The organism is Hymenobacter polaris, assembly GCF_012927305.1.
In the GTDB taxonomy this organism is placed as follows: domain Bacteria; phylum Bacteroidota; class Bacteroidia; order Cytophagales; family Hymenobacteraceae; genus Hymenobacter; species Hymenobacter polaris.
The window spans coordinates 112563-340163 of sequence record NZ_JABBGH010000003.1; the positions used below are offsets into that span (position 1 = coordinate 112563).

Genomic DNA, 227601 nt, shown 5'->3' on the forward strand with positions numbered 1-227601 from the left:
CTGGTAATTTGCCCCAGGGTGGCGGCGGCGGCGGCGTAGGCCCCGGTGCGGCGCTGCAGGCGGGCCTTCAGCAGCAAGGCATCGTCGGCGATGGTATGGCCGGGGTAGCGGGCCAGCAGCGCATCGAGGCCCGTGATGGCCTGCGGCAACTGGTTGCGAAACACCAGCGCCTCCACGGCGGCGTAGTCCTTTAGGGCCAGCCCTAGGGTATCCACCGCCAGCCCTTCTTGGATAAGCAGCGAAAGCTGCATGGCGTCGTTGGCGATTTCGCGGGTGGTGGCTTCCTTCAGAATATCCAAGTGGCTCTTGGCCAGCTTAAAGTCGCCGGCAAAGTAGCTCAAGCGTGCGTTGCGCAGCTTGGCTTCCTGCCCGATAGCCGCCTCAGGGTTAGCCTTTTCTACCTGCGAATACAGCAGCGTGGCCTCCCAGGGCTCGCCCTTCAGCAGGTCAATATCGCCGAGCGCCAGCTTGGCCTCGGCCACGGCCTCGGGCGCGGCGCGGGGCATGGCTATCACGCGCTCCAGCAGCGGCACGGCCCTAGGCTGGTCGTCGAGCTGAAAGGCGTAGAGCTGGGCCAGACGGTTCAGCACCGGGGCCGCATCGGGCGTCGAGCCCAGCTCGGTAACCAGGGCGGCGTAGTCGGCGGCCAGGGCGCGCAGCTGGGCCTGGTCCACGGGGTAGGTATCGCGCACCTGGGCTTCGCGGGCCTCGAGCAGCAGCTGGCGGGCGCGGCCGTAGAAGGGGCCGGTGCGGTACTCGCGCAACACATATTCGCAGGCGGCCACGGCGGTAGCGTAGTCGCGATTGCGCTGCGCGATGCCGGCCAGCGCCAGCACCCTAGCCCCCTGCGCCTCGGCGCGGCGGTCGAGGGCGCGGGCCTGCACCAGCGCGCCCGCAAAATCGTGGCGCTGCACTTGCAGCCACAACAGCAGCTCGCTGTAGGCTTGCTGGTCGGGCTGAGCTTGCACCTTGCCTACCAGCAGCTTTTCCAGCGTGTCAAAATCCTTTTCTTCGCGCAGCGCGTTTTGCAGCATGTTGCGCACGAAAGGCAGTTGCTGGGGGTCGCGCTCCACCAGGCGCAGGGTTTCGTCGAGCAGCTTGTCCTGCTGCTGACTCTGGGTGTAGAACTGGATAAGCTGGGCGGCGTACTCGGTATTGTTGCGGGCCAGCTCGCGGCCGCGCAGATAGGTTTTCTCGGCCCACTGCGGCAACTCGCGCTGCTGGAAGTCGGCCGCCACCGGCGCCACTTGCGGCGGCGTCAGTTGGCTAATCACCTTTTGGTACTGCTTGTCGGCGGCCGCCTGGTCGCCGCTGGCGGCGTACAGCGCCCCTAGGGCCACGCCGTAGGTGCCCTCTTCGGGGTGCTGGCGCTGGCCGCGCTTGAGCAGCTTTTCGGCCTCCTTGTAGCGCTTGAGGCCCTGCAGGGCCGCGAGGTAGCTGGGCAGCACCTCGGGCGCGGTTTGCTCGTCGCTTTTCAGCTTTTCAAACAAGAAGGCGGCCTTCTCAAACTCGCCCCGCTTGGTGTACTCGCGGGCCAGCGTGGCGCCATCCACGGGCGCCCAGGCGCCGGAGTTGCCGGGCTGGGGGGGCCTAGGGATAAACTGGGCTTGCGCCGAGGCCACCAGGGCCAGGCCGCCGGCCAGTAGAAAGATGGAAGTACAACGCATACTGTTCACGGCTCTTCCCGCTTGGTTTTCTACCTAACGCTATTGCTGCGCCGCTTTGTTCAGGGCGAGCGAGCCGATTACTTACAACGCCCCGAGCCAGCTGCACAGCTGCCAGCCAAGCAAGCCGGCTAGCAAGGTGGCCAGGCCGCGCAGCTCCGAACGCATGGCCGACCAGGGGCGTTGGTACACGTAGCTGTTAACCAAGGGCATCCCGCCCAGCGCCAGCACTAGCGCTACCGGAAAGGCCAAGTGTTTTAACTCCTCGGGCCAAGCGCTGGAATGCCGAAAGATGAAGCACAGCGCCAGCCCGAGGCCGATGCACAGCAGACCCGGCAGGCCCCGCTGCATAAAAGAAATAGTGACTTTTGGCTGCATGGAACGGAGGCGCTAGTTAGGCAAGCAATATACGCGCAGTAGCCTGTCGCTCCGTGGCCTAGGCCCCGCCAACTTCCCCAAAGCCTGCCTTCCTTAACGCAACCGGCCGCACCCTAGGGGCGCGGCCGGCTGGTAAACCTATCCTTGTATAGCGAGCTATGGCGAGCGCGACTAACTCCTAGAAGAACCTGGCGCGGTTGTCTTCCACCTTGGCATTGGCTTTCAGGGCCTCGTAGGTGAGGTTGTCCTGGCGCTGCTGGCGCTGCTGGGTGAGCTGCTGGCGCAGGGCTTTCACATCGGCGGGGGCGGCGGGCGGGGCCACGGCCAGGCCCTCTACCACCAGCACGCCCTGGTCGCCCTGGATGGGGGCCGACTTCTGGCCCGCTTTCAGGGCGAAGGCGCGGCCCACCGCGTCGGGCTCGAAGCCCACGTTCGGGATGATGCCCTGGCCGGCGGCTACGCCATCGGCAGTTTGCACCACGGCGCCGGGGCCGGCGGCTTTGGCCATCTCCTCCAGGGTGCCGGCCTTGCCTTGCAGCTTGCCCATGATATCCTTGGCCTTCAGCTCATTGCGCACCTGGGCGGTTAGCTCGGGGCGCACGCTCTCGACGGTGGCCGTGCCCTTGGTGCGGGTGTCGGTGAGGGCGGCAATGATGTGCTGGTCGCCGATGTCAAATTTCTTGACGTCGCCCACCTTGGTTTCCCCATCGGGGCCTAGGCCGAACGCCCAGCGCACAATTTCGCGCGCATTTTGCAGGTTATTCACGCTCTGCGCGTCGCGGCCCACGTACTTGGCTTCCTGCTTTTGCAGGGTCTTGTCCTTGGTGGGCAGGGCGCGGAAGGCCTCCAGGCTATTCGCGTCGGCCAAGAGCTGCTCGGCCTTGGCGTAGGCGGCGTCGCGGGTGGCGTCGCTGGGTTGCACGGTTTTCGTAATGGCCGCTACCTGGTAGGTGTTCGTGGTTTTCGGGGCCGTTACCTTGATGATGTGGTAGCCGAAGTTGGTTTCTACCAGGTTGGGCAGCAGGCCGGGCTTGCTGGCCGCAAACACGGCCTTGCTGAACTCGGGCACCATGCGGCCTTCCTCAAACCAGCCGAGGTCGCCGCCCTGGTCCTTGGTGCCGTCGCTGCCAAACTGCCGGGCCATCGCCGCAAAGTCGGCGCCGCCCTTAATCTTATTCAGGAGGTCCTGGGCCTTGGCCTTGGCGGCGGCTTTCGCCTGGGGCGTCTGGGCGTCGGGCTTGATGAGGATGTGGCTGGCGCGGGCGGCCGGCTTGGCGCCCGCCTTCTCGCCCGTCACCTTAAAGAGGGCTAGGGTGTTGCCGTTCACGAAGGGCCCGTATACCTGGCCCACCGTTAGGGGCAGCTCCTTACGCAGCTGCTCGGGAAAGCTAGGGTCGCCAGGCGAGAGGTAGGCGCGGTTGTAGGGCTGGTCGGAGTTGGCCCGCACGAACAGCGAGTCGTTGGGCGCCGTTTTGAACTGCGTGGCCAGGCTGGCTACGCTCTGGCGCAGGGCGGCGCTGTCTTCCTTCGAGGCCACTTCGGGTACCACGATGTACTCGATGCTACGGCCATCCTCTACTTTATAGCGGCCCTTGTGGCGGTCGAGGTAGTCTTGCAGCTGGGCGTCGGTGGGCTTAAAGGCCGAGTCCGACACGCTGGTGTAGGGCACGAACAGGTAGCGGAAGTTCGCCTTGCTGTTCTGAGCCTTGTCGAAGGCCTTAGCCTCGGCCGTGGTCACGTACACCGAGTTTTTCAGCAGGTCGTTGAACTTGGTTACCGGGCCCCGGAAGGTGCGCAGGTCGTTCTCAAACTGCATGAAAGCGGCTTCCTGCTGCGGGTTTTTATTGAGGTTGCGCAGGAAGCTCAGTAGCGCTTCTTTATTGAACTGGCCGGTTTTGGGGTCGGTAAACGACTGCTTCAGCGAAGGGTCAATGTTGTCGCCCTGCACCATGTCTACCAGCTCGTCGTCGCTCACGCCCAGGCCCAGCTTGTCAATTTCGGGCTGGTAGGCGTACTTATAAAGCAGTTGGTTCCACACTTGGTCGCGCAGGTAGCCAGTGGCTTGCTCGTCGGGCTGGCGGCCCTGCTGGTTGGCAAAGTTCTGCTTGGCTTGCTCGAGGGCGGCGGTAAACTCGGGTAGTTCAATCTTGTCGCCGTTCACTTTGCCCACCATCTGGCCATCGCGGCCGAAGAGGCGGTTGCGGCCCCCCACTAGGTCGCCGCCCACAATGAAGAGCAGCATCCCGACGGCCACGGCCCCCACGGCTACGCCCGACTTTTCGCGAATCGTGTTAATTAATGCCATTTAAGAAAATAAGATAATTCCGTGGGCCGTAGCCAAATGAGGCGCAAAATAACCACCGCCCGGCCAAACTTTCAAGCTGGGCCTAGGGCCGCCGCTGCCAAAAGGGCCCTGCTAGCGGCGGGCGCCCTTTTTCTTTTGCTTCTTGGGGCGGTTCAGCTCGGCTACTTGCTGCGCTACTTCCGCTTCCTTGGCGCGGCGCGCATCCTGCTGGCGCCAGTAGTTGAGGGGCAGCCAGCAAGCCAGCGACACCATAAAAATCCAATAATTGCGCCCCAGGTCTTTCTGCAAGACGGTCTGGTACACGCCAATCACGAACGAGACCACCCCTAGGGCCATCAGCACCGTGCGCGCCAAGGATTTATCGAATTTCATATGGGTTAACTAAAAGTGAGCCAGAATGCCAAGAACGTCATGCTGAGCTTGCCGAAGCATCTCTACCGAACAATGCTGCGCGGTAGAGATGCTTCGGCAAGCTCAGCATGACGTTCTTTTTGCTTAATGCTCTAAAACGCTAGCACAAAGTTACTGCCCCCCTACCCCGCCGCTGCCGCCGCCGGTAGCCGGGGCAACACTGGGGGCGCGCAGGTTGGTTTCAAAGAGCTTGAGCACGCGCTTGTACTCGTCAGTCCACGACGAGGCCTCCACGAAGCCGTGGTCCTCCACCGGGTACACGGCCAGCTCCCAGTTGTCTTTATGCAGCTCGATGAGGCGCTGGCTCAGGCGCACGATGTCCTGGAAGTGCACGTTGGTATCGACCATGCCGTGGCACATGAGCAGCGCCCCGCGCAGCCCCGCCGCGTAGTTAATGGGCGACGAGCGGGCGTAGGCCACGCTGTCGGCGTAGGGCTCGTTGAGGATGTTGTCGGTGTAGCCGTGGTTGTAGTGCGCCCAGTCGGTGACGGCCCGCAAAGCGGCCCCGGCCCGGAATACCTCGGGCTGCGTGAACAGGCCCATCAGGGTAATAAAGCCGCCGTAGGAGCCGCCGTAGAGGCCCACGCGGCGCGCATCCACGCCGTATTTGTCCACCAGCAGCTTGGCGCCGTCCACTTGGTCGGTCAGGTCCTTGCCGCCCATGTAGCGGTAGATGCCCGTGCGCCAGGCCCGCCCGTAGCCCGCCGAGCCGCGGTAGTCGATATCCAGCACCGTATAGCCGCGGTCGGCCAGCAGGTTGTTGAACATGTACTCGTGCTGGTAGCTGCTCCACCACTTGTGGGCGTTTTGGAGGTAGCCCGCGCCGTGCACGAATATCACGGCCGGCCGGGTGGGGTCGGGCTTGGCCGGGCGGTAGAGGCGGGCGTACACCGGCGCCCCGTCGCGGGCCGGGAAGCTGATGAGTTCGGGGTCGCGCCAGGGGTAGCTGGCAAACTCGGCGGTGGTGGAGTGCGTGAGCTGGCGCATGGGCGCACCCGGCCGGTTGGGCTGCACAAACAGCTCCCAGGGCTGGTTGGCGTAGCTGTAGCGCAGCAGCAGGGTTTTCTCGTCGGGCGAGACGCTGACCTCGTAGCCGCCCGGCCGCGTGGTGAGCTGCACCAGCGGCCCACCCCCCACCGGCAGGCGGTAAAACTGCTGCTCGCCGGGGTGGTTTTTATTGGCCGTCAGGTACCAGGTTTTCTGGTCGCGCGCCAGCTGCACCTGCTGCACCTCGAAGTTGCCGCTGGTCAGGGCTTGCTGCTGGCCGGTGGTCACGTCCACGGTGTAGAGGTGTGAGTAGCCGGTTTTCTCGCTCTGGAACCACACGCGGCGGTTGTCGGGCAGCCAGCCCACGTTGCCACCCCCGTAGCCTAGGCCCGGCCCGCCAATCCAGGCGTCGTCGTGCTGGCGGTCGAGCAGCTTTATTTTTTGGGTTTCGGGGTCCAGGGCCAGCAGCCAGCGGTCTTTGTTGTCGGCGGCGCGCACTACCAGCAGCGCGTGCTGGCCGTCGGGGCTCCAGTAGGGGCCGAAGGGCTGCACGTGGCGCAGCTCGGTGGCGGGCTTGGCTTTGGGCGCATCGGGGGCCCTAGGGGTCGTTTTGTCGGCGGCGGCGGGCACGGGGGCCTTGGCCTTCAGGGCGTACTCCTGGCGGTAGGCAGGCTGCTCGTCCAGGCCCTGCAAATCCTTGTAGCCCAGCACGAAGGTGGTATCGCGCCCCACGTCGTAGATGCCTAGCTCGTAGGCCCGCTGGGCGGCGCCCACCTTGCTGCGGGTGTTCAGGTCCTCCGTAAAGCCCGAGGCCGTGACGAAGCTCGGCACGATGGCCACCTTGTCGGTACTGGGCTGCACCAGCGTGTAGGTTACGAAGCGGCCATCGGGCGAGAGCTGCAGGTTTTCAACGGTTTGCGACCCTAGGTAAATCACCTTGGGCTGCAGCCGGGTCAGGGCTTTCTGCTGGCGCTCGCGGGCGTGGCGGTCCTGGTCGCGGGCCCGAATCACCTCAAACAGCGCCAGCTGCTCCTGCCGCAGGTAGCGTTGCTGCGGGTTGGCCGCAGCCTTGGGCGGGGGCGGCCCGGTGCGGAAGTCGGTGCGCTGCACCGTCTCGCCGGTGGCCGGGTCCCAGGTGAAGAGGTTGCCGGCGCGGGTGTAGCTGACGACCCGCTCGCCCAGGGTGAAGCCAGGGTTGGTTTCGCGCTCGGCCGTGTTGGTCACGCGCCGGGTGCGGCCGGTCTTCAGGTCGAGCAGGTAGATGTCGCCGTTCAGCTCGTACACCTTGCGGGTGTAGCGCTGGTCGTACTCGCCGCGCTGCGGCGGCAATTGGCGCTGGGCAGCCAGCGGCACCTTGCGCGGGGTGCCACCGACGGGCGTGGTTTCGTAGAGCGAGTCATGGCGGGCCCGGTCGGGGTTCCACTGGAAGTAGATGCGCTTGCCGTCCTCGCTCCAGTACGCCTCCGAGGGCAGGCCGCCCATCCAGTCGGCGGGCTCGCGCATTATCTTTTCGACCGTGAGGGGGCCTAGGGGCCCGGCGGCCGGCAATGCGGCAGTTACGGCGGGTGCGGCAGTTTGGGCCGGGGCGGCCAGAGGCAGCAGGCCGCCAGCCAGCAGAAGCAGTACAGAACGGGACATAAAGCAGAAGAAGCCAAGTAGCCACCCAAAGTAGCACGTTGGGGTGGCTTCGCTGCACGGCGGCCTTATTTGCCTTGGGCGCGGGCCTCTTCGAGCGTGAAGGTGCCGAGGGGCTTGTAGATGCTGTAGCGCGAGAAGTCCTGGTTGGCCGTCAGGCCGTAGCCGGTGAGCACCTCCGTGGGTGTTTCTACCCGCACAAAGATCTTGCGGTCGGTATAAATCAACTGCTTGCTTTGGTCGTAAAACAGCTCCTCGGTGTTCAGCTTCTGCTGCTGGGGCACGTTGGCTACGCGCACGTTGCCGCGCAAAACATAGAGTTGCCGGGCGTTATCGCGCTTCGCCCAGTTAGCATCTATCGTATTGATAAGCAGCTTGCCCGTCTTATCGTAGAATAGCACGCGGGCCCCTTTCGGATATAGCACGTCGCCGCTCTCGTACTGCTGCTTCAGCGGGCCGGTCAGCCGAATGTGGGGCCGCGCCGAGTCGCTTATCAGCGTAATAACGTTCTCAGTTTGCAGCAGTGGCCCCTTGTATTCGGGCAGCTTGGGGGCTTCCGCCTCGGGCTGGCAGCCGGCCAGCAGTGCCAGCAGCCCGGCCGCCCCCAGGCCCCCTAGTGCGCCTGCCCTAGCCATGCTACTGCAGGCGCCGCTTGATAAACCAGCGGTTGCCCAGCGTGGCGGCCAGCTGCATGCGCAGGTAGGTTTCGCGCACGTTGCTGCCCGAGGTGTTGCCCACCACGTAGTTGGTGTTGCCGCGCTGCCCTAGGGCAAACCCCAGGCTAATGGTGGTCGATTCGAGGGGCGTGCCGGTGGGCAGCGGAAAGCCAAAGCCCCAGTACACGGCCCGGTCGTAGAGGTTTTCGCCCTGCGGGGCGTAAGGCAGCTGGGCCAGGCTCAGCCCCAGGCGGTAGGTGACGCGCTGGAAATAATGGTCTACCGAGCCGGGGTCGGGGGTAAACTCGCCGCCCGCCGCGCCGCGCCAGGTGTTGGTGAGCGGGGCAGTAGAAATTTGGCTGTAGGGCCGAAATTGCGACCACTGCTGGTACGACCCATCGACGCTAACCGACCAGTTGCGCGAGTTGTCGATGGAGAGGCCCGCCTGGCTTTGGGCCGGCACGTAGGTTTTGCCCACCTCATCGGAAAGCTGCACGAGCGAGCCGCTGATGAGCGAGCCGTTGGCGTCGCGCTGGTCTTCGGTGCGGGTGCGGGTGGCGCGCAGGTTAGTGGGGAAACTATAAACGGCGCCCAGGTTTAGGTTCAGGTCCTTGGTTACCTTGTGGCGGTAGTGCGCCGCCGCCCGAAACAGAAAGTCGGAGTAGCGCAGCTGCTCCTCATCTACCACCAGCTGGCGCGCCGCCAGCGAGGGCGTGCTAATGGCCGTGCCCACCGTTTGGTTGATGGTGCCGAACAGGTAGGAAACGCTGCCGCCCAAGTTCAGGTCGCGCAGCACGTGCAGGCCTGAAGCCAGGTACGCTTCCGACAAGCCACCCGTGCCGTGGTACTGCTTGAAGGCCGTAGCCGTGGGGTCGCCGTTGACGGCGCCCGTAGTGGTGGCGTCGTAGGATACCGAGCTAAAAGGCTTCAGGCCGAGGGCGCCCGCCCAGCGGCGGTTGAGGGGCACGGCCAGGGCCAGGTAGCCTAGGCTGCCGCTGCCGCTGCGGTGGAAAGCCGTGGCGGTGCGGTTGCTTTTCACTTCCCCGTTGAAGGCGGCCTCCCAGGTGGTGCGGGAGGTGTAGGTGAGCAGGGCCGGGTTCAGCTCGTTCACGTTGCCGGTATTGGGGGCGGCAATGCCGGTGCCGCCCATGCCCAGCTGGCGCACGCCACCCATGTTGCCTTGGTAGTCGCCCAGGCCTAGGCGCGAATACGGCGAGTTAGCCTGCCCCTGGCTTTGGGCCAGGGCGGGCCCCGCGGCCACTAAGGCTGCCCCAATCAGCGTGCCGGATACTTGCTTAAAAATTGACATTATAGCGCAAAATCATTTCCAGGCCTAGCAGCACCAGTTCTGGCACCACAAAGATACGCCCGCTGGCGGCCTCCAAAGCCGCCTGCAGGTACGGGGCATCGCCGCCCGTGAGCACTACGCCCAGGTCAGGGTAGTGGCGCTCGTAGGTGGCCAGCAGGCCCACTACCTCGGCGGCGGCCCCGCGCAGCACCCCGCTGTGCATAGCAGAGGCCGTAGAGTCGCCAATTAGTTGCACGGCCTCGGCAGCGGGGGGCAGGTCTAGCAACGGCAGCCGGCCCGTAAACGTGTGCAGGGCCTGCAGTCGCATGCGCAGGCCCGGCGCAATGCTGCCGCCGTGGTAGGTGCCGTCGGCAGTTACTAAGTCCAGCTTCAGGGCCGTGCCGGCGTCTACCACCAGCGTATCGCGGCCCGGCCGCAAGCCCGCCGCGCCCACTACGCCCGCCAGCCGGTCGGGCCCTAGGGTGTGCGGCGTGGCGTAGGCGTTGCGAATAGGCACCGGCGTAAAGCCCGGCCGTAGGGGCAGCACCTGCCCTAGGGCCCCCGCCGCGGCCAAAGCCGCCAGCCAGGGCTGGGTAACTGCCTCGGCCGCCACCGAAGCCAAAATAGCCTGGGCGGGCTGGTGCTGCTGCCAGAGTGCCAGCAGCCGCGCCGGCTCGTGCAGGATACCGTGCTCGCGCAGCCGCCCGTCGGCAAACAGGCCGTACTTCAGCGCCGTGTTGCCGAGGTCGATGATTAAGCTGCTTGCCATTCGCCGCGAGGTAGCCCTAACCCGAACGTCATGCTGAGCTTGCCGAAGCATCTCTACCAAACGATGCCCTAGGGCATCGTTTGGTAGAGATGCTTCGGCAAGCTCAGCATGACGTTCGGGCTGGAACTAACAAGTTGACACTACATAAAGTACTTCAGGCGAATAACTTCCTGCTCGCTCAGGAAGCGCCACTTGCCGCGGGGCAGGTCCTTCTTGGTGATGCCGGCGTACTGCACCCGGTCGAGGGCAACCACTTCGTAGCCCAGGTGCTCAAAAATGCGGCGCACAATGCGGTTGCGCCCGATGTGCAGCTCCACGCCCACAAAGTGCGGGTTGCCAGCTACCACGGCCACGTCGTCTACCTCAGCCTTGCCATCTTCCAGCTCTACCCCGGTGCTGATTTCACGCAGGTGCTCGGCCGTCAGCGGCTTACTAAGCTCCACTTGGTAAATCTTCTTGTTTTTGTGCGAGGGGTGCGAGAGCTTCTGCGCTACCTCGCCGTCGTTGGTGAACAGCAGCAGGCCCGTGGTATTGCGGTCGAGGCGCCCCACCGGGAAGATGCGCTCCTTGGAGGCGTTGGCTACTAGGTCCATCACCGTTTTGCGGCCCTCGGGGTCGTCGGTGGTCGTAATGAAGTCCTTGGGCTTATTAAGCAGCACGTACACCAGCTTCTCGCGGTTAAGGTTGGTTTTGCCGTACTGCACCGTATCGCTGGGCTGCACTTTGTAGCCCATCTCGGTTACCACCTCGCCATTCACCCGGATTTCGCCGGCCGCAATCAGCGCGTCAGCTTCGCGGCGCGAGCAGATACCCGCATTAGCGATATAGCGGTTTAGGCGCATCTCCTCGGTGCCAAAGTCCTCCTCGTCGCGGCGGCGCTTGTTGCCGCGGTTCTTGTCGTCTTCGTAGTGCTTCAGGTTCTTGTAGTCCGGGGCCTGGCCCGTTCCTTCGCCGCGCCCGTAGCTGGTGCCCGAAGCCCGCCCGCCGCGTACCTGGTCGCGCATGGCATCGCGCCGCTCGCGGAACGAGCCGCCGGCGCTAGGGCGCTCACCCGCGCTGCGCGGCTTGTCGTAGCCACCTTCGCGGCGGCTGTCAGCGCCGCCAGTGGGCCGGCGCTCATAGCTACCGGTAGTGCGCGGCTTGTCGTAGCCGCCTTCGCGGCGGTCGCCCGTGGGGCGGCGCTCCTCGCGGCCGTAGCTGCCGCCGCCTTCGCGGCTGCCCGCGGGGCGGCGGTCGGCGCGGTCACCGCCAAAGCTATTTTCGCGGTTGCCACCCTCCCGGTTGCCGTAGCCAGCGGGCTTGTCAGCGCCGCGCTCTTGCCAGGCGCGGCGCTCGTCGCGGCCCTGGTAGGCCGGGCGTGCTTGCTCGCTGGCGGGGTTGGTTGACGGGGTATTTTCGCCCGCCGGGGCAGTAGGGTCTTTCTTGATGAACTTGCGGCTGCGCTCGCCGGGTTGGCCGCGGGGCACGGTGGGCTTGCCCTCGTAGCGCACCGGCTGCCCCTGCCAGATGGCTTTCTTGGGCCGCTCCTCCCGGTCAAAGGAAGGGCGCTCGCCTTTTGCGCGGCGCGGCCGGTCATCGCGCCGCTCGTTGTAGGCCGGCCGGTCGCCGTAGCTGGGGCGCGGCCCCGCGGCGGGGCGCTCGCCGCGCTCCTCGCGGAAGCTACCACCGCTCGGGCGCTCGCTTCCACCAAAACTGCGGCGGGTATCACCGCCCTTGCCACTGGGTCGCTCGCCCCCGCCAAAGCTGCGGCGGGTATCGCTGCCGTAGCCACCGGGGCGGCTGCTACCCGCGCCACCGGGCCGGCCGCCACCCTGCCCAAATGCCGGGCGAGCCGCCGAGTAACCTTCGCGGCTATTGTCGCCGCGGCCGCCGCGCTCGGGCCGCTCGCTGCGGTTGCCATAGCCGCCGGCACTGGGGCGGTTGCCGTAGCTACGCTCGGTGCGGTCGGCGCCGGGGCGGCCCCCCGAGGGGCGGCGGCTCGGCTTGTCGTTGGCGGAAGAATGCTGCTTGCCCATATTACTTACTGGGGTTAACGAATTGGCTGCCTATCGGCGCTAGGTAATGGAATGCAATACAAAGCCCGGACTCCTACGCCAGGCGACTACTGCGCCTGCTGGAGTCCGGGCCATAAATAGGCAGAACGGCTTAGTCGCGCCGGGCCAGCTTGGCCTCAATTGAGTGCTGGGTGTGCGGCACCGCGCGCAGGCGCTCCTTCGGAATGAGCTTGCCCGTGCCGATGCACACGCCGTAGGTACCGTTCTTGATGCGGAGCTGGGCGTTTTCCAGCTGCTGAATGAACTTCATCTGCCGCGAAGCTAACTGATTAAGGCTCTCTTTTTCAGCAGTTTCGGCGCCGTCTTCCAACACTTTCAACGAAGCCGCCGTGGTATCAGTGCCCGACTCGTTATTGCGGGTCAGCGTTTCCCGAATAAAGGATAGTTCTTTGCGGGCGGCGGTGAGCTTTTCCTGGATAATCTGGTCAAACTCAGCCAAGTCTTCCCGCGAGTAGCGGAGGTTTTCCTCAGTCATCGAAAGGAGAAGTAATAGTTTTTTGAATAGGGTTGCCGGTTGGCAGCGTGGGTTGCAACGCTCCGGTGAAACAAAAAGTTTGACCACTGGCCTCTAGGCCTGCAGTCTTAGCAAAGGTAGGCTTTTTCTGCCTTTTCCACGCAGCAGGCCCTAGGCCCCTCAAAAGCCCAGCATCTGGATGGCGGCCACCGCGGCCTCGGTGCCCTTGTTGCCGTGCCGGCCGCCGGCGCGGTCCCAGGCTTGCTCCAGGGTGTTGGTGGTGACCAAGCCAAAAATGACCGGCTTGTTGTATTTCAGCCCCACCGTGGTGAGACCCTGCGCCACGGCGTGGCAGATGTAGTCGTCGTGCTTAGTATCGCCCTTAATAACTACGCCCAGGCAAATAACGGCGTCTATCTCCTCGTGCTGCGCCAGCAGCTGGGCACCGAGGGTCAGCTCGAAGCTGCCGGGCACCGAATTGCGAAACACATTCTCGGGCTTGGCGCCGTGCTTGAGCAGCGTTTCGTAGGCTCCGTTGCTGAGCGTATCAGTCAGCTCGCGGTTCCACTCGGCCACTACCAGCCCAAACCGCTTTTCGCTAATGTCAATGAAGTTGGTGCTGTCGTAAGCACTGAGGTTTTGCAGGGCCGTGGCCATAAGCTTGGTTGCGATGAGTAAAACAAAAATAGGTGCTTGCCCGCTGGCGTAGCAGTGCCCCATAAGCAAAGCGGCGCCGCCCAAAAGGCCAGCGCCGCTTTTTGTCAGTTGCATGCCCTAGGGGCCGCCGGGTAGCTACAGCGCGGCTTTGCGCTGCCGGGCCTCAGCTACTTCCTGAGCGCTCTGGTAGTCGTTGATGATGCGGTCGTACACCTTGCCGGCGCCTTCCTTGTCGTTAGCGGCTTCCAGAGCCACGCCTTCTTTCAGCAAATAGCCAGGCGAGAAGTACTCGTTGGCGTTGTGGCTGGCGGCTTTCTCGTACAGGTCGGCGGCTTCCTTGGGCTTGTTCAGCTCCAGCTGGGCGTCGCCCATCAAGGCGTAGGCGCGCGCCTGCACCAGGTAGTCCGACGAGCTGAACTTGTTCAGGTAGTCATAGGCCTGCTGGTATTTGCCGAGCTTGAGGGCAGCCACCCCGGCGTAGAAGTCGGCCAGGTTGCCGGCCTTGGTGCCGCTGTATTCGCTGGCCACTTTGTCGAGGCCGGGGTACTTACCGTCGCCTTTGGTGGCTTTATTCAGCGAGTCGGCGGCCCAGTAGCTCACCGCCCGGAACATGGCCGCCTGGCCCTGCTCGTTCTGCTGGGTGCGCCAGTAGTTGTAGCCGAAGATGCCCACTACCACGGCCACCACCGCCCCGAGCACGCCCAGCAGCAACGTGCGGTTGCGGCGCACAAAATCCTCCGACTCGGCCAAGCGGTTGGCCAGCGCGTCGGGGTCTTCCAGCAGCGGGTTTTCGGCGGGGAAGCCCTCGGCCGGTGCCAGCGGGTCGGCCGATACAGGGCGCACCGGCTGGCGGGCGCCGGGAGTTTTATTGGTATAAGGAATTTTCGACATAACGAAGAGAGCCGAGGCGGCGCGAACCGGGACCTAGGGTGCCTCGGCGGCGGCCAGGATACCCTAGGGAGTAGTTAAAAATTAGTCGTGGATATAGGGATAATCGTTCTGCACGTACACGTCGTGGTACAGCTCGGCGGCGTCGGGGAAGGGCGAGTTCTCGGCGAAGTCTACCGACTCCTGCACCTGCGCCTTAATGCGCTCGTCAATGGCACCCAATTCTTCTTCGGTGGCGAAGTTGTTGGTGAGGATGGTGTGGCGCACGGCCTCGATGGTGTCGCGGTGGCGATATTCCTCCACTTCCTCCTTGGTGCGATACTTGGCCGGGTCGCTCATCGAGTGGCCCTTGTAGCGGTAGGTCTTAAACTCGAGGAAGGTGGGACCTTCGCCGGCGCGGGCGCGCTCGGCAGCGCGGGCCACGGCGTGGTGCACGTCCTCCACATTCATGGCGTTCACCGGCTCGTTGGGCATCAGGTAGCCTTCGGCAATCTGGTGCAGCTCCACTACGTTCGAGCTGCGGCTTACGGCGGTGCCCATGGCGTAGCCGTTGTTCTCCACCACAAAAATCACGGGCAGCTTCCACAGCATGGCCATGTTGAAGGCCTCGTGCAGGGCACCCTGGCGCACGGCGCCGTCGCCCATGTAGCAGATGCAGAGCTTACCGGTCTTGTTATACTTCTCGGCGAAGGCAATGCCCGCGCCCATCGGAATCTGGCCGCCCACAATGCCGTGGCCGCCCATAAAGCCCACTTCCTTATCAAACATGTGCATCGAACCGCCTTTGCCTTTCGAGCAGCCGGTAGCCTTAGCAAACAGCTCGGCCATAATGGCGTTGGGCGAGGTCCCCAGGGCTAGGGGGTGGGCGTGGTCGCGGTAAGCGGTGATGTATTTATCACCGGGCTCTAGCGCCGACACAGCACCCGCCACGCAAGCCTCCTGGCCAATGTAAAGGTGGCAGAAGCCCTTAATTTTCTGCTGCCCGTATAGCTGCCCAGCTTTCTCTTCGAACTTCCGCATCAGCTGCATTTGCTCGTACCAGCGCATATACACTTCCTTCGAGAACTCGGCCTTTTCAGGTGAAGTAGCCCTAGGCTCGCCCGCGGGGTTACCGCCCGCGTGGGCGTCGGGCATCACCTCTACCGGAGGCTGCTGTACGGTAGCCACGCCCGTTGCTCCGTCTACTACCACCGGGGTAGCGCCTTTGGCCGCTTTTTTTGCCTGGCCATTGGTGTTGCTCACCGCTTTGGCAGCTCCCTTTGTTTTCGTCTCAGCCATTGTTCGAAAAGTATAAATTCGCGTTGGGAGCGCGAAATTACGTACTACCGGCCGTACTCCCATTGCCCTTGCATGACGCTCGACCAGCTCCACCTCCTGTTTTTCAAAAACTACGACGAGGCCAGCCTCACTTTTGGTTCCGGCATCAACTGCTTTATCGGCGATAATGGCACGGGCAAAACGAATTTGCTGGATGCTATTCACTACTTAGCACTTGGCAAAAGCGCATTTGGCAGCTCCGATGCGCAAAATATCAAGCAAGACGCTGATTTCTTTGTAGTTAAAGGCAGCTTCTCCGCGCCCGAAGCCGAAAAGTCCGAAACCATTCAGGTAAGCCTGCGTGCCGGGCAGAAAAAGACTATTACCCACGATAAGCAGCCATACGAGCGCCTGGCCGACCACATTGGCCGTTACCCCGCTGTACTTATCTCCCCCTACGATACCGACCTCGTGCGCCAAGGTAGCGAAGAGCGCCGCCGCTATTTCGATAGCCTACAGTCGCAGCTCGACCACGATTTTCTGGAGTTGCTCATTCAGTATAATAGCCTGCTGCGCCAGCGCACCGCCACGCTTAAGCAAAGCAACGGCGCCCACGGGTTTGACGCCTTATACCTGCAGGCGCTCGATGACCAGTTGGCTCCCCTAGGTGAGCAGCTCTCTCAGCAGCGCGTCGATTTTCTGGCGCAGTTCCTGCCCGCATTCCAGGCTCATTATAGCCAGTTGGCTGATGGCCGCGAGCAAGTAACCATCGACTATAAGAGCCAGCTACCAGGCCAGAATTTTCGGCATCTGCTACTAGCTAATGAGCGCCGTGACCAACTGCTGCAACGCAGCACCGTAGGGCCGCACCGCGACGATTTTGTTTTTTTAATGAATGGGCTACCCATTAAAACCTATGGTTCACAAGGCCAACAGAAGTCGTTTGTCATTGCCCTCAAGCTGGCGCAGTTCGATTTGTTGACTAACCGTGATGCGCGCTTGGCCGGACCCAAACCATCCAAACCCCTGCTGTTACTAGATGACATTTTTGACCGTCTCGATGATAAGCGCATTGCCCGGCTACTACAGCTAGTAGCCAACCATGCGTTCGGCCAGGTGTTCCTCACCGATACCAACCTAGCCCGTACCGACGCTGCGCTAGCGGGCATCACGGGTGAGATTAGCCGCTTCCGTATCACGCAAGGCCGGGCTACGCTTATTGCGGATGGCAGCTAGTCGTACCTCTTCCGGCGTATTTTTGACCATAGGAAACTCTTACCTGGCAGTAGTCAGGCAGCGATTTTCTACCCCATAAAGTGAAAAAGCCTAGCCCCTCCCCCACTGCCCGCCAAGCTGATACTATTCCGCTAAAGGAGGGCCTAGAGGCATTAGTGAGGGCGTACCGCTTGGGTGGCAAACTAAGTGAAGTATCCTTGGTAGCTAGTTGGGAACGCGTAATGGGCAAAGCCGTTGCGCTCAAAACTAAGGAGGTTTACGTTAGCAAAGGCAAGCTCTTTGTGCGCCTTACTTCCGCTCCTTTAAAACACGAGCTAGTGATGGCTAAAACGCGCGTGCTGGATTTACTTAATGCAGAAGCTGGCACTCAAGTAGTATCGGAAGTCGTTTTTCTGTAGCAGTTAGCTGAGGCCCTATTTTGGCTTGCAAAGCCTAGGCTAAGCGGCCGCACATTTTATTTATTGGAGCAACTTAATGCATTTGCCTCACTGGTGGATGTTAGTAGTTAGCGCAGTACCAATAGAGCGTTTTACTGCGCTAGTCTATCAGCAGCAAAAACAGAGTGATGCACATTCATGCAGTTTATCTCAGTGCAGATTGGTTGAGCGAATTCTAAGTAAGCTGCATGAGCAAAAGCCGCATGGTTTTAATATATTATTTGTCATCCGCTCAACACCTAATTAATTCAATTCCCTATCCTTGTCATTAACCTGATTACCACTCGGATTTACAAAGCGCAATGTTATATGCCTTGCTTGATGCCGTATCAAATACGATTGATAAATAACCGGCTAACTATTTAATCAAGCCTACTTTCAGCCGGGACAACAACTACTTATATAATCGACTCACAAATAGGCAACATATGGTTATTTAACTGGCAGTTTCTGTTTCAATTAACCTTGTTTGAAGCGTGACAAATATGTTTCACGTGAAACATATTTGTCAGCGTGGTCCGTAGACTTTGAGCAAAAGCTCGTTGTAGGCCTCTAATAAGGCAATATACTTGGTCTGAAGAGCCATAAGCTGCTTAGAAACGTCCATTTCTGCGGCAGAATTATTAGCGGCACGGACAGATACAGGCTGTGATACAGCGTTACGTGTAACGTTTGTTACAAACGGTAAAGTGGATTGCTGAATTATTGTAAAGTCATTCGAGAAGTCGTGCCCTATTATTTTACCAACGGCTTGTACAAAATTGACGTCAAGTGTATCGTCTTTAAATTTACGGTAAATAGTAGGACGTGTAATGCCTAACTCCTCCACTATCCTAGTGATGGATATACCGCTGTTTTTTATTGCTTCCTGCAATATTTCGCCTTGATGAGGCATCAGATAGTGTGTTACAAATTACAATGCAAATATGTATTCTGTATCATTACAAACCTACTCTATACAAAAAATTAAGTGTAAGTAAAATAGTGTAAAGTGTAATGTAAATGGTATTTTGTAACAATCAGAAACAGATATTAAATGATACACTTGATTAGTGTAACGGCTACTATACAGCTTTTTTTAATACAGCCTGTGCTACATCTGGATAATCGGTTGTAATCCCAGAAATTCCCCACTTACTAGCTTCTAGCATTGCCGCATATTCATTTATAGTCCAGCAAACTATTTGAAGGACTGGATAACGACTCTGCATATCCTGCGCTAGCTGGCGATTTAATAGTTGATAATCGGGACCAAATACTTCGGGTACAAAACCTAGCTCGTGAAATACTGTAGTTGAATCGAAAGACGATTCCGTAAGCAGGCAGACCGCTAGGCTTGGCTGCCAGCGCCGCACCTCTTGTAAAATGCGGAAGTCGAAGCTCAGTAGCGTAGTGCGGCTAAGCACTGCGGCGGGGCACTCACCGAGCACTAGCCTTACAAACTCAGTAGGGCTAGGGTGATATAATTCCTCAGTTGCGCGCGTGCTCTTGATTTCAATGGAATAGCGCACAGGTGGGCGGCCAAGCTGCTGACATGCAGCCTCGGTAGCCAGCAGCACTTCGCGTAGCAGTGGCCGATAGGTAGGCACCAACTGCTGCGTCGGGAACAGGGGGTGAGGAGATAGCCCTACCTCGCACTGGCGAATTAAATCGTAAGACATCTGGTAGAGGTTGTATTCACGCTTAGAGCCAGTGATGGGCTGGCCAGTTGGTGACAACCCTAACTGAGCCGATAGCCAAGGCTCGTGGGCAACCACAACTTGGTTATCAGCCGAGATAACTACATCCAATTCTAGCGCATCGACCCCTAGGGCCAACGCATGCAGAAAGGCTGGTAGCGTATTCTCTGGAAATAGCCCACGGCAGCCGCGATGTCCATGTACTTGGGGTAGGGCAAAGGATAACGTATGCATGGTGCTTATACGCAATAGCAACTGGCCATAGGTGCGGCCCGGTTTAGCTTTGCAACACTCCAACTGCGATTTCTAATTCGACTTTATTTCTATGAAGCGTTTACTAATTTCCATTCTACTACTCGTGCTAGTAGCCGGAGGCTACTACTATTTCCGCTACTTGCGTGATACACCGATAGCTGCCCTTATGCAAGCTGCACGCGCTACCCAAACGCATGATGTAGCTACTTTCGACCGGTTTGTGGATGTAGAGTCGGTGACAAATGGAATGGTAGACGACGTAGCCAGCCAGGGCAGCATTTTAGGGGCGCTAGTGCCGGGAGGAGGTTTTGCCTTACGAGGCGGCTTAGGGCTACTGAAACCCCAATTGGCCAAGGCAGCCCACACGGAGGTAGAGCGCTTCGTGGAAACGGGCTCGGTGGAAGCAGCCACGGCTAACGCTCCAAAACGTCTGCTAAACGTTTCTTTCTTAGGGTTGATTGGACGTATAGTAGGGCCAGGCAGCACATTCAAAGGCATTAAGTATACAACAACTACTGGTGATGAAGCTCGCGTAGGCGTTGAATTTACCCGGCCGCAATTTGACACAACATTGGTTGCTGATATTGCCCTTAAGCGCCAGCCCGATGGCCACTGGCAGGTGAAGCGCATAACTAATACGGGTACCCTGCTGCGACAGGCCGTGCGGCTAGAGAAGTAAGCTAGGTTAAGCAAAACCACCGATAAACTGCTTTTTACCGAGCCCCATTGGCTACAAAAAAGCCCCGAGCTACTACGTGGTAGCTCGGGGCTTTTTTGTGGCCCATAGGGCGTAATACTATTATCCTTCCCGACCGGAAAAGAGCAGGTAGATGATAGAGCCCCCAATGGGGAAGAACCAGATTACAATACCCCAGATAAGCTTCTTGCCAAGTGACCAGTCTTGCTTGAGCAAGCTGATAACAGCGTAGATAGCCAAGATAAGGTAGATAACTCCGGCGATGCTCAAGGAGCCATTGTTGTTGTAGCGGCTGCAACCGGTGGCAAGCAGCAATACAGAGGAGAGCAACGCAGGTATCGTCAGCCGCGAAGCAAGGTTGGTGAGTTGGTGCATAAGGTGAAAGAAGTGTAGTGAACAGAAAGCTTATACGCACAAATGCGCCACTAGGCTATTTATCTACTTAATATATTGAAAATCAATTAAATAACTTATAATCCTGAATATGCTGCACAAAACTGGTACCTACCCCCGGTATCAAGGCCAGCGTGACTACTACCCCGAATAACGCCCCGTAGAAGTGCGCGTCGTGATTGATGTTGTCGCGGCGCTGCCGGCCCATGTAGTAGGAGTAAAGTAGGTAGAGCACGCCCCAGATGAAGCCGGGGATGCCAATGGGGATGAACATCATGTAGACCTTGCCGATGGGCTGGAACAGGATGCCCGCGAACAGCACCGACGCCACCCCGCCTGAGGCGCCTAGACTGCGGTAGCCAGGGTCATGGCGGTGGCGAAAGCAGGTAGGCAGGTCGGAGAGGACGATGCCGCCCAGGTATAGCACCAGAAAGGCCGTGATGCCGGACGTAAGGCCTAGGTACTCGACAAAGCTGTTGAGCACGATGCCGCCGAACGAGTACAGGGTAATCATATTGAAGAGCAAGTGGCCCCAGTCGGCGTGCAGGAAGCCGCTGGTGAGGAAGCGGTACCACTGGCCGGGGCGGCCGTCCATGCGGTAGGGGTCGAGTATCCAATCGTCCATCAGCTTGGCGTTCGACCAAGCGTAGGCGGATACCAGCACCGTGAGGCCGATGAGGATGAGCAGGGGATTGGTAAGCATGGGGCTAGGGTCGTTGAATGGATTAACACAAAAAGTAAAGCGTCATGCTGAGCCTGCCGAAGCATCTCCACCGCGCCGCTCGGGTATCGTTCGGTAGAGATGCTTCAGCAGGCTCAGCATGACGTGCTGGTATGCTTGGTACTACACCTCCCGCTCCAGCAGCTGCAGGGCCAGGCGGCGCAGCGACTCCTTGCGGGCGGCGGGCACGGCTACGCGCTCCAGGTGCAGCAGGCCGGCCTCGAAGTACTGGTTGATGAGCGCCTCCGTCTGAGGGCGGATTTGCAGCTCGTCGTACACGGCGCGCACGGCCTGGATTTTGGCTTCGGCATCGGTCACGGGTTGGCCGAGGTAGTGGCCCAGGGTGGCTTGCTGGATGGGGCCGCCCTGGGCTTGGGCGGTGAGCAGCAGGTAGGTTTTCTTATCGGCCAGGATGTCGCCGCCTACGCGCTTGCCAAAGGTGGCCGCGTCGCCATACACGTCGAGCAGGTCGTCGCGCAGCTGGAAGGCCAGGCCGATGTCGGTTCCGAACTGGCGCAGGTGCTCGGCATCGGCGGCAGGGGCGCCGGCCAGCACGGCACCCAGCTCTAGGGCGAAGCCCAGCAGCACGGCCGTTTTCAGGCGAATCATGTCCAGGTACTGCGCGATGCTGACGGTGGCTTCCTGCTCGAAGTTCATGTCCCACTGCTGGCCCTCGCAGACCTCGGCGGCGGTCTGGGAAAAGCGGCGCAGCACCTGGGGCAGCAGGGCCGGGGGCACGTGCTCAAATAGCAGCTCGTAGGCGCGCACCAGCATTACGTCGCCGCTGAGAATAGCGGTGCTGGCATTCCAGCGCTCGTGCACGGTAGGCTGGCCGCGCCGCAGCGGGGCGTTGTCCATTAGGTCATCATGCACGAGGGTGAAGTTGTGGAACACCTCCGTAGCCAGCGCGGGCTTCACCAGCGGGCCTAGGTCATCGGTAAAGAGTTGGCCGCCGAGCAGCGTCAGCAGCGGGCGCAGGCGCTTGCCGCCTAGGCCCATGATGTAGCGGATGGGGTCGTAGAGGGTAGCGGGCTGCTGGCCGTAGTCGAGCTGAGCGAGGGCCTGGGTAAGCAGAGTTTGGAGGTCGGTTTGCACGGGGCAAAGGTATTGGGCGAGTGGCTAGGGTCGCCCTCCGCGTGGGGCCTCACGGGACCCCTAGGGGGCCGGCCCCCTCTCCTTCAGAGAAGGGGAGCCACGGCAGCGTGGCTAGGTTTTCACCGCAAAAACAAACGGCCCCTAGCAGAACTAAGAGCCGTTTCAACAATCGTCTGGCTCCCCTTCCCTGAAGGAGAGGGGGCCGGCCCCCTAGGGGTCCCGTGAGGCCCCACGCGGAGGGCGACCTTATCGCCGCCGCTTGCCGCCGCCACCGGGCCGGCCGTCGCTACCCTTGCCGCTACTGCGACCACCGCCGCCCCGGTTGCCACCGCCCCGGTGCCCTCCTCCGCCGCTACGGCCGGCTTCGCGCTCGGCGCGCTCGCGCTGCTTCACGGCGTCGGGGCGGTTATCGACCAGATCCATGTCGATGGTGCGGTCGAGGAGGTTAGCCGAGGTGACGACCACCTGCAGCTCGTCGCCGAACTGGATGATGCGCTTGCTGCGGCGGCCTATGATGCGGTAGTTGTCCTTGTCCAGCTCCCACTGGTCGCCGGGCAGCTCGCTCAGGCGTATCATGCCCTCACACTTGTTTTCCTCAATCTCGACGTAGATGCCGCGCTCGGTGAGGCCCGATACCACGCCGCGGAACTGCTCGCCCACGTGCTTGCCGATGTACTCGACCTGCTTGTACTTGATGCTGGCGCGCTCGGCATCGGCGGCCAGCTTCTCGCGGCGCGACGAGTGCTTGCACTCCTCCTCCACCGGCTCGGCTTCCACGTTCTTGCCGCCTTCCAGGTAGTGTTCTAGCAGGCGGTGGGCCATCATGTCGGGGTAGCGGCGGATGGGCGAGGTGAAGTGTGAGTAGTGCGCGAAGGCCAGTCCGAAGTGGCCTAGGGGCTCGGTAGTGTAAATAGCCTTCGACATGGACCGGATAGCCAGGCCCTGGATGACGTTCTGCTCGGGCTTGCCCACCACGTCCTCGCTGAGCTTGTTCAGCTCGGTGCTGACTTTTTTGGGGTTGCTCAGACTGAGGGTGTGGCCGAACTTCTGGGCGAAGAGGGCGAAATTCTGAAGGCGGTCGGGGTCGGGCGCGTCGTGGGTGCGGTACACCATCGTGAGGCGCGGCTTGGTTTTCTTCTTGTTGAAGACGTACTCGGCCACGCCCTTATTGGCGAGCAGCATGAACTCCTCGATGAGCTTGTGCGCGTCCTTGCGCTCCTTCACGTACACGCCTAGGGGGTTGCCCTGCTCGTCGAGCTTGAACTTCACCTCCTGGGTTTCAAAGCTGATGGCCCCCTTGCGGAAGCGCAGCGCCGAGAGCTGCTTGGCGATGCCGTTGAGGGTATTGATTTCGGCGGCGTAATCGCCCTCCTTGGTTTCGATGCGCGTCTGCGCTTCCTCATAGGTAAAGCGGCGGTCGGAGTGGATGATGGTTTTGCCGAACCACGACTCGTGCAGCTTGCCCTTCTCGTCCAGCTCAAACACGGCCGAGAAAGTCAGCTTGTCCTCGTGGGGGCGCAGCGAGCAGAGGCCGTTGCTGAGGTTTTCGGGCAGCATCGGAATCACGCGGTCCACGAGGTACACCGAGGTAGCGCGGTGCTTGGCCTCGCGCTCCAGCTCGGTGCCTAGGGTCACGTAGTGGGTCACGTCGGCGATGTGCACGCCGATTTCCCAGTGCCCGTTCTCCAGCTGCCGGATGCTCAGGGCATCGTCAAAATCCTTAGCGTTGTCGGGGTCGATGGTGAAGGTCGTGACCTTACGGAAGTCACGGCGCTTCTTGATTTCGTCGCGCTTAATCTTCTGCGGAATGGCTTCGGCCTCCTCCTCTACGCCGCCCGGAAACTCGAAGGGCAGCCCGAACTCGGCCATGATGGCGTTTATCTCAGCCTCGTTCTGGCCGGCCGCGCCGAAGTTGCGCACGATGGTGCCCACCGGGTTGCGGCCCTGGTCCTGGTGCTCGGGAAAGTCGGTGATGCGCACCAGCACCTTGTCGCCGTTGCGCGAGTCGGCCAGCCCGTCGGGCGGCACCATCACGTCGAAGTAGGCCTTGCGGCTGTCGGGCTTCACGAAGCCAATGGAGCCGTGCACCTGCAGGCGGCCCACCACTTCGGTGCGCTGCCGCTTGAGCACCTCCACCACATCGCCGGTTACGCGGCCGTCGCGGACGCCGCGCAGGCGCACCCGCACCAAGTCGCCGTCCAAGGCGTAGCGCAGCTGGTCGGTGAAGACGCGGATGTCGTCGCCCTCGCCGTCCTCACGCACCACGAAGGCGAAGCGCGGCGTGGCCAGCGACACCGTGCCGATGAGGGTATTGCTGTCGCGCTGCGGCCGGGTGGGACCGTCGCCCACGTGGTCGAAGCCGGCCGAGCGGCGGCGGTGCACAATGGGGTCCTGGCCGAACTCGTCTTCAGGCTGCATGGTGGGGGCTGGTTCGGCCTTTTTCGGCTTTTTGCGGCCCTTGGCGGCACTGGCAGCCACTTGCAGGTCAGTAGGGCTAGCCAGGCGGTAATCGTCGTTTTGCAGGTGCTCCAGGCGGCCCTGCTGGCGCAGCTCCTTCAAGATGCCGAACAAGTCGTCGCGCTGGGTTTTAGTGGTGATGCCGAGGCGGCGCGAGAGCTGCCGGTAGCCTAGCACCTTGTCGGGGTTGTCAGCAAACTGGCGGTATACTACGTCGGCGGAGAGGGCGTGCCCGGCGGGGGCGGCCGCCTTCGCGCGAGGGGCGCGGGGGGCGGCGGGGTCTTGGGGGTTTTTCATGGGGGTTGTAAGACGGCCGCCGAACAGCTTAACGGAAATCGACTAAGGCGGCCTGAAAAAAGTAGAGCGGAGTGGCACTCCGCTCCCGCAAAAGAACGAGCCGACTACCGGCCCGGAAGCGGAGTGCCACTCCGCTTTACAGCTGTACCCTAGCCCGGATGCGGGCCGGGTCGTCGCTAGGGATGGCGGCGAGCAGCTGCTGGGTATACGGATTCTGCGGGTGCGCGTACACCTCAGCGGCGGGACCGGCTTCCACGATGCGACCCTGGCTCATCACCAGCAGCCGGTCGCTCATGAAGCGGGCCACCGACAAGTCGTGGGTGATGAACAGATAGGTGATGCCCAGCTCCCGCTTGAGATCGTTGAGCAGGTTCAGCACCTGGGCCTGCACGCTCACGTCAAGCGCCGACACCGACTCGTCGCACACAATGAGCTTGGGCCGTAGCGCCAGCGCCCGCGCAATGCATATGCGCTGCCGCTGCCCGCCGCTAAACTCGTGCGGGTAGCGCTGCTCGGCATCATCGCTGAGGCCCACGGTGCGCAGCAGCTCGCGCACCCTGGCCCGCTGCTCGGCGCGGCTGCCGCCCACGCCGTGCACCCGCAGCGGCTCCAGTATCGCCTCCCCCACCGTCAGCATCGGATTGAGCGCCGCGTAGGGGTCCTGAAATACCAGCTGAAACTCGCGCCGCCGGTGCCGCAATTCGGCGGCCGGCAGCTGGGTCAGGTCGGTACCCTCGAACAGGATGCGGCCGCTGGTTGGTTCAGTGAGTTGCAGCAGGGTGCGGCCTAGGGTCGTCTTGCCGCAGCCTGACTCGCCTACCAGCCCCACCGTCTCGCCGGGGTAGATGGTGAAGCTGACATCATCCACGGCTTTCACGAACTCGGTTTTGCGCGTGAAAAAGCCCTTGCGGATGGGAAAGTACACGCGCAGGTTTTCGACCTCAAGCAGCGGTATAGGGGCGGGGCTTACTCCCGCCCACCTATTTACGCCGTTCACAGTGTCCGCATTCAAGTCGTCCAACGGCCGGGCGGGGGCAAGCCCCGCCCCTACGGCATCAACTACCGCCGTGGAACGCCCTTTTTGTTCCACGGGGAACGGTTTGGAACTTTCGCTTTCTGGTCGTAACTCCCCGGGCGCGGCCGCCGCGCTGGTTTCGGGCCGCGCTATGAGGTTGCCAGTGGTATCTACGGCCATAAAGTCGCTGACTACCGGCAGCCGCTCGCGGCCGATGGACAAGCGCGGGCGACAAGCCAGCAGGCCTTTAGTGTAGGGATGCTGCGGGTTGGTAAAGATGTCGAGCACCGTGCCCTGCTCCACCACCCGGCCCCGGTACATGACTAGGATGCGGTCGGCAATCTCGGCCACCACGCCGAGGTCGTGGGTGATGAAAAGCACGGCCGTGTTGTGCTCGCGCCGTAGGTCGCGGATGAGGTCGAGGATGCGGGCCTGCACGGTTACGTCGAGGGCCGTGGTGGGCTCGTCGGCGATGAGCAGGGCGGGGCGGCAGGCCATGGCCATAGCAATCATCACGCGCTGCTTCTGGCCGCCGCTTATCTCATGGGGGTAGCTTTTGAAGATGGCCGCCGGGCGCGGCAGCTGCGCTTCGGCAAACAGCTCAATGGTGCGGGCTTCAGCCTCGGCTGGCCCTAGGGTGGTGTGCAGGCGCAAAGCCTCCACCACCTGGCTGCCGCAAGTCAGCACCGGGTTGAGGGAGGTCATCGGCTCCTGGAAAATCATGCTGATGTCATTGCCTCGCACCTGTTGCAGCTCGGCCTCGGAGAGCTGCAACAGGTCGATGTCGCCCAGCTTCTTGGAGGCAAAGCGCGCCGTGCCGCTCTCGATATGCGCCGCCGGTTTGGCTAGCAGCCCGAGCAGTGCCAGCGAAGTCACCGACTTGCCCGAGCCGGACTCGCCCACGATGGCCACCACCTCGCCCCTAGCCACCTCAAACGAGATGCCCGCCACAGCCTGGGTGTTCGTGCGCCGCGAGCGGAAATCGACGGTGAGGTTCTGGACGGTAAGGAGGAGGGGCATTTCGTGGAGGTTTTATCGTTTAAAAGTAGGTGTACAAAACAGAACGTCATGCTGAGCTTGTCGAAGCATCTCTCCTATGCCGCTAGAGTATCGTTCAACGATGCGGCAGAGATGCTTCAACTTTGCTCAGCATGACGTTCTGTTTTGCTTCCTCCCTACCCTACCGCCGTCTCGGCTTCCGCCGCCTGCTCTTGTTTGAAGAAGCGGCCTTGCAGCAGCAGGATGAGTGCCACGCCGATGAAAATAAATGAGTCGGCTAGGTTGAATACTGGGAAGCCAAATGTGTATTGGCCACCGACGAAAGGCAGCCAAGCGGGCAGTTGGCCTTGGTAGAGAGGCACATAAATCATGTCAATGACGTGGCCATGAAACCAACCTAGCGGCTGGTAGGTCTGCTCGTCACGTTGATGATAAAGCACGCCGTAAAAAATAGAATCGAGGAGGTTACCCACGGCTCCGCCTAGAATAAGACTCAGGCAAGCAATGAAGCCGGTGTGGACATGCCGGCGCACTAGCAATGCGATGTAGTAGCTAAGAGCCACCACAGCCAGCAGCCGAAAGCTAGTGAGTAGTAACTTACCGTAGGTAGTAGGCAGCTGCGCCCCGAAGGCCATACCAGGGTTTGTAGTGTAAAGCAGGTTGGCCCAAGTACCTAGCACATGAATTTCGCCAGCACCGCCAGGCTGCATGTAGGTATGCACAGCCCACTTGCTAGCTTGGTCAAGACCGATAACCAGCACGGCGAGCAGAAAGTAAGGCACAGCCCGGCGGAACGTTTCAGCAGTGGAAGCGACGGTGTGCATAAGTAGTGGCAGAGGCGTGGGGGTCGACTAAATTAAGCTGCCGAAGCGTCGGCAGCGACATTAGCTTCTGCCGCCCGCTCCTGCTTGAAGAAGCGGCCTTGCAGCAGCAGTATCAGCGCTACGCCGATGAAGATGGACGAGTCGGCCACGTTGAAAATGGGCCACAGCGACACGTATTTGCCGCCTACCAGGGGCCAAGCGGCGGGCAGGAAGCCCTCGTAGATGTCCACGTAAATCATGTCGATGACCTGGCCAAAAAACCACTTGCTGGGGGCACCGAAAGGGGCGTTGTTATAGAGCACGCCGTAGAAGATGGAGTCGAGCAGGTTGCCCACGGCCCCACCCAGGATGAGCGCTATGCAGGCCACGAAGCCGCGGGCGGCGCGGTGGCGCAGCAAATACACGATATAGTAGCTCAGGCCGCCCACGGCCAGCAGGCGGAAGCCGGTAAGCAGCAGCTTGCCGTAGGGCGGCGGTAGCTCCACGCCGAAGGCCATACCGGGGTTGATGGTGTAGTGCAGCTTCAGCCAGTGACCGATGAGAGGTATCTCGCCGGGCAGGCCAGGGGCCATGTAGGTGTGCACCAGGTACTTGGAAAGCTGGTCGAGGGCGATAACCAGCAGGGCCAGTAGGAAAAAAGGCAACGCACTGCCGCGCCGCGCCGGGCGGGCTACGGGCAGCGAGGAAGAAGCTACAGGCGAATCAAACTCCACGGTGAAACTCTAATTACTTTGTACTGTTTTATACCGAATTAGGAGATTTTACTACCTTCTAAAACGGCACCACGCACGGTTTGTGCGCGGGAAAACCCGGCCGCATTTTCAGGTGCGGCCGGGCTACTCACTATCAGGCAGTTACAACTTGTAGCTGCGCCGGCACCTGAAAGTCGTCGAAATCGAGCTGCTTGCCGCCAGCCACGTCGCTCGCAAAATCCAGGCGCTGGGCCTGCACCTCCTCGCGGATGTAGTCGCCGAAGTGCTGCACGGCGGCGTGCAGTTCGGCCGGCGCGGCGGCCCCTAGGGTCACGCTGATGCGGTCCTGCACCTCGAAGCCGGAGTCTTTGCGCAGGTTTTGGAGGCGGTTGACCAGCTCGCGGGCCAGGCCTTCCTGGCGCAGCTCGTCGGTTAGGGTCACATCGAGGGCCACGGTGAGGGGGCCGTCGGTGGCCACCAGCCAGCCGGGCAGGTCGTCGGTGCGGATTTCCACGTCCTCGGGCAGCACCGGCGTGGGGCCGCGGCCGTCCACGTTCAGCGTCACCTCGCCGGCAGCCACGGCGTTAATTTCCGCCTCCGTCATGGCCTGGATGCGGGCGGCCACGGCCTTCATCTGCGGGCCGTACTTCTTGCCGAGCACCTTGAAATTGGGCTTCACCGACTTCACCAGCACCCCGCTCGTGTCGTCCAGAAACTCGACGTGCTTCACGTTCACTTCGGCGCAAATCAGGTCCTCGACCTTGCCGACCTGCTCCTTGGTGGTATCGCTGAGCACCGGCACCAGGATGCGCCGTAGCGGCTGGCGCACCTTCAGCACCGACTTCTTGCGCAGCGAGTGCGTGAGCGAGCTGATGCGCTGGGCCAGGTCCATGCGCTCCTCCAAGGCGCTGTCGATGAGCGCAGTATCGGCCTGCGGCAGGTACGTCAGGTGCACCGACTCGGCCGCGTCGGTCTGGGCTTTGGTGAGGTTCTGATACAGCCAATCGGCGAAGAAGGGCGCGACGGGAGCCATGAGCTGCGCCACTACCCCTAGGCACTCGTGCAGGGTTTCGTAGGCGGCCTGCTTGTCGGTGGTCAGCTCGCCCTTCCAGAAGCGGCGGCGCGAGAGGCGCACGTACCAGTTCGAGAGCTGGTCGGTGACGAACTCCTGCACGGCGCGGGCGGCCTTGGTGGGGTCGTAGCTGTCGTAGTGGCCGCGCACTTCGGCCAGCAGCGAGTGCAGCTTGCTCAGAATCCAGCGGTCTAGCTCGGTGCGCTCGGCCACGGGCACCCTAGGGGCCTGGCCGGCCGCAAAGCCATCGAGGTTGGCGTAGAGGGCGAAGAAGGAGTAGGTATTGAACAGCGTACCGAAGAACTTGCGCTGCACCTCTGTGATGCCAGCCGGGTCGAACTTGAGGTTGTCCCACGGCGGGGCGTTGGCAATCATGTACCAGCGCGTGGCATCGGGACCGTACTGGGCGATGGTGGCAAACGGGTCCACGGCATTGCCGAGGCGCTTGCTCATCTTGTTGCCGTTCTTGTCGAGCACCAAGCCGTTGGCAATCACGTTCTTAAACGCCACCGAGTCTTCCAGCATCACCCCTAGGGCGTGCAGCGTGAAGAACCACCCGCGCGTCTGGTCCACGCCCTCGGCAATGAAGTCAGCCGGGAAATTCTGGGCGAATTTCTCCTGGTTCTCAAACGGGTAGTGCCACTGCGCGTAGGGCATGGCCCCGCTATCAAACCACACGTCAATCAAGTCCGGCTCGCGGTACATAATTTGCCCGCTCGGCGACACCAGAAATACGTCGTCCACGTAGGGCCGGTGCAGGTCGAGCTGGCCGCTGGCTACCAGCGGGTTGTGCGTCATCACCTCGGCGGCAATGGCCTTCTCAATCTCGGCGTTCAGCTCGGCGATGCTGCCGATGCAGCGCTCCTCGGTGCCGTCCTGGGTGCGCCAGATGGGCAGCGGGGTACCCCAGTAGCGCGAGCGGCTCAGGTTCCAGTCCACCAGGTTTTCGAGCCAGTTGCCGAAGCGGCCGGTACCGGTGCTCTCGGGCTTCCAGTTGATGGTTTTGTTTAGCTCAATCAGCCGGTCTTTCACGGCCGTGGTCTTGATAAACCACGAGTCGAGCGGGTAGTACAGCACCGGCTTGTCGGTGCGCCAGCAGTGCGGGTAGGTGTGCTCGTACTTCTCGGTTTTGAAGGCCGTGCCGTCCTTGCGCATCCGAATGGCGATGCTCTCGTCCAGGGTTTTATAGTCGGCCCCGCTTTGGTCGTGGCCGTCGTAGTTCTTCACCCAGCGCCCGCCAAACTCGCCCATCTGCGCCACGTAGCGGCCCGTACGGTCCACCACCGGCCCCAGCTTGCCCTGGTCGTCGGCCACCAGCAGCGCGGGAATCCCATTCTGCTGCGCCACCCGGAAGTCGTCCGCGCCGAAGGTGGGCGAGATGTGCACGATACCCGTGCCGTCCTCCGTCGTCACAAAGTCGCCAGGAATCACGCGGAATGCGTTTTCCTCGCCTTCGAAGGCAGGGAAGCCCTGGTCTTGGCCGAACAGGCGGTGGTAGTAGAGGCCGACGAGGTCGGAGCCAAGAACGGTTTTGACAACTTTAAAAGGCAACTTATGCCGGCTTACAATTTTGTCAAAAATATTTCTCTGCCGCTCGTCTTCAAAAGTCGCTTCTACAGGCGATTCTTCTCCAGATTCTAACCACCGAGAAACTGCCTCAGAGAGCATAGAATCTTGAGCAGCTAAAGAAGCTGTAGCCTCATCTGAAAAGTACCGACCCACTAAATCAGTAGCCAGAATTACAACTATTGGCTGCCGGGTATATTGATTGAATGTACGGACTACTGAATAGGAAATGTTTTTCCCAACTGCCAGCCCCGTATTAGCGGGCAGCGTCCAGGGCGTAGTCGTCCAGGCTAGGATGTACACGTTGTCCCCCTCCCCTGCTGCCGTAAACAACTTTTCCGACTTCTCATCCCGCACCACCTTGAACTCGGCCACGATGGTCGTGTCCTTCACGTCCTTATAGGTGCCAGGCTGGTTCAACTCGTGCGAGCTGAGGCCGGTGCCGGCGGCGGGCGAGTAAGGCTGGATAGTGTAGCCCTTGTAGAGCAAGCCCTTATCGTAGAGCTTCTTGAGCAGCGCCCAGCAGCTCTCGATGTAGTCCGGCTCGAAGGTGATGTAGGGGTTGTTGAGGTCTACCCAGTAGCCCATCTGCTGCGTTAGCTCGTCCCACTGCGCCTTAAAGCGCATCACGGTTTCGCGGCAGCGCTGGTTGTACTCCTCGACGCTGATTTTCTTGCCGATATCTTCCTTCGTGATGCCCAGCTCCTTCTCTACTTGCAGCTCGATGGGCAGGCCGTGGGTGTCCCAGCCGCCCTTGCGCGGCACCTGCTTGCCCAGCTGCGTCTGGTAGCGGCAGAAGATGTCCTTCACCGCCCGCGCCATCACGTGGTGGATGCCCGGCTGCCCGTTGGCCGAGGGCGGCCCCTCGTAAAACACGAACGTGGGCTGGCCCTCGCGGCTGCTCACGCTCTTCTCAAAAATGCCGTTGGCCTCCCAAGTTGCCCGCACGTCTTGCGCGAGGCGGGCATAGTCGAGCGGCTGCTTGTATTCGGGGTAGTTCATAAAATCATCCGTCATGCTGAGCCTGCCAAAGCACCTCTACCGAACATCACTCGAACGATGTGGTAGAGATGCTTCGGCAGGCTCAGCATGACGTGCTAATAGTTTTTTCAACAACAAAAGTCGGCCGGATTTAAATCGTCTTGGCCGGGGTACGCTCTACGCTCAGGCGCTGCAGGTTCTGGTCGATGTCGTCGTCTTCTTCGTGGTAGCTCTCGTCGTAGTGGTGAATGAGGGCCGTTTTGGGCGTTTTCCAGCTGCCACCGCGCTCAAAGGTTACCAGCAGGGCCGGCAAAAATACCAGGTTCGAGAAGTTGGTAATGAGCAGCGAAGCGCCCATAAGTACCCCTAGGGCCTTGGTGCCGCCAAACTCGCTGAAACCGTAGATGCTGAAGCCAATGAAGAGCACGATACTGGTGTAGAACATGCTCGACCCAGCCTCGCTCAGCGTGTTGGTAATGGCCTCGCTCACGCTCTTGCCCGCCATGGCCATCTCCTGCCGGAACTTGGCCAGCAAGTGGATGGAATTATCACCGTCGATGCCCAGGGCAATGACGTAGATGAGAGCGGTGGCGGGCTTGAGCGCGATGCCGAAATAACCCATCACGCCGGCCGTCAGCGTCAACGTCAAGATATTAGGTATCAGCGCGTAGAAGATGGTACGGAATGAGTGGAACAGTAGCAGCACCACCACGGCTACCAGCCCGAAGGCCCACATTAGGCTTTCGCCTAGGGTGCCAATTACGTACTCGTTACCCTTGGTGAAAATGACCGTGGTGCCAGTGCGGCGCACGCTCATGTCGGTGCCGGCGAAGATGCGTTTGATGGCCGGGTCAATGCGTTTATTAACCAGCGTATCAAGCTTATGCGAGCCAATGTCGGCAATTTTCACGCTGATGCGGGCGCGCTGCTGCGTGCTGTCCACGAATGTTTTGAGCAGCTTACTGGTGGAGTTGGCACCCTGGCCTTGCGAGTTGGCCAAGTAGCTTAAAATGAAATTCTTGTCGTCGTTATCGGGTAGCTTGTAGAAATCCGGGTTGCCGTTATAGAATGCCTGCTTGGCCGCTTTCAAAAACGTAACCATGCTCAGCGGCGTTGATAGCTCGGGCTGCGCCTGCAAGAACTTATCAAATTGGTCGATTTTCTGCAGGTTAGGCAGTTTTAGCAAGCCCTTGGGTTGCTTGGTATCCACCACAAACTCTAGGGGCATTACGCCGCCAAAACGCGCTTCGAAGAAGCTGAGGTCTTCATTTACCGAGCTTTTCTTGGGCAGGTCGTCCACCATAAACGACACGGCTTCGATGCGCGAAATACCGATGGCTGCCAGCCCCACTAGCACCGCCGCCGTGATGTAGATGGTGCGCCGACGCCGCAGCACAATGAAGTCGAGGAAGTGAATGATGCCCACCAGCGGCTTCGAGTCGAGGTGCTCGAGCTGCTTGTCGGTGGGGCCGGGCAGGTAGGTAAACACCGCCGGAATCATGATGAAGCTGATAACGAACGCCACGAAGATGTTAATCGTGGCCACCAGCCCAAACTGATACAGAATGGCGATGTCGGTGAACGTGAACACGAAAAAGCCAATGGCCGTGGTCGTATTGTTCACCAGCGTAATCAAGCCAATCTTGCGGATAACCCGCGTCATGGCCAGGATTTGGTTGCCCGATTTGCGGTAGTCGTAGTGATAGCGCGAGAGCAGGTAGGTGCAGTTGGGCACGCTGATAACCACCAGAATAGACGGTATCAGGCCCGTGAGCAGGTTAATCTTGAACCCTAGGAGCACGATGCTGGCCACGCACCATATCATGACGATGATGACGACCAGCAGCGGCACTACCACCGCCGACCACGTGCGGAAGAACACGTAGAGAATAATGGCCATCACCACCACCATCAGCCCGGCAAAGAACTTCATCTCGGCCGACACCTTGCTCGTCATCGTGGAGCGCACGTAGGGCAGGCCGGCGTAGTGCAGCTTGATGCCCGATTCCTTTTCAAACTTCTCGCTCAGGTCCAAGATGTTACTCATCACGGCCTGCCGCTTGTTCGAATTCAGGAACGACGGGTCCATGGTCACGGCCAGCAGCGTGGCCCCGGTGCGCGGCGCAATTACCTGCCCCTGGTAAAAGGCGATGCTGTTGACAACGCCCATCAGCGAGTCGAGCTGCGCCTGCGACCTAGGGGGCGCCCGGAATATCGGGGCCGTTACGAAGCGGTTATTCACCGTATCCTTCTCAATCTGAATGAGCTTGGGCAGGCCGAGCACGCCGGACACGCCCGGCACTTTCACCAGGTCGTTGGCTAGCTGGTCGTAGAGCCGGAAGTTCTTGAGCTTATACACCGACGAGTCCTGCATCCCGATAACCAGGATGTTACCGTCCTCGCCAAAGGTTTTCTTGAACTGCTGGAAGTACACCATGTCGGGGTCTTCCGGGCTCACTACCTGCGCAAAGTCATAGGTCATCTCCACGTTGCGCGCCACGTAGGCCATGCCTAGGGTAGCCAGGCCGATAAGCAACAGCAGGATGCGCCGGAACTTAATGATAAAAAGGGCGATATGTCCCCACATAGGCTTTAGAACTTAACTGGTACACGCCGCCCTAGCTTACTTCCAGGCTACGGCTACAATTTCGCAAACACCGTTTTGAAGCTCACACGCTCGCCGATGTATGCCCGCAACGCACTAATGGGCATTCGAGTTTGCTCGCGGGTGTCGCGGTCGCGCACCGTCACGGTGTCGTCCTCCAGGGTTTGGCCGTCTACCACAATGCAAAACGGCGTGCCAATGAGGTCCTGGCGGGTGTAGCGCTTGCCAATGGCGTCCTTGTCTTCGATAACTAGACGGAAGTCGAAGCGCAAGCTGTCGAATATTTCCTGCGCTTTCTCGGGCATGCCGTCCTTGCGCACTAGCGGGAAGATGGCGGCCTTGATGGGGGCCAGGGCCGGGTGCAGCTTCAGCAGGGTACGGGTTTTGGTGGTTTGCTCCTCCCCTTCGCCTTCCGTGATGGTTTCTTCCTGGTAGGCCTGGCAGAGCGTGGCCAGAAACAGGCGGTCGGCGCCCACGCTGGTTTCTACCACGTAGGGCACGTAGTTGCCATAGGGCTTGCCGGTGTCGGGGTTCAGGTCGTTGTCGAAGTACTGCTGCTTTTTGCGACTCAGGTTCTGGTGCTGGGTCAGGTCGAAGTCCGAGCGCGAGTGGATGCCCTCAATTTCCTTGAATCCGAACGGGAACTCGTACTCGATGTCCACGGCCGCCTTGGCGTAGTGGGCCAGCTTGTCGTGGTCGTGGAAGCGCAGCTTTTCCGGGGCCAGGCCAATGGCCTCGTGGAAGCGGCGGCGGGCGGCCTTCCAGGTGTCGTACCACTCGCCCTCGGTGCCGGGCCGCACGAAGAACTGCATCTCCATTTGCTCAAATTCGCGCATGCGGAAGATGAATTGCCGGGCCACAATCTCGTTGCGGAACGCCTTGCCAATCTGCGCGATACCGAACGGAATTTTTTGGCGAGCCGACTTCTGCACGTTCAGGAAATTCACGAAGATGCCCTGCGCCGTTTCAGGCCGCAGGTACACCGGCGGCGCGTCCGAGTCTACGGCCGAGCCTTGGGTACTGAACATGAGGTTGAACTGCCGCACGTCGGTCCACTTGGCCGAGCCCGAGAGCGGGTCCACGATTTTCTCGTCCAAAATGAGCTGCTTCACGCCGGCCAGGTCATTTTCGGTCAGCAACCGGCCTAGGGTAGCCGTGAGAGCGGCGGCGCGCGCGGGGTCGCCGGCGCGCTCGTACTCGGCGGCTTTTTCCTCGATGAGCACGTCGGCGCGGTAGCGCTTCTGGCTGTCGAGGTTGTCGATGAGCGGGTCGTTGAAGCCGGCCACGTGGCCGCTGGCCTCCCAAGTGCGCGGGTCCATGAAGATGGCCGCGTCGATGCCCACCACGTTGCCGTGCAGCTGGGTCATGGCCTCCCACCACAGGCGCTTGAGGTTGTTTTTCAGCTCCACGCCGTTGGGGCCGTAGTCGTACACGGCGGCCAGGCCGTCGTAAATCTCCGACGACTGGAATACGAAGCCGTATTCCTTGGCGTGGGCCACAATATCTTTTAGCTGGGTATTTTCAGAAGTAGTTACGGGCTTGCTCATAAGCAGCAAAGGTAGACCGCAGATGCAAACCGATTTAACGGCTTGCGCCGCTACGCTTACTGCCTGGGCTGGCTACGCCCGGCGGCACACCGGGTGGCTATCGGCGGCTTGGCAGCGACTAGGGGCCTAGGGAACTTGGCGCGGGAGCCAGTGGCAACCTTTTGAGCGGCAAGCGGCTCGTGAAGTAAGCATGTACTTGGCGGGCCATTCTTTACTTTTGAAAGAATATTTATTTTGCTATTCTTCTAGGTTTTTCTTTTTTCCACGCTTTGACGCAACTTGTACGCTGCCTGCTCCCGGGCTTGCTATTAGGCACTGGGCTGCTAGCCCATGCGCAAACCCCTAGCCACCTCACCATCAGCGGCTACGTGCGCGACGCGGCCAGCGGCGAAAGCCTGCCGGGCGTGACGGTGCGGCACCCCGCCAGCGGCCTGGGCACCGCTACCAACACCTACGGCTTTTACTCGCTGACGCTGCCCGCCGCGGGGCTCGACTCGGTGCGGCTGGTGGCCAGCAGCGTGGGCTACGCGGGGCAACGCTGGGCGGCCCCCGCCACGGCCCGCCTAGAACACGTTTTTCGGCTGCGGCCCGCCACCAACGAGTTGGCTGGCGTAGAGGTGCTGGGAGCGCAAGTGAGCGACGAGCAGGGGCCCACCAGCACCCGCATGGGCACCATTAGCGTGCCTATTGCCCAAATTAAAAGCCTGCCCAAGCTAATGGGCGAAACCGACGTGCTGAAGGTGCTGCAACTGCTGCCGGGCGTGCAAAGCGGCAACGAGGGCACCAGCGGCCTGTACGTGCGCGGCGGCTCGCCCGACCAAAACCTCATCTTGCTCGACGGCACGCCGGTTTACAACGCCTCGCACTTGTTCGGCTTCTTTTCGGTGTTCAATGCCGATGCGCTGCGCAACGTGGAGCTCATTAAGGGCGGCTTTCCAGCGCGCTACGGCGGGCGGCTGTCGTCGGTGCTCGATATTTCCCTCAAGGAGGGCAATATGCAGGAGTTTCACGGCGAGGGAGCTATTAGCCTAGTGGCCTCGCGGCTCACGCTGGAAGGGCCCATCAAGAAGGACGTGGCCTCGTTTATCGTGAGCGGGCGGCGCACCTACCTCGACGTGCTGGCCCAGCCCTTCATTAAGTGGCAGTTGGGCCACCAGAACCGGGCGGGCTCCCTAGGTTACTACTTCTACGACCTCAACGGCAAGCTCAACTGGAAGGTGGGCCATCGCGACCGGCTGTACTTGAGTGCCTACCGTGGCTACGATAATTTTTACGCCAACCTGCGCGACGAGCCCGAAAACCCCAACGACTACTCCCGCTCAAACAATGCCCTGGGGTGGGGCAACCTCACGGGCAGCCTGCGCTGGAACCACACCTTCGGCGACAAGCTTTTCCTCAACACCCACTTCACCTACAGCCAGTACCAGTTCGATGTGGGCGCCAGCCAGGAGCGGCGCTACCCCGACAACGGCCAGGTGGTGAGCAGCGCCAGCGCCCTGCGCTACCTCTCCAACATCCGCGACTGGACGCTGAAAACCGACTTCGACTACGTGCCCGCGCCCAACCACTACGTGCGCTTCGGCGTGCAGCTCATTCGGCACACGTTTTTACCAGGCGCCTTCACGCAGCAAGACAACGCGGGCGGCGTGGCCAACGCCACGGGCACCGGCAGCCGCACGCTGGCCACCGAAAGCGCCGCCTACGTGGAAGACGACTACCGCCTCAGCAACCGCCTGAAGGTCAACGCCGGGCTGCGGCTAAGCAGCTTCTACGTCAACAACCGACTCTACCCTTCCCTCGAGCCGCGCCTGGCCGCCCGCTACTTCCTCACCCCCGACTGGGCCCTGAAGGCGTCGTACGCGCGCAATGCGCAGTTCATTCACCTGCTCACCAACAGCGGCATCGGGCTGCCCACCGATTTGTGGGTGCCGGCCACGGCCACCGTGCGGCCCCAGGTGGCGCAGCAGTTTAGCCTAGGGGCGGCTCGCACGCTGCACCGCGGGGGCGAGGACTTTGAGTTCAGCGTTGAGGCCTACTATAAGCCGCTGCAAAACCTGGTGGAGTACCGCGAGGGCGCCAACTTCGTGAACACCACCGACAGTGACTGGGAAAGCCAGGTAACCAGCGGCCGGGGCTGGGCCTATGGGGCCGAGCTGTTCATTCAAAAGAAAACCGGCCGCACCACCGGCTGGCTGGGCTACACCCTGGCTTGGAGCAACCGCCAGTTTGCCGAGCTTAACCAGGGCCGCGTATTTCCCTACAAGTACGACCGGCGGCACGACATTTCGCTGGTCGTTATCCACCATTTTAGTCCCACGCTCACCCTATCGGGCACCTTCGTGTACGGCACCGGCAACGCCGTTACCCTCACCTCGGGCCGCTACCAAACGGCACCCTACGAGGTGTACAGCGACTTTGGCGACCGCAACTCGTTTCGCATGGCCGCCTACCACCGCCTCGACCTGGACCTGAGCAAAACCAAGAAGAAGCGCTGGGGCGAAGTAGTCAACAGCCTGTCCATCTACAACGCCTACAGCCGCCAGAACCCCTACTACCTCTACTTCGTGCAGGCCGACATTGACCCGAATAACAAGGTCGTGCGCTCGCCGCCCGGCTACCGGCAGGTGTCGCTGTTTCCCATCATTCCGTCGGTTAGCAAGGCCTTTAAGTTTTAAGCTGCGATGAAGCAATTCCATACCCTAGGGGCCCTGTGGGCGACCACGGCGCTGCTAGCCGGCTGCGAGTCGGTGGCCAACATTGAGCCGCCCGCCCACACCCCGCGCTTGTCGGTAGCCTACACGCTGAGCAACCAGCCGCGCACGGCCAACGACCAGCAGTTTTTTGACGCTCGCAACCTCTACGTGAGCACCAGCCACAGCATCACCGAAACCAGCGCCATCCTGGGCCGGGCCGATGCGACGGCGCAGCTGCTCGATGCCACCGGGCAGGTGGTGGAGACATTTCGCCCTAGGGGCCGCTCGGGCTATGGCTCGGCGCCGGGCGACAGCCTGCAGGGCTACTACGTGCCGGTGCGAGGCTACGTGGGCCAGCCGGGCCAGCGCTACACGCTGCAAGTAAGCGCGCCTGGCCTGCCGGCCATCGAGGCTACCCTCGCGCTGCCCGCCCCCGCCACCGTGGAGGCCGGCAGCTTTGCCCCCGACCCCGCCGCCAATCAGTACCAGTTTAGGGGGCGGCTGGCCTTTACCATCGCCGACAATGCCGCTGCCACCGACTACTACCTGGCCTACGCCCGCCTGCTCGACGCGGCAGGCCAGCCCTGGGGGCCGGTGCAGCAAGACTACGCTAGCCGCAACAACGAGGGCATCGACTTGCGGCTCAATCGCTTCGACCTGTCCGAGCCCGGTAATTATTACCGGCGGCTGCCCGTGAGCGATGCTGGCCGCAACGGCCAGCGCCTGAGCTTCGGGGCCGATGTGACGGCCTACCCTTACGGGGGCACCGGCCAGCCCGGCCAGTTGCCCCCGGCCTATTTGGAAGTCATCGTCAGCAGCATTCCAGCCGAAACGTATCAGTTCTACCAGTCGGTGCAGCGCTACTACGACACCGACGGCAATCCCTTTGCCGAGCCCGCCCCGTTGCGTTCCAACGTGGCCAATGGCTACGGCCTTTTTGCTGGCGCCACCGACACTAGGCTGCGCATCAAGCTCTAGTCTAATTCGTTCTGATTTAGCCAACAATTCCGTAACATGCCCGTCGCTGAAGGCGGGGTTAATTTTGGGGGCCGAAATCACCCTCCCCGGCATCCTTTTATGTTCGGACTCGAACCCCATGTATTACTGCTACTAGGCGTTTGCTTATTAGCAGCTTGCGCATTCGAATTTGTCAACGGCTTCCACGACACGGCCAATGCCGTGGCTACCGTCATCTACACCAACACGTTGCGGCCGTGGGTGGCCGTGGTGTGGTCGGCGTTCTGGAACTTCATTGGCGTATTTGCCGGCGGCATTGGCGTGGCCATGGGCATCGTGTATTTGCTGCCCGTCGAGAGCCTCGTGGACCAAAACGTGTACCACGGCATTGCCATGGTGGGCGCGCTCATCGTGGCGGCCATTATCTGGAACGTGGGCACCTGGTACTTCGGCATCCCTTCCTCGTCGTCGCACGCGCTCATCGGCTCTATCCTAGGGGTAGGCATCGCGTTTTCGCTGCTGCCCGGCGGCAAGGGCGCGGCCGTGAACTGGGCCAAGGCCGGCGAAAGCGGCATGGCGCTGCTGCTGAGCCCCATCTTCGGATTCACGCTCACCATCATCGCCATGTTTCTGCTCAAGCGCCTCACCAAAAGCAAGGCGCTCTTCAAGCAGCCCCACAAGCGCAAGCCCCCGCCCCTCTTCATCCGCCTCACGCTCATCACTACCTGCACCCTGGTCAGCTTCTTCCACGGCTCTAACGACGGGCAGAAGGGCGTGGGCCTCATCATGCTGATTCTCATTGGTATCGTGCCCGTGCATTTCGCGCTCGACAATAATAAGAATCCGCTCGACCTGCGCGACTCGGTGCAAAAGATAGAGTACGTTATCGGCCGCGTGAACGCCACCGAGTTGAATGCCAAAGACCAGCAACTGCTGGCCGAGGTGCGCACCCAAACCACCAACCTCGACCGCATTTTTGCCGGCAAAACGCAGGTGGCGCAGCTGCCTGCCAATGCGCGCTTTGACATTCGCCGTGCCATTTTGCTACTGGCCAACCGCGGCAAGCAGCTGCTGGCTTCGCCCAGCGTGAGCCTGAGCACCGCCGACCGCAGTACCTACGCCCAGGCCACCGACGAGATGAAGAGCTTCACCGACTACGCGCCCTGGCAGGTGTTGCTCATGGTGTCGCTGTCGCTGGCCCTAGGCACCACTATCGGCTGGCAGCGCATCGTCAAAACCATCGGCGAGCGCATCGGCAAGGAGCACCTCACGTATGCGCAGGGTGCCAGCTCCGAGCTGGTGGCGGCCGCCATGATTGGCTTCAGCACCCAAAGCGGCCTGCCCACGTCCACCACCCACGTGCTCACCTCCAGCATCGCGGGCAGCATGGTGGCCAGCCGTGGCATCAAGAATATCAACCCCCAAATGGTGCGCAGCATCGTGCTGGCCTGGGTGCTCACGCTGCCCGTCACGATGGTGCTGGCGGGGTCACTGTTTCTGCTGTTTCGCAGCTTTAGCGGATAGGCAAGTAAATTTATTCTCCGTATAATGCAAAAAAGGCCAACCTAGTCAGGTTGGCCTTTTTTGGGTTCTAGCTAAGCGGCTTAGCTGGCTTATGCACCGGCAATGGTAGCCAAATAATATTGCCTTCATAGAGTTATCCACTTATCCACACTAAAAAAGGGCAATTTTGTGGATAACTTCGGAAACTATTTTGGCCACTGCACTTCCAGGTCATCGTTGATGAATACCCCGAAATTGACAAATTGTAGCTTGCCTTCTTCAAAATAAAGGTCAATCATGGCTTTTTCGTAGGAGAGGCGCATCTCACCGCCTTCCATAGTTTCCAGCTCGGCCGTGCCCTGGCCGTTCCGCTCCATCAGGCTGCGGATTTCGTCGAGCGGGCGGCCCTGAATCGGCTCGCCGAAGAGTCGCAAACTGGGATTGTCGGTTTCGATGCAGCTCAGGCGGAAGTCGTCCTCGCGGTCGAAATACAGCGACAGCAGGTGGTCGTCCTCGTAGTAGTTCCAGGCCTGGTGCTCAAACTCGTCGTCGTCCTCCGACTCGTCAATCTCCTCAGGCTCGCCCACCAGGGTGCGCACCTCGTCCATGGAGGTGCCGAAGCGCAGCGGCCCCATGCCGGTGCCCAGGATAATCTCGTTTTCTTCGATGCTGCTTGGGGTGCTCATATACAAAATGTGGGGAATGTGACAGGTGTGAGAAGCTGGAAATGAGCTACCTAAGGCAGGTGCCTAGGGTGGAAATGTGGATAAAGCCGTGGATAACTTTCGCCGGCTGCTGCCTTGCTGCCGCCACTGCCGGGCTTATCCGTTTTCTTGACTGGCTCGCCTTCAACTGGCCCCAAAGGTAGCGGGTGCGGGGCGGGCTACTTGCCGTAGCGGGCCTCGAAGGCCGCTTTTTGGCGCTGGTACTCGGGGTGGACTTTGGCCTCGTCCCACTTGGTTTTGAAAATGGCAGCGGCTTCTACCTTGTCGGGGTCGGGCTGGGCGGTGCGGGGTAGCTCGGCGCGGCCGTGGGCGCCGCTTTGGCCTTTTTTATCGGCGGGTACCGGGCCGGCGTACTTCTTGCCGCCCGCGTGGTTGGCGTAGCGCCGGGCCCTGGTGAAGCCCATTTGCAGAAACTTGCGCGCCATGTCGGCCCCCACAAAGTCGTGAGCTGCCAAATAGTCCTCGAAGAGCTTCCAAATGGCGGCCGACGACTCGCGGGCCGCCGCCGCGTCTTTAAAGCGCCAGTGGGGCAGGATTTCGCCTTTGTAGGGCTGCACCAGCAGCACGCCCTGCTCGCCCCGGCCCACGCGGTAGCGCTCGGGGTGCTGCCGAAAGTCGAGGTGCGCAAAATCCTGGTCGTAGTTGAAGGGCATAAGGGGACGCGTTTGCGGACTTGTTCGGGTTTCGGGGCCGGTGGGTTGCGCCTGGGTTAGGGGCCTAGGGCCCGCGCCCACCCGAAGCCCCCAACCCAGGCGCGAACTCAGCCGACCAGAGTTTTCCACGTCCTAATAAGATTAATTAAATTTTTTTAAAAAGCTTTCTCTTTATTTCCACTCGTTAGGACAGTGGATAAGTGGAAAACCCCGCTCACTTGTGCACACTGTGGATAGGGGGTGCATAAGTTATCCACTATTCACCGGCTATCCACAGGCAATGTGGATAGTAAACTATTGATTACTAAGCAATTATCCTACTTATTCACTATTCACAGCACTTATCCACGTGTTCACAATCCACCGCCTGGGGGCAGTGTGAATTGGGCGCGCCGCTGGGGATAGTTATTCACCGTTATCCACCGCCGGCCGCACCTGTGCGGGGAGCGGCGTGGGCAACTAAACTTTTACCCATCTTATCCACGGCGCCCGGTGGGTTTTCCCCCAGGTTGTCCACAAAAAACTGCGCCGCCGCGCTCGCCTGTGGAATAGCCTGTGGATAAACGGTGCATAACCCGCAAAAAAGGCCCTCAGTAACTTGTAGCGCCTAGTAAGTTTTCCACAGAGCTTCTCCCCTAGGCGCCCAAGCCGCTGCGAGCGCTCCGTTAGCCGCCCCTGGAGCCCGTGCGGGTACCAGTCACCAAGCGTCCCAGGGCCTAGCAAACTGGCAAGGCGCCGCAGGAATGGCCGGCAAAAAGAGAAGCCGCCCCAACTTAGCTAGCGGACGCTAGCTAAGTTGGGGCGGCTCGCACCCCCTAGGCCCCCAGCTGGGCTAGAAGCTCAGCTTCTCCTCTATCTCGAAGCCAGCCCTTATTTCCAGTAGCTTGGGGTAGAGGTAAACGGGCTCGGCGGGCTGCTGCAGGTCGGGGTCGCCGGGGTACCAGCGGCCGTCGTTGTTGGCGTCGATGAGTACGCGCAGGCGGTACTTGCCGGGCAGCAGGCGCTCGAAGCGGTAAGAACCCTTGGGCGAGCGCCGCTGCTCCACTACTTCGTATTTCTCGTTCAGCAGCTGCAGAAAAAAGCTCGGCTGCTTGGTTTGAATGGTGCCCAGCAGCACGCCGGTAGGCTCCTGGTCGGTAACTAAAAGGCGCACGGGGCGGCGCAACCCCAGCGACTGGCCCGTGACGGCCCGGAGAGCCGTGGAGTCGAGCTTAATATTGATGAATTTCTGCGCTTTCGTATCCAGCACTACCGTCAGCTGGGTGCCGTTGGGGCTCAGGTAGGCGTCGGCCGGCACGCGCAGGGGGCGGGTGCGCACCGAGTCTTCGGTGAGCGTGCCGGGCGCTTTGCTGGCCACTAGGCGCACGGGTACCAGGAACTTAAACCGCAACTGGCCCTGCCGGTACACCGCGCGCGGACTGCCCTCCAGCACCGTAGCCGCAGCCGGCAGGGCCTTGCGGGCGTTGGAAGTAGGCACCGGAAAGCGCAGGTTTACCGTGTCGCGGCGGGTGTTGCCGGTGCTGTCGGTCACGGCCAGCAGGTAGCGGCCGTCGCCCACGGCGGGCGTTTTAAATACCTCCACCAGCCGGCCCTGGTCGGCTAGCAGCGTGGCGGCGCGCACGGCGGCCGTGTCGGCGCCCGGCGCCAGGGCCGTCAGGCGCACGGCCCGCAGGCCTTCGTCGAAGCGCAGGCGGTTGGCATCGGCGGCGGCTTCGAGGCCGGTGCGGCGCGGGGGCAGGCGGTCGGGGCGCACCAGGGATAGGGTGCGCGCGGCGGTGGTATCGGTGATGAGGAGCGGGGCCGGCAGGTAGGCAATCTTCTCGCCATCATCAAAGCGGCCGTTGCCGTTCTTGTCCACCCAGGCGTATACCCGGTAGGGCGCCACGCGCACAAAGTTGAGTTGAAACTGCCCTTTGTCGTCGGTGCGGGCCAGGTAGTAGGGCGGGTCGCGGCGCACCTTGGTAGTGTCGGCGGCGCGGTAGAGGCCCACCACGGCTTCCTTGGCGGGCAGCCCGGTCAACAAATCCACCACCCGGCCCTGCACGCGGCCCGAGTCGAGGGTGGCGCCCGTGCTGAAGCTCAGGGCCTGGTAGCGGGCGGGCTGGCCCTCGGTCACGTCCACGATGGCCCGCCGAAAGTTAAACGAGTAGGTGGTGTTGGCGTCGAGCGGCTTCTTAAAAATCAGCGAGATAACGTTGCGCTCCTCGCGGGTCGAATAAGCATTATCGGGCGGCAGCTGGGGCGTGATGAGCAGCTGCTTGCTCAGCTCCTTGAGCTGCACCGGCTCCGAGAAGGTGAGGCGGATAAACTGCTGCTTCACGTTGCGGGCCGCGCTGTCGGGCGAGGTAGCCACCAGGCGCGGCGGCGTTTTATCGCGCGGGCCGCCCTGGGGCGAGCCTACGGCCGCGCAGCCACCTAGGGCCGCCAAGGCCAGCAGGCCGGCCGGGCCCCTCCCCCACCACGCACTGCGACGCAGCGGTTTTATAGTCCAGTTTAAACCCAAAGCAGCGTGATAGATAAACGAAACAGCAACGCAAAAGTACCCGCCGCAGTGCGCCCCGCCCGCAAACAAGCAGCGCCCCGCACCAACTGCCCTAGGGCGGCCCGCAGTAGCAAGCAGCTGGTGAGGCGACCAGAAAAACGTAGTCATTCGGAGCTTGCGCAGGACCTTGCCACGGTGACCTTGCTTGCTAAAAGCGCTTACCGAGCAAGCGTGAAAAAGTCCTGCGCAAGCGCAGGATGACAGACGGGTTTCAACCGGCTTTTACTCAAACAAGGCCCCTAGGCCGGCGGGGCTTCGGCCACGTAGAGCACGCTCGAGTAGTTGTTTTCGTGCTGGGCGGCGTGCTGGTTCGAGCGGTAGCCTTGGCGCAGGGTAGCCAGCCGGCCCCGCGCCTGCTCGGCGGGCCGCAGCCCTTCCGACAGCATGCTGACGTAGTAGGCGTCGAGGCGCAAGGGCAGCTGGTGGGTAATGCGCAGGCCGTGGCGCCCCAGCAGGCGGCGCATGGTGGCCGGCGTGAAGTGGTAGAGGTGGCGGGGCACGTCGTAGGCCGCCCAGTAGGGGCCGTAGTGGCGGGCGTCGTGGCTGTCGGCGTTGGGCACGGCCACCAGCAGCAGCCCGCCCGGCCGCAGTGCCGCCAGCAACTGCGCCAGCGTATCGTCGAGGGTGTGCACGTGCTCGAGCACGTGCCAGAGGGTGATGACGTCGTAGCTGGCGGGCGGCAGCGTGGCCAGTTCGGCCGGCTCGCCGATGGGCACGCCCACGCGGGCTTCGGCGTCGGCGCGGGCCTGGGGGTTGGGCTCCAGGCCGGTTACTTCCCAGCCCGCCCGCCGGGCCTGGGCCAGAAAGTGCCCGGTGCCGCAGCCGTAGTCGAGCAGCCGGCCCGGCCGGCCCCCATGGAGCCGGGTGATGAGCCGCGTTTTGGCGCGCACCGTAAAAAACCGCGCCAAGCGGTACACCTGGTTCACGAGCCCGCCGGCCCGGGCATTGTGCGATACGTAGGCCGCCGACTCGTAGTAGCGCCCGATGCTGGCCGCGTCGGGCCGCGGGTTGGTAAATAAGAAACCGCACCGCTGGCACTCATCCAGCACAAACGTCTCCTGGCTCACCGAGCGGTCCGGCACCCGCAGCCGGGGCTGCAGCTTCGTCGACCCGCAAATGGGGCAGGCCGTAAGTAACTCGTTCACTACTTAATAATTATGAATTAAAAAAGAACGTCATGCTGAGCGCAGCCGAAGCATCTCTACCGCACCGTTGGCGAATCGTCAGGACGGCGTGGGAGAGATGCTTCGGCTGCGCTCAGCATGACGTTCTTTTTTAGCAACGTTAACGGTTCAAATACACCATCAGTACCGACACGTCGGCCGGGCTCACGCCGCTGATGCGCGAGGCCTGCCCTAGGGTTTCGGGCTGAATCTTGAGCAGCTTCTCGCGGGCCTCGTGGCTAAGGGCGGGCATGGCCTGGTAGTTGAGCCGGCCCGAGATGCGGAAGTCTTCCAGCTCGCGCATGCGCTGGGCCTGCTGCTGCTCTTTCAGCAAGTAGGTTTCGTACTTGATTTGGATAACGGCTTGCTCCTGCGCTTCCTCGCCGTAGGGCCCTAGGGCCTCGGCCAGCGCTGGCAGGGCGGCGGCCAGCTCGGCCAGCTCCACGCCGGGGCGGCGCAGCAAATTCACGGCGCGGGTTTTCTCGTGGATTTCGGCCGAGTTTTTGGCCGCCAAAAAGGGGTTGATAGCGGTCGGCTCCACGCCGAATTTCTCCAGCGTGGCCAGCACGGCGGCGGTGTCGGCTTCCTTCTGGCGCACGCGGGTTAGGCGCTCGTCGCTGGCCAGGCCCAGGGCGTGGGCGCGGGGCGTCAGGCGCAGGTCGGCATTGTCCTGGCGCAGCAAAATGCGGTGCTCGGCGCGGCTCGTGAACATGCGGTAGGGCTCCTCGGTGCCTTTGTTGATGAGGTCGTCGATGAGCACGCCGATATAAGCCTCGTCGCGCCCCAGCGTGAAGGCCGGCTTGCCCGCCACCCGCTGGTGGGCGTTGATGCCCGCCATCAGGCCCTGGCAGGCCGCTTCCTCGTAGCCGGTGGTGCCGTTAATTTGGCCAGCCAGCCAGAGGTTGCGTACCAGCTTGGTTTCGAGCGTATTGGTGAGCTGCGTGGGCGGAAAGAAGTCGTACTCGATGGCGTAGCCGGGCCGGAACATCTTGGCCTTTTCGAAACCGGCAATCTCGCGCAGGGCGCGGTACTGCACATCCTCGGGCAAGCTGCTCGAAAACCCGTTCACGTAGCACTCGACGGTGCTCCAGCCTTCCGGCTCCACAAAAATCTGGTGGCGGTCCTTATCGGCAAAGCGGTTGATTTTGTCTTCCACGCTGGGGCAGTAGCGCGGCCCTAGGCCCTTGATGCGGCCCTGAAACATGGGTGACTTCTCGAACCCCTCGCGCAAGATGCTGTGCACCCGCTCGTTGGTGTAGGTGATGTAGCAGGGGCGCTGCTGGGTCAGCCTAGGGGTATCCAGGTACGAGAAGCGGCTCGGGTGCTGGTCGCCGTCCTGCACCTCCATCTTCGAGTAGTCGAGCGAGCGGCCATCCACGCGGGGTGGGGTGCCGGTTTTCATGCGCCCGGCCTCGAAGCCCAGCTCCACCAACTGCTCGGTGATGCCGCGGCTGTTTTTCTCGGCGGCGCGCCCGCCCCCGAAGTTCTTCTCGCCAATGTGAATGAGGCCGTTCAGGAAGGTGCCGTTGGTGAGCACCACCGTCTTGGCCCGAAACTCGATACCCAGGGCGGTGCGCACGCCCACGCAAGCGTCGTTTTCGATGAGCAGGCCCGTGACGGCTTCCTGCCAGAAATCGACGTTGGCAATGCCCTCCAGCGTCAGGCGCCACGCCTCGGCAAAGCGCATGCGGTCGCTCTGGGCCCGAGGGCTCCACATGGCGGGGCCCTTCGAGCGGTTCAGCATCCGAAACTGAATCATGGTGCGGTCGGTGATGATACCCGACTGCCCCCCTAGGGCGTCAATTTCGCGCACAATCTGCCCTTTGGCCACGCCGCCCATGGCCGGGTTGCACGACATCTGAGCGATGGTGTTCAGGTTCATGGTGGCCAGCAGCACCCGCAAGCCCAGGTTGGCGGCGGCCGCGGCGGCCTCGCAGCCGGCGTGGCCCGCGCCCACCACAATCAGGTCGTATTCTTCTTGTTGAAACATCGCGCGCAAAGTCTCGCTAGGTTAAAATAGGTTTCGCAGGGCTGACAATCAGGCTGCAAAGGTACGGCTGCTGCGTAAGGCAGCGCGCAGCCAGCGATAACGCAGCCGGCGCCAACATAATTCGCCCCCCACTTTTCCTGCGCCCGGCGAAACCTGCGCCTAGCCGGGCGAAACGGTGCTTTCCAGGCTTTTGCGCATGCATACGCTGTTGGCCACGCCCACGTACTGCCCGTAGTTGGCGGTGAGGTGGTAGCCGCTGCGCTGGTAAAGCGCAATGGCTTCGGGCTGGCGCCGGCCGGTTTCGAGCACGGCGGTGGCGTAGCCCAGCTTGGTGGCCCAGCGCTCCAACTCGCTCAGCACGGCCTGCGCCACGCCCTGCCGCCGCTGCGTGGGTGCCACGTACATGCGCTTGATTTCGACCGCGCCCGCCTCAAACTCCTTGAACGCGCCGCAGCCTACCGGCTGGCCGTCAGCATAGGCCACCACGGCGTGCCGAATGAGGTCCAGCTTATTATACTGCGCGTAAAAGGTGGCTTCGGCCCCGTCGCGCGCGGCCAGGTCCTGGTCCAGCCGCTGCACGAGCGTGCGAAAATCGGGGTTTTCGGAGGTGGTGCGGGCTAGGGTTAGCATAGCGTAATTTGCTAATTAAATTATTCGAGCGGTTGCACCTTTAAGGTTGATTAGAAATGCTTGCTGCGAGCTGGATAGTGCAGTCATCAGCAACCCAATTTTTGCTGGTTGGTTACGCCTATAGAGAGCCTCTACCGATTTAATCGACCAACAGACTCCATTGTCGAATAGTAGACTCTGACCATTAGAAACAGTTTCAGTTGTTTCTCCAATCAGCACTGTCCCGCGATTTATGATAGTAAAAGTATCTTCTATTAGAAAAGTAGCTGCTTGATTTTCCATAAGTTAAATGAATCAGCCCCTATAAGATTCACAGTTACTCCTTCTCGCCGAACACGTCGCGCAGGTACCGTTCGGCCACCAGAGCAGCCGACTGCCGCGCCACCTCGGGCCATGAAAAAGGCAGCCATTCGCTGTTCAGGCAGTCAAATACCTCGGTGGCCGCCTCGCAGGCGAAGAGCTTGTAGTCGAATTTAGGGTAGCCCTGCACCAAATAGCCAGGGTAGTAGTGAGCCAGACGCTGCTGGCGGGCGTACTCCGTTTTGCGCAGCATCAGGTACTTGCCTAAGCTATACTGGCGGTAGGCGGGGTCGTAAAAGTTGACGATGCCCGCAATGCTGTCCTGGCCGTGGTCGAAAATACCGGCCGCAATCAGCTGCCCAGCGTCGCGCACTTCTATCACGTAGGACGTGAACACCGAGTGCGCGGCCCCGTCCAGCAGCAGCGCTTCAAGGGTGGCAGCCGTGTCGAAATCGAGTGATTGATAGTAGCGCGCATACAGCGCCTCGTGCTCGGCGCTGAGCTGCAAAGGCTTGATGGCCACGGCGAAGCGCTCGTTGCGCCGCAGCAGCTGGCGCTGCTTGGGGCCGTACTGCACCTGGGGCACTACCAGCCGCAGCCAATGCACCGTGTGCAGGTCGGGGCCGAGGGGCAAAAACCGGCAGGTGAACAAGTCCTGGTTCATCCGGTAGTAGCCCTGGCCGAGGTAATAATCCAGCATGGCGCCGGGAATGCGCGAAAGGGCAGTCATAACCTAAAAATAGCAGCAAAAAAGAACGTCCTGCTCATCTGGCGTCCGCTTGCCGAAGCATCTCTACCGCATCGTATGGCGTGGTAGAGATACTTCGGCAAGCGGACGCCAGATGAGCAGGACGTTCTAAGAGGTTTTACGGCAACCAGTAGTTGCTAAAACGTGCGCAGCGACAGGCAATAATCCTCCTTGCGGCGCATGGCGGTTTGGCTCAACAAGTCCTTGTCGTGGTAGCCCAGCAGGTGCAGCACGCCGTGAATCATGACGCGATGCAGCTCATCGCGGAAGCTGATGGTCAAGTCCTTGGCATTGTCCTGCACGCGCTCGACGCTAATAAATATGTCGCCTTCCAGCACGTCGGCGTCGTCGGCGTTGTCGAAGGTGATGATATCGGTGAGCGTGTCGTGGTTGAGATATTCCACGTTCAGCTTGTGCAGGTACTCGTCGGAGCAGAAGATAAATGTGAGCTGGGCAATGCGGTACTCGTGCACCACAGCAATGCGCTCAATCCAAGCCACCAGGTCTTCGGCGTCATGCAGAAAGAAATCCGCCACGTCCTCCACGATAAACTCGATGCCGGGCGCCTCGAAGTAGCGCACGCCGGTGGGAGTAGCTAGGCTCATGCGGCAGTGGTATCGGGCGCGGGCGTGAGAGCAAACGTTAGCTCGACGCGCCGGCCATCTTTGCTGAATTCTACCTCGTCGGCCAGGTGGCGAATGAGGAAGATGCCGCGCCCACCGGGGTTCTCCAGGTTTTCGGGTGCCGTGGGGTCGTCCAGGTTGTTGTAGTCGAAGCCCGTGCCCTCATCCTCAATCTCAAATTTGAGTTGACTTTCGTCGGCATATAGTGCCAAATACACGTTTTTGTCCTTGTCGAACTTGTTGCCGTGCCGAATAGCGTTGTTGACGGCTTCGGTTACGGCCACCATGATGTTGCCATAGATATCGTCCTCGATGTGGAAAGCGTCCTTGGAGTTGTCAATAAAACTCTCCACGACGCGGATGTTTTCCACGAGCGACGGAATCTGAATTTTAACCTGCTTCATTGGGGGCAGCGAATGGCGAAAGAAGGATAGCGCGGAAGAGCGGCAAAAATAACGGAAACCAGCTTAAAAAGATAATTTGTTCTAAACCGGTGAAACCCGGCCACTTACCCGATAAAGCTCCGCACTTGGCTGGGGCACCGTGCACCTACGCAGCCCGCCGGGCAAAGTTGCGGCGGTGCTAACGGGTTTTCTGGAAATATTCGCTTACTTTTTCTTGGTAGTAAGGCGTGAACGTGGGTTGGGGCCGGCGCAGCAAATCCGTCTGCTGGTCTTTGGCGGCGGGGCGGTACTTATCGAAGGCGGGCGGGAAGCCGGGCGGCGGGCTCTTGGGCGCCTGGGCCTCGCGCTTGTTGTCTTGGTCGCGCTCGCGGGCCGACTTTTCGGCTTCCAGCAAGCGGGTCAGGATTTGCTGCTGGCGCTGAATGGTTTCCTCAGTCAGGCGCTTGTTTACGAGGTCGGTTTCGGTTTGCTCCATCATTTTTTTCATCTCGCCCGCGTTGCCTAGGCCGCTTTTGCCGTCCTTGTCCTCGCTGCCGGGCTGGCCGGGTTTCCCATCCTTGCCCGGCTTGCCATCGGGGCCGGGTTTGCCATCCTTGCCGCCGGGCTGGCCCGCGCCGAGCTGGCTGTTGTCCAGTTGCTGCATGGCCTGGCGCAAGAGCTGCTGCTGGGCCGCCAGCTTGGCCAGCTCCTGCGAGAGGGCGCGGCCGGTCTTGCCGCTTTGCTGCAGCTGCTGAATCTGCTGGTTAAGCTGCTGCTGCATCTTGCTGAGGCTGCCGGCGCCGGGCGAGCCACCCTTGCCTTTCTTCTTGCCTTTGCCCTTGCCGCTCTGGGGTTGGCCCTGGCCCTGCATCTGCTGCATGGCCTGCTGCATCTGCCCTAGGGCATCGCTTAGCATCAGGGCCAGGTTGTTGATGCTGGTCATGGCCTGCTGCTCGGCGGTGGTGGCGCGGGGCACGTCGCGCTGCCGAATGTGCCCGAGGGCCTCATCCATGCGGCCGTTCATCTCGCCCACTTCGCGCGTCACGAAGCTTTGGATGCGCGGCTCGCGCTTGGCCAGCGCATATAGGCTGTCCTGAATAATGCGCGAGTCGTCGCGCAGCTTGCGCTGGGTTTGGCCCAACTGCACAAAGCGCGGGTCGCTCTGGTCTACCTGGCGGAAGTCCTTCATTAGCTTCTCCTGGTCGAAGCTCAGCGTCACCAAGTTATCCAGGATGTCGCGCAGGTCGTCGATGTTCTGCTGGGCTTTCTGCTGCTCGTCGTCGCTGGCCTCGTCGCGCATTTTCTTGGCCATCTGCTGCATGCGCTGGGCGGCCTGCTGCTGGCTCTGGCTGGCTTTTTGGTTCTGGTTTTTGCTCAGCTGCTGCTCGCTATCCTGCAGGTCCTGGTCAGTTTGCTGCTGCTGGGGCTTCTGCTCGTCCAGCTCGTTCTGGTCGCCCATTTCCTGGTCCTGCTTTTTCAGGTCCTGCAAGTCCTTTTTCAGCTCCTCAAACTCCTGGCGCTTCTCGGCCTGCTGCTGCTTTAGCTGCTCCTGCTGGGCGCGCTGCTGCTCCTTGCTTTGCTGGTTTTGGGGGTTGTCTTTGTCGTTTTGCTTGGTTTGCTCGGCCAGCTTCTGCTCATCCTTGGCTAGCTGGTCCAGCCGGTCGGCAGTTTGCTCGGCCTTTTGCTCAAACTGCAGCTGCTTGAACATTTCGAGGGCGCGGTCCAGCTCTTTTTGTAAGGTATTTTCTTTGTTTTCGAGCTTTTGCAAGAGCTGCTGCATGGCCGCGTCGGGCTTCTGCTGCTGCTCCAGCAGCTTTTGCAGCTGGTCGTAGAGCTTCTTGGTTTCGGGGTCCAGCAGGTCCTTCATCAGCTTTTTCAACTCCTCGGCTTTCTCGGCCAGCTGCTCGCTCTTGGGGTCTAGCTGGTTTTGCTTCTGCTGCAGCTGCTCAAACTGCTGCTGCATCTGCTGCACTTGCTGGTCGAACTGGTTTTTCTGGTCCAGCATATCCTGCAGCTGCTTGCGGTCTTGGAAGCTCATGTCGCGCTTGGTCTTGAGCTTGTCCTGGCTCTGGGCCAGCTCGCGCTCCAGCTGCTTGCTTTGCTTGGCGGCGCTGCTCAGCTGGCTGGCCACCGAGTTGGCCTGGCTGGCCAGCTGCTGGTCCTGCTCGCGCCGGCTGGGCAGCCGAAACTCCAGCGCCCGCGAGCGGGTGCTCTTGGGGCCGTGAATACCGTCGTTGTCAATGGCTTCTACAAAGTACTCCAGTCTATCGCCCGGCTTTAGCCCTAGGGGCGCTAAGTTCCAGGTGTAGGCGTAGGTGCCGCCCGCGCCGCCGGGCAGCCCGAGGGGTCGGCTGGCGTAAGCCCCTCCCCCATTTGGCCCCTGGTTGGCGCGGCGCACGCGGTAGTGCAGGCGCAGGGTGCTCAGGCCGTAGTCGTCCTGGGCGGTGCCCCCTAGGGCCAGGTAGCGCAGCGAAGCCGTGTCCGAAAACGCCTCCACCGTGAGGCTGGGCGGCGCGTCGGGCACCACCGTCAGCTGGTAGGCAATGGGGTCGCGGTTGAGGCTGTTGGGGTTTTGCAGGCGCACCTGGTAGGGCTGCGAGCGCAGCGCCGGCCGCTCGGCCACGAAGGTGTCGCCCTGGCGGGTGGCGGGCAGCGTTTCGTCGGGGTTTTCAAATACCAGGCTGGCGGCCTCGGTGGCGGCCGTGCCCAGCTGCCAGCGCAGGCGCGAGCCCTCTGGCACCGTTAGGTTGCCGCCGTTGCGGATGGTTTCGGCGGGCCGGCCAGTGTAGGCGGGATAGCTTACCTGCACGGTCAGCTCGCGCAAGTCGGGCCGCTCCAGCACCGTGAGGTGGTACTCGGGCGAGGCAAAGCCCGCGCCGCTGAGCTGAAAGGTCTGGTCCTGGCTGAGCTGCTCGAAGGTGTAGCGAAACTCGTCGGGGTGGCCGGGTACTTTGGTCAGGGGCCGCTCGCCCCCACCGGGCAGCACGAGGCTCACGGCGGCGGGCAGGGCGCGGCCCGCCACGGCCACGTCGAGGGTGAAATTCTCGCCCTTAAACACCCGCAAGCTCTTATTTTTCAACACGAAGTCAAACGGCGCTGGGCGCGAGTACTGGCGCTGGTAGTGCCAGATGCGGCCGGTGCCCTGGGTGATAAACGCCGGGTAAAACACTAGCGCCCCTAGCAGCAAAGCCAGCGGCGGCAGCACGTATTTCCACAGCGGGCGGCTTTGCTGGCGCAGGTCAATGCCCTGGGCAAACGACACGCCCCCGAGCTGGGCGGCGCGCTGCTCGAGGCTGGCCAGCAGCAGCTCATTGCCGCGGGCCTGGCCTTGTAGCTGCAGGGCGTTCAGCAGCCGGTCCTGCACCTGCGGAAACAGCTCGCCCACCTGGCGGGCCGCCTGCTCGTCGCTCAGCAGCCGGCGCAAATTGCTGAGGGCGGCCAGCGGCTGCCACAGCCAGCGCCCCACCGCGTAGGCCACCAGGGCCAGAAAGCCGAACAGCAGCGCCGCCCGCACCGCCGTAGGCAAGTACAGAAAATACTCCAAGGCGTTGAACACCACGAACAAGCTCAGCAGCAGCGCGGCCGTAATGAGCCCGCCCCGCACCAGCAGGCTCAGGTAGAACTTGCGCTTGTAGGCTTCCAGCTCGGCCCGCACCTGGGCGAGGGCCGGAAACTCGGTGCCCGCAGTAGCCCCCGCCGCCGGGGCCGTCGTTACCATCGTCATAAGCAAAAGACCGGCGGACCTGCCAGCGGCCCGCGCCGCGTCAAGTTACACCCTAGGGCCGCAACGACGCCGGGCGGCTCCGTAGTTCACGGCGCTGGCCCTCGCTTATTTCAGCCGCTCTACTACCTGTTGGCGCAGCTGGTCGCCCTCGCTGGGGCGGTAGGCGCTGGCTTCTACCAGCCGGCCGGTTTTGTCGAATAGCATATAGCGCGGGATGTAGGGCACGATGGGTACCAGGGCTTTTTGTAGTGCCGGCGGGGCCAGGTAGTGGTAGCCACGCAGGCGGTAGCTGGCGGCCAGCGCGGTCCACTTGTCGCGGAAGCCAGGCTGGTCGAGGGCTACGTATAGGATATCTACGTTATTATCGGTCAAGAACTTGTGTAGCTCCGGCTCGTGCTTGAACTCCTCGAGGCAGGGTCCGCACCACGAAGCCCACAAATCGACGAACACCGCCCGGCCCGGCCGCTGCGAGCGCACCAGCCCCCCTAGGGTCCGCACCGTGTCGAGGCCTGGCGCGGCGCCAAACGTGAGGGCGCGCTGCCCCTCGGCCAGCTGGCCGAAGAGCACGTTGGCCGGGCCGGCGGCCGGGGCCCCTAGGGTAGCCGCGGCGGCTTTTGCGGCATTGGCTTTAGCGGTGCGCTCCGCCTCACCCCGCAGGTAGTGCACCACAAGGGGCACGTAGGGACTGGCCGGAAACTTCTGCACGTAGGTGGCAAAAACGGCCGCAAATTCGCTTAGGCTCATGGCGTTGAGAGCCAGCGCCGTGAGTAGGGTATTACCCACGGCGCCCTGCTGCACAGCCGGCGGCGCGTAGTCGTAGGCCTCGAAGGCGCTGTTGACGGGCGCGAACTGCGCGGCGAAGGGCTGCCAGGTGCGCTCGGTGGGGGCCGCGCCCGGCAGCACGCCGCGTTCTATCAACACGTATTTTTCGAGGTCGTTGCCCGCCATCTGGTAGCGCGGCTGGGCGGGGTCGTAGCGGGCCATAATGCTCGCCAGCAGCTGCCGCGCTCCGGCGGGGTGCATGGCCGGGTGCAGGTTGGTGCGCACCGAATCTTTAAGGTAGCCCGCCAAAATGCCTGCCGCGAAAAAAACCACATTTTGCTCGGTGTAGGCACGCAGGTAGTGGTAGCAGGCCTTCGAGGTGCGGCCCTGGCGGTGCAGGCGGACCAGGGGCGCCAGGGCGGGCCGCAGCAAAGAGTCTTGGAGCTGCGTGAGGCCCGCGGCGGCGGTGGGGGCGGTTTCGAGTATCCGGCCCACACGGTTCGAGGTAGCGGGCCCGGCGTTGAGCAGCTGGTGGTTGGCCAGCAGGTCGTTGGCCGCCGCGTTGGGTCCGCTGAACGTGTACACGCGCTTGGCCGCGTCGGGCGTGGCGGTGCTGCTGAAGCCGATGGCAGCCCCCGGCTCGGTGTAGAGCAGCAGGTTGGCGCAGGAGCTAGCAAGGCGCACAATGCCCGCTGCGGGTTGGTGCAGCGCATAGCTGAAGCGCCCACTGTGTACCCGGGCCTCGTTGGGGCCATCGGTGAAGAAGAAATTGAACCGCCCGTCCGGCGCCGGCTCAAACACGGCCACGGTAGTAGAATCGGCGCAGCCCGGCAGCTGCCCGTTGAGGGTGGCTGGGGCTTGGGCACGCGCTGCCAGGCTGCCGGCTAGCGCCAGCGCAATCAGGATGATTTTCACTTGAAAAATAAGGGGTTAGGGAAGTGCCTGGGTGGGCGAAGAATCCTTGAGAAAGAGCACGGCGTCGAACTCGCGGTGCAGGCTGTGCAGCATAAACTGGTTGCGGGTGGCGGCGTAGCCGATGTCGCGCAGCAGCTGGGCCTGCGTCAGCCAGGCGCTGGCCTCGGTGAGTGCCAGGTGCCCTAGGGGTAGCCAGTAGGCGGCCGGGCCGGTGCGCAGCCAGGCTTCGTAGGCGCCGGGCGGGGCGGTTTCTAGCGGGGCCGGGGTAGGTGGGCCCGCCCCACCCGCCAGGAAGCGGCCCTGCCCCAGCGCCGTTCCCAGGGCCACGTAGCCCGCCCCTAGGGTAGCCGCCAGCCACTGCCCCATTGGCCGCTCTTCCTGCGAGAGCACCTTGGCCACGGCGCCGTTGCTGGCCCACACCAGCACCCGCGCCGGCCCGCCATCGGCGCTGCCCGTTTGGCCGAGGTAGCGCACGTTTTCGGCCAGGCACGCCTGGCGGTAGTTGAAGGCCGCCCCAAACGAAAGCCGCTGCCAGGTGGCGCCCTGCTCCACGAGGCGCAGGTAGTGGTCCAGGATTTCGAGCTGCTGCAAGCCACGGGGCTGCCCTAGGGCGGCGCGGGTGGCCAGGCCGGCGCGCAGCTCGGCCAGCAGGCGGTGCACCGGGCCCAGCAGCGAGTCCCGGGGCTGGTCGGGCTGGCGGCGCAGGTCGGGGTCGTCGGGGGCAGGGTGGGGGTAGGTGGCCAGCAGGGTGCGCAGCTGCCGCAGCCGGCTCTGGGCAAAGTCATCGTCGGCGTCCAGCAGCTGCTCGCTCAGGTAGGTCAGCGCCTGGGCGGGCTGGCGCACTTCCACGCCGGCCAGCTGCACCGGGGCCGTGGGGTGGGCCTGGTTGTGGGCGCGCAGCTCGCGCAGCAGGGCCAGCACTTCGGCCGTGGCCCAGCCCTCGCCCAGGGCGGCCAGCAGCGGGGCGGGGCTGCCCGGCTGGCCGCGCAGGTAGCCATTGAGGGCGGCGCAGGCGGCGGGACTGGCTTCCAGGGCCAGGCAGTCGAAGTTCTTCTGCGTCAGTAGGTAGCGGGCCAGGCGCGCCGTCAGCCCGAAGCTCTCGTGCGAGCCGTGGGTGACTTCGCCCAGCCCCACCACCCGCGCCGGCCCCACCAGGGTGGCCAGCGCCGCCAGGTCCTGGTAGTCGGCGGCGGGAGCGTTGAGTTTGAGGGGCTTGGCGGCGGCGCGCAGCCAGGCTATTTCGGCCGCGGTGGGGAGCGGTGGCACCGGCGGGCCGGTGGGCAGGTAGGGCTTGCCATCAATGGCGAAGGTTAGGTTGTCCACGTCTACCGCGCCGGCGGCGGGCAGCAGCACGCTCAGCGAAAACGCCCCTAGGCTAGCCGTATCGGCTTCGGCATCGGTGCCCGGCAGGGTAAGCTGAATGGGCAGCTCGAAGGCAAAGCGCGTCCAGGCCGGGCCGGGCGGCGGCGGGGTGCGCCGCGCCAGGGTGTCGGGCCGCCAGCGCAGGCTGGGGCGCAAGCGGCTGCGCAGCAGGCGCGCCGCAAAGGCCGGCCCGCCGGTGCCAGTGCCGCCCGTCCAGCGCCAGTAGCCGGCTACGCGCAGGGTTTTGCCGCCCTCGCGCGGGCTCACCTGCACCGAGCCCAGGTAGGCGCTGGCCGGTTCCGCAAACCCGCGGCGGCGCTGGGCGCGCAGGTAGCGGCGGCCGTGTTGGGGGCTGGCGCTGTCGAGCGCGGCCGTGGCGGCTGCCGGGTCGGGGCGCGCCAGGGCGGGCAGCGGCTGCTCAAAGTCCCAGTTCAGGGCCAGCACCTGGGCGGGCGGCAGCAGCAGGGCCTCAGTGGCGGGTACGGGCCACTCGGGCAGGCGCCGGCCCCGCACGCTCAGCGCTACGTCAGCCAGCCAGATGTCGCCGCTGCCCTGGGTTTGCAGCCCTAGGTAGCAGCTAAATGCGGTGGCCTTCACCGGGAAGCGCAGCTCCAGGCGGCGCCAGTCCTGGTTGGCGGGCAGCGAGTCGAGTGCACTCACCGACTCGGGACTGAGCCCGGCGCGGGTGAGGCTGGTGGCCGAAGCCGTGAGCCCCGCCCGGCCCCGCCAGTTGCGGGTGCGCACCCAGGCGCTCACCGTCACCAGCTGCCCGCGCACCGAGTCGAGGGGGAGCAGCCCGGTGCCCACGGTGGTGTAGCGCGCAGCGGCGCCTTGGGCCGGCGGCAGGTGCAGGTGCAGGCTGCCCCGGCCCTGGTGCGCCACGGTGCTATCGAGGCTGTAGCGCCCGCCGGGGGGCAGGTAGCTACCCCACAGCAGCAGCGGGCGGTGCTGGTTGGTCGCCGGCTCTAGGGCTAGGTTGAGGTGGGCTTGGCCCCATGCGGTAGTGGGCAGCAGCCCTAGGGCCAGTAGGAAAAGAAAGCAGTGCAGGCGCCCAAGCATGCGAAGGCAGGTAAAGGTGGTAGTGAACGCAACGACAGCCTTCTGCTGCTAGCCTGCTGGACCTAGGTTCTTACTGCTCCACCGGGTTGCCCTTGCCGTCGAAGAGCAACTGCAGGCGCTGACCCTCGTTGGTGAAGGTGGCGTTGTAGCGGTCGGTTTTGCCCTTGACCGATAGTATTGATTCCAGCTTGGCCGCTGGGTAATGCTGCTTCAGATAGGCCTGCGCGGCCGCCGCCGCTTCGTTTTGGGCCGGGATGCCTGGCTGCACGGGAAAGCGCTTGTTAAAGGCCTGCACGGCGGGCAAGCTGGCGTGGGCTTTGGTGGTTATCAGCACGACGCCCTCGGCCTGGGCTTCGCCCAGCGACCGTTGCTCCGCCTTGTCTTTGATAACGTCCATCGACAGAATGTCATCGCTCTTAATGGCCGCCATTTCCAATGGGCTTATTTTCTTGCCATCCACGTAGTAGCTGACGTTGGTTGGCGCGGGCCCCATGGGCGGCGCGGGCTGGGGCATTATTTGGGCGTGGGCGGCGGCGTAGCCTAGGACCAGCAGGGCAGTAAAGGCGCTGCGGGTGAGCAGGCGCGGGGCGAAGGCGGGAAAAGAAGCCATGCGTGAAAAGGTTATTGGTAAAATGGTTTATCGTCTACGAACTCGCCATCGGCCGTGAAACTCACGTAGCGCCAGCCCCAGTTGCCAGCCAGCCATACCTCGTACTTCACCGCGCCGCTCGACTTGCGGGTCAGCTTCTTCACTGTGCCGTCGAGCCAGTACTTGGGGTAGTGCGCCGTGATGTAGGCCAGGGCCCTAGGGGCGATGTCGCGCACGCTAGCCGGCTCCTGCACGTAGGCTGAGGGTAGGTTGGTGCGGTCGGCCAGGGCCAGGGTAGTGGGCGCGTATTCGTGGGCCTTGGTGGTGATTACCAGCACTTGCGTAGCCAGCGTATCGCCAAAAGCCCGCAGTACGCCCGGCGGCCCCATGAGGCCCTCCGCGCAGGCTACGGCGGCGTCCGGCACCTGGTTGATGGCCGCCTGAGTACTGGGCTGGCCGTCGAGGTAAACCAGCTCGCCAGGCTTCACGCTCCAGTGGTTGGGGGCCGGGGTGGTTTGGGCGTAGGCGGCCAGGATACCCCCTAGGGTCAATAGCCCGAGCAAAGCCGCCGGCCGGGGCCAGCTCAGCAGCGCCGTATTCATGGGGCTGGGTGAAAAGTGGAGAAATGGAAAGGGCTAACCAACAAGCCTTTACTCGCCCAGGAAATCTCCCTGCGGCGAAAAGAACACGTCGAACGGCCGTTTACCCTTGATAAGCTGCACCTGGTACTTTACCTCGCCGGTGGTTTTGTGCTTAAGCTCCGTTACCGTGCCGCTCAGGCGCGCGTCGGGGTAGTGGCTGGTGATGTAGGCCAGGGCCTTGGGCACCAGCACGTACACGTGGGTGGGCGCGTAGGTGTAGTCTGGAATCGTTGCCATTGCCTTGGTGATACCCAAGGTAGGATAGCTGGCATTCAGCCGCTTAGTGAGCGCCAGCACGGCCGGCGCCTGGGCATTGGCCTTGGTAGTCACTAGCACGACTCCGGGGGCGGTGTCGCTGCCAAAAATCCGCCGCACCGCCGCCGCGTCTTTTATCACGTCCACGCTGCCGATGGCGGCCGGCTTCAGCTCCCGCACGGCGGTCTGGTCGCTAGGAACGCCATCCAGATAATACAGGGCATTGGCCGGCCAGGCGCTGGCGGCAGCGGCCACCGCGGCGGTTTGGGCCCGCGCCCCGGTGTAGCCTAGGGCCAGCAGCACCACCAACGGCGCGGCCAGCAAGTAGCGCCCCAGCTGGCGCGCCGACGAGTGCGGTTGGTTGAGCATGAGAATGCGGTTTTTGAGCGTGGAAAAAGAAAACTGAAAGGCCAGGGCCGGGGCCGGCACGCCGCCCGCCTGCTGGCGCAGCAGCAGGTACTGGTAGTCGCGCCGGGGCAGGGTGCCGGCTTGCAGCGCGGCCTGGTCGGCCAGGTACTCGAGGTTGTCGAGGGCGGCGCGGCGCAGCAGCCAGGCGGCGGGGTTGGGCCAGGCCAGGGCGGTGGCCAGCTGCAGCAGCAGCACGTCCAGGGTGTGGCCCTGGCGCACGTGGGCTTGCTCGTGGCGCAGGGCGGCGGGTAGGCTGGCCGCGTCGGCCAGGGCGCTGCTGGTGAGGAAGATGGTGCGGCCGAACGAAAACGGCCCGCCCGTGCCCGGCACCACCCGCACCGCCTGCCCCAGCACCGTGGCGGGGTGGGCCCGCCGCCGCACCCAGGCCAGGCTCAGCAGCTGCCCCAGCAGGCGCAGCAGCAGCCCCGCCGCGCCCGCCAGATACACCGCGCCCGCTACCTGCCAGCCGCCCAGGGCGGGGGCGGCCGCTGGTCCGGCCGGCCCCGCCGCGGCCCCGCGGCTGGCGGCCAGCGGCAGCGCGGCCGCCCCGGCGGGCAGCAGCGCCGGCATGGGCAGCAGCGGGTACACTGCCGCGAAAGCCACGGCAAAGAGCAGGTAAGCCCGGTTGAGCTTAAAAAACGTGAGGTGCCGCAGCAGCGCGTAGTATGCCGCCGCAAACAAGGCCAGCACGACGTTGGCCTTGAGCGAGTAGAGAAGCAGCGCTTCCATTAGGACTTAGGCGGCTGGTTTTCAAGCAGCTCGATGATGTCCTGCAAGTCGGCGGCACTCACTTTCTCCTCCTTGGCGAAGAAAGAAACCAGCTCCTTGTACGAGTCGCGGAAGTGCTCGCGCACCAGGGCCCCCAGCGAGCGGCGCTGGTAGTCGGCGGCGCTCACTAGGGCGGCAAAGCGGTAGGAGTTGCCCAGCTTCTCGGCCTGCACGTACTGCTTGCGCTCGAGGTTGCGTAGGGTGCTGGCCAGGGTGGTGTAGGGCGGGCGCGGGGCGGGCAGCTGCTCCAGCACGTCTTTCACAAAAGCCGGTCCCGTGTGCCAAAGGGCGCGCAAGGCCTCTTCTTCGGGTTGCGTAAGTCGTTCCATGTGGCTAATACGAATTTTTCGTAATACTACGAATTTATCGTAATAACCAGCCACTGCCTCGCGCTAAAAAGCATTTATTTCATTATAAAACTCTGTAAAACAATAAAATAAAAATGAGTTAGGCGCAAGCAGACGCGGCGCTTGCTTTAACTCTTCTGGCTAGCGGCCCCACCCTAGGGGCAGCGCGCGGCCCTAGGCCTTGGGGGGCGGCGTGGGCTGGTGCGCCTGCAGCCACTGCACCGCCTCGCCCTCGTTGCCAAAAAAATTTAGCGCGTACGTTTTGTCCTGGTAGGCCTCGGGCGGGGCATAGTCGGGGGCCTCCACAATCTGGCGGTGCATGTCGGGGCTGAACAGGTAGGCCACGAACAGCCGCTGGCCGAAGCGGCGCGCCACGCTGGGGTAGTACTCTTGCAGCAGCCAGCGCTTGGTTTCCTCATCGGGCGAAAGGCGGCGGCGCAGGTCTTGCAGCCAGAAGCGGCAGCGGTGGGTCAGGGCCAGGTCGGCCAGCTGCTGGTAGCTGGCGCGCAGCTCGGCCGGCAGCGCGGGCTGGTAGCGCCAGCGGCCTAGCAGCACATCCAAATCGGGCCGAAACGTAAGCTCTTGCAGGGCAAGGAAGGTGGGCTGGTCGGACATAAACGAAGGGCAAGGCAGGCGGCGCGCCAGCAGCCGACAAGTTAATGACCGGCGGGGACTACGGGCGCGGCCGCTACCTCGGGGGCGGGCAGGCGGCGCAGGGGCCCTAGGGCAATAAAGAGCGCTAGCAGCGACAGCAGCGCCCCCAGCAAAAACGGCGCGCCCGGCAGTTGCACCGGCGCATTTTTGCCCGTGAAATAAGCAAACAGGCTGGTCATGAGCAGGGGCCCCACCACGCCGGTAGCGCTGATGAGCGAGGTAAGCGTGCCCTGCAGCTCGCCCTGCTCGGTTGGCGGCACCTGTCCCGAAATGGCGCCCTGCATGGCCGGTCCCGCTAGGCCGCCCAGCGCGTACACCGCCGTGATGGCAAACATCATCCAGCCCTGCGTGGCCAGGGCAAACAGCAGGTGCCCCACCAGGTAGCAAATTATACCAAGTATAATGGCGCGCGCCGCGCCCAGGCGCGGCAGGGCCACGCGCACCAGCCCGCCCTGCACCACCAGCGCCCCCACGCCCACTGCGCCCAGCGAGTAGCCAATCAGCTGCTCGCCCCAGTTAAACTTGTAGATGGTGTAAAACGTCCAGACCGACTGCGTGGCCGAGCCGGCCAGAAACAGCAGCACCAGCGCCACTACCAGCCCAACTATTTGCGGGTATTGGCGCAGCCGCGCCAGCGAGGCCACCGCGTTGGCCCGCCTCCACTCGAAGGGGCGGCGCTGCGCCACCGGCAGCGACTCGGGCACCACCAGCAGGCCGTAGGTGAAGTTGAGCAAGCTCAGGGACGCCGCCACCACGAAAGGCACCCTAGGGCCCCAGTGCGCCACCAGCCCCCCCAGCACCGGCCCCACAATGAAGCCCAGCCCGAAGGCCGCGCCCACCAGCCCGAAGTTCTGGGCGCGCTTCTCGGGCGGGCTCACGTCGGCAATGTAGGCCGTGGCCGTGGTGAAGCTCGCGCCCGTGATGCCAGCCAGCACGCGCCCCACAAACAGCCAGGCAATGGTGGGCGCCAGGGCCAGAAACACGTAGTCGACCCCTAGGCCCAGCAGCGATGCTAGCAGCACCGGCCGCCGCCCAAAGCGGTCGGACAGCCCCCCGATAACCGGCGCGAAGAAAAACTGCGCCCCCGCGTAGGCAAACGACAGCCACCCCGCGTACTGCGAGGCCCGGCTCACGCCCTCGCCCGTAAGCTGCTCGATGAGCGTGGGCAGCACCGGAATAATGACGCCCAGCCCAATCACATCGATGAGAATGGTGATGAAGATGAAAGCCAGGGCGGCCGGGCGCTTGGGCGACATAAGCGGGAAATAGTAACTACTTAGCAAATATTGCTAAAAAAAATAGCTTTTGCGGTGGGGCAGCCCGGCAAAGCTAACAGGTTTATTTTCCAGCTAGCCAGGCAGCGGCCACGTCTGCTGCCGCTGGGCCTAGGGCCTACCTCCTCCCGCTTAGCCCGGCAGCCAGCTTGGCTAGGCAGTAGATTTTCAGCCGGTCAGTCACTTTTAGCTGCGTTTAGCGTATCAAGGCCAAGCTAGCCAAGCCGGGGCCCGCCGCCCCTTTCCACTCACCTTTTTCTACCCTTCTTTCACATGAATCAGAAACGGACTTTTGGTACCATTCTCACGCTGCTGGGCATTATCGGTATTATTATGGGTGCCCTAGGCTTCCTGGGCATCGGTGGCCTGCACCTAAGCAAAATAAACTCGGTCGTGCCCTTTATCGTCGGCCTTATTTTCTTCTTTGCCGGTATCAACCTAGTTAAAACCACTAGCGACCGCGCTTAGCAGTTAAAAAAAATTAAGCTGAAAACCAATGTATTATCAGGCAAACAGTAATTATTTTGCTTTCTGGTTTGCGCAATCAGTGAAATATACTACCTTTGCACTCCCAAACAATGCGGGGTGGAGCAGTTGGTAGCTCGTTGGGCTCATAACCCAAAGGTCACTGGTTCGAGTCCAGTCCCCGCTACTCAAGTAAAAAGGCCATGTAAATCAAGTGTTTACATGGCCTTTTTCTTTTCCTGCAAGCCAATAGCAGCGTGGCTTACTGAAACCCGCCTGGTGATGGCGCTACTGGCAGCTTACTGGTTGGCGCTGAGCAAGCAGGCGCGTAGCTGGTACAGCTGGCCGGAATGCACATGGTACCGCAGCTCGACGAGCACATTGGCTGGCAGGCGGTAAGGCTGCACGTAGTAGTCTGCTTCCCAGCGCGGCATTTGCGGGTGGCCTTGCTGCTCGATAAGGTGTAGTTGCTCGGCTGGCGGCAAGGCTAGAAAGGTGGCCACGGTAAGGAGTGGGGGCAGCCCGGCCGCCGACAGGCGCTGGGCCAGCGTGGACTGGTTGTGCAGCCAGTCGTAGGCCGCTTGCGCGTCGCCAAACGTATCTACCCGCAGCTGCGTCAGGCTGGCCAGCACCCGGCTCGTATCGTAAAAGGCGACGGGATGCCGGGGCATCACCCACGCTACCACCTGCAAGCCAGCGTCGGCTAAGTGGGTGAAGCACTCGTCGGCCAGCCAGTCGGCGGCCTCTTGCCAGCCATCCTCATCGAGCAAGCTGTCGTTAAGCAGCTTATGGCTGCTAGTGGCTTGCAAGTGCCAGTTAATCAAGCTGTATTGCATGCGCGTCAGTGGCGCCTCATGCCGGCCCCGCCAGGTAGCGTATAAGCAGGAATTTGAAGCCTCGTGCCAGAGAGTAAAATGCGGCAAGTCTTCCAGAAGAGTCATAGGGCAAGCCGATAAAGGCCTCACCCTGCCTTGCCAGCTACGGCTACCCAAAGGCTACCAGCACCAACAAAAATGGCCGGGGTGAGGAGCCAACGTTCAGGTAAAGCAGCAGTGCGCAACTGCTGGGTAATCAGTGCTACGTAATTAATAATGGGTAGCGATAGCCAGCTATACGTAGTGATAGCTAGAGATAGTTATACGTAATAAATAGGGATAAATACGGATTTATCATCCGTATTTCTTGATAGTTCCTTAGGCCTACACTAGCGCTTTTCCGCGTTGCTACGCCCGCAAAAACGGTTTAGCGAATGAGAAAGCACTTTTAGCTGCTCTGCTGCTACAGCTGTGTCGGGGCGTTGTGGCCTAGGCGGGCTTTGTGGTGCCCCTGGTGCCGTGGCAGGTCAAGAAAAACAAGCTGCCCAGCCTCGACGTCCACGGCAAAGTGGTGGCCAACTAGTTGATTAGCGCCCTGATTCACGGAATAGTGAGCGGGCTGCTGGTGTTCGTGCTCATCGGTTTTTCGCTGCTTGGCATCCTGGGAGGGCGGTCGATAGCGTTCCCCATCATCGGGGCGGTGAAGGCCAACGAGGGCGTGGTGTGGGCATACCAGCTGTCCATCGAGTTTTTCGCCTGAAAATCCTCAGGGGCCCCTAGGCCCTCACAGCTTCTTCAGGCCGGCCTGGGCATTCGCGTCGCCGGGCCGAATAAGCAGCACCTTGTTGTAGAGGGCGCGGGCCTCGCTTTTCCTACCTAGGCCGAGGTAGGTAAAGGCCAGCGACAGGTTGGTGTCGTAGTCGAAGGGGTACAGGTTGAGCACCCGCTCGAAATACTTGGCGGCTTGATTTAATTGCTTGCGGTTGAGGTAAATAACGCCCGTCCAGTAATTAGCCTGGGTGTTTTGGGGGTCTACCTGCAAAATGGCCCCGTAGAGGCCCAGCATCCGCTCTACCTGGCCCAGCGCGTTGAGCGGCTTTATCAAGCCAAACTTGGGCTCGATGGCATAGGGGTGCTGGTCGGCGGCTTTTTGGTAGTAAGCCACGGACTGCGTGTAGTTTTTAGCCAAAAAATATAGCCAGCCCAGGCGCAGGTTTTGCTCGTAGAGGTTGGCGTAGCTGGCGCGCAGGGCGGCAATGGCCTCGGGGTAGTCGGCCTTGGCCTCGGCCGCGTAGCTGCTCCGGAAGGCGTCGGACAAGGCGCTCACATCCTGGGCGCGCAGCCGGGCCGGCAACAGCGCCAGCGCGGCGGCAACTACGAGAAGCAGGCGGACGGGCACGGGCTTTACCAAGTCCAGGCGAGGCTAGCGGTGAGAGAATGCAGCGAGTAGTCGCTATCAGTGAGCGCGAGGCGCCGCTGCTCGACGCCGTAGGTGAGGCGCAGCACCAGCTGGCGCGAAGCCAAGATAAGCAGGCTGGCGGCGGCGCGGCGGCGCAGCGGGTCGAGTAGGTTATACACGTAGGTGCCATCCAGCTCGGCCAGCACCGGTACCTGGCCGCCGCTCGCCCAGGCCTCGGCCCACAGGCGCGGACGCAGCTGCCCGCCCAGCCCCAGCAGTCCGTTGGGGTAGGCGCGCCCGCCCGAGGCCACCACGCTGCCCCGCCCAAAAGCGTACAGGCGCAGGCTGCCCAGCGGGTAAACGGTCAGGCGCAGGTCGGTTTGCAGGCGGGCGCTGTCAGCCAGCGTGCCCGCGTAGGCGCCCGCCTGCACCACGAAGTAAGGCCGGGCGTAGGCCAGGGCCAGGTAGCCCAAGTGGTTGTGGCCCAAGTCGTAGGTAATAAAATCGTAGCCGCCCTTCACTTGCCAGCGGGGGGCTAGCTGCCCGGTCAGCAGCGCGTGGTACTGCCACTGGCGGCTCACGTGGTTCGGCCCCTCGCCCGGAAAATTTAAGCGGGGCGGCAGCTCGATGGCCTGGCGGTAGTAGCTCACCTCCTGGCCCAGGGCCCAGCGCCCCCCTAGGCGGCTGCCCACCCCCAGGCGCCCGAAGCTGGCTGCTCCCCGCCGCTGCTCGGTGGTAAGCAGCACGCTGGCTTCGGCCTCGACGCTGGTGACGGCCCCCGGCCCCGGCAGCCCCAGCGCCCGGCGCAGCGAATCGGGTAGGGGCCGGGCCAGCAGGGCGGCGGGCCCCGGCTGGTTGAGGGCCTGGTAGGCGAGCGCCAGCCCGGCGCGGGCGGCTGGGTCGAGGGGATTGGCGGCCTGGGCGGCGCCGTAGTAGCCTAGGGCGGCGGCGGGCCGCCCGGCCGCCAGGGCCCCCGCGCCCAGGCGGCGGCTGAGGGCCGGGTAGCCGGCGCCCAGCGCCCGCGCCGCCCGGCCCACCGAGTCGAGGGCCCGGTAGCGCCGCTGCTCAAGCAAGGTCTGGGTTAAGCTGTCAGTATAGTGAAAGTCAAGCAGCTGCTGCGCGCCGGCGGGCTGCCCCAGCAGCAGCAGCGCCGCCCCGATGGTCAGCCGCAGCGAGCGCAGTATTCGCGTAGCCGGGCTCATGCGGAAACTTCGCTAAAAGCCAGGCGTAGGGGCGGCTGGCCGGCCCGGTGCACGGTGAGGGTAGCCAGCGCACCATCGGCTACGGTTAGCTCGGCGGCTTGCAGCCGCCGCTCGCGGCCGAAGTAGCGCAGGCGCACCTCGCTGCGCAGCGTGAGCTGCCGGGCGGCCGGGCCGGGGTCGGGGCCCGGCCACTGCAGGCTGAACACCGGCCGCACGAACTGCCCAAACGGCGCGGCCACGTCTTGCAGCCACCCTAGGCCCGGCAGGCGCAATAAAGGCAGCGGCAGGGCCACGGGGCGGGGCGCGGGCAGGTAGCACAGCGGCACCTGGTAGGCGGCCAGGTACAGCTCGCGCAGCCAGCCGCGGCGCGGGCCGTAGTAGGCCGTGAAGCGCAGCAAGGCCTCCTCCAACTCAAAATAAGCGACCGCCCCGCTGGCCGCGCAGTGCAGGTAGCGCTGGTTGTAGGCATCGGTAAGCACCTCCCACACCAGCGGCGCGGCAGGGTTCTCCGCTAGTTGCACGGCCAGCCGGGTGCCGGGCGGCAGGCGCAGCGCCCGCGCCAGTCCCGGCAGCACCCGCACTGGTTGCACCTGCTGGCCGGCGCGCGGCACAGTGTAGGTTTCTAGGGCAAAAGCCATAGCCGCGCCGGCCGGCGTAGCGGGCGCGGCCAGTGCCACCGGGGCAGCATTGGTAGCATTGGCTTGGTGGGCGGCCACCCCCCCTAGGGCCGGCTCCAGCTCCGAAGGCAGCGCCGTCACTGCGGGGCTTCGACTAGCCGCCCCGGCTACCTCAGGCCGGGCAGCACCACGCCAGGGCCGGCCGGGCCCCGCAGCTAGCCAGCCCAGCGGCTCCGCATCCTTCGGCCTCCCGAGCAGCGTAAGCTCACCGGGGGCGGCAGCCGGGGCTGCTTCAACCTGGGTAGCTGCTACAACTGGCTTTGGCTGTAGTGGTGGCGCGCTTGCTGGGGCAGCTTGCGCCAAGTAGGCCTCGAACGGGTAGGGCAGCGTGGGCGAGCCCACGGCGGGCGCGGTCTGCAGCTGGAAGTGCAGGTGCGGCTCGGGCGAGCGGCCCGAGCTGCCGCAGGCGGCCAGCACCTGGCCCCGGCGCACCGCCTGGCCCGGCTGCACCCGCACCGAGTGCGCCCGCAGGTGCGAAAGCTGCGAGTACAGCCCCGGCCGGTGGCGCAGCACCACGGTATTGCCCCAGTTGTGGCGGGTGTCTACCTCGCCCACGGCGTTGTCGGGCAGGTGCTGCACCACGGCTTCTACCACGCCGTCGGCGGGCGCCAGCACGGGCTTGTCGAAGCAGTAGTAGTCGCTCAGGCGCAGGCCGTTGCCCTGGTAGGTGCGCCCCTCGGCATCGGCCACCACAAAATCGAGCGCCTGGCCCCAGGGGCCCTGGTGGGTGGGGCCGCCATCGGCGTAGCCCTGGGTGCAGCGCCACTCGCCCAAGAAGGGCAGGCCTAGGGGCAGGTAGTCGGCCAGGGGCGGGCGTTGGCCGGGGGCGGCTAGCTGGGCGTAGTAGTTGGCCTCGGGCGAGTAGCGCTGCACCGGCGTGAGCACCAGCCATTGGCCCGGCCGCTCGCGCAGCAGCAGTACGTAGAGTAGCAGCAGCGCCGTGCCGCAGTAGGGCAGGCTGAGCGCGGGCAGCCCAGCGCCGCCGCTGGTGCCACCTGCGCCCAATAGCGCATCGGCCGCCGCCAGCACTACCGCCGTGAGGGGCAGGCTGGCCAGCGCCAGCGCGTAGCTGCCGGCCGAGGGCACCGCGAATACCGCGCCCACCGCCACGGCCCCCATCACGTAGTTGGCCCCCAGGTCGTAGGTATCGGTGGCCCCGCCGGTGAGGGCGCCTAGGCCCCAGGTGCCTAAAAAGGCTATTAGGCTCAATATGAAGGTGATGCGCGAGTGCCAGAGCAGGCCCGCCGCCACCAGCAGCCCTGCCCAGGGCGAGTCTTGCAGCAGCACGGCGGCCAGGGCCCGCAGGTAGGCAGCGGGCAGGGCGGGCCAGTCGGCTTCGGTTACCCAGCGGGCGGCGTTGGCCAGCGGCGGACCCCCTAGGGCGTAGGCCTGGTTGAGCCAGTAGGCACCGCTGGCCTCGGCCGGCAGCAGCTGCGGCAGGCGGTGGCTGCCCAGCAGCAATAGCCATATAGTGAGCACAAACGGCAGCGACAAGAACGGCAGTCCGCGCCCGGCTAGCCAGCCGCCCAGCGCCACGCTCAGCAGCAGCGCTAGCCCGGCGCCTAGGCCCACCAGCCCCACCAGCGCCCAGCCCGGCGCGAAGTACAACGGCAGGGCCAGCCCCACCAGCAGGCTGTTGAAGCTATAGGCGCCCAGGTCAGTCCAGTCGCGCCGAAAGCCGCCTAGCCGCGCCCCGGCCACCGCCAGCGCCGCCGCGCCTAGCCCCGCCGCGCCCGCCCAGGGTTGGGCAAACGTGGCCAGCAGCAGCAGCCCCGCCAGCCCTAGGTGCTGGCTGAAGAACAGCATGCTGTAGCTGCGCAAAAGAGGGCGGAGGAAAGGCATTATGTGGTAATATTAGAAAAGGGGAAACCTGAAAAAAGGCGGTCATGCTGAGCTTGCCGAAGCATCTCTACCGCGCAAGTAATCTCAACGTTAGAAGTTAGTTATGCGGTAGAGATGCTTCGGCAAGCTCAGCATGACCGCCTTTTTTCAGGTCTCTCCTCTTTTACAATAGGTGCTCCGGCACCCGCTCCGGCTGCTGCACGTACTCCAGTGTTTCGGCTTCGCGAATAATGTGCGAATTGCCTTGTAAATCAAGTAGTATTACGTTGGGGCGCAGGGTGATGAACTGCTGCCACTGGCTCATGTTGTAGGCTCCCACGCGGTGCACTACTAGCTGGTCGCCGGGCCCTAGGGGGGGCAGCAAGGCGGTTTCGCGCACCACGTCGATGTTCATGCATAGCGGGCCGTAGAGCACGGTGGGCTCGGGCCGGCCCGCGTCGGCCCGCACCGGGCTGATGAGGTGGTCGTACCAGTAGGCGGTGAACAGCAGATTCACCCCAAAATCGAGCACGGTGGCGCGGCGGCCATCGGGCAACTGCTTGGTGGCCAGCACGGTGCCTAGTAAATAGCCGGCCTCGTCTACCAGGGCGCGGCCAGCTTCCAGCACCAGCAGCGGTAGGGCCTCGGGGGCGAAGCCGGCGCCCAGCAGCGCCTCGGCCACGGCGGCGGCGTACTCATCCAGGTCGGGCACCAGGTCGGGGCCGGGCAAGTAGCTGCCTTTTAGCGTGTTGAGCGAGGGAAAGCCGCCGCCCAGGTCGAGGTAGTCGATGGTTTGGTGCAGCTCGTGGGTGGCGCGCTGGGCCAGGGCGGCCAGCTTGGCGGCGGCGGTGCCGTAGGCGGCGGGCTCTAGCACGAAGGTGCCCAGGTGGCAGTGCAGCCCCACCAGCGCCAGGTCCGGCGCGGCCGCCACCTGCTGCACCGCCTGCCAGGCCTGCCCGTTTTCGAGGTTGAAGCCGAAGCGGTCCCAGCGCTGGGGCAGGCCGGCGTCGAGGTTGACGCGCACCGCTACCCGCACGGGCCGGGGCCGGCCGGCCGCCACGGCCAGCAGCGCGCGCAGCTCATCGAAGCTATCGAGGTGCACCACGGCATCGACCTCGGCGGCGCGGGCGAGGTCGGCCGCCGTTTTGCTGGGCCCGTTGAACAGGATATGGTGGCCGGGTACGCCGTTGCCCAGGGCCTTCTCCAGCTCGAAGCCGCTCACCACCTCGGCCCAGGCGCCTTCCTGGTGAAACACCCGGCACACGGCATTGAGGTAGTTGGTTTTATACGACCACGCCAACTGCACCCTAGGGTAGCGCGTGCCGAAGCTGCGGCGCAACGCCTGCGCGCTGCGCCGCAGCTGCCGCTCGCTCAGCACAAACAGCGGTGAGCCGAACTGCGCCAGCAGCGCCGGCACGGATGCCCCCGCCACTTCCGCCACCGGGCGCACGCCGGCCCCGGCCTGGGGGCCAAACTTGCTCAGCGTACCAGCCGTGAGGCGGCGCAGCGTGGGGCGCTCGTAGGGAAGCTTCATATCGGGCAGTGAGTAGCAATCAGCGATGAGCAGGGCGCATTGAAATTACACTTCTCCTAGGCCCGCAATCAACTGAAAATGTTCGTTATCAGCGATTAAGTCCCAGGCGCAGCGGATAAATAGCTTGCCCACCGCCACCGGGCCAAAGGGCGCCACGGGCTCGCCCAGCGCCAGGCTGAGCAGGGCCGCGGGCTGGTTGTGGCCGGCCGCGGCGGCCAGGTAAATCCAGGCCGGAAAGCGGGGGTTGATTTCCAGGATGAACAGCTCGCCGGCAGCGGTGCGCAGTAGCTCCAGCTCGAAGGGCCCGCGCCAGCGGCTGGCTTCGGCGAAGCGTTGCGCCAGCTCAGTAAGCATCTCATCCTCAATGGTAATGCCAGCCCAGGCTTTGCCCTTGTCGGTGAGGGTAAGCTTGCGCATGGGCACGGCGCTCAGCAGGTGGCCCTGGCCTTCGGCCAAGCCGGCCACGTTCAGCTCCTGGCCCACGAGGTGGCGCTGGGCCAGCAGCGGCCAGCCCCAGCGGGCGGCCAGGCGCAGCAGGGCGGCTTCGGCCGCGGCGGCGGTGTGCACGGTTTCGGCCTCGTACCAGCGGCCCTTGAGCACCAGCGGCCACCCTAGGGCGGCGGCGGCGGCGGGCAGGTCGGCGGGCTGGTGCAGGGCGTGGGTGGCGGGCACGGGCAGGTGGTGGGCCGCGCCAAACTCGGCGAGGCGCAACTTGTCGCGGCTGGCTAGCTGGTTGGCCGTGGGCAGCAGCATCCGAATACCCAGGGCCTTGAGGGAAGCTTCGAGGCGAATAAAGTGCGCCAGCTCGGCATCGAAGCAGGGAATAAGCACGTCGATTTGCTCACGCTCCTGCACGTAGGTGAGGCGCTCGAGCAGAGCCGCCGAGCCGGCCGAGGGGTAGGGGAGCAGGTAGGTTTTGGCAAAGAAATCGGGCAAAAAAATGCCCGGCTCCAGCGGCTCGTAGCTCAGGCCCACCAGGCGCACCGCCCGGCCGGGCGCCTCGCGCAGCGCCCGCGCCACGGCCACGCCCGCGCCGGGGCTGTCGGTAGCGTTGAGGCCGGTGAGCGCAATGGTAAGCACAGCGGGAGCGAGGGGTAATTAATGAGTAGTGAGCAATAGCTATCGGTAGTTTGCCGCGCGCAGCAATTGCCAGCTATTCTTCCAGCAGCTGAAAGCTAGTTAGTTGCCAGATAAAATCATCCAGGTCGTGCTGGAGCTGGTGGGCGGGCACATCGTAGCGCTCGAGCAGCTGCGCCCGAATGGCCGCCAGGTCGTGGCCGGCTTGCAGGAGCTTCAGCACCTCGGCCGCCAGCGGATTGGCGGCAAACGAGTCGCCGGTGGCGGGGTTGAAGACGAAGCCGGCTTCGCTGGTGGCAATATTTTTTTTGAGGGGCATAGGCGGCGCAAACCAGACTGTCGCAAAGATGCGCCCGAAGCCTGCTGCGAGCGGCAGCAGCCTGCGGTGGGCGCGCCACCCTGGCCCACTAATCGGCCAGCGGCCGGGGTAGCGTCGGCCGGGGCCGCCGCGGGCTCGACCAATGCCCGTGGCGGGGGCACCCCAGGCCCTAGGGCCCCGCTGGCCGATGAAGCGGCGCCACTGGCCGATTGGAGGGCAACCCGGCGGGCGGCTAGGGTCGTAGTTTGCGTACCTGAAAACGAGTTGCCGGCCACTTGGCCCTGCTAGCTTAGCGCTCCCTCCCATGCCCCTTCGCCTGCTCCGCCCCGCCTCTACGCTGCTGCTGCACGCGCTGGTGTGGGGCTTGGTGGGGGCGCTACTGTGGGCCCAGCAGCCCGACTACCCCGGCCCCAAGCCCGCGGAGTTTTGGCTGACGCAGGCGGTGGTGTTTGGCTTGCTGGCGGCGCTTTTTTACCTCAATGTAGGCTGGGCCGCCCCTAGGCTCCTGCACCGGCGGCGGGGGCTGCCCTTCGTGGTCGTAAACGTGGCGGCGGGGCTGGCCATTCTGGCGCTGCACCAGCAGGTAGCTACCCGCCTGCAGGTGCCCGAGCTGGTGGCGCGGGGCCGCGAGGCCGTCATGGACCCGCCCAACCCGTGGTCGGCCCCTAGACCCCACTTTGTGCCCGGCCCGGCCGAGGCCGAGGGCAGCGCCTTCTTCGACCCCGGCGTGCTGCTGCTGGTGCTCATGGTGCTGGGCCTGGCCACTAGCCTGGCCGCCATGCAAAAAGCCCAGCGCGACGCCGAGCTGCGCCAGGAGCTGGAGCGCCGCCAGGTAGCCACCGAGCTGAGCTTGCTGAAGGCTCAGATTAACCCGCACTTCTTTTTCAATACCCTCAACAACATCTACGCCCTCACCATCGTGGATGGCGAGCAGGCCCGCGCCGCGCTGCACCGCCTCTCGCGCATGATGCGCTACGTGCTCTACGAAACGCCCAGCGGCCACACCCGCCTAAGCCAGGAAATCAGCTTCTTGCGCGACTACATTGCCCTGATGCACCTGCGCCTGACCGACCAGGTAGAGGTAGTGTTTGAAACGCCCCAGGACCCCGCCGCGCCCGACCCCTACCTGGCGCCCATGCTGTTTCAGCCCTACGTCGAAAACGCGTTTAAGCACGGCGTGAGCGCCTCGGCGCCCAGCCGCATCACCATTTGCCTGGGGCAGCCGCAGCCGCAGCAGGTAGTGATGTGCGTGCGCAATACCTTGTTTGACCGGCAAAAATTGGTGGCCGACGACGAGCCCGGCGGCATTGGGCTGGCCAATACCCAGCGCCGCCTCGACTTGCTATATCCCGGCCGCCACGAGCTGCAAATAGTTTCGCCCACCCCCACGCACGAGTACGAAGTATGCCTCAGCCTGAATCTGCAGCCCTAGCCCCGCCCATTGCCTGCATCGCCGTCGATGATGAGCCGCTGGCCCTAGGGCTCGTCTGCTCCTTCATCGAGCAAACGCCTTTTTTAAAGCTGGTGGGGCGCTACAGCAGCGCCGTGGCCGCCCTGCGCGCCCTGCACGAGCAGCCCGACGTGAAGCTCTTGTTCCTGGATATCAAGATGCCCGACCTCAGCGGCCTCGAGCTGGCGCGGGTGCTGCAGGGCGGCGGCCAGCGCGTCATCTTCACCACGGCCTTCAACCAGTATGCCCTCGAAGGCTTCCGCGTCGATGCCCTCGACTACTTGCTGAAGCCCTTCAACTACGAGGAGTTTTTGCGGGCCGCCCTCAAGGCGCGGGCCTTTTTCGAGCCGCGCCCGGCTAGCGCGCCGCCCGCGCCCGCCCCGGTCGTAGCCGCTGCCCTGCCTCCCGAAGACCACATCTACCTCAAGGTAGAATACCAGCTGGTGCGCGTCATGCTGGCCGATATCCTCTACATCGAAGGTCTCAAGGACTACGTGAAGGTGCACCTGGCCAGCCAGCCCCGGCCCCTGCTCTCGCTCACCAGCCTGCGCAGCATGGAGGAAAAGCTGCCCGCTGGCCGTTTCATGCGCATCCACCGCTCCTACATCGTGGGCCTCGACCACGTAGCCGCTGTGGGCCGCGGCACCCTGCAAGTAGCCAAGGAAACCCTGCCCGTGAGCGACGGCTACCGCGACGCCGTGGACGCGTTTTTTGCCAGGTGGAAGTAGTTGCCTCGCGGCCAGCGCCGCCAGCTGCTAGCTGCCTGGCGCATTGATGCCACTGATTATTGCCTGATTTACCTGCGCGTAGAGTTGGCCCGAAAGGGTTTCGTAGCGCTGGTTACTAGCTTCATCCTCAAAAACCAGGTCGTTCCAAGAACCCATGCCGCCGAATACCCAAGCCTGACTAGCCGCGAAGATGAGCTGCCGGGCGGCCAGCGAATGTTCGGCGGTCACTAGAAGGTTGTGGTAAACGCCGTTGGCTGGCTCGGGACTGTCTAGCAGGGCTAGGGCCTTCCCAAAAATTGTAGCCCAATTGTCCAACTGCTGCGCAGTTGCGAAGGCCTGAATTTCGGTAAGCGCCTGCGCCAGCGCGGCCTTCGCTGCAGGTAGAGGCGGCCGGGCCGCCGCCAAGGGCTGCCGGGCCGCTACGCGCCCGTAGCTAACCCCCCAAATAAGTTGCTGGGGGTCGTTGGGCTGGGTTACTTCCCAGCGGTTAGCCCAGTAGTCGGCTTGCGGTCCGCTGGCTACTTCGAGCAGCCAGTCGCCCCCACCCCCAATAAAACCCGCCAGCTTATAATCGGGCGTATTGAGTTGGTTGCCAGCCGAGGGCCGGTAACATAAGCTAAGCCGCTGGTACCCTTGTTGCCGCAGCTGCCGCAGCCACGTTAGGGGGTCGGGGGCGGCTAGGGTTTCAGTAGTATTGGCCCCTAGCGGCAAATAAAGAAAATCTACTCGGTTACAAAAGGTAAACGCCGGGTTAGCTGGGTAGTAATCAGCTGTCAATTCCCCGGTTTTTAGCAGGTGGTTGCCGTAGGAAATCAGCGAAAGCTGTTGGGCCAGAGTGCCAGTCATGCTGAAAAGACGGGAGTGAATGGAAGCAATTGCCTTTGCCAGTTATTCCGCCGCCGCTTCCTGCTGCTTGTAGTGCACGGCTGGCAGCGCACGCAGGCGCTCGGCGGCTTGCTCGGCGGTGATGTCGCGCTGGGCGTTGGCCAGCAGCTCGTAGCCGACCATGAATTTCTTGACCGTGGCCGAGCGCAGCAGGGGCGGTAAAAAGTGCATGTGCAGGTGCCACTCGGGGTATTCCTGGCCGTCGGTGGGGCGCTGGTGGAAGCCGGCCGAGTAGGGGAAGCTGATTTCAAACAGGTTGTCGTAGCGCACCGTGAGCTGGTGCAGGATGTCGGCCAGCCCGTCGCGCTCGGCGTCGGTTAGCTGGGTCAGGTCTTGCACGGCACGCCTAGGGAGCACCAGCGTCTCGAAGGGCCACACCGCCCAGAAGGGCACCAGCACCACCCAGGTATCGTTTTCGATTACCAGGCGGGTTTTGTCCTTTAGCTCCAGCTCGAGGTAGGCGCTGAGCAGGGTGCGGCCGTGCTGCTCGAAGTAGGCTTTTTGGGCGCGGCTTTCCTTGGCGGGCAGGTCGGGCACGGTGCGTTCGCTCCAAATCTGGCCGTGTGGGTGCGGGTTCGAGCAGCCCATGATGAAGCCCTTGTTCTCGAAAATCTGCACGTAGTTGATGGTCGGGTCGGCGCCCAGCTCCCGAAACTGCTCGGTCCAGAGGTCCACCACGCGGCGCACCTCGCTGATTTCCATTTCGGGCAGCGTCAGGTTGTGCTTGGGTGAGAAGCAGATGACGCGGCAGCGGCCGGTTTCGGCCACGGCTTTTAGCAGGCCGCCTTCTTCAAAAGTGCCGGTTTCCCCATCGGGCAGCAGGGCCGAAAAGTCGTTCTGAAATACGAACTGGTGCTCGTACTGGGGGTTTACCTCGCCGCTGGTGCGCTTGTTGCCAGGGCAGAGGTAGCAGGTAGGGTCGTAGGCGGGACGCTCGTCGGGCTGGGGCTTTTCTTGCTGGCCCTGCCAGGGCCGCTTGGCCCGCTGCGGCGATACCAGCACCCACTCGTCTTGCAAAGGGTTGTAGCGGCGGTGCGGCTGCTCGGTGAAATCAAACATAGGGGGGTGGGGCTTAAGAAGCGTAAAAAAGGCGGTCATGCTGAGCGCAGCAGAAGCATCTCTACCGCGTTACTAATTCTTTGCGTCAGGATTACTTACGCGGTAGAGATGCTTCGACTTCGCTCAGCATGACCGCCTTTTTTACACTGATACTAACTACTCGAATATTTCGCCTACGCCGTCGGCCAGGGTGGTGACGTAGGTGTCCAGCTTCAGGCCCAGCTGGTCGTGGTAGCCCTGCTTCATGTGGGTTAGGAAGTTCTTGACCTCGGCGGTAGCCACCAGGTTGAGGGTGCAGCCGCCGAAGCCGCCGCCCATCATGCGGGCGCCGTAGCAGCCGGGCGCCTGGCGGCTCAGCTCCACCAGCGTGTCCAGCTCGGGGCAGCTCACTTGGTAGTCGTCGCGCAGGCCGGCGTGGCTGGCGTACAGCAGCTCGCCCACCTTGCTCAGTGAGTTGTGTTCGGCCAGCTGCTTGGTGAAATCAATAACCCGCTGGTTTTCCTCCACCACGTAGCGGCAGCGGCGCGCAATCACCTCGCCCAGCTCGTCTTTAGCGGCCTCAATCTCGGGCAGCGTCGCGTCGCGCAGGCTCTTAATGGCCGGGTTGTGCTTTTGCAAAATCTCGACCCCGCGGGCGCACTCGTGGCGGCGCGTGTTGTACTCGCTATCGGCCAGGGCGTGCTTCACGCCCGAGTTGCAAAGCACAATGCGGCAGTCGTCGGTGTCGAAGGGAAAGTAGCAGTATTCCAGCGAGCGGCAGTCCAGCTCCACCACGTGGCCAGCGCGGCCGAAGAGGCTGGCAAACTGGTCCATGAGCCCGCACATTACCTTGGCGTACTCGTGCTCGGCTTTCTGGGCAATGTGGGCCAGCTTCATGCGGTCGAGGTCGGCGTGCAGCAGCTCGCACAGGCCCCAGGCAATGCCGCACTCCACGGCCGCCGACGACGACAAGCCCGCCCCGCCCGGCACGTCGCCCCCGAAGGCGCAGTCGAAGCCCGGCACGGCCACGCCGGCGCGCAGCAGCCCCGCCACCACCCCCAGCTGGTAGTTGGCCCAGTGCCCGCCCGGCAGCGGCTTGATGTCGGCCACGGCTACCTCGTAGGTGTCGTGCAAGTCGGTAGCAGTCAGCCGAACGCGGTCAGTGCCGTTGAGGCGCAGCGCAAAGCGGATTTCGCGGTCGATGGCGGCCGGCAGTACCAAGCCGTCGTTATAGTCGGTGTGCTCGCCAATGAGGTTGATGCGGCCGGGGGCGCGCACCAGCAGGTCGGGGGCGGCGCCGTAGTGCTGCGTAAAGGCAGCTGAAATTTCGGTGGTAGTCATGGGTAGCGCAAAGGTGGGAGTTTTTCCTGTACGCACCTAGGGCCTAGGGGATGCTATATCCATCTTTCAGCGGGGGCACTTTCGCTTAGCCGGCAGCCCTAGGCCAACCTTTTGGGCGCGTTTGCAGTAAGCCCAGCTATGGAAGGCAGTTGCCTGCTGGCTTTCACATCTCCTTCATTTCCTGACTATTCTCATGAGCACTTTTCGTTTATTCTCGCTTTTCGTGCTGACTCTGATGGTGACGACCCTCACCAGCTGCGCAGCCATCGGTGACATCTTCAAGGCGGGCGCCTGGGTAGGCATCATTTCCGTTTTCATCGTAGTGGCCCTCATCTGGTGGCTGGTAACCAAGATTGGCGGTGGCGGCAATGCCAGCTAAACCAGACCGCAGATTTAACGGATTTAACTGATTTCGCGGATACGCTTGCCGGTGGCAAGCTGACTACGCAGGCGCTGGATGCTGAACCCCTGCATAATAGAAAAGGCCACCCTAGGGTGGCCTTTTTGCTTGTCTTGCTTTATCGCGTCGTCAGCCACCGCAGGTGGCGTATCCGCGAAATCCGTTGAATCCGCGATACTGAATCAGTTTGTTCTGCGGTTAGGCATGGTGCCGATGATGTGGTCCCAGAGGGTGCTGCTCACGCCGAAGGCTACCTCGTCCTGCCGGTAGTGGTGCTGCGAGTGGTGCGTCCACCATACTTTGAGGAAGTTCTTGGGCGGCGAATACACATGGATGGCGTAGTGCACAAACAGGTAGAGCGCGTAGCCAAACGTGAAGCCGGCCAGGATGCCAAACGCCCAGGTGCCGAACACGAAGCGGAAGATGAAAAAGAGCAACGACGCTACGAACACCGTGATAATGGGCGGCATCGCCAGGCGGGTTTCATCCTTGGGGTACTCGTGGTGCACGCCGTGCATGGTGTACTGAAACTTGGCCCGGCCCGGCGTAGTGGCCGGAATATGGTAGAGGTAGCGGTGCACCACATACTCCAGAAACGAGAAGCCAAACCAGCCCGCCAAAAACAGCCCTAGGCCCGAAAGCCCCGAAAGGAAGCCCCGTGTGAAGCCATAGTATAGGCTAACGACCGCCGTGAGCAGGAAGATGCTGACGGGCAGCGCGATATGCGTGTGCGAGAGCCGCTCGAGCAGCGGATTTTCGAAAAGCTGGGCCGAGCCTTTGTGCTTGGGCCGAACCGGAGTGGGGGCCGCCGGGGCCTCGGTATCGGTGAATTGCGCCATAGAGAAGGAGGTAGCTTACTAGTTGATAAAAAAGCAGTTTCTAAAACAAATTTACGCCCGGCGCGGCGTAGCAGTTGCGCCGCCGCCCTAGGGCCGGAAGCCCGCCGCCGCCAGCGCCGCCGCCACCTCGGCCGCCGAGGCCGCGCCGGAGTGGTGCAGATGCGCCTGGGCGTAAAACTCTTCGCGCGCCGCCAAGGTTCGGGTTAGGTGGGCTAAAAGTGCGGTTTCGGGGCTTTGCTCGGCGGCCGTGGCGGCCAGCAGGGGCCGGGCCGCCGCTTGCCCGGTGGCCGCCAGGCGCCGCGCCAGCTCGGGCACCGGCACCGCCAGCCACAGCACGAAACCCGTGCGGCGCAACACCGCTAGGTTGTCGTGGAAGCAGGGCGTGCCGCCGCCCGTGGCCACCACCAGCGGCGGGCCGGCGTGTTCGGCCAGGGCCGCCAGGGCCGCCGCCTCGCGGGCCCGAAAGCCGGCCTCGCCCTCAGCCGCAAAAATGGCCGGAATGCTTTGGCCCGCCGCCGCCACCAGCACGTCGTCGAGGTCCACGAAGGCGCGGCCGTAGTGCGCCGCCAGCTGGCGCCCGAGGGTGGTTTTGCCCGAGCCCGGCAGGCCAATGAGGTAGAGGTGGTTAGGCAAGTTGTTCAGGGTGAAGCAGGTGTAGCGGCCTAGTCCCTGGCAGCGGCCCTAGGGCACCACCCGGTAGCCGGGCCCCGACGTCAGTACTTGCGTGTCGGCGGGCCGCGCCAGCCAAGTGAGGGCTACTAACGCTAGCCCAAGCACCAGCACCAGCGCGTAGAGCAGCAGCATGGCCCTGGCCCAGTTGGCTTTGCTGGGCGGCGTGGTGCGGCCAAAGGCCCACGCGCACAGCAGTACGAAGCCTACCAAAGGTAGGGCCGCCAGCACAAACGTATTAATCCAGTCGCCCAGGTCTATGGTGGGCGAGCGGTCGGCGGCGTCTTCGGGTTGGTCGGCGGCGGTAGGAGCCATAGCGAGAAGGGCGCGGGTGAGCGCGAAACCTACGGGGTACTGCCTAAAGCGCAGGTGAACTAATTGCCCAGATGCTTCCTAGGGCCGAGGGCTCGTCGCCTTCCCCTGGGCGCTAGTGCGCTGGCACCAGCCGAAAGGCCACGCGCTGCTGGCCTAGCTGGCCGGCGGCCAGCAATCCTGCCGGAGTAGGCGTGAGGACCAACTGCAGCGAGTCGGGGCGCGGCGTGGGGTAGCGCCAGCGCACGCTCAGGCGCCGCGGCGCCGCCAGGTACGAGTAGGTGCCAAACAAGCGGCGCGTGGGGCCATTGAACTCAAATACGCAGTCGTGGGCAATATCTAGGTACACGGTGGTGAGCACGCTGTCCTGGCAGGTGCGCGCCGCCTGGGGCTGGCCGTCGAGGCGCAGGTCGCGCACGGTATACTTGCCGGTAAGCTGAGGATAGGTATCGGGAAAATGATACACGCTCAGCAGCAGTAGCGGCAAGCTCATTATCGCCAGGCGGCCCAGTAGCCGCAGGCGCCGGCCCGGAAACGCCGGACGCGGCAACCGGCCCGGCGCGCGCCAAAAGAACTCGACCAGGCGCTCGTAGTCGAGCAAGAGCAGGTAAAGTACCCCCGCCAAGATGATGAGCGCGTGGCACAGCACCCCCACCGGCAAGTGGTAGAAGTAGTCGAGCAATACGATGTTGAGCAGGATGGGCACCAGCACCAGCGTGCCCAGCAGACGCGTGCGGCCAAAGAGCAGCAGCCAGGCCCCTAGGATTTGTAGCAGGCCGATGGCAACGCGATACGGGTAAGAATACCCAAAAAAGGCCCAGGTCAGGTCTTCGCCCGAGAAGCTGCTGAAGGGCAGGTCAAGCATCCCCAGGGGCGTAAAAAACTGCAGCTTGGCAATTTTCTGCCACCCAAACAAGGATAAGTCGAGGGCTATGTCAGCGCAAATAAGGCCTTGCCAAAAGGCCAGTACCGGGTGGTGCGCCGGCCGCGTGGGCGGACGCCGGCTCCACCAGAGCCCGTAGAGCACCGAGGCGGCCAGCACCAGCCAAGCCAGCGGCAGCAGGCCGGGGGGCGTGGTGCGGCCCCCGCCCAGCAGCCAGCGCCCGATGCGCAGCAGCGTGGCGCCCGCCAGCAGCCCCGCCAGTGGGCACCCCACTAGCGCAGAATAGCCCCGCCGGGGAGTGGTAGTAATTGGAGCGTCAGTCGGCATACGCGCAGTAGAATGGATAACTGCGGCAAACCTCGCGGGCGGCGGGCTTGGGGGCGTTCGGCTTTATCCAGGCGAACCACTGGGGAGCGAGTCGGCGACAGGTGGCGCGGGCGCGGGGCCACCCCTAGGCGGTAAAGCAGCCAAAAACTGGCTGGGCGACAGGCCGGTAGCTTTTTTAAAGGCGGTGTTGAACGTGGTCTTCGAACTAAACCCGGCCTCGAAGGCAATGCCCACCATGCTCAGGTGGTGGTGCTGGGCGGCGGCCAGCAGGCGCTTGGCTTCCTCGACCCGGTAGCGGTTGATGAATTGGAAAAAATTAACCCCTAGGCCCTCGTTCAGCACGTAGGACAGCTCGTGCGTGGAGAGGCCCGCTTGCTGGGCCAGCGCGGGCAGGCTCAGGTCGGGCTGCAAATAGGGCTTGGTGGTAGCGAGCAGGTGCAGCAGCCGCTGCTGCCAGTAGGCCAGCTGGCTGGGCGATAGGCGCGGCTGCCGGCCGGCCGGCGCGGCCGGCGCCGGAGTAGCGGGCGGGTCGGGGGCGTAAGCGGGCAGCCGGGCGGGCAGCGCTAGCCCCCTAGGCCCCACGAAAGCAACTGCCTCGGGCTGGCGCAGCGCGTAGTAGGCCAGGTAGCCCACGGCGGCCAGGTAGCAGGCGGGCAGTAGGGGCAGCTCCCGGCTGGCGGGTACCAGCAGTTCGAGCAGCCAGAGGCCCACCAGCAGCGCCAGGCCCCACAGCAGCATCTGTAGCCAGCGAAGCCGCCCCGGCTGCAACTGGGCCGCCGGGCGCAGCGGGTGGCGCTGGTGTTGGCGCAGCAGCAGGTAGGCCGCCAGCCAGTAGCCCACCGCCTGCGCCTTTGGCGTGGCCAGCACGAGCCCCCGCACCAGGGGCGCCACCCCGGCCGGCCACGCGGCCACCCCGCCCGCGTGGCCCAGCAGCGGCGGCAGCCGCAGCAGTAGAAACAGCAGCCAGGGCGCGAAGTGCACGGCATCGAGCGCCCGCCCGGCGCGGTGCGGCGCGATAAACTGCCGCACGCTCAGGTACAGGGCGGGGGCCATGGCCAGCCGCAGCAGCTCGAGCCAGCCTGGCAGCCCAGGCGGCAGCAGTTCCCCGGCCGTGGGCGCGGCGCGGCTGAGCAATACGCTGCCCAAGCACAGCAAAAAAAAGCTAAGCCAGCCATTGGCCAGCCGGTTGACGCGCAACGGACTGGTGCCCAGCAGAAACGCCAGGAGCAGAATGCCGCCGCAAGCCACTACATACAGCATAAGCAGGAGGCCGGCCGCGCGGCGTGGTTCAGCCGGCAAGGTAGCGCCCCGCCCCGTTTTAGTTAATGCGCACCCTAGGGTCTAGCAGGGCGTAAAGCATATCGACGGCGATGTTAACCAACACGAAAATGGCCGCCACGAATAGGGTGGCGCCCATTACCACCGGAAAGTCCAGGTTCTCGACGGCCTGCAAGGTGGTGGTGCCCAGGCCCTTCCAGTTGAAGATATATTCGATAAAGAACGCGCCGGCCATGAGCGAAGCTAGCCAGCCCGACACGGCCGTTACCACCGGGTTCAGGGCGTTGCGCAGGGCGTGGCGCCACACCGTAGCCCCTAGGCCCAGCCCCTTGGCCCGCGCCGTGCGGATGTAGTCCTGGCTCAGCACGTCGAGCATACTAGAGCGCGTGAGTTGCACGATAATGGCCAGCGGGCGCACCCCCAGCGCCAGCGCCGGCAGCAGCAGGTTGCGCAGCGCCAGGTGCCGCTGCCCGCTAAAGGGGTTGGTTTCGTAGAGCTGCCCGGTCAGGCTCAGGCCCGTCCAGTGGCTCCAGTAGAAGCCGAAGCTGACGGCGATGAGAATGGCCGCCACGAACGAGGGCACCGAAATGCCCAGCACCGAAGTGGTTACCAGTGTGCGGTCGAGCCACGACTGGGGCTTTAGCGCCGCCCCCACCCCTAGGGCAATGCCGCCCACCGCCGCCAGCAGCATGGCCGCCACCGCCAGCCACAAGGTGCCCGGAAAGCGGTCGAGCAGCAGCGCGAGCACGTCCTGGTTGCTTTGGAACGAGCGGCGCAGGTAGGGTCGCTTCAGCACCAGCGCCCGCTGGCTGCCCAGCGGCAGCAGCGCCACCCCGCCGTAGCGCGCCACCCCGGCCGAGTCGCGCCGGTGCACCCCTAGGGGCGAGGCGTCGTTGAGGTAGCCCAGCAGGCGCAGCGGCAGCGGCTCATCCAGCCCTAGGTCGGCCCGGATGGCGGCGCGAGTGGCCAGGTCCGAGCGTTGGCCGGCCAGCAGCGCGGCGGGGTCGCCGGGCAGCACGTTGAACAGCAGAAACACCACCACCGCCACGCCCACCAGCACGAGCAGGCCCTGGCCCAGGCGGCGAAATAAAAATAGGAGCATTGGCTCAAAAATAAGCACGTCATGCTGAGCTTGCCGAAGCATCTCTCCCGCGTCACTAACCTTAACTGTTAGGATTACTTACGCGGTAGAGATGCTTCGACAAGCTCAGCATGGCGTGCTTTTGTGTAATGATTACACCTTGGTTTACAGCGCCTTTTCCACCTGGTACAGCTTTGGAATGTCGTGGTAGTGGTACTTGGCCATCACGGTGCCATCGTGCAGCGCCATCAGGCCGGGGTTGGCGCGAATCATAGTTTTGAGGACCGTGGCGTCGGCAAAGGCGTAGGGCGCGGCCAGGTTTACCTCGTGGCGGAAGGCGTCGAACTTGCCGGCGCTGGTGCTGGTGATGGCCAGCACCTCAATGTGCTTGCGCGACTTGGCCGCGTCGGCCACCAGTTGGTTGAGTTGGTCGAAGCGGTCACGGTCGGCTTTGTTGGTGTTTTGAATGAGAATCAGCAGCTTATTACCCGTTAGTACTTGTTGGGTGATGTTGTTGCCTTCGGGGTCGCTGACAACGAAATCCGTAATGGGCGCCTTCGATTGCTCGGGGTTGAGCACGGTCATCGACTTGTATTTCCAGGTCGAGTCGGTGGGGAAGGCTTCCGATTCCATGGTTTTGCCAGCGCGCTCGAAGGTGTAGCGGTAGCGCGGGGCCTCGGCTGGCTTCATCTGCTGGGCAATGTTATTGCCCACTTTGTAGGGCAAAAAATCGAAGTAGGGCAGGTGCCCCAACGCCCGCACCCCAATGCCGATGGCCAGGGCGCTGGCTACGGTCATGGCCATGAGGCCGGCCGTGCCGCGCACAAACGAGTGCCGCAGAAAGCGCTGATTAGTAAACACCACGCCCCACAGAGCCAGCAAAAACAGGTCTTTGCTAAACGAAGCCCAGGGCGTAAGCTTGAGGAAGTCGCCGAAGCAGCCGCAGTCCGTCACCTTGTTGAACGCGGCCGAGTAGAAGGTGAGGAAACCAAAAAAGACCAGCAGCGCCAGCAGCACCCCTAGGGTCTGGCGCAGGTACCAGCGCAGCAGCAGCGCCACGCCCAGCATCACCTCCAGCGAGCTGAGAAAGATGCTGAGTAAGCGGCTCTGGCCCTTCAAGAAATCGAAGAAGCCCGCCGCCCAGGGCACGTCCAGGGCAAATACCTCGAAGTATTCTTCCAGCTTGTAGGCCGTGCCCACGGGGTCGTTGAGCTTGATGAGGCCCGAGAAGATGAACACGGCCCCCAGCACCACCCAGCACACCCGCGTAAACAGGCGCAGCGAGTGCGAAGCCGTGGGAGCCGGCGTAGTAACGGGGCGTAGAACGGGCATAGGGGTAGTAACTAGTTACTGGTGATGAGTGACTAATACGTAAACATAGAACGTCATGCTTATCTGGCGTCCGCTTGTCGAAGCATCTCTACCGCGTCGCCTAGGGCCATTGTTCGGTAGAGATGCTTCGGCTGCGCTCAGCATGACGGGCTCTTTAAACAGGCTTTTGACTGGCAGCTGCTTCCTCCCCCAGAATGAGCGCAAACACCGCATAGTTCAGCATGTCGCGGTAGCTGCCCTCCACGCTCTCGCTAACCAGGGCGGCGCCCCCCAGGTTTTCGAGCTGCTTTACGCGGTGCAGCTTCATGAGTATCAGGTCGGTAATGCTGCTCACGCGCATCTGGCGCCAGGCCTCGCCGTAGTCGTGGTTTTTAGCTTGCAGCAGCTCGCGGTTCAGGGCGTTTTCGTGGTCGTAGGCGGCGGCCACCTCGGCGGCGGGCAGGTCGAGGGGCGCGGCGGCGGGCAGGCGCAGCTGCATCAGGGCAATGAGGCAGTAGTTGATGATGGCCACAAATTCCTCGTCCACGCCGTCGGCTACGCGCTGCACGCCGGTTTCCTGAATGGTGCGGATGCGGTTGGCCTTGATAAAAATCTGGTCCGTGACGGAGGGCAGGCGCAAGATGCGCCAGGCGGTGCCGTAGTCGTGGGTTTTGGCCAGAAACAATTCGCGGCAGCGGCTCAAAATCAGGTCGTAGTGCGCGGCGGTAGTCAAGCGGTAAGTGAGTAGATGAGTAAATAAGTAAGGTGGCTGGCCGACTGTTGCGACTGCTCTGCGTACCCTTCTGCGTCTTCGGTGGTGGAAATACCCACCCGAAAACCCCCGCAAGTTCGCCCGCACCGCCGGATATTTACCGCCGCGCGCTGCCCCCCCGCCCACCCTCCAGTGCCCTTGCCCAGCTACCCCACCACCCACTGCCTGCGCAGCCCCCACGGCCGGCTGCTCGACTTGCGCCAGCCGCAGGTAATGGGCATCCTTAACCTCACGCCCGACTCGTTCTACCCCGGCTCGCGCCTGGGGCAGGCCACCGAGGCGGCCCTGCTGGCCCGCGCCGAGGCCATGCTTGCAGCCGGCGCCGCCGCCCTCGACGTGGGCGGCTACAGCTCGCGGCCCGGCGCCGACGACATCGCGCCCGCCGAGGAAATGCGCCGCCTGCTGCCCGCCATCGCGGCCCTGCGGCATGAGTTTCCGCATGCCTTTATTTCGGCCGATACCTTCCGGGCCGCCGTGGCCGCCGAGGCCGTAGCCGCCGGCGCCGACCTGGTGAACGACATTGGTGGGGGCACCCTCGACGCCGAGATGCTGCCCACCGTGGCCCGCCTAGGGGTGCCCTACTGCCTGATGCACCTGCGCGGCAACCCCCAAACTATGCGCAGCCTCACCCACTACGACGAGGATATTGTGCTGACGCTCTTGCGGTTTTTTCGCGACCAGCTGGCGGCCCTGCGCCAGGCCAACGGCGGCCAGCCCCGGCCCGACGTGCTGCTCGACCCCGGCTTCGGCTTCGCCAAAACGCCCGCCCTCAACCACGCCCTACTGCGCCGCCTGCCCGAGCTGCACGCCCTAGGGTGCCCGCTGCTGGTAGGCCTCTCGCGCAAGGCCATGGTGTATAAGCCCCTGGGCCTGGGACCCGAAACCGCCCTCAACGGCACTACCGCGCTGCACGTGGTGGCCCTGCAGGGCGGCGCCCGCCTGCTGCGCGTGCACGACGTGCCCGAAGCCCGCCAGACGCTGGCTTTGCTGGCCGCTGAAGTGGCCTAGAGCGGTTTCTGGAACGGTGTTTAGGCCGCCCTCCGCGGGGGACCCCACCCCCGGCCCCTCCCCTCCGGGGGAGGGGAGCCACGGCACAAACCGAGCGTTTGCTAACGTCAGGCTCCCCCTCTCCCGGAGGGGAGGGGCTGGGGGGGGCCCGCGGAGGGTGGCTTGTACCCCTAGACCTCTGGTCGGCCAAATAAGCCTGCGCGCTTAACTTGCCGGCCATGAAAAATTTCGCTGGCTCGTTGCGGCCGCTACTACTTTGGCGCCGGTGGGTAGGTGGCTTGGGCGTGCTGCTAGCCCAGGCTGGGCACGCGCAAAACTTGTTTCAGGGCCAGGAGGCGCTGTTTACGCCGCCGCTGAGCTACGTGGTGCAGCACACCACCCAGGCCCTGACCCTGGACGGCAACCTGAACGAGGGCGACTGGCAGCGCGCGCCCTGGACCAGTGACTTTGTGGATATTGAGGGCGCCGCCAAGCCGCGCCCCACCTACCCAACGCGGGTGAAGATGCTCTGGAACGACTCGACGCTCTTTATCGGCGCCAGCCTGCAAGAGCCGCAGCTGTGGGCCACCCAAACTCACCACGACGATATCATCTTCAAGGACAATGACTTTGAAGTCTTCATCGACCCCGACAACGATACCCACCAGTACTTCGAGATTGAAGTAAACCAGCTGGGCAACATTTTCGACCTCTTCCTGCCCAAGCCCTACCGCAACGGCGGCGACGCGCTGGTGAGCTGGGACGCGCCGGGCCTGCGCACGGGCCTGCGGCTGGCGGGCACCCTCAACCAGCCCCGCGACCAGGACCAGGGCTGGACCGTGGAAATGGCGGTTCCGCTAAAAGCCCTGCACGTAGGCTACGATTGGCACGCGCCGGCCGAGGGCACGCGCTGGCGCATCAACTTCTCGCGGGTGGAGTGGGATGTGCGCGCCACGCCGACCGGCTACCAGAAGCAGCTGAGCGCCAGCGGCCAGCCCCTGCCCGAGCACAACTGGGTGTGGTCGCCGCAGGGCGTCATCAACATGCACTACCCCGAGCGCTGGGGCTACCTGCAGTTCACGCGCCAGGCGGGCACCCCCTTCCAGCTGCCCTACGCCGAGCAGCAGAAGCCCTACCTCTGGCTGGTGTACTACCGCCAGCAGCAGTACCTGGCGCAGCACCAGCGCTACGCCACCACCCTGGCCGAGCTGGCTTTGCCGCCCCAGGTTACCCTAGGCGCCCAAGTAAACCAGTTGCAGCTGGCCGCCACCGCCAGCCAGTTTGCCGCCACCATCACCGCCGCTGGCCACCCCACCATCCGCCTCAACCAAGAAGGCCTGGTGCAAACCCTGAAGCCCTGACGAGTGGCCGAAATGTTAGGCCGCGCCGCGTTGTGGCTGGCTTAGCGGCCGGGCGGGTGGGAGGGGGGTAGGGCGCATCGTTTCGCGGCGGGGTATACTTGCAGTAAAGAACCGCCCGGCTGCCTAGGGCTGCGCGCGCGGCCAACGTTTCTGAAAATAACCTAACGAGCTGATTGCAAATGGAAAAGACAAAATCAACTACCCTCTCGCCCCTGGTTATTATTGGCGCGCTGTTTTTCATCTTCGGCTTCATCACCTGGCTCAACGGCACGCTGATTCCGTTTCTGAAGCTGGCCTGCGAGTTAACCTACGCCCAGGCCTTGTTGGTCACGTTTGCTTTCTACATCGCCTACGTATTTCTGGCGTTGCCCTCGTCGCTCATTCTGCAGCGCACGGGCTTTAAGAACGGCATGGCCCTAGGGCTGGTCGTGATGGCTGTGGGGGCGCTGGTGTTCGTGCCGGCGGCGCAGGCCCGCTCGTTCGGGTTGTTTTTGCTGGGCCTGTTTGTGCAGGGCGCGGGCCTGGCCTTGCTCCAAACCGCTTCCAACCCCTACGCCACCATCCTGGGCCCGCTCGACAGCGCCGCCAAGCGCATCAGCATCATGGGCATTTGCAACAAAGTGGCCGGTATTCTGGCGCCCGTGCTCATCGGGGCCGTGGTGCTTAAGGGCATTGCCGAGCTAGAGCAGCAACTGGCCGGCACGCAGTCGGCCGCCACCCGCGCCACGCTGCTCAACGAGCTGGCCGGGCGCGTGGTAGTGCCCTACCTGACCATTGCCGGGGCGCTGCTGGTGCTGGCCTACCTGGTGCGCCGCTCCAGCCTGCCCGAGCTAACCCCAACTGCCGAGACCACCGCGCCTGCCGGCCGCCTCAGCCAGTATCCGCACCTGATGCTGGGCGTGCTGGCCATGTTTTGCTACGTGGGCGTCGAGGTGATTGCCGGCGATACCATTATTCAGTACGGCCGGGCGCAGGGCATCAGCCTCGACGTGGCCCGTAACTTCACTTCCTTCACCCTAGGGGCCATGCTGCTGGGCTACGTGCTGGGCATTGCCACCATGCCGCGCCTGCTCAGCCAGCAGCTGGCGTTGCGCCTCTGCGCCATCCTGGGGGTGCTGGCCACCATCGGCATCACCCTCACCCACGGCTACGCCTCGGTGCTGTGCGTAGCGCTGCTGGGCTTGGCCAACTCGCTGATGTGGCCGGCCATCTTCCCGCTCAGCATTAAGAACCTGGGCAGCTACACCGAGCGCGGCTCGGCCCTGGTTATCATGGGCATTGGTGGCGGGGCGGTGCTGCCCTACCTCTACGGCAAGCTGAGCGAGGGCGTGGGCTTGCAAAACGCCTACTTGCTGCTGGTGCCCTGCTACCTCTACATCCTGTTTTTTGCCCTGCGCGGCCACGCCTACCCCGCCAAGGTGCCGGCCAGCTACGCCGTGCCCGCCGTGTAGGCCACCCTGGCCGCCGGGTGCCCACCGGCGCCGGCCTCCCCTCGCTCTTCGCCCTAACAAACGCCTAGTTCATGCCCTTTCCTCGTCCGTTGCTTGCTGCCGTTCCCAGGTTTCTCACTCCGCTGGCACTGCTGGCCAGCACCGCGGCCTTCGGACAGGCGCCGGCCGCTCAAGGCCTAGGGCTGGTGCCGCTGCCCCGCGAAGTGCAAACCCCGGCCGGCCACTACGCGCTGCCCCAGAAGGTTAGCATTTACGCCGCCGGCCCGGAGGCGCGCAGCGTGGCCGGCCTGCTGCAGGAAATGCTGACGGCGCTGGGCCGGACCGCGAGCCTAACCACTAACCGCCAGGCGGCCCAGATTCGCCTGGGCCCGGCCACCGGGGCCGCCCTCGGCCCCGAGGCGTACCGGCTGGCAGTTGGCCGGCCAGGCGTGGACATAACAGCGACCGGCGGGGCGGGCCTGCTCTACGGCTGCCAGACCTTTTTGCAGCTGCTGCCCCCTAGGCCCACGGCGGGCCCCCTTAGCCTGCCCTACGTGCGCATCAGCGACGCGCCGGCGTTTACCTGGCGCGGGGTGCACCTCGACGTGAGCCGCCACTTCTTCCCGGTCGAGTTCGTGAAGAAGTACATCGACTTTCTGGCCGCCTACAAGTTCAACACCTTCCACTGGCACCTGACCGACGACCAGGGCTGGCGCATCGAAATCAAGAAGTACCCCAAGCTGACTACCATCAGCTCGCAGCGCAAGCAAACGCTGGTGGGCGCCCAGCAAACCTTCAAGTCGCCGGCCGACTTCAAGTACGACGGCCAGCCCTACGGCGGCTTCTACACCCAGGAGCAAATTAAGGACGTGGTGGCCTACGCCAAGCGCCGCTACATCACGGTGGTGCCCGAGATTGAGATGCCCGGCCACTCGGTGGCCATTTTGGCCGCCTACCCCGAGCTGGCCTGCCAGCCCGGCCCCTACGAGGTGTGGACCAAGTGGGGCGTGAACGAGGACATCGTGTGCCCCACCGAGCCCACCATCAAGTTTTTTGAGGATGTGCTGGCGGAAGTAATCCCCTTGTTTCCGGGTAAGTACGTGCACATTGGCGGCGACGAGGCCCCCAAGACGCGCTGGAAAACCAGCGCCGCCGTGCAGGAAATCATGAAGCGCGAGGGCTTCACCGACGTCGAGCAGGTGCAGGGCTGGTTCAACCGCCGCATTGAAACCTACTTGACCAGCAAGGGCAAGAAGCTCATCGGCTGGGACGAAATACTGGAAGGCGGCATTGCGCCGAGCGCCACCGTGATGAGCTGGCGCGGCGAGAAAGGCGGCATCGAAGCTGCCCAGAAGGGCCACGACGTGGTAATGTCGCCGGGCGGCTGGCTTTACCTCGACGCCGGCCAGAACCCCGTGCCCCACAGCCCCAATGAGCCGCTGATGATTGGCGGCTACCTGCCCCTAGAGAAGGTCTACAGCTACAACCCGCTGCCCGCCGCCCTCACGCCCGCCCAGCAGGCGCACGTGCTGGGACCCCAGGCCAACCTCTGGACCGAGTACATTACCACGCCCGCCAAGGCCGAGTACATGCTCTTTCCGCGCCTGCTGGCCGCCTCGGAAGTAGCCTGGACGCCCAACGCCCAGAAAAACTACGCCGACTTCGTGCCGCGCCTCGGCCCGCAGTTTGCCCGCCTCGATGCCAAGAAGATTAACTACCGCGTGCCCGAGCCCCTAGGGCTCGATAGTGTGAGCGCCCAGCGCCAACCGGGCCGCCAGGTATTTACGCTGCGCTCGCTGGTGCCCGGCGCCCAAATCCGCTACACCCTCGACGGCCACCTGCCCGACCTGACGACTGAGCGCTACACCCAGCCCCTGACTGTGCCCACCGGACAGCGCCTGCTGGTGCGCGCCGTCACCATCGCCCCCAACGGCCGCGTGAGCCCGCCCGCTGAACTGCTGGTGCGGTAGGGGAGTTAAAGCCGCACAGAAAAGGCGGTCATGCTGAGCTTGCCGAAGCATCTTTACCGCATCGTCCGAGTGACGTTCGGTAGAGATGCTTCGGCAAGCTCAGCATGACCGCCTTTTTGCTTTTCAGGTACTCTATGCCAATAGCGCCGGCTTTTCCTGGTAGGTTTTCCAGAGAAACTCGCCGAAGATGGTGTTGGCCCAGGCAAACCACGAGCGGGTGAATTTCTTAGGGTCGTTCTTATTAAACGACTCGTGCATGTAGCCGGTGCCGGCGTGGGTGGTTTTGAGGCTCTGGATGCAAGCCCGGATTTCGGCATCGTCCTGGCTGGTGAGGCCGCGGGTGGTGATGGCAATGGGCCAAATCATGTCCAGCCCCACGTGCGGGCCGCCGATGCCCTCGGCCGCCGTGCCCTTGAAGAAGAAGGGGTTGGCCTCGGACAGCAGAAACTTGCGCGTGTTCTGGTACACCGGGTCAGTGGCGGGCACGGCGCCCAGGTAGGGCAGGGCCACCAGGCTGGGCACGTTGGCGTCGTCCATCAGCACCTGGCTGCCGAAGCCGTCTACCTCGTAGGCGTAGATTTTACCGTGCTGCGGGTGGTCTACTACGGCGTGCTCGCGCAGGGCTTTCTCTACCTCGTCGGCCAGGGCGCGGCAGTCCTGGGCGGTGGCGGTTTCGGCGGGGGCTAGGGCCGCGAGTATTTCGGCGGCCTGGCGTAGGCTCGTGACGGCGAAGAAGTTGCTGGGCACCAGGAACTGGTAGAGCGTGGCGTCGTCGCTGGGGCGGAAGGCCGAGCAGATGAGGCCCACCGGCCGCACCGGGTAGCCGTAGCCCTTGAGGGGCTGGGTGTCAGTGGCGTTGGTGGTTTCGCGCTGGAAGTGGTAGGGGCCTAGGCCGTTCTTGCGCTGCTGGGCCCGGAAGGTTTGCAGGGTGGTTTTGATGGCCTGCTGCCACTGCGCGTCGAAGGGCTTGGCGTCGCCGGTTTTCTTCCAGTAGTTGTAGGCCAGGCGGATGGGGTAGCAGAGCGAGTCGATTTCCCACTTGCGCTCGTGCACGCCGGGCTTCATATCGGTCTTGTCGGTTTTCCACTCGCCCACCTTGGTGTCGTCGCCATAAAAGGCGTTGGCGTAGGGGTCTTTGAGGATGCAGCGCGTCTGGCGGTTGATGACGCCCGCTATGAGGTTGCGCAGCTCGGGGTCCTTGTCAATTAGCTGCAAGTAGGGCCATACCTGGGCCGACGAGTCGCGCAGCCACATGGCGTCGATGTCGCCGGTGATGACGTAGGTATCGGGCCGGCCCCCTAGGGTGCTGTACGTCACGGTCGTATCGAGGGTGCTCGGGAAGCAGTTCTCGAACAGCCAGCCCAGCTCGGGGTCCTTCACCTGCTTCTTAAACTCCACGATGGCCGCCTCCACGGCCTTGCTGCGAAACCGGCGCTTGCCCGCCGCCGGCCGCACCACCGGAAACGCGGGCGCCGGGGCGGCAAAAGCGGTGGGCGACAAGGCCAGGCCGGCGGCCAGTAGCGACGCCTGCTGCGCAAAAATTCTACGATTCATAAGCGGATGGGTGAGGCGATAGGAAGGTTGAAGGCCGAAAAATAGAACGTCATGCTGAGCCTGCCGAAGCATCTCTGCCGCGCCACAAGGATACTCCCTAGGGCCTTATTCGGTAGAGATGCTTCGCGGGGCTCAGCATGACGTTCTTTTAGTAACTGTAGCTGCTGGTGAGGCAGCTAGCTAAGCAACAGGCAGCTTACTTCTTGGGGGTGGAAAAGGAGTAGGGGGCCGCGTCGGGCGTGGTGCCGCGCGTTTTGTTGGGGGTGGCGCTCATCTCGTAGTCGAGCGTGGCGCCCTTCAGCAAGTCCTCGTAGGTGAGGTAGTTCTTGTCGTAGGGCTGGCCGTTGATGGTCAGCTGGTTGACGTAGCGGTTGGCGTCCGAATTCTGGGGCGCGTTCAGCACCACGTCCTTGCCGCCGGGCAGGTGCAGGGTGGCCTTGGGGAAGAGGGGCGCGCCGAGCACGTACTGGTTCACGGCCGGGCACACGGGGTAGAAGCCCAGGGCCGAAAACACGTACCAGGCCGAAGTCTGGCCGTTGTCCTCGTCGCCGCAGTAGCCGTCGGGCGTGGGCAAATACAGGCGGTTCATCACCTCGCGCAGCCAGTACTGCGCCTTCCAGGGCTGGCCGGCGTAGTTGTAGAGGTAAATCATGTGCTGGATGGGCTGGTTGCCGTGGGCGTACTGGCCCATGTCGGCAATCTGCATCTCCCGGATTTCGTGGATGGTGCCGTGGTAGTACGAGTCGTCGAACACGGGCGGCAGGGCAAACACGGTGTCGAGGGTAGCCACGAACTTGCGCGGGCCGCCCATGAGGTCCATCAGCCCCTGCACGTCGTGAAACACCGACCAGGTGTAGTGCAGGCTATTGCCCTCGGTGAAGGCGTCGCCCCACTTAAATGGGCTGAACGGCTTCTGGAACGAGCCGTCCTGGTTGCGCCCGCGCATCAGCCCGCTCTCCTTGTCGAAGAGCTTGCGGTAGTTTTGGCTGCGCTGGGCGTAGAGGTTGATTTCCTTCTTGGGGCGCCCTAGGGCCTTGGCTAGCTGGTAGATGGTGAAGTCGTCGTAGGCGTACTCCAGGGTGCGGGCCGCATTCTCATTAATCTTCACGTCGTAGGGCACGTAGCCCAGCTTGTTGTAGTACTCCACGCCGTAGCGGCCCACGGCCGGCATGGGGCCCGCGTTGTTGGCGCCGTGCGTCAGGGCCTCGTACAGCACGTTCATGTCCTGCCCCCGAATGCCCTTGAGGTAGGCATCGGCCACCACCGAGGCCGAGTTGTTACCCACCATCACGCTGCGCAAACCGGGGCTGGCCCACTCGGGCAGCCAGCCGCTTTCCTTGTAGTCGTTGGCCAGGCCCTGCTGCACTTCGGTGCTCACCTCGGGGTAGAGCAGGTTCAGGAAGGGAAACAGCGAGCGGAACGTGTCCCAGAAGCCGGTATCGGTATACATATAGCCCGGCAGCACCTGCCCGTTGAAGGGGCTGTAGTGCACCACCTTGCCGCTGGCGTCCAGCTCGTACAGCTTGCGCGGAAACAGTAGCGAGCGGTACAGGCACGAGTAGAACGTGCGCCGCTGGTCGAGGCTGCCGCCCTCAATGTCGATGCGGCTCAGCACCTTGTTCCAGGCGGCGCGGCCGGCTTGGCGCACGGCGTCCAGGTCCTGGTTGCCAATCTCGTTGAGGTTGAGCACGGCCTGCTCGGGGCTGATGAACGACGAGGCCACGCGGGCATTTACGCGCTCGCCCTTGCTGGTCTTGAAGCCCACGATGGCCCCGGCGTGGTTGGCCGTCACGTCGAGGGTGCCGGCGGGGGCTAGGGTTTTATCCTGGTACAGCGCCGTGCTGGTAAAGTCGTGGTCGAACTCCAGCACGAAGTAGTTCTTGAAGTTCTGAGGCACGCCGCCGCTGTTGCGGGTGGTGTAGCCCACGATGCGCCGCTGCTGGGGCAGCACCTGCACGTGCGAGCCCTTATCCAGCGCGTCAATCACCACGTAGGCGCTGTCGGTTTTGGGGAACGTGAACCGGAAGCGGGCCGCCCGCTCGGTGGGCGCTATTTCGGTGGTCACGTCGTGGTCGGCCAAGTACACGCGGTAGTAGTTGGGCTCCACTACCTCCGTCTTGTGCGAAAACCAGCTGGCGCGCGCGTCCTCGTCAAACACCGGCTTGCCCGTGAGGGGCATGAGGGCAAACTGCCCGTAGTCGTTCATCCAGGGCGAGGGCTGGTGCGTTTGCTTGAAGCCGCGCAGCTTGTCGGCCGCGTACTGGTAGGCCCAGCCGTTGCCCATTTTGCCCGTCTGCGGCATCCAGAAGTTCATGCCCCAGGGCAGGGCAATGGCCGGGTACGTGTTGCCATTGGAAAGGCTCGGCTTCGAGTCGGTGCCAATGCGCGGGTCTACCCACTGCGCGGGGTCGGCGGCCGCCATGGTGGGCCCCTGGGCCAGGGCCGGCGCGGCGGCCAATAGCGCCAGGGCGCCTAGGGCAAGAAAATGCTTAAGCATTCGGTGGGAAGGAGAAAAGGAATTCAGAAGTTGCTTGCAAATAAAAGGCGGTCATGCTCATCTGGCGTCCGCCTGTCGAAGCATCTCTACCGCGTCGTTGAACGACGGTAAATGGCGCGGTAGAGATGCTTCGACAGGCGGACGCCAGATGAGCATGACGTTCTTTTCTCATTAGTTACCCTAGGGTCCTACCGATACACCAGCTGCACGGCCGGACTAGCCGCATACGCGGCCCACAGCTCGTCCAGCGTTTTGCCGGTTTGCTGCTGCCAGATGGCGGGCGTGTAGGTGCGGGTGCGGGCGGCGGCGTCCAGCTTTTCCACCACCTTGGGGTGCCCGTGCTGCTCCAGCCACACCAGGAAGCGCGCCATGATGCGGTAGCTGTTGGTGTAGCTCTGGCCGGCTTTGTAGTCGGGCAGCTTCCAGTTGCCGGCCTGGTTGTTCACCCCGTACACGTAGCGGGCGTAGTCGGCAATGCCCTCGGTGAGCCAGCCGGGCGCGCTGCCGTTGGGATAGGCCTGCACGATGTGCATGACCTCGTGCGTCACCACGTCAATGTCCTCGGGGCGCTCGCGCAGCCACTTGGGGCTGTAGTCCACGATGCCGTGGTCGGTGGCGGCCACGCCCTTATAGGCGGGGTTCACAAAGAACACCACCCGGCGCCGCGTCTGCTTGTTAAACCGCTTGGCCTCCTGCGGATACACCGTGAAGAAAGCCTCCGTCATGCGCTGCTTGGTGGCGGGCGCCAGGGCCGAGTCCTGGTTGATGAACACCAGCGTGTAGCCCTTCCGGGTGAGCGAGTCGCGGCCCAGGGGCACGGCCGGGCCGGGGCTCTGCGCGGCCGCCGGCGCGGCCAGCAGCCCTAGGGCCAGCAGCGAAGGAAAAGACAGGAGTTTGAGCACGAATTGCGAAAAAGCGCGGGTTGAAATGGGCCTCAACAAATAGCGCCCGGCTACCCCTAGGGGCCACCGGGCGCTAAAGCTACTTGCCGCTACCAGCCGGGGTTCTGGGTCAGCTTCTTGTTGTTGTTGATTTCGGCCGACGGAATGCCCCACAGCAGGTATTTCTCCTGGAAGGCCGGCCCTACTTCGGCCTTGAAGCCCACCACGTTTACGAAGCGGTTGTTGGCCACGTCGTAGGTCTGGCGGGTGCGCTGGATGTCGAAGTACGCCTTGTTTTCGTAGGCCAGCTCGTGGTAGCGCTCCTTCCACACGGCGGTGCGGAAGTCGGCCTGGCTCAGGCCGCTGAGGGCGGGCAGCTTGGCCCGGCTCCGAATAGCGTTAATCTGGGTGTAGGCCTTGGTGTTGGGGCCGCTCACCTCGTTAATGGCCTCGGCGTAAATGAGCATTACTTCGGGCATGCGCAGCAGCGTCCAGTTCTCGTCGCCCACGCCGCTCCCTAGGGCCGTTTCCACCTGGAAGTACTTGTAGAGCGCCTGGCTGCCGAAGTTAACTATTTTGCTGGGGTCGCGGATGGACGGGTACTTCGAGAAGTAGAACTGCTGCTCCTGGGCGCGCAGGTCACCGCTTTCGTGGGTGGCGTAGAAGCCCGGCGTGGGGATGAGGGCCCCAAATTCGTCGTTGTACTTCGAGATGCCCACGAAGTAAGGAATCACCAGCGCGCTGATGGCGCTGTTCGACACGTTGGCCAAAAACTGGGCTTGCAAAATCAGCTCGCCCTGGTTTTTGTCGGTGGTGTTGTGCAGCGAGGCATAGTTAGTGAACAGCGGGTACTGGTTGGCGTCAATCAGCTCGGCCGCCTTGTCGGCGGCCTTCTGGTAGTTGGCCTTTATTTGGAGCGGGTAGCCGGCCGTGGTCAGGTACACGCTCGCCAGCAGCGCCTTCACCGCGCCCTGCGAGATGCGGCCCGTGCGGTCAACGGCCGGCAGGCCCGACTGCTCGGCGGCCTGCAAGTCGGCAATGATGAGGTTGTACACATCGGCCTGCGGGGCGCGCGAGGGGTAGAGGTCCGGGCTGCTGCCGTCGATGGGCGTCGTCAGCAGGGGAACGTCGCCATAGAGGCGCACCAGGTGGTAGTAGAGGAACGCCCGAATGAAGTAGGCCTGGCCCAGCAGCGCCTTCTTCGTAGCGTCATCCATCGAAACGTCGGGCACGCGCGCTAGCACTAGGTTGGCCGCTCCAATGCCGTTGTAGGCATTGTTCCACACCGACGAGAAGTAGGGGTTGGCCGGGTCGATGCTCTGGTTGATAATCTGGTTGTTGTTGAAGCTCTGCCCGAGGGTGGTGGCGTGCTCGGCCATCAGCTCCAGGGCTACCCAGCTCGACTCGCCGTAGCCGGGGCCGTCGTTGAGCAGGCGCAGGCGGGTGTAGAGGCCATCCACGGCAGACTGGGCCTGCGTGGCGTTGGTGAAGTAGTTGGTTTGCGTGAGCGTCGAGCGGTTGTCTTCAACCAGGAAGTCCTTGCAGCCGGTAGCCGCGAGCAGCAAGCCGGTGCACAAGGCCGTGGCCTGCGCGCGGGAGCGAATACGAGATAACATATAAAGCTGGGTGGGAAGAATTTAGAGGGTTACGTTGAGGCCCGCCGTGAACACGCGCGACTTGGGATAGTCGAAGAACTGAATGCCCTGCGCGAAGGCGTTGCCGTAGGTCGAGGTTTCGGGGTCGTAGCCCTTGTATTTGGTGGCCAGGAAGAAGTTTTGGGCCGACACGTACACCCGCAGGCGAGCCAGCTTAATGTGCTGCAGCAGCTCGTTCGAGAAGTTGTAGCCCAGCACCGCGTTGCGGCCCCGGATGAACGAGCCGTCCTCTACCTTATAAGAGTCGATGCGCGAATCGTAGTACACGTAGGAGGGGCGGGCCTGCGCAATCATCGTGTTCTGGTTGGTGGGCGTCCAGGCATCGTAGTAGGCGCGCGAGTAGCTGTTGGCCTGGTCGGTGCGGTCGAGGGCCGAGTGGTGGGTCAGGTTCATCACGTCGTTGCCGTAGGTGAACTGGATGTCCACCAGCAGGTCGAGGCCCTTGTAGCGGAAGGTGTTGCTGAAGGTGCCGAAGCCCGTGGGGATGCTCTTGCCGATAATCACTCGGTCGAGGTCGTTAATCTGGCCGTCGTTGTTCTGGTCGGTCCACTTCAAGTCGCCGGGCAGGCGGTTATACAGCTTGGCCCGGTCGGCCTCGGCGGTGCCCCAGGTGCCTTCGCGCACCAGCCCAAACAGCGAGCCCACCGGCTGGCCAATGCGCAGCACGTTGGTTTCGTTCAGGAAGTTGGGGCCGGGGTAGATGTCGTCGCCCGCCGGCCCTAGGGCTAGCACCCGGTTCTTAAGGAACGAGATGTTGAAATTGGTTGACCAGCTGAAGTCTTTCCCCTGCACGTTCACCGTGTTCAGGGCCAGCTCCAGGCCTTGGTTGCGCACGCTGCCCACGTTGCTGAAGATGCTGCCGTAGCCGCTGGTGCGGGGCACCGGGCGGGCCAGCAGCAGGTCGGTGGTGGTGCGCGAGTACAAGTCGGCTTCGAAGCTCACGCGGTTCTGCCACAAGCCCAGGTTGAAGCCCAGGTCGTACTGGCTGGCGCGCTCCCAGCGCAGGTCGGGGTTGCCCAGGGTGCTGATGGTGGTGCCCGTTACCCGCGTGCCATTGATAACGTAGGTGTTGGTGCCTAGGCGGGCCTGCGACTGGTAATTGGCGAAGCTGCTGTTGCCGGTTTGGCCGTAGCCAAAGCGCAGCTTCATGTCGCTAATCGTGCTGTTGCTTACCAAGAAAGGCTCTTGCGAGATGCGCCAGGCCACGGCGCCCGACGGGAACACCCCCACCTGGTGGTCGGCGCCGAAGCGCGAGGCGGCATCCGAGCGGATGGTACCCGTCAGTAGGTAGCGGTCCTTATAGCTGTAGTTGGCCCGGCCGAAAAGCGAGAAGAACTGGTTGGCGTCAAAGTTAGAGGTAGGCGCCTGCGGTGCCGAGCCCGCGCCCAGGTTATAATAGGAGTAGCTATTGTCGGCGAGGCCGCGCGTTTCCGTGTAGTCCTGTAGGGCCTGGAAGCGCTGGGCATCCACCCCGACCACCACGTTCAGCGAGTGGTCTTGCGCAAATACCTTGTTGTAGGTCAGGTAGTTCTGCCACTGCAGGCTCTTGCCGTCGTAGGCCGTGAAGCCGGCCAGGTTCTGGGTGCCGGCCCGCAGCTGAATGAGGTTGGTCGAGGATGTGGGGTTGAGCTGCGAGCTGATGTTGGCGCCGAACACCGAGCGGAAGCTCAAGCTGGGCGAGAAGGTGATGTTGGCGTAGATGTTGCCCGCAAACACTTGGTTGCGCGTCAGGTTCACGTCCTCGCGGGCGATGGCCACGGGGTTGTCGCCGCTTTCCATGTCGGGGTAGTCCTGGCGCCGCGCATACGTGCCGTCGAGGTACTTGATGGGCATGATGGGAATCATCTCAATCATCATGCGCGGGATGTTGTTGCCGCCCACGAAGTTGTTGCCAATCTTGTCCTCGATGTTGCTGTAGTTCAGCGTGGCGCCCACTTTCAGGTAGCTCTTCACCTGGTTGTCCACCGTGAGGCGGCCCGAGTAGCGCTTCTGGTAGGTTTCGCGGATGATGCCCTGGGCATTGGTGTAGTTCAAAAACAGGCCGAAGGTGGTCTGGTCGTTGCCGCCCGAAAACGACAGGTTGTGGCTCTGGGCTACGCCGGTTTGCGTCACCTCGTTCTGCCAGTCGGTGTCGTAGAGGGGGTTCAGGTTCGAGTCGAACAGGCGCCTAGGGTCGTTGGGGTTAGCCAGGGCCTGGCGCTTGATGCGCGGGTCCTTGCTGGCGTACTTGCCCGCGGCCCAGCCGGCAGGGTCAAACTTCTGCACGTTCTGGTAGTCCAGGTCTTCCAGGGCCAGAAACTCCCGCGCGTTGAGCACGTTGAGCTTGCGCGCCAGGGTGCTGATACTGACGTAGTTGTCGTAAGACACCTGGCTACCCTTGCGCCCGCGCTTGGTGGTCACGATGATAACGCCGCTGCTGCCGCGCGCGCCGTAAATGGCCGTAGCCGAGGCATCTTTGAGCACCTCCAGGCTCTCAATGTCGTTGGGGTTGAGCGTGGTAATGCCCTGCTCCCAGAACACGCCATCCACTACGTACAGCGGCGTATTGCCGGCGTTGATGGATGAGTAGCCCCGCACCCGGATGGTGGGCGCGCTGCCCGGCTGCCCCGAGTTCAGCGACACGTCCACGCCCGGCACCTTGCCTTGCAGGCCCTGCGCCACGTTCACCACGGGGCGCTCCACCAGTTCGGCGCTCTTCACCGAGCCAATGGCCCCGGTTACGTCCGAGCGCTTCTGGGTGCCGTAGCCCACTACCACTACTTCGTTCAGGGCCTGGTCGTCGCTCACCAGCTGCACCGATAGGTCGGTGCGCCCCCCTAGGGCTATCTGCTGCGACACGTAGCCGACCGACGAAATCACCAGCGTGGCGTTGCCGTCGGGCACCGACAGCGAGAACTTACCATCGGCATCCGAGCTAACACCCACGCTGGCGTTGCCCTTCAGGATGATGGTGGCGCCGGGCAGCGGGTTGCCTTTCTCGTCGGTAACGCGGCCCTGCACCGTGACGGCGGCCGCCACCAGGCGCGAAGCGCGCGCGTAGGCACCAGCGGCAGTACCCCGGGCCGTGGCCTGCGTGAGCGGCAGCAGCGTGGCGGGCAGCAGCAGCAAGGGCATGCCCCGCAAACTTTTTCGAGATAAAGAATTGAACATACGAAAAGTGGGAATTGGGTGGGACTTAAAACAGGTAGACAAGCAGCTGTATGCCAAATAACTAGCTGATGCTAAAACATTTTAGCAAAAAAACTTAACGAGCAACTTGGTAGGCTGGCAGGCTAAAAAAAAGGCATCGGTGACTAGCGAGCGGCGCTAGCGGCAGGGTAGCGCAGTGCGCAGCTAATGGCTGGGACTAGCGCGAAAAATTGATAAGTAAAGTATCAATTTTTGCTGGGAAAGTAGCAGAAAGCAAGCTTAGCAGAGTGCTGTTGACTGACTATTACCTTTTATGAAGAACAGGTTAAGCCTGTAAAATCAAGTAGTTAGCCGACCGGAATAGATGAGTCAGCAATGAATTTCTGGGGAAATATCTAAAAGTTTTTCAAAGCCACCAAATTTTTGCTTAAACATTTTAGCATATTTGTCTATCCATTCGAACTGATTGGTGGCCTGGCTGCTAAGGCGCCAGGCTGCGCAGCGCACACGTTTGGGGGCACTGGCCTGCCGCGCGGGCCGGTAGCCGCCCCATTTCTCCCACCCTTTTCGGTTTTTACTATTCTCCGTATGGCACTTCCCTCTTCTGGATTATGGCGCCGGGTGCTTGCCCGGCCGCGGCGGCCTTGGGCGCTGGTGGCGGGCCTGCTGCTGGCTGGCGCCGCCCCCACCTCGGCCCAGCAGCGCCTCACCTCGTTTGTAGACCCTTTTATTGGTACCGGCGGGCACGGCCACGTGTTTATTGGGGCCAACGTGCCGTTTGGCGCGGTGCAGCTCGGGCCCCAGCAAATTTTTAAAGGCTGGGACTGGTGCTCGGGCTACCACTATTCGGATAGTTTGCTCACGGGCTTCTCGCACACCCACCTCAGCGGCACCGGCGCTTCCGACCTGGGCGACGTACTGATTATGCCCTATACCGGCGCCCTTAAAACCGATAAGGGCCAGCAGAAGGCGCCCCATCAGGGCTACCTCTCGCGCTACTCGCACCAGCGCGAGGTGGCCCGGCCCGGCTACTACGCCGTCACGCTCGACGACTACGGCATCCGGGCCGAGCTGACGAGCACCGCCCGGGTGGGCCTGCACCGCTACACCTTTCCGAAGGGCAGCCAGCCGGCGCGCATCATCATCGACCTCAAGGAGGGTATTAGCGACAAGGCCACCGATACGGAGCTGCGGCAGGTGGATGCCCAAACCTTTGTGGGCCACCGCTTCTCGCACGGCTGGGCCAACCACCAGCAGCTGTTCTTCGCCATTAAGGTGTCGGCGCCGGCGCCTGAGTTTGCCCTTTTCAACGAGGCGCAGGCCCTAGGGGGCAAAACCGGCCAGGGCCCCGCCGTGAAGGGCGTGCTCAGCTGGGCCCAGGCGCCCGCCGCGCCGCTGCTGCTCAAAGTCGGTATTTCGCCGGTGAGCACCGACAATGCCCTGGCCAACATCCAGGCCGAGCTGCCGGGCTGGGACTTCGCCGCCGTGCAGAAAGCGGCCGACGGCCAGTGGGAGCAGGAGCTGGGCAAAATTGCCATTGAGAGCCCCGACCCGGTGGTGCGCCGCATCTTCTACACGTCCCTCTACCACGCCTGGTTTGCGCCCGCCCTTTTCAACGATGCCAACCGCGACTACCGCGGCACCGACGGCAAAATCTACCCTAGGGCCGCGTTCAACAACTACAGCATCTACTCGCTCTGGGACACCTACCGCACCGAGCACTCGCTCTTCACGCTGGCCCAGCCCGAGCGCGTGCCCGACATGATGCAGGCCATGCTGGCCATCGGCCGGCAGCAGGGCAAGCTGCCCATCTGGCACCTGATGGGCAACGAAACCAACACCATGGTCGGCTACAGCGCCGCGCCGGTGCTGGCCGAAGCCTACCTCAAGGGCACGCCCGGCCTCGACGGCCGGCAGGTGCTGGCCGCCCTCGAAGTATCAAGCACCCGCGACGACGAGGGCACGCAGTACGTGAAGACCCTAGGGTTCATTCCGGCCGATAAAGAGAATGAGTCGGTAGCCAAGGCCATGGAATACGCCATCGACGACTGGAGCATTGCGCAGGTAGCCAAGAAGCTGGGCGACAAGGAAGCCTACGATACCTACAGCAAGCGCGCCAAGTACTACCAGAAGTACTTCGACCCCAAAACGCGCTTCATGCGCGGCGTCACCTCCGAGGGCAAGTACCAGCTGCCCTTCAACCCATTCCAGAGCATTCACCGCATGAACCCCTACACCGAGGGCAACGCCTGGCAGTATACCTGGCTGGTGCCCCACGATGTGCCGGGCCTCATCCAGCTCTTTGGCAGCGAGGCTGCTTTCGTCGAAAAGCTCGATAGCCTTTTTGTGGTGCAGGGCAGCCTAGGCGAAAGCGCCTCGCCCGACATTTCGGGTCTCATCGGCATGTATGCGCACGGCAATGAGCCCAGCCACGCCACCACCTACCTCTACGCCTACGCCGGCCAGCAGTGGAAAACCGCCGCCAAGGTGCGCCAGGTGCTGCGCGAGATGTACCTCGACAAGCCCGACGGCATCAGCGGCAACGAGGACTGCGGCCAGATGAGCGCCTGGTACATCATGTCGGCCATGGGCTTCTACCCGGTTAGCCCCAGTAGCCTGGCCTACGTGCTGGGCAGCCCGGTGGTCAACAAAGCCACCATCCGCCTGCCCCAGGGCAAAACCTTCGTGATGGAAGCTCTCAACAACAGCCCGCAAAACCTGTATATTCAGTCGGCCACCCTCAACGGCAAGCCCTACGCCAACACCTACCTGCTGCACCGCGACGTAGTAGCCGGCGGCAAACTCCAGCTCACGATGGGTTCACAACCAAATAAGACCTTTGGGGCGGCGGCGGCCAACCGACCAAAAGACGTGTATTAGCGTAAGCGCTTAGCTCGCCTGCCGGGGCCCTTCGCCCTAGCTTCTTTTCTCGCTGGAAAGGGGCTAGGGCAAAGGGCCCCAGCGGGCGGCCCGTTCCTGTTTATCAGATTCACTTGCCAAGCGGCTCCGAGTTGAAAAAGAAAATACTCATTCACGACATTGCCCAGCACCTCGACGTGTCGATTGCCACGGTATCGCTGGTGCTCAATGGCAAGGCCAAGGAGAAGCGCATCAGCGACGAGCTGGCCCGGCGGGTGCTCACCTACGTGGACGAGGTGGGCTACAAGCCCAACCAGCTGGCCAAAAGCCTGCGCACCGGCAAAACGCACGTCATCGGCCTCATGGTAGAAGACATTGCCAACCCCTTCTTCGCCACGGTGGCGGCCCTCATCGAGAAAAAAGCGCTGGCCCGCGGCTACCGCATCATTTACTGCAGCACCAACAACGACCCGGCTAAGGCGCGCGACCTGCTCACCATGTTTCAGGAGCGGCACGTGGACGGCTACATTCTGGCCCTGCCCAATGGCCTGGATGCTGAAGTGGGCGCCCTGGTGCGGCGCGACAAGCCCCTGGTGCTCTTCGACCGCCTGCTGCCCGGCGTGAGCGCCAACGCCGTGGTGGTGGATGGGGCCACCGGCATGTACCAGGCCACCCAGCACTTGCTGGCGCAGGGCTTCCGGCAGGTGGCGCTCGTGATTACCCAGCTGGGCCAAACCCAGATGGCGGCCCGCCGGCAAGGCTACGCCCAGGCTATGCGCGAGCAGCGCCGGCCCGAGCTGGTGTACGAAATCAGCTTTCCGCAGGAGCCCGAGCAGATGGTGCAGGACCTGCAGGCGTTCTTCGCGGCCCACCCCGCCTGCGACGCCGTGCTCTTCGCCACCAACTACCTGGGGGTGTACGGCCTGGAAGCCCTGCGTAACCTGGGCCGCCGCATTCCCGACGAGCTGGCCGTTATCTCCTTCGACGACAACGACTTGTTTCGGCTCTATTCGCCGCCCATCACGGTAGTGGCCCAGCCCATGGAAGCCATGGCCGAAGACCTCATCAGCACCTTGCTCGCCGCCCTCGACGGGCCCGGCGACACCGGCCGCATCGTGCAGCTACAGCTGACGCCGCAACTGGTGGTGCGCGCCTCCTCGGTGCGGGTGCCGGTGGGGGCCTAGGGTAGGAGTTGTGGGTGAAAAGGGCCCTTGTTGCGTGCAGCGTGCTTTTTACCAGCCCTTCCCAGCTTTCGGCCCTAGAAGTTGGGCGAGAGCGAGTACTTGTGGTAGAAGTCGTCGATGATTTTCACGGCTTCGCTGGCGTCGTCCACCAGGTGCACCAGGTCCAGGTCCTCGGGCGAGATGTTGTGCTCCTCGTGGAGCATTACGTTCTTAATCCAGTCGAAGAGGCCGCCCCAGTAGGCCGTGCCCACCAGCACCAGCGGGAAGCGCCCGATTTTCTTGGTTTGGATGAGCGTCAGCGCCTCAAACAGCTCGTCGATGGTGCCGAAGCCGCCGGGCATGCCCACAAAGGCCTGCGCATACTTCACAAACATCACTTTGCGCACGAAAAAGTAGTCGAAGTCGATGCACTTGTCCGAGTCGATGTAAGGGTTGTGGGTTTGCTCGAAGGGCAGCTCGATGTTGAGGCCCACCGACTTGCCCCCCTCGGCGCGGGCGCCCTTGTTGCCGGCTTCCATAATGCCGGGGCCGCCGCCCGTAATCACGCCGTAGCCGTGACGCACCAGCTTGGAGGCGATTTCCTCGGCCAGCTGGTAGTAGGGGTTGTCGGGCTTGGTGCGGGCCGAGCCGAAGATGCTCACGCAGGGGCCAATCTTGGACAGCTTCTCGAAGCCCTCCACAAACTCGGCCATCACCTTGAAAATCTGCCAGCTATCGGCAATCTTTATCTCGTTCCAGTCCTTGTCCACAAAGGCCTGGCGGATGCGCTGCTCGTCGGGGTCGGGCGCAGCTTTGGGCTGCACGCCGGTTTTGTCGCGCAGGTCGGTGATGCTGCGCAGCTTGTTGTCGTTGACGTTGGGCTGCACAATGGTCTTGCCCGAGCCCCCGTTCAGGGCCTCGTCAGCAAGCTTGGTTTTACTGGTTTTTTTTAGCTTAGACATACATACTACCAGGGTAGGAAAAAAACGCCCCAGCTCCTGGCAGTGGGGCAAGAAAAAAACAAGGCCGCGAAGATAGGGGGGTAATGTGGAAATGTAGAAAATACGAAAAATGTGAAAATGCAACGGCTATGTTATCCTAAAAATCTTCGCTTTAGCCCACCGTCATTTTCACATTTTCCACATTCAATACATTTTCATATTATAAAGAATCACTTAGCCCGAATAGCGATAACCGGGTCAAGGTTGGCGGCCAGCACCGCCGGAATAATGCCCGCCAGTACCCCAATTAGCACCGATACCATAAGGCCAAGCGAGATGTTGCCCGCGCTCAGAAACAGCGTGAGGCTGTCTTGCGGCAGTAGGGTGATGAGCCACACCAAGAAAATGCCCGCCGCCCCGCCCAGCACGCACAGAAAAATGGCCTCGAACAGGAATTGAAAGAGGATGAAGTAGTTCTTGGCCCCTAAGGACTTCTGGATGCCAATAAGGTTGGTGCGCTCGCGCACCGACACGAACATGATGTTGGCAATGCCGAAGCCGCCCACCAGCATGGCAAACGAGCCAATAATGGCCCCCGCCACCCCAATAATGCTGAAGAGCTTGCTGATGGCGTCGGCCACCATTTCGGGCCGATTGAGGGCGAAGCTGTCTTCCTCGCGGGGCTTGAGGCCGCGGATGCTGCGCATATCGCCGCGCATCTCGGCCTCCAGGTTCAGCAGGCCGGGGTCGTCGTCGCGGCCCTTCACGGCGAGCTGGGGCGAGGGCCCGCTCATGCCGGTGCTGCTCAGGGCGTAGATGGTGGCGAAGGCGTTGTAGGGAATCAGGCAATTGGCGTCGTTGCTAGGGGTGCCGAGCAGGTTTTTGCCCTCCTCCTTCATGGTGCCAATGATGGTGAAGTAGCGCCCGTGCGTTTTAAACTGCCGCCCCACCGCGCCGCCCTGTGGAAACAGATTTTTGGCAATGGTGGCCCCCACGATGGCCACCGGCCGGCCAGCTTCCGTTTCTTGCGGCGTGAAGTAGCGGCCTAGCTCGATGGGTACGCTCGATACGTTGCGGTAGTCGTAGCTAACGCCCTGCAAGGCGCAGTCGCTCACCGAGTTGGTGCCGGCCTTGAGCGTGTTGCCGCCCTTGGCCACAAAAATGGCCACCCCGTTTTGGCTGCTGGCGGGCAGCATGCGCTGCAGCAGCCGAAACTCGCGCGCCGTGGGCACCGGCCGGTTGAAGTACTTCCACCAGGGGTTGTTGGGGGCAAACACCCAGGGCCACTTACCCACATAGATAACCTTGTCGCCCAAGAAGTTCATGCTGCTGCGCACGTTGGCTTCCAGCGAATCGACCACCATGAACACGGCGATGATGGAGAAGATGCCCACCGTGACGCCCAGCAGCGATAAGACGGTGCGCAGCAAATTGGTGCGCAGCGCCTGCCAGGCAAAGGCGAAGCTTTCGAGCACGAGGCGAAGGGTGAGGAACATAGCCGGGAAGCAGAGAGAATACCGTCAACAAAGAACGTCATGCTGCGCTTGTCGCCGCCATCGCTGCCCAACAACCCTAGGGGCGCGGTAGCGGTGCTGCGGCAGGCAAATGTCAGATGAGCAAAACCACTTTGTGCGCGGGTTCAATCGCGCCAGCTGAGCATTTCATTACAGCGCCAACTCTCACCTCATCAACAATCTACCCGAAAAGCCGTACCTTTGCCCCCCGAATTTTCGGTAACTTCCCCCTAGTACTGCCCCTCATGGCGATGAAACTGCATGAGTTCAAGTTTGAACTCCCCGAAGAGCTGATTGCCACGCATCCGGCTCGCCACCGCGACGAGTCGCGCCTGATGGTGGTGAACCGCGCCACCGGCCAGATTGAGCACAAGCAATTTAAGGACATCCTCGACTATTTTGTGGAGGGCGATGTCTTTGTTTTCAACGACACTAAAGTGTTTCCGGCCCGCATGTACGGGCAAAAGGAGCGCACGGGCGCCCAGATTGAGGTGTTTTTGCTGCGCGAGCTAAATAAAGAAGGCCGCCTGTGGGACGTGCTGGTGGACCCGGCCCGTAAAATTCGGGTGGGCAACAAGCTTTACTTCGGCGAGTCTGACATCGTGGCCGAGGTCATTGACAATACCACCTCGCGGGGCCGCACCATCAAGTTCTTGTTCGACGGCACCGACGAGGAGTTCCGCAAGGCCCTCTACGAACTGGGCGAAACGCCGGTGCCCAAGGATGTGCTGAAGCGCGAAACCGAGCCCGCCGACAAGGAGCGCTACCAAACCATCTTTGCCGAGCACATTGGCGCCGTGGCGGCCCCGAGCGCCGGCCTGCACTTCTCGCGTGAGGTGATGAAGCGCATGGAAATCAAGGGCGTGGAGAAGGCGTTCGTAACCCTGCACGTGGGCCTGGGCACCTACCGCAACGTGGACGTGGAAGACCTAACCAAGCACCGCATGGACTCGGAGCAGTTCTTCGTGAACGCGGAGGCCGTGCGGGTGGTCAACAAGTCGATTGACGCCAAGAAGCAGGTGTGCGCCATCGGCACTACTTCGCTGCGCGCCCTCGATGCCTCGGTGTCGGCCAGCAGCCGCATCAAGGTCACGTCGGGCTGGAACGACAAATTCATCTACCCGCCCTACGACTTCAAGATTGCCAACTCGCTGCTGACCAACTTCCACCTGCCCGAAAGCACGCTGGTGATGATGGCCTCGGCCTTCGCCGGCTACAAGCTGCTGATGGAAGCCTACCAGGAAGCCATTAAGGAGAAGTACCGCTTCTTCGCCTTCGGCGACGCCATGCTCATCCTGTAAGCTGGTGAGCTGATGATTTACTAAATGGCCCGGCTGCTTTCTTAGCGGCCGGGCCATTTTTGCGTTTGGGCGCTTTCTTGCGCTGCTAGGCCCTAGGCCCCTTCTTGCCAATTACTCGCTCATGCCGCCTACCTTCCCGCCCCCAGCCGACAACTCACTACCGCATCCATTCACCAGCTCACCGCTGCCCCGCTACGCCGTGTTGGTGGCGGGCGGCAGCGGCCTGCGCATGGGCGCCGACCGGCCCAAGCAGTTTTTGCTGCTGCGCGGCGAGCCGGTGCTGCTGCACACGCTGCGGCGCTTTGCCGCGCCCGCGCTGGCCGTGGCCGAGCTGGTGGTGGTGCTGCCCTTCGACCAGGTAGCGTACTGGCAAGAGCTGGCGGCGGGCTACCCCGCCGTGCCGCCCCACCGCGTAGTAGTGGGCGGCGCCACCCGCTGGGCTTCGGTGAAGGCGGGGCTGGCGGCGCTGCCCACTGCACCGCCCAGCGGCGCGTTGGTGGCCGTGCACGATGGGGTGCGCCCGCTGGTGCCCCTAGGGGTGGTGGAGGCCGCCTACCAGGCGGCAGCCACGCACCGGGCCGTGGCCGTGGCCGTGCCGCCCAAAGACTCGGTGCGCCTGCTGGGCGCCGCCGGCTCGTCGCCGCTCGACCGCCGCCGCCTGCGCCTCATGCAAACGCCCCAAACCTTCGACCTCGACCTGCTGCGCCGCGCCTACCGCTTGCCCGAGCTGCCCACCTTCACCGACGACGCCAGCGTGGTCGATGACCTCTGCCCCGTACACTTGGTGGAGGGCGACTACCGCAACCTCAAAATCACCACCCCCGAGGACCTGCTGCTGGCCGAATCACTGATTAGCACGGATTTTAGCTGATTGCACGGATTTTGTGGACGATTGCCCTAGGGGTATCGCCCATTTTTCACCCGTAAGCTGCACATAAAAAAGGCGGTTACGTAACCGCCTTTTTCTTTGTCAACAACCCCTAAGGCAATCGTTCACAAAATCCGTGCAATCAGCTAAAATCCGTGCTAATCAGTGATTAGCGGAGCGTGATGGTGCGGGTTACGCCATTTACGGTGACGCTGGCGGTGTTGTCGCAGGCTTGGGTGTTGCTGGGGTCGTAGTCGAGCAGTAGGGTGCTGCCGGGCGTATTGGTGATGCTAAGGGTGCCGTGCACGTAGTACTTGAGGCAGTCGCCGCGCTTAAGGAGCGGGGTTTGGATGAGGGTGGTATAGCCAACGCCCTTGCGGTTGGTGCCTTGGGCGGCGCCACTCACGCTGTAGGCATCGTCGAGGGTGGTGGCCGTGCCGTAGCCGGCGGTGCGGGTGAAGGTCCAGCTGGCGGTCCAGGCGTGGGTGCCGCCGCCGTTGGCCGCCGCGTAGATGATGCTGGCGCTGGGCACGCTCACCGAAAACGAGCCGCTGCCCAGGTCGGTGAACACGCGGGTGGCGGTGTGCTGGTTGTCGTTGACGAAGTACTCTTTGCGCGTGACCACGGCCCCGGCGCGGCGGGTGTTGCCGTTGTCGGTGGTGAACTGCACCAGGATTTGGCCACGGCGGTAGCGCCCATCGGGGCACAGGCAATTGGTGGGGCCAAAGTCGATGGTGAGCAGGCGCAGGCTAGCGTTGTAGGTGCGGGTGGCGCAGGAGCCGAAGCGGGCGCGGAAGTCGGCATCGGGGCTGGTATAATCGGTGCCGCTGGTTTCGGGGTTGGCGCTGCCGGCGCTGGCCGCCGCCGGGCTGATGGCGCGCACGGCCTCGGTGCTTAAGGCCATTTCGGCGTTGGCGTCGCTGCGGTCGGTGGCCGTGGTAATGTCCTCCGTGGGCGTTTCGGTGGTTTTGCGGCAGCTGGCAGTCAGGAGCAGGCCGCTGGCGAGGGCGGTGTAGACTAAAGAGCGGAGGGAATAGGTGGCGTACATAAAAGCGGATTAATGAAGAGGTTAGCTTCAGTGAGAAGCCGTGCTGCGCCCCAGGTTTAAAGACTGCCCACTCTTTTTTTGAGAGAGGCCCTAGGCCTACTTTAGGTTAGTAAAGAAGTAAGGGTCAAATTTCCAGTTAGCCCTATGCTTCAGGTTTAGTTTCTGGGCTCTCGGTGCTGGCAGCTAACTAGCTCATTTACACTAAACTTCGGTCGAGTGGAGCACGTAAGCAACTAGGATAACTTACCCTATTCCTTTTCTGATGAAGACCTTTCTTTTGCCGCTGGCCAGCGCCGGCCTCCTGCTGTTTACGGCTTGCAGCACCTCTACCACCTCCGATACTGCTGCCTCCGGCACTACAGACGCGGCTAGCTCCTCAACCATGAGCAGCGACTCGTCGGCCGGCAAAATGGGCAGCGCAATGGCCGCCGACTCGGGTAGCGCGATGAGCGGCACGATGGCCGGCAATGGCGCCGCTGACCCCAACGGCCCCACCGCCCCGCACGCCAACGACGCCGAGTTTATGCAGTCGGCGGCTCATTCTGACCAGAACGAGATGCAGCTCAGCAAGCTGGCACTCAGCAAAGGCGTATCGGGCAAGGTGAAGGCCTACGCCAACCAGATGATTGCCGACCATACCAAGAGCACGGCTAACCTGAAACCCATCGCCGCCAAGGCTGGCGTAACGCTGCCTACCGACATGGACGCCGACCACCAAGCCATGCTGCCAGCCATGCAAAAGCTGTCGGGCAAGGAGTTTGAAACCAAGTATGTGCAGCAAATGGTGGCCGACCACCAAAAAACGGCCAACACCCTGAAGGCTCACCAGACAATGACCAAGAACGCTGCCTTGCAAAACTGGATTACCACCACGCTGCCCGTAGTAGAAGGCCACTTATCGATGGCGCAGCAGGATAGCAAGACGATGACCATGTAAGGCAAACCTGCGTATACTGCTCACCCTTAGCATATACCACCCTAACCTTACCTCACGATGAAAAGCTTGTTTTTAAATGGTTTGTGGGCTGCCGCCTTTTTGGCAGGCACCGCCGCCTGCAACTCCAACCCCGATTCGGTGAAGGACGCGCAGGCCGTGAACGAGAAAAAGATTGAGGCCGGCACTCCCGACTCGACTTCGGCCGGCAGCGACCTGAAAGATGCCCGCGAATACGACACTGAGTTTATGACCAAGGCGGCCAGCGGGGGCATGCTGGAGGTGCAGCTAGGCCAGGCCGTGGCCAAAAACGCCGTATCGCCCCAGGCAAAGGACATTGCCAACCGCATGGTAACCGACCACACCAAGGCCAACGACGAGCTAAAGGCCCTGGCCGCTAAAATGAACGTAACCCTGCCCACGACACTCGGCAACGACGCGCAAAGCACCTACAAGGACGTGACCGAGAAAAAGGGCGTGGCGATGGACAAGGAGTACGTGAGCAAGATGGAAAGCGACCACAAGGACGACATCAAGGCCTACGAAGAAGCCTCAACTAAGGCCGCTTCGCCGGAGCTGCGCGCCTTTGCGGCCAAAACCCTGCCCACGCTACGCGAGCACCTGACCATGATTGAGAAAGACAAGCCCGCTATTGAGGCGCTGAAATAAGCGCTGGTAGTCTGCTCTGTAAGCAAAAAGCCGCCCCCAGTTTTATTGGGGGCGGCTTTTTTTAGCTGGGTAGCCTAGCGGTTATTTGGCTGCCAGCGTTTCGCCGGCCTCACTGAGGCGGATGCCCATGTGCGAAGCATTGTAGGTGCAGGCGCCATCCTGAATGAGCAACAGCTGGGGCGACTCGTGGCGCACGCCAAAAGTCTCGGCCACCTGGGCCGAGAGGGGGCGGTAGCGCAGCAGGTCGAGGTAATAAATCTGCGTATCGGCCGGCAGCGAGTTGTCGGGCCACTGGCGCTCGAGCTTGGCTTTGGCTGCCGCGCTTATCGAGCAGGTGGTGCTGTGCTTAAAAATGAGCACTGGGTGCTCGTGCGAGGCCTGCGCAATGTCTTGCAATTGGTCGGACTGGGTGAGGGGAAGCCAGGGAGTAGCCATAACTAGGAGCGGGATTAGCTTAAATGAAAGCCACTTAGAAGGGTGACTGAAGTAGTAACTGTAAAATCAGGGGGTGGGTTCGGTTTTGGGGCTGCGGCGCAGGCTAGGCAGTTTTAAGCCAGCCCGGCGCTTGCCTTCATCGGGGCGGGTGTTGGCGGTGCCAGGCGGGCCGGCGGCACTGCCCCGCTTGAGCTGCTGGCGCGTTACGGTGAGGTGCGACTCCTTGTAGGGCACGTTGGCTTGCTGGGCCTCGCGCAGGGCCCGGCGGTTGGCCGCGCGCTGCTGGGCGGGGTTGCTGGGCGCAATTTGGGCCACGGCGGAGCTAGCTAGCAGCAGGGCCAAGGCGCAGAGTAAGGGCTTAGGCATGGTAAAGGCGCGGGTATTAGTTGCCGCTGCCGGGCGGCTGGGTGGGGTCGGGCTTGGGCGCCTTGGGCGCTTTTTTAGCTTTCTTTTCCTTCGTAGGTTTTTCCGGCGCGGCCTGGGCAGGCGTGGGCTCGTCGGCCGGCGCGGTGGTAGGCGCCGCGTGCGGAGTACGGGGCTTGGGGGTGGCTTTGGCCGGGCGGGGCGCTGGCGCTTTAGCCGCCGACCGGGGCAGCGGGGTTTTGCTGGCGTTGGCGGCCGGGGCGGGGGCCGGCTGCGTGGGGTCGGGAGCTGGCGCGGGCTCGGCGGGCTCGGCGGGGGCCCTAGGCTCGGCGCCGCGCTTGCCGGGGTTTTTCGAGTGCTTGCGCATCTTGCGCTCGTCGCGGGTAGCAGCGGTGTGGGGCGGGGCGCTTAGGTCGTAGTGGTGCAGCTTGTTGCTATTCTGCTGCAGGCGCACCAGGGGGCTTTTCTTGAGTAGGCCTTGCTTGTCGTAAGTGGCGCGGGTGCCAGCCGGCAGCTCGCTGTAGGCCTTGCTGTTGCTGACCGAAGTGGGTACGGGGCTAGTACTCGGGGCTGCCCCGTCGGCGCTCGGGGTATCGTCGGCATCTGGGTTGGCAAGCGTTAGGCCCTTGTGGCGGGCTTTTTCGGCGGCGCGCAGTTTGGCTTTCGCCTCGGGCGTCATGGCGGGCGTGCCCAGGCGGTGCGGATGAAAGACGGAATCGTAGACCGCGCAGCCGCTCAGGCCCAGGAGGCTCCCTAGGGCTAGCCACCCAACTATAACTCGATAAAATACAATAGAATACATAACTAATAGCCTCAATACACCACGAAAGTACAAGCCAGCTACTAGTATTGCTACAACGACTACCCGCCCCGCCGCGTTGCCGAGCGGCGAGGCGGCGCCCAATCTTTTTGGCAGCCAGCAGGCCCTGGCCTGGGCGGGGCAATAGCCACCGGAGCCGGCTGCCGCTGCGCGCCAAGCAGCCTTTACCGCTACCGGGCAGCAGTAAACGGCCGCTAGTACGTCCGCAGCGCCTTAATGGCCTCGCGCAGGCGCTGGGTGGGCAGGAAGTCGGCTTCCAGCTGCGGGGCAAACGGCACGGCCGTATCGAGCGCGCCTACGCGACGTACCGGCGCATCGAGGCTACTAAAGCAGTGCTCGGCCACCCAGGCGGCTATTTCGCCCCCTAGGCCCCCGGTGAGGGTGTCTTCGTGCAGCACCAGCAGGCGGCCGGTTTTGCGCACCGAGCGCGCCACGGCCTCGCTGTCCCAGGGCAGCAGCGTGCGCAGGTCCAGGATGTCGGCCCGCGCGCCCAGCTCCTGGCAGGCGCTCAGGGCCCAGTGCACCCCTAGGCCGTAGGTCACGATGCTCAGCTCGTCGCCCTCCTGGGCCAGCGCGGCCTGGCCGATGGGCGTGAGGTAGGGCGCCGTGGGCACCGGTCCGCTCAGCGAGCGGTACAGCAGCTTGTGCTCGAAGTACAGCACCGGGTTGGGGTCGGCCAGGGCGGCCAGCAGCAGGCCCTTGGCGTCGTGTGGATTGCTGGGGTACACCACTTTCAGGCCCGGCACGTGGGTAAACCAGGCCTCGGTGCTTTGCGAGTGGAAGGGGCCGGCGGCCGTGCCCGCGCCGGTGGGCAGGCGCACCACCACGTCGGCGGGCTGGCCCCAGCGGTAGTAGCTTTTGGCCAGGTTGTTTACTATCTGGTTGAAGCCGCAGGTCACGAAGTCGGCAAACTGCATCTCGACCATGCTCTTGCGGCCGCGCACGGCCAGCCCTAGGCCCGCGCCCAGCACGGCCGACTCGCACAGGGGCGTGTTGCGCACGCGCCCCTTGCCAAACTCGGCCACGAAGCCTTCCGTCACCTTAAACACGCCGCCGTACTCGGCAATGTCCTGGCCCATCAGCACTAGGCCGGGGTGCTGCTCCATGCCCTGCCACAGCCCCTCCCGAATGGCATCGACGTAGCGGCGGTCTTGGGTTTCTGGCTGCTTGTTTCCGGTTGCTGCTTGCTCGTTAGTCGAACCTGAGCTAGCAACCGGTTCCGGCGCGTACATCTCGCGTAGCTCGCGGGCGGCGTCGGCCACGGGGGCGGGGGCGGCTTCGGTTTCCTGCCAGGCTTTTTCGATTTCTTGCTTGATGCTTTCGCGCACCTGCGCGCGGCCGGTTTCGCTGAGGATACCCTCGGCCAGCAGCCACTTCTCGTAGTTTTCCACCGGGTCTTTGCGGCCCCATTCTTCCAGCAGCTCGCTGGGCACGTACTTGGTGCCGCTGGCTTCCTCGTGGCCGCGCATCCGGAAGGTGAGGGCCTCCACCAGCACCGGGCGGGGGCGCTGGCGCAGGTCGTCGGCCAGGCCCGCGATGCAGGTGTACACGTCGAGCACGTTGTTGCCATCCACCTGCACCGCCTCCATGCCGTAGGCCGGCCCCTTATCCACAAACGACTGGCAGCAAAACTGTTCGTTGCTGGGCGTGCTCAGGCCGTAGCCGTTGTTCTCGACTAGGAATATCACGGGCAGCTGCCATACGGCGGCCACGTTCAGCGCCTCGTGGAAGTCGCCCTCGCTGGCCCCGCCGTCGCCCGAGTAAGCCAGCGTGACCCTAGGGGCTTGGTCGAGCACGTCGGCCAGGGCAATGCCATCAGCCACCGCCAGCTGCGGCCCCAGGTGCGAAATCATGCCTACGATGTGGTGCTCGCGGCTGCCGAAGTGAAACGAGCGGTCGCGCCCCTGCGTGAAGCCCGTGGCCTTGCCCTGCCACTGCGCAAACAGCCGCCCCAGCGGCACCTGCCGGCCCGTAAACACCCCTAGGTTGCGGTGCAGCGGCAAAATGTACTCGTCGGCGTGCAGGGCCAGGGTGCTGCCCACCGCCACGGCCTCCTGCCCGATGCCCGAAAACCACTTGCTCACCTTACCCTGGCGCAAGAGTATCAGCATCTTCTCCTCGATGAGGCGCGGGCGCAGCAGCTCGCGGTAGAGACGCAGCAGCAGGGCGTTGTCGTAGTCGCGGCGGTTGAACTGGAGGACGGGGGCAGTTTGGGTAAGCATAAAAAAACCGGCGGGGTGGCAGTATGGGCAAAGGTAGCGGCCAGGCGGCGGGCCCGTTATTTGGGGGAAGTTGGGCAAAACGGCGGCCGGCGGCATCCTATTTCCCAACGCGCTTTGCTTATGACCAACCGCTACGCCTTTTCCATATGCCTGCGCCGCCTGCTGCCCATCGCCGGCGCCCTGCTGGCCCTAGGCCGCCCGGCCGCCGCCCAGCGCACCGAGCCGCTTCCCCCACGCCCGGTGCCGCTGCGAACGGTGCTGCCCGATTCGTTGGCGCAACTGGTGAAAGAGCCGGTTCTTAATTCGTTAGTGTGTAAAACAGTCGGTGTATATATCCAGCCTGTACCTGCGCAAAATATCTTTTTCCCACTCACCACCATTCAGCCGGCGCTGAGCCGGATAGCGGGGGTGCAGGTCACGCCCAACTCGGGGGCGCCGGGCGACTGGGCCACGGTGCGCATGCGAGGCAGCGGGCTGCGCGGCAACGACCAGCCGCTATACGTCATCGACGGACTGCCGGCCCTCAACGCCGACTACGCACCCGCCCAGCTGCCGGCCCTAGGCTACGGCCTGGGCACCGGGCCCCAAGCCCGCGCCACCATGCCCAATCCGCTGCTGTTCGTGGCTCCGGCCGACGTGGCTAGCGTAGAAATCCTGAAAGGCGCGGCCACCACCACCCGCTTCGGCAGCCAGGGCGCCAACGGCATGGTGCTTATCACCACTAGAAAAGGCGGCCGCGCCGGCGAGGCCCAGGCCCCGCGCCTGCGCTACGAGGCCACCGCCGCCGTGCAGCAGGTGCGCCGCCCGGTGGCTTTGCTCGACGCCCGCCAGTATGCCGAACTGGCCAACGAGGTGTGGCGCAACGATGGCAGTCGCGGCGCGGTGCCCTTCGCCCCGGCCACCCTCGCCGCCCTAGGGGCCGGCACCGACTGGCAGGCCGAGGTGCTGCAACCCGCGCTGCTGCAAAGCCACTTCGTGAGCCTAGATGGCAGCACCGCCCGCACCCGCTACCTAGCCAGCGCCAACTACCTGGGCCAGGGCGGCGTGGTACTGAACTCTAGCCTGCGCCGCTACGGCCTGCGCCTGCAAGCCGAGCACCGCTTCAGCGACAAGCTGAGCGCGCAGCTGAGCGTGAGCGGCGCCAGTCTGACGCGCACGCTGCCCAACGAGCGCACGGTGCCCGCCGCCCTGCTGTCCCCGCCCACCGTGCCGGCCACTACCGGCGGCGCGCCCACCGTCACCAACGGCCCGCTGGTGACGGACCCCGGCTACGCGAATACGTTTTACAACCCCCTAACGCTAGCCCGCGACGCCGCCAGCACCGACCGCACGCGCCGCCTGCTACTGCAAGCTAGCCTGCGCTACCAGCTGCGCCCTGCCTGGCGCCTGGAGGCCGCCCTGAGTGGCGAGCAGGCCCACACCGACGCCACCCGCCGCGAGCTAGCCCAGCCCACGCAGCCGCCCTACACGCCCAGCGCCTACGAGGCCCTAGGGCTGGCGCAAGAAGCTACCACCACTAACGCCCGCCTCGGCACCAGCTACCAGCCCGCCCTAGGGAGCCGCCACGAGCTGGAGCTAAGCGGCAGCCTGCTCTACCAGCGCCTAAGCCGCGCGGCCAGCTTCGGGCAGGCGGCCCCCGGCCAAACCAACAGCCGGGGCGGCCAGTCGGGTAGCTTGGCCGTATCCAGCGCCCTGGCCGAGGGGCGCTACACGCTGGCCCAGCAGCTGCGCCTGACCGGCCTGCTGCGCGCCGAGTATGCGCTCGGCGCCGACTACCTGGTGGGCCCGAGCGATAAGTTGCAGCTCTACCCCGGCGCCGAAGCCGCGTGGACGCTCGAAGGCGACCACCTGCCGGGCGACGGGCGCACCCTGTCGCGCCTGAAGCTGGAGGCGGCCCTGGGGCAGAGCAGCAATGCTTCGCTGTTTACGGGGCTGTTTGGGCCGGTGCCGGTTATACTGACGCCCGGCCTCAACCCCGGCCCGGTGCCGCTGCCCCGCACCACGGCCCTTAATGCCAGCGTGCAGGTGGAGCTATTTGACAACGGGCTGTCGGTGCAGCCCACCTACTACCGCCACCGTACCGCCCATGCCAGCGTAGGGCAGCTTTTTGCGCAGCCACTGTCGCCCGACGGCAGTCCCGTCTTTTACCTGCGCGACGTGGACCTGCTCAACCAAGGCGTCGAGCTGACGGCTAGCTACACCTACGCGCGCGAAAAGCGGTATTTCAACGTCAGCTTCAGCGCCGCCCACAACCAGCAAACGGTGCAGAACGTGGCGGGCAGCACGCCGGGGCCGGGCTTGGCGGTGGGCGAGGCCGCGCACCCCTACTTCGGCTACCAGCGCCAGGGCCTCGACGCCAGCGGCCAGCTGCAATACCGCGACCAGAACGGCGACGGCCAGCTCGACGCCCTCGACGGCAGCTACTTCGGGCGCGGCCTGCCCAGCTGGCTGCTCAACCTAAGCCAGGAGCTGACCCTAGGGCGCTTCACGCTGCAAACCCAGTGGGACGCCCTGCTCGGCTACCAGCTGCTGAGCCCGGTGCTCACCATCCTCGACCAGCCCACGGCCACCACCAACGCCAGTGCCCGCGTGCTCGTCCGCTGGACTGGCCCCGGCACCAGCACCGACGTGCCCCGCGCCAGCCGCTACCGCCAGTTCTACGGCTACGACAACCTTTCGCCCGAGTCGGCCAGCCACCTGCGCCTCACCCAGCTCACGCTGGGCTACCGCCTGCCGCTGCCCGAGCCGCACCAGGTGCGCGTGTGGGTGGGCGGTCAAAACCTGCTGGTGCTGAGTAACTACCGCGGCTACGACCCCAACGTGAGCAGCGCCGGCGGCCTGGGGCAGCTGGCCGGCTACGACGCCAGCACCTACCCGGTGGCGCGGGTGTGGCAGCTGGGCGTGCAAGCTACGTGGTAGCTCGGGGGCCTAGGGCCGGCAACTACGGCCACCTTTTGCCTGTTACAGCAGCAAAACCTGGTGCCAGGCCAAGTTAGTGTTCTAAACCACTGGGCGCGCCGTGCAGCAGGCCACGTATTTATACGCTCATTTTAGCTGCGCGCCACCCGTAAGTTTGCCACCTTGCTGACTTCCGCCAGTTCGCGCGCTATCCGCTCTATGATAACCTTCCAAGAATTTACCCTTGACAACGGCCTGCGCTGCATTGTGCACGAGGACTTTAGCACCCAGCTAGCGGTGCTCAACATTCTCTACGACGTGGGCTCGCGCGATGAGGACCCGCATCGCACGGGCTTTGCCCACTTGTTTGAACACCTGATGTTTAGCGGCTCGGTGAACGTGCCTAGCTACGACGAGCCGCTGCAAAAGGTAGGCGGCGAAAACAACGCCTTTACCTCGCAAGACCTCACCAACTACTACCTCTCGCTGCCGGCCGCCAACATCGAAACCGGCTTCTGGCTGGAAAGCGACCGGATGCTGGACCTGGCGTTTTCGGAAAACGGCCTCGACGTGCAGCGCAAAGTGGTAGTGGAGGAGTTCAAGCAAAACTACCTCAACCAGCCCTACGGCGACGTGTGGCTGAAGCTCAAGCCCCTGGCCTACAGCACGCACCCCTACCAGTGGAATACCATTGGCAAGGAAATCAGCCACATTGAGGAGGCGCAGATGAGCGACGTGCGGGCCTTCTTCCGGCAGCACTACGCCCCCCAGAACGCCGTGCTGGTAGTGGCCGGGGCCGTGCCGGTTGCCGAAGCCAAGCGCCTGGCCGAGAAGTGGTTTGGGCCCATTGCGGGCGGTGCCCGCCCAGCGCGCCAGCTGCCCCAGGAGCCCACCCAAACCCAGCCGCGCCAAGCTACCGTCACCGCCCCGGTGCCCCTTTCGGCCCTTTATAAAGCCTACCACATGCCCGCCCGCCTCGACCCGCGCTACCACGCCGTGGACCTGCTGGGCGACCTGCTGGGCCGGGGCAAAAGCTCGCGCCTGCACCAGCGCCTGGTGAAGGAGCTGCAGCTGTTCAACAACATCTCGGCGTCCGTCACGGGCTCGCTCGACCCCGGCCTGCTGGTGGTGAGCGGCAAGCTAAACGCGGGCGTGGCCCTGGCCGAAGCCAACCAGGCCGTGGAGCAGGTAGTGGCCGAGCTGCTGCGCGAGGAGGTGCCCGCCACGGAGCTGCAAAAGGTTAAAAACCAGGCCGAAGTAGGCCTGGTTTTTGGTGAGATTGAGCTGCTGAACCGCGCTCTGGCCCTGGCCATCGGCAAGCTGCTGGGCAACGCTAACCTGGTAAACGAGGAGCCCGCCCAGCTGCAAGCCGTAACGCCCGCCGACGTGCGCGCCGCCGCCGAGCTGGTGCTGCGCCCCGAAAACTGCACTACGCTCTTTTACCAAGCCCAAGAGCAGGAAGAAGCTGTGGCCGCCTAACTTCTCTGGCACTTAGTAACAATAAAAGCCCCCTAGGAAACGCACTACCTGCGTTCCCTAGGGGGCTTTTATTGTTACTAGGTAAGCTAAGCTGTATGCGGTGCTTCTAGAAGTGAAAGGTTGGTGAAGCAGTAGTACCTTGGTGGCCTATCCTCACCTATTCCTTTTCCACCGATGACTTACCGCTACGCAGCCGCCTTGTTGCTCCTCGGTACCCTAGGGGCGTGCCGCAAGCAACCCGACGAACAACCCGCTCCCGAGTACGCCGACTGGTACACCATAAACGCGCCTGAAGCGCGGGCCATCGAAGCCGTAACCGGCGACATCGACGGCACACTCATCATCACGACCCGGTACGACATTTATCGCACCACCGACCGGGGCAAAACGTGGGCCGTGAACCATCCGTCCAATTTGGGTATTTTCGGGTTTGTAACGCATAATGATACGCTGTTTACCCTCACGGGCGGCCGGGGCTCAGTAGTAGATAGCACTACGGCTTATTCGGTTAACCCCACGCACTACAGCGCCGACCAAGGCCGTACCTGGCAGCGCTATCATTTCAAGCAGAGCACGATTGCTTTTGCTGATGTGCGAGTACCGCGAAACCGGGTGCGTACCCCCTCGGGTACTAACTACCGCATTGCTACTGAGTCTGTACCATTCTCGCCCGGCTCCAGCACGGCCTACCTATACTTCACCGGCATCCAGCCCGACAGAGGACCGCTGCTACCGCTGCCGCAGGAGCATCAACTAAACAGTATTTACCTCGATAGTAAGGCGAGGCTGTACGTAGCAGCATCGGCACCGCTGTGCGGGCGCGGCAAAGATTTCGCCTTTTGCGGGGAGCAGAACGGCGTGCTGTACGTATCGAAAAAGCCGCTGCCCTAGGGGTTGCTTTGACCTAAAAAGTCCCCGGCGCCAGTTGGCACCGGGGACTTTTTAGTAGGCGTGGTAAGCAGCCTCCTACTGCTTACGGGGCATAGTCATGCTCTTAGCAGGAGTGCCGTGGCCGGCAGCGGGGCCATCGTAGGGCGGCGTGTTCTTGCCGTTGTCCTTCACGTTGATGGGTTCGCCGGGGGCCGCGTAGCCACTGATGCCTTTGCTGGTAGCCGTGCCGCGCGGTGGGTCGGCGGCGCGGGCGGCGGCAGGGTTGGGCATCATGCGCGAGGTGGGTTTGCGGGCCATCTTGTTGGGCCGAGTTTGGGCGGTGGCCGGGGCAGCCAGCAGGGCAAGGCCCAGGAGCGGTAGGGCTAAAGCGCGGAAAGCGAGCATACTAAAAAGCGTGAGGAAGGGGTGATAGCAGCGGCGCTAACCCGGCATTTCGCCGGCCGGGGCGCCTAGCCCCTCCATACGCAAAAACGGCCGCGAAGGGCTAGTTCGCGGCCGCATGGCAGAAAGCAGGTGAGAAAAGCAGGGGCGCCCCCTGGCAGGTTAGCGGGCGTTGGGCAGGGTAGTGCTGCTGGCTACGGCGGGCGCCAGGGGCCGGCCGTGGTAGTCGGTCGACACGCCGTGGCCCAGCTGATTGATGGGCATGCCGGGCGCTACCGAAAGGTTGGCGTCGGTGGCGCGGTGGGTGGCAGTAGTGGGCGTAAAGGGTAGTGGCTCGTTGCTCCAGCCGCTCCAGCTGGTGGGCGTGGCCGAAGGCGTGGGCTGGGCGGCGGCAACGGCAGTAGCGGCCTGGGCGCGGGCGGCAGCCTCGGCGGCTTTCCGCTCGCGCTTCGATAGCACTTGCTTGGCTTTGTGCGCCTTCACGTAGCCTGGCTGGGTGGGGGCGGTGGTAGCTTGGGCATGGGCCGCTTCGGCAGCCAAGAGCGTGAGAGCCAGCAGGGGAAGGAGGAAACGGCGTGCCATGATGAGAAAGAGAAAAGGGGGTGGAAAGTAAAAGTTTAGGGCTGAGTGGGTATTTGCAAAGCCGGTGCCAGCTTATGGGGCAAGTAGGCTGCTCGTAGCTAGGGTATTCTTGTAAAGAATTGATTATCAAAAATAAAAATTTATAGCTGTTGCCAGAAAAAGTTCAAAACCAGGCAGCTTAGCCGTTGTCGTACCTTTGCGCTACCATGCAGGAATCTATTTCGGCCCTCGCCGCCGAGGTGGCCGCCGCCGACGTGAGCAGTGCCGCCGCCCTCGACCAGTTTCGCCTCCTCTACCTGGGCCGCAAAGGCCGCCTGGCCGACTTGTTCGACCAGCTCAAAACCGTGCCAGGCGAGCAGAAGCGCGCCGTGGGCCAGCAGCTCAACGGCCTCAAGCAGCAGGCCCAGGCCCGCTTCGACGAGGCCCAGGCCGCCCTGGAATCCGCCAGCGCCAACCAACCGGCCGACGCCACCTTCGACTACACGCTGCCCACGGTGCCCCAGGCCCTAGGCACCCGCCACCCCCTAAGTTTGGTGCGCGAGCAGATGCTGCGCATCTTTGCCCGCATCGGCTTCGCGGTGGCCGAGGGGCCGGAGATTGAGGACGACTGGCACAACTTCACGGCCCTCAACTTCCCCGAAAACCACCCGGCGCGCGATATGCAGGACACGTTTTTCGTGGAGCCGGCCCTAGGGGGCGACGCGGGCCCCGACCCGCAACCCTTCCTGCTGCGCACGCATACCAGCACCGTGCAGGTGCGCATCATGGAAAACGAGCCGCTGCCCATCCGCCGCGTGATGCCGGGCCGCGTGTACCGCAACGAGGCCATTTCGGCGCGGGCCCACATGCTTTTCCACCAGATTGAGGGGCTCTACATCGACGAAAATGTGAGCTTCGCCGACCTCAAGCAGACGCTCTACTACTTTGTGCGCGAGCTGTTTGGCGAGGATATCAACATCCGGTTCCGGCCCAGCTACTTCCCCTTCACCGAGCCCAGCGCCGAAATTGACATCACCTGCCTCATTTGCAAAGGCGCGGGCTGCAATATCTGCAAGGGCACCGGCTGGGTCGAGATTGGCGGCAGCGGCATGGTAGACCCGGCCGTGCTCGAAAACTGCGGCATCGATTCGCAGAAGTACTCGGGCTACGCCTGGGGCATGGGCATCGAGCGCATCACCATGCTCAAGTACCAGATTAAGGACTTGCGCCTCTTCACCGAGAACGACGTGCGCTTCCTGCGCCAGTTTGAGGCGCTGTAGGGCGCGGCCCTAGGGTACTATTCCTGCCGAAAGCCTCGAACTAACTACCCGCGGTAGTTGGTTCGAGGCTTTAACTATTTGGGAGTCGTACTTTTGTAGGCTCTACCAGCGCCTATTTATTCCGAGCCAAGCTACTCTGCGCTATCCGCTACACCCGTTAAATCTGCGATTGTGAAAGTTAGAACTCTCAAGCAAAACAAGGTCAACGTTATTACCCTAGGGTGCTCCAAGAACCTCGTAGATTCGGAGGTGCTCATGGGGCAGCTGCGGGCCAACGACTTCGCCGTAACGCACGAGGCTAAGAAGTCGGACGCCAACATCGTTATTATCAATACCTGCGGCTTCATCGACGGCGCCAAGCAGGAAAGCATCGATACCATTCTGCGCTATGCCGACGAGAAGGAGGCCGGCAAGCTAGAAAAGCTGTACGTAACGGGCTGCCTCTCGCAACGCTACAAAAACGAGCTGGAAGAGGAGATTCCGCAGGTAGACGCCTACTTCGGCACCCTGGAGCTGCCCCAGATGCTGAAGGTGCTGGAGGCCGACTACAAGAAGGAGCTGGTGGGCGAGCGCCTGCTGACGACCCCCAAACACTACGCCTACTTCAAGATTGCCGAGGGCTGCAACCGGCCCTGCTCGTTCTGCGCCATCCCGCTGATGCGCGGCAAGCACGTGGACCGCTCGATGGACGACCTCGTGGCCGAGGCCAAGCGCCTGGTGGGCATGGGCACTAAGGAGTTGATTCTCATTGCCCAGGACCTGACCTACTACGGTCTGCAAGCCTACGGCGAGCGCAAGCTGCCCGAGCTGCTGGAGCGCCTGAGCGACGTGCCCGGCGTGGAGTGGCTACGCCTGCAATACGCCTACCCCTCGCAGTTTCCGATGGCGGCGCTGGACGTGATGCGCGAGCGGCCCAACATCTGCCGCTACTTGGACATGCCCTTGCAGCACATCTCGGACAACATGCTGAAAACCATGCGCCGGGGCATCAGCGCGCGCCGCACTAAGGAGCTGGTGCGCGAAATCCGCGACCGGGTGCCGGGCATCGCGCTGCGTACCACGCTCATCGCTGGCCACCCCGGCGAGACGGAGGCCGATTTTGCCGAGCTGGAAGAGTTCGTGCAGGAAATGAAGTTCGAGCGCCTGGGCATCTTCACCTACTCGCACGAGGAAAACACGCACTCACACACCTTGGCCGACGACGTGCCGGCTGAAGTGAAGCAGGAGCGCGCCGACCGCATCATGGAAATTCAGCAGCACATTTCGCTGGAAGCCAACGAGGCCCGCGTCGGCCAGACGCACCGCGTGCTCTTCGACCGCCTCGAAAGCGGCTACTACGTGGGCCGCACCGAGTTCGACTCGCCCGAGGTAGACAACGAGGTGCTGGTGCCCGCCACCGACGAGGTCCACATCCCGCAGGGCAGCTTCGCCGAGGTGCGCATCACCGGCGCCAGCGACTTCGACCTCTACGGCGAGCTGGTGCGCTAGGCCCTAGGGGGGTATGAAATAAAATGAACGTCATGCTGAGCCTGTCGAAGCATCTCTACCGAACGACACCCTAGGCGGCGCGGTAGAGATGCTTCGACAGGCTCAGCATGACGTTCTGGTTTAAATAGTTACTCTGCCACGGCCCGCGTGGGGTGCTGCACCGGGATAGCGAGCGGCTTGAACGACTGCTTTTGCAAGTCGCTGAGGACGACCTCAACGGCTTTGGCTAGCTGCGGGTCGGCGCCGTTTTGGGTGGCGGCGGGCAGCACGTCCACGTCAATGTCGGGCGGTACGCCCTGGTTTTCAATTTCCCACTTGCCATCGGGGCTGTAGATGCCGAAGCTGGGCGAGGTGACACTGCCACCATCGATGAGGGTGGGGTAGCCCGAGATGCCCACCAGGCCGCCCCAGGTGCGCTTGCCCACGATGGTGCCTAGGCCCCGGCGCCGGAAAAAGGCCGGCAGCGCGTCGCCACCCGAGCCGGCAAACTCGTTGACCAGCATCACCTTGGGCCCGTAGATGGACGCGCCGGGCGAGGTAAACGCCTGGCCCTCGCGCGGGGCCCAGTAGCTGAGCAGCGGCCGGTTTAGCAAGTCGAGAATGTAGTCGGCCACGAAGCCGCCGCCGTTGAAGCGCTCGTCGATGATAACGGCTTGCTTGTCTAACTGGCTGAAGTAGTAGCGGTTGAAGAACTCGTAACCTTCGGCGCTGGTATTGGGCAGGTACACGTAGGCCACGCGGCCGTGGGTCAGCTCGTCCACCTTGCGGCGGTTGCCCTCCACCCAGGCGATGCGGCGCAGGGTGGCCTCGCTGGCCACGGGCACCACCGTCACCTCGCGGGCGCCCTGCATACTGGGCTTGTCGTTGACGGTGAGCGTCAGCTGCTTGCCCACAGTGTTTTCGAAGAAGCTGTACACGTTGTCGGCGCCGGTGAGGGGGCGGTTGTTCACGGCTAGCAGATAGTCGCCAGCCTGCACGTTCACGCCGGGCCCGGTGAGCGGGGCGCGCAAACTGGGGTTGAAGTTCTCGCCGTTGAAGACGCGCTTGAAGCGGTAGTGGTCGTTCACCACCTCGTAGTCGGCCCCCAGCAAACCTACCGGGCTGGCGGTGAGGGCGGGCATGTCGCCGCCGCTCACGTAGTTGTGGCCCACCACCATCTCGCCCATCATCTCGGCAAACAGGTAGTTGAGGTCGGCGCGGTTGGCCACGTAGGGCAGAAAGACGGCGTACTTCTTCTTGGTGGCCGCCCAGTCGAGGCCGTGCATGTTGGCGTCGTAGAAATAGTCGCGCTCGAGGCGCCATACCTCGTCGAACATCTGCGCCCATTCGTGGCGCGGGTCGATGTAGGCGTCCAAGGCCGTCAGGGTAAGCTTGCCGTCGCCGGGCGCGGGCTTGGCGGCCGTTTCCACGATGCCGTAGCTGTCGTGCGGGGCGGTGTAGAGCAGCTTCTTGCCGTCGGCGCTCAGCGAGTAGTCCTCCGCCTCGGCCATAAACACTTCATCCTTACGCGCCTGCATATCGAAGCGGTGCAGGCGCTGGCTGGGGCCGCTGGCCGTGGCGCTAGGCCCGGCGGCGGTGCTGGCGGGCACCTGCTCCAGGTAAAACACCTTGTCGCCATCGGCGGCCTGCACGTTGCTCAGCTCGCCTACCGCCGAGCCCGGCACCACCAAGATGCGCTGCCCTAGGCCCGCCGTGTCGATAACGACCTTAGCCATGTCGGCGGGCTTGGCTTTGGCGTCCTTCACGGCCACTTTCAGGTCCTTCACGGCCACTTTGGGGGTGCGGCTGCCCACGGGCTTACCCACCACCACCGAGTCGGGCCGGGTGGCGGCGCCCTTCTCCTCGTCGCTCTGCGGGGCAAAGGGCGAGGCATCCTGCTTGCCCAGCACGGCCACGTAGAGCGTGCGCTTGCTGGTGCGGTCGTAGGCCGTCATGTCGAGCCAGGTGGTGCGCAAGCCCACGTCGGTGCTGGCCGTGAAAAACAGGTACTTGCCGTTGCGGCTAAAGGCGGGCGCGTCAGCATCAGCGCGGCCGTCGCTCACGGCAAAGCGCCGGCCGCTGGGTAGGTGGTACACCCACACCGTGCGCAAGTGGTTGGGCATCAGCTGCGAGTAAGCCAGCCACTGCCCGTCGGGCGACCAGGTGGGGGCTAGGGCCTCGTTGGGGCCGTAAGTTTCGCTGGCCACGCGCACCGGCTTCTTGCTGGCCAAATCCAGGTACCAGAGGTTGAGCTTCTTATCGGTGTAGGCGACCTTCTTGCTGTCGGGCGACCACCGGGGGTTGAAGTAGAACGAGGGCGGCCCTAGGGAGTAGGCCTGGGCGGGCTTGGTGCCGCGCTGGTCCTGCACCATCAGCTGGTACTCGCCGCTGGCGTCGGAGACGTAGGCGATGCGCGTGCCGTCGGGCGACCAGGCCGGGTAGCGCTCGTGGGCGCCGTCGGAGTGCGTCAGGTTGCGGCTCTCACCCTTCTTGGCCGGCACCGTGAAAATGTCGCCCCGCGCCTCCACCACGGCCCGCATGCCGGTGGGCGAAATGGCGGTGTTGCGCACCATCGAGGCCACGTTGCGGTACTGCGGGCGCAGGGCCAGCAGCTCGGGCGCGATGCTGATTTTCAAGTCGCGAGCCTGGCCAGTGGCCGTGTTCAGCAGGTGCAGCCGCCCGGCCTGCTCATACACCAACTCGTCGCCAAAGCCGCTGAGCGCCTTCACGTCGTAGTCAGTGTGGCGGGTCAGCTGCGCTACCTTTTTGGTGGCCACGTCGTAGGCAAACACGTTGTTGGTGCGGTTGCGGTCGCTGAGGAAGTACACCTTGCCGCCCAGCCAGAGCGGGCTGGTGTCGGTGGCGTTTTCGTGCGGGATTTCCTCGGTGGCCAGCGTCTGCATATCCGTCAGCCAGATGGGGCCGGTCTGGCCGCCGCGGTAGTGCTTCCAGGTGTTGGTGGCGTTGGTGATGTGCGTATGCGCCAGTCGCTTGCCATCGGGCGAGTAGCTGCCCTTCTCACCCATCAGCAGGGGTAGGCGCGCGGGCAGGCCGCCGGCCAGCGGCACCGTGAAGAGCTGCAACGAGCGCGCATACGCCTCCTGCGAGCTACTGAACAGGATGCTTTTGCCGTCGGGCGCCCAGTCGCGCACCACGTCGGCCGAGGGGTGCCAGGTGAGGCGCCGGGGCTGCCCGCCGCTCACGGCCACCACGTACACGTCGGTGTTGCGGTCGTAGTCGCCCGAGTAGGCCAGCCACTGGCCGTCGGGCGAGAAGTGGGGGTTGGTTTCCACGCCCGGCCCCACCGTCAGTCGTTGCGGGTTCGAGCCGTCGCGGTTGGCCAGCCAGATGTCGCCGGCATAGCTGAAGGCCAGCTTGTCGGCGCTCAAGGCGGGCTCGCGCAGCAGCAGGGTTTCGGCGGGGGGCGCCTGGGCGTGCAGCGCGGGGCCGGCGCCTAGTAGCCCTAGGGCCGTTAAAAAGTAGCGAGTAAGCATAGCAGAAAAAAAGGGGTAAGCGAGCGAACAGCAATGATGGAGCAGCCACCACTTCGTCGAGCAGCCGTTGCCGCCTCTAAGGTAAGTGCAGCCAAAGCTTCGGTTTATACCATAATGTCGGCTGCTGACTACTAACAAAGTACCCGTTGGGCGAAGCGCGCAAAGCGGTTTGCCAACTTCGCACGAGCGGCTCGTTCTTAGGTGATAAAGTGCTTGCTTTCGGGGCGGCCGCCAAAGCCAGGTCGGCAGCGCAAGCCCCCAAACCCAACCTTTCGGCCCAGTGCGGGTTTTGCCCTGACTTCTGCGCCACCTTTTCCCCGCGCTCATGGCTGCTGCCTCCGACTGTATTACCCTGCCCTACGCCGCTACCGGTGCCTTTGGGGGGCTGCTTACCGACTACATTGCTCAGGCCCCGGCGCTGGCGCCTTTCTATAACCGTTGGCCTGCGCTGGAAAGCTTCGCCGCCCAGCTGGAAGAAAAGCCGGCCGCCTATTCGGCCGAGGCGCGCCAGCGGCTGGTAACTGATTTGCGGGCGCAGTACGCCGAGCTGGGGGGCGATGTGCCCGCCGCCGTGGCCGCCAACCTGGACCTGCTAGCCCGCCCTACGACGTTTACCATCACCACCGGCCACCAGCTCAACCTGTTTACCGGGCCGCTGTACTTCGTGTATAAAATTGTGTCGGCCATCAAGCTGGCCCGGCAGCTCAAGGAAGCCTACCCCGCCTACGACTTTGTGCCAGTGTACTGGCTGGCCACCGAGGACCACGACTTTGCCGAAATCAACAGCTTCCCGCTTTTCGGCAAAACTTATAGCTGGGCCGGGCCGGGCGGCGCGGCGGGCCTAGGGGGGCCGGTGGGCCGCCTGGGCCTGGAAGGGCTAAACGAGGAGCTGCTAAGCCAACTGCCGCCCGAAGTGCCCGCCGCCTTCCGCGAGGCCTACACCAGTAGCCGCACCCTGGGCGAAGCCACGCGCCGGCTGGCTACCAGCTTGTTTGGCGCCTACGGCCTGGTCTGCCTCGACGCCGACCGGCCGGCCCTGAAGCAGGCCCTGCGCCCGGTGCTGCGCCAGGAAATTGAAGGCCAGGTATCGAACCAGGCGGTGCAAGCCACCAACGAGCGCCTGACGGCCGCCGGCTACAAGCCCCAGGTGTACTCGCGCCCGCTCAACCTGTTCTTCCTCACCGACGCGGGCAAGCGCGAACGCCTGGAGCCCGACGCCGCCCCCGGTGCCGACTGCACCCAGATAACGGTGCGCGGCACCGCCCGCTGCCACTCCCGCGCCGAGCTGCTGGCCCTGGCCGATGCCGAGCCTGAGCGCTTCAGCCCCAACGTGGTGCTGCGCCCACTCTACCAGGAGCTGCTGCTGCCCGACCTAGCCTACATCGGCGGCGGGGCCGAGGTGGCCTACTGGTTCCAGCTCAAGGGGGTATTTGCGGCCCTAGGGGTGCCCTTTCCCATCGTGCTGCCCCGCAACTCGGCCCTGTACCTGAGCCGCGCCAACGCCGGCAAGCTCGCCAAGCTGGGCCTGAGTCCGCTCGATAGCTTCAAGCCCCTGCCCGAGCTAAAAAAGCAAGTAGGCGCCACCCTGGGGCAAGAAGAAGTGAGCCTGGCCGCCGAGCAGCAGGCCCTGGCCGCCACCTACGAGCAGGTGCAGGCCCTGGCCCAGCGCCTCGACCCCACACTGGTGAAAACGGTGGCCGCCGAAGCCCAGAAAGCCGCCGCCGCCCTGGCCGGCCTCGAAAAGCGCCTCAGCAAAGCCGCCGAGGCCAAGCACGAAACCGCCTACGCCCAGCTCACGGCCCTCAAGGACAAGCTCTTCCCCGGCGGCAGCTTGCAAGAGCGCACCGACAACGTGCTCAGTATTTTGATGAATAACCCCGGCTTTATCGAGCAGTTGCTGGCTTGCTTCGAGCCCCTAGGGCTAGAGTTTGCGGTGGTGCAGGAACAGGGATAATGCAGCGGAGGAGCGTGCAGAACCGCTGGCGCTAGACTTCTTTTGTGGTTATGCTACACTCCGCGCTGCTTGCTTTTTCTCTGCTACTGGTGGCCACGGCTACCCTGGCTCAAGCTATTAGTGGGCGCGTGACGGACGCCCGCACCGGGCAGCCGCTGCCGTTTGTGAACATTGGCGTGGTGGGCAAGGCGCTGGGCACGGTCAGCGACGAGCAGGGGCAGTACGGGCTTCTCTTTCAAGAAAGCCTGGCTGCCGACACAGTGCGGGTGTCATACCTGGGCTACCAGCCGCGGCTGCTTACGCTGCGGCAGCTGCGCGCCCAGCCAGCCGTGGCGCTCAGCCCAGCGGCCGTGGCGCTGGCCGAGGTGCGGGTGCAAGGTAAAAGTCGTGGCTGGCGCGACCGCACGCTGGGTTTTAGTGGCAATTCTACTACTTCGACGCTTAGCCTGCATCCCCAAGACCTAGGCGCAGAAACGGGTGCCGTTATCCGCCTCAAGCACCAGCCGACGAAGGTGCTGCGTGCCAATTTCAACGTAGCTCATAACGACGCGGGCCTCGTGACGTTGCGCGTGAACCTCTACCGCCTCGACGCCAAGGGGCACCCTACTAGCGAGAAGCTATTACGCCGCGACGTAATCGTGCGCACGGCCACCCCGCACGGTCCTATTTCGGTGGACCTGACACCCGACGACCTGCTGCTGACCGAAGACTTTTTTTTGTCGCTGGAATGGGTAGGCGGGGCCAATGTGGCGGCGCTGCGCGAAGGGTTAAACTTTTCGGGTGGAGTTGGCTATACCGATAACGACGTTTACTACCGCACTACCAGTCAGGCCAATTGGGAGCGCCTTTCGGCGGGTGCGATGCTGGCTGGCATGCAGCCTAAAGTAAGCTTCTACGTGACGGCCCAGGACTGACCCACGCGCGTTTGCCACCCATGCCTACCACAAAAGCCGCCCGACGCCGCGCCGCCCTAGCCGCTCGCCAGGCCCTAGGGCTCGCCGACGTGGCCCAGCGCAGTGAGCTGTTGCAGAGGCAGTTGTTTGCGCATTTCGGCGTGGCCGGGTGGCAGTGGCTGCACCTGTTTTTACCGCTGGTGGCCCGGCACGAGCCGGACACCTGGCTGGTGGCGCGCCGTGTATGGGCCGAGCAGCTGCCCACTCGGCTGGCCGTGCCCGTAGTGCAGCCCGGCGGCGCCACCCTGCGCCACTACGAGCTGACGCCCCGCACGCTGCTGCAACCTAACCGCTGGGGCATTGACGAGCCAGTGCCTGACCCCCTCACGGCGCCCGAAGTATTTCCCGAACAGCTGGATGCCGTGCTGGTGCCGCTGCTGTACTGCGACCAGCGCGGGCATCGTGTGGGCTACGGCGGCGGCTTCTACGACCGCTTTCTGGCGCAGTGCCGGCCCGGCACGGCTTTCATCGGCCTCAATGTACTGAACGAGCCGCCCGGTCCTCCCATTGCCGACGTGCTGCCGACCGATGTGCCCCTGACGGCTTATATCACGCCCGACGGCGTGTGGAATTTCTCTTAGGGCAGCATCGGGTAAGTAACCGCTGCTTGCAAGAGCGCCGCCGGGTGGCGGCGCGGGTAGCGGTCTCACTACTAGCCCGTTGCCCAATGGCCGCTCTCGAACCCGCCGCTCCCCGAAACGCCGGCAAAAAGCCCCGCGCTACGAAGCGCAGTTTCCGCCTCGACATGACGCCGATGGTGGACCTGGCATTTCTGCTGCTCACGTTCTTCATGCTCACCACCACCTTCGCCAAGCCGCGGGTGCAGCAGCTGCAAATGCCGGTGCCCGATGCCCAGCACCCGAGCCCCGTGCCCGCGTCGCAGGCCATGACTATTCTGCTAGGGGAGGGCCGGCAGGTGGGTTACTACTTCGGGCTGAACGACCCTGGAAGCCCCGCCCCGGCGCTGCACTACACCAACTTTAGCGCGCGCGGGCTGCGGCAGGCGCTGCTGGCCCGGCAGCGCCAGGGGCCGCTCATCGTGCTTATTAAGGCCGATAAGGGGGCGCAGTACCAAAGCCTGGTGGACGTGCTTGACGAAATGAACATCACCAGCCAGGCGAAATACGCCCTCACAACCCTCACGCCGGCCGACCGGCAATTGCTGGCCGCCAAGTAGCCGCGCCGCTACTTGCCTAGTGCGCGTACCCGCTCGATGCGCGCCTGGCCCCAGGGCGCGATGCTGACGCGCACGCGTAGTGGCGGACCGGTTTTGGCTCGGCGCAGGGGACTGTCGCCGGGCACATAGTAGCGTTCTAGGTTGTAGCGCAGCTCTAGGCTGTTGTTGTACACCTCTTGCACGAAGCCGCGCAGCACGGCCTGGCCGGCCGCGGGGCGCGGCTCGCTGGCGTACACGCCCGCCACGGTGGCCAGGCTATCGGCACCGGGCGCAAACAGCACGTACACCCCCTGGCGGCGCTGCGGCGTGCCGCCGGCGTGCCAGGCCGCCAGGGGCACGGTGGCCGCCACGTAGCGCAGCCGCACAAAGTCGCCGTATTGCAGCTGGTGCAGCTCGACGGGACTGGTAGCCAGCCAAATGTGCTGCCCGTAGGCGGTAGTGGCGTAGCCCGCCGCCGCCACGCCCAGCACGTACAGCACCTGCGCGGCCACAAGTAGTTGCAGCAGCAGGCGGCGCGACGGAGTAGGGCGAGTTATCATGAGCAATTAGCAAGGAGTAATGAATGATGGGCAAAAGTGAACGTCATGCTGAGCCCCGCGAAGCATCTCTGCTGCATCGTTCGGGTGACGTTCGGTAGAGATGCTTCGGCAGGCGGACGCCAGATAAGTATGACGTTCACTTTTGCCCATTGCTGATTGATAAGTGTCTATTGCTTGTTGCTGCCCAGGGCCGCGGCCAGGCGCTGGGCATTGCGGCGGCGCAGATACCAGCTTAAGCTCAGTAGCAGCACGCCGCCGATGAGGAAGAAGAGCGACTTATCTAGGAAAACCCAGGTGAGCTTGAAATACGCCACCATGGTAGCCACCACGAATAGCACGGTGCCCAGCGTGAGCTGCTCGGCATCGCCGGCGCGGTGGGCGCGGGCCAGCACCGAACCGGCGTGGGCATAGAGCACCACCAGCGTGGCTACGGCCAGCGCCAGCCCGCCGGGCAGGTAAAAGCCGGGCAGCAGCAGCAGCCAGTCGGGCAAGGTAGCCAGGCGGCCCCGCGCCCGCTTGCCCGCCACCGACGCGGCCAGCACGGCCCCTAGGGCCCCCAGGTAGGCCCAGACGGGCGGGCGCAGCAAGCCGGCGTACTGGTCGGTTTCGCCAAACAAGGCCAAGCCCAGCGCAAACAGGTAGGCCGCCACCAGCGGCGGGCCTTGGAGCGCCCGGCCGCCGCGCGCATTCGGGTGCCAGTCGCCGGCCGCGTATACGAGCATGGCGGGCACGAAAAACCAGGTGATTTTGCTGTGGCTGACCAGCACCCACAGGCCCGCTTGCCACAGTAGCCCAAGGGCCAGCACGGTGCCCACCAGCGCATCGGGCCGCCGCCACCAGCGCCCGCCGCAGCCCAGCACCACCAGCCCCGCCGTGGCGTAGCTGAAGCTGCCCAGCGCCTGGGTGCAGTAGGTTTGCACGGCCGCCCCAATCACGATGGGCAGCAGCGTGAGCGTGGGGCTCTCGTACAGAAAGCTCAGCAGCACGCCCGCTACTACCCAGGCCAGCAGGCCGCTCACGTCGTAGCCCACCAGCTGATACAGCTGGCTGGTGAGGATAATGCCGGCCCCGAAAAAAACCAGCCCTAGGGCCAGCAGGCCGTGGCCCACGCTGCGGTTGCCGCGCCGCACAAAGTACTCGCCACCCGCGTAGGCCGCCACGATGCTGCCCACCAGCAGGCCCAGCCGCAGCCCGGCCGGCAGGTTTTGCCAGTTGGCGGCCAGCACGCTCAAGGCGCTCAAGCCTACCAAAATGCTGCCTAGCAGCGGTAGCAGGCCCACGGCCTGCACGGCCTCGGGCGGGTAGCGGGCCAGCAGCGCTTCCCGCTGGGCCTCGGTGATGAGGCCTTCGGCTACCCAGGCGGGGCTGTCGGTTTCGAGAAATTTGCGGCTCATTTGCAGGTGCAACTTACGGCTGCGCCACGGGCAGCGCCTCCTCCACCAGCTCTTCAATCAGCGTGTCGAGGCCGTGGTACCAGTCGATGTGCGGCGAGGTGATGCCGCAGCCGCCGGGCCGGGGTGGGCAGTCGGTAACTGGCCAGCGGTAGTGGCACTGCGGGCAGGTGCCGGCCGTGGCGAAGGTATCCCAAACGTGGCCGCAGCGGCAGTGCCAGTGCGCGCCGCCGTCGGGCTCCCACTGGCAGTGCGGGCAGTAAATCTCAATGGATGCAGTAGAAGCCATAATAGATAGAAAAGTAACGGTAGTAGAAATTAAGCCGGCTTGCGGGCCCGCGTCATCTCGCGCTTGCCGGGCGGGCCGGGCAGCTTCTCGGTAAGCCAGCCCGCGGCCCGCAAGTTGCGCCGAAACTGGCCCTGCGCGCAGTAGCTCACCAGCACCGCGCCCGGCGCGGCGGCGTAGTAGAGCTTAGCGAATATGTCCTCCGTCCACAACTCAGGCTGCTTCTCGGGGGCAAAGGCGTCGAAGTAAATCAGGTCGTAGGCCGCCGCTGGCAGGGTAGCCGCCTGCAGAGGCTGGCGCACCTTGCGCAGCAAAAAATCCGACGTTAGCAGCAGTGCCCGGCCCCAGGGCTCCCGGTGCAGCTGCGCAAATACCCGGCTCAATACTTCGCTAGCGGCCCACTGGGGGGCTAGGGCCGCCACTGCCTCGGGCGGCAGGGGGTGGGTTTCGTAGCCATCGTAGGCCACCGTGGCGCCCGGCACTGCCTGGGTGGCTTCCAGGGTCAGCAGCGCGTTCAGGCCGGTGCCTAGGCCCACTTCCAGCACCTTCAGCGGCTCTTGCTGCCCTAGGCCCGCCGCCAGCAGCGGTCGCAGCCCGGCTTCGATAAACACGTGCTGCGACTCTTGGCGGGCGCCGTGGGTGCTGTGGTAGTGTTCGTTCAGGGCGGGCACGTAGAGCGTGGGCGAACCGTCGGCCGTGGTGCGCACCTCTACTTTTGGCGCTTCAGCCGGCCCATCCCCGTCTGATAATTGCTCATTGCTCATTGATAAGTGAAAAATATGGCCCGCGTAAAGGTCGCCCTGCCCGCTTCATTCCTGTTCACCGCCACGATGCCCGTGCGCATTACCGACCTCAACTACGGCGCCCACCTCGGCAACGATGCCTTGCTGGGTTTGCTGCACGAGGCGCGGGTGCAGTTCCTGGCGCACCTCGGCACCACCGAGTTTGACCCCGCCACCCGCCTAGGGTTCATTATGGCCGACGTGGCTATCGAGTACAAGGCCGAGGCGTTCCACGGCGACGTACTAAGCATCGCCATGGGCCTGGCCGACCCCAACAAGTACGGCTTCGACCTGGTGTACCAAGTGCAGAACCAGCACGGCAAGGAAGTAGCCCGCGCCAAAACCGGCATGCTGGCCTTCGACTACAACACGCGCAAGCTGCGGGCGTTGCCGGCGGAATTGGCGGCGCAAGTAGGTTGAGTATGGAATAAAGCGCGGCGCGGCATCGAAGAGAAACATCCTCGACCCGTACCATGAAATCAGCCTTCCTCTCACTCGTTGCCTTAGCCAGCGTGCTGGGTAGCGCCAGTGCAGCCCGAGCGCAGGTAGCTGCCCGACCTCCGCATAGCGTCACGCCAACTGACTCTAGCAAAGTCTATACCTACGTGGAACGCATGCCAGTGTATCCGGGCGGCCAGCAAGCTCTTACTGCGGACTTACGCCGGGAGTTTCAGGTGGCCAGCGCGGCGGCTGGTTGCGCTACGCCGGCCTTTCCAGTGTACGTGCGCTTAGTGGTGGGGCCCAGCGGCTACGTATACGCTGCCCGCCGCATCAATGCCGGAGCCTATGATAAGCCGACTAGCCTGCCCGCCTTGCCAGCTGCTTGCGAAGCGGCTATTGCAGTGGCCGCCCGCCGGTTGCTGCGCCTGCAACCGGGTCGCCAAAACAATAAGCCCGTTACGGTTGAGCTGATGGTAAAGCTGCTGGATGGCACCAAATAACCCGCGTCAAAACCGGCCTGCTCTGCTTCAGCTACACCACGCGCAAGTTGCGGGCGCTGCCGAAGGGAGTAGTTAGCAAGTATCTTTAGCAGTGGTAATCATCTGAAATCAGATATAATGAGAGGCCTCCTACTGCTGATAGGTACTATACTGAGTTGCTGTAGCATAGCTTCAGCGCAACAGGCACCCGCGAAAGCTGAGCCCCAGTATGTGTATGTGGAGAAGTTGCCAGAGTTACCTGGCGGTGGCGGCAAACTCGCCGTGGTAGCCGCTATTCAGCAGCGGGTAGTATATCCGCCCACAGCCATTCAGGAGCGGCTAGAAGGCCATACAAAAGTCTGGTTTGTAGTGCAGGCGGATGGAAGCATTGGGAAGGTGCGCATTATAGAGTCACTACGAGCAGATTGTGACTCGGCTGTAGTGATGGCCGTGAGGCAATTACCGCGCTTCGAGCCAGGTATTGTAGCGGGCCGGCCAACGGCTATTGGCTATACCGTGCCCATTACTTTTCAGTTGCAAAGCGCTCGGCGGCCACGTCTAGGGATTGGCTCGGGTAACTAAAGTCCTCCCCACCCTAGGGCGGAACCTAACCGCCTGGCCGGTTGTATTTTTGTGCTATGCTGCTCGAACTACCCCTAGCCCCCGCGCCGGCTGCCAAGCGCGACATCCGCAAAGTATCGGCCGATGACCTCAAAGCCTTTATGGTCGAGCACGGCGAAAAGCCCTTCCGCGCCAAGCAGGTGCTGGAGTGGCTCTGGAAAAACACGGCCGGCTCGTTTGAGGAGATGAACAACATCTCCCTGAGCACCCGCGAGCTGCTGGCCAAACACTTCGTTATCAACGGGGTGGCCGTGCACAGCTCGCAGCTTAGCAGCGACGGCACCGTGAAGTCGGCTTTCCGGCTGCACGACGGCAACCTGGTGGAAGGGGTACTCATTCCGCACGACACGCGCATGACGGCCTGCATCAGCAGCCAGGTGGGCTGCTCGCTCACGTGCAAGTTTTGCGCTACCGGCTACATGGACCGCAAGCGCAACCTCGACGCGGCCGAGATTTACGACCAGGTGGTGCGCATCCGCGAGCAGGCCGAGGCGCAGTACGGCACGCCGCTCACCAACATCGTGTACATGGGCATGGGCGAGCCGCTGCTCAACTATGCCAACGTGGTGGAAAGCGTGCGCCGCATTACGGCGCCCGATGGCCTCAATATGGCCCCTAGGCGCATCACCATCAGCACGGCCGGCATTGCTAAGATGATAAAGAAGCTGGCCGACGACGAGGTGAAAGCTAACCTGGCCCTGAGCCTGCACGCCCCCAACGACACCAAGCGCAACGAGATTATGCCCATCAACGAGGCCAACTCGCTCGCTGCCCTTAAGGAAGCCCTGCAGTACTACCACCAGAAAACCGGCCGCAAGGTTACCTACGAGTACATCGTTTTCAACGACTTCAACGACTCGCTGACCGACGCCGCTGAGCTGTACGCCATCAGCAAGTGGCTGCCCTGCAAGGTGAATCTCATCGAGTACAACCCCATCGAAAACGCCGACTACCGCAACGCCGAGGACGATAAGATTGTGGCCTTCCACAAGTACCTGGCCGACCGCGGCGTGCAAACCAATATTCGCCGCAGCCGGGGCAAGGACATCGACGCTGCCTGCGGCCAGCTGGCCAACAAGGAGAAGACGGAAGCCGCCTAGGGCCTGCCGCCCAGCTATTTAGCCGGAACGGCTGGAGCTTTCTTTTTAGTAGGCTGCGGCTTAGTAGGCGCGGGCACCTTGGGCTTGGCCGCTGGCAGCGAAGCTTCGGCGCGCTGCCGGTCCAGGTGGTCGCGGCCAACCAGCGCAATGTAGGCGGGGCAAACCTCCAGCATAAGCAGGCCTAGCTTCTTGCCGATTTCCACTGCCTGCGCCTCGTCTTGCAGCACCTCGTCGCCATACTGCAGCGTCAGCGCGTCCGAGTGGCTCATAAAAACGCCCTGCAACGCCTGCTCCACGGCGGCTGCGCGCTGGGCGGGCGTGCGCTGGTCGAGGGGCTGCTTGGCATTTTCGGCGCTTAGGCGCTGGCAAGCATCCTGCGTCATGGGCAGCAGTATCTCGCGCTCGGCCGGGGTGATTTCGGCGCCGCCCGGCACGTGGCGGCTCCCAAGCTTGGCCAGCAGGGGCGCAGCTTTGGGGCAAGTCTGCATAAGGTCGAACACCGCCTGCTCGCCGATGGCGCGGCCGAGCGCCTCGGCTTCGCCCTTGCCTTTCTTTTCCAATAGGGCGCTGAACTCGACGAAGTTATCGCCCATAGTAGTCAGCATCAACTTTTTAAACAACGCTTCACTTTCGGCCGGCGGCAGCTTGGTCAGGTCTGTCTTTTGGCTTTCCTGCTCTAGCTTGGCGCACATGCCGGCGCTCATAATTTTGGCGAAGCGCGCCTGTCCGGCTACGGTGTCGGCGGGGGCTAGGGTGGGCGCGGCCTGGGCCACCAAACTCGCCAGCAACAGGCTAGCCACTACGATAATTGAAAGTAGAAAGTGTTTCATGGACCGAAGATAGCTCGGCCGTATCCCCTGGCTAACTCTTCCAGCTGCCTTCGCTGGGCGGGCGGCCGCTGGCTTTGTCTTCCTCTGCCTCGCCGGGGGGCACCTCTATCGTTTTGATGCGAATGGCGTAGGCCTTGGGCTGCACGCGCTGGCCAAAGGCGTCGGCAAACTCCTGGGTAAACTCAGCCCCGAAAAACAGAATGAGCGAGGAATAGTAAATCCACACCAGCAGCACAATGGCCGAGCCCGCCGCCCCAAAGGCCGAGCCGGGGCTGGATTTGCTAATGTAAAAGGAAATCAGATACTTACCCACCAGGAAAAGCAGCGCCGTAATCAGCGCCCCGATGCCCACGTCGCGCCAGCGGATGATGGCGTCGGGCAGGAAGCGGTACACCATTCCAAACAACAGGGTCGTTACGATGAGCGAGATGGAAATATCTACCACTCGAATGGCAATCAGCCCAATACCTGGTAGATGGCGCTCGAGGTAACCCGTGAAAATGCTGAGCAAGGCGCTGATAACGAACGAGGTAAGTAGTAGCAGCGCCACGCTCAGGATGAGCCCGAACGAAAGCAGCCGCTGCCGCAGGTAGGCGCCGATGCCAATACCCTGGGTTTTCACCCGCAGGTTCCAGATGTCGTTGAGGCTGTCTTGCAGGGTGGCAAAAAAGGTAGTTGCCGCAAAAATGAGGGTGCCGACCCCTATTACGGTTGCCACCGGCCCCTGGTCTTTCTGGGTGAAGCTGGCAATGCTGTTTTGCAGGAACTCGGCCGCATCGGACCCCACTAGTCCCTTCAATTGGCCGTAAATCTGGCCCGTGAGCGCCTCGCCGCCATAGATGCGGCTGGCTACCGTGATGACGATGAGCAGCAGCGGCGGTAGCGAAAAAATGGTGTAGTACGATAGCGCCGCCGCGTGGCGCAGCGCATTGTTATCCATAAACTCGGTAGCGGTAGATTTGACCAGCCCGATAATATCAGAAAACTTATAAGTCATAGCGCGAAACTGGCTGGGGCATACCTAGCCAGGTTGGTTTTTCTTGCTGCATACGGAGGAAGTAGGGTGATTGCCCGAAAAGTTTGCGTTATGCTAGTGCTAACTACCACTATATGAAGCTGCTTGTGCTTGCATAAACAACTTTATATCAAAGAATTGCAGCGTGTGCAAACGGGCCAGGAATAATGCGCCTGCCGGGCCCGCTGGCCGCACCGCCAGGCCCTAGGGCGGCGGCCGACCAACCGCCCTAGGGCCTGGCGGTGCGGCAACTCCCAACTCGGGCCGGCCGCGGGCCGTTAGCAGGGCATCACGCCTTTTCCCTCGTTTTCCATGGCCACCACTTCCCCCACCAGCCAACTCGATGCTACCCTTGCTACGCTGCAGGGCGGGCTCAATAAGATAACCGATGCGGCCAGTGCCGACCTGGCCGGCTGGCTGAAAACCCTGCACGGCAACGCCGACCTGGCCGACGTGGCTCAGGAGCTGCAGCGCCTGCACGATGCCATTGCCCACAACCAACACGGCACCATCGCCGACAGCTTAAGCGCCCTGAGCGAGCAAACCAAGCAGGCCGCTGTCACGGCCACGCCCGATTCGCAAAGCCGACTCTACCAGCTAAGCGACGTGCTGAAGCAAGCTGCCGGCCAGGTAGGGGCCTAGGCCCCTCAGCCTTGCCAAAGCTTAAAGCCACTTGCGGCCACGAAAGAGCGTTATCAAAACGTTCTTTCGTGGCCGCAAGTGGCTTTTTAAGAACTTGTTGCCTAGGCTACCACGGCTTCGCGCAGGTGGGCTAGCATGTCGCGGGTCATGCGGTGCAGGTCGTAGCGGGGCTGCCAGTGCCAGTCGCGGCGGGCGGCCGTGTCGTCGATGCTAGCGGGCCACGAGTCGGCAATGGCCTGGCGCTGGTCGGGGGCGTAGCGAATGCGGAAGCCCGGAATCTCGCGCTGAATGCTGCTGGCCACGTCGCGCGGGGCAAAGCTCATGGCGCCCAGGTTGTAGCTGGTACGCACTTTAATGGCCTCGGCGGGCGCGTGCATTAGGTCGAGGGTGGCTTGCAGGGCGTCGGGCATGTACATCATGGGCAGGTAGGTATCGGGCTTGAGAAAGCACTCGAAATCCTCGCCCGCCACGGCCTTGTGGTAAATATCAACGGCGTAGTCGGTGGTGCCGCCGCCGGGCAGACTCTTGTAGCCTATGAGGCCGGGGTAGCGCAGGCTACGCACATCGAGGCCGTGGTGGCGGTAGTACCACTCGCACCACTGCTCGCCGGCTAGCTTGCTGATGCCGTACACCGTATTAGGGTTCATTACCGTTACCTGGGGCGTATGCTGGCGGGGCGTGTCGGGCCCAAATACGGCAATCGAGCTGGGCCAGTACACCTGGGGCACCCGCTCCTGCACTGCCACGTTCAGCACATTCAGCAAGCCGTCCATATTCAGCTTCCAGGCAAAGCCGGGGTCGCGCTCGGCCGTGGCCGACAGCAGCGCCGCTAGGTGGTATACCTGCACCGGCCGGTAGTGCTGCACCAGGGCCGTGAGGCGGGGCTTATCCAGCACATCGAGCAGCTCGAAAGGGCCGCCAGCCAGGGCAGCTGGGTTTTGGGGCGGCCGCACGTCGGCGGCTACTACGGCCGCCGGGGCGTAACGCTGGCGCAGGGCGGCCGTCAGCTCGAGGCCAAGCTGCCCGCACGCCCCAATAACGAGCACATTGCCAGGCAGCGGAGCAGCGGTGGCGGGGTCGCCGCCGGGGTGGTTTTCCATGAATTAAGAGCGGGTGAGAGGGGGTAGAAGGGCGCCGCAAAGATACGTGAGGGGCTAGGCCAGGGGTTTGGCGCCCCCGGCGCCCTAGGGCCGTGGGGCCAGCCATGAGCCCCACCAGGCTATTTAAGGCGCCGCTTTTCCCCGCTGCCATTTGGCAATTCCTATCTGCCAAACAAGCGGAGGCTTGACGTGGAAACGGTACGCAGACCCGTGTGGTCAGTGGCGTGCACCAGCGAAAGCAGGGCCTTTCGGTTATTTGCTCCCTAGCAATAGGTGTCGTCGCTGCTGCCTAGGGTTCGTCTTGAGTGGTAATGGAGCAGCTAGCCGAGCGGCTTATCACTGGCGTGCACCTCGGCCTAGGCCTGCTTCCCGCAAGCCAACGCAAGCTTTTTCCACCGCAGGGACTATGTGGAGTGGCCTCGCTGGTAAGCTTTTTAGTTGGCCTGGCAGTTAAGCTAGGCGTAGGGCAAGGCTATTGAGTGAAGCCCGCGCTAATCGAATAGATTAAAGCAGGTATTTCTACGTGTTAAGCTGCTACCAACTGGCTAAAATAGCTTTTTGCGGGTATAGCGGCAGAATTATTGCTCTTACCCAAAAAATGTACTTTCACGTTGTGTAGCTACGGTTTTAGTGGGGCTACGCAGGTCGATTAATCGTGGTCTCAGCTAAGCTTACTAGCTGGGCCTTACTGCTGCTAAAGATTAGATAATCTGCGGTAATATCTTAAAGTAATGGTAAAGTTGAGTAGGCTGAAATTCAACAGACTTATAGTAACGTCTCAGTAAGGATATATAGTGAAGGAATAAGACATAAAACACCTTATTCCATATTTGCAGAAGTATGAAATATACCTTTTTAAAGAAAAAATGAAATAGCGTTGCATATAAGCAATAATTTTCAATAAATTTTTGATAGAAAAAAAACTCTTCAGTAATATTGATTACCGCTATGAAACACTCCTCACTCTAACTGCCCTGCTGCTATGACGCTGACGTACGATATTCAAACTGCCTTCTCCGAAAATGCCACCGCTTCAGCTTCAGTAACCAGTTCCCCAAGCGTATGGCGTAAACCAATTATCCGGCCTTCTACCCGCAAACAGCTTTTTGATTATTGCTTCGCAGCTTTAGTCATTATTTTTATCCTTAGCTGGTTTGTGCCCCTGATGGCATTGCTGATTAAGCTGGAGTCCAAAGGGCCCGTGTTTTTTAAGCAGTTGCGCACGGGGCAGGGTGGGCATCCCTTTTATTGCCTCAAGTTTAGGAGCATGACCCTGAACTCGGAAGCAGACAGCCAGCAGGCCAGAAAGGGGGACAACAGAATAACGAAGCTGGGCGCCTTTTTGCGTCAAACCAGCCTTGATGAGTTGCCGCAGTTTATCAACGTGCTGAGGGGTGAAATGTCCATTGTAGGGCCCCGGCCGCACATGCTGCATCATACGGCCGAATACTCGCAGGCCATCCCTCATTTTATGGACCGGCTCCAAATCCTGCCAGGCATCACCGGCTTGGCGCAGATATCGGGCTACAGAGGAGAAACCAAGGAAGTGACGGCGATGGAAAATAGGGTGAACGCTGACATTCACTACATTAATAATCGGTCGGCCCAAATGGACTTGAAAATTATCGCGTTAACTGTAGCGCAGGTAATTAAAAAGGACTGCAGCGTTTTTTAGGCATCATTACGTTAGCTTATTGAAAAAATAATACTACTTGTAGCCGCTGACTCGGCAAATCAGTTAAGAAGCTTCTAAATCATGAAAGGTCAGCTACCGTAGTCATGAGATGACGGTAGCTGACCTTTCATGATTTAGAATCCAATAAAGCACAGCCGTTGCCGGTTCGTTAAGCTTGGCTCCTTAGCCGCTTGTTGCCTCTGCCCGGCATCCCTAGGCCCGCTGCTAGTTTCTCTGCAACCCTAGGCCTCCGCCTCGGCTGCGCCGCCCCAATGGACCCCGGCACGCTGCCTATTAGCCACCGCGAGTTGGCCGTGGCTGCCAGATGCGCAACTTGCGCTTCCGCGCGAATACCCCCATCCCGTCGCCCTCGAAAAGCTTAACCCCGCCTAGCCCACCGCCCGGCCCCGCCCCGCCGGCATCAGCACCCGCGGCTGCGACATGAAGGCCAGCGCTTGTTGATAGCTGAAAACGAGTTGGTGGCAAGCGGCCGCTAAGGGGTACGGGCGCTTTATTGCCGCGCTAGGTAGGTAGGCGCAAGTGGTTTTGGGATATATGGCTGCCTGGCTGATTGTTGCCCTGCTTCTGGCGCTTATCATGGGGCTGCCCTATTCCTTGTACCTCGACAGCCTGAAGCTGGAACAGCCCGTGGTGACATTCACCGCGCGTATTTGGCGGGAAGCGACGACGCTGGTGCCGCTGCTCGTTTTTCCGGGTATGCTGCTGGGGCCGGCGGGCGTGATAGTTACCAGGCCAGCCATCAGTTTGCTTGCCGGGCTGAGCGCTTTCGCGCTGACGTTCGTTAGCTTAGGCCTAGGCTTTGTTTTTCTACGGCTGCAACTCACCTACTGGCGCCACGACCGGTTCGCTACCCCGACCGTTTACCCCAGGAGCAGCGGGCCGACTACCAGAATAAGGACGTACTGGTAAGCTGTGCCCTGGCCGACGTGGTGGACATCACCAACTATAGCTCCGGCAGCCGGGGCAGCTACTCCTGCCAGATTTTTACGCTGCGCGATGGCACCGAACTGCTGCTGACGTGTTTGATGTATTCGATGCTAGGGCCTGAGGAGCTGCTACCGGACGTGCCGCGCCAAACGGTGCGTAAGTCTGGCGCCTGGCCGCCCGGCGACGAATTAAATTTCTCAACTTTGTTCTAACGTTATCCCCTTCCCCGCCCCATGTACGGAACCCTGCAAGCCGACCTGCAGCAGACGCTGCAAGAAATAAAAAACGCCGGCCTCTATAAGAAGGAGCGCGTCATTACCTCGCCCCAGGGCGCCGAAATCGACACCCGCGAGGCGGGCGATGTGCTCAACTTCTGCGCCAATAACTACCTAGGGCTCAGCTCGCACCCTGAGGTCATCAAGGCCGCCAAGGAAACCATCGATACCCACGGCTACGGCATGTCATCGGTGCGCTTTATCTGCGGCACCCAGGATATTCATAAGGAACTGGAAGCCAAGCTGGCCGAATTTCTGGGCACCGAGGACACCATTCTCTACGCCGCCGCCTTCGACGCCAACGGCGGGGTGTTCGAGCCGTTGTTTGACGAGCGCGACGCCATTATTTCCGACGCCCTCAACCACGCTAGCATCATCGACGGCGTGCGCCTGTGCAAGGCCCAGCGCTACCGCTACCAGCACAACGACATGGCCGACCTGGAAAAGCAGCTGCAGGACGCGGTGGCCAAGGGTACGCGCCACCGCATCATCGTCACCGACGGCTCGTTCTCGATGGATGGCACCATCGCGCAGCTCGACAAAATCTGCGACCTGGCCGATGAGTACCAGGCCCTGGTGATGATAGATGAGTGCCACTCGATGGGCTTTTTGGGCAAAACCGGGCGCGGCACCCACGAGTACCGCCATGTGATGGGCCGCGTGGACATCATTACGGGCACCTTGGGCAAAGCCCTAGGGGGCGCCATGGGCGGCTTCACCAGCGGGCGCAAGGAAATAATCGAACTGCTGCGCCAGCGCTCGCGTCCCTACCTGTTCAGTAACACCCTAGCGCCGGCCATCGTGGGCGCCAGCCTGCGCGTGCTGGAGCTGCTCACCGAAAGCACCGCGCTGCGCGACCAGCTCGAAGAAAACACCAAGTATTTCCGCCAGCACATGACGGCGGCCGGCTTCGATATCACGCCCGGCGAGCACCCCATCGTGCCCGTTATGCTCTACGACGCCAAGCTGGCCCAGGACTTTGCGGCTAAGATGCTCGACGAGGGTATTTACGTGGTGGGCTTCTACTACCCGGTGGTGCCCCAGGGTAAGGCCCGCATCCGAGTGCAGCTTTCGGCCGCCCACACCCGTGCGCAGCTCGACAAGGCCATTGCCGCCTTCACGAAAGTGGGGCGCGAGCTGGGCACGCTCAAAGACAAAGCGGCGGAAGCGGCGGCTCCCAGCGGGCCGCAAGTGGTGCAAAACACCCCCTAGGCCTCGGCGGGCTGCCCGCAGAAAGCCCCCGTTTCGCAGCGCATAGCGAGCGAAACGGGGGCTTTCTGTGCTTGGGCAGGACTAGCGCGGGGCTAGGCTACCTTGGCGCGGGCAGGGCCGCGGCGGCTGGTGAGGCCGCCTTTGCGCCCGGCGGCGCGCGCTTCTTCGGGAGTCCATTTGTGGCCCTGGCCGCTGGCGTGCGAGGCCTTGCCGCCTTGGCTGGCAATGCGGCGCTGCTCGCTGGGGTCCATGCTGGCAAAGCCCCGGCGGCTGGTACGGTTGGTTTCGCCGATGCGGGTAGCGGGGCGAGTTTTGGTGGTGGCGCGAGTAGCCGGCGTGGCGGTCTGTTTGATAGCCATGAGTGAAAAGTAGGTGAAGAAAAAGAGGACGATATGGCAGCCTTACTGTGCTGGTTAGGCGGCTGTCATTTCAGGAACTAAAGAAACGAAATTAAATCTAACTTTTTCTAAAAAAAGTGATTCTTGTCAAAAAAATTACTCATTTATACGGAATTAATGCTGATTAATCTAAAAAAGCTCCTCCATATTTGCCTCAAGGTAAGTTTGGCAAGCACGGAGGAGCTTTTCGGAAGCAGGTATAAATACTACTTTTTAGTAAAAAAAGCCCGTTGGGTGCTCCAAATCAATCTTTTTATCTTATAAATTTGCGCACTACTTCGTTCTTCTACCGCTGCTATGAGTAACACTTTCTTTCTATTGGTACTACCCCAGCGCAGCTTGACCATCCACATTGGAAGCTGCCGCAATCAAGTAGGGTTTAGCTTGCGCGGCAGCTGCGTGTCGGCCACCGACGCGGCTCAGCTAGCCCGCGCCACCCAGCATATTCTGGCCCGCGCATCTCCGCAGGCCTGGGTCGATTGCCAGCAGCTAAGCTCGCTCACCTGGCTGGGGCAGCGCGCCCTGATGGAAGCCGACCGCGCCTGCCGCGACGCCGGCACGACGCTCTACTGGTGCGGCCTTTCGCCCCGCCTGCTCCGCCAGCTGCGCGCCGGCGGCCTGGAGCACGTTATGCGCCTGATGCCCGCCGAATCGTTTGGGGGGCCCCGCTTTCTGCTGCCCGCCGCCAACTAGCGCGCTGGGTGGCCGGCCTGATGCGCGGCCACAGTTAGCCAAAGGCCGCATGGGCAAGCGCCTAGGCCTCGTGCGCTGCCAAAGCGGCCGGCTATTAGCCAGCGGCAAGTAGCCGTGGGCAGGGGAAAAGCGCTAGCTTGCTTAGGGGCGGGCGGCCGGCTGGCTACCAAGGGCGGGGCGGGTAGCGGCGGGCAGGTTCTGGCCCAGCCAGTCGCTCAGGCGGGTTTTTAGCTCGGCGGGGGTAAGGCCGCGCAGTATTTCGCCGTGGCGCACCAGGCTCATCTGGCCGGTTTCCTCACTCACTACCAGCACAATCGCGTCGGTGGCTTCGGTGAGGCCTAGGGCCGCGCGGTGGCGCAAGCCCAGGGCCGCCGGCACCGCCGGGTTTTGGCTCACGGGCAAAATGCAGCGGGCGGCCTGCAGGCGGCCCTGCGTCACGATGACGGCCCCGTCGTGCAGGGGCGAGGTTTTGTTGAAGATGGCCAGCAGCAGCCGCTTGCTGGCCTCGGCATCGAGGCGGTCGCCCGACTCGGCGTAGCTGCTCAGGTCGGAAACCTGGCTGAAGCAGATGAGGGCACCGGTATCCTTGCTGGCCAGGCTTTTGGCGGCCTCTACGTAGGGCAGCACGCTAAAGGCGGCGGCGGTGGGCCGGGTGGGCCGGCGCCACCAGCCCAGCGGCCCCCCACCTTCGAGCGCCACCTTGCCCAAGCCCAACAGGAAGCGCCGGATTTCCTGCTGAAACAGAATGATGCTGGCCAGCACCCCCACGCTCACAAACTCATCCAGGATGCCCGAGAGCAGGCCCAGACCCAGCGCATTTACTATCAGGTAGATAAGGTAGACGCTGAGCAACCCCAGGGCCACGTTGAGCGCCACCGAACCGCGCAGCAGCTTGTACACCTGGTAGAGCAACAAGGTGACCAGCAGCACATCGAGGACATCGACCAGCCCGACGCGCAAAAAATGAAACGGGTAGGGGAGCGTCAAAGGGAAGCGAAGGTTGGCACTACAAAGTAAAGCATAGGATTCTTCCTATAAAAGCCGAACGGCAGGCCCAGCCACCGATAACGGGTCCCGTTCCTATCCAATTTTGCCCTAGGCCCCCCGCGCTGGCCAAAGGCGCCTCAGAGCCAGTACGCGGCGGCCTGCACCAGCAAAACCCCATCGGCCAGCAGGGCGAAGAAATAGTCGCTGCGCGTGTCGCGGGCCACGGCAATAACCCAGGCGGCCAGCGCGGCCGGCAGCACCACCACCACCGGGCTGACGCCGCGCCCCAGGCCCAGCGCCACCGCCCCGGCCAGCAGCCCCAGGGCCACGGTCTTGGCGCCGCCCACGCCCAGCACCACCGGCAGCGTGGGCAAGCCAGTTAGGTTGTCGCGGCTGTAGTCGCGGATGTCGAACACAATGGCCAGGGCCGACACCAGTAGAAAGCGCTGCAGCAGCAGCCATTTTAAGGAGCCTAGGGGCTGGTGCAGCGCCAAGGCCGGCAGCTCCACCGTGACGAGCGACCACACGCCGGCAATGAGAAACACCTTGAGCAGCGGCACCTCGCGTACGGCCCGCCAGCGGCCGCGCCAGGGCAGCAGCGGCAGCGAGTAGCCCAGGGCCAGCGCCGCCAGCGGCAGCAGCAGCGGCAGGTAGTGCAGCCAGCCATCGAGCAGCAGCAGGGCGGCCCCGGCCAGCGCCGCCGCGCCCGCCAGCGCCGCCAGCGGCCAGCGGTGCGCCCGCTGCCAGGCCTTGCGCCCCGAAGCACCCGCCGGCTGCCGGTGCTTGAAGGGCAGCACCGCATCGAGGTTGTAGGTGAGCAGCGTGACGGCGAACACCAGCCCCATGACGTGGCGCCCGGCCGGGCCAAAGCCGCCCGGCAACTGCCGCAGCGCCACCGCCGTTTGGGCCGCGGCGGCCAGCGCCAGCCAGATGCTGCTAAACAGCAGCGCATCGAGCAGGCGCAAAAGCAGCGGGCGGCGGGGCATGGGGGACAGTGACTAGTGGTTAGTGACTAATGAGGCGGCGATAAAACTGGCGCGGGCCCCAAAAAGAACGTCATGCTGAGCTTGCCGAAGCATCTCTACCGAACGATACCCTAGGGGCGCGGTAGAGATGCTTCGGCAAGCTCAGCATGACGTTCTGGTACCCTTACGGGTCGCTAGGGCTTAGGCGTTGTCCTTGCTTTCGCCGTTCTCGCTCTCCACCAGGTCCGACGACTGCTGGCGGTCGCTGAAGGTTTCGTTGTAAAGCTTGATGCTGTCGTTGATAATGCGGTAGGCATCCTCGCGGCCCAGGAACTGCTTTACTTCTACGTGCTTATTCTCCAGGGCTTTGTAGTCTTCAAAGAAGCGCTGCATCTCGCGCATTAGGTAGGGCGGCAGGTCGGCCAGCTCGTTGTAGTGGTTCACGCTCACGTCGTGGGCGGCCACGGCAATAATCTTGTCGTCCTCCTCGTCCTGGTCCAGCATCTGCATCACGCCAATCACCTTGGCTTCGACCACGCACATGTGCGGAATATCCACCGAGCACAGCACCAGAATATCGAGCGGGTCTTTGTCGTCGCAGTAGGTGCGCGGAATGAAGCCGTAGGCGGCCGGGTAGTGCACGGCCGAAAACAGCACACGGTCGAGCTTGAGCAGGCCGCTGTCTTTGTCCAGCTCGTACTTGCCCTTGCTGCCCTTCGGAATCTCGATGATGCCCGTTACCGTTTGCGGCGCGTTCTCGCCGGTCGTGACGTCGTGCCAGGGGTTAAACTTATCCATTAATGGAGGGGGGAAGTTGTTTGTTTTAAGAAGAAGTAAGCGCAGTACGGAAATCAGCCCGGCGTGGCGAAACCCCCGCGGCTGATTAGCCGCGCAAGATACCGCCGCCGCGGGCTTGGCCGCGCATCCGGCCCTAGGGCCGCAGCACTTCCAGCAGGGGGGTGCCGGTGGTGCCGCTGGGCTCCTGAATGTGCAGGAAGCGCGCGATGGTAGGGGCCACGTCCACGATGCGCACGTTTTCCAGGCTTTCGCCGTGGCGCACGTGCCAGCCCCAAAACAGCAGCGGCACGTGGGTGTCGTAGGCCCAGGAGGCGCCGTGGGTGGTGCCCTTCACCACGGGGTAGCCGTAGGCTTCGAGCCAGCCGGGGGCCAGCACGGCCAGCACGTCGCCCGAGCGCTCGGGGTAGAAGCCGTTTTGCTGGTACAGCCCCAGGCCCTCGGTCCAGGCCGAGCGCTGCAAGTCGGTGGCCGTCATGGCTTGCGTGATGTGGGGCTGGGCGCGCAGCACCTCGGCCACTTCCTGCTGCACGGCGTAGAGGTCAAGCTTTTTCTGCGCTAGCAGCGGGCGGTTGAGGTATATCTGCTGGTTTTCGTAGCTCACCACCCACTGGCCGGCGCCGTGGCGGCGCACCAGCGCCCGCTGCACCGAGTCGCGCACGATGGCGGGGCCCACGCCGCCGCCCGGCAGCTTGTGGGCCTGCAAAAAGCCGGCGGCCTGGTCGGCGGCGTGGTCGGCGCTCAGAAATACCAGCACCTGGCCCTTGCCGGCCTGCTTCTCGGCTGCGTCGAGCAGGCGGGCCAGGTCGCGGTCGAGGCGCAGGTAGGTGTCCTCGGTTTCGATGGCGGTGGTGCCAAACTGGTGGCCCACGTAGTCGGTGCAGCTAAAGCTGACGGCCAGAAAATCGGTGACGCCGCGCTCCCCCAATTGCTCGTTGCGCAGCGCCTCCAGGGCAAAGTCGGCGGTGAGCGAGTTGCCGAAGGGCGTCGAGCGAATAAGGTCGAGGTTGCGGCTGGTGGCTTTGGGCGGCTTCTCGCCGGCGGCTTGCATGGTAGCGGCCACCGGGGCGGCCGGGCCCGCGCTCAGCGCCGGCAGGTCGTGCGGAAACACCGGCTTGGCCTCACCCTTAAAGGCCGACTCCCAGGGTACGTCGTCGGGCGTGCTCTCGGTGTACTGCCCTAGGGGAAGCAGCGTGGTCCAGGCCTGGTCGAGGTAGCGGCTAGCGTGGCCGGCGGCGTTGAATTGCTGCACCCAGGCGGGCAGCGCCGGCATGTAGTAGGTGCTGGTGATAAAGGCGCCGTTGGTGCCATCGTACCAGTAGGCGGCGTTGGCGGCGTGGCCGGCGGGCAAAATGCTGCCGCGGTCCTTCATGCTCAACCCAATCACCTTGCTTTGGAAGTTGGTGGCCAGGCGCAGCTCGTCGGTGATGGTGGTGGTGAGCAGGTGCTCGGGCGACTGCTGCCCGGCGGCCAGCGTGCCGCCCACCGGCTGCACGGTCTTGTCGTCGGTGACGTAGGTGCCGTGGCCGGTGGCGCGCTCGTACCAGTTGTTGCCCACGATGCCGTGGGTGGCGGGCGTGGTGCCGGTATACAGGCTGGCGTGGCCCGGCCCGGTGTAGGTGGGCACGTAGTTGTAGTGGCAGCTCTCGTAGCTGAAGCCCTCGCCCAGCAGCCGCTTGAAGCCGCCGTTGGCCGGGTACTTGTCCCAGTAGCGGTAGAGGTAGTCGTAGCGCATTTGGTCTACCACGATGCCCAGCACCAGCTTGGGGCGGGGCAGGGCAGGGCCGGTTTTCTGCCCTAGGGCTGGGGCAGCCAGCAAGAGCAGCGGCAATATCTTTTTCATGCAAAAGCCGGGTTGTGAAGCCCCGCAAAGATACCCGCCGCCCCCTAGGGGCTGCACGGCGAGCCGCGCTGGGGCATTATGGCTGCGTTACGGCTGGGCCGGATTAGCTTCGCGGGCATGTACTTTTCAACTGTCTGCGGCCTCCTGGTGGCTGGTTTGCTGGCGCTGGCGCCGGGCCCCGCCGCCGCCCAGGAGGTGGAGCTGCCTCACTTAGGCGAGCTGACCGGCAACTTATCGCACGACGCCGTGAGCAGAAGCCTGGAGCACGCCATAGAGGAGGGTATGACGCTGCCCCCCGGCTACCCCGACGACCTGGAGCACGCCGTGTTGGTGCACCTGGAAGTGAGCCCGGCCGGGCAAGTAGAAAATGCCTGCCTCGTACCCGCCGAGAAGGGGATAAATGCCGTGGTGGCCACTGCTGTACTAGCCGCCGTGCGCCAGTTGCCGGTGCTGGTGCCCGGCCAGCAGGGCGGCCAGCCGGTGCGCGTCGCCCTTGCGCTAGCTATTCGGCCGGGGGTAGCGGCAGGAGCTGCCAATCGAGCCGCCGAGGCGCGGGCCGCCGCCGAAGCCGACTACACGGAAGCCAGCACGCTGCGGGCGGGCACCATCCGGCCCCGGCCCGGCGAGACCTTGGGCCAGCTGCTACACCGGGCGCTGCCGGCCTCGTGCCCCGATACGGCTACTCGGCTGGTGCGCTACGCATGGGTGCCAAATCTGGCCGGGCCGCAGCTGTTTTTTGATGCTCCCGGTCACGGCGCGCAGGGCGAGAAGTACGAGGCCGTGCTGTTCGTGCTCAACCCCCTAGGGGCCGGGGGCTACGATGTGCAGGCTCTCAACCTCGGCTCGATGGGCGATAAGACGGACGTGATTTCCGTTTTCTTCGCCCATACCAACCACGACGGCTCAAAGGACCTGCTGGCACTGATGCAGTGTGACTTGCGCAGAGAGTTCGCGTTTAATACCGAGCGTTTTCCGCACTACCAGACCACCGTCATCCACTACCGAGGGCTGGACAGCGCCGGCCGGCCCCGCTACGAGCAGCAGCACCGCGCCGACCTGGACGAGCTGGCTACCGCCGCCGCGGTGCGACAGGCGCTGGCCGCCCCACCCCGGCGCGTCAAAAACGCGCCCAAACGTAACCCTAGGGCCAAAGCTGCGAACTAAGGGGGCTGCCGGGGCCCATACCTCTCCGCGGCCCGCGCCGCATGGCTGATTTGCAAGGACTGATTTTTGATATGGATGGCGTGCTGCTTGACAATACCGCGTACCAGGCGCGGGCTTTCCAGCTGCTGTTTCGCGACCTGGGGCTGACCACCAACGCCCGCCGCCTGCTGCGCCGCCTCAACGGGATGCCCGCCACGGCCATTCTGCAGAGCGTGTTTCGGCACGAGGTACCCAAAAAGCAACTGGAGGAATACGCCACCCAGCGCGAGTTTCTGTACCGCACCCTCTACTGGTCGCACCGCCGCGCGCTGGCCGGCCTGGTACCTTTTCTGGAGGCGGCGCGCGGCGCGGGCTTGAAAATTGGCCTGGGCACCGGCTCGGTCTCGGCCACACTCAGCTACGTGCTCGACCACCTCGACCTGCGCCGCCACTTCGACGTGATAGTCGGGGCCGACGACGTGCAGAAGGGCAAGCCCCACGCCGATACCTACGCCGTGGTGGCCCGCCAGCTGGGTTTGCCGCCCGCTGCCTGCGTGGTGTTTGAAGACGCCATTTTGGGCGAGCAGGCCGCCTACCGCGCCGGGATGCGCTGCGTGGCCGTGGCTACCACCCTAAGGGCCGAAGATTTTCAGCAGCCGCTGGCCGTCATCGCTGACTTTGAAGGCTTTACGCCCGACAAGCTGCGGGCGCTGTTTGCTCAGCAAACTCAGGTGCCCAAGCCCCGCGCCGCGCTAGCCCGCCGCCAATACGCCCAGCAGCAGTGAGGGTTGCCCAGGGCCCTAGGGCCCTGGCTACCGAAAAGAACCCGGCGTACTTTTGCGGTAGCTGGCTAGTTTGGCCGCTTGCTACTTATGGCTGATTCTCTTGCCTCGGGGCTGCCGGGCGCGGCGCCCAACCCGGCTGGGCTGGTAGAAGTATTACTCAACGTGTCGCTGACGGGCACCATGCTGCTGCGCCCGCTGTATGCCGCTGGCAGCGAAGAGCTTATTGACTTCGATTGGGTACGGCTAAATAATTCGGCGCAACGCATGCTGCGCCTGCCCGAGCACCCGGCCCAGTCGTTTCTGACGCTTTTCCCGTCGGCGCGGCAGGTGGGCGTGTTTAGCTTTTACCAAGCGGCCTTCCTGTCGGGGCAGCTGGCGCACCGCCAAAACCTGTACCAGCACGACGGCCTCGACGGCTACTACGTGCTGGCCGCCCAGCGCCACGAAGACCTGCTGGTGGTCAACTTCTCGGATGCCAACGAGCAGAGCCGCACGACAATAGAGAAAGAGCTGCGCGCCAGCCAGGCCCGCGAAACTGCCGCCCGCGCCGCCGCCGAGCGCCAGCGCGGCGAGCTGGAGCGCGTGTTTGAGCAAGCCCCGGTGGCCATTGCCGTGTACCGGGGCCCGCAGTACATTATCGAGCTGGCCAACCCCACCGTGTGCCGCCTGTGGGGCCGCACCGCCGAGCAGATTGTTGGCAAGGGCCTATTTGAGGCGCTGCCCGAAGTGGCCGGCATGGGCTACGAGGAGCTGCTGGACGGGGTGATGGCCACGGGCGTGCCCTACGTGGCCCACGCCATGGAAGCCGTACATGAGCGCGAGGGCCGGCGCGATACTGTGTACTGGGACTTCGTGTACGTGCCCATGTACGAGGCCGACGGTAGCATTTACGGGGCCATGGTGGTGGCTACCGAGGTCACCGAGCAGGTGCTGGGCCGCCGGCAGCTAGAGGAAAAAGAGCGCCAAACCAACTTCCTGAACGAGGAGCTGCAAGCCGCCAACGAGGAGATACTAGCCAACAATGCCGAGCTGGGCAGCGCCCAGCAGCAGCTGCGCCAGCTAAACCAGCAGCTGGAAGCCCGCGTGCAGGAGCGCACCTACCAGCTAGAGGAGCAGCAGAGCCTGCTGCGCCAGATACTGGGCCAGCTGCCGGCGGCCGTGGCCACGCTCAGCGGCCCCGAGCACCGCTTTGCCTTTGCCAATGCGGGCTACCAGCAGCTGGTGGCCGGCCGGGCTACCCTAGGCCAAACGGTGGCCGAAGCGCTGCCCGAAGTAGTAGAACAAGGTATTATCAACCTACTCGACCACGTGTATGCCAGCCGCGAGCCGTTCATCGGGCGCGAAATCGCGCTCATATTAGTCACCGAGGAGGGGGTACCCACCCAGCATTATTTCGACTTCACCTACCAGCCCCTGGTTGATGGGCAAAACCAGGTGCAGGGCATCCTGGTGTTTGCCATCGACGTGACGGAGCAGGTGCGCACCCGCCGCCAAACCGAAACCTTGCAGGCCGCTATGCTGGCCGTGGCCCAGCGCCAGCAGGCCGAGCGCGAAAACGTGTACCAGCTCTTTGAGCAGGCGCCGGCCGCCATCTGCCTCATGCGCGAGCGCGGGCACCGCATCGACTACCTCAACCCCGCCTACCAGGCGCTGTTTCCGGGCCAGCTGCTGCAAGGCAAAACCCTGGCGCAGGTGCAGCCCGACGCCCGCGAGCTGCTGACCCTCTTCGATGGGGTGTATGCCACGGGCACAACCCAAACCCAGCGCGAAGTGCCCCTGACGGTAGCGCCCAGCGACCAGCCGGCCGAGGCGCGCTATTTCGACTTCACCTACCAGGCCTACCGCGAGCAGGGGCGCATCGTGGGCGTGTCGCTGTTTGGCACCGACGTAACCGACCGGGTGCTGGCCCGGCAGGCGCGGGAGGCGCAGCAGGCCGAGCTGCAGCGCATTTTCGAGCAGGCCCCGGTGGCCATCGCCATCATGCGCGGCCCCCAGCTGATTATCGAGCTGGCCAATGCGGCGGTGGGGGCCATCTGGGGGCGCCCCCCGGCCCAAACTCTGGGCCGCCCCTACTTTGAGGCCCTGCCCGACACGGCGGGCCAAGGGTTCGAGGAGATTCTGCATGGCGTGCTGCAAACCGGCGAGGCATTCAGTATAGTAGAGGCGCCAGTGCAGCTGGCGCGGGCCCATACGGGGCTGCCCACCCAGGGCTACGTCAACTTCATTTTTCAGCCCCTCTACGGCGAAGACCGCCAGATTACGGGCCTCATTGCCATGGGCACCGAGGTAACCGACCAGGTGCTGGCCCGCCAGCAGGTGCACACCCTCAACCAGGAGCTGCGCACTGCCAATGAGGAACTGAACGACGCCAACAAGCGCCTGACCCGCACCAATACCGACCTGGATACCTTCGTGTACTCGGCCTCGCACGACCTCAAGTCGCCCATTACCAACATTGAGGGCCTGCTGCTGGCCCTGCGCCAGCAGCTGCCCCCCGCGGCAATGCAAGCCGAGCTGGTAGCCCGCCTGCTGAGCATGATGGACGGGGCCGTATCCCGCTTCCAGGAAACCCTAGGGCACCTCACCGATGTGTCGCGCCTGCAGCAGGTTTTGCTTGGCCAGCCCGCCGAGGCCGTGGAGCTGCCCGCCCTCGTCGAGGCCGTGCGCCTCGACATGCTGCCCGAGTTTACGGCCGCCGGCGCCACGCTCACCGTAGATGTGGCCGGGTGCCCCACCCTCTACTTCTCGGCCAAAAACCTGCGCAGCATGCTGTACAATTTGCTCAGCAACGCCGTGAAGTACCGCGACCCGGCCCGCCCGGCGCACGTGGAGCTGCGCTGCCACCCCAGCCCCGGCCAGGTGGTGCTGGAAGTGCAAGACAATGGCATGGGCCTCAGTGAGCTGCAGCAGAGCGAGCTATTCCGCTTGTTTCGGCGCCTGCACACCCACGTGCCGGGCTCGGGCGTGGGGCTGTACATGGTGAAAAAAATGGTGGACAACGCCGACGGCACCCTGGCCGTGCAGAGCCAGCCGGGCGCAGGCTCTACCTTTACCATTACCCTACCGCTGCCCACCCCACCGCAGGCGTAGCTTTTTAAATTCTATATTCTTCCGCATGGAAAAGCTCTCTAGCGTGCTGCTGGTAGACGACGACTCTACGAATAATTTCTTGAACGAGCTGCTGCTCAAGAGCCTGGACGTGACCGAGCGGGTACTGGTGGCCGAAAATGGCACCGATGCCCTCGACCTGCTGCAGCAAACGCCCGACCCCGACGAGCCCGCCCTCATTCTGCTCGACGTGAACATGCCCGGCCTCAACGGCATCCAGTTTCTGGAGGCCTACCAGCACCTGCCCCAGGGCCAGCGCCGCGCCACGGTCGTCATCATGCTCACGACCACTATGGACGCCCGCGACCTGGGGCGCCTCGACGAGCTGAATATTGCCGGCCTGGTGAGCAAGCCCCTGACCAAGGAAAAGGTAGACAATATCTTGCAGCTGCACTTTCAGCGCCGGCTGCCCACCGGCAGCTAGCCGCCGGCGCCGGGCCCTAGGGGGTAGCGCTGGCCCCAAGGGCCGGCGGGCAACGGCGATTCTCGGCTTACGGGCCGGTTGCAACCCCAACGGACTTCCGGCCTGCACTAGTGCAGTGCGAAAAAAGCAATGGCCGTGGGAGAGCGGGAAGGGAAGCGCGGAGCTACCAGCGCCTAGGGGCCTCGGGAAACTTACGCCAGAAGAAGCGCTGGAAATACAGCGCCCGCGTCTCGTTTTCCGACTCGATGATGCCGCCGTTCCACTGCCAGGTTTGCCAGAGGTTGAGCACAATGCCGGCCACCAGCAGCGTGCGCAGGACCACCCAGACCAGGCCGCCGCGCGTGGCGGCGCTAGCCAGCAGCGCCGCCAGCGGCAGCGCCAGCAGCGGGTAGACGCTGATGAGGGGCCGGGCGCTGAAGCCGCCCCCGTACCACCACTGCTGCCAGCTGAAGGTAACCCACAGCAGCACCGGCAGCAGCACCAGCACCGGGGCCAGCGCCCCCGGCACCCAGCGCCGCAGCCAGCCGGTGCCCAGCAGCGCCGGCGCCATCAGGGGCGTGTAGAGCAACCAGCCCTTGCGGAAGCTAAAGAGCCCTTCAATAATGTGCGGGTGGCGAAAATCGAAAAACTCGCCCTGGTAGCCATCGGCCACCCAGTGCCCGCTCACGGCGTGCCAGTGAAAGAATTGCAGGCTGAGCACGGCCGCCGCCACGCCCCCGGCCATCAGCAGCTGGTCGAGGTAGCGGCCCAACACGGCCGGGCGGCGGCCCGCCCCTAGGCCCCACGTCAGCGGGATGAGCGCGTACACCGCTTCGGAGTGGCGGCACAGCACGGCCAAGCCCAGAAACAGCCCCATGCCCGCCGCCCAGCGCCGCCGCGGGCTTTCGTACCAGCGGGCGGTGCAGTAGAGCAGCGCCGCCTGCCACATAAACAAGGCCGCGTGCGAAATGGCCGCTTCGTAGGTGGCGTAGCCCAGCAGGTTGGTGCCCAGCGCAATAGCCCCTAGGGTCCAGGCCACTACGTGGTCGGGGAAGTAGCGGCGCAGCAGCTTGCGCAGCACCCACAAGCCGATAATAGCATACACCAGCCCGGCCACCATCACGGCTTGCTGGTAGGGGCGCGAGTAGCCGTTGGGTGGGTCGCCGTGCCAGCGCGCATACAGGTGGGCGCCCGCAAACCACGGCAGCTGCCCCAGGGCCACGCCCAGCGGATACTTGATGAGCACCTTGCCATTGGGCAGGCGGTGCATGCCCATGCGGCCCATGGGGTGGGGCTGGCCGGGGCGGCTGGCCAGCAGCAGCTGGTTGAGCGAGTCGGCCCGGCCGGGGCCGCCGTACAGAAAGTAGTCGGGCAGGTAGCCATAGTAGCCGCCGCCGTCCCAGTCAAATACCTCCTGCACCTTCCAGCGGTGGTCCTGAAACTGGGCTAGCACCAGCACCGCCGCCGCCAGCCAGAAAATCAGCCGCGACTTCACGAAACGGCGGGCGCAGCAGGGGCGGGTGCGGCGGGTGCTACCCCAGCGGCGGGCGGCGCCTCTAGGTAGGTGCCGCACACCTTACAGGTGCGCAGGTCGTTGTTGGCCCAAAAGCGGTTCATGATGGGGGGCAGCTGGGCCACGATATCGGTAATCTCAGCAAACTCCTCGTACAGCTTATGGCCGCAGTTTTCGCAGTACCACTGGAAGCCATCCAGCTCGCCGGGCTGGCGGTAGCGCTCCAGCACCAGCCCCACGGTGCCGGCCGGCCGGCGCGGCGAGTGCGGTACCCCGCCGGGCAGCAGAAACATGTCGCCCGGCCCAATGGTGATGTCCACCGGCTGGCCGTCCTCGATAATCTTCACCGTCATGGTGCCTTCGAGCTGCCAAAACAGCTCCTCGCCCTCGTCCACGTGGTAGTCTTTGCGGGCGTTGGGGCCGCCCACCACCATCACAATAAAGTCTTTATTATCCTTGAAAACCTGCTGGTTGCCCACCGGGGGCTTCAGTAGGTGGCGGTGCTCCTCCACCCACTGGGCGAAGTTGAACGGACGGGTAATGGCCATATTCCCAGTGTTTAGTGATAAAGGATATTTGCGGAATAAGTAGATTTACTCGCAATCCATCAAGCAAAAGATTAGGCGGTCATGCTGAGCTTGCCGAAGCATCTCTACCGTGCCAGTAATTCTAACGTTTGGGAATTTAGTTATGCAGTAGAGATACTTCGGCAAGCTCAGCATGACCGCCTAATTTTTTGCTTGATGGATTGCGAAACAACCAGCCCCTAGGGCCAGCCTCGGGCGCAAAGCTAACCGCCGGTCGGGCTACTTTTGCCAGCACCCTATGGCCGCATTTTCTTCCCTAAGCTGGCGCTGGCTACTGCTGGCCGCGCTGCTCTACGCCGGCCTGGTGGCCTGGTACGCGTGGCCGCTGCCGCTGGCCGTCAGCAGCGCCTTCGTGGGCGAGCCGGGCGGCGATGCCAACCAGTACCTCTGGAACGCTTGGAACTTTCAGCGCCAGGTGGCCCTAGGGCACGACCCCATGCGCACGCCGCTGCTGCTGTACCCCCCGGGCAGTAGCCTGTGGCTGCACACCTACACGCCGGTGCTGGGGGTGCTCAACCTGGCGGTGCGCCAGCCCTACCAAGCCATCAACCTGGGGCTGCTGCTGAGCTTCGTAATAAGCGGGGTGGGGGCGGCGTGGCTGGCCGGGCGCTGGGTGCGGCAGCCGCTGCTGTGCGTGCTGGTGGGGTTCGCCTTTGCCTTTTCGCCCTACAAGCTAGCCCACTGGCCCGAGCACTACCACCTGCTGCTCACGGCGGCAGTTCCCTTCTTCGTAGCCGCCTACCTAGCCGCCTGGGGGTTTGAGGCCGGGCGCTGGCCGCACCTGCGCAACGCCTGGGCGCTGGCCGTGGCGACGGGCCTGCTGCTGCTCACGCTGCTGAGCGACTACTACACCACGGCTGGGCTGCTGTACTTCGCCGGGGGCTACGCGGCCTGGTGGCGGCTGCAACTGGGGGCTATCAGCTGGCGCCGCTGGCAGCCGTGGGTGGTTTTGGTGGCGGTGCTGGCCCTAGGGCACTTTGCCTCGCGCGGGCTGGCCTTGCTGGGGGCCGACGATTTCGGCGGCCTATACTGGGGCGGCGACCTGGGTACCTACCTAGTGCCGCCGCTGCACAGCCGCTGGCTGGGCACGGCCGCCAGCCGCGCCTTCTGGCACCAGCCGCGCCTGCCGGTGCAGGCCTCGCCCGAGAACGTTGCTTTTCTAGGCTATTTAGTGCCGGGGCTAGTGCTGGCGTCGCTGGTGGCCCGCGCCCGGCGGCCCGCCCAGCCAGGGGCATTGCCGCCGCTGCCCACGGTGCTACGGCCCTGGCCAGCCCTAGGCCTCCTGTTTGTGCTGCTCACCATACCCGAGTTGCGCTGGGCGGGGCACGACCTGCTGCGCCTGCCCACTAGCCTAGTGCATTTCGTGCCGTTTTTTAATAACATCCGCTGCCCCACGCGCCTCGTGATGATGGCCGCGCTGCTGCTGCCGCTACTGGCCGCCCTCGGCCTCGACCAGTGGCTGGCTTCGCGCGCGGCGGTCTGGCGCTGGAGCGTACCGTTGCTACTGTTAGCTGGCGTATTTGTCGAGTATCAAATAGAAAGCTACCCGCTGGTGCGTGCCGCCGATGTGCCGCGGGCGTACCGGCTGGCGGGCCAGCAGCCGGGCGCGGTGCTATTCGCGCTGCCGCTGGGCCTAGGCGACGGCGGCCGGCAAGTGGGCGTTTTCAGCCCCGCCCAGCTCCGCTACCAAACCCAGCACGGCAAAGCCCTGCGCGGCGCCTACCTCTCGCGGCTGTCGGCGGCCACCTTCGCCACTTTTGCCCACGAGCCGGTGCTGCGCACGCTGCTGCTGGCCCAGCGTCACCCCGATTCGTTGGCCCTGGTGCCCGGCCCTACCCCGGCCGAACTGGCGGCCTTCGGGCGGCGCTATGGCCAGCCAGTGTTTGTAGTGGAGCCCCACTACTACCAGGCGCCCGCGCACCAGCTGCTGCGCCAGTGGCTGTTGCCGCGGGGCTACCGCGAGCAAGTGGTGGCCGATTCGGCCGGTTGCTTCGCGCTGCTGCTGCCAGCCCTAGGGCCCGCAGTCCAATAAAGCCAGAGCAGCTGCCTACTGCTTCAGATTAGTAACTAACAAATTGTCAAATAACTAATTAACCCCCGTTCACTATGAACCTCACTTCGTATCGCGCCTTGGTGGGCGGCAGCAACCAGGGCATTGGCCGGGCGGTGGCCGAGGCCCTGGCCGCCGACGGCGCTACCGTAACCCTGGTGGCCCGCCACGAAGCCGCCCTGCGCGAGGTGCTGGTCGCGCTGCCCACGCCCGCTGGCCAAGCCCACCGCTACCTGGTAGCCGACTATGCCGACCCCGCGCGCCTCGCCCAAACCGTGGCTGTCGACCTGGCCGCGCATTCCGAAGGCTACCAAATTTTGATTAATAACACCGGGGGGCCGCCCGCCGGACCGCTACTGGCCGCCACTCCCGAGGCATTTGAGGCCGCGTTTCGGCAGCACGTCATTTGCAACCAGCTGCTGGCGCAGGCACTGGTGCCGGGCATGCGGGCCGCGGGCTACGGCCGTATTATCAACGTCATCAGCACCTCGGTGAAAATACCCCTGCCCGGCCTGGGCGTCAGCAATACCATTCGCGGGGCAGTGGCCAGCTGGGCCAAAACCCTCGCCAATGAGGTAGCCGCCGACGGCATCACGGTCAACAACGTGCTGCCGGGCGCCACCGTCACGCAGCGCCACCACGCCCTTATCGAGCAAAAAATGCGCGACACCGGCCAAAGTCAAGACGCGGTAGAGGCCGCGATGCTGAAAGGCATTCCGGCCCACCGCTTCGGCCAGCCGGACGAGCTGGCGGCCCTGGTGGCTTTTCTGGCCTCGCCAGCGGCCGGCTACATCACGGGCACCAGCATTCCGGTGGATGGCGGCCGCACGGGCAGCCTATAGGGCCAGCCAAGCGCCTAGGGCCTGCGTGGCGCCTGGCTCGTGCCAGTCGCCTAGGAGTTGCATTGGTGTCCAAGCTCAGGTAAGGACTATCCTATATTTGTCAGTATTTTCTAGGGGCACAGTCGTGTCTCAATTAGGCCAACTTGACTTGGCGTCGCGGGCGCATAGGGCACGCCATTAGCTCCGGCTAGTACGAGCAGCTAGCTCACGCGTTGCGCCAGTACTTCCATCCGTTCTCTTCCTGCCTCCTATGCTTCTTTCTAAACGCTACGCTACGCGCGGTCCTGTGCTACTGGCTCTCGCTGCGCTATTAGTGCTGCTAGGGCTGGCTTGGTACTTGTACCTGGCGCGCGTAGCCTACTACGACTTGGCGTACAACCTGTTTACTTTTTTGCGAACGAAAGATGTAGCTTATTTAGCTTCCTTGCGTTTTGTAACACTAGTTACGCAACTACCTGTAGTAGAGGTTATTAAAGCGGGCTGGTCGCTAGAGGCAATCATGCGGTTTCATTCCTGCATTTTCATTATCTATTACCTCGCCGTTTTCTCCGTTTGTGCCTTCTGGCTGCGCAATGAGCAAGTAGCACTGGTACTGGTGCTACTACTTATTCTACTATCCTCCCGCGTATTTTATTGGACTCAATCTGAGTTTCCGCTGGCTTTGGCCGCGTTGCTGCTCTACTACGCTGGCATTGCGCGGCAAGCTCCGCTGCGGTTGAGCTTAGGAACATTGGCCCTGGCAGCACTAGTGCCGGTATTTATTTTTGGCCACCCACTCTGCCTGCTACCGTTCCTCTTTCTGTGGGTATACGACTGGCTGCTGAACCAGCGCTGGCGCGACTGGGGCTATTATGGCCTACTCATTTGGGCCTTTGTGGTGTACAAAATACGCAGTAGTATGGTGCGTCCAGACTCTTATGAGGCTGCTCACATGACGTTTGAGCCTAACCTGCGGCACTACTTCCCCGATTATCTGAGCTTAGAAAGCTTCCGGCATTTCTGGTATTTATGGAGCCACGATTTTATAGCCCTGCCGCTGCTGCTCCTAGTACTAAGCGTATACTACCTGCGCCAGCGCACTTGGCTAGCGGCGCTGCGCCTAGCGACAGTATGGGGTGCCACGCTTGGCTATGCCTTCATTGTAAACGTATCAAGCCCTGGCTACACTGAGGAAACATACTTGGCTAACCTGTATTTGCCGTTAGCCATTTTTGTAGCCGTGCCCTTCACTACCGAAGTGCTACCTGCCCTCGAGCGCCGCGGGGCTGGCCGCGGCCCAGCGCTAGCTACGGGTATAGTATTGCTGCTACTAGCTACGCGCCTGCTGGTGCTCTGGCAGCAGCGCGAACCTTATCTTGCTTACCAGCATTGGCTTCGGCAGCTGCTTACTTACACCAGGCAGTTTCCAGAAGGTAAGTTTTTGATGCAGAGCGATAACGTAGATCCCAGGCGTCTGCGGGCGGGCTGGCCCTGGTGGGCCGCAGCTAGCGAAACTATGCTCCTCAGTGCCCGCCATTCGCCCGATTCAGTGCAAACAGTGCGCGTGGATAGTAACTTGGATGGGCTAGCTGCCAACGCCGCTAAACCAGGTGTGTTGCTGGGGCCTTTTGAAACGCTTACCACGGCCGAACTGCCTCCCAACTACTTTCGCTTTCCGGCAGCAGCCACCTACCGTCTGCTCAATACCGAGCCCCCTCACGATACTGCGGCCCTAGGGGCTTACGTGGCCGCCCATCGGGCAGTAAGTCTACACTTAGCGGGCGCTCTACCTAGTGTCTTACGTGCGGGCCGCACCTATACGGTGGCCGTCCAACTCAACGTACCATCCGCCGCGCAGCCGTTGCATTCAAGCATTCGGGGCCCTCACCCAACACTGCTACGTACAGCATTTTACAAAGCTGGAGATTGGCCCGCCGACGCTAGGCCGGCCGAGGCGCCCTTAGAAGTGGACGTCTGGCAGCCTTGGACGCAAACCGTAGCCTTGGAAACGCCTCATCAGCCCGGCCGCTACACGCTGGAAATTAGCTTGGCCAGCCGCGACTATCGGGTCTGGCCAGTGCGCCTGCGCCTGCCCGTAGAGGTTAGCCCTTAGGGGGTGGCCAAGCGAATTTCCAAGTCGTCGAGGTAGGTGGGGGTAGTGCTGTCGGCGCGCCAGAGGTACACCAGCAGGCGGCTATCGGGCGGAGCTGTGGCAGGTAGCGTTACAGTTTGCCCTACGTGGTACCATTTGCCGGGAGCTTTAGCTACGGTACCCACGTCCAGCCCCTTCCACAGCAAACTGGTACCCTGCGGCGACTTCAACTCCGTTACCAGCTTGGCGCTAGGTTCGGGTCCCGTTTGCTGTATCCAAGCGCTAATGCGCAGCCGGGTGGGCCGGTCGGCACTCATCTGGCTAAGCAAGTTGCTGTAGCCTAAGCTGTAGTCGTGTTCAGGACGCACGCTAGTGCTGTATTTGCCCGAGTGCGCCTGCTCTTGGGTTAACGTAGCCCGCGCTGGTGCATCAGCTAGCCAGCCCGCTAGGTTCTCAAAGTCGGTGGCGGCCAGGGCGCCTACCGGGGGGGCTGGCGCGTGCGAGCAGCCTGCTAGCACTACCGCTGCCAGAAGGTAAATCCGCATGGGTAAAAGAATGGGCGGAGGGTATCGTCCGCGCTGAGCAAAGGTAGCGCGGGTAAAGTGGCCCTAGGACTGAGCGCTTAACTTTGGCAGCCCAGGTACCGGGCCGGCCGGCTTAGGGTTTCACATATGGTTTTTAGCAGTCCACTGTTTCTGTGCTACTTCCTGCCTGTTTTTCTCGGCTTATACTGGCTAGCGCCCCGCGCTTTCAAAAACGCGGTAGCCTTAGGGGCTAGCCTCCTGTTTTACGCCTGGGGTGGGCTGTCTTTTTTAGGCCTGTTTCTAGGGTCGGTAATCGTCAATTTCTTTCTTATCCGGGGTATGGCAGCCGAGGCAGTGCGCTGGCGACAACGCGTCTACCTAATAACTAGTGTGGTTATTAATGTAGCCATGCTGTTTTATTTCAAGTACGCCAATTTCTTCGTCGCCAACATAGCGGCTGTGCAAAACTATTTTGGCGGCCCAGCACTGAGTTGGCAAAAGGTGGTGCTGCCCATCGGTATCTCGTTCTTCACCTTTGAGAAGCTCACGTACACCATCGACGTATATCGGGGTGTGAATAAGCCACTGCGCTCATTCTGGGATTTTTTATTGTACATTATGCTGTTCCCTAAGCTGATAGCTGGGCCCATCGTGCGCTTCCACGAAATAGCCGGCCAGTTGGATGCAGAAGGTCGATACCCTTTTGAAACTACTGACCATAAACTAGCTGGCTTATTCCGCTTTACTTTAGGACTAGCCAAGAAGGTTCTAATTGCCAACGTGCTAGGAGAGCAGGCCGACCGTGTTTTCTCACTCGACCCCACTACGCTACCGCTGCTCACGGCTTGGGCTGGCGCAGTGGCTTACACCTTGCAGATTTATTTCGACTTTTCAGGTTATTCTGACATGGCCTTGGGCCTGGGGCGACTCATTGGCTTTCAATTTCCCGAAAACTTCAATTCGCCTTACATCTCGCGTTCCATCACCGAATTTTGGCAGCGCTGGCACATCACGCTGGGCCGTTGGATGCGCGATTATCTTTATATTCCGCTAGGTGGCAACCGCGTGCACCCCAGTCGCTTATACCTCAACCTGTGCACCGTGTTCGTCCTCTCGGGCTTCTGGCACGGCGCCGCCTGGACGTTCGTGGCCTGGGGCGCTTACCACGGGTTTTTTCTAGTGTTAGAGCGCCTGTTTCTGCTGCGCATATACCGGGCAATAAGCTGGTTTAGTTTACTGCCCACGCTGCTCATCACCGTATTTGGCTGGGTATTATTTCGAGCCGATACCTTGGCGGGCGCTTTGCGCTACTGGCGGGCCCTAGGGGGGCAAAACCATGGTCCGCGCATAGCTAATTTATACTTTGGCCCCGAGTTCACTTATACGCTGCTACTGGCCGCCGCGGCCTCGCTGGCGGCCGCGCTGCCTGGTGTGGCTCGCTGGGAGCTGCGCCAATTGGCGGCCACGCCTCTCACCACCGGCGCCGCCTGGCGCCTATCGGCCAGCACCGTACTGCTGCTGGTGCTTAGCCTAAGCTACCTAGTAGGTAGTTCCTTCAATCCCTTCATCTACTTCCGGTTCTGATGCTTGTGGGCAGTAAACTATTTGCTGGCGCAAAGTGGCTGGCACTAGCTTTGCCATTTACCTTGCTGCTATTGCCCGCTCTTGAAGCCCGGCAACACTGGCTGGCTGATGCCGGCCTCAACGGTGCCTATATCGCTACCGCCCGCCCTGAGCTAAGCTGGGACGCCGTGCGTGCGGGCACCTACCAGCCTGCTCTCGAGCAGTACGTAAGTGAGCAGCTAGGCTTTCGGGGATTTTTAATTCGGCTACGCAACCAATTGGCCTTTACGCTATTTCAGTCGGCGCGCTCGACTGATATTGTAGTGGGCCATCACCAAGTGCTGTTCCAACCAGGGCCAGTGGCAGCGTATGGCGGCGGCAGCCTGCTACCTGCCGCACAAGTGCGCTGGCGGGTGCAGCGCTTGCGTGCCGTGCAGCGCGAACTGGCGCGGCGTGGCGTGCAGTTGTTGCTAGTGCTGGCTCCCAACAAAGCTCGATTTCAACCCGAAGATCTGCCTATTCACTTAGTGCCTAGCCCCGGCACTGTTACCAACTACAACTTGTTTCGGGCAGCGCTACAAGCTGATTCGGTGGCAATGTTGGATTTCATCCCCGTGTTTGCTAAGTGGAGAAAAACCCAGCCCTACCCCTTGTTTCCGCGTACGGGCACGCACTGGAGTGGCTTCGGGGCCACGCTAGCGGCCGATACACTGCTACGCCAACTAGCGCAGTTGGGAAGCGTGCAGTTTCCGGCGGTGCGCACCCTAGGGGCCCCGCGGGTAGTGCATACCCTTGATTCACTGCGTGCCACCGACAACGACATTGGTGGTCCACTTAACCTGCTGTGGCCAGTGCAGCCTGCCCCACTAGCTTATCGCCAACTGGCATTCGAGGCGCCGGGGCCTGGGCAAACGCGACCTTCAGCCCTGTTTGTGGGTGATAGCTTTATTTGGGGACTCATGCTATTCAGCCCCTACCTGCAGCGCGAGTTTGCCGACGACACGCGCATCTGGTACTACTTCAATAGCGTGCATCAGCCAGACAGCGTGTATCACGATACGGGCCAGAAAGTAGCTGACCTCGATTTGCGGCAGCAGCTAGAATCGCGCCGGTTTATTGTGTTGCTACTGACAGAGCACAACCTGACCGAGCGTGAGTTTGGTTTCACGGACCGAGTGTATCGTCTCTATCATCCCTTTACAGCTGCCGACCGCGCAGCTATCGAGCAGCGAGCGCAGGCTATCATCAGCCAGCTGCCCTGGGAGGAGCAGTCGAAGGATATGGGCGGTGTAGCTCAGCGTGCCCGCCAGCAGGCCCAGGACGAGTATGAGCAGCAGATGGGCCACTAGTCCACCCCAGGCCGCGAGGAACTGGATTAGTGATAGTATAGCTTGGGGCGGTCGGTGATGCCCCAGTACTGAAGCATTAGTCCGTGCAGCTCAGTCAAGTGCGGGTCGGACTGGTTGTCCCATTGCAGCACGGGGCAGTAGGGAGAAAGGCGCACTTCGGATTCGGGAGCACGGGCCAACTGGTCGAGGCTCCAGCGCTCGCACTCGTTGGTACGCGGCATGTGCCAGGTAAAGTTGGCGTAGGTAAATGCAGCACCCAGCGCCAGCACAGCGCCCACATAAGCTGGCCGCCAGCGTCCCCTTAGCTGCTGCAAAAGCAGGTAAGTGGAAACCCCATAAGCGTAAAAAACCCCAATCAGGACGGGTTGAATAGAGTCGCCCCGTACTAAATAGGGTCGGTAGGACCGATAGCCCCCTAGGGGCAATAGCAGCAAAAATATAGTAGCAAACCAGCCTGTCCAGCGTAGGTGGGCAAGCACTCGCGTATGTTCGGCCGAAGATGGTAACTGGCGCAACAGTAGTAGGTTAAGCAGCAGCATCCCTAATAGCAGTGGTAGCCCTGGCTGCATGGTTATTTCTTTCGCAATGCCAATAGGTAGCAACTGGTATAGTTCACTTAAGGTATGCGTATGCGAATTTTCGGCATTGTTGCGCCCAATGAAGACGGAGTATAGGCTTAAAAAAGCCAGCACCCCTAGTAAAAACAGCGCCTGCCCCGAAAGCCAGCCCATGGCCAGGCGGCTGCCCGCCAGTGGCCAGGTATGGGCTGCTTGGCTCTGCTGCCAGGCCCAGTGCAAGCCTATGCTGGCTACTACCACAGCCGCCGCAGCAGTACCTACGGGCCCATTAAAGGAAACCACCACCATTAACCCTAACAGCAGCGCGGCCTGCCACCACGCCACGCGCAGCGGCGCGGCGCGCACCGAGGCTGCAAAAAACGGCCATAGCAACAGCAGCAGCCAAGCCGTGGGCAGGGTATAAAAGAACGTATAGGTAGTAGCCCAATTGACAATACCCAATTGCTCGTAGAAGCCGTCGGTTTGAAACAAGGGCAACAGTAGAATGACAGCCAACCAATAACCACCGCGCACCCGGCCGCCACCCCAATACACGTAGGCCGCCAATCCTAGCACAATGCATACTTGCAGCACGGCCGTAAATAGGGCGCTGGCCGCGTAGAGGCTGCTAATAGGCGATGCTACCGTATGCAGCCACAGCGGCACGTGCTTCCAGTACCAGCCCAGCGAGGCGTGCGCAAAAAAGCGGTTGGGCCCGGCATAGTGAGCATCTTGCGTCAGCACGGCCCAGCCAAAAGGGTCGTGTAACACCTGGCTGTACCATGGAGCTGGGTAAATGGTAGGTATCAGGTCACCGTCAAGTGGTAGTTGGTAGTGCTGCCAGAAGGTGAGCCCCGTATGCAGAGCCAGCAATAATAGTACTAGCGCTGGACCATAGCGCCAGGCAAGCGAGAATAACTTCATGCGGAGTGGCGAGCAGCGCCTAATCCTTAATAGTTAGGCGCAAGTCATCTACTAATACTGGCTCGCTAGCATCGGCTCGCCACAGCGACACGCGCACGTGCTGCACTGCTGTAATATTATCGGGCAGAGTAAAGTCTTTATCTACCTGCACCCACTTGTTGTAGGATTTTACTACGTCTCCGAGGCGAATGCCGTCTCCATACACCATGTCGCTATTGGTGGGGCCGCCCATAATCTGCAAACCCAGTACCCCGCTTGACTTTTCACTAGTTAAGTATGCCCAACCTTCTAAATGCACGGTTTTTATTTTCGACGGGGTAGCCTGGCCTAGGGCCATATCAAAGGTCAGACTAAACTCGTGGTCCTTATCAACTTTAATGGCGTATTGCCCCGAATGAGCCTTGCCGCGTTCTAAAAGCCCAGGGTCCACATTCCAACCGGCGGTCGATTCAAAATCATTTGCCGTAATAACCCGTTCAGTAGAACTACCACCTGGGGTGTTATCCGACGAGCATGCTCCCAGGCAGCCTAGGCTTACCAAGCTCAATAAAAGGGTAAACTTTTTCATATAAAGTCGTAAATGACGCGCAAAAATAGCGAGGAGTGCCTTCAGGCCATAAAAGTAGATAGCTGCGCCGCAGATTGGCTTAGATGCGTTAGCCGTTGGGGAGAATGCTTGCTAGCACTAGGGATGCTAACCATTGGCCAGGTTGCAGCCCAGTCTACCCTTGACCGTACTCGTTTCCAGCCCACGCCCATTTTTGCCGAAGAGTTTTCCTACGCTTCTCCAGCCGATTCGCTGTTTCGAGCGCGTTGGCAGTCCGATTTTTATACCTCTGTCAACAACGATTGGACAGAGTATGCCAGCACTCGGCAACTTGCTATACTGCCGGGCGGTATTTTGCGCATACGTACTACCCGCCTCACCCTAGCTGAGCGCCAAGCTGCTACCGACTCGGCTGCGGGCCACGGCGTGCGCCGGCCTGCGCCAGGGCCGCCCGGCACGGTAGTGCCCGGCAGCTCACCGGGCGGCGGGCCCATTGCCTACGCTTCAGGCAAGATGGTATCTAGGGTAGGTGGTAGTGCTGTTGAGCTATCCAAGAGTGGGCCGTTTCCTGGCTTCAGCTATGGTTTATTCGAAATCCGCTGCCAGTTGCCAGCCAGTGGCCGCGGCATTTTGCCCGCCTTTTGGCTTAATGGCCCCCAAACGGAAATTGATATAATGGACAATTGCAACGAAAACCCCGGCCGGCTTTTGCAAACGGGCGTACTAGACTGGGGTAAGCGCACTACCTGTGGCGGCAATACAGCTCCTATTGAATGCTGGACGCACGGCTACCAACTCTACCAATACGACCGCGACCTCACGCAGGGCTTCAATACATACAGCGCTGTCTGGACGCCCGAAGCCGTAACATTTTATCTCAACGACTATTACCTCTATTCAGTACCAGCCGCGTTAGTAAAGACCCACCGCGAGGCCGTGCGCCTCATCCTGGATGTGGGCACACGGGGCGAAGACCGTTTTAACAGCGGCGATATGCTGGTCGATTACATCCGGGTGTGGGAGTTGCGGTAGCGCGCAGCCACTTACTTTTGCTAAGCATGGACCTTAGCTACGAAGCAAAATACCACCAATTAGAAGAAAGACACTGGTGGTTTGCCGGTCGCCGCGACGCGGTATTTGATATAATTCAGGGTCTAAAACTTCCTTCTGAGGCTGCTATTCTGGAGATTGGCTGCTCAGGTGGGCCGCTGCTGCAACGCCTGCGCGCTTCAGGCTACACCGATGTGACGGGCGTTGACGTGAGCACTGCAGCCATTGAACTGGCCCAAGCGCGCGGCGTGCCCAATGTGACTGTAATGGATGGTGCCGCCTTGGCGTTTAGCAGTAGCAGCTTTGATTTGGTCATTGCATCAGACGTGCTGGAGCACATCGAAAATGAAAGTCGTGCCCTGCAGGAGTGGGTGCGCGTGCTGCAACCAGGTGGACAGCTATTAGTATTTGTGCCCGCACATAACTATCTATGGAGCGCGCACGACGTAGTAAATCATCACTTTCGTCGCTATTCACGCCTTAGCTTAGTGCGAGGGTTGGCAGCGGCTGGCCTGCGAGTGCAGCGCAGTTCGTTCTGGAACGTGGCCTTATATTTTCCGGTGGCCCTGGTGCGATTGGTGGCACGGTTGCTACGTGGCCGCCCTACTACGACCTCATTGGCTGGCACCACTGGCGACTTGCGTCAGTTGCCAGGCCTAGCCAATTATACGCTGCTGAGTTGGATTCGGCTGGAAAACTGGTTGTTGCGTCGTATAGATATGCCACTGGGTGTGAGTGTATTTGCCTTAGCGCAGAAGCCGTTTTCTTAGGCTTTGCCGAAGCTTTATTTAACTTTTATGGCTGACCTTGCACGCCTTGCCTTATCCGTCGTTGTGCCGATTTACAACGAAGAAGCCAATATCGGGGCCTTGCACCAGCGCCTGACCGACGTACTAACAGCCCTTGACCTGCCTGGCCGCTACGAGCTATTATTCATCAACGACGGCTCGTATGATGAGTCGCTGGCACTGCTACGAGTGCTAGCGGCCCGCGATGCGCACGTACGCTACTTCGATTTGAGCCGCAACTTTGGGCATCAGATTGCCGTGTCGGCGGGCCTCGACCAAGCCGAGGGTGATGCCGTAGTCATTATCGATGCCGACCTGCAAGACCCGCCCGAATTAATCATTGAACTTTATGCCAAGCTTCGGGCGGGCTACGAAGTGGTATACGCCCGACGCCGCTCGCGCCAGAATGAGAATGTAGCTAAGCGATTAACGGCCAAAGCTTTTTATCGCCTGTTAGTATCTATTACGCACGTTGCTATCCCAGTCGATACTGGTGATTTTCGAATTATTTCGCGTCGGGTGGTACTAGCGTTACGGCAGATGCCGGAGCAGCATAAATTTTTGCGCGGGCAAATTGCCTGGCTCGGCTTCCGCCAAACTTTTGTAGAGTACGACCGCGCCGGGCGCCAGGGCGGCACCACTGGCTACACCTACCGCAAGATGGTACGCCTAGCCTTGGACGGCATCACGAGCTTTTCCGATGCTCCGCTTAAGGCAGCCACCATGTTAGGCTTTGCTGTGTCGGGTATTGCTTTCTTGTTGATGATGTATACCCTCTACGGACGTTTAGTGCGGCACGATTACCAACCTGGCTGGGCCTCCTTGATGATGAGTATTCTCTTTCTAGGGGGAGTACAGTTGATTGCAGTAGGCATTATTGGGGAGTATATCGCGCGCCTTAGCGCTAATGTGCGCCAGCGGCCCCTCTATTTTATTGCGGAAGCTAGCCCGCCGCCGGCCGGCTAGAGCGTATACCGATGCCGGGCGGTGCCTAAGACGCTCAACATCCCAAAGGGCTGCGCTATCATCCTGGCGCTAGCGACCCGGCCGGCCTTGCTACCTTTGCCCCCGCAAAAGCCTGCTGCTTACTCCGTGGCCTACTCCACTGCCGATTTCTACGCTCATCCTACTGCCGTGCTCGATGCGGGCAGCCGCGTAGGAGCGGGCAGCCGCATCTGGCACTTTTGCCACCTGGCGGCCGGCGCCGTGCTGGGCGAAAACTGCTCGCTGGGCCAAAACGTGTTCGTAGCCGATGGCGTGACCCTAGGGCGCAACGTGAAGGTGCAAAACAACGTGAGCCTTTACGAGGGCGTGGTGTGCGAAGACGACGTATTTATCGGTCCCTCGGTGGTGTTTACCAACGTGCGCAACCCGCGCGCCGCCGTGCCCCGCCGCGGCCCGGCCCACTACCAGCCCACCTACCTCGAGCGGGGCGTCAGCATCGGGGCCAACGCCACCATTGTGTGCGGGGTGCGCCTCGGGCGTTACGCCTTCGTGGGGGCCGGCAGCGTCGTTACCAAAGACGTGCCTGCCTTTGCCCTCGTGTACGGCAACCCCGCCCGGCAGCACGGCTGGCTGAGTGCCCACGGCGAAAAGCTGCACTTCGACCAAAATGACTTGGCGCGTTGCCCAGCCACGGGCGAAGAATACCGGCTGAGCGCCGACAAAAGACTAGTAACTACTATGAATGAGGCTATTATTTATGCAAGTGCCAATTCATAATTTCTAATTCATAACTCATAATTAATTCAGAAGTGTACGACGAACTCCTCCGCAAAGAAGCTAAGCTGGCCGTCATTGGCCTAGGGTACGTGGGGCTACCCATCGCGCTCGAGTTTGCCCGCCAGCTCTCCGTCATCGGCTTCGACATTAATGCTGGCCGCGTGGCCATGATGCGCGAGCACCAAGACCCGAGCGGCGAGCTGGACAGCGCCGCTTTTGAGGGCTGCGACATCACCTTCACCGATTCGCTCGACGTGCTGCGCGAGGCGCGCTTCTTTATCGTGGCCGTGCCCACGCCTATCGATGAGCACGCCCAGCCTGATTTGCGACCCCTGCTCGGGGCGTCGTCGTCGGTGGGCAAAGTGCTGAAAAAGGGCGACTACGTGGTGTTTGAGAGCACCGTGTACCCTGGCTGCACCGAAGAGGACTGCATTCCGGTGATGGAGAAGCTCTCAGGTTTGAGTTTCGCCAACGGCGACTTCAAAGTGGGTTACTCGCCCGAGCGCATCAACCCCGGCGACAAGGAGCACACGCTGCGCCGCATCGTGAAGGTGGTGAGCGGCGGCGACGCCGAAAGCCTCGATACCATTGCCAAGGTGTACGAGTTGGTGGTGGATGCCGGCGTGCACCGCGCCAGCAGCATCCGGGTGGCCGAGGCGGCCAAGATTATCGAGAACACCCAGCGCGACGTCAACATTGCGCTGATGAACGAGCTGTCGATGATTTTCGACCGCATGAGCATCAACACCTATGAAGTGCTGGAGGCGGCCGGCACGAAGTGGAACTTCCTCCGGTTCAGCCCCGGCCTGGTGGGTGGCCACTGCATCGGCGTGGACCCCTACTATCTCACCTACAAGGCCAAGGAACTGGGCTACGATGCCAAGGTGATTCTTTCGGGCCGCACCACCAATGATAATATGGGCGCCTATATCGCCCGCAAAACGGTGCAGATGATGATTAAGCGCGGCAAGGACGTGGCCAAAAGCCGCGTGCTGGTGATGGGCGCGACCTTCAAGGAGAATGTGGAGGATATCCGCAACTCGAAAGTGGCCGACGTGATTCAGGAGCTGAAGAACTTCTCGGTGAACGTGGACATCGTGGACCCCCATGCCAGCTCTGACGAGCTGCACCACGAGTACGGCTTCCGCCTCACGGCGCCGGACAAGATTCGGGCCGACTACGACGCCGTAATTGTGGCCGTGAGCCACCAGCCCTACCTCGGCAAGGACGAGGCCTACTTCAAGTCCATCACCGCTGACAATGCCGTGCTGGTTGATATTAAAGGCCTCTACCGCAACGAGCCGATGGAAGAACTACACTACTGGAGTCTCTAATTTTGAGCTATTAGCTATTAGCTGTTAGCCGTTAGCTTGACGGTAGGCGGTAGCTGATGGCTAACAGCTAATAGCTTATGAAAAAAATTCTCGTTACGGGCGGGGCCGGCTATATCGGCTCGCACGCGGTGGTAGAGCTGGCGCAAGCGGGCTACGAGCCCATTATTGTCGACGACTTTAGCAACTCGAAGCAGTCGGTGCTAGCAGGGCTGCGCGATATCCTAGGGCACGACGTGCCCTGCCACGACATCGACTGCGGCGATGCCGACGCTCTGCGTGGCGTGCTCAAGCAGGAAGGTACCGTGGCGGGCGTTATTCACTTTGCGGCCTTCAAGGCCGTGGGCGAATCGGTGCAGAAGCCGCTGGCCTACTTCCACAACAACCTGGGTTCGCTGATAACGCTGCTGACGGTAATGAAGGAGCAAGGCATCGAAAACCTGGTGTTTTCCTCGTCGTGCACCGTCTACGGCGTGCCCGACCAGCTGCCCGTGACTGAGGCTACGCCCACCAAGCCGGCCTCGTCGCCCTACGGCCGCACCAAGCAGATGTGCGAGGACATTATTCACGACACGGCGGCCGCACCCGAGGCGGGTCTGCGCGCCATTCTGCTGCGCTACTTCAACCCGATTGGGGCGCACCCGTCGGCCAAGATTGGCGAGCTGCCCCTAGGGGTGCCCAACAACCTAGTGCCCTTCATCACCCAAACGGCGGCGGGCCTGCGCGAGAAGCTTACCGTATTCGGCGACGACTACGACACGCCCGATGGCACCAACGTGCGCGACTATATCTACGTGGAGGACTTGGCAAAGGCCCACGTAGTGGCGGTGCGCCGCTTGCTAGAGAAGAAAGCCAGCGAGGCGGTCGAAACCTTCAATGTGGGCACTGGCCACGGCAACACGGTGCTGGAAGTGGTGAAAACCTTTGAGGCAGCCAGCGGCCAAAAGCTGAACTACAGCATCGGCCCGCGCCGCGCCGGCGACGTGCCCGCCATCTACGCCGATGCTACTAAAGCCGCCGAGGTGCTGGGCTTTAAAACGGAAACCTCCCTGCACGATGCGCTGGCCAGCGCCTGGAAGTGGCAGCAGGCCCTAGGGGAGGCAAAAGCCTAATAAAACCGCAGGCAGTATCGTGCCTTACGTAGCTAATTATTCACTAATCTTATGAAAATCCTTATTACCGGCGGCGCCGGCTTTATTGGCTCGCACGTGGTGCGCCTGTTCGTTACCAAATATCCCGATTATCAGATACTAAACTTAGATGCCCTAACCTACGCCGGCAACCTAGAAAACCTGCGCGACATCGAGGACGCGTCAAATTATACTTTTATCAAGGGTGATATCGCCGACCAGGCGTTTGTCGACCAGCTGTTTGCTACCGAAGAGCCCGACGCCGTTATTCACCTGGCCGCCGAGAGCCACGTCGACCGCAGCATCACCGACCCGCTGGCTTTTGTGCGCACCAACGTGCTGGGCACGGTGTATCTGCTAAACGCGGCCAAGAACCTTTGGAAGCCCAAAGGCTTTGAGGGGCACACGTTTTACCACGTCAGTACCGACGAGGTGTACGGGTCGCTGGATTTCGGCCCCGAACTGTTCACCGAGGAAACCGCCTACGACCCGCGCTCGCCCTACTCGGCCTCCAAAGCCAGCTCCGACCACTTCGTGCGGGCTTGGTACCACACCTACGGGCTGCCCATCAAGCTCAGCAACTGCTCGAACAACTACGGCCCCAACCACTTCCCCGAGAAGCTCATTCCGCTGGCCATCCACCGCCTGCGCACCGGCCAGAAAGTGCCCGTGTACGGCAAGGGCGAGAACGTGCGCGACTGGCTGTTTGTGAAAGACCACGCCACGGCCATCGACGCCGTGTTCCATAAAGGCACCCTAGGCGAAACGTACAATATTGGGGGCGTAAATGAGTGGCAGAACCTCAAGCTCATTGAGCTGCTGTGCGATGTAGTAGATGAGAAAACAGGTCAGGCGCCGGGCACCTCGCGCCAGCTCATCACCTTCGTAACCGACCGCGCCGGCCACGACATGCGCTACGCCATCGACTCCAGCAAAATCATGAACGAGCTGGGTTGGCAGCCAAGCGTAACCTTCGAGCAGGGCCTAGGACAGACCGTAGACTGGTACCTGGCCAACCAGGAGTGGCTAGACCACGTGACCAGCGGTGCCTACCAAGACTACAACGAAAAGCAGTACGCTAATCGGTAAACGGATTAAGTTTAAAACGTCATGCTGACGAAGGAAGCATCTCTACCGCTTCGTTGCATTAAGTGAGTGCGCTTGCGCGGTAGAGATGCTTCCTTCGTCAGCATGACGTTTTGATTGACCACGTTACACATGTACGAATTTCCTTTTTACAGCCAGCCGCTTGGCGAAACCTCTTTTCTAGTAACGGGCGGGGCCGGCTTCATCGGCTCCAACCTAGTGGAGTACCTGCTGAAGCACGGCGCCCAAAAGGTGCGGGTGCTGGACAACTTCTCCAACGGCTTCCGCAAAAACCTGCGTCTGTTTGAGGGCAACCCGGCGCTGGAAGTGCTGGAGGGCGATATCCGCGACCGCGAAGCCTGCGCCCGCGCCTGCCAGGGCATCGACGTGGTGCTGCACCAAGCGGCCCTAGGGTCGGTGCCGCGCTCCATCCACGACCCCGTCACGACCGACGAGGTGAACGTGGGTGGCTTCGTAAAAATGCTGTTTGCGGCCAAAGAGGCGGGTATCAGGCGCTTCGTGTACGCGGCCAGCAGCAGCACCTACGGCGACCACCCTGGCCTGCCTAAGGTGGAAGACCGCATCGGCAAGCCGCTCTCGCCCTACGCCGTCACCAAGTACGCCAACGAGCTGTATGCCGACGTATTTGCGCGCACCTACGGCATGGAGATTATTGGCCTGCGCTACTTCAACATCTTCGGCCCCCGGCAAGACCCCGGCGGCGCCTACGCGGCCGTGATTCCGCTTTTCATCGACGCGCTGCTCAAAAACGAGCCGCCCACGCTCAACGGCGACGGCGGCCAAACCCGCGACTTCACCTTCGTGGAGAACGCTGTGCAAGCTAACATCCGCGCCGCCCTCACCGACAACCCTGAAGCCGTCAACCAAGTCTACAACATCGCGGTGGGCGACCGTACCTCGCTGGTGCAGCTATACGACATCCTGCGCGAGGAAGCTAGTTCGACCCTAGCCCCTAAGTTTGGCCCTAACCGCGCCGGTGACATCCGCGACTCGCTGGCCGACATCTCGAAGGCGGAAACGCGGCTGGGGTACGCTCCGCAGGTGCGCATTCGCGAGGGCCTCAAGCAGACCCTTAGCTGGTTTAAAGCCAACCAGGAGTTTATCAAAGAACGCAATTAGCCCACAAGGTTTCGCGAAGTCTTTTAGCAAGAAAGCAGCACTTAAAAAACCTTGCGCACCCTCTTTTAATCTCGTAAAACCTTGCGCTCATGAAAGGTATTATTCTGGCCGGCGGCTCCGGCACCCGTCTGCACCCACTCACGCTGGCCGTTAGCAAGCAGCTGATGCCCGTGTACGATAAGCCCATGATTTACTATCCGTTATCTATTTTGATGATGGCGGGTATCCGGGAAATCCTTATCATCACCACGCCCCACGACCAGGCCCAGTTTCGGAAATTGCTCGGCGACGGCCAGCCCCTAGGGTGCCGCTTTGAGTACGTGGTGCAGGAGGTGCCCAATGGCCTGGCGCAAGCCTTCGTGCTGGGCGCCGACTTTATCGGGCAGGATAAGGTGGCGCTGGTGCTCGGCGACAATATCTTCCACGGCGAGGGCCTGGAGGAGTTGCTGAAAGCTAACCACGACCCCGACGGCGGCGTCGTGTACGCCTACCACGTGCACGACCCCGAGCGCTACGGTGTGGTGGAGTTTGATGCTAATAACGTGGCCCTCAGTATTGAGGAGAAGCCCGCGCAGCCCAAAAGTAACTACGCCGTGCCGGGCCTCTACTTCTACGACAACGAGGTGGTGGCCATTGCCAAAAGCCTGCAGCCCAGCCCTAGGGGCGAGTACGAGATTACCGACGTGAACCGCGAGTACCTGCGCCGCGGCAAGCTAAAAGTGGGCATCCTGGGCCGCGGCACCGCCTGGCTCGACACAGGCACCTTCGAAAGCCTGATGCAGGCCGGCGAGTTCGTGCGGGTGCTGGAGCAGCGCCAGGGGCTGAAGGTGGGCTCCATTGAAGAAATTGCATTTCGCCAAGGTTTCGTTGACGCAGACCAGCTCCGCAAAATTGCCGAGCCCTTACGCAAGAGCGGCTACGGCGACTACTTGCTGAAGTTGCCCGAGCAATTGGTGCTGGGTGTTTAAGTCGAATGTGAAAACGTGGAAGATGTAGGAATGTAAAAATGAGATTTCAGTAGCCACTTAGCTTTAAATTCAGTTTTTACATTCCTACATCTCCCACATTTTCACTTTAAAAAGCTATTGATTAAGTGTCAGCCGAAAGGTCGTGCCTTTGCCTTGCTCGCTCCACTTCACGAAGAGGCGGCCTTCATGGTAGTTTTCGATAATGCGGCGGGCTAGTGCCAGGCCTAGGCCCCAGCCGCGCTTTTTGGTAGTGTAGCCGGGCAAAAACACGCTTTCGAGCTTGTTTTTGGGGATGCCCTTGCCCGTGTCAGTGATGTCGATGGCTACCTGGGGGCGGGGCGGGCGGCGCGTCCACCAGCGCCGGGCGGGGCGCACCCGCCGCAGGTGCAGTGTAATGCTGCCGCGCCCATCCATCGCGTCCACCGCGTTTTTGCAGATATTTTCCACCACCCAGTCAAACAGTGGTACGTTAAGGCAGGCAGGCGTGTCGAGCGGCAAATCAGTTTCGATGCTGAATTTCACCTTGCGCGATACCCGACTTTCGAGGTAAGCAATGGCGTTGCGGGTGGTGTGGTACAGGTTTTCGGGCTTAAGCACCGGTACCGAGCCAATATTGCTGAAGCGCTCGGTGATAATCTTAAAGCGCTGAATATCTTTGCTTAGCTCCTCTACTATCGGCTCGCCCCGAAAGCGCTCGCTCTCGCTCAGGTAGTTCTGCCAGCCCACCAGGCTGCTGAGCGGCGTGCCCAGCTGGTGGGCTGTTTCCTTGGCCAGGCCCACCCACACGCGGTTTTGCTCGGCCCGCCGCGAAAAGCTGAACGACAGATAGGCCAGCACCGCCAGCGAGCCAATGACGCCGAGCTGCACCAGCGGAAACGTGCGCAGCTGCCGCAGCAGGCGCGAATCCTGATAAAAAACGTAATTGCGCGTGTTGCCCGGCAGCTCAATTACAATGGGCGGGTGGCGCCGCTGCATGTCGGCCAGCACCTCATACATGCGGCGCACTGAGTCGGCTTCTGAGAGGTGCCCTAAGTCCAGGTTTTTAGTAGCATTGATGTTTTCGCCGTCCGTCAGAATAACCGGAATAGTGGTATTGGCATCAATAATCTGCTCCTGCAGAAAAGGTATGCTAGAGGTTTCCTCGGTACTGATGAGATAGCGTAACGTTCTGGCGTACAAATCAATCTGGTGCTGCTCGCGCTCCGACAGCCGCTTTACTAACACATTGGTATACACTACCGTAGCGGCGGCAATGAGCAAAGCCAGCAGCAGCACCACGAGTTTCACGCGCGACTTCTGGTCGTAAAAAGGGAGCAGCATAACAAAACAAAGGTGGCAGCTAACGTACACATAGCCAGCCGGCCCATTCAACGAGGCAGGAGCTAGCTTAGTGCCGAAATTGAATTTTTCGAACCCAGGCCCTCGGCCAACTGTTTAAAAAAGCTTGGTTACCCCTTAATTTTGTAGGCCGCCCGCCAGGCAGTCCGTACTATGTCGCACCCTTTTAAGGCCGTCAGCCTGTCATTCAAGCAAGCCCCGCTCGCCATCCGCGAGCTACTGGCGCTGGATGAGGCGGCCTGTCGCCGGTTTATCCAGCGCCTCCGCACCGAGCTGCACCTCACCGACCTGCTGGTACTGAGCACCTGCAACCGAACGGAGGTGTACTACGCCCACGAAGCCGACCAGTCGTTTGCCATTATTAAGGCCCTAGGCGAGTTGAAAGAGCGCGCCGATGCGGCCAGCTTCGCCCCTTATTTCGACCGCTACCTCGACGCCGAGCCCGCGGCGCACCACCTCTACGAAGTAGCCCTAGGGCTTGACGCGCAGGTGGTGGGCGATATGCAGATTATCAACCAGGTAAAGAATGCCTACCAGTGGACGGCCGATGCCGACGCGGCTGGGCCGTTTCTGCACCGCCTGCTGCACACCATCTTCTTCACCAACAAGCGGGTGCAGCAGGAAACGAGCTTCCGCGACGGCGCAGCCTCGATGAGCTACGCCGCCCTGGAGCTGGTAGAGGAACTGACGGCCGACGTGGCCAGCCCCCGCGTACTGGTAGTGGGCCTGGGCGAAATTGGCTCCGACGTGTGTCGGCACCTGGCCGAGAGCCGCGCCTTTAGCAGCGTTACGCTGTGCAACCGCACCCGCAGCCGCGCCGAGCAGCTGGCCGCCGAGTTTGCGCCCGGCCAGCTGCGCATCGTCAATTTTGAGGACTTGACCAGCGCCCTGCGCGAGGCCGACGTGGTTATCTCGTCCATCAATCGCGAGACGCCTTTCTTCACCCGCGAGCTGGTAGCGCACCTCGACGTGCTGAGCTACAAGTTCTTCATTGACCTGGCCGTGCCGCGTTCGGTAGCGGCCGACGTGGAGCAGGTGCCCGGCGTGCTGGTATATAACGTGGACGCCATCGAGAGCAAGGCCTCGGCGGCCCTGGAACAGCGCCTGGCCGCCGTGCCGCACGTGCGCGCCCTGATGGAAGAAAGCTTAGCCGACTTTGCCACCTGGAGCCGCGAAATGCTGGTGTCGCCCCTGATTCAGCGCATGAAGGCGGGGCTCGAAAGCCTGCGCCAGCAGGAGTTGGAGCGCTTCCAGAAAAAGGCGACCCCGGCCGAAGCCAAGCTGCTCGACGAAGCCACTCGCGCCTTGATGCAGAAGGTGCTAAAGCAGCACGTGCTGCAGCTTAAAGCCGCCTGCCGCCGTGAAGAAGCTGAGCAGCTGCTGCCCCTGCTGACGGACTTGTTTGACGTAGAGCGCCAGCAGGAGCCCGCTTAGCCCTGGCCCTAGGGGCCTCATCCCTTATTGCCGTGGGGTACTGATAATGGAACTACTAGATAAGCTAGCCCTAGGCTAGCTTTTTTTGCTGGAAGCTATCTTGGCTAATTAGGCTAATTAGCTGAGCGCAGGTCCGCGTTCTTTTACTAAGGTCTTTTGGCGCCTGCGCAATAACGCGCCATTTAGTTCAATTGCCGAGCTTACTTAATCCTGCGCAAAGGGTTGCTGTTTGGTAGATTATTCCAGGCCGGCCATGTCATCCAATAACGGGACAAGCGATGATTGTTGTGCTAAGATATATTGGATGCTCTTTGATTATATCAAATAAGTACAAAAGCAAAGGGCCGCTGCTACGACGGCCCTTTGCTTGGTGGCAGTTAGCAACGCATTGCCACGCCAAATAAAAAACTAAAAAGGTTAGTGTTTACTACAGGCGTCCGGAGTAGTCTTCTAACGTATCGATAATTTTCATCAGTTGCGGCACGGCAAGGGAATAATAAATTTTGGTGCCCACCTTGCTCGACTTCAGGATGCCCCGGTCCTTTAGGGTTATAAGGTGCTGAGAAGCAATGGCTTGTGGAATATCCAGCGCCTGATAAATCTCAGTTACCGACATTTGCTGTTCCTTGCCCCCTTTCGTTTTACCCAGCAAATCGACGATGGCGAGGCGTTTTGGGTGCGAGAGTACCTTGAGCATGGCGGCGGCGCGGTCGAGCTGCTCGGTTTCGACGCGGGAATGAAGCGGTTTCATAAGGTAAGCGTAAAGGGTAAGGGTAGAAGGGAAAGAAGAGTGGGTACAGTTGACCTTAAATAGGTAATTGTGGCTGAAAAATACTGCTAATTAATTGTTTCTGGTAACAAATAACTGTATAAACATGAATTTGCTATCTAAAATCATTGTATTAGATAAATGCAATTCAGGGTAAATTTATAGATTGGCTAGCTGCCTGATTACTCAGTTGCCTATTTACTCGCTGCTAGTTCAACTGAATTAAACTTGGCATTTGGGTAAGATATTTTTGTAGTCTGTGCGCAAGCCGCGCTTTTTACCGTAGAACGCCAGAACCAAGGCCTGGTATAAGTGACCTTCGGGCGTTTAGCTTTCAGTGTTAGGAGTATGGATATTCCCCCTTTTTTGCACCGCGAACTGTTCGGCAATGAGCTGCTTGATTATATAATAGCCGCGCTTATTTTGGGGGTCGGAGTAGGGCTTAACCGGCTGCTTTCCCGGTTGACGAGCACCATCCTCTTCCGCATTACGAAACGCTATACGGCGGGGGTAACGGAGCAGGAGCTGCACGACTTGCTGATTCAGCCGCTGGGCACCTTGCTATACCTAGTAACCGTTTACCTGGCATTCGGAGTATTGCGCTACCCGCTGCCGCCCACGGCCATAAGGGGCGTGGAGCCGTGGCCTAAGGTGCTGCTGCTTAATCTGTTTCACCTGGGTATTATTGCCACGCTGGTGTGGGTGGTGGTGCGCCTGATAGATTTTATGCTGCTGGTGGTGAAGCGCCGGGGCGACCTTACGGCCACAGTCGGCGCGCGGCGGCTCGACAATCAGTTCCTACCCTTCGCCCGCGACTTGCTGAAAGTATTCGTTGTGGTGATTGGATTGCTGATTGCCCTAGGGCAGGTATTTGGGGTGAACGTGACGGCCCTGGTGGGGGGGCTGGGCATTGGGGGGCTAGCGGTAGCTTTTGCTGCCAAAGAGAGCTTGGAAAACTTGCTGGCGTCGTTTACCATTTTTCTAGACCAGCCTTTTGGGGTCGGCGACTTGGTGACAGCCGGCAGCGTAAGCGGCACAGTGGAGAAAATTGGCTTTCGCAGCACCCGCCTGCGCACGGCCGAAAAAAGCTACCTAACGGTGCCGAACAAGAGCATGATTGACAAGCCCTTGGATAACCTGAGCTTGCGCACCGCGCGCCGGGTGGGCTTCACCCTGATATTTGACCAAAAAACTACCAGCGACCAGCTGCAGGCCATCATTGAGGAGTCGGTAGCAGCTATTCAGGAACACCCGCTGGTGACGCAGGACGTGCAAATGAAATTTAATGCCATCTCCTTGAGTGGCAAGGAGGTAACGGTGCAGTATTTTGTAGAAACTACCAGCTACGACGAGTACTTGGACGTGAAAGAGCGATTGAACTACTGCCTAATACAGGCTGCCGAGCACCACGGCGGCGCCTTCGCCAGCACCAGCACGCCCCTAACCGTGCAGGTAGGCACGGCCGATGCTAGCTGAGCTAGCGGGTACTTTTACGGTGCGGCGCCGGCCTAGGGCCTAGGTGAAGCCAAGTCCGGTCCCTGGGGCCGCGTCAGGCTACTAAGGCCTCCGGCTGGCACTGCAAAAACCTGCGCTACTGCGCATTATTACGCAAGTAAGATGTCTGAAAATCTATGGCTTACGGCTGGTTTGCCCAAGGCCGAGCGCTACGCTGAACTGTACCCACAGGTAGCGGCCCTCACGGCGCCCGAGCCTGACCTGACGGCTAACCTGGCCAACGTAGCGGCGGCGCTACGGCAGGCGTTCGGGTTCTTTTGGGTGGGTTTTTATGTGGTGAAAGGGGAGGATCTGGTCCTAGGGCCATTTCAGGGCCCTATTGCCTGCACGCGCATCGGGCACGGGCGCGGGGTGTGCGGCACCAGTTGGGCCGAGGCGCGCACGGTGCTGGTACCCGATGTGGAGGCCTTTCCAGGCCACATTGCCTGCAGCTCGGCTTCCAAATCAGAAATAGTGGTGCCGGTGCTGAAGGAGGGGCGGGTATTAGCGGTGCTCGATGTGGACAGCGACCAGCTAAACGATTTTGACGCGGCCGACCAGGCGGGGCTGGAAAAGCTGATGCAGCTGGCAGTCGCCTGGTTTTAAATTAGTAAGCCTATGAAAAGCAACTGGTTGTGGCTATTGGCGGGCGCCCTAACGGCCTGCGGAGGGCGCGGGCAGCTCGTGGCCGATGGCGTAGCCCTGCACCACCAGCACGATGCCGCCGTGGCGCGGGAGGCGCGGCTGCTGCAAGCCGGCGAACTGAAGCTAACCGCCGGCCAGGCGGGCGCGGCCCCCACACTGCTAAGCCTGGCCCTGACCGTGCCTCGCGACCAGCCCACCCGGCCCGACAGCCTGCACCAGCGCGTGCGCCGTTTGGCGCAGCTAGTGGCGGCCGACCTGGCTGAGCCAGGCAAGTATCAGGTAATCAGTGTGCAGGTGACAGGGCGCACTGGCTATTTCGACCGGGAGGCGACTTCACAAGCCTTTCTATATCCGCTTACCAGCCTGCGCCAGCCCTAGGGCCGGCCGGCACATCCTTTGCCAATACCTCTATGGAACCAATTGCTGATGCCACCGCCGCCACCACAGAGCCGCTGGTGATAATGGGCGCGGGGCTGGTGGGCTCGCTGCTGTCGCTGTACCTGGTGCGGCGCGGGCACCCGGTGCACCTCTACGAGCGCCTAGCCGACCCGCGCCGCGCGGGGCTGCTGGAAGGGCGCAGCATCAACCTGGCCTTGAGCGACCGGGGCTGGCGCGGCCTGGCTGGCGTGGGCGTGACGGACGACATCCAGAAAGTAGGCATTCCGATGTACCGGCGCGTGATGCACGACCAGCAGGGGCAACTCACGCAGCAGCCGTATGGGCAGGAGGGGCAAGCCATTTTCTCGGTGAGCCGCGACAGCCTCAACCGCACCTTGCTCGACCTGGTAGAGGCCAAGCCGGAAGCGCAAATTACCTTCGGCCAGAAGCTGACGCAGCTCGACCTACCCGGCCGGCGCCTGCACCTGCGCGATGTGGCCAGCGGCCAGGAGTACGACGTGGGCTACCAGCGCCTGTTTGGCGTAGACGGGGCCTTTTCGGCGGTGCGCGGGGCCATGCAGCGGCTCGATAGGGCCGATTATTCGCAGCAATACTTGGAATACGGCTACAAGGAACTGACCATCGTGGCGGGGCCAGGCGGCGCGTGGCAGCTCGAAAAGAATGCGCTGCACATCTGGCCTAGGGGCAACTACCTGATGATAGCCCTACCCAACCTCGATGGCTCGTTTAACGCTACGCTGTTCTTTCCCTACGAAGGGCCGCTCTCGTTCGAGAGCCTGCGCACGCCCGACGAGGTAGAGCATTTCTTCGCCGACGTGTTTCCCGACGCCGCGCCGCTCATGCCGAACCTCGACACCGAGTTCTTTGCGCACCCCACGGGCTCGCTCGTCACCATCCGCTGCTGGCCCTGGAGCTACCAGGACACGGTGCTGCTGCTCGGCGACGCGGCCCACGCCATCGTGCCCTTCTACGGGCAGGGCATGAACGCGGGCTTCGAGGACTGCACCGTGCTCGACCGCCTGCTGAATGAGATTGGCGAAACCGACTGGACGCGGGTGATGGACGAGTTTGAGCGCCTGCGCAAGCCCAACACCGACGCCATGGCCGAACTGGCCCTCTACAACTTCGTGGAGATGCGCGACCGCGTGGCCGACCCGCGCTTTCTGCTGCAAAAGCGCATTGAAAGCAAAATTGCCGCGCAGTACCCCGGCCGCTGGGTGCCGCTGTACTCGCGCGTCACCTTCTCGCCCGACACGCCCTACGCCGAGGCCTGGGCCGCTGGCCAGCGCCAGGAAGCCATCATGGCCCAACTGATGCCGCACATTCAGGCCGAGGCCGACTATGAGAAGCCCGAAGTGCAAGCGCTTGTGAAGGAACAGCTAGCCGAGGGCGACGCGCAGTAGTGCGCCTGGCTAGCGGGTTGCCGGCTTGCTGCCGCCTAGGGGTGCCGCTGCGCCATAGGCTGGGTAGCGCTGCTAGGCGTAGCAGCCTGCGGCCTGCAGGCATTAGGTGACGACCGCAATTTTGCCTCCGGCTTGGTTGCTTTCCATTAACTGGTGGGCGGCTACAATCTCGGTAAGCGAAAAGGCAGCGCCAATAACGAGCTGTACCTGGCCCGCCGCTACTGAGTCGATAAAGGCCTAGAGCGCGGCGGTAGAAGCCTTTACCTGGCCGCTGTTGTAGATAGTAAGGCCCACCGTGGCCGGAATAAAATCCATGGGAGCAAAGTCGGGGATGGACTAGCTTTCGGAGAGTATGCCGGTCATGCAACCCAGGCCGCCGGGCTTGAGGCAAGCCAGCGTGTCGCGCAGCGTAGTGGTGCCAACCAGTTTCAGCGCGCGGTCAAGCCCTTGCGGAAACAGCGCTCCTACTTGGTCGCGCAAGTAGCCATCGTCAAGCAGAGTGTGAGTGGCCCCATTGGTCGTGAGCAAGCTGGTTTTGGCGGCGCTGCGGGTGATAGCCAGCACCGTGAGGCCGGCCTGGCTGGCCAGCTGCGCTGCCAGCAGGCCAATCGAGGAAGTGCCACTCCGAATGAGCAGCGTCTGGCCCGGCTGAATTTGCAGGGCCAGGTGCAGCGAGCCGTATACCGCTGTTTCAACGCCTGCACACCCGCCTAGAAGGCACGGGCGTGGGCTTGTACATAGTCAAAGTGCATAGTTGAACCGGAGGCGTTATTCTGGCACAGAGCCGAGAAGGAGTTGGAAACACCTTTGCGGTGGAGCTGCCATTTTTCCTAGTTGCTTCCTAGGGCACCATTTTAGTAGCTGGGACACTATAGCCCACTTAGTACTTTGGCCGGGAGAAAAACAAAAGCCCCGTTTGCAAGCTGCAAACGGGGCTTTTCGTGGCAACAGTTGGAATCGAACCAACGACACCAGCATTTTCAGTGCTGTGCTCTACCAACTGAGCTATGTTGCCGAGGTTTCCTAGGCCCCCGGTTGGCGGCTTGGGAGCGCAAAGGTACTAAAAAGGTGGATTTAGACAAGGCTTTCGCCGGAAAAAAATCTGAGCCGGCCGCAGCCACCAGGTAAGGTATTCGTCATGCCTACTATCTTGCAGCTCTATCCCACCCTCGTAGCCTACCTTTACGCGATGCTGCAACCCATCCTTTTTGCCCTTTTGCTGCTGGCCGCGTTCGGCCTGTTTGCCTGGCAGGTTCGGAAAATTCGGGCCAATATTCTGGTCGGGCGCGCTCGCGACATGAGCGGCCACCCGGCCGAGCGCCTCCGCAAAATGCTGCTCGTTGCCTTTGGACAGCAGAAAATGTTCAAGCGCCTAACGCCCGCGTTTCTGCACCTAGTGGTGTACGTGGGCTTTCTGGTTATCAATATCGAGGTGGCCGAAATTATTATCGACGGGTTGTTTGGCACGCACCGAGTACTAGGCATCCTAGGGCCGGTGTATGACGGCCTGATGGCCGTGAACGAGGTGCTGGCAGCGCTAGTCATTATCGCGGTAGCGGCCTTCTGGTGGCGGCGCAACCACCAGCCGCCAGTGCGCCGCTTCACGGGCATCGAGCTGCGCGCCTGGCCCAAGCTCGATGCCAACATCATCCTCTACATCGAGGTGGCGCTGATGGTGGCGCTGTTCTTCATGAACTCGGCCGATTTGCGCCTGCATGAGCTGGAAGGCAAAACCCTGCCGGGTGCGTTCCCGATTAGCCACTTCCTAAGCCAACTGCTGCCCACCTCGGTGGGAGTGGCTGGGCTGCACGTGCTGGAGCGCACCGGCTGGTGGCTGCACATCACGGGCATCTTGCTGTTTCTAAACTACTTGCCCAGCTCCAAGCATTTCCACATCATCCTGGCGTTCCCCAACGTGTGGTTTTCGCGGCTGGTGCCCCAGGGGCAGTTTTCCAACGTGGAGAGCATCACTCACGAGGTGAAAGCCATGCTGGACCCCAGCTACGAGGTGCCCGCCGCGCCCCTAGGCCCCGATGGCTCGGCGCTGGCGCCCACGCCGTTTGGGGCCAAAGATGTGGACGACCTGCCCTGGACCAGCCTGATGAGCGCCTATTCCTGCACCGAGTGCGGGCGCTGCACCTCGGTGTGCCCGGCCAACCTCACGGGCAAGCTGCTTTCGCCGCGCAAGATTATCATGGACACCCGCGACCGGGTGGAGGAGAAGTACCACTCGCCCATCATCTTCCACCCCAACTTGTATGGGGAGGAAGCCAAGCACGAGCCTGTCGATGCCGACCAGCCGCTGCTGCGCGGCAAGGTGACGGCCGAGGAGCTGTGGGCCTGCACCACCTGCAACGCCTGCGTGGAGAGCTGCCCCGTCAACATCAATCCCCTGGAAAGTATCATCGAGATGCGCCGCTTTCTGGTGCTGGAAGAGTCAGCCGCCCCTAACTCACTGAACGTCATGTTCTCCAACATCGAGAATAATGGGGCGCCCTGGGCCTTCTCGCCCTCCGACCGCCTCAACTGGGCCGACGAGCTATACGTGGCGGAGCGGGCGTAACTTGTTAAAAATTCATCCCTATGCAAGCGGAGGAACAAATTTTAGAACTGCTAACCGAGGTGCTGCGCAAGCAAGACCAGATGCAGGGGCAGCTGGGAAATCTAGACAGCCGGCTGGGTGACCTAGACGGCCGGATGGGTAGCCTGGACGGCCGGCTGAGTGGCCTAGAAAATAAAGTGGAGCTTCTTGGTGAAGAAGTTCAGCTTACGAACGAGCGGTTGAACGTAGTTATTCAAACGCAACAGGCGCACCAGCAAATCCTGCGGACACTGGCTAGCGAGCAGCAGCGCCAAGGCCAGCGCCAGGATGATATGCAGGAAGCTATTGAATCGGTGGCTCGGATGCAGCGTAACCAGAACCGTCGCCTCGACCGCCTAGAGCACCCCGGCGACTTTTCTTAGGCAACTTTTACTATGTCTTCTGTTATCACTACCCCTACTACCCCCACCAAGCGCCAGCTGACGGTGCCCACTGTGGCCGACCTGGCGGCCCAGGGTAAAGTGCCCGAAATCCTGTTTTGGGTGGGCTGCGCTGGGGCTTTCGACGACCGCTACAAGCGCGTGACGCGCGCCTTTGCCCGCATTTTGGAGCACACGGGCACCGACTACGCGGTGCTGGGCCTGGAAGAAACCTGCACTGGCGACCCCGCCAAGCGCGCTGGCAACGAGTTCCTGTTTCAGCTGCAAGCCATGCAGAATATCACGACACTGAATGGCTACGGCATCAAGAAAATCGTGACGGCCTGCCCGCACTGCTTCAACACCATTAAGAACGAGTACCCGGCCCTAGGGGGTGAGTACGAGGTAATTCACCACAGCCAGTTTTTGCAGCAGCTCATCAACGACGGCAAGGTGGGCGTGCAGGGTGGCGAGAGCTTTAAGGGTCGCCGCATCACCTTCCACGACAGCTGCTACCTGGGCCGCGCCAACGATATCTACGAGGCCCCGCGTGAGGTGCTGGCGGCCTTAGATGCCGACTTGGTGGAGATGAAGCGCAGCCGCGCTAACGGCCTATGCTGCGGCGCGGGCGGCGCCCAGATGTGGAAGGAGCCCGAACCTGGCAAGAAGGACATCAACATCGAGCGCACCGAGGAGGCCCTGGCCACCCTAGGCGGCCAGGCCGCGGCGCTGGACAACCTGCGCGGCGTGGAAACCGAGCGCACGGCCCCCAGCCAGCACAGCCTGCAGGGCAGTATTATTGCCGTGAGCTGCCCCTTCTGCATGACCATGATGAGCGACGGCGTAAAAAATAAGGAGCAGGAAGGTGCCGTGCAGGTGTTCGACCTGGCCGAGCTGATTGCCAGCGCCGAGGGCATCAACGCTTAATCGCAGATTTAACGGATTAAACGGATTGCGCGGATACGCCACCTGCGGTGGCTGACTACGCGGCTGATAACTGCGCAGGCGGTGCGAGCGGCTTAACTAGCCTGCTATTCCGGTTCTTACCTTTGAGCGTGGTAGAACTGGACAGCGCTAGCCAGCAGCCTTGTAATGCCCGCACCGCTCGCCCTACCCGCGTCGTCAGCCACCGCAGGTGGCGTATCCGCGCAATCCGTTTAATCCGTTAAATCTGCGGTCTTATGTATGTAGCGTTTGATAATCTGCCGCCCCACGCCAGGGTATGGATTTACCAAGCCAGCCGCCCGCTGGGCGAGGACGAGCTAGTGGCGGTGCTGCCGCGCCTGGCCGCCTTTGCCGAGGAGTGGACCAGCCACGGGCGGCAGCTGGCGGCCTCGGCGCAGTTTCTGCACCGGCAGTTTTTGGTGCTGGGGCTCGACGAACAGGTAGCGGGCGCCAGCGGCTGCTCCATTGATGCCTCGGTGCGCTTCGTGCGCGAACTGGAACAAGCCCTAGGGGTCGAGTTGTTGGAGAAGTCGCGCATGGCCTTTTTGTGCGCGGGCGAGTTGCGGCTGCTCAGCCGGCGCGAGCTGCGGGCGGCCATCGCGGCCGGCGACATCACGCCCGCCACGCCCTACTTCAACAACACGCTGGCGACGAAAGCCGAGCTAAGTGAGCGCTGGCCCGCTCCGGCCGGCGAAACCTGGCTGGCGGGCTTTTTTGCCAGCTAGGCGAGTACTTTGGGGCGCTGGCCTGCGTTACTTAGTTGTATTATTGCCCGTTCTATTTTCCGCTTTCTTTCCGCTGGCCGTATGGCGTTGCTGCGCCCCACTTCGTTGTTCATGAGAAACCTATCTACTATTGGGGCGGCGGCCTGCAGCGTGGCCCTACTCAGCGCCTGCGCGGGCTCGGATAAGCTTAGCAAAGCTGATAAGCGCTACGTGCAGGGGCAATTTGAGCAGGCCATTGAGCTGTACAAGGCTGATGTGGCCAAGAACAAGAATGCTCCCCAGGCCAACTACCGCATTGCGGAGGCCTACCGCTTGTCCAACCGCCTCGACCAAGCCGAGCCCTACTACAAGGCGGCCATCGACGGCAAGGTGCGCAACCCCGACGCCGGCTACCGCTACGCCGAGGCGCTGCGGGCCGCGGGCAAGTTCGACGAGGCGGCCGCGCAGTTCAACGCCTACGCCCAAAGCGGCACCAACCGCTCGCTGGCCGACCGCGCCGCGTTCGAAGCCAAGGCCTCGACGGCCAGCAAGGCCCTAGGGGGCAGCGGGGTGCCCGGCTATATCATTACGCCAATTGATGCGCTGAACTCTCCTAGCTCCGACTTCTCGGCCTCGCGCATGCCGGGCAGCGGCGAGTTGGTGTTTGCTTCGGGGCGCGACGGCAAGGCCTACCCTGGCAACGGCGAGGGCTATTTATCGCTGTACGCCCAGAAGTTTGACGACCCGGCGGCCATGACCGGGGGCACTCCGCGCAAGCTCGAGCCGCTCTTCAACAACGTGAAGACGCTGCAAGCCAGCGCCACCTATACCCCCGACGGTAAGACGATGGTGTTTTCGCGCTCGAACGATGGCTCGAAGAAGGGCTACAAGAGCGACGACCTCTGGATTTCATACTACCGCAACGGGGCCTGGACCGAGCCGGTGCTAGCCAATATCAACGACCGCACGGCCGACGATTTTGCGCCGGCCTTTGCGCCCGATGGTACCACGCTCTACTTCGCCTCCAACCGCAAGGGTGGGCAGGGCGGCGCCGATTTGTTTAAGGCGACCCTAGGGCCCAACGGGCGCTTCTCGCCGGCCGAGAACCTGGGCGAAACCGTGAACACGCCCGGCAACGATAGTTTTCCTGGCGTGGCGCCCGATGGCACGCTCTATTTCGCTTCGGACGGGCACCCGGGCCTAGGCAAGCTCGACTTGTTTAAGTACCAGGGCGGGCAGGTGACGAACCTGGGCGCGGGCATCAACTCGGCGGGCGACGACTTTGCGCCCTTCTTCACCGGACCCGATGCGGGAGTTTTCTCCTCGAACCGCGCCGGTGGCAAAGGGTCGGACGACCTCTACGCCTTCAAGAAAAACCCGCGCAAGCTGGTAGCTTTCTACGTGGATGGCACCGTACTGGAGCGCGACGACAAGGCCAACACCACCAAGCCTGTGCCTGGCGAAACCGTGGCTATTACCAGCACCAGCGGCAAGCAGCAGGAGGTGACGGCCGGCCCTGATGGCAAGTTCACGGCTAAGCTCGACTCGGCCCAGGCCTACGCGCTGGTGAGCGACCGGCCGGGCGACTTCACGGCCCGCGCCCGCCTCAGCACCGAGGGGCGCTACCCCAGCCCCGACCAGCTAACGCAGCCCCAAACCGACATCCGCATTCCGGTGACGCTAACGCTGGTGAAAATTGTGGTCAACAAGGCCATCGAGGTCAAGGATATTTTCTACGACTACGACAAGTCTAACATCCGGCCCGATGCGGCCGTGCGCCTCGATACGCTGGTGCAAACCCTGCAGGACAATCCCAAAATCAACATTGAGCTTAGCTCGCACACCGACCAGCGCGGCAACGACGCTTACAACCAGAAGCTGAGCCAGCGGCGCGCCGAAGCGGCCGTGGCCTACATCGTGAGCAAGGGCATCGACAAGAGCCGCATCACGGCCAAGGGCTACGGAGAGTCGCGGCCCATCGTGAAAAACCCCAAGAGCGAGGCCGACTACCAGCGCAACCGCCGCACCGAGTTTAAGGTGACGCGCATCAACGAGTAGCTTGGCAGCAGGCGGCTGCTCTCCTCCCTAGCCCCTATTCTTTAAAAAAGGCTTCCGCACGGCGGAGGCCTTTTTTATTGGCATACGATTTGAAATTACCCTCACGCCAGCAGCTCATTACGCAGTTGCAATGGCCCGCCCCATGCGCCCGTTCTTTACCCTCAAGCTCGTAGTGGCTAGCCTGCTACTGGCCGCTGCTGCGCCCCCCGCCCAGGCCGCCGCGCCCCCCGCCGACCTTACCGTACTGGCTGGCCGCGGGCAGTTGTTTACGCTACTGCTTGACGGGCGCCCCCTCACCAACGGCGCTACCCGGCAGGTGCACGTGGGGTGGCTAGCCCCCGGCCGGCACTGGGCCGATATCCAGGTGTTTTCGCCCTATGGCCCGCCCGTAGGCTTCCGCACCACGGTGTGGCTGCAACCCGGCCTCGACTCGCGCTACGCCCTCACGGCTAGCCCTTACGGACCTGGCTTGCAAGCCCTAGGGGCCGTGGTGGCCGGTGGCTACGCGGGCCGCGGCGGCTACGGCAACCCGTATGGCGGCCCCGGCTACGGCAACCCTGGCTACGGCGGGGCGCCGGGGGGCTATGGCAATGCGCCGTATCCAGCTTATCCGCCAAGCGGTGCCTACCCCGCGCCGCCCGCACCGGGAACTCAGCCGGGCAGCTACGCGCCGTCGGAGCCCTATGGCCCAGCACCAGCCGGGCCTAACGGCGGCTACGGACCCGCGGCACCGGGGGGCTATGGCCAGCCGGCCCCTAGCCCCTACCCAGCGCCGCAAGGCGGCTACCAGGGTCAAGGCGGTTATTCCAAGCAGGGTGGCTATCCCGACCAGGGTGGCTACCCCGATGCTACTACCCCTTCTAATCTGGACCCGCTGCCCGCCGCCGCTCTGCGCGACCTAGCCCAGGAGCTGCGCGAGCAGCCCAGCGACCAGACCCGCCTCGATGTGGCCCGGCAGGCACTGGCGGGCAGCAGCCTGCAGGCCCGCGAGCTAACCGAGCTGCTTCGCGCGCTGGCCACCGAGCCGGCCCGCATCGAGCTGGCCGAGCTAGGCTACACCCATCTGAGCGACCCCGCCAATTTTGGGCAGGTATACGCTGGGTTGCGCCCGGCCAGCGTGGCCCAGGTGCAGCGCGCCCTAGGGTTGCAGCGTAGCTACTAAGTGGCTAGCTAAACAGTTGGCACTTACTGCGACAGCCCCCCGAGGACCCGCGTTGGCGGAGCCTCGGGGGGCTGTTTTATTAACTATTACCACGCCTAGCGCAGGCGGTCGTAGCTGCTGCGCACGTGCTGCTCGTCGCGCCGGATGAAGCGGTTGGCCAATAGATTGAGGATGAGCGCGACGGTGGGCAGGTAAAAGGCAGGCTGGTATTGGCCTTCGAGCTTAATGTTCAGGTTGACCTCGCCGCGGCCGGCAAAGTAGAAGGCAGCCCCAAACGTGGCCACAATCAGCAGCAGGTTCAGCGTGCCGAGCTTGAGCTGGCCCAGGCGGTTGCGGAACTGGAAGATTTCGTAGGTGGCCACCACCGACGAAGCGAAGGCCAGCACCGCGATTACCCACACCGGGCCGGCGGGCGCGGGCATGTTGGCCGCCGTGAAGCCGAAGGCCCCTAGGGTCAACTCCTGGTGCGTAAGCGGGTCGGCTTTGTGCCAGAGCGGCAGCGCCAGCATACTTAGCATGCACAGGGAAAGTAGCAGCAAAAAAACGCTTTGGATTCTTTGTATCATCTTTGCGGTTGTAGAAAATGGCCCCGGCCTACCGCCCGGCGCCAGCCCAAAATTAGCCCCGAACCGGCGGACTCTCCCGCCTTCTAACGATAGCAACCGAATGCCAACTGCATATATCGTGGATGCCGTGCGCACCCCGATTGGAAAATTTGGCGGCGCGCTGAGCAGCGTCCGCCCCGACGACTTGGCGGCGCTCGTACTGCGCGAGCTGCTGCGCCGCAACCCTAGCCTCGATAAAAATGCCGTGGAAGACGTCATCATCGGGGCGGCCAACCAGAGTGGCGAAGACAACCGCAACGTGGCCCGCATGGCGGCGCTGCTGGCCGGCCTGCCCGTCACGGTGCCCGGCAATACGGTGAATCGCCTGTGCGCCAGCGGCCTGCAAAGCATCGTTGATGCTTTCCACGCCATCAAATCGGGCGAGGGCGATGTGTACCTGGCAGGCGGAGCCGAAAGCATGACCCGCGCACCGTTCGTGATGGCCAAGTCCACTACCGCCTTTGCCCGCGACTTTACGGCCCACGACACCACCCTGGGCTGGCGCTTCGTGAACCCGCGCCTGGCCAAGGAGCACTACCCCTACACGATGGGCGACACGGCCGAGAACGTGGCCCAGCGCTATAACGTGACCCGTGAGGAGCAGGACGCCTTCGCCTTCGAAAGCCAGCGCAAATACCACCGCGCCGCCGAGAAGGGCCGCTTCCGCCGCGAGCTGGTGCCGGTATTTCTGCCCCAGCCCAAGGGCGACGCCGCGCTGTTTGACACCGACGAGCAGCCTAGGGTCTCGACGCTCGAAAAGCTGGCCACCCTCAAGCCCGCCTTCCAGCCCGAAGGCACCGTGACGGCCGGTAACGCCGCCGGCATCAACGACGGCGCCGCCGCCGCCCTGCTGGTGAGCGACGACGCCCTGGCGCGCTACAACCTCAAGCCCATGGTGCGCATTATCGCCTCGGCCGTGGCGGGCGTCGACCCGGCCTACATGGGCATGGGCCCGGTGCCGGCCATTCAGAAGGTGTTGCAGCGGGCCAACTTGACCATAGCCGACATTGACCTCTTTGAAATCAACGAAGCCTTTGCCTCGCAGAGCGTGGCGGTAGTGCGCGAGTTGGGCATCGACCTCGACAAGCTGAACGTGAACGGCGGCTCTATCGCCATGGGCCACCCCCTAGGGTCGAGCGGCGCGCGCATTACGGCTACGCTGGTGCACGAGATGTGCCGCCGCGAGGGCGTGCGCTACGGCCTCATTGCCATGTGTGTAGGCGTGGGCCAGGGCGTGGCCATGCTGGTAGAAAAAGTATAATTACTCATTTTAGCTGATTGATAAAATCGTTTGTCAGAGCGAGCGCAGCGCGGCCATCGCACCAGCACAATCCGCCTAGGGGTCGTTCTGGTGCGATGGCCGCGCTGCGCTCGTCCTGACAAACGATTTTTTGCTTTTTGCGCGTCCCTGCGCGCTGTTTACTTACGTTGCCGCCCCATGCTCTCCTACGACCCCACCCCCGCCTTTGCTGCCGCCCAGGACGCCGCCGACCCGCTGGCGCATTTTCGCCACGAGTTTTTGTTTCCCAAGGGCTCCGATGGGCAGCCGGTAGCTTACTTCTGCGGCAACTCGCTGGGGCTGCTGCCCAAAGCAGCCCGCGCGGCCGCCGAGCAGGAGTTTAAGGCCTGGGAGGAACGAGCGGTGGAAGGCCACTTCACCGGCGACCAGCCCTGGATGACGTACCACGAAGCCCTGGCCGGCGCGACCGCCCGCGTGGTAGGCGCCCAGCCCGACGAAGTGGTGGTAATGAACACCTTAACGGTGAATCTGCACCTGTTGCTGGTGACTTTTTACCGCCCCACCGCCGCCCGCTACAAGGTGCTGATGGAGGCCGGCGCCTTCCCCTCCGACCAGTATGCGCTCGAAAGCCAGGCCCGCCTGCACAACCTGGACCCCACCGCGGTTATCGTCGAAATTGCCCCTAGGGCCGGCGAGCACACCCTGCGCACCGCCGACATCGAAGCCAAGATAGCCGAGCTGGGCGACTCGCTGGCTACGGTGCTGTTTGGCGGCATCAATTACTATACCGGGCAGGTGTTTGATATGCAAGCCATTACGCGGGCGGGGCACGCCGTGGGCGCCACCGTGGGCTTCGACCTGGCCCACGCCGCTGGCAACGTGCCGCTGCACCTGCACGACTGGGACGTGGACTTTGCCTGCTGGTGCAACTACAAGTACCTGAACGCGGGGCCGGGCGGCTCGTCGGGCATTTTTGTGCACGAGCGCTTCGCCAACCGGCCCGACCTGGTGCGCCTGGCCGGCTGGTGGGGCCACGACCAGGCCCAGCGCTTCCAAATGAAGAAAGGCTTCCAGCCGATGAGTGGCGCCGCCGGCTGGCAACTGTCTAATGGCCAGATACTAACCCTGGCCGTGTACCGAGCTAGCGTAGCACTATTTGACCAAGCCGGCGGCATGCGCGCGCTGCGAGCCAAGAGCGAGCAGCTGACGGGCTACCTGGAGTTTCTAATAGGTCAGTTGCACCTGCCAACCAGCCGGCTGGAGATTATTACGCCCGCCGACCCGGCCCAGCGGGGTTGCCAGCTGTCGCTGCTGGTGCACGAGCGTGGGCGCGAGCTGTTCGACTACCTGGCGGCGCAGGGCGTGGTGGCCGACTGGCGCGAACCCAACGTCATTCGCCTCGCACCCGTACCCCTCTATAATTCGTTTGAGGATGTGTACCGGGCGGGCGCGGCGCTACAAGAATTTTACAATCAACAATGAGCAATTACCACTTGCTCACTGCTTATTGCTCATTGTTAATTATTTATCATGGAAGACTACGCGGCCAAAATGCAGCTTAAATCGGACGCGGCCCTGCGCGAGTACGTGACGGGCTACGCCCAATACCGCGACGAGGCCGTGCTGGCGGCCCTAGCCGAGCTGCGCCGCCGCGACCAGCCTGCCCCCGAAGAAACTGAGCTGCGCCCCCTGCTCGAAGCGGTCGTGCGCCAGCAGCAAGCCACCGCGCCAGCGCCCACTCCCCCGCCCGAGCGCGCCGCTGCCAAGCCACCCGCAGCCGAAGAAACCGAGCTGGACCCGAACGCACCTACTCTCTATACGCCAGGCGTTATCGTGCTATTTTCGGTACTGTTTCACTTCATCACTGGCGCCATCCTGTTGGCCCTAAACTTTAAAACGCTAGGACGTAGCCGCGCTATTTGGGGCCTAGGGGCCTTTGTGCTGGCCTACATCGTAGGCGAGTTGCTGGTGATGCGCCTCCTGATGGCCCGCTACGGCACCGGCGCCCTCGACCCGTTACTGGTCGCCGCGCTCAATCTGCCGGCCATTCTAGCCTATATCTTGTGGTTTTGGCCGCGCTACGTGGGCACGCACCGGTTTCGCTCGCGCAGCTGGCTGCTGCCACTCCTCATCTGCTTTGTAGTAATAGCGGTGCTGCAAATGCTCATGGTGTACCTGCTGAAGCAAGTGCCCGGTGGCGCGCAATTGCTGCAAAGGCCCTAGGGAGCTATGCGGGCCGCAAGCCGCTTACGCAAGCCGGGCCGGCCGCATATCAAATGCGGCCGGCCCGGCTTGCGTAAGGAGTAAATTATTGGCAAGCGCTAGCCTTTTAGCTGGCATAACACCGTTTCGCCGCCTTTTACTTTCTGACCCAACTCCACTTTAATCTCCGCGTCGAGGGGCACAAAGATGTCGACCCGCGAGCCGAATTTAATAAAGCCAAACTCCTCGCCCTGACTTACTTCATCGCCCTCGTTCACGTACCACACAATGCGGCGGGCCATGGCCCCAGCAATTTGCCGAAACAGCACCAGCGGGCCGGCGTCGCTTTCCACCACCACCGTGGTGCGCTCGTTTTGGGTGCTGCTTTTGGGGTGCCAGGCCACCAGGTACTGGCCGGGGTGATATTTAAAATACTTCACAATTCCCGATACTGGGTTGCGGGTAATGTGCACGTTGATGGGCGACATGAACACGCTGATTTGCCGGCGAGCATCCTCAAAAAACTCCGGCTCATATACTTCCTCAATTACTACCACCTTGCCATCGGCGGGGGCTAGCAGCAAGTCTTCGTGGGTGAGCAGGCGGCGAAAAGGCGAGCGGAAGAACTGCAGCAGTGCCAAAAACACTACCACCGACACCCCGGCAAAAATGCGGTTGAACGCCACGTTCGGGCCGTTGTAGCGGCTCAGCAACAAGTTCAGGGCCAGCAGCACTAGCAGGGTCACGAACAAGATGCGGCGGCCTTCCTTATGTATCTTAATCACTGATTAGCACGAATTTTAGCGGATTGCCCGAATTTTGGGGACGACTCCCACCGGCATCCGTTGCTTAGCCGTTCCTTACCTAACACGCAAATTAACGGCAACAGTTGCTAACTGCTTCACGAAAAATGGACGACTACCGGTAGTTAGTCAAGTAACTGACGCACCCGGCAATCGTCCACGAAATCCGTGCAATCCGCTAAAACTCGTGCTAATCAGCGGCCCTAGTAGCCGCCGCGGAATTTATACGTCTGGGCTACCTTGTCAATGGCCACTACGTAGGCGGCGATGCGCAACGAGATGTTATACTTCTGGCTGACGGCAAACACCTTCTCGAAGGCTTCCGTCATGATGCGGTCGGCCCGCTCGGTTACCATATCCAGGCTCCATTTGAAGCCCTGCTTGTTCTGCACCCACTCGAAGTAGCTTACCGTCACGCCGCCCGAGTTGGCCAGGATGTCGGGCACCACCGAGATGCCTTTGCTGTAAATAATGGGGTCGGCCGAGGCTGAAGTGGGGCCATTGGCGCCTTCTACTATCAGCTTAGCTTTGATGTAGGGCGCGTTGTGCTCGGTAATTACATCTTCCACAGCGGCGGGCACCAGCACATCCACGTCCGAGGTCAGCAGCTCGTCAGGGTCGAAGGGCGTGGCGCCCGCAAAGCCCTCGATGCGGCCTTTGTTGGCGTTCTTATACGCGATTACCTCGTCGATATTGATGCCGTTGTCATTCCAATAAGCACCCGAAATATCCGATATAGCCTTTATTTTCAAACCTTTATCAAACATGAGCTTGGCCGTCCACGAGCCCACGTTGCCAAAGCCTTGAATGGCCACCGAGGTTTCCTCGATTTTCATGTCCAGCTTGTTCATCGCGGCCAGGCACGAAATCATCACGCCGCGGCCGGTAGCTTCGGTGCGGCCCAGCGAGCCGCCCATCACCAGCGGCTTGCCTGTCACCACGGCGGCCGAAGTCTGGCCGGCGGTTTTCGAGAACTCGTCCATAATCCAGGCCATCTCGCGGGGACCGGTACCCATATCAGGGGCCGGAATGTCACGGTCGGGGCCAAACACGTCCTTCATCGACATGGTGTAAGCGCGGGTCAGGCGCTCAATCTCGCCAGCGCTCATCGTGGTGGGGTCGCAGATGATGCCGCCCTTGGCGCCGCCGTAGGGGATATCAACTACGGCGCACTTCCAGGTCATCCAAGCCGCCAGGGCCTTCACCTCGTCGAGGCTCACGTTCTTGTCGTAGCGAATGCCGCCTTTGCTCGGGCCCAGAATGGTGTTGTGCACCACACGGTAGCCCTCAAACACGCGCACCTTGCCATCGTCCATCGACACCGGCAGGTGCACGATAACTTGCTTGTCGGCCGCTTTCAGCACTTCGTACGTAGCGCTGTCGAGCCCCAGGATTTCGGCCGCAACGTTGAAGCGCGACATCATGGACTCTAGGGGGTTTTCAGTATTTGCGACCTGCGGGGCCGGCTCCTTGTACACAGTGGTGGGTGCCATCTGAGAGGGTATAAAGTGAGGGTGGGTGGGAGAGGGAAGGGTATGCGCTTACGAAAAAGCGCCGCAAAGGTACAGCAACTCTTTTAGGCTCATTTTTGCCGGTTATACGCGCTACCCCGCCCGTTTTCAGCCCGTTGTCTGCTCTTTGAGGCTCTTTCTTACCCCAGCGCTACCCTAGGCGTAAGCCACTTAGCTCTTAGCGAGCAGGTTTTAGCTATTTTGCCCTTCCGGTGTTACAGCCTCAAAGATTTACGCAGCCAACCCTAAATTTTGCTTTAAGCTGAAGCCGCCCAAAAACTATGCTTTTTTATCTCGGCCTAGTGCAATGCGAGCGCCTGCGCATCAACCGGCCAGCGCTTGCAGCAGCGCCAATACCGGCAGCACCAGCAAAAAAGCGTCGAAGCGGTCGAGCAGCCCGCCGTGGCCGGGCAGGAAGGTGCCCGAGTCCTTGACGCCCGCGCTGCGCTTGAGCATGCTTTCGGCCAGGTCGCCCAGCGGACCGAACACCGCTACCACGCCGGCCGCCACCAGCCGGTGCCCTAGGGGCACATCGGGCACGAAGTAGCCAGCCGCCCAGCCCACAGCCAGCGTGAGGAGCGCGCCGCCCGCCCAACCTTCCCAGGTTTTGCCGGGTGAGATGCTAGGGGCCAGCTTATGCTTGCCAAAGTTCTTCCCCGCGAAATAGGCGCCCGTATCGGCCGCCCAGATGAGGAAGATGAGCAGGAAGACATGGCGGGGCGCGAACATTCCTTTTGTGAAGGCCAAACTATTAAGTAAGCTCATCGACAAACTGACGTAGCATAAGCCAGCTATTGTTCCTCCTACATTGGTGATAGGCTGACCATTATTGGGCCATAATACTATTTCCCGAATTAGTAAACCCACAGATAGAAGGGCGACTAAAGACGCCCAAAAAGCTAGTGGATGGGCAAATAAAAGACTCTGGTAGAAACCAATGCCTAATTGACTTGGCAGAAGAATCGTGTCGCCGTCATTAATCTGTGGAAGCGCGGATAAAGGGGGGTAAATAGTCCATCCAGCTTGTAGCCAGCCAAAATATTTGGCGTAGTACTCATACCCAACAGTAAAGTGAACCCACGCGAAGACTAGCACGCTCGCCACAATTCCAATCCAAAACGCTGGCTTGTACCCGCTGGCCCGCATGATGCGGTAGAACTCCTTGAGCATCACAGCCTGCACGGCGGCGAAGAACAGCCCGAATGAGATAGGGCCGCCGAAGGTGCAGCCGAAAAGCAGCGCCGCCGCCAGCGCCCCCCAAATGACGCGCAGGCGCAGGTTGCTGGGTCCTTTCGGTTCGGCCTCGGGGGCGGCGGGGGCAGAAGAAGTCAACGAAGGCAAAACGTACGGAATCGTGGAAAGCGTAGGGACGTAGCGCGGCGCCCCAGCGTTGCCGGGCCGGCGCACCGGCGCAAAGATGCGCTGCTACCCGCGCACCACCCTAGGGCTCGCCGGCCCCGGCAGGCGGCGGCGCAGCAGCACCAGCAGCCCCGCGCTAAGCACGGCGCTGAGCAGCACCAAGGGCCAGGGCAGCGCCGCGTTGCTATCGGGATTGAAGGCGGCGGGCAGGTGCTTGCCCTGCGCCAGGTAGAGCAGCAGTAGCTGAAAGGCGTTTTGGGTGAAGTGGGCGGCGATGGGCACCAGGATGTTGCCGCTCCACTCGTAGAGGTAGCCCAGCACCAGGCCCAGCACGAGGCGTGGCACAAAGCCAAAAAACTCGAAGTGCACCGCCGAAAACAGCGCCGCCGCCACCCACACCCCCGCGTGGCGCGAGCCCAGCAGCTGCACTAGGTTGCGCTGAATAGCCCCTCGAAATACCAGCTCCTCGGTGGTGGCGGCCGTGGCGGCTATCACCAGCAGGCCCACCAGCAGCCGGCCCGGCGAGCTAAAATCGGTGAGGTAGCGCGTCAACATTTGGGCCTGGTCTTCCTTGGCACGCGCCCACAGCTCGAAGCCGTGCGCCCAGGTGGGGAAGTGGGCATCGGCGTTCCAGGCAATTACCAGCGAGAGGGCGGGCACCAGGCACAAAATGAGCAGGCCCGCGGCCAGTAGCTTCCAAGTGCCGCCCAGGGGGTTAGGGTCGAAGTAAGGTCGTACCCGCTCGCCTACTACCTTCGGTAGCAGCAAGGCGCCCACCCCTAGGCCCACCGACGCGAGCCCCTCGGTGAGCATCAGGGCGGCCCAGCCTTGGGGGTAGCGGCCGGGGTGCAGTGAGAGGTCACTGAACTGCACGAGCGACAAGTGAAAGACGCCCAGCACCAACACCAGCGCCAGCAAGCTGGCTAAACTCAGCCCCGCAATAGTTAGCCCCAGCAAAATGAGCAGTTGCCAACCAGGGGCTACGGTACGCGTCGGCAAACCTTTCATATGGGGGGAGGTGTTCAAGAAACCGTAAATTTGCACTACAATTTGTCGTTTACTGATGCTGCCTTAGCAGAACGTCATTCCGAGCCCGCGAGGAATCTTGCTCGCGCCTTTTGGGATTCGTCTAACGACGCGGGCGAGATTCCTCGCGGGCTCGGAATGACGTTCTATAGTGCCCATCTTCAAGCCCCTATCCGCCGTGCCCAACATCCGAGATATTCAACTGCCCGATTTTCCGCTGCTTCTGGCCCCGATGGAGGACGTGAGCGACCCGCCCTTCCGCGCCGTGTGCAAGGCCAACGGGGCCGACCTCATGTACACCGAATTTATTTCGAGCGAGGGGCTGATACGGGCCGCGGCCAAGAGTCGGCAGAAGCTCGATGTGTTTGACTACGAGCGGCCCATTGGTATTCAACTCTTTGGCTCCGACGTGGAAACGATGGGCGAGTGCGCGGCCATCAGCACCGAGGCCGGGCCCGACCTCATCGACATCAACTACGGCTGCCCGGTGAAGCAAGTGGCCCTGCGCGGCGCGGGCGCCGGCCTGCTGCGCGACATTCCGAAGATGGTGGCCATGACGGCGGCCGTGGTGAAGAACACGCCCCTGCCCGTAACGGTAAAAACTCGCCTAGGGTGGGACGACGACACCAAGAACGTGGAGGAAGTGGCCGAGCGCCTGCAAGACGTGGGCATTGAGGCGCTTACAGTGCACGGCCGCACCCGCGTGCAGCTCTACAAGGGCGAGGCCGACTGGCGCCTGATTGCCAAAATCAAAGAAAACCCGCGCATCCGCATCCCCATCTTCGGCAACGGCGACATCGACTCACCCGAAAAGGCGCTGGACTATAAAAACCGCTACGGCGTAGACGGCGTGATGATTGGGCGCGCGGCCATCGGCTATCCCTGGATTTTTCGGGAGGTGAAGCACTTTCTGGCCACCGGCCAGCACCTGGCCCCGCCCACCCTGGACGAGCGCGTGGCCATGTGCCGCATGCATTTCGAGAAAAGCCTGGAGTGGAAAGGGCCCAAGGCGGGCATCTTTGAGATGCGCCGCCACTACGCCCACTATTTCCGCGGCCTGGAGGGCGCCAAGCAGTGGCGCAGCCGCCTGGTAGACGCCGAGGATGGCGAGCAGGTGCGCGCCATTTTAGAGGAAGTAGCGGCCAGCAACGCTGTGCTGGTGGGCGCCTAGGGCATAGGGAAACAACTAAGGAAACATTAGTCAGAAGGCGGTCATGCTGAGCTTGTCGAGGCATCTCTACCACGCCACCTAGGGTATCGTTCGGTAGAGATGCTTCGACAAGCTCAGCATGACCGCCTTTTTGCTGGGCTCTCATTACCCACATTCAGCTGGTTAAGCTCGGCGGCAACAGAACTTTGGAGGGGATGCTGGTTAAAGACAAGGCAGCTTTGCGGCGGTTTTCGCGTATAGCTGTTCATTTGCGCTTTCAATCACTTTCCCCCAAAGCACCCCGATGAGTGATACCCCCGCGAACTTCGCGTTTGGCATGATTGGCCTTGGCACCATGGGCCGCAACCTGCTGCTGAACATGGCCGACCACGGCTTTGCCGTAGCCGGCTACGACAAACAACAAAAGCAGGTAGACCTGCTAAGCCAGGAAGGCCAGGGCAAGCCCGTGGCGGGCTTCACCGACCCGCAGGCCTTCGTAAGCAGCATCAAGACCCCTAGGGCCATTATGATGCTGGTGCCCGCCGGCGCCATTGTGGACAGCGTGATTGCCGAAATCAGCCCGCTGCTGGCACCCGGCGACATCCTCATCGACGGCGGCAACTCGTACTATACCGACACCACGCGGCGCGATGAGGAGCTGAAAGCCAAGAATTTGCACTTCTTCGGCATGGGCGTGAGCGGCGGCGAGGAAGGCGCCCGCTTTGGGCCCAGCATGATGCCGGGCGGCGACAAAGACGCCTACAAAACCATGGAGCCGGTGCTGCAAGCCATCGCGGCCAAGGTAGACGGCGAGCCTTGCGTGGCTTGGCTGGGGCCGGGCGCCGCCGGGCACTTCGTGAAGATGGTGCACAACGGCATCGAGTACGGCCTGATGGAGCTGATTGCCGAAACCTACGGCTTCATGAAAACCGGCCTAGGGATGGCGGACGACGCCATCGGCCAGGAGTTTGCGAAGTGGAACGACGGGCGCTTGCAGTCGTTTTTGCTGGATATTACGAAGGACATCTTTGCCTTTAAAAACCCCGATGGCGACGGCACGCTGCTCCTGAACGACATCAAGGACGAGGCGCGGGCCAAGGGCACCGGCAAGTGGACCTCGCAGGTGGCGTTCGATTTGCAGGCGCCCATTCCGACCGTGGACTCGGCCGTGTCGATGCGCGACCTGTCGAAATATAAGGACCTGCGCGTGCAGCTAAGCACGCTGTATGAGCCGGCCGCTGGCCAGGTAGCGGGCGACAAAGATGAGGTGCTGAAGCAGTTGGAGCAGGCGTTTTACTTCTGCACCATCATCTCCTACGCCCAGGGCATGCACATGCTGGCGCGGGCTTCTACCGAGTTTAAGTACGACCTGAGCCTTTCGACCATTGCCAAAATCTGGCGTGGCGGCTGCATCATCCGGTCGGCGTTTTTGAATGACATCTACAATGCCTTTGAGCACGACAAGGCCCTAGGGCACCTGCTGCTCGATGGCAAGGTGCAGGAGCTGGTGCAGGGCGCCGTGCCGGGCGCGCGGGCCATCATTGGGGCGGCCGTGGCGGCGGGGCTGCCGGTGCCGGCCTACACGGCCTCGCTGGGCTACTTCGACGCCTTCCGCACCGCGCGCCTGCCTTCCAACCTCATTCAGGCGCAGCGCGACTACTTCGGGGCCCACACCTACGAGCTGATTGGCAAGGAAGGCACCTTCCACACCCAGTGGACGGGCCTGCGCGGCAACGTGGAATCGCCCAAGGGCCAAGCGGCCAACGAGCCGCCGGCCGTGCCCAAAGAGTAAGGCTGCTACCGTTCCCAGACTGTCATTGCGAGCGCAGCGAAGCAATCGCACCAGTACGAAACCCGAACTTCTACGTCCTGACGCGATTGCTTCGCTGCGCTCGCAATGACAATTTCGACCAAGCACCTTCTATGGATTCTAAATTAAAATCGCAGCCGACAATTTTCATCATCTTCGGCGGCACCGGCGACTTAAACGCCCGCAAGCTGGCCCCAGCCCTCTACAACCTATACTTGGAGCACTGGCTGCCCGAGCAGTTTGCCATCGTGGGCACGGGCCGCACCAAGCTCACCGACGACGATTTCCGCGAGCGCCTGCACAAGGATATCGACCAGTTTTCGCGCAGCGGCAAGGCCAAAGCCGAGCAGTGGGACAGCTTTGCGCCGCACGTGCACTACTACCCGGCCGACGTACAGAACGCGGACACTTACCAGATTTTTGGCGAGCACATCAAGGAACTGGAAAGCGAGTGGCAGCAGCCGGCCAACGTGATTTATTACCTGGCGGTGGCGCCCAACTTCTTCCCCATCATTGCCGAAAACCTGGCCAAGGCGGGCCTCACGGCCGATGCCGAGCGCACGCGCATCGTGATTGAGAAGCCGATTGGGCACGACCTGGAATCGGCTAAGGAGCTGAATGCGCTGCTGGGCCGCATCTTCCAGGAAAAGCAGATTTACCGCATCGACCACTACCTGGGCAAGGAAACGGTGCAGAACATCATGGCTTTCCGCTTCGCCAACGCGATAATGGAGCCGCTCTGGAACCGCAACTACATCGAGCACGTGCAGATTTCGGTGACCGAGCAGCTGGGCGTGGGCGACCGCCTAGGGTACTACGACGGCTCGGGCGCCCTGCGCGATATGATTCAGAACCACCTTTTGCAGCTGCTGTGCATCGTAGCCATGGAGCCGCCGGTGAGCTTTACGGCCGAGGAAGTGCGCGCCCGCAAGGTGGATGTGCTGCGCGCCATGCGCCGCTTCACCCCCGAGAGCGTGCGCGACATGGCCGTGCGCGGGCAGTACGGGCCGGGCTGGATTGAGGGCCAGCAGGTGCCCGGCTACCGCCAGGAAGCCGAGCAACAGGGCGTCAACCCGCAGTCGAACACCGAAACCTTCGCCGCCGTCAAGTTCTTCGTGGACAACTGGCGCTGGCAGGGCGTGCCGTTCTACCTGCGCACCGGCAAGCGCCTGCACCGCACGGCCTCGGTCATCACCATCCAGTTTAAGGAGGTGCCGCATTCCATCTTTCCTAGCTCGATGATGGATACGCAGCGCCAAAACCGGCTCATCATCAGCATTCAGCCCGAAATGAGCATCCGGCTGCAAGTGCAGGCCAAGCGCCCCGGCGTAGACATGGTGCTGAACGCCGTGGACATGGTGTTCGACTATAAGGGTACCTACGTGGCCCAGGCCCCCGAAGCCTACGAAACCTTGCTGCTTGACGTGCTGCTGGGCGACCAAACGCTCTTTATGCGCGGCGACCAGGTAGAGGAAGCCTGGGACCTGGTGATGCCCATCCTGACCTCGTGGCAGAACCGGGTAAGCCAGAACTTTCCCAACTACTCGGCCGATTCGTGGGGGCCCGAGGTGGCTGAGGCACTCATCGCAAAGGACGGCTTTCACTGGTTTACCTTGCCGCTGCACGACAAGTAATAGGATGTGAAAATAGGGAAATGTGACAATGTGAAAAATGCGGCTATACCTCCTCAGAGGTATTTCAGCTAGTACTTGGCAACTGGCTAAGTCACCATTTTTACATTTTCCATATTCTTCACATCTCCACATTAATAGACTATGAAGCTCAACGTTTTTCCTACTTCCGACGCCGCCATTCAGGCCCTGGCCGACTACTTCGTGGCCCTGGCCGCGCAAGCCGTGGCGGCGCGCGGGCGGTTTGTGGTGGCGCTGTCGGGTGGCAGTTCGCCCAAGCGCCTCTACGAGCTGCTGGCCTCGCCCGCCTACCACGAGCAAGTGAGTTGGGAGCAGGTGTACTTCTTTTTTGGCGACGAGCGCAACGTGCCCCACACCTCGCCCGACAGCAACTACCTGATGGCCAAAAAGGCGCTGCTCGACCCCCTAGGCATCCGCCCCAACCAGGTGTTTGCGGTGGATACCGAGGAGGAGCCGGCCGAAGCCGCCGCCCAGTACGGAGTGGCCATCGAGGAGTTTTTTGGGGAGCGCAAGGCCCGCTTCGACCTCGTGCTGCTGGGCCTGGGCGACAACGCCCACACGGCCTCGCTGTTTCCGCACACGCCGGTGCTGCATGATAAGACGGTGGGTGTGAAGGAGGTATGGCTGCCCGAGCAGCAGGTGTACCGCATCACCTTCACAGCGCCGCTCATCAACCAAGCCCGCGCAATTGCCTTCCTGGCCTTCGGCGCCGGCAAGGCCGAAGCGGTGGCCCAGGTGCTGGGCACCGAGCAAAACATTGAGCAGTACCCGGCTCAGCTTATTGCCCCCACCAGCGGCGACGTAGCCTGGTACCTAGACGAAGCTGCCGCCAGCGAGCTGGAGCAAAAGGGCGTGTAGTTTATTAGAGCAAAAAAGGCGGTCATGCTGAGCTTGTCGAAGCATCTCTACCGCGTAGCTAACTCCAAACATTAGGGTTACTTACACGGTAGAGATGCTTCGGCTGCGCTCAGCATGACCACCTTTTTTTGTTGGTTGTAAGTCTCTAGGGCAATTCCGTAAACTCACTAGCGGGGCGGGGCGCCTCGCCGGGCTTGAGCAGCATGGGTTGACCGTGCTGAATGACGATGGCAGCTTTGGCAAGGCCTAAAAACAGCCCCTGCTCGACTACGCCCGGAATGGCTTGCAATTGGGGGCCTAGGGCATCGGGGTCGGTTATCTGGCCGAAGTGGCAGTCCACTATCAGGTTGCCCTGGTCGGTGCGGTACTGCTCGGCCGACTCGGTAAGGGAGGTGCGCACCACCGGGCTACCGCCTAGGGCTTGCACCGCGTCGAGCACCCAGGGCAGGGTGAAGGGCACGACCTCTAGCGGCAGCGGAAAGTCCCCCAGCACCGGCACCAACTTGCTGGAGTCGGCCACCACCAGCAGGTAGTTGGAGGCCGTTTCGATGGTTTTTTCGCGCAGCAGCGCGCCGCCGCCACCTTTTATCAGGCGCAGCTGGCCGTCTAGCTCGTCGGCGCCGTCCACGGTCAGGTCGAAGCGCAGGCCCCGGCGCGGCTCCAGCAGCGGAATGCCCACTTGGCGGGCTAGGTTTTCGCTGGCCAGCGAGGTGGCGGTACCGCTTACTTTCAGGCCCTGCTGCACGGCCGCGCCCAGCTGCCGGATAAACTGGGCCGAGGTGCTGCCGCTGCCCAGGCCCAGCACCATGCCGTCGCGCACCCAGCGCAGGGCGGCCGCGGCGGCCAGAGCTTTTTCGTGTTCTTGGGTGGCGGGGCTGAGCAGCGGGGCAGGCATGGCGGGCAAAGTTGGTTGGGACCCCAAAGGAACGGCCGCCCGCCCGAACGGCGGCCACGGCAGGGCGTAATTTTGCTTGATGCCCAGTTCTAGCCTGCCCCCGCTGCCCACCGCTACCCCGCCCACCGTGGCCCTAGGCCCCGAGGCCGCGGTAACGCCCAAGCCGGACGCCATTTCGGCGTCGGCCTGGGCCCTGCTGGCAGTGCTGTCGCTCATCTGGGGTACGTCGTTTATCTTGATGAAGAAGGGTCTGGTGGTGTTTTCGGCCCTGGAGTTGGGCGCTTGCCGCGTCAGCGTAGCGGCGCTGCTGCTGCTGCCCTTTGCCGTGGGCGAGGCCCGGCGCATCCAGCCCGGGCGCGTGAAGTGGCTGGCCCTCAGCGGCACGGTGGGTACGCTCATCCCCGCCTTCTTATTTGCCTACGCCGAAACGCGGCTGGCCTCGGGCCTGGCCGGCGTGCTCAACGCCCTCACGGCCGTGTTTGCGCTGCTGATGGGCGCTTGGCTGTTTGGGCAGCGCCTCACCGGGGCGCGGGTACTGGGCATTGCCCTAGGGCTGGCCGGCACGGTGGTGCTGATGCTGCTGGGCGGCAGCGGCGAGGCTACCGGCCCGCGCGGCGCCGGCAACGCCTGGTACGGCCTCTACATCGTGGCCGCCACCCTAGGGTATGGCCTGAGCGTGAATGTGATAAAGCACCGCCTGCATGGCCTGCGGCCGGTAGCCGTTACGTCGCTGCTGCTGGCTATTATTGGTGGGCCGGCGCTGGCGTTTCTGCTACTGGGTACTGGCTTCGTGCACAAGCTGGCTACGGTGCCGGGGGCCTGGGCGGCGTTTGGCTACATTGCCCTGCTGGCCACCATGAGCACGGCCGTGGCCACGCTGCTCTTCAACAAGCTCCTTCAGCAGTCCACCACGCTCTTTGCCTCGTCCAGCACCTACCTCATCCCCATCGTGGCGCTGGGCTGGGGCGCGCTCGACGGCGAAGCCTTTAACCTCTGGCACGGCCTAGGGATGGTCGTTATCCTGGCCGGCGTGTGGGTTATTCACCGGGCCAAGTAAACAGGTATCCTTACCTGGCTGGGGCAGCCTGCTACTGTACTAGCACCGCCGAAGCCAGTATGATGCTTCCTCTCAGCAAGGCGGTCGGCATAGGTAACGGCCACGTTGATAAATCAGGTAATCCTTTCATTATCAGCAGCATTTAGCATCAATAGCAGTTGCCGGCCCTAAGCCAGCCGATTCACTAAAATGCTCACCTGCGGCTTTGCCGCCGCAGCTGAAACCACTGCGCCACCCGCACCCCGATGAGCAGCGCCACTAGCCCCGGTAAAAGCAAGAGCAGCACCCACGTGTTGGCTTCGTAGTAGGAGGTGTGCGTGCGGTTGCCTAGGTTGACCATGAAGTCGCAGCAATACCAGAAAACCCAGCGCATAGCTTGCCCTAGGGTGCTAAAGGTGCTAAACATAGCGCCGAAGCTGCCGGAGCCGCCGCGCATCGCGTAGCGCCGCATAAGTGAGCCATACCAGCAAAATCGGCAGCAGCAGTAGGTAGAATAAAATATTCATCAGCACGTAATTACCGGCGCCGCCGGCGTGCAAGCCGCGCACCGTAGCCACGTATAGCGGCCGCAAGTGGTAGTACGCCGGGCTATTCGCCCGCGTGGCGTGGCGGCAGCCGTGAGCCGCGCAGTAGCGCGTGCAGCGGGCGCGCTCGTAGCGGCTGGTAGGTGGCGGAGCACTGGCGTTGAGGTAGTAGCCGAGTACGATGGGCAAGCTGGCCAGCAGCAGGGTGAGCAGGACTGAGCGCATGAAGCAACTTATGCAAGAAACTGCGCAAGTGGGCACTACTCATGGCTATACGGCCAGGCCTGGTAGCGCTCGGCCAGACGGCCGCGGTCGGCTTGGCGGCGCAGGTAGGCTAGGGCCCGCGTTAGCTCGGCGGTATCGGCCAGGGGTACCTCGTGCCAGCCGGGCTGCCAAAACAGGGCTTCGGGTGGCAGCTTTGGGCGCACCAGGCGGCGGCAGGCGGCTTCGGTGCGCTGGTGCAGCAAGTCGAGCGCTTTGGCGAAGCTGAGGCTGCTGCGGGCCGGCAGGTGCAAGATGGCGTGGGCATGGTTGGGTAAAATCACGAAGCCGTGCACCACGAAGCCCAGCTCGGCCAGCATGGTAAACTCGCCCGCCAACTTTGTGGCAACTGCCTCGCTATCAAAGTACTGCGGGCCAATCGGCCGCTCGTCGAGCGCCGCGTCGAAGTGGCCAAATACCTGCTTGCGGGCCCGGTGGTGGCACAGGCCAATGGCCTGGGCGGCGGCCAGCGTATTTTGTAGGTTGCGGGCCGTGGCGGCGGGCAGCGTGCCGCGCAGGCGCAGGGTAATAAGCGAGGTTTCGCCGGGTGGGAGAGGCGGCATGGGGGCAAAGCGGAAAAGCCCAGCAAGTTAAGGCGCGACTACTTTGGGGTTGCTTAATTAGCCTCGCAGGCTGTCACCGGCCCCCCGGTTTTTAGCGTAAAAGCCGCAGTCTCCTTCCCTAGCCCCCATTTTGCCATGCAAGCCCCCGAAAGCCGCGTTGTTGTGCGTGGCAGCGAGCGCCAGCCGCTACCCGATGCCTTGCCCGCCCACGCACCCGCGCTCGACGAGCGCCTAGAAGTGACCGTGCGCGTGCGCCCCAAAAATGACCCGGCCAGCTTACTGGCTACCAGTCCTTTTGCCGACCAGCTGCCCGCCGAGCGCACCTACCTCACCCGCGAGCAGCTCGACGAGCAGCTGGGCGCCGACCCCCACGACCTAACCCAGGTGCACGCCTTTGCCCACGCCCACGGCCTGGCGGTGGTGCACACCGATGCAGCCCGGCGCAGCGTGGTGCTGGCGGGCACGGCCGCCGCCATGGGCGCCGCCTTTGGCACCGAGCTGCAGCACTACCACAGCCCCGGCGGCACCTACCGGGGCCGCACGGGCGTGCTCACGGTGCCGGCCCCATTGGGCGACATCGTACAGGGCGTGTTTGGGCTCGACGACCGGCCGCAGGCCGAGCCGCACTTCCAGGTGCGGCCGGGGCGCGGGCCGGGGGCCATTGTAGCCCACGCGGCCAGCGCCGCCTTCACGCCGCCGCAGCTGGCGCAGCTCTACCAGTTTCCGGCGGGGCTGGATGGCGCGGGGCAAACCATTGCCATCATCGAGCTGGGCGGGGGCTTTAAGCCGCAGGACCTCAAAACGTATTTTGCGGGCCTAGGCCTGCCCGCGCCTACCGTGAAGGTGGTGAGCGTGGGCGGCGCCCGCAACCAGCCCACCAATGCCAACAGCGCCGATGGCGAGGTGCTGCTCGATATTGAGGTGGCCGCCGCCGTGGCCCCTAGGGCGAAGATTGTGGTGTACTTCGCGGCCAACACCTCGCAGGGCTTCCTGAATGCTATTACGCAAGCCATTCACGACAAGACTAACAAGCCGAGCATCATCTCTATCAGCTGGGGCGGGCCTGAATCGACCTGGACCAGCCAGGCGCTCGACCAGTTCAACCAAGCATTTCAGTCAGCCGCGCTGCTGGGCGTCACGGTGTGTTGCGCCGCCGGCGACAACGGCTCGGCCGACGGCGTGAGCGACGGCCAGCCGCACGCCGACTTTCCGGCCAGCAGCCCCTACGCGCTGGCTTGCGGCGGCACCAAGCTGGTGGCCAGCGGCCCCAGCATCAGCAGCGAGGTGGTGTGGAACGAGGGACCCGACAGCGCTACGGGCGGGGGCATCAGTGCCTACTTCCCGGTGCCCGACTACCAGCAGCAACTGACGCTGCCCGCTGCCGCCAAACCCGGCCGCGGCCTGCCCGATGTGGCCGGCGACGCCGACCCCAACACCGGCTACCAGGTGCGCGTGGATGGCCAAGACCTGGTTATTGGCGGCACCAGCGCCGTGGCACCGCTCTGGGCCGGCCTGCTGGCCTTGCTCAACCAAAAGCTCCCTAGGCCGGTGGGCTTCCTCAACCCGCTGCTCTACGGCTCGCTAATCGGCAAAAACGCAACCCGCGACATCACCAGCGGCACCAACGGCGCCTACGCGGCCGGCCCCGGCTGGGACGCCTGCACCGGCTGGGGTAGCCCTAGGGGCGCCGCGCTGCTAGCGGCCTTGCAGGGCGGCAGTAGACCGGCGGCGTAGGAATAGTTATTTCAAGCTCACCCCCAACGACCCTAACGAGTCAAATCGCCGCGACCGTATTGTACCACTCTCTTTCCAAAGTAGCGTGTAGCCATCACTGAGTTGCTTTTGCGGACGATTATTGGGGCCTAGCACGTAGTGCGACCTTGCAGCGTCAGAGCCACTCGCACTTTTAAGGCATTCTGTCCACATCTGATACACTCAGCAGCTTATTATAAATTGCCTCTTCAGCAATGTGGGCATCCTTAGGGTCGATAGCCCATAAGCACTTGTCAGTCCATAAAAGAAAGTCAGGGTAGAATTTAGTATTATCCTCGCCTAGCTCAGGGAGGGAACAGGCTGCGGCAGTTGAAATATGTCTTACCTATTGCTAAATGCGTTTTTTACTGCAAGTAGGGAACAGGCTACCACAGAAAAGGGTATAGGCTGCCGGCCGGCTATTTTTGCCTGTCGCACGGCCGTCGCTGTCGCCTTCCCACTCCTGCCATGACCGTTGAACAAGTACGCCAGCTGTTAGCCCAGGGCGAGGGCATTCGAGTAGAGTTTAAGGAGGCGGCCATGGCCCTGCCAGACAGCTTCTTCGACACGGCCTGTGCCTTCCTCAATCGTGAGGGCGGTACCATCTTGCTAGGTGTGGCCGACGATAGCACAGTGCTATGAGTGCGGCCGGAAGCGGTCGAAACGTTACGTACTAACATTGCCACGCAATCCAATAACGCTGAAAAGCTCAACCCAGCCTGTGTATTGTTTCCTACTCAGGCAGTTTTAGACGGCAAGGTGGTACTATGTGTGCAGGTGGTAGCCGACTCGCAATTACACCTTACCCGTGGGGCTGTGTATGACCGCTCCGAAGACGGCGACTTTCGTGTAACCGACCCCGCCCGCATCGCTGAGCTGTACAATCGTAAGCGGCTGTTCTACACAGAAGGCACCCTTTACGAGTATTTGCGCTTTGAAGACCTCCGCGCCGACCTGTTTCCGCGAGTGCGCCGCTTGATGGCTAACCGCAACCCCGACCATCCCTGGCTGGCCTTGGACGACCGGCAGATGCTAGCTAAGGCAGGCCTGTATAAGCGCGATTTCCAGACCGGCAAGGAGGGCTACACGCTAGCCGCCGCCCTGCTATTCGGCCAGGACGAAGTAATCGCGCAGATTGTACCACACCACCGCATCGACGCGCTGGTGCGCCGCCAGGACTTAGACCGCTACGATGACCGCCTCGACGTGCGCACCAACCTGATTGAAGCCTATGTGCTGCTGATGGAGTTCATTGGCAAGCATCTACCCGATTCCTTTTACTTAGAAGGCACTACCCGCGTGAGTCTGCGCGACAAGATTTTCCGCGAGGTAGTGGCCAATATCCTCGTCCACCGCGAGTACACCAACGCCCGCCCCACCACGCTTGTTATTTATAGTGACCGGGTGGAGGCCGAAAACGCCAACGTACCGCACCACAGCCCCGGCCCGATGCAACTCGACAACTTCTCGCCCTACCCCAAAAACCCTAGCATCGCCAAGTTTTTCTTGCAACTGGGTCGGGTAGATGAGTTAGGCTCCGGTATCCTAAATATCACTAAGTACCTGCCACGCTATGTGCGCGGGGCCGCGCCGCGCTTTGTGGACGGCAATGTATTTCAGACGGTGCTACCACTGGCCGTGTACCCGCTCGGCGAAGTAGCCGACTTGTGGCTGAGCTATTTGGATTTGTCCGTTTCGGAAAGCGACCGGCAGATGACCCGGCAGCTTGCCGTAGGTCAGGACCTACGCACATTGCTCGACAATCCTGAACGCCTGGCTTACGAGCTAGGTACAAGCTGGGTGCAAAAAGGGAACAGGCTCAATCTGGAAAAACATACGTCAGATGATGAAATACCCGCTTTTACTAATTGGCAGGGACTCAGCTTAGCCCAGAAAGGGAACAAGCTACTATCCATCCGGCTGCGTAATATGGTTGCCACGCTGCTGGTCTGCCTGGAGCCAAGGCCGCTGATTGAAGTTATGCAGTTGCTGGATTTCACCAGCCGGAGCCGCTTCAAAACAGGCTATACCGACGCACTAATTCAGCGGGGATTACTTGCGCTTACACTACCAGCAATTCCTAGCTCTCCTAATCAGCGATATCAGACTACAATTCGTGGACGCAATTTCTTGAGCGGCGGCTAACCCATCCCCACCAATTGCTTATTTAGCATTCAGCTTCGAGTGCTTGTGGCCATACGTAAAGTATATCCCGAGGCCAATCAGCAGCCAGATGAAGAACATCGTCCAGTTGTTGATGCCGAGCTGCGTCATCAGGTAGAGGTTGGTGAGCAGGCCTAGGACGGGCAGCAGCGAAAGCTTTTTGCGGAACGTGACGACAGCAATGGCCAGCGCCGCCAGGATGAACACGAGGTAGGGAATCTGGTGGCGGAAGACGGCGTAGTAGCCCTCGTGGGTGCGGGCGGCGGTGGTGCCGTCCACGTCTTCTAGCAGCTTCACGAGGGTGCCGCGGTCGTACTGCCACAGCAGCAACGCACTGACCACCAAGATGGCCGGCACCAGCCAGCGGCCATTGAGGTAAGGCACCGTGAAGCGGGCGCCCGACTGGCCGTAGGGGTCGAGGATGAGGATGCCGCCGCAAACCAGCGCGAAGGCGAACAGCGTGCCGATGCTGGTCAGGTCCACCACCAGGTCCATATTCAGAAACAGCGCCGGCACGCCCACGAACAGGCCCGTGACAATGGTGCTGAACGAGGGCGTGTGAAAGCGCGGGTGGATGCGGGCAAATACCGGCGGCAGCAGCCCGTCGCGGCTCATCGTCAGCCAGATGCGGGGCTGCCCCAGCTGAAACACCAGTAGCACCGAGGCCATGGCAAACACGGCGCTCACGGCCACCAGGCCCGAGAACTTGGGCAGGCCTACCTTGGCAAACACGAACGAAAGCGGGTCGCCCACGCCCAGCTCCTTGTAGCTCACCATGCCCGTGAGCACCAGCGTAATCAGCACGTAGAGCACGGTGCAGATGATGAGCGCGTACATCATGGCCTTGGGTAAGTCGCGCTGCGGGTTTTTGCACTCCTCGGCGGTGGTCGAGATGGCGTCGAAGCCGATGTAGGCAAAGAAGACGGCCGACACGCCCTTGAGCACTCCGCCGATGCCGTTGGGGGCGAAGGGCGTCCAGTTGGCGGGCTTGATGTAGAACACGCCCACCGCGATAACAATGGCCACTACGGCTAGCTTCAAGGCTACCAGCAGGTTAGAGGCATTCTTGCTTTCCTTGATGCCCACGTAAACTAGGGCCGTGATGAGCACGGTGATGCCAAACGCGGGCAAATCGACCACTAGCCGGAAGCCGTCGAACAACTCGGGGGCGCTGGTCCAGGCCTGGTAGCCGGCTAGTTGGGCGGGCGTGGTGCTGGCTTGCAGGTTGCCACCGGCTTGCATCACGGCCAGCACGGCCTGGTAGCCGCTGTAGGCGCTTTGGGTACCCATCGTCAGCCAGCGGGGCAGGGCTAGGCCCACGCCGTCGAGCAGGCCAGTGAAGTAGTCGCTCCACGAAATGGCCACCACGATGTTGCCCACCGCATATTCCATGATGAGCGCCCAGCCGATAATCCAGGCCGCCAGCTCGCCAAACGAGGTGTAGGCGTATGTGTAGGCCGAGCCGCTGACCGGAATGGTGGCCGCAAACTGCGCGTAGCACAAAGCCGAGAACGCGCAGGCGATGGCCGTGAAGACGAACAGCAGCGACACGGCCGGCCCCCCGTTGAGGCTGGCCTGCCCGATAGTGCTGAAGATGCCTGCCCCAATGATGGCCGCAATGCCCAGGCCCGTGAGGTCGCGCACGGTGAGGTGGCGGGCCAGCCCACCGCCGCCGTGCCCTTCGGCATCGGCGGGCGGGTGGGCCAGGATGGACTCAACGGTTTTGCGGCGAAAGAGCGAGTTGGTGGCAGGAGGCATTCGGGCGAGGGCGAGTTAAACCGGCAAAGTAGCAGTCGGGCAAGTTACGCCCCACGGCCCGCTACCACCACAAGGCCCCAGGGTGGCCCTAGGCAGCCGGCCGTGCCCTAGGGCTGCATAAAGCCCAGAAAAATTTTCACTCGCCAGCACAAGCGATGCTTCTGCCTGATATTTTTGATACTAATAACTACTTGACCATTAGCACCTATTTCACCCCTAGGGCCGACCAGGCGCCCCCTGCTGCCGATGAAGCTTTCTACCTCTCTGCTGCCCCTGGCTACCCTGCTGGCCGCCTGCGAGGGCGCTAGCCCCACCGCCACTGCCCACGCCGCCCAGGCCGCCCGCGACCTCGCCCAGGCTACGGCGGCGGCCCCGTCCTCCACCGAGCCCGCTGCTACCGCGCCCATGACGCCCACTGCCCCCACCCCGCCCCCGGCTGCGCCTTATACCGTGCGCGGCATCCTCGACCCCGGCATGCAAAACATCGTGGCTTTTGCGCTGAAGATTCCGCGGGGCTGGCACTTGCAGCAGGCGTTTACGCGCAAGTGGAACGGCGCGACGCCCATCACCCAAGTATCGCTGCGGCTACTGGCGCCCGACGGGCAGCAGCAGATTGACTTTTTGCCCGAGCGGCCCTACTACTACCAAGATGGGCCCACCGCGCGCAGCCTGCGCCAGCAGGCCGCCAGCATGGGCCTGGCCACGCCCCGGCACGACGAGTATGAGCTACCGCCCATGGCCCCGCTCGCCTACATCCGGCAGGTACTATTGCCCAACCTGGCGCAGCAAGGCTTTCGCCTGCAGCCCACTGGCCAGCACGAGCAGCCAGCCGGGGGCAGCTCGGCCACGGGCTACGTAGACGGCCGCCTACCCAACGGCCGCCGCGCCCGCGTGGAGTGCGTGGTGAACACCCACGCCACCAACATGAGCGGCGAGGTGTACTACCAGTGGGCGGCGCTGCCCTCCATCACCCAGACCAGCGGCGAGCTGGCGCCCACGTTTGCCTACACGCAGGCGGCGCGCAAGTCGTTCAGCATCAATCCCGCCTGGCAGCGCCTCAACCAGCAGCTCACCCAGCGCGGGCAGCATAGCAACCAAGAGGCTACCCAGCGCGATGCCGAGGCCTACCGGGCGTATCAGCAGCACCAGCTGGCGCTGCAGCAGCAAACCACCGCCGACCGCCAGCGCTTGCAAGACCAGATTGCCCAGGCCCGCGGCGACCTACTGAGCGGCAAAACCCGCTACGACAATCCCGCCACCGGCGACCGCTACCGCGTGGACGACCGCTACAACCACGTGTACCAGGACCGCAACGGCGCCCTGCACGGCAGCAACGTGCCCCTCGATGCCGGCGCCCTCGACTGGCAGGAACTGCAGCAAGTGGAACTGAAAAACTACTAGCTGCCCTCGTGTGCGAAAAGGCCATTGTTGGCATCGGGTTACCTACACCCACCCTGCCCCGCCATGCCCCACCCTGCTACCCGGCTCACTATTCCGCGGCCTTGCTCCCAAAGCTGGGCGGCCATGGTGCCCACCGGCCCCGGCCGCCGCTGCGCCGCTTGCCAGAAAGTAGTGGTCGATTTCACCCGAAAAACGGACGCCGAGATTCTGGCCTATTTGGCGCAAGCAGACCGTGGCAATACCTGCGGACGCTTTCGGGCCGGGCAGCTGGCGCGGCCGCTGGCCGTTGCCGCGCCCGCGCGCCCGGCTGCTCGCTGGCAGGCCTGGCTAACGGGTGTGCTGCTGGCCACGCTGGCCCTGCCAAGCTGCCGGCACCCGCTCGGCGAGCCACGGCCCGTTGCCACCGCGCCCAGTGCTCGGTTTGCTGACGGCTGTGACAGCTGCGCGGTAGCGGGCACCACGATTTTAGCAACCGACTCGGTGGCGGTAGCCGCGGACTCAGCTAGCGCGCCGCCCGGCGAGCTGATGGGCGACGTGGAGGAACTGCCCTAACACAACGGCGCGGCCCGGCACCAAGTAGGTGCCGAACAAACTTTTCGGCCTGTAAAAACCTTTGCCTAGGGATATGCTACGATTGCCTACCCTAGGCCTGCTGACCCTACTACTGGCGGCCTGCGCTACCTTTAAGCCGGTGCCAACCACCCGCTTTAACCCTACTGCTACCCGCGCTGAGCTGCCCCAGGACGAGGCCGTGCACCCCAAAAACTCGCTGGAGTGGTGGTATCTCACCGGCCACCTGCGCGACCAGGCCAGCGGCGAAACCTTCGGCATTGAGTACGTCTTTTTTCACTTCAACCTGAAGGATGGCCGCGACGACTACCAGATGGTAAATGTGGCTATTACCGACCCTAGGGGCCAGAAATTCAACTACGACTACCAGCTGGACAAGCGGCCGCGCCTGCTCACCGACTCGCTGCCCCTGCGCCTGCGCGACCACAAAGCCGGGCAAACCTGGATTTTCGATGGGCAGGAGGGGCGCTACCACTTTGCCGCCAACCTCACCGGCAAGCAGAACCAAGGCTATGGCCTCGACCTGACCACCACGCCCACCAAGCCCGTGCTGCTGCACGGCGGCACGGGCTACGAAAACTACGGCCAGGGCATTTTGGCTGGCTACTACAGCTACCCGCGCCTGGCCACGACGGGCACGCTGCTGGTGGGCGGCCAGCGCCACCAGGTAACGGGCGAGCTGTGGTACGACCGGCAGTGGAACTGCACCAGCATCGTGAGCAAGGGCGTAGGCTGGGATTGGATGAGCATCCAGCTGCAAGAGCCCAGGGGTGAAGCCAAGATTAGCACCGAGCTGATGCTCAACACGCTGCGCAATACTGAAACCGGCCAGCAGCTCAACAACGGGTCCTACTTTTCGGCCGACAACCAGAACACGCACCTCGGCGGCCCCGACTTTCAACTCACGCCCCTCACGTACTGGGTTAGCCCGAAGTCGAAGAAGAAGTACCCAGCCAAATGGCGCGTGCAGGTGCCCGCCCAGGGCTACGACCTGACCGTGGAGCCGCTGGTGCCCGACCAGGAGCTGGGCCTGCGCTTCTTTCACGCCTTCACCATGTACTACTGGGAGGGCATGTGCCGCGTCACGGGCACGCACCACGGCCAGCCCGTATCGGGCAATGCCTACGTAGAAATCACGAACCGCTAGGGCGCCTGGCAGCGCAAGCGCGGCTGGAGCAGGAATGCCGCGGTATTTGCGCCTGGTGCTTTGGGCGGCTCAGCCGTGCTGGCCCGCACCCAAAAAGAATGCTTAATGTTTAAGAGCCTCCTACCTACCCTAGGCCAGGAGCCCCAAAGCCCGCTAGGGGCCTACTTTACGAGGGCGCCGGCCAGCAGCGCCGCGCCTACGATGGCCACGCTCGGCACGCGCTCCCAGAGCAGCAGCAGGAAGGTGGCCCCCACCAGCAGCGGATTGAGCGGCAGCTGCACGCCGTGGGCGTGGGCCCAGGCGCCGGGCAGCGGCAGCAGGCGGTCAGGCAGCGGGTGGTAGAGCAGCAGCGCCGCCGCGCACACCAAGCCGGCGCTCACGGCCTTCACGCCCTCCAGCGAGGCCTTCACCACGCGGTACTGGCGCAGGCTGTCCCAGAAGCGGATGACGAAGAATATCAGGAAGGTGCCGGGCAGAAAGATGCCCGCCGCGCCCGCTGCCGCGCCCAGCAGCTGCCCGCCCGCGCCCTCGCCCTGGTGCCGCATGGCCAGCACCCCAATGTAGGAGGCGATGGAAAAGTTGGGGCCCGGAATGGCTTGCACGAAGCCCAAGCCCGACAAAAACTCGGGGCCCGTGAGGTAATGCTTGTACTCGACGAACTCGGCAAAAAGCAGCGGCGCCAGCACCTGCCCGCCCCCAAACACCAGCGAGCCGTTGCGGTAGAAGTTCTCGAACAGGCGCACCGGCAGCCAGTGCGTGTAGTGCCCTAGGGTGGCCGCCAGCACAAACACGCCCAGCCACAGCGCTCCGTTGGCCCACTCCACCCGAATGGGCTTTTTGTCGGGCACGATGGCGTGGCGCCGGTAGCGAAACGTGGTGATGGCGCCCCCCAGCAGCAGCAGCACCGGCAGCACGCCGGGATACTGAAAGAAATACGCCAGTAGGGCGGCGGCCACCAGCAGGGCCACCGCCGTTTTGGTGTGCACCACCTGCTCGGCAATGCGGTAGGCCGAAAACGCCACGAAGCCCACCGCCACCGGCTGCACGAACTGCACTAGCCGCCCGGTAAAAGCCGTGTCGAAGTGACTGAGCAGCAGGCCCGCCAAAGTCATGATGCTGACGGCCGGCAGGCACCACACCAGTAGGGCCAGGTAGGCCAGGTTGGGGCCCCCTAGGCGGAAGCCGATGGCCGTGACGGTTTGGGTGGAGGTGGGGCCTGGCAGCAGCGCGCACAGCGCCTGCAGCTCCAGCAGCTCAGCAGCCGTGAGGTAGCGGCGCTTGTGCACCAGCAGCCGAAACATCATGGCTAGGTGCGCCTGCGGCCCCCCAAACGCGGTAAAAGCCAATCCCGCAATATCTTTCAGGAAGATGATATTGCGCCGGTGCCTCATTTTGCGCCCAGCCCGGCGCAGTGGCAGCGGCCAGGTGCCTAGGGTAGTAGTGAAACGGCGGGAAAAGCGAGGGCGCACGGGCGAGGCGGGTAGGCCAGGCAAGTTAGCAGCGCCGCCCGGCTACAATCGCAAGCTACTCCTGCGCCGTGGGCCGCACCACTATGTCGCCCACATCTACATCGGCCGGCTGCTCAATGGCGAAGGCAATGGCGCGGGCAATGGCGGCGGGTGGAATAGCCAGTTGGTCGCGCCGGGCCAGGGTGGCCGCCCGCGCTGCCGGGCTGGTCATGCTGTCGGCAAAATCGGTGTGCACGAAGCCGGGCGATACGCTCGTCACGCGCAGGCCTGCCTGGGCTTCTTCCTGGCGCAGCGCTTCCATAATGGTGCGCACGGCATTTTTGGTGCCGGCGTACACGCCTTGCGTAGGCACGATTTTCAGTCCCGAGGTCGATACCACCGTCACGAAGTGCCCCGCCTGCTGCGCCCGAAATACCGGCAGCGCCGCCGCAATGCCGTAGAGCACGCCCTTGAGGTTTACGTCAATCATGTCTTCCCAGTCCTGCACTTTCAGCTCGTCGAAGCGCGAAACCGGCCCAATACCGGCGTTGCTGACCAGCACGTCGAGCCGGCCAAAGCGCTCCTGAGCCAGTGCCACCAGCTTTTCTAGGTCGCCGCGTAGGCTACTTCGGCCCCGGTGGCTTCGAGGCGAGCGGCCAAGGCCGCCAGGCGGTCCTGGCGGCGGGCGCCCAGCACTATCTTGGCCCCGCGCCCGGCCAGCAGCACGGCCGTAGCCTCGCCGATGCCGCTGCTGGCGCCGGTAATGGCAATTACCTTTCCTTGTAAGCTATCCATGCCCTATCAGGTAGTGAGCGCGCCACCGTGGCGCCTGCCGTAGTAACGCGCCTAAAAAACGCCCGGTTGCGTAGTGGCAACCGGGCGTTTTTGTTAAAGCAAATGAGCTTATTTCTTCTTCAGACCCAGCTCAATCAAGCGCTCGTTCAGAAACTCGCCGGCCGTGATGTCAACTTCCTTCTTGGGGTTGTCCTCCGTTACGAGGTGCGGCAGGGCGGCCAGGCTCATCTCCGAGCGCGGGTGCATGAAGAAGGGAATGCTGAAGCGCGAGGTGTTCATTTTCTCGCGCGGCGGGTTCACCACGCGGTGAATGGTGCTCTTGAGTACGCCGTTGGTCAGGCGCTGCAGCATGTCGCCCACGTTCACCACAATCTGGTCGGGCAGGGCCGTGATGGCAATCCACTGGCCGTCGCGGCGCTTCACTTGCAGGCCGTCGGCGCTGGCGCCCATCAGCAGGGTAATCAGGTTGATGTCGCCGTGCTCGGCGGCGCGCACGGCGTCGGCCGGCACCGCGCTCGGGTCTTCAATGGGGAAGTAGTGAATGGGGCGCAAAATGCTGTTGCCGTTCTTCACCTTGTCGTCGAAGTAGTTCTCGGGCAGCTTCAGATACAGCGCAATGGCGCGCAGCACGTCTTTGCCGGCGGCCTCCAAGGTGCGGTAGGCCTTCATGGTGCTGGCCGCGAAGCGGGGCACTTCCTGGGGCCAGATGTTGGCCGGGTAGTCGTGGCGCACGGGGTCGTTTTCGTCCTGCACCTCTTGGCCCACGTGGTAAAACTCCTTTAGGTCGCCGGTATTGCGGCCCTTGGCGTGCTCCTTGCCCTTGCTAATGTAGCCGCGCTGGCCCGCCAGCTCGGGCACCTCGTAGCGCTGCTTGGCGGGCTCGGGCAGCTTAAAGAACTCCTGCACGTCGTGGTACAGCTCATCGGTCTGGCCTTGGCTCAGGCCGTGGTTTTTGAGGGCAATGAAGCCAATGCTCTCGTAGGCATCGCCCAAGTCTTGCACGAACTTGGCTTTGCGGGTGGGGTCGCCGGAGCGGAAATCCGCGAGGTCGAGCGACGGAATGTGGTCAGGCAGGTTATCAGCCATAACTTTTTGGGAGTTGGTTGGTGGTTGATGAATTGCTGATTATTCGGTTGCTTGCCAATAACTACTGGTAGCGGGAAAACCGCGCGAGCCAGCCGCAATAGCCGCCCGCCACCGGTTTCCGTCCGCCAGCAGCAACCAGTAGTTACCTGGGGCGAAGGTAGCGCAAAACCCTGGGGTGACTTACTTGCGTATTCACCCCCTCTACTTCACTCCTTCTTTCACATGATGTTACATCGCGCATCGCTGGGTGGTTCCCTGGCCCTAGGGGTCCTGCTCCTGCTAAGCAACTGCAGCACTTCGCAGCAGGCCGAAACTACCGACACTACTTCACCGGGCGACCGCAGCACCGCGCTCGGTGCGCAAGGCGGCGGCACTACCATGAGCGGCCAAACCGTGGGCGGCATTACCCTCACGCCCTTCAACGACTCGCCCAAGTTCCCGACGGCTGCCATGCGCCTCAACTCGCCGGTGCAAGGCTCCACGGTGCCCAGCCCGGTGGCTTTTTCCTACGAGCTGTCCAACTTCCAGCTCACCAAGATGACGGGCAGCGAGCACGCCACCATGATGGCCAACTCGATGAAAGGCCAGCACATTCACCTCATCATCGACGATAAGCCCTACATCGCCGAGTACGAGACGAAGTTCAGCCAGCCCATGGACCCCGGCAAGCACGTCATCCTCTCGTTCCTGTCGCGCTCCTACCACGAAAGTCTCAAGCACAAAGGCGCTTACGACCTGCGCACCATCACGGTGGGCCCCGGCGCCGCGCAGCCCGACAGCGCCACCGCTAACTTCGACGTGAACGCGCCGGCCCTGTTCTACAGCCGCCCCAAGGATGCCTACAAGGGCAACGACGCCAAGAAAATCATGCTCGATTTTTACCTCGTTAACACCACCCTGGCCCCCGATGGCAACAAAGTGCGCGCCACCATCAACGGCTCGGAGTTCATGCTCGACCAGTGGCTGCCCTACCAGATGGAAGGCCTACCCGCCGGCCAGGCTACCATCAAGCTCGAGTTGGTGGACAGTAGCGGCAAGCTTATCCCCGGCCCCTACAACTCGGTAACCCGCACCATTTCGGTGGAGCCCTAGGGAATAGAATTGGTAGCAATAGCCAGGCAGTGCCCTGCCGGCCCACAAGGCCGGCAGGGCCTTTTACTTTGCACCCGCTGGGTGCCTGGCAGCACGTTATGGTCTTTTCAAGCCCTAGGGCGCTTTCAGTTGACAGCTAGAAGTCACCAGCCACCCTGTTCGCTACTATGGCAGCTAACGCAGTGTTTCGAGCCCCGTAGGCAGGTATCTGGTCTAGAAGCTCACTTAGCCGCGTCTGCTGCTCGCCTAGCTCGCGGGTGCGCTCGGCCACACGAGCTTTTAAGTCGGCATTGAGTTGCTCGACCTGCTGCCGCGCCTGCACACTCTTGCTCATTTCCGTAGCCACCACCGCAATACTGAGGATGCGCTCATCAGTATTGCGTAGTGGGTGATATACAAAATTCTAGCATGCCGTGTCACGCCGGCCAGCGCAGTCAATACAGGAGAATAACCTATGGACCACGTAGGGCGCGCCGGTACGCGGAGGACAACATAGACCACGTAGCAGCAAATAATCTGGTTGAACCGGCATCCCGACCGGGAAGCTGCCCTGGCTATTAAGCTGTAGCTAAAAATGTTGCCCCCTGAACGCTAACTATTGCCCAAAAAATGGCTTTGGTACTACCCTAGGGTTGTTTTTGCGTTTCTCTTACTTAGGCTCCGCCACCGGCAGTTAGGCGCCGCGCTGGCTAAAGCGACTGCAGCGCCAGGCTGAGCAAGGACCCTAGGAAGCGGAGTGCCGCCGGTGCTACCCTGCCCATTAGCCAGCTGGCTTACTGGCCAGGTTCGTGCTGTTGCCAGGGTTGTTGAATAGCTTGAGAAGCGGGTAATAGGCTGGCTATGAATAAGTAAAAGTTCCCAAAAACGAATTATTTATTTTGTAATGAGTTAAATCCACGGTGTAAAAATGGTGCGTAAGTGGGGCGTTGCTGCGTAACCTCCGTTGATGAAAACACTTGCACCAGAATTTGAGAACCAGCTTGTTAGTCGATTACATGCGCGGGATGAGCAGGCCATGGCCTTGTTTTACCGCAGTTACCGGCCGGCGCTTTTTCAAACGATACTGCGCATTGTGCAGCACCGCGAGCTAGCCGAAGATGTGTTGCAGGAAAGTATGCTTAAGTTTTGGCAGGGCTTCCCGAGCTACGACCGCAGCAAGGGCCGGCTTTTTACTTGGGCCCTCAGCATCAGCCGCAACCTGGCCATCGACCGCCTGCGGGCGGTGCGGGCCCAGCGCGCTGCCGCGCCCTCCGCGCCATTCAGCGAGCAAACGGTGGGCGGCTTAGCAGCACCTACCAGCTTCAAGCCCGAGCACCTCGATGTGCGCGACTGGCTGCAGCTGCTCAATGCCAGCGACCGGCAGCTGCTGGAAATGCTTTATTTTGAGGGCTATACCTACCCCGAAGCAGCTCAGCACCTGCACCTGCCCGAGGGCACCGTTAAGACCAGGGGCCGCCGCATTATGCGCACGCTGGCGCAGCGGCTGCGCCTGGGCCACCGCAAATAGCTGCCACGCCTAGGCCGAGGCGAAAACCGCTAGCGGCGAAAGCGGCTGAAGATGCCGTCTTTGCGCTTGATGAGGACGTAGCGAATGGAAAAGGCCGTGGGGAAGCGGGCGTAGTCGTCGCCCGAAAATTCGAGGCTGGGCTTGAAGTCGAAGCTGAGCGCGATGGGCAAAAAGGCCACCTTATACTCGACGCCCACTAGCGCATCGAGGCCGCTGTAGCCGCCGGTGTCTTTGTTGTGGCCCAGGTGCCCGCCCGCGCCGAAGTAGTAGTTGAGGCTGGGCCCCAAAATGCCGAAGTGGTACTCGGCCAGCACCGTGCCGCTGTACTCGCGCTGGCCCAGGCCCGCAATGCCTTCCAGGGTCAGGCGCGAGGCTAGGCGCTGCTGCAGCGTCAGGCCGTAGTTGCCCCCGCCCAGGCGGACGCCAAGAGCCGTATCGTATTTTTGGGCGGCGGCGGG

The 227601-nt window shown here is 62.5% G+C and carries 198 protein-coding genes and 2 tRNA genes (2 of these 200 running past the window's edge); 85 read left to right on the forward strand and 115 right to left on the reverse strand.

The genetic code is table 11. The features are described 5' to 3' along the window. The 13 genes from HHL22_RS16860 to pdhA all read right to left on the reverse strand — a co-directional run. Nucleotides 1–1667 carry the 5' portion of a tetratricopeptide repeat protein gene (locus tag HHL22_RS16860; protein ID WP_169532587.1) on the reverse strand. The gene continues 190 nt to the left of window position 1, outside the view, so the window shows 1667 of its 1857 coding nt (coding positions 1–1667); its start codon is at nucleotides 1665–1667; its stop codon lies off the left edge, out of view. Between the two features lie 81 nt (nucleotides 1668–1748). Further along, nucleotides 1749–2042 carry a hypothetical protein gene (locus HHL22_RS16865; protein WP_169532588.1) on the reverse strand — a complete coding sequence of 98 codons (294 nt, stop codon included), beginning with the start codon at nucleotides 2040–2042 and terminating at the stop codon, nucleotides 1749–1751. A gap of 178 nt (nucleotides 2043–2220) precedes the next feature. Beyond that, nucleotides 2221–4347 (reverse strand): peptidylprolyl isomerase, encoded by a 2127-nt coding sequence (locus tag HHL22_RS16870; RefSeq protein ID WP_169532589.1) that lies wholly within the window; start codon nucleotides 4345–4347, stop codon nucleotides 2221–2223. A gap of 111 nt (nucleotides 4348–4458) precedes the next feature. Then, the gene (locus HHL22_RS16875) at nucleotides 4459–4719 is read right to left on the reverse strand and encodes a hypothetical protein (protein WP_169532590.1); all 261 of its coding nucleotides are present in this window, start codon (nucleotides 4717–4719) and stop codon (nucleotides 4459–4461) included. A gap of 150 nt (nucleotides 4720–4869) precedes the next feature. Further along, nucleotides 4870–7383: a S9 family peptidase gene (locus HHL22_RS16880; protein ID WP_169532591.1), complete on the reverse strand. Its 2514-nt coding sequence runs from the start codon at nucleotides 7381–7383 to the stop codon at nucleotides 4870–4872. A 65-nt stretch (nucleotides 7384–7448) separates the two neighbouring features. Continuing rightward, nucleotides 7449–8015 carry an LPS export ABC transporter periplasmic protein LptC gene (gene lptC, locus HHL22_RS16885; protein WP_169532592.1) on the reverse strand — a complete coding sequence of 189 codons (567 nt, stop codon included), beginning with the start codon at nucleotides 8013–8015 and terminating at the stop codon, nucleotides 7449–7451. A gap of 1 nt (nucleotide 8016) precedes the next feature. Continuing rightward, nucleotides 8017–9345 (reverse strand): hypothetical protein, encoded by a 1329-nt coding sequence (locus HHL22_RS16890; protein WP_169532593.1) that lies wholly within the window; start codon nucleotides 9343–9345, stop codon nucleotides 8017–8019. Then, nucleotides 9332–10093: a type III pantothenate kinase gene (locus HHL22_RS16895; protein WP_169532594.1), complete on the reverse strand. Its 762-nt coding sequence runs from the start codon at nucleotides 10091–10093 to the stop codon at nucleotides 9332–9334. The genes HHL22_RS16890 and HHL22_RS16895 overlap by 14 nt, the downstream gene beginning before the upstream one ends. 140 nt (nucleotides 10094–10233) lie before the next feature. Next, nucleotides 10234–12108, reverse strand: coding sequence for a pseudouridine synthase (locus tag HHL22_RS16900; protein ID WP_169532595.1), 1875 nt, complete (start codon nucleotides 12106–12108; stop codon nucleotides 10234–10236). A gap of 130 nt (nucleotides 12109–12238) precedes the next feature. Next, nucleotides 12239–12622, reverse strand: a complete 384-nt coding sequence (locus HHL22_RS16905) for a TraR/DksA family transcriptional regulator (protein WP_169532596.1) — start codon at nucleotides 12620–12622, stop codon at nucleotides 12239–12241. Between the two features lie 159 nt (nucleotides 12623–12781). Next, entirely contained in the window at nucleotides 12782–13258 is a 477-nt protein-coding gene (ribH, locus tag HHL22_RS16910; RefSeq protein ID WP_169532597.1) for a 6,7-dimethyl-8-ribityllumazine synthase, read from the reverse strand. A gap of 135 nt (nucleotides 13259–13393) precedes the next feature. After that, entirely contained in the window at nucleotides 13394–14149 is a 756-nt protein-coding gene (locus tag HHL22_RS16915) for a tetratricopeptide repeat protein (RefSeq protein ID WP_241738165.1), read from the reverse strand. An 81-nt stretch (nucleotides 14150–14230) separates the two neighbouring features. Continuing rightward, nucleotides 14231–15193 (reverse strand): pyruvate dehydrogenase (acetyl-transferring) E1 component subunit alpha, encoded by a 963-nt coding sequence (gene pdhA / locus HHL22_RS16920; RefSeq protein ID WP_241738206.1) that lies wholly within the window; start codon nucleotides 15191–15193, stop codon nucleotides 14231–14233. A gap of 303 nt (nucleotides 15194–15496) precedes the next feature. On the opposite strand from pdhA, the gene recF reads away from it, so the two are divergent. Continuing rightward, nucleotides 15497–16639, forward strand: a complete 1143-nt coding sequence (gene recF, locus HHL22_RS16925; RefSeq protein ID WP_169532599.1) for a DNA replication/repair protein RecF — start codon at nucleotides 15497–15499, stop codon at nucleotides 16637–16639. Nucleotides 16640–16719: 80 nt separating this feature from the next. Beyond that, entirely contained in the window at nucleotides 16720–17037 is a 318-nt protein-coding gene (locus HHL22_RS16930; RefSeq protein WP_169532600.1) for a DUF721 domain-containing protein, read from the forward strand. 547 nt (nucleotides 17038–17584) lie between these two features. On the opposite strand, the gene HHL22_RS16935 is transcribed toward HHL22_RS16930, so the two are convergent. Both HHL22_RS16935 and HHL22_RS16940 read right to left on the reverse strand, forming a co-directional pair. After that, nucleotides 17585–17971, reverse strand: a complete 387-nt coding sequence (locus HHL22_RS16935; protein ID WP_169532601.1) for a helix-turn-helix domain-containing protein — start codon at nucleotides 17969–17971, stop codon at nucleotides 17585–17587. A 169-nt stretch (nucleotides 17972–18140) separates the two neighbouring features. Then, entirely contained in the window at nucleotides 18141–18989 is an 849-nt protein-coding gene (locus tag HHL22_RS16940) for a glycerophosphodiester phosphodiesterase family protein (RefSeq protein ID WP_169532602.1), read from the reverse strand. A 91-nt stretch (nucleotides 18990–19080) separates the two neighbouring features. On the opposite strand from HHL22_RS16940, the gene HHL22_RS16945 reads away from it, so the two are divergent. Next, nucleotides 19081–19689 carry a hypothetical protein gene (locus HHL22_RS16945; RefSeq protein WP_169532603.1) on the forward strand — a complete coding sequence of 203 codons (609 nt, stop codon included), beginning with the start codon at nucleotides 19081–19083 and terminating at the stop codon, nucleotides 19687–19689. A 120-nt stretch (nucleotides 19690–19809) separates the two neighbouring features. On the opposite strand, the gene HHL22_RS16950 is transcribed toward HHL22_RS16945, so the two are convergent. The 10 genes from HHL22_RS16950 to HHL22_RS16995 form a co-directional block, all read right to left on the reverse strand. Continuing rightward, complete coding sequence (locus HHL22_RS16950; RefSeq protein ID WP_169532604.1) at nucleotides 19810–20082, reverse strand: PLD nuclease N-terminal domain-containing protein; 273 nt, start codon at nucleotides 20080–20082, stop codon at nucleotides 19810–19812. An 82-nt stretch (nucleotides 20083–20164) separates the two neighbouring features. Continuing rightward, nucleotides 20165–20803 carry a rhomboid family intramembrane serine protease gene (locus HHL22_RS16955; RefSeq protein WP_169532605.1) on the reverse strand — a complete coding sequence of 213 codons (639 nt, stop codon included), beginning with the start codon at nucleotides 20801–20803 and terminating at the stop codon, nucleotides 20165–20167. 141 nt (nucleotides 20804–20944) lie between these two features. Beyond that, nucleotides 20945–21916, reverse strand: coding sequence for a polyprenyl synthetase family protein (locus HHL22_RS16960; protein ID WP_317172684.1), 972 nt, complete (start codon nucleotides 21914–21916; stop codon nucleotides 20945–20947). A 246-nt stretch (nucleotides 21917–22162) separates the two neighbouring features. Beyond that, nucleotides 22163–24670: a ribonuclease R gene (gene rnr, locus HHL22_RS16965; protein ID WP_169532606.1), complete on the reverse strand. Its 2508-nt coding sequence runs from the start codon at nucleotides 24668–24670 to the stop codon at nucleotides 22163–22165. Between the two features lie 136 nt (nucleotides 24671–24806). Beyond that, entirely contained in the window at nucleotides 24807–26705 is a 1899-nt protein-coding gene (locus HHL22_RS16970) for an ABC transporter ATP-binding protein (protein ID WP_169532607.1), read from the reverse strand. Between the two features lie 155 nt (nucleotides 26706–26860). Next, the gene (locus HHL22_RS16975; RefSeq protein WP_169532608.1) at nucleotides 26861–27508 is read right to left on the reverse strand and encodes a lipoprotein signal peptidase; all 648 of its coding nucleotides are present in this window, start codon (nucleotides 27506–27508) and stop codon (nucleotides 26861–26863) included. A gap of 32 nt (nucleotides 27509–27540) precedes the next feature. Then, nucleotides 27541–28221 carry a lipoprotein signal peptidase gene (locus HHL22_RS16980; RefSeq protein ID WP_317172685.1) on the reverse strand — a complete coding sequence of 227 codons (681 nt, stop codon included), beginning with the start codon at nucleotides 28219–28221 and terminating at the stop codon, nucleotides 27541–27543. A 133-nt stretch (nucleotides 28222–28354) separates the two neighbouring features. Then, nucleotides 28355–31840: an isoleucine--tRNA ligase gene (gene ileS, locus HHL22_RS16985; RefSeq protein ID WP_169533497.1), complete on the reverse strand. Its 3486-nt coding sequence runs from the start codon at nucleotides 31838–31840 to the stop codon at nucleotides 28355–28357. Between the two features lie 130 nt (nucleotides 31841–31970). After that, complete coding sequence (locus HHL22_RS16990; protein WP_169532609.1) at nucleotides 31971–34406, reverse strand: efflux RND transporter permease subunit; 2436 nt, start codon at nucleotides 34404–34406, stop codon at nucleotides 31971–31973. Nucleotides 34407–34459: 53 nt separating this feature from the next. Beyond that, nucleotides 34460–35971: a glycine--tRNA ligase gene (locus HHL22_RS16995; protein WP_169532610.1), complete on the reverse strand. Its 1512-nt coding sequence runs from the start codon at nucleotides 35969–35971 to the stop codon at nucleotides 34460–34462. Between the two features lie 269 nt (nucleotides 35972–36240). Between HHL22_RS16995 and HHL22_RS17000 the strand changes: the two genes are divergently transcribed. The 3 genes from HHL22_RS17000 to HHL22_RS17010 all read left to right on the forward strand — a co-directional run bounded on the left by HHL22_RS17000 (nucleotide 36241) and on the right by HHL22_RS17010 (nucleotide 41145). Next, on the forward strand, nucleotides 36241–38646 hold the full coding sequence (locus tag HHL22_RS17000) for a TonB-dependent receptor (RefSeq protein WP_206680739.1): 2406 nt from the start codon (nucleotides 36241–36243) through the stop codon (nucleotides 38644–38646). Between the two features lie 6 nt (nucleotides 38647–38652). After that, nucleotides 38653–39642 carry a DUF4249 domain-containing protein gene (locus HHL22_RS17005; RefSeq protein ID WP_169532611.1) on the forward strand — a complete coding sequence of 330 codons (990 nt, stop codon included), beginning with the start codon at nucleotides 38653–38655 and terminating at the stop codon, nucleotides 39640–39642. Between the two features lie 99 nt (nucleotides 39643–39741). Continuing rightward, nucleotides 39742–41145 (forward strand): inorganic phosphate transporter, encoded by a 1404-nt coding sequence (locus HHL22_RS17010; protein WP_169532612.1) that lies wholly within the window; start codon nucleotides 39742–39744, stop codon nucleotides 41143–41145. A gap of 185 nt (nucleotides 41146–41330) precedes the next feature. Here HHL22_RS17010 and HHL22_RS17015 read toward each other — a convergent pair whose 3' ends face one another. The 19 genes from HHL22_RS17015 to HHL22_RS17105 all read right to left on the reverse strand — a co-directional run bounded on the left by HHL22_RS17015 (nucleotide 41331) and on the right by HHL22_RS17105 (nucleotide 63621). After that, on the reverse strand, nucleotides 41331–41810 hold the full coding sequence (locus tag HHL22_RS17015) for a hypothetical protein (protein ID WP_169532613.1): 480 nt from the start codon (nucleotides 41808–41810) through the stop codon (nucleotides 41331–41333). A gap of 197 nt (nucleotides 41811–42007) precedes the next feature. Further along, complete coding sequence (locus HHL22_RS17020) at nucleotides 42008–42502, reverse strand: DUF4385 domain-containing protein (RefSeq protein WP_169532614.1); 495 nt, start codon at nucleotides 42500–42502, stop codon at nucleotides 42008–42010. 832 nt (nucleotides 42503–43334) lie between these two features. Beyond that, on the reverse strand, nucleotides 43335–45005 hold the full coding sequence (locus tag HHL22_RS17025) for an Ig-like domain-containing domain (RefSeq protein WP_169532615.1): 1671 nt from the start codon (nucleotides 45003–45005) through the stop codon (nucleotides 43335–43337). A gap of 278 nt (nucleotides 45006–45283) precedes the next feature. Next, nucleotides 45284–46189, reverse strand: coding sequence for a class I SAM-dependent methyltransferase (locus HHL22_RS17030; RefSeq protein ID WP_169532616.1), 906 nt, complete (start codon nucleotides 46187–46189; stop codon nucleotides 45284–45286). A 139-nt stretch (nucleotides 46190–46328) separates the two neighbouring features. After that, a complete protein-coding gene (gene mnmG, locus HHL22_RS17035) occupies nucleotides 46329–48197 on the reverse strand; it encodes a tRNA uridine-5-carboxymethylaminomethyl(34) synthesis enzyme MnmG (RefSeq protein ID WP_169532617.1) in 1869 nt (622 codons plus the stop codon). Between the two features lie 159 nt (nucleotides 48198–48356). Further along, nucleotides 48357–48827: a GNAT family N-acetyltransferase gene (locus HHL22_RS17040; RefSeq protein ID WP_169532618.1), complete on the reverse strand. Its 471-nt coding sequence runs from the start codon at nucleotides 48825–48827 to the stop codon at nucleotides 48357–48359. Nucleotides 48828–48842: 15 nt separating this feature from the next. Beyond that, the gene (locus HHL22_RS17045) at nucleotides 48843–49109 is read right to left on the reverse strand and encodes a hypothetical protein (RefSeq protein ID WP_169532619.1); all 267 of its coding nucleotides are present in this window, start codon (nucleotides 49107–49109) and stop codon (nucleotides 48843–48845) included. Nucleotides 49110–49143: 34 nt separating this feature from the next. Next, complete coding sequence (locus HHL22_RS17050; protein ID WP_195809330.1) at nucleotides 49144–49857, reverse strand: GNAT family N-acetyltransferase; 714 nt, start codon at nucleotides 49855–49857, stop codon at nucleotides 49144–49146. 155 nt (nucleotides 49858–50012) lie between these two features. Beyond that, entirely contained in the window at nucleotides 50013–50480 is a 468-nt protein-coding gene (gene ybeY, locus HHL22_RS17055) for an rRNA maturation RNase YbeY (protein WP_169532620.1), read from the reverse strand. Continuing rightward, nucleotides 50477–50902, reverse strand: a complete 426-nt coding sequence (locus HHL22_RS17060) for an ATP-binding protein (RefSeq protein WP_169532621.1) — start codon at nucleotides 50900–50902, stop codon at nucleotides 50477–50479. The genes ybeY and HHL22_RS17060 overlap by 4 nt, the downstream gene beginning before the upstream one ends. Before the next feature lie 178 nt (nucleotides 50903–51080). Then, nucleotides 51081–54605 carry a collagen-like protein gene (locus HHL22_RS24265; protein ID WP_262888392.1) on the reverse strand — a complete coding sequence of 1175 codons (3525 nt, stop codon included), beginning with the start codon at nucleotides 54603–54605 and terminating at the stop codon, nucleotides 51081–51083. Between the two features lie 105 nt (nucleotides 54606–54710). After that, nucleotides 54711–56282, reverse strand: a complete 1572-nt coding sequence (locus HHL22_RS17070; protein ID WP_169532622.1) for a TlpA family protein disulfide reductase — start codon at nucleotides 56280–56282, stop codon at nucleotides 54711–54713. A gap of 15 nt (nucleotides 56283–56297) precedes the next feature. Beyond that, entirely contained in the window at nucleotides 56298–58703 is a 2406-nt protein-coding gene (locus HHL22_RS17075) for an erythromycin esterase family protein (protein ID WP_169532623.1), read from the reverse strand. A gap of 70 nt (nucleotides 58704–58773) precedes the next feature. After that, nucleotides 58774–59313: a hypothetical protein gene (locus tag HHL22_RS17080; RefSeq protein ID WP_169532624.1), complete on the reverse strand. Its 540-nt coding sequence runs from the start codon at nucleotides 59311–59313 to the stop codon at nucleotides 58774–58776. Between the two features lie 11 nt (nucleotides 59314–59324). Next, nucleotides 59325–59894: a hypothetical protein gene (locus HHL22_RS17085; RefSeq protein WP_169532625.1), complete on the reverse strand. Its 570-nt coding sequence runs from the start codon at nucleotides 59892–59894 to the stop codon at nucleotides 59325–59327. Between the two features lie 48 nt (nucleotides 59895–59942). Beyond that, nucleotides 59943–61325 (reverse strand): M56 family metallopeptidase, encoded by a 1383-nt coding sequence (locus HHL22_RS17090; protein ID WP_169532626.1) that lies wholly within the window; start codon nucleotides 61323–61325, stop codon nucleotides 59943–59945. Next, a complete protein-coding gene (locus tag HHL22_RS17095; RefSeq protein WP_169532627.1) occupies nucleotides 61325–61693 on the reverse strand; it encodes a BlaI/MecI/CopY family transcriptional regulator in 369 nt (122 codons plus the stop codon). The genes HHL22_RS17090 and HHL22_RS17095 overlap by 1 nt, the downstream gene beginning before the upstream one ends. 192 nt (nucleotides 61694–61885) lie before the next feature. Next, nucleotides 61886–62326 carry a hypothetical protein gene (locus tag HHL22_RS17100; protein ID WP_169532628.1) on the reverse strand — a complete coding sequence of 147 codons (441 nt, stop codon included), beginning with the start codon at nucleotides 62324–62326 and terminating at the stop codon, nucleotides 61886–61888. Nucleotides 62327–62367: 41 nt separating this feature from the next. After that, nucleotides 62368–63621, reverse strand: coding sequence for a TCR/Tet family MFS transporter (locus tag HHL22_RS17105; RefSeq protein WP_169532629.1), 1254 nt, complete (start codon nucleotides 63619–63621; stop codon nucleotides 62368–62370). Between the two features lie 291 nt (nucleotides 63622–63912). Between HHL22_RS17105 and HHL22_RS17110 the strand changes: the two genes are divergently transcribed. Further along, a complete protein-coding gene (locus HHL22_RS17110; RefSeq protein WP_169532630.1) occupies nucleotides 63913–64107 on the forward strand; it encodes a hypothetical protein in 195 nt (64 codons plus the stop codon). A gap of 111 nt (nucleotides 64108–64218) precedes the next feature. Further along, a tRNA-Met gene (locus HHL22_RS17115) sits at nucleotides 64219–64291 on the forward strand. Nucleotides 64292–64403: 112 nt separating this feature from the next. Here HHL22_RS17115 and HHL22_RS17120 read toward each other — a convergent pair. Further along, entirely contained in the window at nucleotides 64404–64940 is a 537-nt protein-coding gene (locus tag HHL22_RS17120) for a hypothetical protein (protein ID WP_169532631.1), read from the reverse strand. Between the two features lie 562 nt (nucleotides 64941–65502). On the opposite strand from HHL22_RS17120, the gene HHL22_RS17125 reads away from it, so the two are divergent. Continuing rightward, nucleotides 65503–65679: a DUF4870 domain-containing protein gene (locus tag HHL22_RS17125; protein ID WP_169532632.1), complete on the forward strand. Its 177-nt coding sequence runs from the start codon at nucleotides 65503–65505 to the stop codon at nucleotides 65677–65679. Nucleotides 65680–65703: 24 nt separating this feature from the next. On the opposite strand, the gene HHL22_RS17130 is transcribed toward HHL22_RS17125, so the two are convergent. The 6 genes from HHL22_RS17130 to HHL22_RS17155 form a co-directional block, all read right to left on the reverse strand. Next, the gene (locus HHL22_RS17130; RefSeq protein ID WP_169532633.1) at nucleotides 65704–66318 is read right to left on the reverse strand and encodes a tetratricopeptide repeat protein; all 615 of its coding nucleotides are present in this window, start codon (nucleotides 66316–66318) and stop codon (nucleotides 65704–65706) included. A gap of 5 nt (nucleotides 66319–66323) precedes the next feature. Beyond that, on the reverse strand, nucleotides 66324–67520 hold the full coding sequence (locus tag HHL22_RS17135; RefSeq protein WP_169532634.1) for a hypothetical protein: 1197 nt from the start codon (nucleotides 67518–67520) through the stop codon (nucleotides 66324–66326). Next, the gene (locus HHL22_RS17140; RefSeq protein ID WP_169532635.1) at nucleotides 67517–70039 is read right to left on the reverse strand and encodes an urea transporter; all 2523 of its coding nucleotides are present in this window, start codon (nucleotides 70037–70039) and stop codon (nucleotides 67517–67519) included. The genes HHL22_RS17135 and HHL22_RS17140 overlap by 4 nt, the downstream gene beginning before the upstream one ends. Before the next feature lie 163 nt (nucleotides 70040–70202). Next, entirely contained in the window at nucleotides 70203–71552 is a 1350-nt protein-coding gene (locus HHL22_RS17145) for an alanine racemase (RefSeq protein ID WP_169532636.1), read from the reverse strand. 45 nt (nucleotides 71553–71597) lie between these two features. After that, nucleotides 71598–72632, reverse strand: a complete 1035-nt coding sequence (locus HHL22_RS17150; RefSeq protein WP_169532637.1) for an ATP-grasp domain-containing protein — start codon at nucleotides 72630–72632, stop codon at nucleotides 71598–71600. A 73-nt stretch (nucleotides 72633–72705) separates the two neighbouring features. Further along, entirely contained in the window at nucleotides 72706–72948 is a 243-nt protein-coding gene (locus tag HHL22_RS17155; protein WP_169532638.1) for an HPr-rel-A system PqqD family peptide chaperone, read from the reverse strand. A 304-nt stretch (nucleotides 72949–73252) separates the two neighbouring features. Between HHL22_RS17155 and HHL22_RS17160 the strand changes: the two genes are divergently transcribed. Both HHL22_RS17160 and HHL22_RS17165 read left to right on the forward strand, forming a co-directional pair. Further along, the gene (locus tag HHL22_RS17160) at nucleotides 73253–74380 is read left to right on the forward strand and encodes a sensor histidine kinase (RefSeq protein WP_169532639.1); all 1128 of its coding nucleotides are present in this window, start codon (nucleotides 73253–73255) and stop codon (nucleotides 74378–74380) included. Then, nucleotides 74353–75126 (forward strand): LytR/AlgR family response regulator transcription factor, encoded by a 774-nt coding sequence (locus HHL22_RS17165; RefSeq protein WP_169532640.1) that lies wholly within the window; start codon nucleotides 74353–74355, stop codon nucleotides 75124–75126. The genes HHL22_RS17160 and HHL22_RS17165 overlap by 28 nt, the downstream gene beginning before the upstream one ends. 27 nt (nucleotides 75127–75153) lie before the next feature. On the opposite strand, the gene HHL22_RS17170 is transcribed toward HHL22_RS17165, so the two are convergent. From HHL22_RS17170 to galK, 3 genes are all read right to left on the reverse strand, one after another. Beyond that, nucleotides 75154–75972 (reverse strand): hypothetical protein, encoded by an 819-nt coding sequence (locus tag HHL22_RS17170; protein WP_169532641.1) that lies wholly within the window; start codon nucleotides 75970–75972, stop codon nucleotides 75154–75156. A 42-nt stretch (nucleotides 75973–76014) separates the two neighbouring features. Beyond that, nucleotides 76015–77070 carry a UDP-glucose--hexose-1-phosphate uridylyltransferase gene (locus HHL22_RS17175; protein ID WP_169532642.1) on the reverse strand — a complete coding sequence of 352 codons (1056 nt, stop codon included), beginning with the start codon at nucleotides 77068–77070 and terminating at the stop codon, nucleotides 76015–76017. 156 nt (nucleotides 77071–77226) lie between these two features. Continuing rightward, nucleotides 77227–78390 carry a galactokinase gene (galK, locus tag HHL22_RS17180; protein ID WP_169532643.1) on the reverse strand — a complete coding sequence of 388 codons (1164 nt, stop codon included), beginning with the start codon at nucleotides 78388–78390 and terminating at the stop codon, nucleotides 77227–77229. Nucleotides 78391–78583: 193 nt separating this feature from the next. Here galK and HHL22_RS17185 point away from each other — a divergent pair, with 193 nt between their 5' ends. After that, a complete protein-coding gene (locus tag HHL22_RS17185) occupies nucleotides 78584–78769 on the forward strand; it encodes a hypothetical protein (protein ID WP_169532644.1) in 186 nt (61 codons plus the stop codon). Between the two features lie 23 nt (nucleotides 78770–78792). Here the strand turns inward: HHL22_RS17185 and HHL22_RS24270 are convergent, their stop codons facing one another. From HHL22_RS24270 to HHL22_RS17225, 9 genes are all read right to left on the reverse strand, one after another. After that, the gene (locus HHL22_RS24270) at nucleotides 78793–78927 is read right to left on the reverse strand and encodes a hypothetical protein (RefSeq protein WP_262888393.1); all 135 of its coding nucleotides are present in this window, start codon (nucleotides 78925–78927) and stop codon (nucleotides 78793–78795) included. A gap of 45 nt (nucleotides 78928–78972) precedes the next feature. Continuing rightward, on the reverse strand, nucleotides 78973–79629 hold the full coding sequence (locus HHL22_RS17190; protein WP_169532645.1) for a sterol desaturase family protein: 657 nt from the start codon (nucleotides 79627–79629) through the stop codon (nucleotides 78973–78975). 87 nt (nucleotides 79630–79716) lie between these two features. Beyond that, nucleotides 79717–80262, reverse strand: a complete 546-nt coding sequence (locus HHL22_RS17195; RefSeq protein ID WP_169532646.1) for a shikimate kinase — start codon at nucleotides 80260–80262, stop codon at nucleotides 79717–79719. 48 nt (nucleotides 80263–80310) lie between these two features. Further along, a complete protein-coding gene (locus tag HHL22_RS17200) occupies nucleotides 80311–80613 on the reverse strand; it encodes a hypothetical protein (protein WP_169532647.1) in 303 nt (100 codons plus the stop codon). 112 nt (nucleotides 80614–80725) lie between these two features. Next, nucleotides 80726–81820 carry a hypothetical protein gene (locus tag HHL22_RS17205; RefSeq protein ID WP_169532648.1) on the reverse strand — a complete coding sequence of 365 codons (1095 nt, stop codon included), beginning with the start codon at nucleotides 81818–81820 and terminating at the stop codon, nucleotides 80726–80728. 63 nt (nucleotides 81821–81883) lie between these two features. Beyond that, nucleotides 81884–83080 (reverse strand): AraC family transcriptional regulator, encoded by a 1197-nt coding sequence (locus tag HHL22_RS17210; RefSeq protein ID WP_169532649.1) that lies wholly within the window; start codon nucleotides 83078–83080, stop codon nucleotides 81884–81886. Between the two features lie 58 nt (nucleotides 83081–83138). Then, on the reverse strand, nucleotides 83139–84200 hold the full coding sequence (locus HHL22_RS17215) for an ABC transporter permease (RefSeq protein WP_169532650.1): 1062 nt from the start codon (nucleotides 84198–84200) through the stop codon (nucleotides 83139–83141). A 144-nt stretch (nucleotides 84201–84344) separates the two neighbouring features. Next, entirely contained in the window at nucleotides 84345–85511 is a 1167-nt protein-coding gene (locus HHL22_RS17220) for a BT_3928 family protein (RefSeq protein WP_241738166.1), read from the reverse strand. Between the two features lie 154 nt (nucleotides 85512–85665). Further along, nucleotides 85666–86223, reverse strand: coding sequence for a DUF1599 domain-containing protein (locus HHL22_RS17225; protein WP_169532651.1), 558 nt, complete (start codon nucleotides 86221–86223; stop codon nucleotides 85666–85668). Nucleotides 86224–86394: 171 nt separating this feature from the next. Between HHL22_RS17225 and folP the strand changes: the two genes are divergently transcribed. From folP to HHL22_RS17245, 4 genes are all read left to right on the forward strand, one after another. Further along, entirely contained in the window at nucleotides 86395–87270 is an 876-nt protein-coding gene (gene folP, locus HHL22_RS17230; protein WP_317172687.1) for a dihydropteroate synthase, read from the forward strand. 218 nt (nucleotides 87271–87488) lie between these two features. After that, entirely contained in the window at nucleotides 87489–88610 is a 1122-nt protein-coding gene (locus HHL22_RS17235) for a carbohydrate-binding family 9-like protein (RefSeq protein ID WP_169532652.1), read from the forward strand. Between the two features lie 179 nt (nucleotides 88611–88789). Continuing rightward, entirely contained in the window at nucleotides 88790–90061 is a 1272-nt protein-coding gene (locus HHL22_RS17240; protein ID WP_169532653.1) for a sugar MFS transporter, read from the forward strand. An 89-nt stretch (nucleotides 90062–90150) separates the two neighbouring features. Continuing rightward, on the forward strand, nucleotides 90151–92010 hold the full coding sequence (locus HHL22_RS17245; protein WP_169532654.1) for a beta-N-acetylhexosaminidase: 1860 nt from the start codon (nucleotides 90151–90153) through the stop codon (nucleotides 92008–92010). A 132-nt stretch (nucleotides 92011–92142) separates the two neighbouring features. Here the strand turns inward: HHL22_RS17245 and HHL22_RS17250 are convergent, their stop codons facing one another. From HHL22_RS17250 to HHL22_RS17270, 5 genes are all read right to left on the reverse strand, one after another. Beyond that, entirely contained in the window at nucleotides 92143–93564 is a 1422-nt protein-coding gene (locus tag HHL22_RS17250; protein ID WP_169532655.1) for a glycoside hydrolase family 125 protein, read from the reverse strand. 196 nt (nucleotides 93565–93760) lie between these two features. Then, complete coding sequence (locus HHL22_RS17255) at nucleotides 93761–96061, reverse strand: GH92 family glycosyl hydrolase (RefSeq protein WP_169532656.1); 2301 nt, start codon at nucleotides 96059–96061, stop codon at nucleotides 93761–93763. Nucleotides 96062–96249: 188 nt separating this feature from the next. Further along, the gene (locus HHL22_RS17260) at nucleotides 96250–96963 is read right to left on the reverse strand and encodes a basic secretory protein-like protein (RefSeq protein ID WP_206680740.1); all 714 of its coding nucleotides are present in this window, start codon (nucleotides 96961–96963) and stop codon (nucleotides 96250–96252) included. Nucleotides 96964–97052: 89 nt separating this feature from the next. Beyond that, complete coding sequence (locus HHL22_RS17265; protein ID WP_206680741.1) at nucleotides 97053–98558, reverse strand: RagB/SusD family nutrient uptake outer membrane protein; 1506 nt, start codon at nucleotides 98556–98558, stop codon at nucleotides 97053–97055. Between the two features lie 21 nt (nucleotides 98559–98579). Next, nucleotides 98580–101711, reverse strand: a complete 3132-nt coding sequence (locus HHL22_RS17270; RefSeq protein WP_169532657.1) for a SusC/RagA family TonB-linked outer membrane protein — start codon at nucleotides 101709–101711, stop codon at nucleotides 98580–98582. A gap of 603 nt (nucleotides 101712–102314) precedes the next feature. Between HHL22_RS17270 and HHL22_RS17275 the strand changes: the two genes are divergently transcribed. Together HHL22_RS17275 and HHL22_RS17280 are read left to right on the forward strand one after the other, a co-directional pair. Continuing rightward, nucleotides 102315–104606 carry a GH92 family glycosyl hydrolase gene (locus tag HHL22_RS17275; RefSeq protein ID WP_169532658.1) on the forward strand — a complete coding sequence of 764 codons (2292 nt, stop codon included), beginning with the start codon at nucleotides 102315–102317 and terminating at the stop codon, nucleotides 104604–104606. A gap of 131 nt (nucleotides 104607–104737) precedes the next feature. Next, nucleotides 104738–105769, forward strand: coding sequence for a LacI family DNA-binding transcriptional regulator (locus HHL22_RS17280; protein ID WP_169532659.1), 1032 nt, complete (start codon nucleotides 104738–104740; stop codon nucleotides 105767–105769). 74 nt (nucleotides 105770–105843) lie between these two features. Here the strand turns inward: HHL22_RS17280 and HHL22_RS17285 are convergent, their stop codons facing one another. Together HHL22_RS17285 and HHL22_RS17290 are read right to left on the reverse strand one after the other, a co-directional pair. Then, on the reverse strand, nucleotides 105844–106710 hold the full coding sequence (locus HHL22_RS17285) for an LOG family protein (protein ID WP_169532660.1): 867 nt from the start codon (nucleotides 106708–106710) through the stop codon (nucleotides 105844–105846). Nucleotides 106711–106919: 209 nt separating this feature from the next. Further along, nucleotides 106920–108185, reverse strand: a complete 1266-nt coding sequence (locus HHL22_RS17290) for an ABC transporter permease (RefSeq protein WP_169532661.1) — start codon at nucleotides 108183–108185, stop codon at nucleotides 106920–106922. A 269-nt stretch (nucleotides 108186–108454) separates the two neighbouring features. On the opposite strand from HHL22_RS17290, the gene queA reads away from it, so the two are divergent. Together queA and HHL22_RS17300 are read left to right on the forward strand one after the other, a co-directional pair. Further along, a complete protein-coding gene (gene queA / locus HHL22_RS17295) occupies nucleotides 108455–109504 on the forward strand; it encodes a tRNA preQ1(34) S-adenosylmethionine ribosyltransferase-isomerase QueA (RefSeq protein ID WP_169533505.1) in 1050 nt (349 codons plus the stop codon). Nucleotides 109505–109625: 121 nt separating this feature from the next. Next, a complete protein-coding gene (locus tag HHL22_RS17300; protein ID WP_169532662.1) occupies nucleotides 109626–110375 on the forward strand; it encodes an IspD/TarI family cytidylyltransferase in 750 nt (249 codons plus the stop codon). A 166-nt stretch (nucleotides 110376–110541) separates the two neighbouring features. Here the strand turns inward: HHL22_RS17300 and HHL22_RS17305 are convergent, their stop codons facing one another. Next, nucleotides 110542–111420 carry a hypothetical protein gene (locus HHL22_RS17305; protein WP_169532663.1) on the reverse strand — a complete coding sequence of 293 codons (879 nt, stop codon included), beginning with the start codon at nucleotides 111418–111420 and terminating at the stop codon, nucleotides 110542–110544. A 262-nt stretch (nucleotides 111421–111682) separates the two neighbouring features. Between HHL22_RS17305 and HHL22_RS17310 the strand changes: the two genes are divergently transcribed. Both HHL22_RS17310 and HHL22_RS17315 read left to right on the forward strand, forming a co-directional pair. After that, nucleotides 111683–112357: a DUF4142 domain-containing protein gene (locus HHL22_RS17310; RefSeq protein ID WP_169532664.1), complete on the forward strand. Its 675-nt coding sequence runs from the start codon at nucleotides 111683–111685 to the stop codon at nucleotides 112355–112357. Nucleotides 112358–112414: 57 nt separating this feature from the next. After that, the gene (locus HHL22_RS17315; protein ID WP_169532665.1) at nucleotides 112415–113023 is read left to right on the forward strand and encodes a DUF4142 domain-containing protein; all 609 of its coding nucleotides are present in this window, start codon (nucleotides 112415–112417) and stop codon (nucleotides 113021–113023) included. Between the two features lie 81 nt (nucleotides 113024–113104). Here the strand turns inward: HHL22_RS17315 and ytxJ are convergent, their stop codons facing one another. From ytxJ to HHL22_RS17335, 4 genes are all read right to left on the reverse strand, one after another. Then, a complete protein-coding gene (ytxJ, locus tag HHL22_RS17320) occupies nucleotides 113105–113458 on the reverse strand; it encodes a bacillithiol system redox-active protein YtxJ (RefSeq protein WP_169532666.1) in 354 nt (117 codons plus the stop codon). Between the two features lie 66 nt (nucleotides 113459–113524). Continuing rightward, nucleotides 113525–113824 carry a hypothetical protein gene (locus tag HHL22_RS17325; RefSeq protein WP_169532667.1) on the reverse strand — a complete coding sequence of 100 codons (300 nt, stop codon included), beginning with the start codon at nucleotides 113822–113824 and terminating at the stop codon, nucleotides 113525–113527. A 16-nt stretch (nucleotides 113825–113840) separates the two neighbouring features. Then, nucleotides 113841–114623: a hypothetical protein gene (locus tag HHL22_RS17330; protein WP_169532668.1), complete on the reverse strand. Its 783-nt coding sequence runs from the start codon at nucleotides 114621–114623 to the stop codon at nucleotides 113841–113843. A gap of 212 nt (nucleotides 114624–114835) precedes the next feature. Next, nucleotides 114836–116863, reverse strand: a complete 2028-nt coding sequence (locus HHL22_RS17335; RefSeq protein WP_169532669.1) for an alpha-ketoacid dehydrogenase subunit alpha/beta — start codon at nucleotides 116861–116863, stop codon at nucleotides 114836–114838. A 120-nt stretch (nucleotides 116864–116983) separates the two neighbouring features. Between HHL22_RS17335 and HHL22_RS17340 the strand changes: the two genes are divergently transcribed. The 3 genes from HHL22_RS17340 to HHL22_RS17350 all read left to right on the forward strand — a co-directional run bounded on the left by HHL22_RS17340 (nucleotide 116984) and on the right by HHL22_RS17350 (nucleotide 122131). After that, nucleotides 116984–119782: a TonB-dependent receptor plug domain-containing protein gene (locus HHL22_RS17340; RefSeq protein ID WP_169532670.1), complete on the forward strand. Its 2799-nt coding sequence runs from the start codon at nucleotides 116984–116986 to the stop codon at nucleotides 119780–119782. A 198-nt stretch (nucleotides 119783–119980) separates the two neighbouring features. Next, nucleotides 119981–121240, forward strand: a complete 1260-nt coding sequence (locus HHL22_RS17345) for a M16 family metallopeptidase (protein WP_169532671.1) — start codon at nucleotides 119981–119983, stop codon at nucleotides 121238–121240. Nucleotides 121241–121414: 174 nt separating this feature from the next. Then, on the forward strand, nucleotides 121415–122131 hold the full coding sequence (locus HHL22_RS17350; RefSeq protein ID WP_169532672.1) for a beta propeller repeat protein: 717 nt from the start codon (nucleotides 121415–121417) through the stop codon (nucleotides 122129–122131). 75 nt (nucleotides 122132–122206) lie between these two features. Here the strand turns inward: HHL22_RS17350 and HHL22_RS17355 are convergent, their stop codons facing one another. After that, nucleotides 122207–122515 (reverse strand): hypothetical protein, encoded by a 309-nt coding sequence (locus HHL22_RS17355; protein WP_169532673.1) that lies wholly within the window; start codon nucleotides 122513–122515, stop codon nucleotides 122207–122209. 159 nt (nucleotides 122516–122674) lie between these two features. After that, the gene (locus HHL22_RS17360; protein WP_169532674.1) at nucleotides 122675–123094 is read right to left on the reverse strand and encodes a hypothetical protein; all 420 of its coding nucleotides are present in this window, start codon (nucleotides 123092–123094) and stop codon (nucleotides 122675–122677) included. A 206-nt stretch (nucleotides 123095–123300) separates the two neighbouring features. Between HHL22_RS17360 and pheS the strand changes: the two genes are divergently transcribed. Both pheS and rimO read left to right on the forward strand, forming a co-directional pair. Further along, nucleotides 123301–124353, forward strand: coding sequence for a phenylalanine--tRNA ligase subunit alpha (pheS, locus tag HHL22_RS17365; protein ID WP_169532675.1), 1053 nt, complete (start codon nucleotides 123301–123303; stop codon nucleotides 124351–124353). Between the two features lie 171 nt (nucleotides 124354–124524). After that, a complete protein-coding gene (gene rimO / locus HHL22_RS17370) occupies nucleotides 124525–125841 on the forward strand; it encodes a 30S ribosomal protein S12 methylthiotransferase RimO (RefSeq protein ID WP_169532676.1) in 1317 nt (438 codons plus the stop codon). A gap of 128 nt (nucleotides 125842–125969) precedes the next feature. Here the strand turns inward: rimO and HHL22_RS17375 are convergent, their stop codons facing one another. Continuing rightward, nucleotides 125970–129314, reverse strand: coding sequence for a S41 family peptidase (locus HHL22_RS17375; protein WP_169532677.1), 3345 nt, complete (start codon nucleotides 129312–129314; stop codon nucleotides 125970–125972). A 325-nt stretch (nucleotides 129315–129639) separates the two neighbouring features. Between HHL22_RS17375 and bshC the strand changes: the two genes are divergently transcribed. From bshC to HHL22_RS17395, 4 genes are all read left to right on the forward strand, one after another. Next, nucleotides 129640–131268, forward strand: coding sequence for a bacillithiol biosynthesis cysteine-adding enzyme BshC (bshC, locus tag HHL22_RS17380; RefSeq protein ID WP_169532678.1), 1629 nt, complete (start codon nucleotides 129640–129642; stop codon nucleotides 131266–131268). Between the two features lie 50 nt (nucleotides 131269–131318). Continuing rightward, on the forward strand, nucleotides 131319–132182 hold the full coding sequence (locus tag HHL22_RS17385) for a carboxypeptidase-like regulatory domain-containing protein (RefSeq protein WP_169532679.1): 864 nt from the start codon (nucleotides 131319–131321) through the stop codon (nucleotides 132180–132182). A 20-nt stretch (nucleotides 132183–132202) separates the two neighbouring features. Beyond that, nucleotides 132203–132802: a 5-formyltetrahydrofolate cyclo-ligase gene (locus HHL22_RS17390; protein WP_169532680.1), complete on the forward strand. Its 600-nt coding sequence runs from the start codon at nucleotides 132203–132205 to the stop codon at nucleotides 132800–132802. Nucleotides 132803–132888: 86 nt separating this feature from the next. Next, nucleotides 132889–133398, forward strand: coding sequence for an ExbD/TolR family protein (locus HHL22_RS17395; RefSeq protein ID WP_169532681.1), 510 nt, complete (start codon nucleotides 132889–132891; stop codon nucleotides 133396–133398). A gap of 8 nt (nucleotides 133399–133406) precedes the next feature. Here the strand turns inward: HHL22_RS17395 and HHL22_RS17400 are convergent, their stop codons facing one another. The 4 genes from HHL22_RS17400 to mnmD all read right to left on the reverse strand — a co-directional run bounded on the left by HHL22_RS17400 (nucleotide 133407) and on the right by mnmD (nucleotide 136378). After that, the gene (locus tag HHL22_RS17400; RefSeq protein ID WP_169532682.1) at nucleotides 133407–133937 is read right to left on the reverse strand and encodes a GDYXXLXY domain-containing protein; all 531 of its coding nucleotides are present in this window, start codon (nucleotides 133935–133937) and stop codon (nucleotides 133407–133409) included. Nucleotides 133938–134104: 167 nt separating this feature from the next. After that, nucleotides 134105–135331 carry a DUF2157 domain-containing protein gene (locus HHL22_RS17405; protein WP_169532683.1) on the reverse strand — a complete coding sequence of 409 codons (1227 nt, stop codon included), beginning with the start codon at nucleotides 135329–135331 and terminating at the stop codon, nucleotides 134105–134107. A gap of 13 nt (nucleotides 135332–135344) precedes the next feature. Beyond that, on the reverse strand, nucleotides 135345–135617 hold the full coding sequence (locus HHL22_RS17410) for a hypothetical protein (protein ID WP_169532684.1): 273 nt from the start codon (nucleotides 135615–135617) through the stop codon (nucleotides 135345–135347). Nucleotides 135618–135646: 29 nt separating this feature from the next. After that, entirely contained in the window at nucleotides 135647–136378 is a 732-nt protein-coding gene (gene mnmD / locus HHL22_RS17415) for a tRNA (5-methylaminomethyl-2-thiouridine)(34)-methyltransferase MnmD (protein WP_169532685.1), read from the reverse strand. 15 nt (nucleotides 136379–136393) lie between these two features. Here mnmD and HHL22_RS17420 point away from each other — a divergent pair, with 15 nt between their 5' ends. From HHL22_RS17420 to rlmN, 4 genes are all read left to right on the forward strand, one after another. Further along, a complete protein-coding gene (locus HHL22_RS17420; protein WP_169533506.1) occupies nucleotides 136394–136816 on the forward strand; it encodes a thioesterase family protein in 423 nt (140 codons plus the stop codon). Between the two features lie 185 nt (nucleotides 136817–137001). Then, nucleotides 137002–137337 (forward strand): hypothetical protein, encoded by a 336-nt coding sequence (locus tag HHL22_RS17425; protein ID WP_169532686.1) that lies wholly within the window; start codon nucleotides 137002–137004, stop codon nucleotides 137335–137337. 117 nt (nucleotides 137338–137454) lie between these two features. Next, on the forward strand, nucleotides 137455–137898 hold the full coding sequence (locus tag HHL22_RS24500; protein WP_394354463.1) for an energy transducer TonB: 444 nt from the start codon (nucleotides 137455–137457) through the stop codon (nucleotides 137896–137898). A gap of 56 nt (nucleotides 137899–137954) precedes the next feature. Further along, nucleotides 137955–139037, forward strand: coding sequence for a 23S rRNA (adenine(2503)-C(2))-methyltransferase RlmN (gene rlmN / locus HHL22_RS17435; RefSeq protein ID WP_169532688.1), 1083 nt, complete (start codon nucleotides 137955–137957; stop codon nucleotides 139035–139037). A 14-nt stretch (nucleotides 139038–139051) separates the two neighbouring features. Here rlmN and HHL22_RS17440 read toward each other — a convergent pair whose 3' ends face one another. Then, nucleotides 139052–139867: a hypothetical protein gene (locus tag HHL22_RS17440; protein ID WP_169532689.1), complete on the reverse strand. Its 816-nt coding sequence runs from the start codon at nucleotides 139865–139867 to the stop codon at nucleotides 139052–139054. Between the two features lie 31 nt (nucleotides 139868–139898). Continuing rightward, nucleotides 139899–140864, reverse strand: a complete 966-nt coding sequence (locus tag HHL22_RS17445) for a YihY/virulence factor BrkB family protein (protein ID WP_169532690.1) — start codon at nucleotides 140862–140864, stop codon at nucleotides 139899–139901. A 330-nt stretch (nucleotides 140865–141194) separates the two neighbouring features. On the opposite strand from HHL22_RS17445, the gene HHL22_RS17450 reads away from it, so the two are divergent. Then, a complete protein-coding gene (locus HHL22_RS17450; RefSeq protein ID WP_169532691.1) occupies nucleotides 141195–141524 on the forward strand; it encodes a hypothetical protein in 330 nt (109 codons plus the stop codon). Between the two features lie 101 nt (nucleotides 141525–141625). Here the strand turns inward: HHL22_RS17450 and HHL22_RS17455 are convergent, their stop codons facing one another. Further along, a complete protein-coding gene (locus HHL22_RS17455; protein ID WP_169532692.1) occupies nucleotides 141626–142624 on the reverse strand; it encodes an NAD-dependent epimerase/dehydratase family protein in 999 nt (332 codons plus the stop codon). Between the two features lie 982 nt (nucleotides 142625–143606). Here HHL22_RS17455 and HHL22_RS17460 point away from each other — a divergent pair. The 4 genes from HHL22_RS17460 to kbl all read left to right on the forward strand — a co-directional run bounded on the left by HHL22_RS17460 (nucleotide 143607) and on the right by kbl (nucleotide 146734). Beyond that, nucleotides 143607–144299: a sugar transferase gene (locus HHL22_RS17460; RefSeq protein ID WP_169532693.1), complete on the forward strand. Its 693-nt coding sequence runs from the start codon at nucleotides 143607–143609 to the stop codon at nucleotides 144297–144299. A gap of 555 nt (nucleotides 144300–144854) precedes the next feature. Continuing rightward, nucleotides 144855–145229 (forward strand): hypothetical protein, encoded by a 375-nt coding sequence (locus HHL22_RS17465; protein WP_169532694.1) that lies wholly within the window; start codon nucleotides 144855–144857, stop codon nucleotides 145227–145229. Between the two features lie 20 nt (nucleotides 145230–145249). After that, complete coding sequence (locus tag HHL22_RS17470; RefSeq protein WP_169532695.1) at nucleotides 145250–145459, forward strand: hypothetical protein; 210 nt, start codon at nucleotides 145250–145252, stop codon at nucleotides 145457–145459. 21 nt (nucleotides 145460–145480) lie between these two features. Beyond that, nucleotides 145481–146734 carry a glycine C-acetyltransferase gene (gene kbl / locus HHL22_RS17475; protein WP_169532696.1) on the forward strand — a complete coding sequence of 418 codons (1254 nt, stop codon included), beginning with the start codon at nucleotides 145481–145483 and terminating at the stop codon, nucleotides 146732–146734. A gap of 92 nt (nucleotides 146735–146826) precedes the next feature. Here the strand turns inward: kbl and HHL22_RS17480 are convergent, their stop codons facing one another. Beyond that, nucleotides 146827–147093: a KGG domain-containing protein gene (locus HHL22_RS17480; RefSeq protein WP_169532697.1), complete on the reverse strand. Its 267-nt coding sequence runs from the start codon at nucleotides 147091–147093 to the stop codon at nucleotides 146827–146829. A 336-nt stretch (nucleotides 147094–147429) separates the two neighbouring features. Here HHL22_RS17480 and HHL22_RS17485 point away from each other — a divergent pair, with 336 nt between their 5' ends. Further along, nucleotides 147430–147825, forward strand: coding sequence for an STAS domain-containing protein (locus HHL22_RS17485; RefSeq protein WP_169532698.1), 396 nt, complete (start codon nucleotides 147430–147432; stop codon nucleotides 147823–147825). 141 nt (nucleotides 147826–147966) lie between these two features. On the opposite strand, the gene cdaA is transcribed toward HHL22_RS17485, so the two are convergent. The 4 genes from cdaA to pafA form a co-directional block, all read right to left on the reverse strand. Continuing rightward, nucleotides 147967–148812, reverse strand: a complete 846-nt coding sequence (cdaA, locus tag HHL22_RS17490) for a diadenylate cyclase CdaA (protein WP_169532699.1) — start codon at nucleotides 148810–148812, stop codon at nucleotides 147967–147969. Between the two features lie 137 nt (nucleotides 148813–148949). Next, nucleotides 148950–149798 (reverse strand): UbiA prenyltransferase family protein, encoded by an 849-nt coding sequence (locus HHL22_RS17495; protein ID WP_169532700.1) that lies wholly within the window; start codon nucleotides 149796–149798, stop codon nucleotides 148950–148952. Nucleotides 149799–149978: 180 nt separating this feature from the next. After that, on the reverse strand, nucleotides 149979–150575 hold the full coding sequence (locus HHL22_RS17500; RefSeq protein ID WP_169532701.1) for an inorganic diphosphatase: 597 nt from the start codon (nucleotides 150573–150575) through the stop codon (nucleotides 149979–149981). Between the two features lie 133 nt (nucleotides 150576–150708). Continuing rightward, nucleotides 150709–152415, reverse strand: a complete 1707-nt coding sequence (pafA, locus tag HHL22_RS17505) for an alkaline phosphatase PafA (RefSeq protein ID WP_169532702.1) — start codon at nucleotides 152413–152415, stop codon at nucleotides 150709–150711. Nucleotides 152416–152532: 117 nt separating this feature from the next. Between pafA and HHL22_RS17510 the strand changes: the two genes are divergently transcribed. From HHL22_RS17510 to HHL22_RS17525, 4 genes are all read left to right on the forward strand, one after another. After that, the gene (locus tag HHL22_RS17510) at nucleotides 152533–153579 is read left to right on the forward strand and encodes a hypothetical protein (protein ID WP_169532703.1); all 1047 of its coding nucleotides are present in this window, start codon (nucleotides 152533–152535) and stop codon (nucleotides 153577–153579) included. A 41-nt stretch (nucleotides 153580–153620) separates the two neighbouring features. Then, nucleotides 153621–154343, forward strand: coding sequence for an HAD family hydrolase (locus tag HHL22_RS17515; protein ID WP_169532704.1), 723 nt, complete (start codon nucleotides 153621–153623; stop codon nucleotides 154341–154343). 87 nt (nucleotides 154344–154430) lie between these two features. Further along, complete coding sequence (locus tag HHL22_RS17520; protein WP_169532705.1) at nucleotides 154431–157433, forward strand: PAS domain-containing protein; 3003 nt, start codon at nucleotides 154431–154433, stop codon at nucleotides 157431–157433. A gap of 25 nt (nucleotides 157434–157458) precedes the next feature. Next, nucleotides 157459–157875: a response regulator gene (locus HHL22_RS17525; protein ID WP_169532706.1), complete on the forward strand. Its 417-nt coding sequence runs from the start codon at nucleotides 157459–157461 to the stop codon at nucleotides 157873–157875. A 163-nt stretch (nucleotides 157876–158038) separates the two neighbouring features. Here HHL22_RS17525 and HHL22_RS17530 read toward each other — a convergent pair whose 3' ends face one another. Further along, nucleotides 158039–159349 (reverse strand): glycosyltransferase family 39 protein, encoded by a 1311-nt coding sequence (locus HHL22_RS17530; RefSeq protein ID WP_169532707.1) that lies wholly within the window; start codon nucleotides 159347–159349, stop codon nucleotides 158039–158041. Further along, entirely contained in the window at nucleotides 159346–159915 is a 570-nt protein-coding gene (locus tag HHL22_RS17535) for a 3-hydroxyanthranilate 3,4-dioxygenase (RefSeq protein WP_169532708.1), read from the reverse strand. Before HHL22_RS17535 ends, HHL22_RS17530 begins: the two co-directional genes overlap by 4 nt. A 277-nt stretch (nucleotides 159916–160192) precedes the next feature. Between HHL22_RS17535 and HHL22_RS17540 the strand changes: the two genes are divergently transcribed. Together HHL22_RS17540 and HHL22_RS17545 are read left to right on the forward strand one after the other, a co-directional pair. Beyond that, nucleotides 160193–161986 (forward strand): hypothetical protein, encoded by a 1794-nt coding sequence (locus HHL22_RS17540; RefSeq protein ID WP_169532709.1) that lies wholly within the window; start codon nucleotides 160193–160195, stop codon nucleotides 161984–161986. A 74-nt stretch (nucleotides 161987–162060) separates the two neighbouring features. Then, a complete protein-coding gene (locus HHL22_RS17545; RefSeq protein WP_169532710.1) occupies nucleotides 162061–162846 on the forward strand; it encodes an SDR family oxidoreductase in 786 nt (261 codons plus the stop codon). A 2088-nt stretch (nucleotides 162847–164934) separates the two neighbouring features. Here the strand turns inward: HHL22_RS17545 and HHL22_RS17550 are convergent. Continuing rightward, the gene (locus tag HHL22_RS17550) at nucleotides 164935–165462 is read right to left on the reverse strand and encodes a hypothetical protein (protein ID WP_169532711.1); all 528 of its coding nucleotides are present in this window, start codon (nucleotides 165460–165462) and stop codon (nucleotides 164935–164937) included. Nucleotides 165463–165849: 387 nt separating this feature from the next. On the opposite strand from HHL22_RS17550, the gene HHL22_RS17555 reads away from it, so the two are divergent. Both HHL22_RS17555 and HHL22_RS17560 read left to right on the forward strand, forming a co-directional pair. After that, complete coding sequence (locus HHL22_RS17555) at nucleotides 165850–167025, forward strand: MBOAT family O-acyltransferase (protein WP_206680742.1); 1176 nt, start codon at nucleotides 165850–165852, stop codon at nucleotides 167023–167025. Between the two features lie 71 nt (nucleotides 167026–167096). Next, nucleotides 167097–168353: an alginate O-acetyltransferase AlgX-related protein gene (locus HHL22_RS17560; protein WP_169532713.1), complete on the forward strand. Its 1257-nt coding sequence runs from the start codon at nucleotides 167097–167099 to the stop codon at nucleotides 168351–168353. 26 nt (nucleotides 168354–168379) lie between these two features. Here HHL22_RS17560 and HHL22_RS17565 read toward each other — a convergent pair whose 3' ends face one another. Together HHL22_RS17565 and HHL22_RS17570 are read right to left on the reverse strand one after the other, a co-directional pair. Further along, complete coding sequence (locus HHL22_RS17565; protein ID WP_169532714.1) at nucleotides 168380–169681, reverse strand: hypothetical protein; 1302 nt, start codon at nucleotides 169679–169681, stop codon at nucleotides 168380–168382. 172 nt (nucleotides 169682–169853) lie between these two features. Continuing rightward, complete coding sequence (locus tag HHL22_RS17570) at nucleotides 169854–170402, reverse strand: carbohydrate binding domain-containing protein (RefSeq protein WP_169532715.1); 549 nt, start codon at nucleotides 170400–170402, stop codon at nucleotides 169854–169856. 333 nt (nucleotides 170403–170735) lie between these two features. On the opposite strand from HHL22_RS17570, the gene HHL22_RS17575 reads away from it, so the two are divergent. The 9 genes from HHL22_RS17575 to rfbA all read left to right on the forward strand — a co-directional run bounded on the left by HHL22_RS17575 (nucleotide 170736) and on the right by rfbA (nucleotide 179596). Continuing rightward, the gene (locus tag HHL22_RS17575) at nucleotides 170736–171413 is read left to right on the forward strand and encodes a glycoside hydrolase family 16 protein (protein WP_169532716.1); all 678 of its coding nucleotides are present in this window, start codon (nucleotides 170736–170738) and stop codon (nucleotides 171411–171413) included. Between the two features lie 26 nt (nucleotides 171414–171439). Continuing rightward, nucleotides 171440–172201, forward strand: coding sequence for a class I SAM-dependent methyltransferase (locus HHL22_RS17580; RefSeq protein ID WP_169532717.1), 762 nt, complete (start codon nucleotides 171440–171442; stop codon nucleotides 172199–172201). Between the two features lie 3 nt (nucleotides 172202–172204). Further along, nucleotides 172205–173185 (forward strand): glycosyltransferase family 2 protein, encoded by a 981-nt coding sequence (locus tag HHL22_RS17585; protein ID WP_241738167.1) that lies wholly within the window; start codon nucleotides 172205–172207, stop codon nucleotides 173183–173185. Nucleotides 173186–173311: 126 nt separating this feature from the next. Further along, complete coding sequence (locus HHL22_RS17590; protein ID WP_169532718.1) at nucleotides 173312–173941, forward strand: acyltransferase; 630 nt, start codon at nucleotides 173312–173314, stop codon at nucleotides 173939–173941. A 32-nt stretch (nucleotides 173942–173973) separates the two neighbouring features. Continuing rightward, nucleotides 173974–175275, forward strand: coding sequence for a nucleotide sugar dehydrogenase (locus HHL22_RS17595; protein WP_169532719.1), 1302 nt, complete (start codon nucleotides 173974–173976; stop codon nucleotides 175273–175275). Nucleotides 175276–175352: 77 nt separating this feature from the next. Beyond that, entirely contained in the window at nucleotides 175353–176384 is a 1032-nt protein-coding gene (gene galE, locus HHL22_RS17600; RefSeq protein ID WP_169532720.1) for a UDP-glucose 4-epimerase GalE, read from the forward strand. 51 nt (nucleotides 176385–176435) lie between these two features. Further along, on the forward strand, nucleotides 176436–177491 hold the full coding sequence (gene rfbB / locus HHL22_RS17605; protein WP_169532721.1) for a dTDP-glucose 4,6-dehydratase: 1056 nt from the start codon (nucleotides 176436–176438) through the stop codon (nucleotides 177489–177491). Between the two features lie 129 nt (nucleotides 177492–177620). After that, the gene (locus HHL22_RS17610; RefSeq protein ID WP_169532722.1) at nucleotides 177621–178628 is read left to right on the forward strand and encodes an SDR family oxidoreductase; all 1008 of its coding nucleotides are present in this window, start codon (nucleotides 177621–177623) and stop codon (nucleotides 178626–178628) included. 89 nt (nucleotides 178629–178717) lie between these two features. Next, a complete protein-coding gene (rfbA, locus tag HHL22_RS17615) occupies nucleotides 178718–179596 on the forward strand; it encodes a glucose-1-phosphate thymidylyltransferase RfbA (protein WP_169532723.1) in 879 nt (292 codons plus the stop codon). 114 nt (nucleotides 179597–179710) lie between these two features. On the opposite strand, the gene HHL22_RS17620 is transcribed toward rfbA, so the two are convergent. Further along, nucleotides 179711–180916 (reverse strand): sensor histidine kinase, encoded by a 1206-nt coding sequence (locus HHL22_RS17620; protein ID WP_169532724.1) that lies wholly within the window; start codon nucleotides 180914–180916, stop codon nucleotides 179711–179713. A gap of 171 nt (nucleotides 180917–181087) precedes the next feature. Here HHL22_RS17620 and hemA point away from each other — a divergent pair, with 171 nt between their 5' ends. Then, a complete protein-coding gene (gene hemA, locus HHL22_RS17625; RefSeq protein WP_169532725.1) occupies nucleotides 181088–182368 on the forward strand; it encodes a glutamyl-tRNA reductase in 1281 nt (426 codons plus the stop codon). Nucleotides 182369–182795: 427 nt separating this feature from the next. Here hemA and HHL22_RS17630 read toward each other — a convergent pair whose 3' ends face one another. Then, complete coding sequence (locus HHL22_RS17630) at nucleotides 182796–183119, reverse strand: ArsR/SmtB family transcription factor (RefSeq protein ID WP_169532726.1); 324 nt, start codon at nucleotides 183117–183119, stop codon at nucleotides 182796–182798. Nucleotides 183120–183485: 366 nt separating this feature from the next. Between HHL22_RS17630 and HHL22_RS17635 the strand changes: the two genes are divergently transcribed. The 4 genes from HHL22_RS17635 (at nucleotide 183486) to HHL22_RS17650 (ending at nucleotide 187078) form a co-directional block, all read left to right on the forward strand. Next, a complete protein-coding gene (locus HHL22_RS17635; protein ID WP_169532727.1) occupies nucleotides 183486–184613 on the forward strand; it encodes a mechanosensitive ion channel family protein in 1128 nt (375 codons plus the stop codon). A 141-nt stretch (nucleotides 184614–184754) separates the two neighbouring features. Beyond that, a complete protein-coding gene (locus HHL22_RS17640; protein WP_169532728.1) occupies nucleotides 184755–185237 on the forward strand; it encodes a GAF domain-containing protein in 483 nt (160 codons plus the stop codon). Nucleotides 185238–185249: 12 nt separating this feature from the next. Beyond that, nucleotides 185250–185654, forward strand: a complete 405-nt coding sequence (locus tag HHL22_RS17645; RefSeq protein ID WP_169532729.1) for a hypothetical protein — start codon at nucleotides 185250–185252, stop codon at nucleotides 185652–185654. Nucleotides 185655–185686: 32 nt separating this feature from the next. Next, the gene (locus tag HHL22_RS17650) at nucleotides 185687–187078 is read left to right on the forward strand and encodes an FAD-dependent oxidoreductase (protein ID WP_169532730.1); all 1392 of its coding nucleotides are present in this window, start codon (nucleotides 185687–185689) and stop codon (nucleotides 187076–187078) included. A 102-nt stretch (nucleotides 187079–187180) separates the two neighbouring features. Here HHL22_RS17650 and HHL22_RS24505 read toward each other — a convergent pair whose 3' ends face one another. From HHL22_RS24505 to HHL22_RS17665, 3 genes are all read right to left on the reverse strand, one after another. Continuing rightward, nucleotides 187181–187309: a zinc-binding dehydrogenase gene (locus HHL22_RS24505; RefSeq protein ID WP_169533508.1), complete on the reverse strand. Its 129-nt coding sequence runs from the start codon at nucleotides 187307–187309 to the stop codon at nucleotides 187181–187183. Between the two features lie 105 nt (nucleotides 187310–187414). Continuing rightward, nucleotides 187415–187750, reverse strand: coding sequence for a zinc-binding dehydrogenase (locus HHL22_RS17660; RefSeq protein WP_169533509.1), 336 nt, complete (start codon nucleotides 187748–187750; stop codon nucleotides 187415–187417). Between the two features lie 270 nt (nucleotides 187751–188020). Continuing rightward, nucleotides 188021–188093: transfer RNA gene (locus HHL22_RS17665), tRNA-Phe, on the reverse strand. A gap of 123 nt (nucleotides 188094–188216) precedes the next feature. Here HHL22_RS17665 and HHL22_RS17670 point away from each other — a divergent pair. From HHL22_RS17670 to HHL22_RS24410, 6 genes are all read left to right on the forward strand, one after another. Beyond that, nucleotides 188217–189641 (forward strand): 4Fe-4S dicluster domain-containing protein, encoded by a 1425-nt coding sequence (locus HHL22_RS17670; RefSeq protein WP_241738168.1) that lies wholly within the window; start codon nucleotides 188217–188219, stop codon nucleotides 189639–189641. 20 nt (nucleotides 189642–189661) lie between these two features. After that, complete coding sequence (locus HHL22_RS17675) at nucleotides 189662–190042, forward strand: hypothetical protein (protein WP_169532731.1); 381 nt, start codon at nucleotides 189662–189664, stop codon at nucleotides 190040–190042. A 12-nt stretch (nucleotides 190043–190054) separates the two neighbouring features. After that, entirely contained in the window at nucleotides 190055–190966 is a 912-nt protein-coding gene (locus HHL22_RS17680; protein ID WP_169532732.1) for a (Fe-S)-binding protein, read from the forward strand. Between the two features lie 254 nt (nucleotides 190967–191220). Further along, nucleotides 191221–191709: a hypothetical protein gene (locus HHL22_RS17685; protein ID WP_169532733.1), complete on the forward strand. Its 489-nt coding sequence runs from the start codon at nucleotides 191221–191223 to the stop codon at nucleotides 191707–191709. A 111-nt stretch (nucleotides 191710–191820) separates the two neighbouring features. Next, nucleotides 191821–193746 carry an OmpA family protein gene (locus HHL22_RS17690; RefSeq protein ID WP_169532734.1) on the forward strand — a complete coding sequence of 642 codons (1926 nt, stop codon included), beginning with the start codon at nucleotides 191821–191823 and terminating at the stop codon, nucleotides 193744–193746. A 142-nt stretch (nucleotides 193747–193888) separates the two neighbouring features. Then, nucleotides 193889–194908: a DUF4476 domain-containing protein gene (locus HHL22_RS24410; RefSeq protein ID WP_169532735.1), complete on the forward strand. Its 1020-nt coding sequence runs from the start codon at nucleotides 193889–193891 to the stop codon at nucleotides 194906–194908. A gap of 95 nt (nucleotides 194909–195003) precedes the next feature. Here HHL22_RS24410 and HHL22_RS17700 read toward each other — a convergent pair whose 3' ends face one another. Continuing rightward, entirely contained in the window at nucleotides 195004–195474 is a 471-nt protein-coding gene (locus HHL22_RS17700) for a DUF4293 domain-containing protein (RefSeq protein ID WP_262888394.1), read from the reverse strand. Between the two features lie 100 nt (nucleotides 195475–195574). Here HHL22_RS17700 and HHL22_RS17705 point away from each other — a divergent pair, with 100 nt between their 5' ends. The 3 genes from HHL22_RS17705 (at nucleotide 195575) to HHL22_RS17715 (ending at nucleotide 198976) form a co-directional block, all read left to right on the forward strand. Beyond that, on the forward strand, nucleotides 195575–196774 hold the full coding sequence (locus HHL22_RS17705) for a thiolase family protein (protein ID WP_169532737.1): 1200 nt from the start codon (nucleotides 195575–195577) through the stop codon (nucleotides 196772–196774). A gap of 177 nt (nucleotides 196775–196951) precedes the next feature. Then, complete coding sequence (gene kynU, locus HHL22_RS17710; RefSeq protein ID WP_169532738.1) at nucleotides 196952–198235, forward strand: kynureninase; 1284 nt, start codon at nucleotides 196952–196954, stop codon at nucleotides 198233–198235. 48 nt (nucleotides 198236–198283) lie between these two features. Then, nucleotides 198284–198976: a hypothetical protein gene (locus HHL22_RS17715; RefSeq protein ID WP_169532739.1), complete on the forward strand. Its 693-nt coding sequence runs from the start codon at nucleotides 198284–198286 to the stop codon at nucleotides 198974–198976. Between the two features lie 98 nt (nucleotides 198977–199074). Here HHL22_RS17715 and HHL22_RS17720 read toward each other — a convergent pair whose 3' ends face one another. From HHL22_RS17720 to HHL22_RS17735, 4 genes are all read right to left on the reverse strand, one after another. Then, nucleotides 199075–199737, reverse strand: coding sequence for a phosphatidylserine decarboxylase family protein (locus HHL22_RS17720; protein ID WP_169533511.1), 663 nt, complete (start codon nucleotides 199735–199737; stop codon nucleotides 199075–199077). Nucleotides 199738–199961: 224 nt separating this feature from the next. Continuing rightward, entirely contained in the window at nucleotides 199962–201251 is a 1290-nt protein-coding gene (locus HHL22_RS17725) for a Glu/Leu/Phe/Val family dehydrogenase (RefSeq protein ID WP_169532740.1), read from the reverse strand. Between the two features lie 342 nt (nucleotides 201252–201593). After that, on the reverse strand, nucleotides 201594–202676 hold the full coding sequence (locus tag HHL22_RS17730; RefSeq protein ID WP_169532741.1) for a phosphatidate cytidylyltransferase: 1083 nt from the start codon (nucleotides 202674–202676) through the stop codon (nucleotides 201594–201596). A gap of 18 nt (nucleotides 202677–202694) precedes the next feature. Continuing rightward, on the reverse strand, nucleotides 202695–203636 hold the full coding sequence (locus tag HHL22_RS17735; RefSeq protein ID WP_169532742.1) for a CPBP family intramembrane glutamic endopeptidase: 942 nt from the start codon (nucleotides 203634–203636) through the stop codon (nucleotides 202695–202697). Nucleotides 203637–203832: 196 nt separating this feature from the next. On the opposite strand from HHL22_RS17735, the gene dusB reads away from it, so the two are divergent. From dusB to pgl, 4 genes are all read left to right on the forward strand, one after another. Continuing rightward, nucleotides 203833–204825: a tRNA dihydrouridine synthase DusB gene (gene dusB / locus HHL22_RS17740; RefSeq protein ID WP_169532743.1), complete on the forward strand. Its 993-nt coding sequence runs from the start codon at nucleotides 203833–203835 to the stop codon at nucleotides 204823–204825. 283 nt (nucleotides 204826–205108) lie between these two features. Beyond that, nucleotides 205109–206596 (forward strand): NADP-dependent phosphogluconate dehydrogenase, encoded by a 1488-nt coding sequence (gndA, locus tag HHL22_RS17745; RefSeq protein WP_169532744.1) that lies wholly within the window; start codon nucleotides 205109–205111, stop codon nucleotides 206594–206596. A gap of 131 nt (nucleotides 206597–206727) precedes the next feature. Beyond that, the gene (gene zwf / locus HHL22_RS17750; protein WP_169532745.1) at nucleotides 206728–208248 is read left to right on the forward strand and encodes a glucose-6-phosphate dehydrogenase; all 1521 of its coding nucleotides are present in this window, start codon (nucleotides 206728–206730) and stop codon (nucleotides 208246–208248) included. Nucleotides 208249–208389: 141 nt separating this feature from the next. Further along, nucleotides 208390–209124 (forward strand): 6-phosphogluconolactonase, encoded by a 735-nt coding sequence (gene pgl / locus HHL22_RS17755; RefSeq protein ID WP_169532746.1) that lies wholly within the window; start codon nucleotides 208390–208392, stop codon nucleotides 209122–209124. A gap of 145 nt (nucleotides 209125–209269) precedes the next feature. On the opposite strand, the gene rpiA is transcribed toward pgl, so the two are convergent. Then, entirely contained in the window at nucleotides 209270–210019 is a 750-nt protein-coding gene (gene rpiA, locus HHL22_RS17760) for a ribose-5-phosphate isomerase RpiA (RefSeq protein WP_169532747.1), read from the reverse strand. A 79-nt stretch (nucleotides 210020–210098) separates the two neighbouring features. On the opposite strand from rpiA, the gene HHL22_RS17765 reads away from it, so the two are divergent. Then, nucleotides 210099–211076, forward strand: coding sequence for a DMT family transporter (locus tag HHL22_RS17765; protein ID WP_241738170.1), 978 nt, complete (start codon nucleotides 210099–210101; stop codon nucleotides 211074–211076). A 193-nt stretch (nucleotides 211077–211269) separates the two neighbouring features. Here the strand turns inward: HHL22_RS17765 and HHL22_RS17770 are convergent, their stop codons facing one another. Genes HHL22_RS17770 through HHL22_RS17780 form a run of 3 tightly spaced genes read right to left on the reverse strand, consistent with a single transcriptional unit; the run spans nucleotide 211270 to nucleotide 212424 of the window. Then, nucleotides 211270–211482: a hypothetical protein gene (locus HHL22_RS17770; RefSeq protein ID WP_169532748.1), complete on the reverse strand. Its 213-nt coding sequence runs from the start codon at nucleotides 211480–211482 to the stop codon at nucleotides 211270–211272. Further along, nucleotides 211475–211825 (reverse strand): hypothetical protein, encoded by a 351-nt coding sequence (locus tag HHL22_RS17775; protein ID WP_169532749.1) that lies wholly within the window; start codon nucleotides 211823–211825, stop codon nucleotides 211475–211477. The genes HHL22_RS17770 and HHL22_RS17775 overlap by 8 nt, the downstream gene beginning before the upstream one ends. Nucleotides 211826–211860: 35 nt before the next feature. Then, nucleotides 211861–212424 (reverse strand): hypothetical protein, encoded by a 564-nt coding sequence (locus HHL22_RS17780; protein WP_169532750.1) that lies wholly within the window; start codon nucleotides 212422–212424, stop codon nucleotides 211861–211863. A 135-nt stretch (nucleotides 212425–212559) separates the two neighbouring features. Here HHL22_RS17780 and HHL22_RS17785 point away from each other — a divergent pair, with 135 nt between their 5' ends. The 3 genes from HHL22_RS17785 (at nucleotide 212560) to HHL22_RS17795 (ending at nucleotide 216321) form a co-directional block, all read left to right on the forward strand. Continuing rightward, nucleotides 212560–214158, forward strand: a complete 1599-nt coding sequence (locus HHL22_RS17785; protein ID WP_169532751.1) for a S53 family peptidase — start codon at nucleotides 212560–212562, stop codon at nucleotides 214156–214158. Between the two features lie 486 nt (nucleotides 214159–214644). Then, nucleotides 214645–214818 (forward strand): AlbA family DNA-binding domain-containing protein, encoded by a 174-nt coding sequence (locus HHL22_RS17790; RefSeq protein ID WP_169532752.1) that lies wholly within the window; start codon nucleotides 214645–214647, stop codon nucleotides 214816–214818. A gap of 174 nt (nucleotides 214819–214992) precedes the next feature. Beyond that, complete coding sequence (locus HHL22_RS17795) at nucleotides 214993–216321, forward strand: Fic family protein (protein WP_169532753.1); 1329 nt, start codon at nucleotides 214993–214995, stop codon at nucleotides 216319–216321. 18 nt (nucleotides 216322–216339) lie between these two features. Here the strand turns inward: HHL22_RS17795 and HHL22_RS17800 are convergent, their stop codons facing one another. Then, complete coding sequence (locus tag HHL22_RS17800) at nucleotides 216340–218097, reverse strand: amino acid permease (RefSeq protein WP_169532754.1); 1758 nt, start codon at nucleotides 218095–218097, stop codon at nucleotides 216340–216342. A gap of 246 nt (nucleotides 218098–218343) precedes the next feature. Here HHL22_RS17800 and HHL22_RS17805 point away from each other — a divergent pair, with 246 nt between their 5' ends. The 3 genes from HHL22_RS17805 to HHL22_RS17815 all read left to right on the forward strand — a co-directional run bounded on the left by HHL22_RS17805 (nucleotide 218344) and on the right by HHL22_RS17815 (nucleotide 221215). Continuing rightward, nucleotides 218344–219498, forward strand: a complete 1155-nt coding sequence (locus HHL22_RS17805; protein ID WP_169532755.1) for a hypothetical protein — start codon at nucleotides 218344–218346, stop codon at nucleotides 219496–219498. Nucleotides 219499–219561: 63 nt separating this feature from the next. Next, the gene (locus HHL22_RS17810; RefSeq protein WP_169532756.1) at nucleotides 219562–220050 is read left to right on the forward strand and encodes a hypothetical protein; all 489 of its coding nucleotides are present in this window, start codon (nucleotides 219562–219564) and stop codon (nucleotides 220048–220050) included. A gap of 73 nt (nucleotides 220051–220123) precedes the next feature. After that, nucleotides 220124–221215, forward strand: coding sequence for a lipocalin family protein (locus tag HHL22_RS17815; RefSeq protein WP_169532757.1), 1092 nt, complete (start codon nucleotides 220124–220126; stop codon nucleotides 221213–221215). Between the two features lie 161 nt (nucleotides 221216–221376). Here HHL22_RS17815 and chrA read toward each other — a convergent pair whose 3' ends face one another. The 4 genes from chrA to HHL22_RS17830 form a co-directional block, all read right to left on the reverse strand. Beyond that, on the reverse strand, nucleotides 221377–222684 hold the full coding sequence (gene chrA, locus HHL22_RS17820; protein WP_317172688.1) for a chromate efflux transporter: 1308 nt from the start codon (nucleotides 222682–222684) through the stop codon (nucleotides 221377–221379). A gap of 55 nt (nucleotides 222685–222739) precedes the next feature. After that, a complete protein-coding gene (locus tag HHL22_RS17825; RefSeq protein WP_317172689.1) occupies nucleotides 222740–223261 on the reverse strand; it encodes an SDR family oxidoreductase in 522 nt (173 codons plus the stop codon). A gap of 8 nt (nucleotides 223262–223269) precedes the next feature. After that, the gene (locus HHL22_RS24275; protein WP_262888395.1) at nucleotides 223270–223458 is read right to left on the reverse strand and encodes an SDR family NAD(P)-dependent oxidoreductase; all 189 of its coding nucleotides are present in this window, start codon (nucleotides 223456–223458) and stop codon (nucleotides 223270–223272) included. A 108-nt stretch (nucleotides 223459–223566) separates the two neighbouring features. Then, nucleotides 223567–224544, reverse strand: coding sequence for an isopenicillin N synthase family dioxygenase (locus HHL22_RS17830; protein WP_169532758.1), 978 nt, complete (start codon nucleotides 224542–224544; stop codon nucleotides 223567–223569). 222 nt (nucleotides 224545–224766) lie between these two features. Here HHL22_RS17830 and HHL22_RS17835 point away from each other — a divergent pair, with 222 nt between their 5' ends. Beyond that, entirely contained in the window at nucleotides 224767–225636 is an 870-nt protein-coding gene (locus tag HHL22_RS17835) for a hypothetical protein (protein ID WP_241738171.1), read from the forward strand. 946 nt (nucleotides 225637–226582) lie between these two features. Beyond that, nucleotides 226583–227143: an RNA polymerase sigma factor gene (locus tag HHL22_RS17840; RefSeq protein WP_169532759.1), complete on the forward strand. Its 561-nt coding sequence runs from the start codon at nucleotides 226583–226585 to the stop codon at nucleotides 227141–227143. 29 nt (nucleotides 227144–227172) lie between these two features. Here the strand turns inward: HHL22_RS17840 and HHL22_RS17845 are convergent, their stop codons facing one another. Next, on the reverse strand, nucleotides 227173–227601 hold the 3' portion of the coding sequence (locus HHL22_RS17845) for a hypothetical protein (protein ID WP_169532760.1). 48 nt of this gene lie beyond the right edge of the window; 429 of the gene's 477 nt are visible here — the last part of the coding sequence; its start codon lies beyond the right edge, outside the window; its stop codon occupies nucleotides 227173–227175.

Bases quoted from the DNA above. Each gene is read 5' to 3' on its own strand.
- HHL22_RS17170 (WP_169532641.1), bottom strand. From the start codon at position 75,972: ATGACTGGCACTCTGGCCCAACAGCTTTCGCTGATTTCCTACGGCAAC.
- HHL22_RS16970 (WP_169532607.1), bottom strand. From the start codon at position 26,705: ATGCCCCTCCTCCTTACCGTCCAGAACCTCACCGTCGATTTCCGCTCG.
- ribH (WP_169532597.1), bottom strand. From the start codon at position 13,258: ATGGCCACGGCCCTGCAAAACCTCAGTGCTTACGACAGCACCAACTTC.
- ytxJ (WP_169532666.1), bottom strand. From the start codon at position 113,458: ATGGCTACTCCCTGGCTTCCCCTCACCCAGTCCGACCAATTGCAAGAC.
- HHL22_RS24275 (WP_262888395.1), bottom strand. From the start codon at position 223,458: ATGGATAGCTTACAAGGAAAGGTAATTGCCATTACCGGCGCCAGCAGC.
- HHL22_RS17175 (WP_169532642.1), bottom strand. From the start codon at position 77,070: ATGTTTGATTTCACCGAGCAGCCGCACCGCCGCTACAACCCTTTGCAA.
- hemA (WP_169532725.1), top strand. From the start codon at position 181,088: ATGTCGCACCCTTTTAAGGCCGTCAGCCTGTCATTCAAGCAAGCCCCG.
- HHL22_RS17095 (WP_169532627.1), bottom strand. From the start codon at position 61,693: ATGGAACGACTTACGCAACCCGAAGAAGAGGCCTTGCGCGCCCTTTGG.
- HHL22_RS17200 (WP_169532647.1), bottom strand. From the start codon at position 80,613: ATGGCTCCTACCGCCGCCGACCAACCCGAAGACGCCGCCGACCGCTCG.
- HHL22_RS16990 (WP_169532609.1), bottom strand. From the start codon at position 34,406: ATGTGGGGACATATCGCCCTTTTTATCATTAAGTTCCGGCGCATCCTG.
- HHL22_RS17815 (WP_169532757.1), top strand. From the start codon at position 220,124: ATGCTACGATTGCCTACCCTAGGCCTGCTGACCCTACTACTGGCGGCC.
- HHL22_RS16995 (WP_169532610.1), bottom strand. From the start codon at position 35,971: ATGAGCAAGCCCGTAACTACTTCTGAAAATACCCAGCTAAAAGATATT.
- HHL22_RS24265 (WP_262888392.1), bottom strand. From the start codon at position 54,605: ATGACGATGGTAACGACGGCCCCGGCGGCGGGGGCTACTGCGGGCACC.
- HHL22_RS17790 (WP_169532752.1), top strand. From the start codon at position 214,645: ATGACCGTTGAACAAGTACGCCAGCTGTTAGCCCAGGGCGAGGGCATT.
- HHL22_RS17270 (WP_169532657.1), bottom strand. From the start codon at position 101,711: ATGCCCTTGCTGCTGCTGCCCGCCACGCTGCTGCCGCTCACGCAGGCC.
- HHL22_RS17715 (WP_169532739.1), top strand. From the start codon at position 198,284: ATGGAAGACTACGCGGCCAAAATGCAGCTTAAATCGGACGCGGCCCTG.
- HHL22_RS17445 (WP_169532690.1), bottom strand. From the start codon at position 140,864: ATGACTTATAAGTTTTCTGATATTATCGGGCTGGTCAAATCTACCGCT.
- HHL22_RS17385 (WP_169532679.1), top strand. From the start codon at position 131,319: ATGCTACACTCCGCGCTGCTTGCTTTTTCTCTGCTACTGGTGGCCACG.
- HHL22_RS16915 (WP_241738165.1), bottom strand. From the start codon at position 14,149: ATGTCGAAAATTCCTTATACCAATAAAACTCCCGGCGCCCGCCAGCCG.
- HHL22_RS17215 (WP_169532650.1), bottom strand. From the start codon at position 84,200: ATGCTCCTATTTTTATTTCGCCGCCTGGGCCAGGGCCTGCTCGTGCTG.
- mnmG (WP_169532617.1), bottom strand. From the start codon at position 48,197: ATGTTTCAACAAGAAGAATACGACCTGATTGTGGTGGGCGCGGGCCAC.
- HHL22_RS17160 (WP_169532639.1), top strand. From the start codon at position 73,253: ATGCCCCTTCGCCTGCTCCGCCCCGCCTCTACGCTGCTGCTGCACGCG.
- HHL22_RS17495 (WP_169532700.1), bottom strand. From the start codon at position 149,798: ATGCCCCGCCGCCCGCTGCTTTTGCGCCTGCTCGATGCGCTGCTGTTT.
- HHL22_RS16900 (WP_169532595.1), bottom strand. From the start codon at position 12,108: ATGGGCAAGCAGCATTCTTCCGCCAACGACAAGCCGAGCCGCCGCCCC.
- HHL22_RS17420 (WP_169533506.1), top strand. From the start codon at position 136,394: ATGGCCCGCGTAAAGGTCGCCCTGCCCGCTTCATTCCTGTTCACCGCC.
- HHL22_RS17010 (WP_169532612.1), top strand. From the start codon at position 39,742: ATGTTCGGACTCGAACCCCATGTATTACTGCTACTAGGCGTTTGCTTA.
- HHL22_RS17360 (WP_169532674.1), bottom strand. From the start codon at position 123,094: ATGGCACGCCGTTTCCTCCTTCCCCTGCTGGCTCTCACGCTCTTGGCT.
- HHL22_RS17135 (WP_169532634.1), bottom strand. From the start codon at position 67,520: ATGAGCCCGGCTACGCGAATACTGCGCTCGCTGCGGCTGACCATCGGG.
- HHL22_RS17090 (WP_169532626.1), bottom strand. From the start codon at position 61,325: ATGGAAGCGCTGCTTCTCTACTCGCTCAAGGCCAACGTCGTGCTGGCC.
- HHL22_RS17670 (WP_241738168.1), top strand. From the start codon at position 188,217: ATGCCTACTATCTTGCAGCTCTATCCCACCCTCGTAGCCTACCTTTAC.
- HHL22_RS17840 (WP_169532759.1), top strand. From the start codon at position 226,583: ATGAAAACACTTGCACCAGAATTTGAGAACCAGCTTGTTAGTCGATTA.
- ileS (WP_169533497.1), bottom strand. From the start codon at position 31,840: ATGAACTACCCCGAATACAAGCAGCCGCTCGACTATGCCCGCCTCGCG.
- HHL22_RS17400 (WP_169532682.1), bottom strand. From the start codon at position 133,937: ATGATAACTCGCCCTACTCCGTCGCGCCGCCTGCTGCTGCAACTACTT.
- HHL22_RS17680 (WP_169532732.1), top strand. From the start codon at position 190,055: ATGTCTTCTGTTATCACTACCCCTACTACCCCCACCAAGCGCCAGCTG.
- HHL22_RS17300 (WP_169532662.1), top strand. From the start codon at position 109,626: ATGCCGCCTACCTTCCCGCCCCCAGCCGACAACTCACTACCGCATCCA.
- mnmD (WP_169532685.1), bottom strand. From the start codon at position 136,378: ATGAGCAATGAGCAATTATCAGACGGGGATGGGCCGGCTGAAGCGCCA.
- HHL22_RS17015 (WP_169532613.1), bottom strand. From the start codon at position 41,810: ATGAGCACCCCAAGCAGCATCGAAGAAAACGAGATTATCCTGGGCACC.
- HHL22_RS17140 (WP_169532635.1), bottom strand. From the start codon at position 70,039: ATGCCTTTCCTCCGCCCTCTTTTGCGCAGCTACAGCATGCTGTTCTTC.
- HHL22_RS17250 (WP_169532655.1), bottom strand. From the start codon at position 93,564: ATGAATCGTAGAATTTTTGCGCAGCAGGCGTCGCTACTGGCCGCCGGC.
- HHL22_RS17255 (WP_169532656.1), bottom strand. From the start codon at position 96,061: ATGCTTAAGCATTTTCTTGCCCTAGGCGCCCTGGCGCTATTGGCCGCC.
- recF (WP_169532599.1), top strand. From the start codon at position 15,497: ATGACGCTCGACCAGCTCCACCTCCTGTTTTTCAAAAACTACGACGAG.
- HHL22_RS17105 (WP_169532629.1), bottom strand. From the start codon at position 63,621: ATGTCGCCCAAGCGCCCGGCCGCCCTGGCTTTCATCTTCATCACCATT.
- HHL22_RS17345 (WP_169532671.1), top strand. From the start codon at position 119,981: ATGATAACCTTCCAAGAATTTACCCTTGACAACGGCCTGCGCTGCATT.
- lptC (WP_169532592.1), bottom strand. From the start codon at position 8,015: ATGGCTAGGGCAGGCGCACTAGGGGGCCTGGGGGCGGCCGGGCTGCTG.
- HHL22_RS17165 (WP_169532640.1), top strand. From the start codon at position 74,353: ATGCCTCAGCCTGAATCTGCAGCCCTAGCCCCGCCCATTGCCTGCATC.
- HHL22_RS17525 (WP_169532706.1), top strand. From the start codon at position 157,459: ATGGAAAAGCTCTCTAGCGTGCTGCTGGTAGACGACGACTCTACGAAT.
- galE (WP_169532720.1), top strand. From the start codon at position 175,353: ATGAAAAAAATTCTCGTTACGGGCGGGGCCGGCTATATCGGCTCGCAC.
- pgl (WP_169532746.1), top strand. From the start codon at position 208,390: ATGAAGCTCAACGTTTTTCCTACTTCCGACGCCGCCATTCAGGCCCTG.
- HHL22_RS17510 (WP_169532703.1), top strand. From the start codon at position 152,533: ATGTACTTTTCAACTGTCTGCGGCCTCCTGGTGGCTGGTTTGCTGGCG.
- HHL22_RS24500 (WP_394354463.1), top strand. From the start codon at position 137,455: ATGAGAGGCCTCCTACTGCTGATAGGTACTATACTGAGTTGCTGTAGC.
- HHL22_RS17725 (WP_169532740.1), bottom strand. From the start codon at position 201,251: ATGGCACCCACCACTGTGTACAAGGAGCCGGCCCCGCAGGTCGCAAAT.
- HHL22_RS16975 (WP_169532608.1), bottom strand. From the start codon at position 27,508: ATGCACACCGTCGCTTCCACTGCTGAAACGTTCCGCCGGGCTGTGCCT.
- HHL22_RS17780 (WP_169532750.1), bottom strand. From the start codon at position 212,424: ATGCCGCCTCTCCCACCCGGCGAAACCTCGCTTATTACCCTGCGCCTG.
- HHL22_RS17155 (WP_169532638.1), bottom strand. From the start codon at position 72,948: ATGCCCCTCAAAAAAAATATTGCCACCAGCGAAGCCGGCTTCGTCTTC.
- HHL22_RS17405 (WP_169532683.1), bottom strand. From the start codon at position 135,331: ATGAGCCGCAAATTTCTCGAAACCGACAGCCCCGCCTGGGTAGCCGAA.
- HHL22_RS24410 (WP_169532735.1), top strand. From the start codon at position 193,889: ATGCGCCCGTTCTTTACCCTCAAGCTCGTAGTGGCTAGCCTGCTACTG.
- HHL22_RS17080 (WP_169532624.1), bottom strand. From the start codon at position 59,313: ATGGCTTCTTTTCCCGCCTTCGCCCCGCGCCTGCTCACCCGCAGCGCC.
- HHL22_RS17580 (WP_169532717.1), top strand. From the start codon at position 171,440: ATGGACCTTAGCTACGAAGCAAAATACCACCAATTAGAAGAAAGACAC.
- HHL22_RS17460 (WP_169532693.1), top strand. From the start codon at position 143,607: ATGACGCTGACGTACGATATTCAAACTGCCTTCTCCGAAAATGCCACC.
- HHL22_RS17830 (WP_169532758.1), bottom strand. From the start codon at position 224,544: ATGGCTGATAACCTGCCTGACCACATTCCGTCGCTCGACCTCGCGGAT.
- HHL22_RS17120 (WP_169532631.1), bottom strand. From the start codon at position 64,940: ATGCAATACAGCTTGATTAACTGGCACTTGCAAGCCACTAGCAGCCAT.
- HHL22_RS17305 (WP_169532663.1), bottom strand. From the start codon at position 111,420: ATGTACGCCACCTATTCCCTCCGCTCTTTAGTCTACACCGCCCTCGCC.
- HHL22_RS17290 (WP_169532661.1), bottom strand. From the start codon at position 108,185: ATGTTCCTCACCCTTCGCCTCGTGCTCGAAAGCTTCGCCTTTGCCTGG.
- HHL22_RS17040 (WP_169532618.1), bottom strand. From the start codon at position 48,827: ATGCTAACCCTAGCCCGCACCACCTCCGAAAACCCCGATTTTCGCACG.
- HHL22_RS17350 (WP_169532672.1), top strand. From the start codon at position 121,415: ATGACTTACCGCTACGCAGCCGCCTTGTTGCTCCTCGGTACCCTAGGG.
- HHL22_RS17515 (WP_169532704.1), top strand. From the start codon at position 153,621: ATGGCTGATTTGCAAGGACTGATTTTTGATATGGATGGCGTGCTGCTT.
- HHL22_RS17630 (WP_169532726.1), bottom strand. From the start codon at position 183,119: ATGAAACCGCTTCATTCCCGCGTCGAAACCGAGCAGCTCGACCGCGCC.
- HHL22_RS17450 (WP_169532691.1), top strand. From the start codon at position 141,195: ATGGCCACCACTTCCCCCACCAGCCAACTCGATGCTACCCTTGCTACG.
- zwf (WP_169532745.1), top strand. From the start codon at position 206,728: ATGGATTCTAAATTAAAATCGCAGCCGACAATTTTCATCATCTTCGGC.
- HHL22_RS17325 (WP_169532667.1), bottom strand. From the start codon at position 113,824: ATGCCTAAGCCCTTACTCTGCGCCTTGGCCCTGCTGCTAGCTAGCTCC.
- HHL22_RS17100 (WP_169532628.1), bottom strand. From the start codon at position 62,326: ATGTCCGACCAGCCCACCTTCCTTGCCCTGCAAGAGCTTACGTTTCGG.
- HHL22_RS16935 (WP_169532601.1), bottom strand. From the start codon at position 17,971: ATGCCTCATCAAGGCGAAATATTGCAGGAAGCAATAAAAAACAGCGGT.
- HHL22_RS17545 (WP_169532710.1), top strand. From the start codon at position 162,061: ATGAACCTCACTTCGTATCGCGCCTTGGTGGGCGGCAGCAACCAGGGC.
- HHL22_RS16940 (WP_169532602.1), bottom strand. From the start codon at position 18,989: ATGCATACGTTATCCTTTGCCCTACCCCAAGTACATGGACATCGCGGC.
- HHL22_RS16865 (WP_169532588.1), bottom strand. From the start codon at position 2,042: ATGCAGCCAAAAGTCACTATTTCTTTTATGCAGCGGGGCCTGCCGGGT.
- HHL22_RS17620 (WP_169532724.1), bottom strand. From the start codon at position 180,916: ATGCTGCTCCCTTTTTACGACCAGAAGTCGCGCGTGAAACTCGTGGTG.
- HHL22_RS17480 (WP_169532697.1), bottom strand. From the start codon at position 147,093: ATGGCTATCAAACAGACCGCCACGCCGGCTACTCGCGCCACCACCAAA.
- pdhA (WP_241738206.1), bottom strand. From the start codon at position 15,193: ATGCGCTGGTACGAGCAAATGCAGCTGATGCGGAAGTTCGAAGAGAAA.
- HHL22_RS17145 (WP_169532636.1), bottom strand. From the start codon at position 71,552: ATGAAGCTTCCCTACGAGCGCCCCACGCTGCGCCGCCTCACGGCTGGT.
- HHL22_RS17390 (WP_169532680.1), top strand. From the start codon at position 132,203: ATGCCTACCACAAAAGCCGCCCGACGCCGCGCCGCCCTAGCCGCTCGC.
- HHL22_RS17265 (WP_206680741.1), bottom strand. From the start codon at position 98,558: ATGTTATCTCGTATTCGCTCCCGCGCGCAGGCCACGGCCTTGTGCACC.
- HHL22_RS17310 (WP_169532664.1), top strand. From the start codon at position 111,683: ATGAAGACCTTTCTTTTGCCGCTGGCCAGCGCCGGCCTCCTGCTGTTT.
- HHL22_RS17690 (WP_169532734.1), top strand. From the start codon at position 191,821: ATGAGAAACCTATCTACTATTGGGGCGGCGGCCTGCAGCGTGGCCCTA.
- HHL22_RS16870 (WP_169532589.1), bottom strand. From the start codon at position 4,347: ATGGCATTAATTAACACGATTCGCGAAAAGTCGGGCGTAGCCGTGGGG.
- HHL22_RS17645 (WP_169532729.1), top strand. From the start codon at position 185,250: ATGAAAAGCAACTGGTTGTGGCTATTGGCGGGCGCCCTAACGGCCTGC.
- HHL22_RS16880 (WP_169532591.1), bottom strand. From the start codon at position 7,383: ATGTCCCGTTCTGTACTGCTTCTGCTGGCTGGCGGCCTGCTGCCTCTG.
- kynU (WP_169532738.1), top strand. From the start codon at position 196,952: ATGCTCTCCTACGACCCCACCCCCGCCTTTGCTGCCGCCCAGGACGCC.
- gndA (WP_169532744.1), top strand. From the start codon at position 205,109: ATGAGTGATACCCCCGCGAACTTCGCGTTTGGCATGATTGGCCTTGGC.
- HHL22_RS17520 (WP_169532705.1), top strand. From the start codon at position 154,431: ATGGCTGATTCTCTTGCCTCGGGGCTGCCGGGCGCGGCGCCCAACCCG.
- HHL22_RS17060 (WP_169532621.1), bottom strand. From the start codon at position 50,902: ATGAAGCAGGTTAAAATTCAGATTCCGTCGCTCGTGGAAAACATCCGC.
- HHL22_RS17085 (WP_169532625.1), bottom strand. From the start codon at position 59,894: ATGAATACGGCGCTGCTGAGCTGGCCCCGGCCGGCGGCTTTGCTCGGG.
- HHL22_RS17235 (WP_169532652.1), top strand. From the start codon at position 87,489: ATGAAAAATTTCGCTGGCTCGTTGCGGCCGCTACTACTTTGGCGCCGG.
- HHL22_RS17835 (WP_241738171.1), top strand. From the start codon at position 224,767: ATGATGTTACATCGCGCATCGCTGGGTGGTTCCCTGGCCCTAGGGGTC.
- HHL22_RS17210 (WP_169532649.1), bottom strand. From the start codon at position 83,080: ATGCTGTATGTAGTGGCTTGCGGCGGCATTCTGCTCCTGGCGTTTCTG.
- HHL22_RS17770 (WP_169532748.1), bottom strand. From the start codon at position 211,482: ATGTTTAGCACCTTTAGCACCCTAGGGCAAGCTATGCGCTGGGTTTTC.
- HHL22_RS17375 (WP_169532677.1), bottom strand. From the start codon at position 129,314: ATGCTTACTCGCTACTTTTTAACGGCCCTAGGGCTACTAGGCGCCGGC.
- HHL22_RS17335 (WP_169532669.1), bottom strand. From the start codon at position 116,863: ATGCTTACCCAAACTGCCCCCGTCCTCCAGTTCAACCGCCGCGACTAC.
- HHL22_RS17535 (WP_169532708.1), bottom strand. From the start codon at position 159,915: ATGGCCATTACCCGTCCGTTCAACTTCGCCCAGTGGGTGGAGGAGCAC.
- HHL22_RS17555 (WP_206680742.1), top strand. From the start codon at position 165,850: ATGCTGTTTTATTTCAAGTACGCCAATTTCTTCGTCGCCAACATAGCG.
- HHL22_RS17340 (WP_169532670.1), top strand. From the start codon at position 116,984: ATGACCAACCGCTACGCCTTTTCCATATGCCTGCGCCGCCTGCTGCCC.
- HHL22_RS17075 (WP_169532623.1), bottom strand. From the start codon at position 58,703: ATGCTTGGGCGCCTGCACTGCTTTCTTTTCCTACTGGCCCTAGGGCTG.
- HHL22_RS17675 (WP_169532731.1), top strand. From the start codon at position 189,662: ATGCAAGCGGAGGAACAAATTTTAGAACTGCTAACCGAGGTGCTGCGC.
- HHL22_RS16950 (WP_169532604.1), bottom strand. From the start codon at position 20,082: ATGCACCAACTCACCAACCTTGCTTCGCGGCTGACGATACCTGCGTTG.
- bshC (WP_169532678.1), top strand. From the start codon at position 129,640: ATGGCTGCTGCCTCCGACTGTATTACCCTGCCCTACGCCGCTACCGGT.
- HHL22_RS17570 (WP_169532715.1), bottom strand. From the start codon at position 170,402: ATGAAAAAGTTTACCCTTTTATTGAGCTTGGTAAGCCTAGGCTGCCTG.
- HHL22_RS16895 (WP_169532594.1), bottom strand. From the start codon at position 10,093: ATGGCAAGCAGCTTAATCATCGACCTCGGCAACACGGCGCTGAAGTAC.
- rfbB (WP_169532721.1), top strand. From the start codon at position 176,436: ATGAAAATCCTTATTACCGGCGGCGCCGGCTTTATTGGCTCGCACGTG.
- HHL22_RS17410 (WP_169532684.1), bottom strand. From the start codon at position 135,617: ATGGCTTCTACTGCATCCATTGAGATTTACTGCCCGCACTGCCAGTGG.
- HHL22_RS17735 (WP_169532742.1), bottom strand. From the start codon at position 203,636: ATGAAAGGTTTGCCGACGCGTACCGTAGCCCCTGGTTGGCAACTGCTC.
- HHL22_RS16875 (WP_169532590.1), bottom strand. From the start codon at position 4,719: ATGAAATTCGATAAATCCTTGGCGCGCACGGTGCTGATGGCCCTAGGG.
- HHL22_RS17005 (WP_169532611.1), top strand. From the start codon at position 38,653: ATGAAGCAATTCCATACCCTAGGGGCCCTGTGGGCGACCACGGCGCTG.
- HHL22_RS17485 (WP_169532698.1), top strand. From the start codon at position 147,430: ATGAGTAACACTTTCTTTCTATTGGTACTACCCCAGCGCAGCTTGACC.
- HHL22_RS17020 (WP_169532614.1), bottom strand. From the start codon at position 42,502: ATGCCCTTCAACTACGACCAGGATTTTGCGCACCTCGACTTTCGGCAG.
- HHL22_RS17805 (WP_169532755.1), top strand. From the start codon at position 218,344: ATGAAGCTTTCTACCTCTCTGCTGCCCCTGGCTACCCTGCTGGCCGCC.
- HHL22_RS17775 (WP_169532749.1), bottom strand. From the start codon at position 211,825: ATGCGCTCAGTCCTGCTCACCCTGCTGCTGGCCAGCTTGCCCATCGTA.
- HHL22_RS17110 (WP_169532630.1), top strand. From the start codon at position 63,913: ATGAATCAGAAACGGACTTTTGGTACCATTCTCACGCTGCTGGGCATT.
- HHL22_RS17765 (WP_241738170.1), top strand. From the start codon at position 210,099: ATGCCCAGTTCTAGCCTGCCCCCGCTGCCCACCGCTACCCCGCCCACC.
- HHL22_RS17610 (WP_169532722.1), top strand. From the start codon at position 177,621: ATGTACGAATTTCCTTTTTACAGCCAGCCGCTTGGCGAAACCTCTTTT.
- HHL22_RS16905 (WP_169532596.1), bottom strand. From the start codon at position 12,622: ATGACTGAGGAAAACCTCCGCTACTCGCGGGAAGACTTGGCTGAGTTT.
- HHL22_RS17220 (WP_241738166.1), bottom strand. From the start codon at position 85,511: ATGCCCGTTCTACGCCCCGTTACTACGCCGGCTCCCACGGCTTCGCAC.
- HHL22_RS17700 (WP_262888394.1), bottom strand. From the start codon at position 195,474: ATGATACAAAGAATCCAAAGCGTTTTTTTGCTGCTACTTTCCCTGTGC.
- HHL22_RS17810 (WP_169532756.1), top strand. From the start codon at position 219,562: ATGCCCCACCCTGCTACCCGGCTCACTATTCCGCGGCCTTGCTCCCAA.
- HHL22_RS17205 (WP_169532648.1), bottom strand. From the start codon at position 81,820: ATGCCGACTGACGCTCCAATTACTACCACTCCCCGGCGGGGCTATTCT.
- HHL22_RS17240 (WP_169532653.1), top strand. From the start codon at position 88,790: ATGGAAAAGACAAAATCAACTACCCTCTCGCCCCTGGTTATTATTGGC.
- HHL22_RS17190 (WP_169532645.1), bottom strand. From the start codon at position 79,629: ATGGCGCAATTCACCGATACCGAGGCCCCGGCGGCCCCCACTCCGGTT.
- pheS (WP_169532675.1), top strand. From the start codon at position 123,301: ATGCAGGAATCTATTTCGGCCCTCGCCGCCGAGGTGGCCGCCGCCGAC.
- HHL22_RS17650 (WP_169532730.1), top strand. From the start codon at position 185,687: ATGGAACCAATTGCTGATGCCACCGCCGCCACCACAGAGCCGCTGGTG.
- galK (WP_169532643.1), bottom strand. From the start codon at position 78,390: ATGACTACCACCGAAATTTCAGCTGCCTTTACGCAGCACTACGGCGCC.
- rlmN (WP_169532688.1), top strand. From the start codon at position 137,955: ATGCTGCTCGAACTACCCCTAGCCCCCGCGCCGGCTGCCAAGCGCGAC.
- HHL22_RS17440 (WP_169532689.1), bottom strand. From the start codon at position 139,867: ATGAAACACTTTCTACTTTCAATTATCGTAGTGGCTAGCCTGTTGCTG.
- HHL22_RS17275 (WP_169532658.1), top strand. From the start codon at position 102,315: ATGGCACTTCCCTCTTCTGGATTATGGCGCCGGGTGCTTGCCCGGCCG.
- HHL22_RS17045 (WP_169532619.1), bottom strand. From the start codon at position 49,109: ATGGAAAATCAAGCAGCTACTTTTCTAATAGAAGATACTTTTACTATC.
- HHL22_RS17800 (WP_169532754.1), bottom strand. From the start codon at position 218,097: ATGCCTCCTGCCACCAACTCGCTCTTTCGCCGCAAAACCGTTGAGTCC.
- HHL22_RS17540 (WP_169532709.1), top strand. From the start codon at position 160,193: ATGGCCGCATTTTCTTCCCTAAGCTGGCGCTGGCTACTGCTGGCCGCG.
- HHL22_RS16890 (WP_169532593.1), bottom strand. From the start codon at position 9,345: ATGTCAATTTTTAAGCAAGTATCCGGCACGCTGATTGGGGCAGCCTTA.
- HHL22_RS17330 (WP_169532668.1), bottom strand. From the start codon at position 114,623: ATGTATTCTATTGTATTTTATCGAGTTATAGTTGGGTGGCTAGCCCTA.
- HHL22_RS17185 (WP_169532644.1), top strand. From the start codon at position 78,584: ATGAGCACTTTTCGTTTATTCTCGCTTTTCGTGCTGACTCTGATGGTG.
- HHL22_RS16945 (WP_169532603.1), top strand. From the start codon at position 19,081: ATGAAGCGTTTACTAATTTCCATTCTACTACTCGTGCTAGTAGCCGGA.
- HHL22_RS17355 (WP_169532673.1), bottom strand. From the start codon at position 122,515: ATGCTCGCTTTCCGCGCTTTAGCCCTACCGCTCCTGGGCCTTGCCCTG.
- HHL22_RS17640 (WP_169532728.1), top strand. From the start codon at position 184,755: ATGTCTGAAAATCTATGGCTTACGGCTGGTTTGCCCAAGGCCGAGCGC.
- HHL22_RS17455 (WP_169532692.1), bottom strand. From the start codon at position 142,624: ATGGAAAACCACCCCGGCGGCGACCCCGCCACCGCTGCTCCGCTGCCT.
- HHL22_RS17705 (WP_169532737.1), top strand. From the start codon at position 195,575: ATGCCAACTGCATATATCGTGGATGCCGTGCGCACCCCGATTGGAAAA.
- HHL22_RS16955 (WP_169532605.1), bottom strand. From the start codon at position 20,803: ATGCTTACCAATCCCCTGCTCATCCTCATCGGCCTCACGGTGCTGGTA.
- HHL22_RS17635 (WP_169532727.1), top strand. From the start codon at position 183,486: ATGGATATTCCCCCTTTTTTGCACCGCGAACTGTTCGGCAATGAGCTG.
- HHL22_RS17500 (WP_169532701.1), bottom strand. From the start codon at position 150,575: ATGGATAAGTTTAACCCCTGGCACGACGTCACGACCGGCGAGAACGCG.
- queA (WP_169533505.1), top strand. From the start codon at position 108,455: ATGAAACTGCATGAGTTCAAGTTTGAACTCCCCGAAGAGCTGATTGCC.
- ybeY (WP_169532620.1), bottom strand. From the start codon at position 50,480: ATGAGCCTAGCTACTCCCACCGGCGTGCGCTACTTCGAGGCGCCCGGC.
- HHL22_RS17465 (WP_169532694.1), top strand. From the start codon at position 144,855: ATGGCTGCCTGGCTGATTGTTGCCCTGCTTCTGGCGCTTATCATGGGG.
- HHL22_RS17315 (WP_169532665.1), top strand. From the start codon at position 112,415: ATGAAAAGCTTGTTTTTAAATGGTTTGTGGGCTGCCGCCTTTTTGGCA.
- HHL22_RS17550 (WP_169532711.1), bottom strand. From the start codon at position 165,462: ATGCGGATTTACCTTCTGGCAGCGGTAGTGCTAGCAGGCTGCTCGCAC.
- HHL22_RS17785 (WP_169532751.1), top strand. From the start codon at position 212,560: ATGCAAGCCCCCGAAAGCCGCGTTGTTGTGCGTGGCAGCGAGCGCCAG.
- pafA (WP_169532702.1), bottom strand. From the start codon at position 152,415: ATGAAAAAGATATTGCCGCTGCTCTTGCTGGCTGCCCCAGCCCTAGGG.
- rnr (WP_169532606.1), bottom strand. From the start codon at position 24,670: ATGAAAAACCCCCAAGACCCCGCCGCCCCCCGCGCCCCTCGCGCGAAG.
- HHL22_RS17050 (WP_195809330.1), bottom strand. From the start codon at position 49,857: ATGACTGCCCTTTCGCGCATTCCCGGCGCCATGCTGGATTATTACCTC.
- rpiA (WP_169532747.1), bottom strand. From the start codon at position 210,019: ATGCCTGCCCCGCTGCTCAGCCCCGCCACCCAAGAACACGAAAAAGCT.
- rfbA (WP_169532723.1), top strand. From the start codon at position 178,718: ATGAAAGGTATTATTCTGGCCGGCGGCTCCGGCACCCGTCTGCACCCA.
- HHL22_RS17395 (WP_169532681.1), top strand. From the start codon at position 132,889: ATGGCCGCTCTCGAACCCGCCGCTCCCCGAAACGCCGGCAAAAAGCCC.
- HHL22_RS17285 (WP_169532660.1), bottom strand. From the start codon at position 106,710: ATGTCTAAGCTAAAAAAAACCAGTAAAACCAAGCTTGCTGACGAGGCC.
- kbl (WP_169532696.1), top strand. From the start codon at position 145,481: ATGTACGGAACCCTGCAAGCCGACCTGCAGCAGACGCTGCAAGAAATA.
- HHL22_RS17685 (WP_169532733.1), top strand. From the start codon at position 191,221: ATGTATGTAGCGTTTGATAATCTGCCGCCCCACGCCAGGGTATGGATT.